The organism is Burkholderia sp. 9120 (genome assembly GCF_000745015.1).
Classification (GTDB): Bacteria; Pseudomonadota; Gammaproteobacteria; order Burkholderiales; family Burkholderiaceae; genus Paraburkholderia.
On the sequence record NZ_JQNA01000002.1, the window covers coordinates 3,327,319 to 3,555,776 of the forward strand.

A 228,458-nucleotide genomic window follows, 5' to 3' on the forward strand; every position below is an offset into this window, starting at 1 on the left:
GAGCAGGTCAACGTTGCGATTGCGCAGATGGACGAGACGACCCAGCAGAATGCCGCGATGGTCGAGCAGGCCGCAGCCGCCGCGCAGTCGATGCAGGAACAGGCGCAGATGCTGCGCGATGTGGTCAACGTGTTCCGCCTGGAAGGCGCGACGGCGTGAAGCCCAAGCGGGTAGTTGCGGGTAGTCGCCGACAGGGGCTTGCCGGCAACTAGCTGCAACTGCCGATCGCTACGGCGCCACGAAATCGTTCTGATCCGCGAGCTTGAGGCTCTGGGCAAACATCGACGAATCGCCGCCGAGCGCCGCGCTCGCGCGGGCCGAAGCGCTCAGTAATAGCTTGCAGGAGGCACGCATCGACTCCACGGCGCCGATCCGTTCCCGCGGTCCCGACACGGTCAGCGCGCCGACCAGCTCTCCTCCCAACGCAAGCACCGGCACCGAAATCGACGCGGTGTCCGGATCGCGCTCGCCGTACGACACCGCCCACATCCGATCCCGCACGTCGTCGAAACCCTTCTTGTAGGGCTTGGAAAACGCAAGCAGCACTTTGCCCGACGCGCCGCGATCGATCGGAAAGCGCTCGCCTTCGCGAATCGATACACGTACCGCACGCGCCGGTTCGACACGATGCAGCACGATCCGGTGGCTGCCCTGACGCACATAAAACGACGACGTTTCGCCCGAATCGATTGCGAGTTGCTGAAGCAGCGGCTCGACGACGTGGCGGACATGAAACGACTCCTGATAGATCTGCGCGAGCCGTAACGGTTCGGGGCCAATCGAATAGCGCCCATCTTCGAGCTTGCGCACGAAGCCGCCATGATCGAGCGCGCCGAGCAGGCGCAACAACGTGCTCTTGTAGTAGCCGGTGCGGCGCGCCAGGTCCGCGAGCGATACGCCTTTCTCGCCCGACTCGAACGCGCCGAGTATCGCGAACGCGCGATCGAGCGCCGCGACGCCGCCACCTTTTTCTGAGTCTTCGTTTTGCATGGGAGAAGATCGTTCTGTAGAGCGGACCATGCTAGAAGGCGGGACGGGCGGCGTCAAGGCGGTGAGACGTGGTTCTAATTTTACCCGGATGTAATTGACTGTCTATATTTATCCGGGTATAAATCACGCATTGCTCATTTCCGAGGTCAATGTGGCGACAAATTCACGCTTGAGTTTCGATCTGAACGCCGGCGCAACGGCGCCGGTTGTCGACGAAGTCGATCTCATCGACTTGCCCGTTATAGGAACGCTGCCGCTGGAACTCAACGGCGTGCTGGTGCGCAACGGCCCCAATCCGCTGAGCGGGCGCTTTGCGGGGAACGACGTGTTGTCGTGGTGGCCGGAAGCCGCGATGCTGCATGCCATTTCGTTTCAGCAGGGGCGTGCCGTGCGCTATTGCAATCGCTGGGCACGCACCAGGCGTTGGGCGCAGGCGCAGGATTTCGCGGACGTGTCGCCGATGCTCGACACGAATCCGAACGTTAACGTGCTCGTTCATGCCGGCGAAATCCTGGCGCTCGCGGAAGGCGGCGCGCCGCTGGCCATCACGGCGGGCCTTGATACGCTCGGCGCGGCCCGCTGTCATCCGGGCCTCGTGCAAGGCATGACCGCGCATCCCAAGGTCGATCCACGAACCGGCGAACTGATGACGTTTCGCGCCGGTTGGGAAAAACCGTGGCTGCGCTACGGCGTGAGCGATGCGCACGGCAACACGACAGTCGAGATGGAAATCGAATTGCCGTCCCGGTCTCCTTCGATGATGCACGACATGGCGATCACCGCGACGCGGAGCATCCTGTTCGACCTCAACGTCGCGTACGACTTTTCGATGCTGTCGCGCGGTTATCGCATGCCTTTGCGCTGGCATGACGATCGGCAGGCGCGGATCGGTGCGATGCCGCGTCATGGTGGCGCGATGCGCTGGTTCGACGTGACGTCGTGCATGATCCTGCACGTGGTGAATGCTTACGATGTGGGCGCAACCACTGTCGTTCTGGATGTTGTCCGGTACTCCGAGTTCCTGCGGTTATCGACTAGCGGAGCGGGTTTTCTAGACAACCCGCTCGGCGTGCTGTGGCGTTACGTGATCGATCTCGATCGCGGTACGGTGCTCGAAACGCCGCTCGACGATACGGGCATCGAACTGCCCCGCATCAACGAAACGCGGACCGGTCAGCCCTATCGGTTTCTATACGCGGTCGAGCAACCGACCAATACGGAAATGCGTGGCGTCGTGTGTTATGACCTGGAACGTGGCTCGCAGCAACGCTACGCAGTGCCGGAAGGGGATCAGAACAGCGAGCCCGTATTCGTGCCGCGTCCCGGAGCGACGAGTGAAGATGACGGCTGGCTGCTTGTATGTGTCTACCGGCAGGCGAGCAATACGACCGACGTGGTGATTCTCGATGGCCGGCAAATAGACGGCGATCCGATCGCGACCGTGCGACTGCCGAGGCGAATTCCCGCGGGGTTTCACGGAGCATGGCTGCCGGGGAACGGTTAGGCCGGTTGTCAGGCCGTGGGGTTTGAGAAATCGCTTGATTTGGAAATATTCATTTCCTATACTGCCGCCATGACGACTCACACTCATGCACCGAGAGCCCCCCGTAGTCCTGGCCGTCCTCGTGAATTCGATATGGACATGGCGCTAGACGGCGCCATCAGGATCTTCCGCGAACGGGGATTCCACGCGACGTCGCTCGGCGAGCTGGGCGCCGCGATGAACCTGACGGCGGGCAGTATCTACAAGGCGTTTGCCGATAAGCGCGCGGTGTTTCTTGCCGCATTCGAGCGCTACACTGAGATTCGTCAGGCGAGCTTGCAACGTTCGATCAATGCGGCGGGGTCCGGCCGTGACAAGGTGCTCGCGGTCCTACATTTCTATGCCGAGTCGGCTCACGGAGTCGAAGGCGAGCGCGGGTGTCTGGTCGTGGGCAGTGCCACCGACCTTGCGACCTTCGATAGTGAGGTGGCCGGTCGTATCACCGCCGCCTTGCAGCGTACGGAAAAGCTGTTGGCGGATCTGATCCGGTCAGGTCACAAAGACGGCTCGATTCCTTCGGCCGTTGAGGTTGCATCCACCGCGCGCTTGCTGCTGAGTGTGACGCAAGGATTCAGAATCGTGGGCAAAGCGGGGCGAACCCGCGCGCAAATGATGGCCGCCGCCGATCAGGCGATGCGCCTGTTGAGTTAGTACAAGCTGACTGCCTCCTTCAGATGCCGGGCGGTTTTTTTTTGCTATTTAGGAAGTGAATATTTCCTAACTATTTTTCTTCATCAAGCACTGATCGGAAAGCTTTCCGCACAGCGAAAATCAGGGAGTTCCCATGTCGACAACGGATTCATTTGCGGCTTTACCGGTCAGCCCAAAACTCGTCAATGCGGCGCCGCCGTCGAGACCGGTTGCCGGCTTAGCCGGATTCGAGCATCGGTACGAGACGGTCAATGGCGTCCGGCTTCATTATGTGCGAGGTGGCAAGCCGAACGGCGATGTCGTCGTGCTGCTGGCAGGCTTTCCCGAGAGCTGGTTCGCGTGGCGCAAAGTGATGTCGCTGCTCGCGCCGGTCTCCCAGATCGTTGCACTGGATCTTCCTGGGCAGGGCGATTCCGATCGACCGACAGACGGCTATGACACGCAGACACTGGCCCAGCAGGTTCATCGTTTTCTTCAGCAACTCGGCATTAGCCAGTACTCGCTCGCCGCTCACGATGTGGGCGCATGGGTCGCTTATCCGTATGCGGCGCTATTCGGCAGTGAAATTCATAGGCTCGCGTTGCTGGATGCGGGCATTCCGGGCATCACCTTGCCCGCTGCACTCCCCACCGCACCGGACCGCGCGTGGCGTACCTGGCATTTTTCGTTTCACACGATTCCTGATTTGCCTGAGACGCTGATTGCGGGTCGCGAGCGGGAATATCTGGACTGGTTTCTGCGTCGAAAGACCGCGAATCCGGATGCGTTTTCCGACGCGGACCTCGACGAGTATCTGCGTATTTTCGTAAAAGACGGCGGCCTGCGGGCGGGGCTGGCTTACTATCGCACCGCATCGCTCTCCGCGCGGCAGAACGGCGAGTTGAGCGCAAACGGCAAGCTGCCGACGCCTTTGTTAGCGCTCGGTTCCGATCAAGGATCTATTGCCGACATGGCGACGCCGTTGCGCGAGTTTTTCGTCGACGTTCAGGGTTGCACGATTAGCCACTGCGGCCACTTTCTTCCCGAAGAGCAACCGCAAATCGTTGCCGACGAGCTTGCCGCGTTTTTCGGACTGGACGCCTTATGCAAGAATAGGGACTCTTCAAATGGAATGGATTGAAGCTATGACCGCAAGTGGCCGCACCCGAGTCAATGTCCGACGCCTTACCCCGACTGAATGGCCGCGCGCGTTTCCCATCATTGTCCAGTTGCGCGCACTGGATGAGGCGGAGTTCCTGCAACGGGCACGCCGCCAGGCGCACACCGGTTATGAACTCGTCGGCGCATTTGAAGGGGACGTGCTGATCGGCGTCATGGGCATGCGGCCGGTTCATACGCTCGCACGCGGTGCTCACTTGCATATCGACGACCTGGTCGTCGACGCCAGCGTACGAGGCAGCGGCGCCGGCCGCGCGTTGATGGACTATGCCGAAGCCGATGCACAGGCACGCGAAATGACGGCCGTGTTTCTCGACGCGCATCCGGATGCGGTTCCGTTCTATGAGCGGCAGAACTTTGCGCTGCATCTCGCACCGTCGATGAGAAAGCTTATTTCGCGGTAGTTGCCGCCCTGATCTCGTCTAACGCCATTGCCAAACAAATAAAATGAAATTGACGTTCGAACAGAAGTCGACGCTGCCACTCAGCGCACTCGACGTGTGGCGCCGCGTGACGACACCGGCAGGCATCAACGACGAATTGTTCCCCTGGTTGCGCATGACCACGCCGTTCGCATTGCGTGGCAAGACGATCGAGCAGTTACCGCGCGGTCAGTACCTTGGCCGAAGCTGGTTGCTCGCGTTCGGTTGGCTCCCGGTGGACTTCGACGACCTGACGCTAGCCGAAGTGGACGTCGAACCGGACTACCGGTTCAAGGAAACGTCGCGCATGCTGGGTATCCGCACATGGGTACATGAACGGACTGTTCGCGACGCAAGCGGAGGGTGCGAGGTGCATGACCGCTTGACCTTCGAATTGCGTTGGCCCGGCGCAAAAATACCGATGTGGCGGCGCGGCATGCTCGGCGTGCTCAAGTTTCTGTTCCGGCATCGCCATGCGCGGCTCGTTCGTTGGGCTACGAAATAAGGCGTTTCGTCTCCTCTCCAAGACGTTCTAACCACGACCTCTCACATGCAAAACGCTCGCGCGTTCTTTGACGAACTCAATAAGCACTATCTGCAACTGCTGCGCACGGAAGGCGAACTCTACTGGGCCACTCACACCGGTCAGAGCGACGAGCACGAGGCACTGGGCGCGGCCTCGCTGAGCCGCAAGATGTTCTCTGCCGACGCGGAGCGTCTCGCCCACTGTCGCGAGTATCTGGCGATGCTGGACACCGCTGAATCCTCGCCTGAACGCGATGCACTCGTCAGCGGTTTGCGTGGGTGGGTTGCCCTATTCGAGGTCAATGCGATCGGCACTGATCGCGCCGCTGCGTTGCTGACCGGGTTGGTCGAACGGGACGTCGATCTATACGCGCGACGCCAGGCGTACACCATGAACCATATCGGAGCCAAAGGCCGTCGCGAGAACGCTTCGCCTGCGGCGCTCAGGAGCAATCTGGCCTCCAACCCGGACGAGTCCGCGCGTCAAAGTTCTCACGAAGCGCTGCACGGACTCGAGCGCTGGGTGGTGGAGAGCGGCTTCGTCGAGATTGTCGGCAAGCGCAACGAATTGGCGCGAGAGCTGGGCTACCGCAATTTCTTCGAGTATCGCTTGCAGACCAACAGCGGTATGACGCCCGAGCAGTTGTTCGAGATCTTCGACGGCTTCGAAGCCAGTACTCGCGACGCGCATCAACAATCGTTGCATCGTCTGGTGTCGGAGCACGGCGAGCAGGCATTGCTTCCGCGTAATCTGACGTACCTGATGCAGGGCGGCGCGTCACAGCGGCATGAGGCCTACTTTCCATTTGGAAAAGCACTGGAGCGTTGGGCCGAATCGTTTCGCCGTATGGGCGTGTCGTATCGTGGCGCGCGGCTCGAAATCGATCTGCTGGACCGGCAAGGCAAATTCCCGACCGGCTTTTGCATTGCCCCCACACCCGGCTATCACGACGACACCGACGGCTGGACGCCGGCCGATGTTCGCTTCACGTCGACGGCGCGGCCGCAACAGGCGGGCGCCGGTTTGCAGGGGCTCAACGTGCTGTTCCACGAGGCCGGTCATGCCGCGCATTACGCCAACGTCACGCGGAATTCGCCGTGTTTTTCGCAGGAATTCGCACCGAGCTCGCCGGCTTTGCTCGAAGCACAGGCCAAGTTCTTCGACGCATTGCCCGCCGATCCCTGCTGGATGAGACGCTACGCCATGGACGCGGCAGGCAAGCCGATGCCGGAAGAAGCGATTCGCGCACGCGTCGACACTCGCCAGGCTTTTCTGGCCTATATGGAACGGCGCGATCTGGTTCCAACCTATTTCGAATGGGCGCTGTACAACATGGACGACGCGCAGCGCACGCCGGACTCGGTGCTCGAACTTGCCCGTTCGGTGACGAAGCGCATTCTCGGCGTTGCGGGGCATACCAACTACGTGCTGGCCACGCCTCATCCGATCTATCACGACATCGCCGTTTATTACCACGGCTATCTGCTGGCAAAGATGGCCGCGGCGCAAACGCGCGCTTATCTGATCCGCTCGCTGGGCTATATCGTCGACAACCCGGCAGTCGGGCCGCTGCTTGCTGAACATTATTGGGCGCCCGGCAATAGCGCGACGCTCGATCAGACGCTATTCGCGTTGACGGGGGAGACGTTGAATTCAAGCTATCTCGCCGCGGACTGCAATCGTTCCGCCGACGACGCGTGGCAATTAGCGCAAGAAGTTTTCAAGCGAAGCGAGCAGGTCGCGCCGTCCTCGCAGCAAGGCGATCTCGATGCGTCGATCTCGATCGTTCACGGCGCGCAGCGGATAGCGAGCAATGACGAATCGCTATCCGCGCTGTATGCGGAGTTTGAAGGGTGGGCCGCGCGGTTGGGGAGCGCGGCTTAGTTTTGACAAGGCTTTCGACTCTCGAAAGCCTTGTCGCGAAGAGTAATACGTTGTGGCGGCAAGCGGGTCAGCGTAGCCGCGACCGTGGCACGTCGACCTCTCCGCTGACAACCACGCACTACCAGCGCCCGATCATTTGGCATTGATATACCAAAGCGCATCAGTCGACGGAGCGGGCTTGGCCTTCGCCGCCGGCACAGACGACGGCGCGCTCGGCGGTTCCGTCGCTGCTTGCAGCGGCACCGCCTGCGCCGTGTTCGCCTGCGGCTGCGGCTTGCTCGTCGTCGGACTGCCGACATACCAGAGCGCGTCCGTCGATGCCGCACGGGCCGTTTTCTGATCGCGGCTAGTCGGCGTAGAAAGCGGGCTTGACGCCGAGGTTGGCGCTGCAGTCGGCACCGCATCGCGGCTCGCAACACTGGCCTTCGACTGCGCCGCGCCAGGCGTACGCGACGCGCGCGCCTCGAACGTTCCGCTCTGGAAAATCAGCGTCTGCTCCGGGCGCGCGATCACGGCATACGGGAATTGCAGATCCCAGCGCAGCAGCACGCGCCCGTTCGGCGTCTCCGCGAAAATGGACGGAATGTGCTTCATATCGACGAACTGGACGAACACCTTCGAGCCATCGTCGAATACCTGCATGGGCTTTGCCTGATCCGCGCCGGTGACGGTCCAGCCGAAGTTGTACGCCGCCGAGGCCGCAATCGTGGAACTCGCGCCGGTTACGCCGGTTGCGCCATTCGCGGCGGTAGCCGTGCCGGCCGGCGCGGCGGCGCGGGGACGGCCGCTCTGCACGGGCGTGATTTCGAGGCTCGTGAACGGGCTGTAAGTCTGCGGCGGCGTAAAGGAAGGCGGGAGAATAGGCATGGATGAATCCGGCGAAGCGGAGATGGATTGAACCGCATCATAGACCTTGCGCGCATAGCTCAGGCGCTTATCGGGCGACGCCGCGTTGTAGGCCCCGACGGCGTTCCAGTTCGGCCCGAACTGGCGAATGTTCTCCGACAGAATCCACGCGCCCACATAAGCGTTGGTGCAAGGATCGAACAGGCTTTGTTCGCTAATGCCCTCGCGCGCCAGCACCGGCAGCCATGAACTGTTGATTTGCATCAGTCCGATATCGGTCGTGCCATTGCTGTTGGTATTGATGCGATTCGGCTGCATGCCCGACTCGACCTGCGCAATACCGCGCATCAAACTCACGTTGACGTGTTGAAACGCCGCGGCGTCGTCGATGCAATCGGCTAGCGCTGTGCCATGCATAAAGCATAGTGTGGAGATGAATGCAGCGGTCTGGAGCAGCGCGTTGACGTTCGGGTAGTGCTTCTGGAGCTGCATGATGAATTGGAATTGATTTTGCAGGCCGCTCGTAGTCGAACGCGGCGTTGGCCAGGAGGCGTCATCTTACCTTTTGCGACCGGCGCGGCTTGCTCGCAGTGTGCCGAACGCCGTGAAGATACGCTCGATGTACGGGTTCTTATGTGTAAGCGGCCCGCCGTTGCGCTCGTAATGCGTGAGCATTGTCGCATTCGCCTCGAAGACGAACACGCGGCCATCGGGCAGCAAGGTGAAATCGACGCCGCCGTAATCGAGATCGAGTCGTTGACCGATGGCCGCGACGGCGTCCCATGCACGGTCCCCGAGCGCGGCGCGCGCGTCGTCGAGAAAGCGGCGTTCTTCGTCGAGTTTCCACGCGTGCCGTTCCATATCGGCCGAGAAGTAATGGACCATCCAGTCCAGCGAAATCGCGAGGTGATAAGGAAACGGCTGACGGTCGACGAAAATTGCCCGGTATTTGCGGTAGTGACCATCCGCCGACTGATAGTCGGTGAAGCCGGCCAGATAGTGCGGACCGGTCAGCGCGTCGGGGCGAGCTTCGAGCGCGGCGAGCGAGTCGCAGCGCAGCACGCCTTCGCCGCCATGTGTTGCGGTCGGACGCACCAGTAACGGAAACGACAGCGTGCCTTCGGTGAGGCGTTGTTCGAGTTCGTCGCGCGACGCGGGTGGTGTGTCGTGTCGCACGCAGGGCGCGACGGCGATATCGTCGAGACCGGCCAGCAATGCGCCGAGCTGGTGACGAAACGTATTCGCGACGCTCGAAGGCGGATTGAGCAGCGGACGCTCGCAGTGTCTGGCGAAGCGTTCAAGTCGCGCTGCAAGCGGTGCCGCGATGTCGGCGTCGCCGATCGCATTGAAAACGAGATCGTACGGTGGAAGCTGCGCGTCTTCTTCTTCTTCTTCGCGCGCGTGGTCGATCGCGTATTTGATCCGGCAACACACGGTGGTGGGAAACAGCGCGTCGAACGGGATATTGCCGATGCCGCTGCCCACGCAAAGTATCAACACGTTCAGCGCCGGCGACCCCACGCGTTCGACGTACACGCGCTGCAACGCATACGCGCGCTCGCGGCATGCGTCCGCTTCGGCGAGTTCACCGGCGTTCGTGTGGATCGCGGCGAGGTTCAGATACGCGATCGCGACGTTCGGATCCAGCGCCAGCACAAGCCGATACCAATGCGCGGCGCGCTCGTCGTCACCTTTCATCATGTAACCCGTCGCGACGTCGCAGAGCGTCGCGGTCGTCGCGTCCGGCTGGTTGGCCGCGTAGGCGTCGAGCGTTTGAGCCGCGATCAGATGCGCGAGCGCGCCGAGTTCATCGCCCTCCGCACGCAACGCGTCGGCCATCGTGCGATGCAAGGCCGCATCGTGCGGCGTGGCGGCAAGGGCGCTGACGAGCGTCGTTCGCGGGGCGTGGTGGGCGTTGCGTGTGATGTGATCCGGGGCCGTGGGCATGCCGTGTGTTCCTTTCACGCGTTATCGCGCGTTCGCTGAATCCGTCGCTCTTCGCATGGACTGCGCGACGATCGCGTGAGTGTAGCGGGAACGGTCGAGGCGGCGCAGACGTTTAGCCATGCGCGGCTATAGCCGCGCGATCGGCTTGTCAGGAACCTTACGTTCGCGCTGGCGGAAGCAGGAAGTAGAAAGCGGCCGCCCGCGAGCGCCTCTTTTACGACGTGACAAGCGCCGGTTCAGCGTCTGCATCGCACCGCACGAAACGATGTTCCAGGCGAACGCGCAACACGTCTTGAAGGGTCAGCAGGTGCTCGCGCAATACCCTGGCCTGTTGCTCGCTGATGTCGTCGAGCGTGATCTTCTGTTCGAGGATTTTGCCGCGCTTGACGACCGCCCAATGATTGACGGGCGCGTGCTTGCTCTTGAGATGCGCGGCGGCCTGAGCGACGACGTCGAGATTGACGTCGGAGACGAGATGGAGCGTGTGGGTCAGTCGAAAACCGGGCAGACAGTGCGACCAGTTGTCTTCCGTTTTCAATGCGGGTGACGAGGAGAGATCCCGTTTCATAGCGACTCCGGATGAAGATTAAATTCGAACCGGTGCAAGCTATGCCGCTCCCGCTTCGTTGCCGACTATCGGCCGCATCGCCTTGAGGCAACCACCTTGCCCGGGTAGGCAGGTTGGCGTTTGTACCGTTTGGTACTAACTCTGGATGCAGGGATAAGTCTAGCAGATTGCCGGGTGACTGTGAAAGGGACCGCACCGTATGCGTTAACGCACTCGCTTGTCGCGTTGCACTTTGCCGAAATGGACTGCCATGTAGGTTCCAATCGCAAGGGCGCCCACGAGGCCCGCTAACGCGTCCACGCCGATCTCCGCCATGTTCGTATGGCGAGCCGCGATCAACACGCCGACGGCGAGGTTGGCGAAGCCCCAAACGACATTGACGATAGGCGAAGAATCGCCGACACCTCTAGGCTTGGCAAACGGCGTAGGAAACGGAAAGCCTTGTAATCCGGAAGCCAGGTGGGGAATGCAATTGCACAAAAGCGCCCCGGCGAGAAACGACCAAACCTGCTGCATGTGATCACCTTGAACGTGGTGGGGAGAAATCGGGTTGAGCCATTGATCGATATTTTGCGAGGGAATCCTCGCAAAATATAGTAGAGGACACCCTCGCCTATGTCAAACGACAAGCCCGTGCAAAAATGCAGACTGATAGAAATAGCCTAATTTCAATGGAGATTCCCGCAACCCACATCATGCTAATATGCGAGGAATTCCTATCAAATCCTCGCATGTCGGTCCCTCAGCATGATCTCGCCTAAGCCTGCCCCAGACGCCGCCCGCGCTTCGGAACCCAAACGGGAAAGGGGGCGTCTGCGCGTAGCCGCGATCCTGGAAGCCGGGGTCGCCGTGTTCACCGAAAAAGGTTACGACGCCGCTACGATGACCGAGATCGCGGCGCGCTCCGGGACCGCGATCGGCTCGCTTTATCGATTCTTCCCCTCCAAGGAATCGCTCGCCGACGCGCTACTGTTGCGTTACGCGCTTCACGTCCAGGATGGACTGGCCGACATGGCCCGCCAGGTTCCCGACATGACGCTCGAGGGCGTGGCCGACGCGTTTGTTGACTTCATGCTGGTGCTTCAGTCGCAACGCAGTTTTGCGGTGGCTCTCGTGGATGCGCGTGGCGGCAGCGCCGACGAACGTACGCGGTTTCGCGTCGCGATGCGTGGCGGGATCGCGGATATCCTGAGCGAGGCGATACCCGGTCTGAGTGCCGCCAAGGCGAAAGTCATGGCGGTCGTGCTGCTCCACATGCTCAAGAGCGTGGTGATTACGGCCAACGAAGAACCGGCCATGCGGGCCCTGCTACTCGCTGAAATTCGCGACCTCGTGCGTACGTATCTCGGGTCTGCTGCGGGGAAAAAAAACGAATAGCGCGGGGCGTCCTGCCGGTTTCTATCAAGCGCCGGTTTCTATCAGGCACTACGCCGCGCCGTTTTTTTCGCCGGCCGGGTTTTTATGTCACGGGACGTGTCGCGCGCCACGGTGTCGATGCATCGCGCGAGATGGCCGGTGGCGATCTCAATCTCTTCGTCACTGAAGCCGCCCAGGCCCAGGATCAAACCCATGGGCCCGTTGCCGCCCGCATACATGGGGGACACCGCCCGCACGGCAACGCCGCTTTCAGCGGCTAGCGACGCGACCCGTTTGTCGTCGACGCCGCCACCCAGCCACAGCACCATATGCATTCCCTGATCGGACGGCTGTAGCCACGCAACGTCGCTGGGCAACACGCGTTCGATCGTCTCGATGATTCGCGCGCGGCGGTCTGCATACACACCACGAATGCGCCGGATATGACGGTCCAGATGACCCTCCGCGATAAATGCCGCGAGCACATGCTGATCGGCATTCGGCGGATGGCGATCCATCAGCACGCGTGCGCCGTAGAACGCCTCGACCAGGTTCTTCGGCACCACGGCGTAACCCAGCCGCAACGACGGAAACAGGATCTTGCTAAACGTGCCGAGGTAAATCACCCGATTCGGGTCGAGCCCCTGGAGCGACGGAAACGGATGTCCCGCGTAACGCAACTCGCTGTCGTAATCGTCCTCGACGATCCACGCATGATTCGCGCGGGCCCAGGCCAGTAAAGCGCTGCGCCTGGCCATGCTCATCGGCATGCCGAGCGGGTACTGATGCGACGACGTGACGAATGCCGCGCGCGCGTGCGGGTCGAGTTCGATACCGGCATCGACGTTCATCCCTTCGGCGTCGACCGGCACGCGGATCATGCGCTCAGGACGGCCGGTGCTTTCAAGAATCGCGGTGATGCCCCGGTACGCGGGGTCTTCCACCCACGCCGAGTCGTCGGTATCCAGCAGCACCTGGCAAGACAGATAAAGGCCTTGTTGCGTGCCGCTCGTGATGATCACCTCGTCGGCCTCGCAGCGGACCGAGCGCGATTTCCTCACGTAATCGGCGATGGCTTCGCGAAGCACGCGCGCGCCTTGCGGATCGCCGTAACCTGCGGGAGCGCCAGGCCCGCGAGCCCGCAGACGGTTGCCGAGCCGGCGCCAGATATCGTCCGGCGCGGCGGGGCCGACCGGCACTGAAACCGCGAAGGGCGCTGCCGGCACGACCGAAAATTGACGCGCCACCTGAGTGAACAGGCGGGCACGTTCCGTGAGCGGCGCGGGCTCGACGAAGGAAACGCGCTCGCTTGCATTAGCAGCAGGCGCCAGCGCTTGCGCGACGCGCGTGCCGGCTCTCGGTTGCGATGTCAGAAAGCCCTCGGCGATCAACTGATCGAACGCCTCGATCACGGTGCCGCGCGCGACGTGCAGCGACGTGGCGAGCGCCCGCGTGGACGGCAGCAGTTCGCCGGGCTTGAGGTCGCCCCGATTGACGGTATGGCGCAGCGCCTGCGCGAGCTGGCGGCCGAGTTGCCCGGCGCTCCGATCCAGCGTGCCGATCGACGGAAGCTCGACGGTTTTAGGCTTTCTGGCCATTGGCATTCTTTCTGGTTCAGGGAAATTGCTTGAAACTGGCTCTACCAAACAATCCAGCTTACCGCGAAAATTTCCTGAACAACGCAAAACCTTTCGCCCCGAACGGAGCCTTCATGTACATCCCCAGTCAATTCAACGAACCGCGCGCCGAGGTGCTGAATGCACTGATCGCGGAGCACCCGTTTGGCACACTGTTTTCGCACGGCAAGAGCGGCATGGACGCAAATCACCTGCCATTCGAACTGAACGCCAATGAAAAAACGCACGGCGTCCTCAAAGCGCACGTGGCCCGTGCCAATCCACTCTGGCAGGAGTTAAGCAATGGCGACGACGTACTCGTGGTGTTTCGCGCGGGCGATGCCTATATTTCCCCATCGTGGTATCCGAGCAAGCACGAGTTTCACAAGCAGGTACCGACGTGGAATTACCGCGTGGTGCACGCGCACGGCCGCATCACGATCCACGACGATGAGCGCTACGTGCGCGGACTGGTCGCGCGCCTGACGCGCGTTCATGAGGCGTCGCAGCCGAGCCCGTGGCAAATGACGGATAGCGCGAGCGACTATATCGATGCGATGCTGAAGGCGATTGTCGGCATCGAGATCGAGATTACGCAACTGGTCGGCAAGATCAAGCTGGGCCAGAATAAAGACGCACGGGATATCCACGGTGCGGGCGCGGCGCTTAGTGAGCAGGGCGAGCATGCGATCGGCGATGCCATGCTGGCCTATGCCGCGAGAAAAGCGGAGTAAGAGGGTGGCGGCTTTCGGCGGGATGTTGATTTGGTTTCGACGTCAGTAGAAACTATCGGCTGGTGAAACACGCGGACATCAAGGCCAGGTTCCCCAGGTCTTTATCGACCGCTCAAAGGATAATCAATGCCTTTCGAATTGAGTCAAAGCCTGTTCGAAATAGAAGGCCATCGCGCCATTGAACTGGTTCCGGCCGACCTACCCGCCGTTCAAACGTTTCTGGAGAGCAACCCCGGGTATTTTTTATCGGCGGAAGGTTGTCCGCCGGTCGCGACGCAAGCCGAGGAAGAGTTGGCGAGCGAACTGCCGGAAGGATGGGCATTCAGTCGCAAGCACGCGATTGGTTTCATCGACTCGAACCACGCGTTGCGTGCGTTCGCCACGATCGTTTCGGATCTGTTTGCCGACGGCGTATGGCATATCGGCTTGTTCATCCTGGCTACCGACGGGCACGGCCGGGGAGAAGCACGCCTCTTGTACCAGGGACTTGAAGCCTGGCTGAAAGCGTCCGGCGCGAAGTGGTTGCGTCTCGGCGTGATAGCCGGCAACGCGCGGGCCGAACGTTTCTGGGAGCGGAACGGTTTCGTTGAAAGCCGCCGGCGGCACGGTGTTGCAATGAGGCATGCCACGCATACCATACGGGTCATGATCAAACCGCTGGGTAAGGCTGGCTTGAGCGAATACAGAACGCTCGTGAGCCGCGATTGTCCCGACGCGCCGTAGTGATCCGTCAACGCAGGCACAACGCCTCTGTCATCAAAGTTCGACTAGCATGAAGCCGTCGCCGCGCCGTCCTTGCAATTCAACTTTCGTCGTGGCTTGACGTCCGCTCGCAGCGTAACGAAGACCAAAGGAACGCCTTATGTCCCGCTTCGCAAGCCACCTTCGCGCCACGATTTCCGCTTTCGCTTTCGTCACGCTCGCAACCCTCGCCATGCTCGGCGCCGACAACGCGCAAAGCTGCACCCGAGTGCTCTATACCGGCGACGAAGGCCTCGTGATCACGGGCCGGTCGATGGACTGGTCCGAAGACATGCGCTCCAACTTGTGGGTTTTTCCTGCCGGCATTGAGCGCGACGGCGCGGCCGGCCCGCGCTCGCCGCACTGGACGTCGAAATACGGCAGCGTGGTGGTGTCTGGGTACGAGATCGGCAGCGTCGACGGAATGAACGAACGCGGGCTCGTGGCGAATGCGCTGTATCTGTCCGAGACCGATTACGGCAAGCCGGACGCGAAACGCGCGCCCTTATCGATCAGTCTCTGGGCGCAATACGCGCTCGACAATTTCGCCACCGTCGCGCAGGCGCTGGACGTGCTGAGCCGCGAGCCGTTTCAGATCATTGCGCCGCCGTTGCCGAACGGCAAACCGCTGACGATCCATCTTTCGTTATCCGACGCGCAGGGCGATTCGGCGATCCTTGAATACCTCGACGGCAAACTGGTGATTCATCACGGCAAGGCGTTCAAGATCATGACGAATTCGCCGATCTACAGCGAACAGCTCGCGCTCGATACCTACTGGAAAGGCGTGGGCGGTCTGACGTTTCTGCCGGGCACAAATCGCGCGGCCGACCGTTTCGTGCGGGCGTCGTTTCTACTCGACGCAATTCCGAAACAACTCGATCCGAACTACATTGCCGGCGTGCCGAACCGGTCGTATGCGTATCAGGCCGTGGCCGGCGTGATGAGTGTGATGCGATCCGTCAGCGTGCCGCTAGGCATTTCGACGCCGGACCAGCCGAACCTGTCGTCGACGATCTGGCGCACCGTGTCCGACCAGAAGAACCTCGTCTACTACTTCGATTCGTCGACGCGGCCGGACACGTTCTGGGTGTCGCTGCACAATCTGAATCTGAAACCGGGCGCGCCCGTGATGAAGCTGACTATCGACGCCGGGCAGGTTTTCTCCGGTGAAGTTTCGGGATCGTTCGTCGCGACGCCGTCGTTCAGATTCATGTCGGCGCCGGCGCCGTGAAACCACACCTGGCGCCGTGAGCCAGGTGCGTCACGTAGGCCATGTGTGCCACATATTTCAGTCTAGCGCTTCAACGCAGCCGGCCGGATCGACCACTGCGTCGGCGTGAACTGCGTCTGAAACCGCGACAGGAACGACTGCCCGAGCAAGCCGTCCACGCCATTTCCCAACGACGACGCCGCCGGGCCGTCCACGGTCAGTTCGACACGTTCAGCCTCGGCTCGCCCCACCTTGATCGACGACGCCGAGCTCAACAGCGCTTGCCGCTGCCCGTTCACCGTCGTCATCTGGATCGGGCGGGCGGTGTCAAGCGGCACCTGGGCGCGGCGCGCGAAGTTGCGCGTCAACAGCACATACGTTGCGCCGGTATCGACGATAAACGTGCCGCTCACCCCGTTCACGAGCGCCTTGACGAGAATCGTCGAGCCGGCCTTGCGTGCGAATGTGTCGTTGCCGGCAGCGTACGAAGACTGGCAGGACTGATGCGCCGCATACGCCGCGATCTGCTGGTTCACCTGCGGGAAGTTCGCATGACTCGGCTCGGAAGTCGTCCATATGCGGATCACGCTGATCGCTTCGCAATAGCGTCCGGCTTTTGCCTGCATGTCCGCGGCCCGCATGAACAGGTCGCCGTTGACTGTCGACAGATCAGGCACGAGCGCGATGGCCTGCATGTAGTCCGCGAGCGCTTTTTCATAGTCTTGCGCGCCTTCATGCGCGCGGCCGCGCGTGAAGTAGAACTGCGGATTGATGTTGTCGGTCCGCACAAGACGGTCGGCGATTGCGGCGGCGGCGCGGTAATCGCTCACGGCAATGAGGTCTTGCGCCGCGGCATCGAGAAAGCCGTCCGCGCGGCCACATTGGTCCACGAATTGGGTCAGTGCGTTGGCCGCTTCGCGCCGGTAGCCGGTGCTTTGGAGTTGTGCGCCCAACACGCCCATGGCGTCCTGATTGCACGATTCCCGCGCTAGCTGCGAGAGCGCACGCGACGTTTCCGGCGTGGTCAGATCGCTCGCCGCCACGGAGCCGAGGTGATAGTGATCGACGGCGGGTTTGATCTCGTCTGGAATGGAAGGGCCGCAACCGGCTATCAGCGCAGCCAGTCCGCTGACGCAGAGGCGCAGTGCGGCGCGGCTCGCAACGCTTCGCTTTAATCCCAAAGCTAAAACTGAATTCGATTCTACGGATGCGTGATCGGTGTTATTTATCATTCTGGGCAAACCGTGATTTTCCGCGACGGCGAATTGTAATCATGCGGCAGCGATTTAAGGAAGCGATCCAGCATGAACTGAAGGATAATTTCCACTCTAAATCCAGCACACGCGAAAACAATGAAACTCCATCGCATGCTTTGCTTTGGCCGTCATGAAGGAACCGGCAACGCGGCTATCGTGGTCGAGCATTCGGCTTTGGCGGAGGCCGAGCGCCTGGCGTTCGCCCGGGAACAGAACGCAGCGGCGACGGTGTTCGTCGAAACCAATGCGGCCGGCGAGACGCAACTGGACTATTTCTATCCGCACATGCGCAGCCCGCTTTGTCTGCATGCAACGCTCGCGGCCAGCGCGGTGTTCTTCGAGCGCAATCCGGCTATTCAGCGAACCCGGTTCGTGACCAGCCTGCGTAAGCAGGTACTTGATGTCACGCATCTCGACCCGAGCCTCTTCGTCGACGTGAATCCGCAGCGTTGCCCGCCGCTGAGTGTCGACGTCGCCGACGCGGCGCGCCTGCTTCAGACCGATCCGGCTAATCTGATCGGCTTGCCGAGGCTCGCGTCGGTGGGCAGCGCCAAGCTGTTGGTGGCAGTAAGCGATCAATCCGTGCTCGACGCATTGCAGCCCGATCTCCCGGCTATCGTCAGTTGGGGACGGGAGCAGGGCGTGTCGGGCTTATACGTGTATTGCCGTCTGCATGACGAGGTCTACGCGGGCCGCAATTTCAATCATCTCGAACCCCACGCGGAAGACGCGGCGACGGGTGTGGCGGCCGGTGCGCTGGCATCTTTACTCGAGCGAAACATCACCTTGCTGCAGGGCGACGCACGCGGCCAACCCTGTACGCTGCAGGCTCGCTACAGGAATGGCATGGTGCAGGTGGGCGGTCGGGCGGAGCGAAGCGGGGTTTGACGGACTAAAAGCCGCCCGCTCCGTTTTGATCAGACCAAAACGCGTTCGCTGATCGATGCCCACGCCCGCCAAGGTTCTCCAGAACGAGCCGCCAATCCCCACCATTGGTCGGATTCTCTGGATGATCTATCCAGGAAACGAGGCCTGATCTATCGACGTCAGGCGATTAGACTCGAACTCCCTACCAATCACAGATGGAGAACCCCATGGCTGACCATTCAATCAAAGGGAAGGTCGTTCTGATCGCCGGTGGCGCGAAAAATCTCGGCGGCCTGATCGCGCGGGATCTGGCCCGGCAAGGCGCCGCCGCGGTGGCGATTCACTACAACAGCGCGTCGAGCAAAGCCGCGGCCGATGAAACCGTGGCCGCCATCGAAGCAGCCGGCGCGCGAGCGGCCGCGTTTCAGGCCGATCTGACCCACGCGAGCGCCGTCGAAAAGCTATTCGCCGACACGATCGCGGCGGTGGGCAAACCCGACATCGCGATCAATACCGTCGGCAAAGTACTCAAGAAGCCTTTCGTGGAAATCACCGAGGCGGAATACGACGAGATGAGCGCGGTCAACGCGAAATCCGCGTTCTTCTTTCTGAAAGAGGCGGGCAAGAACGTCAACGATCATGGCAAGGTGGTGACGCTCGTCACGTCGTTGCTCGGAGCGTACACGCCATTTTATGCCGCCTACGAAGGCACCAAGGCGCCGGTCGAACATTTCACGCGGGCGGCGTCGAAGGAATTCGGGCAGCGCGGCATTTCGGTCAATGCGATTGGACCGGGTCCGATGGACACGCCGTTCTTCTATCCCGCCGAAGGCGAAGAGGCGGTGGCGTATCACAAGACCGCCGCGGCGCTGTCGTCGTTCTCCAAAACCGGTCTGACGGATATTGAAGACGTGATCCCGTTCATTCGTCACCTGGTTAGCGACGGATGGTGGATCACCGGTCAAACCATTCTGATCAACGGTGGCTACACCACGAAGTAAGCCCGGCATGCCGGCGCCGTGGCTGCTCTGGCTAGCCGCGGCGGTTCGCTGCGCCATTGAAGGAAGCACTGATGGATAAACTCGACCAGCTTCGTATCTTCGTCCAGGTCGCGGACATGGGGAGTTTCATCAAGGCCGCCAACGCGCTGGATCTGCCGCGCGCGTCGGTGTCGGCGGCGGTGCAGGAACTCGAATCGAGCCTCGCGACGCGGCTTCTCCATCGCACCACGCGGCGCGTGCAGCTCACCGCCGACGGCGTTCAATTGCTCGATCGCGTACGTCCCTTGCTGGGCGATGTGGAAGACATCTACTCACTGTTTCAGACGCGCCAGAAAGAAGTGTCCGGCCGCTTGAGCGTCGACGTTCCCAGCCGGATCGCCCGCCGTTTGATTGCCCCCGCGTTGCCCGGTTTCCTGCGACGTTATCCGCGTTTGCAATTGGGACTGGGATCGACCGATCGCGCAATCGACCTCGTTCATGAAGGCGTGGATTGCGTCGTTCGGGCGGGCAATCTCAACGACAGCAGTCTCGTGGTGCATCCGTTAGGCCATTTCGCCGTGATCAATTGCGCGAGCCCCGATTATCTCCGCGCGAAAGGCGCACCGGGCCTGCCGGACGAACTCGCGCAAGGGCATGAAATGGTGGGCTATGCGTCGCCGACCACCGCGCGGGAACAGCCTTGGGAATTCCTGGTTGAAGGCGAACTCCGTAGCGTTGCCGTGGCTTCGCAAGTCGTCGTTAACAATGCCGAAAGTTATATCGCCTGCTGTCTCGCGGGAGTCGGGCTGATTCAGATTCCGCGCTTCGATGTGCAGCACTTGCTGGATCGTGGCGAACTGGTTGAAGTGATGCCTGACTTTCGCGCGGCGGCCATGCCCGTTTCGTTGTTGTATCCGCACCGGCGTCAACGGTCGCGGCGGCTGAATGCATTTATCGAATGGTTCGAGGCGTTGATTCGGCCGCAGCTCGAAGCGCACACGTAGCGCGCCCGGAATCCGGGCGCGCTACGCTCGTGAAGCGTAATAAGGTAATTCGTTTTAATTTCATTTAATCTAGGATATTCACGCGTACTCGGCGACATGAATGCGGAGTGTTCAACTCATCCGGTAAAAGAACACGAAAAGACCGATAGCGATAATCGCCCAGACGGCCGTCTCCGCCATAAATGCGAATCTGCTTTTCTGGATTCTGCGCTTTCGCCATGAACCCATCGCTTCAAAAAAAACGCCTGCCAGCAGGAATGCGATCAGATTCACACCCACTTCGGTGCCGGTCAGCTTGCCGGCTTCGTGATGTTGAAGCGCCAGATTGATCAGTAGCAAGGGAATAGAAAACATCAAACTGCGTTTGAAAAATGCGGCGCTCATTACGTGATCCATTTTTATTTGTCACAATAATCGATTATAAATTATTAGTTCTGGCGGTCAAGAGGGCCGAATGAACGATCCTTTCAATGTCGCGTCGCTGTAGGCGAATTGTCGGGTGTAACTGAATGATGCATAACAGCTAAAGTTTCTCCTGGAATATGCCGAAAGCATGAATTAGGTATTCTGACTTTACGGATCATTCCTATGACGATTAAGTTGAAGCTTCGGCTGCTCATGCTGGTCACGCTGCTTGCCATCGGTTTCGGCACCGTGGTGACGTCGATCGGATTTAGTTCGGTCAGCAATGCGCAAGCTGCCTCGCATCGGCTGGAGAAACAGGCGCGGGGTCTCGCGGAGATCAAGGGCAGCGCGCTGTCCACCATCGAACTCGATCCAACTACCGACGACACCAAAAAAGTATTTACGGATGCCGAACGAAATGTCAGCAAGTGGTCAGGCGTCATCCTGCCGCTGTTCGAATCGCCCGAGCAACAGGATCGATTCAGCAAGGTGATCGCGGCGTGGACCTCGTACGATCAGAAGTCGCGTCAACTGATCGACCTGGCCGCTCACGATTCCAAGGCGGCGAACGACCAGGTGACCGCGCTCTATCACTCCGACTTCCAGCCGCTTCAGGCGTCGATCGAACAGATCATCGACGAGGCGAACAAGCAGGCCGAACAACGCGATGCGGCCGCTACCCTCACCAGCACGAATGCGGTCCGCACGGTGGTCGCGGTGATGGTGCTGGTACTGGCGCTGGTGGTCGGCTGGATCATGGTGCTGTCGCGTTCGATTCAGCGGGCGCTGCTCGGCATTCAGGGCACGCTGCAGCAGGCGAGCGAATCGCTCGATATGACGCTGCGCGCGCCGGTTCAAGGCAGGGATGAAATCGGCCAGACGGCGAGCGCATTCAACCAGTTGATGGACCGTATCAAAGGCGTCATGACGGAAGTGCGGGATTCGGTCGCGTCGGTCAGCACCGCGTCGAAGGAAATCGCTGCCGGCAATACCGATCTGTCCTCGCGCACGGAACAGCAGGCGGCCTCGTTGCAGGAAACCGCGGCGAGTATGGAAGAGTTGACCGGCACAGTGCGGCAGAACGCGGAGAACGCGCGTCAGGCGAGCGGTCTGGCCGCGAATGCTTCCAACATCGCGGGGCATGGCAGTCAGGTCGTCACGAACGTGGTCGGCACGATGACCGAGATCAGCCAGAGCTCGTCGAAGATCGCGGACATCATCGGCATCATCGACGGCATTGCGTTTCAGACCAATATTCTCGCGTTGAACGCCGCGGTCGAAGCGGCGCGCGCCGGCGAACAGGGCCGGGGTTTCGCGGTCGTGGCCGGTGAAGTGCGCACGCTGGCGCAGCGTTCGGCATCCGCCGCGAAGGAGATCAAGGACCTGATCCATGCGTCCACGACGCATGTGAGCGTGGGCACTGAACTGGTGGGGCAGGCTGGGGCGACCATGCGCGACATCATCGCCGCCGTGACGCGTGTGACCGACATCATGGGCGAGATTGCCGCGGCGTCGGATGAACAGAGCAAGGGTATCGACCAGGTCGGTCAGGCTGTGACGCAGATGGACGAGGTGACGCAGCAGAACGCGGCGCTCGTGGAGCAGGCGGCGGCCGCGGCGCAATCGCTGGACGATCAGGCGGCCAAGCTGCACTCGGCGGTGACGGTTTTCCGGTTATAGCGCGATCGAAGCAATACGCTGGTAGGTCAGCAATGTATAGGGAGTGGGTCCGTCCACGCGGGCTCTCTCGATGCAATCGAAGTCCGCCGCCGGAAGCTCTGGAAATAGCGTGTCGCCCGGTGGCGTCAGATCGATCTCGGTGAGATGGATCGTGTCCGCGTACGGCAAAAACAGGCGGTAGATCTTCTCGCCGCCTGCGATGAACACTTCGTCTCGCTTGTCGTTCGCGATGTGGTCGGCGGCTTCCTGAAAAGAACGGCAAGTCGTCACGTTTTCAGCGGCAACAACAGGTTGAGTGCCGATAACCAGTACATCGCGATTGGGAAGCGGCCGGCCAATCGATTCATACGTGAGGCGGCCCATCACGACGAGATGCCCTTCCGTGAGCTGGCGAAAGCGACGTTGCTCGCCGGGTACTTTCCACGGAATGTCGTTCGCCGCGCCGATTACGCGGTTGGTGGCCATGGCGGCCACCATGGAAATTCGTTTGCCGTTCAACATGGTTGTCTCGCTCGAATCAACGCTCTTTCACAGGCCGCGTCTCCCAGAACAACACCGCCTCGATCGCGACAAATGCAGCGAGCGGCACGACGGCCCCAATCGTCCCCGCGATCTCGTGCCCAAACCGGCTCACGACATAAAGCAGCACGATCATACTGATCGCCATGCCCGGCGCGCCGAGCCCGCGCAGCGCCGCGCTGCGATGATAGCCGAGCCAGAACGCGGCTCGTGCGACGATCCAGAGCACGGTTGTCGCCACGACCGCGCGCATGGACGAGCCGTCGGCAGAGTAGGCGGCCAGTCCGAACAACGCAGCGGCAAACACGACGATCTGCTCCAGCGTGTTTTGCAGGTATCGTTGATTGACACGTAACCGGCGCGTCTCGAAGCCTATTAGTGGATCGAACGCGGGCGACGTCAATCGCTCGTGCGCGACGGCCTCGATGCCCGTCACCAGGCAGAACAGTACGGCGGCGCAGCAGCATTTGAGCGTCAGCAGCATCCGTGCGCCGAGGCTGTCCATGCCAGGCAGTGGCGACACCCCTAGATCGATGCCGAGCCAGAGCCCCGAGGCAAACAGCGAGGCGACCGCGATGCCCGCCATGCCGACAAGGCGCTGCCGCCGAAAGTCGAGCGCGGGAGGGGCAGGGACGCTCATGGGTTTTCCTCCTGGCGATGGTTGCGGTGGCATCGGCATGGATATCGGCCGTGCCCGGCGCGTTGGTCTGTTGCGACGTAGTGTAATGCGCGGCTAACCGAAATCCCTTCGATAGAGAAAGACGGCTTGCGCGCCGTCAGGTGCGGCGACCGGCCAGGTTGCTATTCCCGACGATAGCGGGCAATGTACGCAGTCGACCAGCTAGTCCCTCTACTTCAGGCTTCTCAACAGAAGAAGCCGGCCAATCCGCGAGGTTCATGACATGGACGACCCTTCTGCCCACGGCAACGCTCGCGCCCAGATCCGGCCGCACGATGCGATTGCCGAATTCACGCGGGTTATCTGGCTCCTGCGCCACATTCTGGCCATGCTGCTGGCGCTGTTCTTCTTTCTGTCGATCGCCATGTACTACCTTGGCGGGACCGTCGGCGCGACGTCGAGAGCGCCGTCGTCGATCGGTGAGACCTTTTACTTTTGCGCGGTCACGGCGCTGACCATCGGCTACGGCGACGTCGTCCCGACCTCCGCGCTGGGGCGAATCATCGCCGTCCTGCTCGGACTGCTCGGCGTGTTGTTGACCGGCGTGGTGACCGCTTGCGCGGTTTACGCGATCCAGTTCGCCGCGCAACGGGCCGGCCTGCTACATCGCCAAACGCGAGCCGCGGATAGTGATCGCTAAGCCGCCATGAAAGTTAGCCGCTGTGTACGGCGCCGCTCCTGCCTCTGCAAAATTCCGACGTAAACAATACAAACCCGCCACAATAGCTGCCAAAATACGACCGCCGCTCAAGAACGGCAGCGCGATGCCGATACTGCGTGAAGCGTGTCCTCGGATCGAACGCGTTATTTAAGCCACCTTCCTTCGCACGATGGAGCCACTGTGATTCGACACGGCCTTGGTGGCCTGCTGCTGGCGCTGAGTTGTCTGAGTAGCGCTTTCGCCGCGGGTCCCGACTGTTCGCGTACCTTTACGCTCGCGTTACACGATCATGGCCTGCTCTATTCCGTGGACACGGACAGCGGGATCGACAAGGATTTCGCCGACGAACTGACGCGCCGCAGCGGCTGTCAGATCCGTGTCAGCCTCATGTCGCGGGCCAGAATCTGGAAGCTGATCGAATCCGGCGGCCTCGATTTCAGCCTGTCCGGCATTGCCAACGACGAGCGCAATCAGTACGCGGACTTCGCCTGGTACTTCAGCAACAAATACTATTTGCTGGTGCGCAAAGACGCCGGCATCCAGCGGCCGGCCGATTTCGAGCGCAACCGTCAATTCCAGCTCGGCGTGATCCGCAGCTTCCGCTATAGCCAATCGGCGAACCGGCTGGTCGACACGCTGGCCGCGCAAAACCGCGTCAGCCAGGCGGGCGGCCTGGATCCGCTGTATCAGGCGCTGATCCTCCGGCGCATTCAAGGCATGATCATCGAGCCTTTCGATTACCCTGCAATCGACGAAAAGAAAATCCGCGACGTGACCACTATCGTGGAGTTCGACGATCCCGCCGTGCCTCACGGCCTGATCATGTCGAAGCGGGCGTTGTCGCCGGTCGAGCGGGCCAAATGGCGCGCGCTGGTCGATGAAATGCGCGCGGACGGCACCGTGCGGCGCCTGTTCGAGAAGTATTTCAAACCCGACCTCGCCGATGCGATGGTCGATTTCCCGACGCCGCCGTGAGTTGGGCGCGGATCGCCGTTCTGCCGGTGCTGGTTCTGACGGCCGCGCTCAGCGTTACGTGGGTGCTGTGGGACCATGAGCGGCAAGCCGCGCGTCATGAACTGCTCACGCAGTTCGACTTCTCGCTGGGCGATGCCGTCAGCCGCATCGAACAGCGCATGGGCACGTATGAGCTGCTACTGCGCGGCGTGCAGAGCCTGTTCGCCGCCGGCGGCGAGATGGACCGCGAGCGCTTTCGCGACTACGTCGACACGCTCAATCTCGACGCCAACTTCTCCGGCATTCAGGCCATCGGTCTGGTTGCGTGGGTGCCGGCGTCACAAAAGAACGATCACATCGGCGCCATGCGCCGGCAAGGCCTGCGCGGCTACACCATTCTCCCCGAAGGCGCGCGCGACGATTACGCGCCCGTCATTCAGCGCTCGCCGTCGGTCGGCCTGAACCGCATGGAGCCCGGCTTCGATGCATGGGCCGACCCGGTGCGCCGGCGCGCCATGGAGCAGGCGCGCGATTCCGGTATGGCGACCGTCTCCGGCAAAGTCAGTCTGGTGGTGGACACCGAGACCAACGCGCGCCCCGGTTTCATCATGTATCTGCCGGTCTACGCGCGCGGGCAGTCGCAGGAAAGCGTCGCCCAGCGCCGCGCGCACCTGGTCGGCTGGGTCTACGCGTCGTTCCGCATGCACGACGTGATCGCCAGCCTGTATGGCGAGCAGCCGCCGGGGCTGTCGATCGCGATATACGACGGCGTCGAACCGTCGTCCGCAGCGCTGCTGCATAGAACGCCGGGGTCGGCCGGGCATCTGCCTACCGACATGTCGGCCAATGAATACCTGGTGGTCGGCGGCCATGACTGGACGCTGACAATGAGCGCTCAGGACGACTTCAAAGCCCGTTTCGGCCGCAACGCCGCGCTGCAGATCGCCGCCACCGGCACGGGCCTGAGCCTGCTGCTGGCGCTGCTCACCTGGCTCATGATGACCGGCCATGGCCGTGCGCTGCGGCTCGCTTCGTCGATGACCCGCGAACTGCGCGAGAGCGAAGCGAAGTTTCGCGCGATCGCCGATTGCACGGTCAACTGGGAAGTCTGGTGGGGCCCGGACAGCAAGCCGCGCTGGATCAATTCGTCCGTGGAAGAGTACATCGGCTATACCGTCAGCGAATGCATGGCGATGCCCGACTTTGCCGGCACGGTGATTCATCCGGCGGATATCGCGCGCGTCGTACCTGAAATTCAGAAGGGCCTGCGGGGCATTCGCGGCGACGACCTCGAATTTCGTTGCGTTCGCAAGGATGGCGCGTTGATCTGGCTGTCCGTTTCGTGGGTGCCGATCAGCGACTCCCGAGGCAATGGCATCGGCTTTCGCACCAGCGGCCGGGACATCACCGAACGCAAACACGCGGAGGCCGAACTTCGGATCGCGGCGGTGGCATTCGACTCGATGGAGCCGATGATGATCACCGACTTCGGCGCCAAGATCCTGCGCGTGAACACGGCCTTCACCGAGTGCACCGGCTACACGCCCGAAGAAATCGTCGGCAAAACGCCCCAAGTACTCCGCTCGGATCGTCACGACGTCGCGTTCTTCCGCACCATGTGGGAAACGATTCATCGTGCCGGCGGCTGGCAGGGCGAAATCTGGGACCGCCGCAAGAACGGCGAGGTGTACCCCAAATGGCTCACGATCTCCGCCGTGATGGGCGAGAACGGCATTGTCAGCCACTACGTTTGCACCCACCACGACATTACCGAACGCAAGATCGCGGAAGAGCGCATCAAGGAACTCGCGTTCTTCGACGCGCTGACCCGTTTGCCGAACCGCACCTTGTTGCTGGAGCGCCTGAAGCAGGCGATGACGGCGAGCGCCCGGAGCGACGCATGCGGCGCGCTGCTGTTCATCGATCTGGATCACTTCAAGACGTTGAACGATACGCTGGGTCACGACAAAGGCGACCTGCTGCTTCAACAGGTGGCGCAGCGTCTCGCTGTCAGCGTCCGCGAGACCGACACCGTGGCGCGGGTGGGGGGCGATGAGTTCGTGGTGGTGCTGGGTAATCTGCACGAAGACCGGCAGCAGGCGGCCGAACAGACCGAAGCGCTCGGCGAAACGATTCTCGCCGTGCTGGGCAGTCCGTATCAGCTCGGCGAGATCGAATACCGCAGCACCGCGAGCATTGGCGCGACCGTGTTCATCGGTCATCAGGCGTCGATCGACGAACTGCTGAAACAGGCCGATCTGGCCATGTACAAATCCAAGGAACGAGGCCGCAACGCCGTGCGGCTGTTCGATCCCGACATGCAGACGGTCGTCATGGAGCGGGCCGCGCTGGACGCGGGGTTGCGCACGGCGATCGAAGAGAACCAGTTCCTGCTGTATTACGAGGCGCAGATCGACGCCGACCGGATCACCGGTGTCGAAGCGCTGGTGCGCTGGCAGCATCCGCAGCGCGGCATCGTGATGCCGGCCGATTTCATTCCGGTCGCGGAAGAAACCGGCCTGATCCTCGCGTTGGGGAGCTGGGTCCTGGAGGCGGCCTGCGCGCAACTGGCGGCGTGGGCAACGCAAGCGGACATGGCGCATCTCACGATCGCGGTCAATGTCAGCGCCCAGCAGTTCCGCGAGCCGGACTTCGTGGACAAGGTCGTGGCGATCATCGCTAGAACCGGCGCGCGGCCCAACCGCCTGAAGCTGGAGTTGACGGAAAGCGTGCTGGTGGACAACGTGCAGGACATTATTCAGAAGATGGCGGCGCTCAAAGCGAGAGGCGTCGTGTTTTCGCTCGACGATTTCGGCATTGGCTATTCGTCGCTTTCGTACCTGAAGCGCTTGCCGCTGGACCAGTTGAAGATCGACCGCTCGTTCGTGCGGGACGTGCTGGTCGACCCCAACGACGCCGTGATCGCCCGGACCATCGTGGCGCTCGCGCACAGCCTCGGCCTGGGCGTGATCGCCGAGGGCGTGGAGACCGAGGCGCAACGCGACTTCCTCGCGGCGGCCGGATGTCACGCGTACCAGGGTTATTACTTTTGCCGCCCGCTGCCTGTCGAGGGCTTCGAAGCGCTATTGAGGCGGCGCGAAGCGCGTCCTTGCGTGGCCGAATAAACCTGATACCTGTCATTCAACACGGCTAGCCGGATTCGCGGATGAATGTAAAGCTCGCGATACGGACGCCGGTCGAGGTCGGCGCCCGTGCCTGATGGTGCGGATTCAGTCGCCGGTCCACACCGTGGTAGCTGTCATTTTCCTTTCGTCGAGAATGTGACGGGACGTAGTAACGTATGGGAGACTTGATCTCTTCCGCCCGGCCACATTGATTTTGAGGCATTTATGTCCAGGGACGTAGACACAATCACCGATGAGCGGGTCGCCGCGATCGCCGATCGCATGGTTGACGAAGACAAACGCGTCTCGCCCGTCGCCATCTGGAAAGAACTCGAAGGCGGTTCGCTGGTTGCGATCGTCGAGGCTTTGCAACGCTGGCGCGAAGCGCGTGTGCCCAGCACGCCCGACTTGCAGGTCCAAAGCGGCTTGCCGACCGGCGTGGCCGAAACGATCATGAGCGCCGCGGATCGTATCTGGAGCGCCTCGCAGGACGAAGCGGAGAAAGCGTTCAACCAGCGCCTCAGCGCGCTCAGCGAGCACCTCGATGCCGCGCTCTCCGAACGCGACGAGGCGTTCGCCGAGTATCAGAAGACCATCGAAGAAGTCGAAGCGGGCCGCGAGCGGCTCGCCGCACAAACACGTGCGCTGGCCGCGTCGGAAGACACGGCCTTGAGCCTCGGCGCGGAACTGGTGGCGGCAAGCCGTCGCGCGGAAGCGTGCGACGCGCGCATCGAGGAACTGGAGCAGCGCGCGCTGGCGGACAACGCCAGGCTCGAAACCGTCCATGCGACGCTCGACGCGGAACGTCTGGCGCGTGAAGAACTGGTGGCGGCCGCGGCAGACAAAGACGACGAGATAGCGCGGCTCACGCAGGAGCGCGATCACGCGCAGCAGCAGATCGTGACGTTGGGCGAGGCGTGTCAGGCGAAATCGGACGAAGCGGACCGATGGTCGCAGGACGCGGTTGCGGCAACCTCGCGCGCGCAAACCGCCGAGGCGCGCATCGAAGACCTGGAGCAGCGCGCATCGGTTGAAAACGCCGCGCTGGAAGCGACCAAAGCGACGCTAGACGACGAACGTCAGGCGCGCGAAGCGTTGATCGCGGTGGTGTCGGGCAAAGACGCCGAGATCGCTCGCGTCACGCAGGAACGCGACCATGCGCAGCAACAGGTCGCCACGTTGGACGACGCATGTCAGGCGAAGTCGCAAGAGGCGAGCCGCTGGTCGCAAAACGCGGCGGCGGCCACCTCGCGCGCGCAAGCCGCCGAGACGCGCATCGAGGAACTGGAGCAGCGCGTGTCGGCGGAAAGCGCCGCGCTGGAAGCCACCCGCACGACGCTTGAAGAAGAGCGTCACGCGCGTGAAGCGCTGATCGTGGTGGTCGCGGGTAAAGACGCAGAGATCGCGCGCGTCACGCAAGACCGCGATCGCGCGCAGCAGCAGGTCGCCACGTTGGACGAGGCGTTGCGGGCGAAGTCGGAAGAGGCGGACAAGTGGTCGCTGGACGCCGCCGCGGCGACGACGCGCACACACACCGCCGAGGCGCGTATCGAGGAACTGGAGCAACGTGCGTCGGTGGAAAGCGCCACGCTCGCGGCCACGAACGCGATGCTTGAAGAAGAGCGCCAGGCTCGCGCGGCATTGATCATGGTGGTGGCCGGCAAAGACGCGGAGATCGCACGCGTCACGCAGGACCGCGATCATGCGCTGCAGCAGGTCGCCACGTTAAATGACGCATGTCAGGCGAAGTCGGAAGAGGCGCAACGATGGTCGCAGGACGCGGCGTCGGCCACGTCGCGCGCGCACACCGCCGAGGCGCGAATTCAGGAACTGGAGCAGCGTGCGTCTGAAGAAATGGCAACGCTTGAGGCCACCAGGGTCACGCTCGAAGAACAACGCCAGGCGTATGACGTATTGAACGAACTGGTCGTAAGCAAAGACGCTGAGATAACGCGAGTCACGCAGGAACGCGATCACGCGCAGCAGCAGGCTGCCACGTTGAGCGACACCGGGCAGGCCAAGTCGCAAGAGGCGGAACGCGCCGCGCATGACGCGGCGACGGCCACGTCGCGCGCGCTAGCCGCCGAGGCACGCATCGAGGAACTGGAGCAGCGCGTGTCGGCGGAAAGCGCGGCGCTCGCCGCCACCCAAACCACGCTCGAAGCAGAACGCCAGGCGCACGAAGTACTGACCGAGCGTGTCGTCAGTAAAGAGGCCGAGATCGCGCGAGTCACGCAGGAACACGATCACGCGCAGCAGCAACTCGCCGCGCTGGACACCGCCCGTCAGGCGCAATCGGCGGAACTCGACGCGAGCCGCGAACACGTCGGCACGCTGACCGCGGCCGCTGAAGCCGCGAGTGCCGAGCTGACGCGACTGTCGCAGGAAGCCACCGCCGCGAAGGAACGCGCGGACGCCGCCGAACAGCATGCCGCCCAATTGCAGCAACGCATTGCGGAGCGGCCGCACGCCGCCGCCAAACACAATCGACGCCACCCGCAGCCTGGCGTCAAAGAGGACGAGACCGACAGCGCTGAGGAAATCGCCGCGCTGCAGCGTCAGGTGGCAGCGCAAGCCAAAGCGCACACCAAGGCCTTCGACGAGCTTCACGCGAATGCCGAACAATGGGTGGCGCATGCGAAGGATCTCAAGCAACGCCTCGGTCTCGCGAGCGAGCGGATCATCTTCATCGACGCGCGCAGCACCGGAGAAGTGGTGCTGGTTCGTCGGCTCGCGTCGGAACTGGAGCGCCTCAAGCCGGATCACGAGTTGATATCGCGCGACATGCAGCAAAAACTGATCGGCGCGACGATGGCGCAGCAACTGGCGCAGAAGGGCTATCGCTACGACGCGACCACGGCGGTCATGTCGAAGATCGAGCGCTGATCGATCTGCTTATGTGTCCGTCTTCCCTTGGTGAACCTTCCCGTTCGGCTCAAGACGAGCCGGTAGCGCAGCCGGATCCGTCGGCGAGATTCATCGACGCGCTGAACAAGGTGAAGCCGCTGCTCGACTTGCAGCCGCCGTTGCCGCCCAAGGAATTAGCCGAGGCGTTGCAACTCGCGGCCGTCAGTTCGCTTGGTCTGGGCGATCTCGCCGACGCCGAGGCTTACTGGCGTCGCGCTATCGAAACGAATCCTCGTTTCGCGGATGCGTACCTGAACCTCGCCACCTTGCTGAAGGGTCTCAACCGCCTGGCTGACGTGGAAGCGTTATTGCGGCAATTGCTCGACGTGTGCCCCGATCTCGCGGACGTTCACAACCAGCTCGGCTCACTCCTTCAGGACCAGGCGCGCATGGCCGAAGCGGAAGCGGCGTATCGGCAAGCGTCGCGCATTCTGCCTGATCGCCTCGAGTTTCATTACAACCTCGGCACTGTGTTGAGACCGCTAGGCCGCTGGAGCGAAGCCGCCGATGCCTATCGGCGCGCTATCGCACTGCGTCCCGATTTCGTCATGGGGTACAGCAACCTCGGCAACATCCTGAAGGAACTGGGCCGTCTGACGGATGCGGAGGCCGCCTACCGGCAGGCGCTTGCCGTTAGCGATGACTATCACATGGCGCGGTTCGCGCTGGCCACGCTGCTGCTGAGCATGGGGCGCTTCGACGAAGGCTGGCGGTTGCATGACGCGCGTCATGCGGACCCTGGGTCGATGCAACATAAGACGCAGAAGGTCGTCGGGCGTCCGCGCTGGCAAGGCGAATCGCTGGTGGGGAAAAAACTGCTGGTCTGGCAGGAGGGCGGACTCGGCGATGCGATTCATTTCGGCCGCTATCTGCCGCTGCTGAAGGCGCAAGGCGCGGCGCAGGTCGCGTTTGTCTGCGCTGCGTCGCTGCATCGGCTGTTCGCCACGGTGGAGGGCGTCGACGTGGTGTTGACGCACGAGGCGGGCTGGGCCGCGGCGTCGAGTTACGACTACTGGACGAGTCCGTTGAGTGTGCCGTTTTACCTGCGGACAACGACGGAAACGATGCCGCCGCCTCTTCGGCTGAACCTCGATCCCTCACTCGCCGACGTCTGGCGCGAGCGCCTCGCAACACTTCCCTCGGGCCGCAGAATCGGACTCGTCTGGAAAGGCAATGCGCTCCACCAGAACGACGCGAACCGCTCACTGTCGTCCCTCGCGATGCTCGCGCCGATTTGGCGTTTGCCTGGTGTGAGCTTCGTGAGTCTGCAAAAAGGCGACGGAGAGGACGAGGCGCAATCGCCGCCCGCCGAACAGCCGCTGCTGCATCTCGGTTCTGCAACGAAGGACATGGCGGATAGCGCCGCGATCGTCGCGCAACTCGATCTGGTGATCTGCGTGGATACGGCGATTGCGCATCTCGCGGCGTCGGTCGGTACGCGCTGCTGGGTGATGTTGCCGGAGCAGTCCGTCGACTGGCGCTGGATGCTCGAACGCGACGACTCGCCGTGGTATCCGGAGACGATCCGGCTGTTTCGTCAGCCTTTGGGTGGACGTTGGCCTGCGGTGATCGAACGGGTACGGCAGGCCTGTGTCGAGGTGTTTGAAGCGTAATTCAAGGGACGGCCCGAAAACTGTCCCAAGGCGGTTCGTCGCCAAACGCCTCGACCAGGCAATCGATAAACCGCCGCACCTTCGAAGGCACGTAACGCGCGGACGGATACACCGCGTGAATCGTCAGCTCGGGCGCTCTGAAACCCGGCAGCAGCACGACGAGATTGCCCGCCTTGATGTGCTCGCCGAATACGAAAGTGGGACCGTACGCAATGCCGATACCGGCGAGTGCGCCCGCCACCAGCATCTGCATGTTGTTGGCCTGCATTCGCAGCGGGCCGCCGATCACGTGATAGCGATCCTGCTCGTCCAGCAACGTCCATTCGCCCGCCGACACGGCCTCGCTGAACGCGAGACGCGGCGCACGAGCCAGATCGCCGGGCGTGTGCGGCACGCCTTCGCGCGCGAGAAAAGCCGGCGACGCGCAGATCACCATCCGGCAGGGCGCCAGCCGACGTGCGACGAGCTGCGAGTCCGGTAATCGGCCAATCCGGATCGCGACGTCGATGCCGTCGTTTTGCAGATCCACGTAGCGATCGTCGAGCGCAATGTCGATGTCGACGTGAGGGTGGTCGCTCAGATATCGCGTCACCACGTCCCCCATATGCATCGCGCCGAACGTGACCGGCGCGGCGACGCGCAGCATGCCGCTCGCGATCCGCTGCGCGTCGCTCGCCTCGCGGTTGGCGTCGTCGAACTCGTCGAGAATGCGCTTGCAGCGAGCGTAATACGCGCGGCCGGCGTCCGTCAGGCTCAGGCTGCGGGTACTGCGTTGTAACAGGCGCACCTTGAGTTCGGCTTCGAGCCCGCTCAAATGCTTGCCGGCCATCGACGCCGATAAGCCGAAGCGCCGGCCTGCCGCGACAAGGCTGCCTTCGTCGACCGCGGCGACGAACACCGCGATGCTGGCGAAACGATCCATGGCGACTCCAGTCGATAGTTTTACGATCGAATCATGATAATGCAACCGGGATTATCGCGAGACACGATTAAATCTACCATCGAACTCAATGCCTGACGACGGGCAGAGACAGGCTCAACGCGCAGGGAGTTTCAAATGAAAATCGACTCGAATGGTGTACGGATTCACGTGAGGGAACTGGGTTTCGACGACGGCGGCGACACGCCCGCTCTTGTGTTTCTGCATTACTGGGGCGGCTCGTCGCGCACGTGGCACGACGTGATCGCCGCGCTGCCGAACGTGTACCGAACGGTCGCGCCGGATCACCGCGGCTGGGGCGATTCGGACAAGCCGGCCGCCGGATACGCACTCGCCGATCTCGCCGACGACGCTCAGCGCGTGATCGAAGCGCTCGCGCTGCGGCGCTTCGTGCTGGTCGGGCATTCGATGGGCGGTAAGGTGGCGCAGTTGCTGGCGGCGCGCCGTCCGCAAGGTCTGGCCGGTCTCGTGCTGGTCGCGCCGTCGCCGCCGGTGCCGTTGCAATTGCCGGCCGAAGCGTTGGCGCAGATGGAAAGCGCTTATGCCACGCCGGCTTCGGTCGAAGCGTCCATTGACGGCATGTTGTGCGCGAAACCATTGAGCCCCGCGCATCGCCGGCAAGTGATCGAAGACAGCTTGCGTGGCGCGCCCGAAGCGAAGGCCGCGTGGCCGCGAGCCACGAGCCGTGAAGACATTACGCGTGAAGTCGCCTCGATCGATGTGCCGACCACGATCATTGCCGGCGAACTGGATCGCGTGGATAGCGTGGCGGTGCTGCAGCGGGAAGTGCTCGGCCGCATTCCGCACGCGGTGATGCATGTGCTGCCCGGTGTCGGGCATTTATCGCCGCTCGAAGCACCGGCTGAAGTCGCAGAGCGGATTCACGACTTCGTTCGGCGTCTCGCGCGCGTTGAGCACGACGCGTAACGGGTAGGCGGGAGTACCGGGGCGCTTTTTCGCCGGCCCCGGCTGCTCTTTTACTTCACGCCGTGTTTCGCCTGCCAACGTTGCATGAACGCGATTTCATCGTGCTGGGCCTTGATGATGTTGCGAGCCAGGCGCTTCAACTCCGGGTCCTTGCCGTATTTCAATTCCACTTGCGCCATTTCAACCGCGCCCTGATGGTGCGGAATCATATGCGCGACGAAATCCTTGTCGGTGTCGCCGGTGTAGGCGGGCGCGCTCATGCCTTGCATCATCTTGTCGTCGGCGGCCTTGAACGCTTGCGTCGAATCGCTCGAGCCGGCGCCTGTCGAAGCCGGCATTTTCATGCCCGGCATGCCGGGCATGGTGCCGCTTTGCTGCGCGTGAACCGGCGCGGCCGCGACGGCAAACGCCAGGCCGCTGAACAGACAGAGGGCGCGAAAGGCGCGAAGGTTTTTCATGGTGGATGTCCGTTAGGAAAAGGGTGTCCTGGTCGATGCGTTTATCGGCAGCGGTTCATTTCATTCAGGCTCTCGCCAACGGATGAAAACCCGCTGCCTCGATGACCTCGATGATCCGCTGCGACGATTGCGTCGACGTGACCTTGACGATTTTAACGGGGACGTCGACGTCGAGCTTCGCGGCGGGGTCGAGTTGGGTGACCGCGCGCTTGATCGCATTGGCGCATCCGCCGCACGTCATATCCGGGATTTCGAATTCCATTTGCTGCCTCCAATGAGTCGTTAATGAGTGGCCAGGACTCAAGCGTGGACCTTCCCACCGCAGTAAGGTCAAGCGTATTGGTTCATGTATTCGACTGATATTGGGCATCACTGTATCTCGTCGCGCGAGACGCGCTTCTGGCCTTACAGTCGCCTTAATCAGCGTGCTAGACTCCGTTCCCATGTCTTACTGGCGCAAACTCCTCATCGTCGTGCTGCTCGTGCTGAGCCTTCCGGTTCAGTCGTTCGCGGCCGTCTCCATGAAATGCGATTCCTCGTATTCCATCGGCGAGAGAGCGCCCGTGCGTCATGAGCCTGTTGCGAGCCAGCTTCAGCAGCTTCAACATCATGACCACGCCGCGATGATGGCCGCGCAAGCCAGTGATATGGGCCATAGCGTCCATCTTCCGCATCACGGCACCGTTGGCGGCGAGCATCACGCGCACGCGTGCTCGACCTGCGCCGCGTGCTGTTTCGGCGGCGCGTTGCCGAATACCGCGGCGGCGTCCCTGTCGGTCGAACCTATTCATTTCACCGTTCCCCTGCCTCCCGCTGTTCGTGTCGCGTCGTTTCTGACGGACGGCATCGAACGGCCTCCGCGGCTCTCACTCGTCTAGTTCTTTCGCAGCCTCGCGCTGCGTGGTTCCCATTCGCTCCGGCGGCCGGCTTCATGTCGGCGGCCGGGACGACATACGACGAGACAATTCATGCGAACGTTTATTGTGGCGCTGCTCGCCGCGACGGCAGGCTTGCCGTCGCTCGTGCACGCCCAAACCCCCTCTGTCATTCCCGACCCGGCGGATGCCGCCGCGTCGACACCCGCGCTCAGCGCGCCGTCCTTCTTCGCGGACTACGTGAGTTACCGCGAGCCGGACGCGCCGACCTGGCAGGCGCTCAATCGCGCGGTCACGAAACCGTCGTCCGGTGACGCCGGCATGCATCACGACATGATGCATTCCATGAGCGCCAGCGCCGGCGCAGGGCATGACATGCACGGTGCTTCCCACGAGGAGCCGATGAAATGAGTCGGCCCATGTTTCCCACTTCCCGTGTATTGGCCATTGCCGCGGCGGTTTTATTGCTCGCCGGCTGCACGACGTTTTCGAAAGACGGCGGATTCGCGACCGTTTCCAGCACAGCCTCGGAACGGCTCGGCAAAGAGGCCGCGTTAATCACCACGGATCAGGACCGCAGCGCGGTCGCCAAACGCACCGATGAACTGCTGGCCAAACCGCTCGACATGGACGACGCGGTCCAGATCGCGCTATTGAACAATCGCGGCCTGCAAGGCGCGTACAGCGAGCTAGGTATCGCCGAAGCCGATCTGGTTCAGGCAGGGCGGCTGCCGAATCCTGGCTTCACGTTTAACCGCACGCACGGCGGCAACGACCTGAGCATCAGCCGCACGTTCACGCTCGGCCTCATGAACGTGCTGACGATGCCGCTGGCCACGCGGATCGAAAGCCGTCGCTTCGAGCGGACCCGTTTGCTCGCGGCGGACGCGATGCTAAAAGTCGCGGCCGATGCGCGACGCGCGTACATCAACGCGGTGGCAGCGAAGCAATCCGCGGCCTACGCGGTGCAGGTGACGGACGCCGCGCAAGCGAGCGCCGAACTCGCGTTGCGGATGCAGCAAGCCGGTCATTTCAGCAAGCTGGAATACGCGCGCGAGCAGGCCTTCTACGCGGAAACCATGGCGCAAGGTGTGCGAGCGCAGCAGGTGTCGGTGGCGGGGCGAGAGAAGCTCACCCGCGTGATGGGCCTGTGGGGCTCGCAAGCGTCGCAATACGCGCTGCCCGAACGCTTACCCGATCTTCCTCGCGAGCGTGCCGGGTTGCCCGACCTGGAGCGCTTCGCCATGACCAACCGCCTCGACGTTCAGGCGGCGAAACTGCAAACGCAAAGCGTCGCGAGTTCACTGGGCTTAAGCCAGGCCACGCGCTTCATCAATGCGCTGGACGTCGGCTATCAGAACAATTTCACCACCTCCGACGGCCGCGAGCAGGGCTACGAAATCAGCGTCGAAATTCCGGTGTTCGATTGGGGCGGCGCGAAGGTGGCGCGCGCCGAGGCGATCTATCTGCAATCGGCGAACCGGCTTGGCGAGACGGCGATCGACGCGCGTTCCGAGGTCCGTGAAGCGTATTCCGCCTATATGAGCGACTACGAGCTCGCCAGGCACTACCGAGACGAAGTCGTGCCGCTCCGCAAAACCATTTCGGACGAACTGCTGCTTCGCTACAACGGCATGCTCGCGAGCGTGTTCGAACTGCTCGCCGATTCGCGCGAGCAGATCGGCGCGGTAAATAGCGCGATCGACGCGTTGAAAGATTACTGGCTCGCCGAAACCGATCTGGAACTAGCGCTTGGCGGCCGTTTGCCGCCTGCCGCGCTGGCCGCGACCCCTCTCTTACCGGCGACGCAAACCGCCTCATCCAATGAATCCAAAGGTCAATGACATGGTGACACGTCGACATTTTCTCGGCGGCTCGGGCGCCGCTTTGCTGGGCGCGGCACTGGTCAGCAAGGCTGGTGCGGCGTCGTTGCCCGAAGCGCCCACGATGGCCACCGCCACGATGCAGCCGCCGCTCGCGCCGGCCAATGGCCGGCCTTATACACCCGTCGCCACGCTAAACGGCTGGTCGTTACCGTGGCGCATGAAGAACGGCTGGAAAGAGTTTCATCTGATCGCCGAACCCGTGGTGCGGGAAATGGCGCCGGGCATGAGCGCGAATCTGTGGGGTTACAACGGGCAGGCGCCCGGCCCGACGATCGAGGCCGTGGAAGGCGACAAGGTACGCATCTTCGTGACGAACCGGCTGCCGGAACACACCACGGTTCACTGGCACGGCATGCTGTTGCCGTGCGGAATGGACGGCGTGGGCGGTCTTACGCAGCCGCATATTGCGCCGGGCAAGACCTTCGTTTACGAGTTCCAGTTGGAGAAACACGGCACCTTCATGTATCACCCGCACGCGGACGAAATGGTGCAGATGGCGATGGGCATGATGGGCACGTTCATCGTCCATCCGAAAGACCCGGGCGTGATGCGGGTGGATCGCGACTTCGTGTTCATCATGTCCGCGTACGACATCGATCCGGGCAGTTTCACGCCGCGCGTCAACGAGATGACCGACTTCAATCTGTGGACGTGGAATGCGCGCGTGTTTCCGGGCATCGACGCGTTGCCGGTGCGCGCCGGCGACCGGGTGCGGATTCGCGTCGGCAATCTGACCATGACCAATCATCCGGTTCATCTGCACGGCTATCACTTCGAAGTGGTGGGCACGGACGGCGGCTGGATTCCGCCGTCCGCGCGTTGGCCCGAGGTGACCGCGGACGTCGCGGTCGGGCAGATGCGCGCGATCGAGTTCACCGCGAACCGCCCCGGCGATTGGGCGTTTCATTGCCACAAGTCGCATCACACGATGAACGCGATGGGACACCAGGTGCCGAACCTGATCGGCGTGCCGCAGAAGGACCTCGCGCAGCGCATCAACAAACTGGTTCCCGGCTACATGGCGATGGGCGGCACGGGTGGCGCGATGGGCGGCATGGAGATGCCGCTGCCCGACAACACGCTGCCGATGATGACCGGCACCGGCCCGTTCGGCGCGCTGGAAATGGGCGGCATGTTTAGCGTCGTCAAAGTGCGCGAGGGACTCGGGCGCGACGACTATCGCGATCCAGGCTGGTTCAGGCATCCGAAGGGGACGGTGGCCTATGAGTACACCGGCGAGTTGCCGGAGGGTTGAGGTTAGGCGTCGCTTCCTGTCGATCGGCAACCTGTGATTCCAGGCCGCTGCCAAGCCCGGCTTTCACAGGTTTTTTACACCGCCGACCACGATCGTTGCCCGCTTTTTACGGCCTCTTGCGTATCGTCTGGGGTTGGCGGTTCGCCGCAACTACGATGAAATTCGCTGGAGGCTGTATGGCATTCAAACAAACGAAGGGCAACGTGACTGTCGAGGCTTGCGTGTTTCCCGCGCCGGGGCAGATGTTCAAAGGCGCGCTACGCGTGACGACCCGACGCGGCGACAAGGAGATTCAGCAAGTCATCGGGCGCGGTTGCGGCCGGCCGATGCGTAGCGCCGCCCAAGCGCTCGAACTGGCCGAAGTCGAAGCGCGCCGGATGCTTGGAGTCTGACATGGCCGCGACACCGTCAAAACAGGCCATGATGTTCCGCGGACTGTGCAAGGTCGTGGCGATTGCTTTCGTCACCAACCAGGTGCTCACGACCATTTTCACGTATGTCGCGCAGCAACTCGATTCGGCGCTGCCTCATGACGCGATCTGGCTGTTTAGCTGTGTGACCTGCGGCCTGCTGACGCTCTGGCTACAGTCCGACGCGCGCCGCGCGTTCGGCTTCGCTCGCGAGAAGGGCTTCGTCAAGAAGACCGGCGACGGCAAGCAGGTATTGCGGATCGCGGAGGATTGTCCGAAACGCTGGCTGGTGATTCTGCATATCGAGTTGAATCCCGCCGCGATCCAGGTTTAACCCGAACTTGAATGCCGGCCGTGAGCCGGCTTGAATCGCGCATTGCAAGATCCCCGTTAAAACCCGCCGATACTTTTACGCGCTTTTAACGCGGCATTGGATAAGCTCAAAGTATCGAATAGCGGCTACGGGTGCCCCATGATACGAATGTTGATCCCTGTCCTCGACAATGGCGGCGCGGTCGAAGCCGCACGTTACGCGGCCTTCCTGTTTCTGGAGCGCGGCGTCACCGAGGTGGAGTTGCTGGAAGTGCTCGAACCCATCGATCAGGGGAGAGCTGCGGCGTTCCACTCTCGCAGCTCACTCGTGCGGGACGAAAAACGCGCCATGCTGAAGGCGTTAATCGACGTCCGCACGATCCTCGAAGAAGCCGGCGTGCCGTATCACTGGAAACGGGTATTCGGTCACCGCACCAAAGCCATCGCCGATTACGCGGCGCTGACGCAACCCGACGTCATGGTGATCGACGCCAGCCATATGAGCTTTTTCCGCAGAATGGTCACGCTGGCTTCGCTGGCGCGCCGCACGGTCACGCCCGTGACGATGGTGCATTAACTACGTAGTCGGCGCTGCTTCGTTCAACGCGTATTTCGACGAATCGCAGCAGCGTCCCCCCGCTTTATTGCCCTGCAATTGCAGGCGCGTCGCTTTCTACTCCGTACATTCCCTCGTTTTAACACTGCTTCAACCTTCCGTCACTTTGCTTGACATTGCTTGACTGTCCCCGCTCATCGTTCTCCTGATAATGAGCCCCGGCGCGGTCGGTTGAGCGCAACGCCATCGCTGAACCCGCCACACAGGCAGTCTTTCAAATACGACGTATTACTTATCATCAACGGGACTCACCATGAAAATCACGCGCTCAGGCGTTGTCGCCGCGGCTATCGCTGCCGCAGCCGCCGTGCCGGCCGTTTCGCATGCGGCTGACGGCACGATTACCTTCACCGGTCAGATCACTAGCCAGACCTGCACGATCAGCGGCAATGGCGGCGGCAAGAACTTCACCGTCACGCTGCCGACCGTCTCGACCTCGGCACTCGCCACCGCCGGCACGACCGCGGGCCGCACGCCGTTCAACATCGCGCTGTCGAACTGCACGCCGAATTCCGGCAACGTGTCGACCTATTTCGAGCCGGGCGCCACCGTCGACACGACGACCGGCCAGTTGATCAACGCATCGGGCACGGCGACCAACGTCGAAATCGGTCTGCTCAACGGCGACAGCAGCGTGATCACGCTCGGCGCGGCACAAGCTTCGCAAAACTCGAAGGCCGTTGCGCTGGCAAGCGGTGCAGCGACGCTCAAGTATTTCGCGCAATACGTCGCGACGAATGGCGCGTCGACCGCCGGCACGGTGAATACCACGGTGCTGTATTCGATCGTCTATCAGTAAGAAAAAAACGCTACGGGGTGGCAGCCGGCGTCTCTGGGACGCCGGCTGTCGAGGAGATCGAGGCGAGTCGCGAGTTCGCCTCCAGCGTGGTGCTTCAGATCGGGATTGCAGAATGACAATGCGAAAGAAAATATCAAAAGCGATGACGGTTTTCGCGTTGTCATGGTTGGCAGGCAGTACGCAAGCGGGCGTGGTGATCAGCGGCACGCGGGTGATCTATCAGGCGAAAGAGCGTGAAGTCACCGTGAAGCTCAGCAACGAGGGCGACGCGCCGGCACTGGTTCAGGTATGGCTCGACACGGGCAATCCGAATGCGCTGCCGGACGAGTCGAAGGTGCCGTTCACGTTGTCGCCGCCGTTGTTCCGTCTCGATCCGAAGAAAGGGCAGAGCCTGCGTTTGATATACACGCAGGAGCCATTGCCGCAAGACAAGGAGTCGTTGTTCTGGCTCAACGTGCTGGAAGTGCCACCGCGCGCAACCACGAGCACGACCGCGGACCAGCCGAATTCGCTGCAATTGGCATTTCGTTCGCGCATCAAACTCTTCTTCCGTCCGGCGGGATTGCCGGGCCATGCGGATGACGCGGCCGCACAGGTGCGCTGGAAATTCGTCCGCAAGGACAACGGCGCTTACGCGCTGGAAGCGACCAACCCGACGCCTTATCACGTGACGTTCAGCAAGATCGTCGCCACCGAAGGTTCGAGCAACTGGACGAGCGAGAAGGGCGGCATGGTCGATCCAGGCGCGAGCGCGGACTTCGACGTCGGGAGTGTGGCGCCGCTCGCCGAGGTGCCCGCGCAAGTCGATTACACCTTCCTCAACGACTACGGCGCCGGTGTCGGCGGCAAGCGTCTTCGCGACCAGATCGGCCAGTAAATCATGCGCACCCGGAAACCCTCTGCGCGACCGCGTGCCGGAACATGGTTCGCGCTCAGGCGCAGCCATGCCGTGATGCTCGGTGCGCTCGCCGCCTGGAGCACGACGCCGGCATTCGCCGACACCACGACGCTTGCCGACGTGCAGTTCAACGGCGATTTTCTGATGAAACCCAAAGGCGAGAGCGTCGACGTGTCGCGTTTCGAGCGCGGCAATCCGGTGCCGCCCGGCGAGTACACGGTGGACCTCTACGTGAACGGCAATTGGGTCGGTCACGACACGCTGCGCTTTGTCGCACGCGAAGGCGCGACGAGCGCCGCACCGTGTTTCGATAAACCGCTGATCGAACGTCTCGGTCTCGACTTTTCGGCACTGTCCGACAAGGGCCGCGGCGAACTCGCGAAAGCGCAGGCGGGTCAATGTGCGAGCGTGGCGGCGTTGGTCGACGGAGCCTCGCAATCGTTCGATCTGTCGGATTTGCGGCTCGATTTGAGCATCCCGCAAGCGGCCCTGTTGCGTAATCCGCAAGGGTACGTGAGCCCCGAGTTCTGGGACGAAGGGGTGACGTCGGCCACGCTGGGCTACAACCTGAATTCGTTTCGCGTGACCGGTTCGGGCTCGGTGGCGGCAAACACGCAGACGTATCTGGGCTTGAACGGCGGCGTCAATATCGGTAGCTGGCACTTCAGGCAGAACTCGGCGCTGACGTGGCAATCGAACGGGCCGCGCACGTATCAGAACATCGCGACCTATGTGCAGCACGATTTGCCGTCGATTCGCAGTCAGTTGACGATCGGCGATGCGTTTACCGACGGCGCCGTGTTCGACAGCATCGGCATTCGCGGCGTGGAACTCGCGAGCGACGACCGCATGCTGCCCGATTCGCTGCGCGGCTACGCGCCGCTGATTCGCGGCGTGGCCATGACCAATGCGCGCGTGAGCGTCACGCAGAACGGCAACAAGCTTTACGAAACCACGGTCGCGCCGGGGCCGTTCGAAATCAACGACCTGTACGCCACCGGCTACGGCGGCAATCTGCTCGTCACGGTCACGGAAGCGGACGGCAGCCAGCATAGTTTCTCGGTGCCGTATGCGTCGGTCGCGCAGTTACTGCGGCCGGGTATCACGCGTTTCAATGTGGCCGTGGGGCAGTTGCGCGACGCGCAGATCGGCCAGCACGACAATCTGCTGCAGGGCACCGTGCAACACGGCTTCAACAACGTCATTACCGGCTACGCGGGGACGATCGTCGCCGACGGCTATCTCGCGGGCCTACTCGGCGCGGCGGTCAACACACCGTTGGGCGCGGTCGCCGTGGACGTGACCGAAGCGCGCGCGCAGATTCGCGGCGCGACGAATACCACGGGCCAGAGCGTGCGCGTCAGCTACAGCAAGCTGGTGCCGGCCACCAATACGAATTTCACGGTCGCGGCGTATCGCTATTCGTCGAGCGGTTTCTGGGCGTTGCGCGACGCGATGCTCGCGCGCAGTCTGGTGGCCGCCGGGCAGGACCCAGACGCGGTAGACCGGCAGCGCAACCAGATTCAACTGACGATGAACCAGAGCTTCGGCAACGGCTGGGGCAACGCGTATGTGGTGGGCACGACACTCGACTACTGGAATCGCGGCGGCACCACCACGCAGTTTCAGGTCGGCTACAACAACGTGCTGCGCGCACTCGGCACCAACTTCAGCTACAACGTCTCGCTGTCCCGACAACGCGACGGCGTGACCGGACAAATGAACAATCAGATTTTCGCGAGCGTGTCGATTCCGCTCGGCACCGGCCAGCATGCGCCGACCCTGTCGACCAGCTTCACGCACAACAACCAGAGCGGTTCGTCCGAACAGGCCATGTTGAACGGTTCGGCCGGCGTGGACAACGAATTCACCTACGGCGTGACCGCGAATCATGCGCCGGGCGCGAGCACGGGCGGCGTGAACGGCCAGTATCGCAGCCCGTATGCGACGCTCGCCGGCAGCGCAAGCGGCGGCTCGGGCTACTCGCAGGTTTCGGCGGGTGTGACCGGCGCGATCGTCGCGCATCCGGGCGGCGTGACGTTCGCCAACGACCTTGGTGACACGATCGGCGTGGTCGAAGCGAAAGACGCGAAGGGCGCGCGCATCACGAACTCATCGGGCGTGCGGATCGACAACTTCGGTTATGCGGTGATTCCTTATCTGACGCCGTACAGCCTGAACACGGTCGACATCGATCCGAAGGGAATTCCGCTCGACGTCGAATTCAAGTCGACCAGTCAGCAGGTCGCGCCGCGCGCGAACTCGGTGGTGATGATCCACTTCGGTACCGTCACGGGCCGCGCGGCGGTGATCTCGGCACACTTGCCGAACGGTGCGCCGTTGCCATTCGGCGCAACGGTGTTCGACGCGAAGGGCACGAGTGTGGGTGCGATCGGCCAGAACAGCCGCCTCTTCGTGCGCGGCGTGACCGACGACGGCGCGCTCACGGTGAAGTGGGGCGACGCGGCCGACGAACAGTGCGGCTTCGGCTATCACTTGCCGCCGAAGGGTGAGGACCGCGGCGCGTACGCGCACATCGACGCGGTATGCGGGGCCATGGCAGGCGTGGCGAACGAAGCAGGCGCGGCTTCGTCCGCGGGAGGAAAGACGCAATGAACCGGTTTCTGTCACTCGGTTTGCTGAAGAAACTGCTCGGCATGCTGACGCTTTATATCGCGGGATGCCTGGTGTTGACCTTCAGTGTGCCGGCTCACGCGGCGGCGCTGCAATGCACGATCAGCGGCTCGGCCGCGATCAGTTTCGGCACGCTGACGGTGCCGCGCGATACGCCCGTTGGCACCGCGATCGGCCCGGTGCAATCGTCGACGGTCGCGGTCAACTGTCCGTCGAATCCCGGCACGGTGCCGCCGTACAACAACGGTTGGTACATTCAGTATTACCCGCAACTGACGGGTAGCCCGGTGGCCGGCGTATGGAATACCGGCATTGCGGGTATCGGCATTCGCGTGGTCGACGTGACCTACGGCAACCGGACGCTGTCGACGCTCAACGTGGGCAGCTGGAGCGACTTCGGCGCGCCGATCACCACGACCGCGGCGTTTCAGGGCAATTTCACGTTTAGCTATCAACTGGTCAAAACGGCCGCGCAGGTGACGAGCGGCGGCGCGATCAACATTCCGCAGTTGTTCACGCTGGTGAGTCACAACATTCCGTTGAACGTGACGTCGGCGGCGCTGGTGACGATTTCGGTGAACAACACCTCGATCGTGGCGACCACCTGTACGGTCACGACGCCGTCCGTCAGTGTGACTTTGCCGACCGTCAACGCCAGCGCGTTCACGTCGACCGGCACGACGGTGGGCAACACCGCGCTCAGCATCGGGCTCTCTTGCCAGGCCGGCGCGAACGTCTACGTGACCTTGACCGATGCGACCAATCCCGGCAATACCACCAGCAATCTGACGCTGGCGAGCGGGTCGACAGCGACGGGCGTGCAACTGCGTGTGTTGAACAGCGGCGGCACGGCGGTCAGCTTTGGACCCGACTCAGCGATAGCGGGCAATCCGAATCAGTGGCTGGTGGGCGCATCGGCGAGCACTACGCGGATTCCGCTGACGGCGCAGTATATTTCGACGGGGACGGTGGGGCCGGGTACGGTGAAGGGGCTGGCGACCTTTACGATGAGTTATCAGTGAGCTTGCGTGCGCTTGCCTGACGGGTAGACCGAACACACCGTTGGACTTCCGCCCCGCCTAACCCGCCAGGTCGGAAAAATGAATGCTGGCCGCCTGGCAAGCTTCGGTAAAAACCGTGTCGTAGCTGGAGAAAAACACCGTGCGAGTTTCGCCCAGCAGGGTGAACAATTCCACCAGCACCGCACGCCCGGAGGCATCGAGTCCGCCGACCGGCTCATCCGCAATCAGCACGCTGGTTTCACCCAACACCGACGCCGTGAGGAAAATCTTCTTGCGCGTGCCGAACGACATCTGCTCGAAGCGTTTGTCGAGATGCGGCGTCAGTCCGAAACGGTCCGCCAGATCCAGCGCGGTGGCACCGACCGTGGTTTTTCTCGCGGTTGCCACGTCGTTCAGATACGCGCGGCCGGTTTGATCCGGATACGTCATGCAGTCTTCCGGCACATACGTCAGCACGTTTTGAGCGGCAAGCCGCGCGCTGCGCAGCGCGTGACCACCCATCCAGACATCGCCCGAATCGGCTTCGATCGTGCCGGCCAGCACGCCGAGTAGCGTGGATTTGCCGCTGCCCGATTCGTCGTTCAACGCGACGCAGCCGGCCTGACTCTCGTAGTGCAGTCCCTGAAAAATGACGCGTTCGCCGTAGCGCTTGCTGAGGTTGTCGAATCGGAGCATGGATTAAAACGGAGTCGGAGAAGAAGGGGGCTTCGCAGCGTGTCGGGCCGCACGGTCTCTTCATGAAATCGGTGTAGCCGGCGTGGCGCAAGTTTAGCAGCGCGGGCGGACGGCACGGGCGCGTGGGTATGCGAACGCTTGCCGGCGCGGCACGGCGAATCGCTTCACGCGGTGTAAAGTTGCGCAAGGTCTGGCCGTTAAAGAAGTAAAGTTCGCCTTTGTTTTCCGCCTTCCCTGACTTTCCCGACGACTCCGTCCACCCGACCTCATGCAAATTGCTGCCGGCAAAACGGCTCCGCCATCCCGTGCCGAACTCCGGCGTATCGTCGCCGCCATCGTGATCGGCAACGGCTTCGTTGCGTACGACTTCACCGTTTATAGCTTCTCCGCCGTGATAATCGGCAATCTGTTCTTTCCGTCGCATAGCCCCGCGTCGTCGTTGTTGCTCTCGCTCGCCACCTTCGGCGCCGGCTTCGTGATGCGTCCGCTCGGCGCGATCATGATCGGCCATATTGCCGACAACCGTGGCCGCAAAGCGGGCCTCACGGTCTCGCTCACGCTTATGACGCTCGGCACGTGGCTGATCGCCTGCCTGCCGGACTATGCGTCGATCGGGCCCGCCGCGACTGTGCTGATGGTCCTCGCACGGTTGATGCAGGGGCTCGCGGCGGGCGGCGAGATCGGTCCCGCGTCGGCTTCGCTGATGGAATCGGCCGCTTACCGCCAGCGTTGTTTCATGGTGAGCTGGCGCGGCGCGAGCCAGGGCGCGGCCGCCTTCGCCGCCGCGCTGGTCGGCGCGAGCGCCACGATGCTGCTGTCGCCCGCGGAAATGCACGCGTGGGGCTGGCGCATTCCGTTCGTGCTGGGCGGCCTGATCGGCCCGGTCGGCTGGTATCTGCGCCGCCGCATGCCGGCGGCCGCGCCGCAGAAACGCGCGCGGCTCTCGCCGGCGCGTATGTTCGCCGAGCATCCGCGTGCGCTGGTCTGCGGGCTGCTGATGATGGCCGCGCCTTCGGTGGGGATTTACCTTACCGTGTTTTACATGCCGGCCTACCTGGTCCGAACACTGCAGCGGCCGCCGGCGATCAGCCTGTGGACCGCCTGCCTGTCCGGCCTCGTGATTCTCGTGGTGACGCCGCTCTTTGCGCGTGCAGCCGACCGGCTCGCGAGCCGCAAGACGCTGCAATACGCGTCGCTTGCGGCGTCGCTCGTTCTGGCGTGGCCGGCGTTCTGGGCACTGACCCACGGCGCGGCCAATCTGGTTGCGCTGGCAATCATCACGACTTACGTCGCGCTGGCCGTTAACAATGCCGGCCCCAGTTCGGTGCTGATGATGGAAGCGCTGCCTGTGCACAGGCGCGCGGCCGGGCTAGCGGTGATTTACAGCTTTGGCGTGGTGCTGTTCGGCGGATTTTCGCCGTTCATCGTCACCTGGCTGATCAACCGGACCGGCGATCCGATGGTGCCCGCGTGGTATCTGATGGCGGCGACGCTGCTGACGCTGGCCGCGTTGAAGGGCTTTCCCGAGCCGGCGACGCGCGGCGCGTGCAGCGCCTGCCCGTCGCAACCGTCGGCCTGATGGCCGGTGAACGGATGAACGCTACGCCGCGTTGCGCAGTTGCAGGTCCAGCGCGCGCAGGCGCATGTCCTGCGGACTCATGTCGAAGGCGCGGCGAAACGCGCGGGTAAAGTCGGACGCGCTCTGAAAACCGAGCCCGTAAGCGATTTCCGCGATCTGAAGGCCCGGAAAACGGACTAGTTCGTCCGCCGCCTCGCGCAACCGCCGGTTGCGGATCACTGCGCCTAACCCGCCTTCGTGCTCGAACCAGCGATAAATCGTTGCGCGTTTCAATTGCAGCGCCTGAACCACGCTGGTGGGCGTGAGCTCGCTCTGGTGCAGGTTTTTGTCGATGTAGCGGCGCACTTGTGCCATTACCGCGGTCTGCAGCGCGGCGCGGCTCGCGCCGGTCAACCGGGCGTGCTTGCCGAACGCGGCCACCAGCAACTGGCCGCCGGCCTGCAAGGCTTCGATCGCGCCGGCAGGGTCGAGCGTGGGTATTTCGCGGGCGAGCGCCGTCATATGGTCGAGTACGAGGCCGGTCAGCGGCGAGCCCTGTTCGACGATGCGGCCGTGAATGGCCGGGCCGTCCAGCTCCTGATCGACGAGCGCGGCCGGCACGAACAGGCTCAGCAGGCGCGACGCCGGGCGGTCGGCGCGAAACGGCTGGTTCAGGTCGAACGCCACGATGCCTTGTACCGAGCCCGTGGCACTGCGTTTCTTCTGCATGCCGGTGACGTGGCCGACTTCGCCCTCCACGAACAGTTGAAACACGTAATCGCGTCGTGTGTCGGTAGAGACGCGGGCGACCGAGCGCTCCAACTGCATCGAATCGGTGCGGCAGTCGGTAAACACCATGCCGCCGACCGCATACAGATCGATTTCGCCGCGAAATCCGCGGCCAATCTGTTCTTTCGACGGCGGCGCGTCGACCACGTGCCCCACCCGCTCGCGCCACGCCAACGCCTGCTTCTGCGTGGCGACGCCGCGCGTGCTGAAACGGCTCGTGGAAATCGACGAGCGCGAATCGGCTGCGGCGGCCGCGGCCAGATGCGGGGGCAAGGAGCGCTGATTCATGAATAGCTTGCTGCGAACGGGAAAAGCATTTCCGGCGGGGAGACGGCGGCGAGCACGTATTTTTGCACACCGTCGGCCAAAACTGAGACGTATGGTAAAGCGTGTCAAAAATTTTGCTTTATCGTCACATGATTAGATGCAGATCGTTTTCGCTGATGGCGCGGCAGATTGATCGACCGTTGCCCCGTGCTGGAACCGCAGCTGCGCGTGAAGAAAGCGCCGTCCGCCATACGCGGCGCAATGGGCGCGAGGTCCATGCTTTGCCGGCTGGCATTTCACGGGGAACGAAAGATGAGCGGCACGAACAGGCAATCCTCCGCGCAACGCGGCGGTCTGCGTCCGTCCAGTTTGGTGGACAGCCAATTGCAGCATCTTGAGAACGTGGTGGAGTTTGTGACGCGTGGGGACGCGTCCGGCGCGCAGCACACGCTCGACCACGAGTACTGGGAAAAGCGCATTCGTGCGCTGGAAGAAACCCACGAGTTGATTAACAGCCAGCGGCAGCGCATCACGAAGCTGCTTGCGCGGCTGGTGACTGAGGCGCAGGTGGGCCGGCAAAACCGGTCGGCCGCCTGAGCTACGAAATAACAGAGTCGCAAAGACCGGGGGCAGTAGCTGTGTAGTAGGGGACCAAACGATGCTCACGGGCATCGGTAGTACAAGTCGAGGAACCTGAGAGAAAGTGGCGATGATGCGAACGGGCCCAAAGAGGCCCGTCGCACATCGACCCCATCATTCGCCCATCGTGGCACCGTGCCCCAATAAATAAAAAATCCACGCGTGCAGTAATTTCGACCGCTTTTAAATAGGGCGCGGACTAATAGTAAGTATCCAGAATACGCGCTAAATTTAGCGCTGATAAACTGTGCGCCGGAGCAGGACGCCGGGCCTTGACAGGCGCCGTTCGCTCCCCGAAATCCGGCCGCCTGAAATCGCCGGATAGACGGTAGAAACAGGCTTTTTCCCCGATTTTGAACGCGTGCCGACACGGCATACTAGCCCGTGTCCGAAGCGCAAAAAGGGACGCATGATTGGTTGTCCTGTCTTCCATTCATGCACGGTGTCGTATCGATCGATTCCCCTCGCCAACCTCTACCCACCTGATTTTGGCCAGTATCAGGGCTCGCCTGAGCCCGTTTTTGGAAGTGACTCATGAAGCCGGGAAAGAACTCGCTTGAGAAAAAACGCGCACGCAGAACCGCCATGGCGATCGGCGCGGCGTTGATCGTGGCATTGCTCGCGTTCAGTGTGTGGCATTTTCAGCAGCGCACCGCGCAGGCCGTGCCGGCGCTGACAGGCGTCGCGAAACAGATGCGACAGGACCCGTCCGCATGGGCTCACGAAGAGAAAGACGCTTCGCAAATGCTGCGCGATGTTCGCGATGGCAACGTCGCGGCGGTCGGCGTGAGTCCGAGTGCGATTCTGGTGTCGAGGCGCGACGGGGCGAAGTATTTCGTCACCGACCACAACGCGACTTTCTCGCACGCGCTGCTGCTCGGTGAGCCCAGCTCGAATCAGGCCGCCGCGTATCAACTCGTCTGGCTACCCGACGCGGACATTCGCACGGGGGCGTCGCGCTGGATTCCGGTTTTCGATCAGGTGCGCGACGCCATTAGTCTGCTGCTGCCGTTGCTGCTGATCGGCGGCATGGTGTGGTTCATGCGCCGCGAAATGCGCGGCGGCGCTTCGCTGCTGAACAAGGCGCCCACGCTGCGCTTCGACGACGTGATCGGCGCCGGCGAAGCGAAGGCGGCGCTCGCCGATATTCGCGGCTACCTGTCCGACCCGAAGCAGTTCACGTCGATGGGCGTGCGCGCGCCGTGCGGCATTCTGATGGTAGGCGGCCCGGGCGTTGGCAAGACGCGGCTCGCGCAGGCGCTGGCCGGCGAATGCGGCGCGAGTTTTATCTCGATCACGGGCAGTTATTTCAGTGCGAAGTACTATGGCGTCGGCATTCAGAAGGTCAAGCATCTGTTCGAACTGGCGCGCAAGAATGCGCCCACGGTGATCTTCATCGACGAAGCCGACGGTCTCGCCAAACGCACCGATACCGGCGGCGGTCCGGTCGAAGCGGAGAGCAACCGCATCATCAATCAACTGCTGGCGGAGATGGACGGCTTCGCGTCGAACGAAGGCGTCATCATCGTTGCGGCGACCAATCACCCCGACAATCTCGACGAAGCGTTGCGCCGGCCGGGCCGTTTCGACCGCACCGTGCAGGTCCGTTTGCCGGATCGCGAAGACCGCGCGAAGATTTTCCGCTTCTACGCGGAGCGGCTGAAATCGAAGTCCGCCGACATCGACTACGACCAACTCGCGCGACTCACTACCGGCCTGTCGCCGGCCACGGTCGCGATGGTGGTGAACCAGGCGGGGCTGGTCGCGCGCAAAGCCGGCGACGTCGAAATCGCGTCGAAGCATTTCATGGAAGCGATCAAGATTGCCCGTATCGGCGACGTGAGCGGCGCCGAGCGCGCGTTGAGCGAAGACGAACGCACGCGCATTGCCGTGCATGAGGCGGGGCATGGCCTGGTCGCCGCGCTGCTCGGCACCGGCGTGCTGGAAGAGGTCACGATTCTGCCGCGCGGCGGCGCGTTGGGCGTCGCGCTGATCACCAAGGCGCAAGACAAGCATCTGTATCGCGAGACCGAGATTCGCAATGAAATCCAGGTGTTGCTCGGCGGCCGCAACGCTGAAATTTTGAGGTTTTCCGAAGCATCGAGCGGGGCCGCGTCGGACTTGCAGGAGGCCTCGCGCATCAGTCTCGACATGGTGTCGAAGTTCGGCTTCAACCGCGATGGCGATCTGTTCAGCCTCGCGGCGCTGCCGTCGCAGTACGCGGGCCTGCAAATGAAGAGCGCGATCGAACACGCGAACGTGCTGCTCAAGGAATTGAACGAGTTGTGCTTTGGGCTATTGCACGCGTATGAACCCGTGCTGCGTGCTATCGCCGACGAATTGCTGGAACAGGAGACCGTTCCCGGAGAGACAGTTTACCGGCTGATCCGGGAACACAAAAGCACGCTCAAAATCGTGCATGAGCCGGCTGCGGCTTAACCGGTCTCTACTTTTCAGGCGAAGTCGGACGGACCCGGCGATGGCACGCCAGCGGGCGTGTCGGTTTCACCTAACGGGTTGCCGTCGTCGTCACCATCGCCTTTGGCTGGCGGAGGCGTTTCACCCTTTGGCGGCAGTGGCTGATCGAGGCCGGGCTCGACGGGCGTGGGAATGGCGTCGCCGATTGGCTTGGAGATTTCCGTAGGCGGGCTGCCGGGGTCTTCATCGGCCCGGCGTTCGGGCTCGTTCGGAAATTGGGTCAGGTTGGTCACGACGACTCTCCTGCTGGTAAGGGCAATACCCATTAGTCAGCAAGGCGTGTACCAGACACATTCGTCTAACCAACCCGCGCGGTTCGAAGCCGGATATAAAAACAGCCTATAAAACGCCGGATTTCCAGATCATCTGCGCGGCGGCTGCCACCACGAACACCAGCACCAGCGCTCGGAACGCCGTGGGCGGCAGCCGGTCGCGCAACGGCCGCACCAGCAGCATGCCCACGATTACCGGCACGCTCGCGCACGCCGAGATAAGCAGATCGGTCCAACTGGCATGTGCGCCGCCGCTCAACGCGAGCACCAGCGTGATGATCGACACCACCAGAATGATCGCGATCTGCTTGGTGAACACTTTCCCCGTGGCGCCCGTGGCGATCAGATACATCGCCAGCAAAGGGCCCGGCACCGACGCAATGCTCTCCATCAAAGCCGCACCGAAACCCAGCACGAACCCGGCGGGCTTCGCCCACCGCGGCGACAGCGTCAAACGCGGCGTAGCCAGCAGCAACAGCGCGGCGATCATCAGAAACGCGCCCGCGGCCGCCTGCGCGCGATGCGGCGCCAGCGAAATCAGCACGGTTACGCCGACGATATTGCCGATCACCGTGCCGACCAGCGGCGCCGCGATGCGCCGCACCGTGGGCAGCAGATTGCCGCCTTCCAGCGCCTGCGGGATATTGCCGAGAATGATCGGCATCGACAGCAGCAGCACCGCGCTTTTGATAGGCAGAAAGTGGCTGAGAATCGGCATCGCGACGAGCGGCACGCCGATGCTGACCACGCCCTTGACCATGCCGCCCAGCAATAGCGCGACGACGATACCCAGCAACGTGTAGAAGTCTAGCGCCTGCAGGCTCGGACCGAGCACGCCGTCGGCGAAATTGAAATGGAACATCGTTGAGATCCGCGAGCCGGCCGCGCGCAGACGATCACAGGATGTCGCGCGGGCAGTGGCGTGTTGTTATCGGTCGGCCGGTTCAATGCCCGCGGATCGCGCAAGAGAGGAAGCAGCCGTTCAGTGAGGCCGCATGATACCGCGCCGTTGCTCGCGTCGCTTGCAAGTGAAACGTAAGCCAGGCTTGCGTCAAATGGCGTCTGAAGCGGTGTTGGTGTCGCGGCTTTGATCGCGTGATTCGTCGCTTCGAGCCCGCTCGCGACGGGTTGCCGAAGCGACCGGCGTTTGCGGCGAAGTCGAAACCGTGCCCGCTTCAATCGGCTTCACCTCAAGCCGGGTCTTCAACCGAAGAATCGGCGCTTCGATCCAGCGCCACGACAACATGGCCATGACGATCGAAATCGCGAACGACGCCACGATACCGATCGCGTGCGCCCACAACGGCACCGAGCCGCCGAACAGCGCGGCCGCGTGACGGTTGCGGGTCAGGTCGGGGATCAGATTGTGATAGAGATAGAAGCCGTAGCTGATGCGTCCGAGCCCTGCTAGCCAGCCGGTTTCGAGTAAGCCGATCACTACCGCATTGCGGCAGCACGCCACCGAACACACCAGCGCCGCGATACAAACGCCGTACCACGCGCTGATCGCGGTGAAGAGAAGCGGATTATCCAACTGAGTCCACCTCGGCTCGCTCGCGCACAAGCCCACTAGTGCAAGACTCAAACCGAACAACGTCGCGCCGTGTCCGAGCCAGGCGCGCAATGCGCTCTGCTTCCGCGCAATCGTCAAGCCGCCGATTCCACCCAACGCCAGCAGCCAGAAATTGGTCAACGGATGCGTGTAAATGGTGATTTCCTGCCAATGCGCGGCACGCATGACCAGCAATGCGACAAGACCCACCGCGACGATCACCCAGCACACCACGCGATGCCGGCGCGCGGCCAGCAGTAGTAAAAGCGGCGCGAACACGAGATAAAACTGCTCTTCGATCGCGAGACTCCACAAGTGCGAGTAACGCCCGGGCCAGAAATGCAGCACCGAACCGATCCAGATATTCGACAGATAGGCAAAGTGATACGGCATGCCGCTCGCGAGTTCCGGACTCGCGATCCCGAACGCCATCAGCACGCTCATCACCACGAGCATCAGGTAGTAGATCGGAAAGATGCGCAGCGTCCGGCGAAACAGAAAGCGCCTGAGCTCGGCGCCGAAACGGCCGCCGCCGGCTTCGATCCGCGTGCGTTGCGCCGACAGAATGCCGATGATCAGAAAGCCACTGAGCGCGAAAAAAATCCATACGCCCAGATGACCGATCTCGCCGGCGTCGCCGAATAGTCGGTGCTGAAAAAATACCATCAGGACTGCAATCGCTCGCAGTCCGTCGAAGCCGGCAATCCGGTTGTTCATGTGATTGTCTTCCAGAGCGAAGGCGGCGCGCGCAACGCAGCCGGACTGGGCGGTAACGGAAGGTAGTCCATCGTACGATGAAAAAAACCGAAAAAAATCGCACGGCCTATTCGATGATTTATTTTTCGCGCGGATTACCGATTGCTTTTGCGAACCACGCCTGAAGCCGCAAAACTTGCCGCGAACTGAATTCACGACATCTCTGCATTACCGCATGCCAACAGCGGCATTTCAGATCGCCACTTTGCGCGCTGCGATTAAAGGCCACTTGTCAGCGCGCGGGAGATTGGCGCACGACATGGGTGGGAACGTTTTATTGTCATGGGGTTCCTACGAACAACAGCGGCGGCCGGCCGTCTGTCATTACGCGCCGCTTGCGCGTGTCATTCTGAGAGAAGCCGAATGGAAAACCGTCACGGGCGTTCCGAAGGCAGTCCGCATGGCGGACGTTCGATCGAAGTGGACTTCTTTCGCGGCGTCGTGCTGATCGTCATCGTGCTGGATCACATTCCGGGCAGCACGTTGTCGCATCTGATGTTGCACGCGTACGCACTGTGCGATTCCGCCGAAGTGTTCGTGTTTCTCGGCGGCTATGCGTCGGCGGCGGCGTACACGGCGGTGCTCGCCGGCCGTGGCGAAAGCGCGGCGAAGCTGCGCTTCGTCAAACGGTGCTGGGAGATCTACCGGGCCTATCTGCTGACGGCGGTGTTGACGCTGGTGTCCGGCGCGCTTCTCGCGCTGCTGCATCTGAATCCGCCGATGGTCGACCTGACCGGCTGGGCGCCGTTCTCGGCGCAGCCGCTGCACACAGCGTTCGATATCGCGGTGCTGCGGCGTCAGCCGTATCTGTCGAGTGTGCTGCCCATGTACGTGATTTTCGCGCTATGCGTGCCGTTCGCGGTGCCGCTCGCGCGCCGTTCGTGGTGGCTGGCGCTTGCCCTAAGCGTGGCGATCTGGGCGTTTGCGCGGCCGCTGGCCGCGTTTTTCAGCATTGACGACATGGCCGACTGGGCCTTTAATCCGTTTGCCTGGCAACTGATGTTCGTGCTCGGTATTCTGTGCCGGGTGCAGCCGATCAGCGAGCGCTTTCACACCAGCCGCACCTCGCGCTGGCTGACCCGGTTCGCCGTGATCGCGGTGCTGACATTCGCCGTGGTTAAACTATTCGTGCTGACGCAACCCTTGCCCGGCGCACTTAAACAGAATCTCTCTCCTGACCGCGTGATCAATTTCATCGTTATCGCCTGGCTCGCCGCGCAGTTCGTGCGCATGGGCAGTATCGCGTGGCTCGCGCAGCGGTTGCCTGCCGTCGTGACGGTCGGCCGCACCGGGCTGGTGTGTTTCGTCGCGGGCACGCTGGTGTCGCTGATCGTCGATACGGCCACGCCGCACACGTTCCATGGTTTTCGCGGCGTGCTGATCGGGCTGGGCGGCGACCTGGTCGCGATCGGCGCGCTGCTGATGATCGCGCGCGGCTGGCATGGCTGGAAGCGCCAGCCGCAGCGCGCGGCCGCCAATGGCGCGGGCTGCGGATGATGGCGTGGCGGCGCCGGTTGAGTCGAGCGCGTGATCGGCGTCTGGCCGCTGCGGTCTCGGTCGGTGCCGCCGCGTTTTGGCTGGGTGCCCAGCCGGCGCTCGCCGCGCCCAAGGAAGCCCCGCTCGCCATGCGCTGCGCCGAACTCGCGGGCGCGGTGCTGCCGCCTGAACTGATCGCGTTGCCGACGGCCGGCGTGCTGATCGAAAGCGCGAACATGGTGGGCGCCACCGCACCCGGTAATCAGCAGGGCGGCGAGTATTGCCGTATCACCGGCCGTATCAAGGCGCTCAAAGCCACCACACCCGATATCCGTTTCGATCTGAATTTGCCGCGCCGCTGGAACGGCCGCGCGTTGCAGATTGGTGGCGGCGGATATAACGGGGTGGTGGTGAGCGGCACCGGCGTGATGCCGTTTTCACCGGATCGTGCGCCGCTCGCGCAAGGCTATGCGACCTTCGGCGACGACTCGGGGCATGTGGGCGATTCGTCGCTCGCGGTGTTTGGTCTGGTCGACGAGGCGGTGACGAATTTCGGCTACGCGCACCTGAAGAAAACCCACGACACGGCGCTCGCCTTGATTGCGCGCGCGTACGGCCGGCCGCCGCAGCGCATGTACTTTGCCGGCGGCTCGACCGGCGGGCGTGAAGGCTACACCGTGATGCAGCGCTATCCCGACGACTACGACGGCGTGATCGCCAATTCGCCCGCGCTCAATTTTTCCGGCGTGCGTCTGCTCGGCCTGAAGCTCGGCCAGGCCGAATATGCGACGCCAGGCGGCTTCATTCCGCCGTTGCTGCTGGAGCATGTCTATCAACGGACGCTGGCCGTTTGCGACAAGCTCGACGGCGTGGTGGACGGCATTGTCAGCGACGTCGCCGCGTGCCGCGAGCACGAGGCGGAGATCATCGCGTCATTACGCTGCGAGGGGCACACGCCGGTGCACGACGAATGCCTCACCGACCCGCAGCTCGCCACCTTGCTGGTGATGCGCGACGGACTCTCGTTGCCGTACAAGCTGGCGTGGGACGTTGGCGGCTATCGCGGCTACAACCTCTTTCAGGGTACACACCTGACGGGCATGCTGGGCCTCGCGCATCAATCGGAGCGCCTGCCGGTGCCCACGTTCTTCGCCAACGGCTATCTGTTCGCGCAGGGCGACGGCTATATCCGCTATTTCGTCGCGCATGACGCGGAGTTCGACTCGCTCAGATTCGATCCGCAGCATCCGGGGAAATATCGCGCGCAACTGGTTGCGTTGTCACAGACCATCGGCTCGATGAATCCCGATCTGTCGCGCTACATTGCGCACGGCGGCAAGCTCATCACGCTGCAAGGTCTCGCCGACGAAGTCATCAGCCCGAACCAGACCATCGCGTATTACGAGGCGCTGAATGAGCGCTTCGGCAACGATCAGGTGAACAGTTTCATGCGGCTCTACATGGTGCCGGGTTTTCAGCACGGCAGCGGCGTGTTCATTCCGTCGGTGGATCTGCTGGGCGCGCTCGACGCCTGGGTGACGCGCGGCGTGGCGCCCGAAACCTTGACCGCGACCGATATCGCACCGGCCACCAACGGACGCTCGCGGCCGTTGTGCCGATACCCGCTGTTTCCTCGCTATGTGGGCAAGGGGAGTATCAATCTCGCCAGCAGCTTTGTGTGCTCGGAACCGTGAAGTGATGCCGGGTCGTAGTGCTTGCGTTTGCAACGGTTGGTAGAGGGTTTGAAGGGTTTGCAATTACCACCTGCACCCTACGCACCCCACACGCCATGTGAACAGAGCGGCAGCGCCCTTAATGAGCGCCACGAACGCCACCGCCCCCTTCCGCAGATCAAATCAGAAACGCGACGCAAGCCACGCATCACTGACCGTTCTGCATCGTCCCGCCGTTGACGCCATTGCCGCGAATACCGTTATTCGTTCCGTTGTTCATATTCGCCCCGTTGTTCATGCCGCCCTTCGAACCGTTCATCGGCGCGCTATTCGGCGACGCTCCCGTGCCGGTGCCCATGCCGCCACCGGTGCCGGTCACGCCCGGCGAACCGTAGCCCGAACTACCCGGGTTCTTCATCGAATTCGGACCGACACCCGGCGTAGCCGTGCCGCCTGCGCCGCCCGTCGTGCCGCCGCCGGCGCCGATGCCGTTACCGCCTCCGTTGCCACCACCGGCTCCCGCACCCGCGCCGCCGGCCTGTGCGTAAACCCCACCCGAGAGCGCCATCACGAGCGCCGATGCAAAAATCGCCTTGGTCATGTGTTTCATGGTCCACCTCCATCACAGTCGGTTAATGTCACGCGAGCGATGTCGCTCGCATGATGAATCTCGCGCAAGCGGTGTGCCTTGGCGACGCCGATCTTTGCGCATGAGGCGTTCCCGGCGACGTCTGCAAGAGTGGGTGCAAAGGTAGTTATCCCAAGCAATGACGACCGGACAGGGCGGCACGAAAAAGGAGGCGATCTGTACCGGGCAAAACCCAGATCAACCCAGGCAAACGTTTGCCTTGCGGCGCAGCCAGTGCGTCCAGGCCGACGCTCGACAGGTGTCGCCGCGACGTTCAGAGAAGGCAATAGTTACCTTATTTTTCCAAGATATTTGGACCGCTGAAGTAAAAGAATCCGATTCAGATCAAGGCACGTGATCGGTCCACTTGCACATCGGGTAGAAGGTGCCGATGAATCGCGGTAGCGGCACTGTTAGGGCGCTAAGACACATGCTAGAGTCCAATTCGCCTACCGGCAGCATCAGTGATTGCCACCAGAAAATACGCGGACCGGCCCGTCGCGCCGTCCGCTGAAAACGACTAGGGATATCCGTATGGAAACGCTTGGCGGAACGCGTCTCGCCCAACTCTTCAACGATCGGCAAACCGAGTTGCTGGGCGAGTGGATCGCTCAGCAATACGCTATCGCGTCGCGCCGCGGTGGCGTTGCCGAAGCGCAATTGCGCAATCAGTTCGTCCAGTTTGTCGCGTTGACCTGCGCAGCGCTGGGCGCTTCCGATCGTGTCGAATTCAAAACGCCTTTGTGGGACGAGGTCCGCGGTTTCCTGGCCGAAGTATCCACGCAGCGCGCGCGGCAAGGATTCACGCCGGTCGAAACGGCCATGTTCGTGTTCTCGCTGAAAGAGCCGCTTTTTTCGCGCCTGCGCGTGGAACTGCTGAACGATCCCGCCAAGCTGGCGGAACTCACGTGGACCGTCAGTACCTTGCTGGATGCCCTCGGCCTGTACACCACCGAGGTCTACCAGACGAGCCGCGAACAGGTGATCGTGCGCCAGCAGCAGGAACTGCTCGAACTGTCCACGCCGGTCGTGCAACTGTGGGACGGCATTCTCGCGCTGCCGCTGATCGGCACGCTGGATTCGGCGCGCACCCAGGTGGTGATGGAAAGCCTGCTGCAGAAAATCGTCGAAACGGGCGCGGCGATCGCGATCATCGACATTACCGGCGTGCCGATCGTCGACACGCTCGTCGCCCAGCATCTGCTCAAGACCGTGGCGGCCGCGCGGCTGATGGGCGCGGACTGCATCATTAGCGGCATCCGGCCGCAGATCGCGCAAACCATTGTTCATCTGGGCGTCAATCTGTCGAACGTGATCACCAAGGCCACGCTCGCCGACGCCTTCGTGATCGCATTGCAGCGCAGCGGCAAGTCGTTGCAGGTCGGCGCGTCACGCACCGAGGGCCCCGGCGCTGCGCCGGTCAACCCGTTTGCCGGCGTTTGACGCCGGTTCCCGCGCACATTAACCGGACCCGGCGATGGAACGCATTCCGATTTTGCGGATGGGCAAGTTTCTGCTCGTCACGATTCAGGTAGACATGCACGACCGTCTGGCCATGACCTTGCAGGACGATCTGACCAGCCGCATCGTGAAAGACCGTGCAAAAGGCGTGCTGATCGATATTTCGTCGCTCGACGTGGTGGACTCGTTCATCGGACGGATGATCGGCGACACCGCCGCGATGGCACGCGTGCTCGACGCGCAAACCGTGGTGGTCGGCATGCAGCCGTCCGTCGCGATCACGCTGGTCGAACTCGGGCTCGCGTTGCCCGGCGTGCGCACCGCGCTGAACGTCGAGAAGGGCATGGCGTTGCTAACCGGGTCGGACACGTTTTGAACGCGTTTGCCGGCGGACCTTCCGATACCGCGCCACTATCCTCCATGACGAGCCCTTCTTCGCTGCCAGGCGCTCAGGCGCCGTACGAGGTCCTGCCGATCCGCTCGGACGAGCAGATCGTACGGCTGCGTCGTCAGGTGCGCGAGAAGGCGGTGGCACTCGGTATGTCGCTCATCGATCAGACGAAATTCGTCACCGCGGCGAGCGAGCTTGCTCGCAATACCCTCACGTACGGCGGCGGCGGTGACGTACACTTTTATCAGGTTCAACAGAACAGCCGTAGCGGCCTGCGACTCGAGTTTATCGACCACGGGCCGGGTATCGCGGACATCCCGAGAGCATTGACCGACGGCTTCACCAGCGGCAATGGTCTAGGTCTGGGTCTCGGCGGCGCGAAGAGGCTGTGCGACGAGTTCGAGATCCGCTCGTCGCCAGGCGAGGGTACTCACATTTCGATTACTAAATGGAAGCCGTTCTAAACCGGTCGAGCGCCACCCAGCAGCGCTTCGAAATTGGCGATCCAAGCCAGGTCTCGTTCGCGCGGCGCGGCATCAGCGAAATCGCACAAGCCGTGGGCTGCGGCGAAACGATTGTCGGCCGGCTGGCGATCATCGTGACCGAGTGCGCCACCAATCAGCTCAAACACGCGCAGCGCGGCGAATTGCTGGTGCGCGCGCTCAGCGAAGTCGTGCCGCCCGGCTCGGGCCTGGCATCACGTTACGGCGTCGAGTTGCTGGCGATCGACAACGGTCCGGGCATTCATGACCTGCACGCCTGTTTCGTCGACGGTTATACGACGGCCGGCAGTCCCGGCAACGGCATGGGTGCGATCCAGCGGCTTGCCGACCAGCTCGATATCTGGAGCGCACCGGCTCGCGGCACGATTTTGCGCGCCGTGGTGTGGGCGGAAAGCGGGGCTTCGGCGGCGGGTTCAGTGGGCGCAAGAGACCCGAGCCATACCCGCGACACGGGCGCCCCCAGCGACTCCGCGCCGATCGAATTCGGCGCGATCAATCTGCCTCTTCAGGGCGAGTGGGTGTGCGGCGACGCGTGGTCATGCGGCTACGCGGACGGCGAATTCTCCGTGATGATCGCCGACGGACTTGGCCACGGTGAATTAGCCAATACCGCTGCGATTGCCGCGACCGATACCTTCGCCCAGCTCGGACCGTCGAGCCTCGAACAGATCGTCGAAGCCTCGCACGAAGCGTTGCGCGCCACGCGCGGCGCGGCGCTCGGCGTCGCGCGGATTCCCGCCGGCGGCGTCGCGCAGGGCGCGCCCGCGACGGCACGCTTTTGCGGCATCGGCAATATCGCCGCGAGCGTCTGGACGCCGCAAGGTCATCGCCATCTGGTGTCGCACGCGGGCATTGTCGGCCATCAGATGCACAAGGCGCAGGCCTTCCAGGTCGACTGGCCGCATGGCGCATTACTGATCCTGCACTCCGACGGTCTGGCCACGCGCTGGGATCTGAGTCCGTATCCCGGCCTGGCGCTACGTCATCCGGCGTTGATCGCGGCGGTGCTCTATCGCGACTTTGCGCGCGGCCGCGACGATATCACCGTGGTCGTCGCACGCGCCCGGCACAGCGAGCCCCTGTGATGATTGAACCGCTTCATATCGCCGTGATCGACAGTGAGCTTGCGGTGGTCGCCGCGCGGCGCAGCGCGCGCGAACTCAGCGAGGCGCTCGGTTTCGCGGTACAGGACCAGACGCGGATCGCGACCTCCGTGCTCGAAGTCGCGCGCGCCGTGCTGGGCGCTACGCGCGCGGGGCGCGTCGAGTTTCTGTTCGAAACCGCCGGGCGTTCGCATAGCCTGCTGATCCGTTTCGTTGCGCCCGCAACGGGCGTGGACCGGCTCACCGGGCGTTCGTCGAGCGCAGCCGGTGAACGCGCCGCGCAAGAACCGGCCGCCACCGTCGACGCATTGGGAGTCCTGGCCGCCCAACGTTTGATGGACGTCTGCACGTTCGACAATGCCGCGGGCGACGCCGTCATCACGCTGACGAAGCATCTGCCGGAGCAGGCGGCGCGGGTCGCGAGCGCGGCAGCGGTCGCGGCCGCCGCCGCGCTTGCCGCCACGCCGGCAGCGAGCGCGCAGGCTCCGTTCGACGAAGTGCAGCGGCAGAACCGCGAACTGGTGGACGCGCTCGGCGACCTGCAGGAACGGCAGGACGAACTGGTGCGGCTCACGCGCGAGCTCGAGGACACCAATCGCGGCGTCGTCGCGCTGTACGCCGAACTGGACGAGCGCGCCGTCCATTTGCGCCGTGCCGACGAAGCGAAATCGCGCTTCCTGTCGAACATGAGCCACGAGTTTCGTTCGCCGCTGTATTCGATCCGGGCGCTCTCCAAACTGCTGATGGACCGGGTAGACGGCGAGCTGACCGAGGAGCAGGTCAAACAGGTGCGCTTTATCCGCAAGGCCGCGGAGGAGTTGTCGGAAACCGTCGACGACCTGCTCGACATCGCCAAGATCGAGGCCGGCAAAATCGAATTGCGGCCCGCCGAATTCGAAGTCGCCAATCTGTTTTCGGCGTTGCGCGGCATGCTGCGCCCCTTGCTGCCGGCCAGCGGCGTCGATCTGCTGTTCGACCCGTGCGACGACATCCCGCCGGTCTACACCGACGAAGGCAAGGTTTCGCAGATTCTGCGCAACTTCATATCCAATGCATTAAAGTTCACCGAACGGGGCGAAGTGCGGGTCCACGCGCGATACGACGACGCGGACCGCCGCCTGATCTTCTCGGTGAGCGATACCGGCATCGGCATTGCGCCCCAGCACCGTCAAAGCGTCTTCGAAGAATTCGAGCAGGTGGAGAATCAGTTGCAGACCCAGGTGAAAGGCACCGGGCTTGGACTGCCGCTTTGCGACAAGCTGTGCAAGCTGCTGGGCGGCACGGTCGGGCTCGAGAGCGAACTGGGCAAGGGCTCCACGTTCACGGCGACGATCCCGGCCTTTCTTCCGTATCTCGCGGCCGCACCGCAGGCCGCAACCGCACCAGTGGATGCAGGTAACGCGAGCGGCCCGGCCTACACGAGCGACATGAACGCCAGACCACACGGACACGATTTCTCATGACCGACTCGAGCGCAAGCCTGATTCTGAACGTCGACGACAACGAGGGCGCGCGTTACGCGAAAACGCGCATTCTGGCGCGTGCCGGGTTTGTGGTGATCGAAGCCGGCAACGGCACGGACGCGATCGAGCAGACCCGCATCGCCCAGCCCGACCTCGTGCTGCTCGACGTCAAACTGCCCGACATCAACGGCTTCGAGGTGTGCCGGCGCATCAAGGCCGCGCCGGAAACGTCCAGTGTTCTCGTGCTGCAGACCTCGGCCGCCGCGGTGCGGAGCATGGATAAAGTGCGCGGTCTCGACGGCGGCGCGGACAGCTATCTGATCGAACCGATCGAGCCGGCCGAACTGATCGCGCAAGTGCGCGCGCTGTTGCGGGTGCGTCGCGCGGAAGGCGCCTTGCGCGAAAGCGAAGAACGCTTTCGCCAGATGGCGGAAAACATCGACGACGTGTTCTGGATGCTCGATCCGGCCACCGCGCGTTTGCTCTATGTGAGCCCGGCCTATCGTCGCCTGTGGGGTGACGCGGCCCAGGAGCCGACGCCCGGCGCGAGCCACTGGGCAGGCCATATTCATCCCGAGGATCAGGTGCAGGTCGAGGCCGCCTACCGTGCGCTCGCCACTGGCGTGCCGTATGAGATCGAGTACCGCATCGTGCGGCCGGACGGCGAGACCCGTTGGGCGGCGGAACGCGGCTTTCCGGTGCGCGACGCGGGCGAGCGGATTTACCGCCTGGCCGGCATCGTCAACGATATTTCGGAGCGCAAGGCCAACGAAATGGTGTTGCGCGACGCCGATCGCCGTAAGGACGAATTCCTCGCCATGCTCGCGCACGAACTGCGCAACCCGTTGGCGCCGATTCGCAACGCGATCGAATTGCTCGATCCGAGTCGTTCACCCTCGCTGCAGAATTTCGATGCGATGCGTGCGGTGATCGGGCGTCAGGTCAAACATCTGAGCCGGCTGGTCGACGATCTGCTCGACGTGGCGCGCATCACGCAGGGCAAGATCACGCTGCGCCAGGAAATCGTGGAACTTGCCGCCGCGATCGAGGCGGCGATCGAGACCGCGCAACCGTCGCTCACCCGAAAAGACCATACCCTCAGAACCGATCTGCCCGACGAGCCGCTTTTCATTGTCGGCGACGGCGTGCGCCTCGCCCAGGTGCTCGGCAACATTCTCTCCAACGCGGCGAAGTACACCCCGCAAGGCGGCGAGATCCTGATCGAGGTTCGCGAGTTGCAGGACGACGTGAAGATCAGTGTGCGCGACAACGGCGTCGGCATGGCGGTCGACACCATTCCGCACATCTTCGACCTGTTCGTGCAATCGCAAAGTTCGCTCGAACGGTCCGACGGCGGACTCGGGGTCGGCTTGCCGCTGGCTCGCACGCTGGTCGAGTTGCACTGTGGACAAATCGAAGCGTTTTCAGCGGGGGCGGGACAGGGCAGCGAGTTCGTCGTGCGTCTGCCGCTGACCCGGCTCGCGCGTCCCGACCAGCCGCTCGCCGCGCCTTCCTCGGGCGCGTCGCGAGACGCGGGTCCGGCGTTGCGTTTGCTGCTGGTGGACGATAGCGTCGACGCGGCGCTGGCCATGTCGCTGGTGCTCGAATCGGACGGCTACGAAGTCCGCGTGGCGCACGAAGCGACGGGTGCGCTCGAGATTGCCGCGCAGTTCGAGCCTGAAATCGTGCTGCTCGATCTGGGCCTGCCCGGCATGGACGGCTTCCAGCTCGCGCGGGAAATGCGTGCGAGCCCGGCCACGGCCACGGCGTTGCTGATCGCGGTAACCGGCTACGGCCAGGCTGCCGACCGCCAGCGTTCGCACGAAGCCGGCTTCGATCACCATCTGGTCAAGCCGGTGTCCTCCGAGGAAATCCAGCAGGCGATCACCGCCCGCTTCCCCGGCGGGCGGCGCGACGCGTAGACGCCGCGCCGTGGCGGTCTGCTGCAAGCATCGCCACTTTCCATTACATTGCGGGGGCGGTGGCGCTTCTGCACCGTTCCCTCTAATCAAACAACGGTGTCTGCCATCGTCGAATCCATGCAGCCAATCGTCTCGGTCACGAATCTGTCGAAAACCTACGCCACGGGTTTTCATGCACTCAAAAACATCAATCTGGCGATCAACCGCGGAGAAATTTTTGCGCTGCTCGGCCCCAATGGCGCGGGCAAGACCACGCTGATCAGCATCATCTGCGGCATTGTCAACGCGAGCACGGGCAGCGTCACGGTAGACGGCCGCGACATCGCGACGGACTATCGCGGCGCCCGCTCGCTGATCGGTCTGGTGCCGCAGGAGTTGACCACCGACTCCTTCGAAACCGTCTGGGCCACCGTCTCGTTCAGCCGCGGCCTGTTCGGCAAGCCGAAAAACCCCGCTTACGTCGAAAAGGTCCTGCGCGACCTGTCGCTGTGGGAAAAGCGCGATAGCAAGATCATCACGCTGTCGGGCGGCATGAAGCGGCGCGTGCTGATCGCCAAGGCGCTCTCGCACGAACCGCGCGTGCTGTTCCTCGACGAACCCACGGCCGGCGTGGACGTCGAATTGCGCCGCGATATGTGGAAGCTGGTGCGCTCGCTCGCCGAGAGCGGCGTGACGATCATTCTCACCACGCACTACATCGACGAAGCCGAGGAAATGGCTGACCGCATCGGCGTGATCAGCGGCGGCGAGATCATGCTCGTGGAAGAAAAAACGGAGCTGATGCGCAAGCTCGGCAAGAAGCAGTTGACGCTGCAACTGGAGAGTCCGCTCGCGGCGGTGCCCGCTTCGCTCGCCGGCTACACGCTGACGCTGGAGAAGAGCGGCAACGAGCTGATCTACACCTACGAAGGCGAAGGCGGCCGTACCGACATCATCGCGTTGCTGAAAGCGCTCGACGACGCCGGCATCCGCTTCAAGGACCTGCACACCACGCAGAGTTCGCTCGAAGACATCTTCGTCAGTCTGCTCCGAGGTGATCAATGAACATCTACGCAATTCGCGCGATCTACAAGTTCGAGATGGCGCGCACCTGGCGCACGCTGATGCAGAGCATCATCGCGCCGGTGATTTCCACGTCGCTGTATTTCGTCGTGTTCGGCGCGGCGATCGGCTCGCGCATCAAGGAGGTGGACGGCATCAGTTACGGCGCGTTCATCGTGCCGGGTCTGATCATGCTGTCGCTGTTGTCGCAGAGTATTTCGAACGCGTCGTTCGGGATTTACTTTCCGCGCTTTACCGGCACGATCTACGAGTTATTGTCGGCGCCGGTGTCGTATCTGGAGATCGTCGTCAGTTATGTGGGCGCGGCAGCTACCAAATCGATTCTGCTCGGGCTGATCATTCTCGCGACCGCGGGCCTGTTCGTGCCGCTGCAAGTGCAGCACCCGTTCTGGATGATTCTGTTTCTGGTGCTGACGGCGGTGACCTTCAGTTTGCTGGGGTTCATCATCGGGATATGGGCGGATAGCTTCGAAAAGCTGCAACTCGTGCCGCTGCTGATCATCACGCCGCTGACCTTTCTGGGCGGCAGCTTCTACGCGATCAATATGCTGCCGCCGTTCTGGAAGGTCGTGACGCTGTTCAATCCGATCGTCTATCTGGTCAGCGGGTTTCGCTGGAGCTTTTATGGACTCGCGGACGTGAATGTCGAAGTGAGTCTCGCCATGACCGGGTTGTTCCTTGCCGTGTTTCTGCTGATCGTGGCGTGGATCTTCAAGACTGGCTACCGCCTCAAGTCGTGATGGGCTGGTGAGCCGATGACCTGCTGGATCGTGCCCGTCGCCGCGCGAAGCTGACCGACATTCTTCACCACGGAGCCGAGAGTCAACATGTCCGTCGATTTGAGTCTGATAGAGCGAAGCGCGTGCGAAGTCGTCGATCTGCTGCGCGAAGAGGCCGTGAGTCCGCACGATCTGCTCGACACGCTGGCCGCGCAGGTGGCGCGTGTCGAACCGCAGGTGAACGCGCTGCCCACGCTGTGTTTCGAACGCGCGCATGCGCATGCCGACGCGCTGCTGAAAAAACCGGTCGCCGAGCGTGGCCTGTTGTGCGGCTTGCCGGTGCCGATCAAGGATCTGACGGACGTGGCCGGTGTGCGCACAACACGCGGCTCGCTGGTGTATCGCGACCGTGTGCCGGAAACCTCGGATATCGGCGTGACCTTGCTCGAAGCGCGTGGCGGCGTGGTCTACGCCAAGTCCAATACGCCGGAGTTCGGTTCGGGCGGGCATACGTACAACAGCGTGTTCGGCATCACGCGTAATCCGTGGGACCTGTCGCGTTCGGCGGGTGGGTCGTCGGGTGGCGCGGCGGCCGCGTTGGCGTCGCGCACCGCGTGGGTCGCGCAGGGCTCCGATCTGGCGGGCTCGCTGCGCACGCCTTCGGCGTTCTGCGGGGTGGTCGGTTTGCGTCCCACGCCGGGACGCGTGTCGTATGGACCGGTTGCCAATCCGTACGACACGCTCGGTATTCATGGGCCGATGGCGCGCAACGTCACCGACGCGGCGTTGCTGCTCGACGCGATGTGCGGCGAAATCGACGGCGCGCCGTTGTCGGTTGGCGAACCGGCAACGTCGTTTCTGACGCATGCGCGCAGGCCGCAGCGGCCAGCCCGGGTGGCGTTCAGCGAAGGACTCGGTATTGCCACCGTCGAGCCGGAGATTCTGTCGATCTGCCGCCGGACCATGGACCGGCTGACCGCGGCCGGCGTCGGCGTGGATGACAGCGACCTCGATCTGAGCGGCGCGAAGCAGGCGTTCCACACGCTGCGCGGCCTCGCGTACGCGACGAATTACGAAGACGTGCTCGCGCAGCATCGTGACGTGCTGAACCCGAACGTGGTCTGGAACATCGAGTTCGGTCTGCAACAGGACAACCGCGCGATGCTGTCGGCGCAGCGCACGCGCAGCCAGCTGTTCTACAAGCTGAATGCACTGCTGCAACGCTACGACGTGCTGATCTGTCCGGCTTCGATCGTGCTGCCGTTTCCGGTCGAGGCACGCGATATACGCGACGCGGTCGGCCAACATTTCGACACCTATATCGACTGGCTCGCGATCACTTACGCGCTGACGCTCACCGGCATGCCGGTGATCGCGATTCCGTGCGGGATGAGCGCGAGCGGCCTGCCGGTCGGTATCCAGATCGTCGGCAAACCGCGTGGCGAGGCGGCGTTGCTGTCGGCGGCGCGGGCCATTGAAGAGACCATCGGCACGTGGGCCACCGGCACGCCGCAAGCTTTCTGAAAGTACGGGCTGTAGCCTCTCTGCATGCCTGAACCGGCGTGGCGGCGTCCTGCCGCCACGTCCTCCGCAGTCCCTTCACGCCCTCCGCAATCCCCCTTAGTCCGTCCGGACGATGCCCATGCACGCCGAATCGCCGTCAATGGCGGTATGCGCCGACAAGGCGTGGACGTCGATCGTCACACACGACGACGCGATGCGGCAGCCGCCAAAGCCGCCGACAGAGGGAGACACGCATGAGAGCAGGAGGGCTGCAAATGAAATCCAGAGTTCAGCGCGATGGACTGATTGCCGGTTTGCTGGTGGCGATCGGCGTGATCGGCGTATCCGTGCGGCAACTCTACGCGTGCGCGTGGAGCGACGAGTTTCCCGGCATGGTGTGCACGGCGGGCTCGTCGTTGTCGCTGTTTCTCGGCATTACCGGCATTGCCGCGCTGGCCGGAAGAATCTGGGCGCGCCGCTCCGGCGCCGACGAGCAATGCTTCACCTTCCTGGGGGCGGTAGGCGGCGCGGCGGTGGTGTTCGCGATGGTGGTCAGTGGGTTCTAGTTACGGGCCCGGTGACGGGCCTGTAGTCGCGTGCAAACAGGTACCTCGACGGCGCGCGCGAAGCGGGCCATCGATGTCACCCGTGCAACCTCACGCGACGATCGCCGGATGTGCCTGCACCGGCCCGCCCAACGCTTCACGATGCGACGGCGGCTGCCGTCCGTCGAGATCGGTGATGCCGTACTCGTGCGCGAGTTCGGCGCCCACCAGCACCAGGCCGGACTTGCTCATTCGCTGCGGGTCGCGATACAGCGCATCGATCAGGCGCCCCGTGAATTGCGGCGTTTCCGCGAGTTCGCTGAAGCCCGCATATTGCTCAGGATTCGCGGCGATCACGCGCGCGGTGCGTTCGGTTTGCAGCATGCCCATCCAGATCGATAAGGCGGCCACGCCGTACGGTTTCAGATCGACGGCCATGTCTTTGGCGAATTTGTCGACGCCCACTTTCTGCGCACCGTACGCCGCGCCGTGCATATAGCAGCTCGCACCGAACGACGAAGTGAACGCGATCAGCCCGCCGCCTTGCGCGGCCATCATCCGCGCGGCGTGCCAGCTCGCGACATAGGCGGAGCGCAAACCGACGTCGAGAATGTCGACCAGATCGAGCGGTTTCTCCCAGAACGGCGCGGGACGTATCAACTCGTCATGCAGGACGGTCGCGTTGTTGACCAGAATATCCAGCCGCCCGCTCGCCTGACGGATGTGCTCGAAGACTTCGGCGACTTGTGCGTCGTCGGCATGATCGCAGGTGAGGGCGATGCCTTTGCCGCCCAGCTTGTCGATTTCGATCGCGGTGGCGTGTACCGTGCCGGGCAACGGCGCGTCGCCTTCCCGTTGCGTGCGGCCGGTGACGTAGACGGTCGCGCCGGTGGCGGCGAGCGCGAGGGCAATGCCCTTGCCGGCGCCGCGCGACGCGCCGGTGACGAGCGCGACGTAGGGTTGATTGCGCTGAGTGATTGCTTGAGTCGTGTCTTGAGTCATGGGCAGTTCGTCAGGAAGTGGCCTGCAGTTCGTACGAAGCGGCTTGCGGTTCGGCATGAACCGAAGCAAGCGATGCAACCGAAGCAACCGCCCCACGTGACGTATTCCCACGCGCAGCGGAATACGCGCGCGCGAGCGGCGCGGCAGTCATGGGGTCGAACGCGTGCGGATTGTCGGGATCGGCTTCACCAAGCGGAATGAACGCCATGATTTCCAGTTCATGCCCCGACAGCGCCGGCAATCTGAACGGACTCGACAACACGTTCAGGCGACGCACGCCGAGGTCGCGCAAAATCTGCGAGCCGATTCCCGAGAGCCGTCCATCCTTGCGCGCCGCCGTACCGTGATTGCGCTGGCCGCGGCCCGCATCGGCATGCATGTCGCAATCGAGCAGCACCGCTACACCGCAACCGGCCGCGTCGATCTTTTGCAGCGCCGCGTGCAACGGCCACGAATGCGCGGACGGTTCCGCATCAAGCAGATCGAGCAGCGAGAAGCATTCATGCACGCGCGTCAGCACCGGGACATCGGGCGAGGGTTCGCCGCGCACCAGCGCGAGATGCGTGGAAGCGCGCACGGTATCGCGATACTGGATCGCGCGAAACGGTCCCCACGGCGTGTGCAGCGGCCGCTCGCCGACGCGTTCCACGAGCGACTCGTTGACGCTGCGATAGTGGATCAGATCGGCGATGGTGCCGATTTTCAGCCCGTGGCGCGCGGCGAATTCGATCAGTTGCGGCAGGCGCGCCATCGTGCCGTCGTCGTTCATGATTTCGCAGATCACCGCGGCGGGCGTCAAGCCGGCCAGCGCGGTGAGATCGCAACCGGCCTCGGTGTGGCCGGCGCGCACCAGCACGCCGCCCGGCCGCGCCGCGATCGGAAAGACGTGGCCCGGCTGCACCAGATGCTCGGCGCGCACGTCGGTGTGAATCGCCGTGCGGATCGTATGCGCGCGGTCGGCGGCGGAGATGCCGGTGGTGACACCGTGCGCCGCCTCGATGCTGATCGTGAACGCGGTACCGTATTGCGTGCCGTTCTGTCTGGCCATCGGCGCGAGTTTGAGGCGCTCGCAATGGTCGGCGCTGAGCGTCAGGCAAACGAGGCCGCGTCCGAAGCGCGCCATGAAATTGATCGCTTCGGGCGTGACGTGGTCGGCGGCGATCAGCAGATCGCCTTCGTTCTCACGGTCTTCTTCGTCGACCAGAATGATCATGCGGCCGGCTTTGAGTTCGGCGACGATTTCGTCGGTGGTGGCCAGTTTCATCGGTGTGGTCCCGTGCTGGGGTGAAAAGGGGAAGTGACGCGCGGGCGTGTCGTCAACGCGCGCCGGAGCCGAAAACGGGGGGACGTCGGTCGAAAAACGCGTCGATGCCTTCGCGGAAATCGTCGCTGGCCGCGCAGTGCAGGAAGCTGCGTTGCTCCGCGTAAAGATGGTCGGCGAAGCTGCGCTGTGGCGCGTGGAGCAGCAGCTCTTTGGTTTGCGCGAACGCATCCGGGGCAAGCGCGCCCATGCGATCGAGCAGCGAACGCGTCTGTTCGGCGAGCTGATCGTCGGGCACGACCCAGTTGACGAGGCCGGCGCGCAACGCTTCGTCGGCGCTATGACGTTCGTCGAGATACAGCCATTGCGCGGCTTGCCGTACGCCGAGCGCGCGCGGCAGCGTATAAGTCGCGCCGCCGTCGGGCGAGGTGCCGATACGGCCGTACGCCGAGGTGAACGTGGCGCGCTGCGCCGCAATCGCGAGATCGCAAGCCGCGACGAGGCTTAGACCGAAGCCCGCGACCGCGCCGTTGACACTCGCGATCACCGGTTTGCGCGAAGCGGCGATGGCCTCGACCGCGCTCTGCGCGAGCCGCACGAGTGTGCCGATCGCACGGTCGCGAATCGCCGGCTTCTCGTCGAGCGCGGTGCGCATGCTGTGCAGGTCGCCGCCCGCCATGAACGCGTGGCCGGCGCCGGTCAGCACGATCGCGCGGATGTCGTCGTGATGCGCGAGCCGCGCGAGCTTGGCGTTCAGTTCGATCGCCATCGCTTCGTTGAGGGCGTTCAACGCGTCGGGGCGGTCGAACGTGAGCGTCGCAATGCCGTCTTCGGCCGCGAGGCGGATCAATGCAGTCATGTCGTGTCGGGTTAGCGGAGTCGGAAAGGCTCGACGTGCAGCGCGTGGCGCAACGCGTGCGCTGCCGTCGTGAGCGCGTGGTCGGCGGCGTCGAGCACGCCGAGCAGGCTCGCGAAACCATGAATCTGGCCGGGCCAGCGCACGTGCGTGGTCAGCACGCCGGCTTGCGCGAGGCGTGCCGCGTAGTGCTCGGCCTCGTCGTGCAACGGGTCGTATTCGGCGCTGATGACGGTGGCGCTCGCCACGCCGCTCAGATCGTCGGCGGCGAGCGGACTGGCGAGAGGATCGGCGCGCTGGGCGTGGTCGGCGGCAGGGCCGAAATACTGGTCCTTGAACCAGCGCATCTGGTCCGCGCTCAGAAAGTAGCCGTCACCCTTCGATTCGTATGACGGATGTTCGGTTGCGCAATCAACGACCGGGTAGAGCAGCAGTTGGTGCGCAATCACCACACCGCCAGCCACGCCGCTATGACGCAACTGTTGCGCGGCCACTGCGGCAAGATTGCCGCCGGCGCTGTCGCCGGCAACGGCCAACGCGCCGGGTCGCACGCGCAGGTCGGCCGAATGGGCGGCGGCCCAGCGCACGGCGTCGAGCGCATCGTGCACGGCGGCGGGGAAAGGCGCTTCGGGCGCGAGCCGATAATCGACCGATAGCACGACCGTTTGCGCCCGCTGCGCCAGACAGCGGCAGATATTCGCGTGCGTATCGAGCCCGCACGACACGAAGCCGCCGCCGTGGAAAAACACCGTGAGCGGCAGCAGCGCGTTGCTGTCGCCGTTATCGACCACCGGGCGATAAACGCGCGCGGCAATCGATCCGTTCGCGGTGGGAATCAGCAGGTCCTCTTCCGCGGCGATCGGATCGCCTGGCGCAAAGCCACCGCCCGCGGCGAGGATCGCGCGATAAGCCGGCGCCGTGAGTTGCGTGAAATCGAGCGCGGGCATGCCGGCGAACGCGGCGAGCAGGGCTTGCGCCTGGGGATCGAGCGCCATCGGGTCTCCTTGGAATGGTGCGGCAGCGGCTATAGCCGGTATTTGAAAACGCTCGTACGCCCCGCAAAACGCGGGCGACGGCGCATCGGGACACGGCACTGAATGCATTGAAGCGCGGCGCTCTGGCCGGGGCATCGTCCGATTGGACGAGAGTTCGTTCGCACGCTCTGCGAAACTTTCCCCGGCTAAGTACTTCCACCGATGCCAGCGGACGGAGCGGCCCGTAAGCTTGGCGTCGCGATGCTAAATCGCATGGAGGACGGAGCGTGTTGATGGAGACAAAATGGGCCCCTGAAGAGGGCCAGGCCGCGAGTGAATTGCCGGACATGAACGTCGCGCAATTCAGCGAGCTTGCCGCGCGTATTTATCAGGGCCCGCTGGAAAGCACCCCCTGGGCCAGCGCACTTGAACTGATTCGTACCTCGCTCGGCGCGAGCTACGTGACGCTGATTCTGCGTTCGCCTTCGAGCGACCGGCGCGGGCTGATGGTGCATGCGTCGGAAATGGGCACGGGCGTGCCGGGCGAAGCGTCGTACAACAACTACTACTATTCGCTCGATCCGTTCGTCGGTTTGCCCGCGGATCGCGTGGTGACCGTCGACGAAGTATTCGGCGACACCGGCTGGCTCACCAGCGAGTTGTACAAGCAGTTCCTGAAGCCCGCCGATATCCGCTACATCATGGGTGCGGATCTGCGGACGGAGTCGGGCGTCGAGTGCCGTTTCCGCGTGTGCCGCAAGCACAGCGCGACGCATTTTTCCGCGCGCGACAAGGCGTTTTGCGCGTTGCTGCTGCCGCATTTGCGGCGCGCGGTCGAATTGCATTCGCGGCTCGATATCGTCGAATCGGAGCGCACGCTGTACGCGAGCGCGATTGACCGGATGCTGGTGGGCACGGTCACGCTCGACGAGAGCGGCGCGATCATGCGCACCAATAGCGTGGCCGACGAAATCCTCGCGCAAGGCAATGGGCTGCGGATTACGCACGGCAATGTCGAGGCGACGGACGCGCAGGAGAACCGCAATCTGCAACGCCTCGTGCGTCATGCGCTGATGGGACACTTCGGCACCGCTGCGCCGATCGTGGAAGCCATGCCGATCACGCGCGGTTGCGACAAGCCGAAACTCGGCGTGCTGGTGCGCACGATTCCGCTGTCGGACTGGTCCGAGGACAACAAGCGGCGGCCGGCGACCGTGCTGTTCTTGCGCGACCCCGATCGCAAGTCGCAAGGCTCGCAGGAGATCGTGCGCAAGCTGTTCGATCTCACGCCGGCGGAGACGTCGCTGGCGTTGCTGCTGACCAATGGTTTGACGCTTGAAGAGGCCGCTGACGAGTTGGGGATCAGCAAGAACACCGCACGGGCTCATTTGCGGGCGATCTTTTCGAAGACCGGCGTGACGCGTCAGGCGACGCTCGTGCGGATTCTGCTGGGTAGCGTGGTGCCGCTCGGTTAAGGAAGCACGAGACACACGAGACACAAGAGAAACACAAGTTGCTTGCGGCTCGCAGTGCCTGTTTCGGCAACGCACTGCGGGCGTTTCGACTGAACTTCAATTCTTCAATTAACTGACGCGCGCGTATCCGGCGCGCGTCAGTTAAACCTCAACCCACGCGCTTCTGCGACAGCACCAGCAGCGCACCGTTTTTATCTTCCAGCACCGCGCGCAATTCATGCGGACCTTGCTGCACCGGCACCCGCACTGAAGCGCCAGCCGCCACGACGCGCGCCATTGCCGCATACAGGTCGTCGTTTTCTTCCACGCGAAACACCAGCGCCGGGCGCTCGACGATCCGTTCCTCGCCCGCGACCAGGGCAATCGTCAGCCCCACGCCATCGAGCGCGCAATAGCGCTCTCCGTCACGGAATTTCACCGCCAGTCCCAGCCCGTCGACAAACAGCGGCAGTGCCGCGTCGATCGAGTCGACCGGGTACAGCATTATCGAAGCCTTCATTGCATGGCACTCCCATCGTTGAGCGTTGTCGTTCGCGTTGTTTTTGATTGACCGCGCTTCGATCGTAGCGCCGCGCGCACGCGTCGCACGAGGTCCAATCGGACTAGCCGCCACGCAAAAAACGGCCTTAAAACAGGCCTGAAAACGCTGCCGATAAAAACTTCCCCGCCAAACCCCCGCCGTTAATCCAAACAGACGATGCCGGCAAGCACGCGCGATCTGAAACTGCGTTTCGTGGACCGTCACGATTCCGACCAGGTTCAGCGCCGGATCGCGGGCGGACCGCCCGATTCAGCACAGTCCAAAATTCATGGAGACGCACGCAATGAAGTTTTCTCTGATTTACGAAGCCCAGACCACGGACGCTTCGCGGGAAGGCGATCACCGGGTATTCAAGGAGACCGTCGAGCAGGCCCTGCTTGCCGAGCAGATGGGTTTCGACACCGTCTGGTGCGTCGAACACACGTCGCTGACGAATTACGCGCACATGAGCGCGCCGGAAACCTTCCTCGCCTATCTGGCCGGCCGCACCACTCGCATTGGCCTCGGCCACGGCGTGATCTGCCTGCCGCCCGCAATGAACCATCCGATCAAGGTCGCGGAGCGCGTCGCGATGCTCGACATTCTATCGGGCGGCCGCGTGCATTTCGGCGTCGGCAAGGGCGGCAGCCAGCAGGAGGCCGGCGCGTTCGGCTACGACCTCGCCGAACTGCAGCCGATGATCGACGAATCGATGTACCTCGTGCCGAAGATGTTCGTGCAGGACGAGATCGAGCACGACGGCAAATACATCAAGATCCCCAAACGGCCGATTCACCCGAAGCCGTTCCAGGACCCGCATCCGCCGATGTACATGGCGTGCACCAACAACGACGGCCTGTTGCGCGCCGGACAACGCGGCCTCGGCGCGCTGGTGCTCGGCTTCGGCGGCCCCGATGAAGTGGCGAAGAAAAACGCGCTGTATCGCGAAGCGTGGGCCACCCGCAAGCCGGAAGACCAGGTCGGCTTCCGTCCGACCCAGCATCTGGCCGCGCTGTGCCCGGCGGTGGTGATGAACGACGGCCAGCAGGCTCGCAAGATCGGCATTCGCGGACAACGCTATTTCATGGAATCGCTCGCGTACTGGTACACGGGCGGCGAGCGTCCCGATCCGTCGAGCTGGGGCGACGACCTCGTGAAGGGCAACACCGGCGAAATGGTGATCCGCTCGCGCTTCGCGTCGGAAGAAGTGGTGGTGGACTTCAGCGACCCGGCGCTCTCGATGATGAACCCGAATCACGCGTACGGCACGGTCGACGATTGCATCGGCTACGTGGGCCGTCTGATGGAAGCGGGTGTGGACGAAGTGCTGTTCCTGTGCCAGATGGGCACCGTGTCGCAGGAAGCGCAGCTCGAAACGATCCGCAATATCGGCGAGCACGTGATCCCTTACTTCAATCGCGTCAAAGCGGAGAAGCAGGCTCAAACGCAGGCTCAAGCCGTCGCCTGACGCAACGGGAGCGTGAACCGGCCGCGCGCGGGCCGCTAGTCTCTTCAGACGATGCGACGCGCCGGCCGGCCCTCGAAGATGACCCTGACAGAACAAGCGCGAACTCAGTCGCGCGTGAGACTGGAGTCAGCGCCAACGCGCCGGCTCCGGTCGATATAGGAGACAGCCGTGCATCGAGACAACGATTCGAATACGCTTGCAGCCGAACTGATTGCCCGCGCCGAAGCCCTCGCGCCGATGCTGGCCGGGCGCGCCGCGCAGGCCGAGGCAAACGGGCGCATTCCCGCCGACACCGTGGCCGATTTTCAGGCGGCCGGTTTGTTCAAGGTATTGCAGCCCAAACGCTATGGCGGCTACGAACTCGATCCGCAAACCTTCTTCGAGATTCAGATGGCGGTGGCGCGCGGCTGCATGTCGAGCGCGTGGGTGTACGGCGTGGTCGGCGTGCATAACTGGCAGCTCGCGCTGTTCGACGAACGCGCGCAGCAGGACGTGTGGGGCCAGGACCCGAGCACGCTGATCGCCTCGACCTATATGCCGGTGGGACGCGTCACGCCGGTTGAAGGCGGCTTCCGCCTGTCGGGTCACTGGAAATTTTCCAGCGGCAGCGAACTGTGCGACTGGGTGTTTCTCGGCGCATTGGTGCCGCCCGCGAAAGACGGCGAACCGCCCGAATACCGCACGTTTTTGCTGCCGAAAAGCGATTACACGATTCAGCAGGACTGGGACGTGCTCGGCTTGCGCGCGACCGGCAGCCACGACATTCTCGTCGACGACGCGTTCGTGCCGGACTACCGCACGCACAAAGCGATAGACGGCATGATGGGCACGAGCCCCGGTCTCGCGGTGAACGACGCGGCGCTGTTTCATCTGCCGTTCGCACAGATTTTCGTGCGGGCGGTTTGCACGGCGTGTATTGGCGCATTGCAGGGCGCGCTCGACGATTTCACCGGCTACGCCGCCACGCGCGTGAGCGCCAACAGCGGCGCGAAAACGACCGACGACACCGGCGCGCAAACCGCGTGCGCCAACGCGTCGGTCGCGATCGACGAAATGAAGGTGCTGCTCAAGCGCAATTTCGCCGAGCTGATGGCGGCGGCCAACGGCGGCCCCGAGGTATCGATCGAACGTCGCGTGCTGTTCCGCTATCAATCCGCGCAAGTGGCCGAACGCTGCGCGCAGGCGGCCAATGCGCTGCTGCGTTACGCGGGCGGCAACGGCATCTATCACCGCAATCCGCTGGTGCGGCGCTTCCTCGATCTGCATGCGGCGCGCGCGCACTACGCGAACAACGTCGACCGGTTTGGACAGAACCTCGGCGCGGTGATGCTGGGACGCCCGAACACCGACTTCTTCGTCTGACGGGCGCCGCCATGAGCGAACAGCAAACGCAGACGCAGGTGTTCGATGTCGTGGTGGTCGGTTCCGGCGCGGGCGGCATGCTGGCCGCCTGCCGCGCGGCCGACCGCGGCCTCTCGGCGGTGGTGCTCGAAAAGAGCGACGTGTACGGCGGCACGACGGCGGTGTCGGGCGGCGGTATCTGGATTCCGTGCAATCACCATATCGCCGAACTCGGCGCGACCGATACGCGCGCGGCGGCGCGTACCTATCTCGATGCCTGCACGCAAGGCGTGACAGCCAGCGACAAGCTCGACGCGTATCTCGACCTCGCGCCGGAGATGCTGCGCTATGTCGAAGCGAATACGCCGGTGCGCTACGAATCGCTGCCGAAGTATGCCGACTACTTCCAGCATCTGCCGGGCTCGATGCCGGGTTATCGCGCGCTCGATCCGTTGCCGGTCGACGGCGCGTCGCTCGGCGCCGAATTCGCGCGGCTGCGGCTGCCTTCGCCGGGCACGCTGATCGGCGGACGCGTGGCGGTGACGTCGAAAGAAGCGCATGTGCTGCTGTCGAAGGCACCCGGTTATATCGGCCTCGCGTTGAAGCAGTTCGGCCGCTACTGGTTCGATATCGGTTCGCGGATGCGCTCGCGCCGCGATCGTCGCCTGACGCTGGGGAATGCACTGGCCGGCGGCTTGCGCCGTGCGTTGCTCGACCGCAAGGTGCCGCTGTGGCTGAACGCGCCGATGCGTGAGCTGCTCGAAGCGGACGGGCGCGTAACGGGCGTCGTGGTCGAACGCGACGGCCAGGCCGTGCGTGTGCTGGCCAGACGCGGCGTGATTCTCGCGGCAGGCGGCTTCGAACGGAATCAGGCCATGCGCGAACGCTATCTGCCGCATCCGACGCAAGCGGATTGGAGTGCCACGCCGCCCAACAATACTGGCGACGCCATCGCGGCAGGCCTTCAACTCGGCGCACACATCGCGCTGATGGAGCATGTGTGGGGCGCACCGACCGTGCATGTCGATCGCGAGGAAAAGCAGCGCGCGCTGTTCGTGGAGCGTAATTTGCCCGGCTGCGTGATCGTCAACGGACTCGGCAAGCGCTTCGTCAACGAAGCGGCGCCCTATTCGGAGTTCGTTCCCGCGATGTATCGCGACCATGCGCAAACGGGCGCGTGCGTGCCCGCGTGGATGGTGTTCGACGCGCGCTTTCGCCGCAACTATCCGTGCGGGCCGATCATGCCGGGTTCGATGATGCCCGACGCGCGGATTCCCGCGGCGTTTCGCTCGCTGCTGTACAAGGCCGACTCATTGGACGCATTGGCCGCGCTGATCGGCGTGGACGCCGCGGGCTTGCGCGACACCGTGGCGAAAATGAATCGCTACGCCGCCAGCGGCGTGGATGAAGAGTTCGCCAAAGGCGGCAACGCATTCGACACCTACTACGGCGACCCGAGCGTCAAACCGAACCCCTGTCTCGCGCCGCTCGACACCGGCCCGTTCTACGCGGTGCGCGTCGACGCGGGCGACATCGGCACGAAAGGCGGGCTCATCACCGACGCGTTCGCCCGCGTGCTGCGCGAGGATGCGTCGCCGATTGCCGGTCTCTACGCGATCGGCAACACCAGCGCGTCGATGATGGGCGCGAGCTATCCGGGCGCGGGCTCGACGCTCGGCCCGGCGATGACCTTCGGCTACATCGCCGCCAATCATCTCGCCGACGGTAAAGCCGAAGCGAATACCGAAACGAGCGCCGAACCGAATACCGAAGCCAACAGCGAACTCCGCGGAGTCACACCATGACCGAACTCAATGCCCATCCGCTGCGCGCCGACATGCTGCTCGCCATGCGCCGTCTCGCGCGCTCGGTGGCCGTGATCAGTTGCAGCGACGGCGAGCGCCGCTATTCGATGTCGGCCACCGCGGTCGATTCGCTGTCCACGGAGCCGCCTTCGCTGCTGATCTGCATCAACCGCAATTCGTCGATCTTTCCGCCGCTCGATCAGGGCGCGGCGTTTTGCGTGAACGTGCTGTCGGCGCAGCATCAGCACATCGCGATCGATTGCAGCGGCCGCCTGAAAGGCGAGGAGCGTTTCAGCACCGGCGACTGGCAACGCTCGGCGAACGGCGTGCCGTTTCTGCTCGACGCGCAGGCTAGTCTGATCTGCACGCAGGACGGCCGGTTCGACTACGGCACGCATGCGATTTTTATCGGCCGCGTGGAGCAGGTGCTGATCAGCGGCGAGGTCGATCCGCTGGTGTATGTGGACGGCGTCTATACGACGGCCACGACGCTCGTGCGTTGCGCGACGGCTTGAACGAGGCACACCGCGCCATGCACGAATCCGCAACCGCCCAGCACGACTTCGCGACACCGGTGGACGCGCCGCTCGTCGTCGACGATGCGGCGCTGATGCGCTGGGACGATGTCTGCGACGTGCTGATCGCGGGCTTCGGCGCGACCGGTGCTTGCGCCGCGCTCGAAGCGGCGGCGGCCGGCGCGAAGGTGCGCATTGTCGAGCGTTTCGAAGGCGGTGGCGCGAGCGCGAAAAGCGGCGGCGTGGTGTACGCGGGCGGCGGCACGCGTTATCAGAACGAAGCGGGCTATAGCGACACGCCCGAGGCGATGTTCGCGTACCTGCAACAGGAAGTGGGCGACGCCGTCTCCGCCGCGACGCTCGAACGCTTTTGCGCGGGCAGCGTCGAGATGCTGCGCTGGCTCGAACGGCTCGGCGTGCAATTCGGCGCGTCGGTGCCGCCGCGCAAGACCTCGTATCCGCAGAATCGCTACTACCTGTACTACTCCGGCAACGAATCAGTGGGCGACGCCGAGCGCGAACATGCGCCCGCGCCGCGCGGTCATCGCGTGGTTGGAGACGGTATGTCGGGCCGCGTGCTGTACGACACGCTGCGTCGCGCGGTCGAGTCGCAACCGTTTATCGACACGATGTGCCACGCCAGCGTGCGCCGCCTCGTGACCGACCGCAACGGTCGCGTGATCGGCGCGCAGGTCTGGCAGGTCGCGCCGGGTCAGGCGCAGCGCGCGCATAAGCGGCTCGCGCGGTGGGCCGAACGTTTGCATAACGGCACGCCGGCGTGGGCGGATCGCTTGCGCGCCGCGCTGCATCGTATCGAGTTGCGCGAAAGCCGGCTCATCACGATCAAGGCCGACGCGGTGATCCTCAGCACCGGCGGCTTCATCTTCAATCGTTCGATGATCGCGCGCCACGCGCCGCGTTATCTGCCGAACTGGCGGCTCGGCACGACCGGTTGCGACGGCGCGGGCATCCGGCTCGGGGTGTCGGCGGGCGGCGTGGCGACGCGGCTCGAACGCGTGTCCGCATGGCGCTTCATCAATCCGCCGTATGCGTGGGCGCAGGGCTGCGTGGTGGATCGTCGCGGCGCGCGCTTCTGCAACGAGGAAGTGTATGGCGCCGCGCTCGGCCACGCGATGTGCGAAACCCGCGACGGCCACGCGTGGCTGATTCTCGACGCGCGTCTTGTCAGGCACGCATTGCATGAGTGCCGGCGCGGCAAGCTGTGGGCATTTCAAAGCGTGCCCGCAATGCTGCTGATGCTCGCCGGCCGCAAGCGCGGCAAGTCGCTGGACGAACTTGCCGCACGTATGCGCTGCGATCCGGCGGTGTTGAAGCAAACCGTCGCCACTTACAACGCGGCTGCGGTGAGCGGTGTCGATCGCGAGTTCGGCAAATCCGCCGCCATGTTGCAGCCGCTCGCGCACGGTCCTTACTACGCGATCGATATCTCGTCGGACAGCCGCATTTTTCCGTGCCCGTCAATCACGCTCGGCGGCTTGCGGGTCGACGAAACGAGCAACGCGGTGCTGTCGGCGCAAGGCGAACCGGTCGCGGGCCTGTTTGCCGCCGGCCGCGCCGCGTGCGGACTCGCATCGAATCATTACGTGAGCGGCCTCTCGCTCGCGGACTGTATCTGGTCCGGCCGCCAGGCGGGCCGGGCCGCAGCGGGCGTGGTTCTCGCGAACCGCACCCATTCCCTGACTGAAACTGACTGACACTGAAAGAGAGAATGAAGATGGGAGACAGACTCAAAGGCAAGATCGCCGTCGTGACGGGTGCGGCGAGCGGCGTCGGCAAACAGGACGCGCTGCTGTTCGCGCGTGAAGGCGCGCGCGTCGTGCTGACCGACGTCAACGAAGAAGCGGGTCGTGCGGTGGCGGCGGAAATCGGCGACGCGGCGCGTTTCGTGCGTCACGACATCACGTCGGAAGCGGGCTGGAACGATGTGTTCGGCGCCGCGCAAACGAACTTCGGCACGCCGGACGTGCTGGTCAATAACGCTGCCGTGCTCTTGCTCGGCAGCATTGAAGACACCACGCTCGAACAGTGGCAGAACGTGCTGCGCATCAACGCCGAAGGCTATTTTCTCGGCTGCCGCGCGGCGGTGAAGGCGATGAAGGAGAAAGGCGGCTCGATCGTGAACATGTCGTCGGTCGCGGCGTTGGGCGGGCTCGGCGCGTTTTGCGCGTATTCGGCGAGCAAGGGCGCCGTCACCGCGATGACGCGTGCGATCGCCGCGCATTGCAAGACCCAGGGCTACAAGGTCCGCTGCAACACGATCCATCCCGACGGCATTCTCACGCCGATGACCGCGCCGTTCTTCGGTTCGGCGGAAGGCACGCGCGACGCGCTGACGCAATCCATCGATCCGCAAGCGCGCATGTGCCTGCCGGAAGACATCGCGAACCTGGTGCTGTTCCTCGCTTCGGACGAATCGCGTTTCATCAACGGCAGCGAGTATCGGATCGATAACGCGCAGTTGATCATGGGCGTGGCCTGAGTTCGCCCGCCATGGCTGATGCGCGTTTTCACCGGCTCAAAGTGGCGGACGTGATCGCGGAGAGCGCCGACGCGCGCTCTTTCGTGTTCGACCTGCCGCAGGCGCTGCGCGAGGCGTTCAGCTATCGCCCGGGGCAGTTTCTGACGCTCAAGGTGCCCTGCGCCGACGCGAACCTGCAGCGTTGTTATTCGCTGTCGAGCGCGCCGGGTATCGACCTCGCGCCGAAGATCACCATCAAGCGGGTGCGCGACGGCCGCGTGTCGAACTGGATGTGCGACAGCGTGCAGCCGGGCGACGAGCTCGACGTGATGGCGCCGGCGGGCGTCTTCACGCCGCGCTCGCTCGACGGCGATCTGCTGCTGTTCGCGGGCGGCAGCGGTATCACGCCGGTGCTGTCCATTCTGAAATCGGCGCTGGTGAATGGACGCGGCATGCTGACGCTGATCTATGCGAACCGCGACGCGCAGTCGGTGATTTTCGCCGATGAACTGCGGCAACTCGGGCAGCGGCACGCGGGGCGTTTGCGCGTGATTCACTGGCTCGATAGCGTGCAGGGGATTCCGCAGCAGCGTCATCTGGAAGAACTGGCGCGGCCGTGGAGCCAGCAGGAATGCTTTATCTGCGGACCGGCGCTGTTCATGGAGAACGCGTTGGCGGCCATGCTGGCGCTCGGCTTGCCGCGTGCGAAGGTGCATGTGGAGCGGTTTGTTTCGCTGCCGGATTTGCCGGTAGCCGAGCGTGGCGGCAACGGCGAACCCGGTGTTGCCACCAACGCGATCACCCCGCCCACTGTCGCCGCTACCGCCGTCACCACCGTCACCACCGCCTCCATCGAAACCCAACTCGACGGCGCCACCTTCCACCTCATCAGCGAGCCCGGCGAAACCCTGCTCGACGCGATGTTGCGCGCCGAGGTTCCCGCGCCGAACTCGTGCCGCAGCGGCTTATGCGGCGCCTGCATGTGCCGGGTCGTGGCCGGTAGCGTGACCCTGAACGCGAACCACGTGCTCGACGCAGCCGATCTCGCCGACGGCTGGACCCTCGCGTGCAGCGCGACCCCTGCCAGCGCGACGCTGCGCGTGGCTTTCCCCGACTAGGTTCGCGGTGCGTAGGCGCGCCGTTCATGCGTACGCGTGCCGCGAACCCTCTTCATCGAATTCATCATGACGCTGAACCACATTCTGACGACGCCCGCGTTGATCGCGCACGGCGCCGCGCGCCACGGCACGCGCACCGCGATCGAAACGGCGCAGGGCAATCTCAGCTACGCGCAACTCGACGCCGCCCGCATCACGGCGGCGCGCGCGCTGATCGGCTGCGGCATCCAGCCGGGCGAGCGGGTGGCGATCTGGGCGCCGAACGTGGCGTCATGGATCGTCGCGGCGCTGGCGATTCATAGCGCGGGCGCTGCGCTGGTGCCGATCAACACGCGCATGAAAGGCCTTGAAGCGGGCGCGATTCTCGAAGACAGCGGCGCGCGGCTGTTGTTCTGCTGCGGCACCTTCCTCGGCGACTCGTATCCGGCGATGCTGGCATCGCACCGTCCTGCGTCGCTGGAGCGGATCGTCGTGTTCGACGGAGAAGCGGAGCCTGGCGCGAGCGAGCATCACGGCCGCGACGAAACCTGGGATGCGTTTCTGTTGCGCGCGGCCGGTACGTCGATGGAAACCTTCCGCGGCCGCGAGGCGATGGTGCGGCCCGATACGCTGATGGACATCATGTTCACTTCCGGCACCACGGGCCGGCCGAAAGGCGTGATGACCACGCACGGCCAGAATCTGCGCGCGGTTCACGACTGGGCGCAGATCGCGACGCTGCGCGGCAGCGACCGCTATCTGATCGTCAACCCGTTCTTTCATGCGTTCGGTTACAAGGCCGGCTGGCTCGCGGCGCTGGCGAGCGGCGCGACGGTGTTGCCGCATCTGGTGTTCAACCCGGAACGCGTGCTCGAACGGATCGTGCGCGACAGGGTTTCGGTTTTGCCGGGACCGCCCACGCTGTATCACGCGTTGCTCGACATGCCGGATCTGGCCGCGCGCGATCTGTCGTCGCTGAGGGTGGCGGTAACCGGCGCGGCGGCGATCGCGCCGAGCCTGATCGAAAGGATGCGCGCGCAACTGGGTTTCGACACGGTGCTGACGGGCTACGGTCTGACGGAATCGTGCGGATTCGCGGCGCTCTGCCGGCGCGGTGACGACGCCGAGACCATTGCGCACACGTCGGGCCGCGCGATGCCGGGCGTCGACATCCGCATTGCCGACAGCAACGGCGCGGCGCTTGCCCCGGGCGAAACCGGTGAAGTGCAGATTCGCGGCTACAACGTGATGCAGGGCTATTTCGGCCAGCGCGAAAACGCCGTCGATACCATCGACGCCGACGGCTGGCTGCACACCGGCGACCTCGGCACGCTCGACGTCAACGGTTATCTGCGCATTACGGATCGCATCAAGGACATGTTTATCGTCGGCGGCTTCAACTGCTATCCGGCGGAGATCGAGCGGCTGTTCAGCGGACATCCGGCGGTCGCGCAGGTGGCGCTGATCGGCGTGCCCGACGAGCGGCTCGGCGAAGTGGGGCACGCGTTCGTCGTGCTGCGCGCGGGCGAGCACGCGAGCGTCGAAGAACTGACCGGGTGGGCGCGCAAGAACATGGCCAACTACAAGGTGCCGCGCTTTCTGTCGCTGGTCGAGCGGTTGCCGGTCAGCGCGGCCGGCAAGGTGCTCAAGTACCGTCTGCGCGAAGGGGCGGGAAATGATGCTGAAACCGTTGCCGTCAACCACGCCAAAACCCCGGAAAACAGCGCCGCAAGCTAGTCCCAACAGACGATGTTACGCCGCCCCCGCAGCGCCAGAATAAGCCTGACAACAACAGCTTCTGGAGGAGTCGGAGATGATCGAAGTGCGGGCTTTAGGCTACGTCGTCGTGCAGTCGACTGCGGTCGACACATGGCGCGATTACGCCGAAAACGTGCTGGGCATGCAGACGCAGAACGCCACGAACGGCGCGCTGTATCTGAAGATGGATGAGCGCGATTTCCGCTATCTGATCGTGCCCGGCGACACCGATCGCTACTTCGCGTCCGGCTGGGAACTGGCCGACGCGGCGGCGCTCGACAACGCGATCCGCGCGCTCGAATTGTGCGGCGTGGAAGCGGTTCGCGCGAGCGCCGAGGAAGTCGCGCTACGCCGCGTGCAGGCGATGGTGTGGTGTGTCGATCCGTCCGGCAACCGGCACGAGTTTTTCTGGGGCATGCGAGCCGATTTCCGCCGCTTCGCGTCGCCGCTCGGCGTGCCCGGTTTCGTCACCGGCGCGATGGGTCTCGGCCATACGGTGCTGCCCGCGCCGCAGTTCGACGCCACCGATTCGTTCATGCGCAACGTAATGGGCTTCGAGCTCTCGGACATTTTCCGCGTGCGTTTCACCGACGACCCCGCCGAACCCGAAAAGCGCATCCACTTCCTGCATTGCAGGAACGCGCGTCACCACAGCCTCGCGATCATGGAGATGGCCGTGCCGTCGGGCTGTATTCACGTGATGGCCGAAGTCGATTCCATGGACGAAGTAGGCCGCGCGCTCGACCGTGTCGCCGCGCAAGGCGTGAAGCTTTCCGCCACGCTCGGCCGCCATTGCAACGACCACATGACCTCGTTCTACATGAAGACGCCAGGCGGCTTCGATCTGGAGTTCGGCTACGGCGGCCTGACGGTCGACTGGGCGCAGCACAGCGTCTACGAAGCGACCCGCGTGAGCCTGTGGGGACATGATTTCAGCGTGGGATTCCGCTAGACCGATATGAAAACTCTCGACAAACAACTCAGCGCGCGCGACGTCGTCGCGCAACTCGCCGACGGCATGACGATCGGCATCGGCGGATGGGGGCCGCGCCGCAAACCGATGGCGCTGGTGCGCGAAATCGTCCGCTCGGATCTGAAGGACCTCACCGTGGTCGCCTACGGCGGACCCGACGTCGGCTTGCTGTGTGCAGCGGGCAAAGTACGCAAGGTGGTGTTCGGCTTCGTCTCGCTCGACATGATTCCGCTCGAACCGCATTTCCGCCGGGCTCGCGAAACCGGCGCGATCGACGTGCTGGAACTGGACGAAGGTCTGCTGCAACTCGGCTTGCGCGCCGCTGCCGCGCGTTTGCCGTTTCTGCCGACGCGCGTCGGGCTCGGCACCGATCTGCTCAAACACGCGCCGCATCTGCGCACGGTGCAGTCGCCATACGGCGGCGAGACCTTGCTCGCCATGCCCGCGCTGGAACTCGATGCGGCGCTGCTGCACGTGAACGCGGCGGACAAGTTGGGCAACACGCGGATCGACGGCCCGGATCCTTTCTTCGACGCATGGTTCGCGCGGGCGGCGGCGAAATGCTTCGTCAGCAGCGAGACGGTGGTCGATTCGCTCGCGAGCAGCGACCTCGATCTCGCGCGCCGCAATACCTTCGAGCGTTCGCTCGTGAGCGGCGTGGTCCACGCGCCGTGCGGTGCGCATCCTACATCGTGCGCGCCGGCTTACGGCTGGGATCTGCCGCAGTTGAAGACGTATTGCGCGAGCGCCGAGGACCCGGCGCAAACGGCGGCCTATCTGCGCGACGTAGTGGGCGCCGACGAACCTGGCTATCTGCAACGCGCAGGCGGCCGGTCCCATGTGGCGGCTTTGCCGTTGCCGATTCTGTAATGGAGCGCAAATGAGCGACTCTCTCGATTATTCCCTCGCGGAACTGATGATTGCCGCCGCCGCGCGTGTCTGGCGCGACGACGGCGAAGTGCTGGCCACCGGTATCGGCACGGGGCCGCGCCTCGCGGCGGGTCTCGCGCGGCTGGCCTATAACGCCGGCCTGATGCTGACCGATGGCGAGGCGTATCTGGTGGAAAGCCCGGTGCCGCTCGGGCCGCGTGAAGCGGGCTATCGCGTCGAGGCAAGTGGGTTGATGACCTACGAGCGCGTGTTCGATTGCGTCTGGCATGGCAGGCGTCATGCGCTGGTCATGCCGACGCAGATCGATCGCTTTGGCCAGGCCAACATCTCGTGGCTCGGCGACGACTACGCACGCCCGAAAACGCAATTGCTCGGCGCGCGCGGTTTTCCCGGCAACAGCATCAATCACGCGAATTCGTTTTTTGTCAGCGGGCATGGCAAGCGCACGTTCGTGGCCGGTGAAGTGGACATGGTGTGCAGCGTGGGCTACAACCCGGCGCGTGAAATTGCCGGCATGCGTGCGTTCACCGATCTGCGCAGCGTGATTACCGATCTGTGCGTGATGGACTTCGGCGGCGCGGATCACGCGGTCCAGGTGCGCTCGCTGCATCCCGGCGTGAGCTTCGACGAAGTGCAGGAGCTGACCGGTTTCGCGTTGCTGGCGCACCCCGAGATGCAGGTGACGCCGCCGCCCACCGCGGACGATCTGCGTATCGTGCGCGCGCTCGACCCCCACAACCTGCGCGCGAGCGTCGTGCGCAATAACCCCGCGCCACGCAGCGTGTGAGGGACGTCATGTCGATCAATCCATCCACGGCGACGGCCGACGCTGCCGACGAAGTTGTCGAGTATCGCGTGAGCGACGGTATCGCGACCATCACGATGAATCGCCCCGAGTATCACAACGCGCAGAACTCGAAGATGACGTACGCACTCGACGCGGCGTTCAAACGCGCGTCGAACGACGATACCGTCAAGGTGATCGTGCTGGCCGGCGCGGGCAAACACTTTTCGGCGGGGCACGATATCGGCACGCCGGGCCGCGATATTCATCAATCGTTCGAGCGCGCCTCGCTCTGGTACGACCATGTCGGCAAGGAAGGCGGCGAGTTCTTGTACGCCCGCGAGCAGGAGGTCTATCTCGGCATGTGCCGCCGCTGGCGCGATCTGCCCAAGCCGACCATTGCGATGGTGCAGGGCGCGTGCGTGGCCGGTGGTTTGATGCTGGCGTGGGTCTGCGATCTGATCGTCGCGTCGGACGATGCGTTCTTCTCCGATCCGGTCGTGCGGATGGGGATTCCTGGCGTCGAATATTTTGCCCATGCGTATGAGCTGAATCCGCGCATTGCCAAAGAGTTTCTGTTTCTCGGCGAACGGATGGATGCGGCGCGCGCGTATCAGATGGGCATGGTGAACCGGGTCGTGCCGCGCGAGCGTTTGCAGGACACCACCACGGAAATCGCCGCGAAGATCGCGCGCATGCCGCGACTCGGATTGACGCTCACCAAGCAGGCGGTGAATCACGTCGAGGAATTGCAGGGCAAGCGCGCGGCCATGGACGCGGCCTTTGCGTGGCATCACTTCGCGCATGCTCATAACGAGCTGGTGAGCGGCGACAAGCTGGGCGGTTACGACGCCCGCAAGATGGCCGACTCGCAACGCACGGACGCGGCCTCAAACGGAGAAGCCGCATGACCGCCGCGCTGCACACGCCGCTGTGCGACCTGCTCGGCTGCCGCTATCCGATTGTGCAAACCGCAATGGGTTGGGTCGCCGACGCGCGGCTCGTCGCGGCCACCTGCAACGCGGGCGGCTTCGGCTTTCTCGCCGGCGCGACGCTCGAAGCCGAGCGCGTGGAAGCGGAGATTCTGCGGGTGAAGGAACTGACGGACCAGCCGTTCGGGATCAACTTCCACATGTTCCAGCCGAACGCGGCGCAAGTCGTCGATCTGGCGATCAAACACAAACTGCGCGCCGTGAGCTACGGCCGTGGACCCGACGCAAAGACGATCCGCCGTTTCAAGGACGCGGGCGTGATGTGCATTCCCACCGTCGGCGCGCCGAAACACGCGCAGAAAGCGGTCGAGCTCGGCGCCGACGCGGTCACCGTACAAGGTGCGGAAGGCGGCGGCCACACGGGCTCGATACCCACCACGTTGCTGTTGCCGCGCGTGCTCGACGCCGTCAACGTGCCGGTGATCGCCGCAGGCGGTTTCTTCGACGGACGCGGCCTCGCCGCCGCGCTCGGCTACGGCGCGGCCGGTATCGCGATGGGCACGCGTTTTCTGATGACCGAAGAATCGCCGGTGCCGCGCACGACGCTCGAACGCTACGTGGCGGTCGACGACCCTGCGCGCATTCGCGTTTCGGCCGCGCTCGACGGTTTGCCGCAACGCATGATCGACAACCCCTACCTGCTGCGTCTCGAAGCATTCGGGCCGCTGCGCCGCACGCTGTTCGCGCTGCGTACCGCCGAAGCGTGGCGTCGCCAGAGCGGCATGAGTTTCGCGCAGATGGCGTCGCTCGGTTTCAAGGCGTTGCGCGAGCACAGCTACACCGCGAGCCAGACGCTGATGGCGGCGAACGCGCCGTTTCTGATCCAGCGTGCGATCGTCGACGGCGAGCCGGACGAAGGCGTGCTGCCGAGCGGCCAGGCCGCCGCGATGATCGGCGCGCTCGAGTCGTGCGACAGCGTGATTGCGCGCATTGTCGACGAGGCCTCGGCGCGGCTCGACACACTCGCCGCGATGCGCGGCATTCCGGTTCACGCGTGAGCCGGCCGAGTCTACAGACACCATTCACCAGGACGGAGACCATGACAGAACCCCTCGACAGCATCCGCTCGCTGCCGTTCAGGATTGAACGCGAAGGCGGTATCGGCGAGCTGGTGATCGATCAGCCGCCGGTCAATGCGCTGGACACGCGCGGCTGGCAGGCGCTGGCCGATGCGATCGACGCGCTCGGCCGCGACGACAGCGTGCACGTGATCGTGCTGCGCGGCGCGGGACGCGGCTTTTGCGCGGGCGTCGACATCAAGGAACTGGCCGCGCATCCGGAGCGGATCGTCGCGGTCAACGCCGGCAATTACGCGACGTTTCGCGCCGTGCACCGCAATCCGAAACCGGTGATCGTCGCCGTGCACGGCTTCGTGCTGGGCGGCGGCATCGGCATCTGCGGCGCGGCGGACGTGATCGTCGCGTCGGACTGCGCGCGTTTCGGCGTGCCGGAAATCGATCGCGGCGCGATGGGCGGCGGCGCGCATTTGCAGCGCATGTTCGGCGTGCAGAAAGTGCGCGCAATGTATTTCACCGGCGACATGGTCGACGCCGCCGAAGCCTATCGCCTCGGCGCGGTGGAACGTGTCGTGCCGCGCGAGCAGTTGCGCCATGCCGCGCTCGAACTCGCGCGCAAGATCGCCGCCAAAAGCCCCGCGATGCTGCAACTCGCGAAAGAGGCGCTGAACGGTGTGGAAGACGGCGACCTCGAAGACAAATACCGCTGGGAACAGGGCTTCACGCTGCAGGCGTATATGACGAACGATTCGACCGAAGCGCGTTCGGCGTTCGTCGAGAAACGCGACGCACAGTTCGATGCCGCCGCATCTCAAGGTGAATCCAAAGGCGGACCACAAGCCGAACCGCAAGCCGGAGCGCGCGCATGAAGCTCGACTACACGCCGGCGCAACGCGCGTTTCGCGCGGAGATTCGCGACTGGCTCGCCGCGCATGTGCCGCGCGAACCGCTGCCGAGTTTCGACACCGAAGCGGGTTTCGCCGCGCATCGCGCGTGGGAACGCACGCTGCATTCGGGCCGCTGGAGCATGGTCACGTGGCCGCGCGAGCTGGGCGGACGCGGTTGCGATCTGATCGAGTGGCTGATCTTCGAAGAGGAATACTGGCGCGCCGATGCGCCGATGCGCGTGAATCAGAACGGCATCTTCCTGCTCGGGCCCACGTTGATGGACTTCGGCACGCCCGAGCAGAAAGCCCGCTTTCTGCCGGCCATGGCCGCCGGTGAGCACGTGTGGGCGCAAGGCTGGTCCGAACCGAATGCGGGCTCGGATATGGCCGCGATACGCGCGAGCGCGATCCGCACCGACGGCGGCACGGGCAACGAATACATTCTCAACGGCCAGAAAATCTGGTCGACGCGCGCCGTCTGGGCCGACTGGCTGTTCGGCCTGTTTCGCAGCGACGCGCAATCTACCCGTCACCACGGGCTGACGTTCCTGATGGTGCCGCTGTCCACGCCCGGCATCACCGTGCGGCCGATCCGGCAGTTGAACGGCCACACCGGTTTCGCGGAAATCTTCTTCGACGACGTGCGCGTGCCGGTCGACAACCGTCTTGCGGGTGAAGGCATGGGCTGGCAAGTCGCGATGGCAACCGCCGGTTTCGAACGTGGCCTGATGCTGCGCTCGCCCGCGCGTTTTCAACGCACCGCCGAAGCGTTGCGCGATCTCTACCTCGCGCATCGTGCCGAGGCCGACCGCGATCCGACCTTGCGCGACCGCGTGACGGCCGCATGGATGGACGCGCAGGCCTACGCGTTGTCGACCTATGCCACCGCCAGCCGTCTGCAGAAGGGCGGCCATATCGGCGCGGAGTCGAGCACCAACAAGGTGTTCTGGTCCGAACTCGATCTGCGCATGCATCAGACCGCGCTCGACATTCTCGGCGCGCGCGCCGAGGTGGTGCCGCAAACGCGCGAGCAGCACGCCGCGCTCGGCAACTGGCTCGACGGTTTTCTGTTCGCGCAGGCCGGGCCGATTTACGCGGGCACCAACGAGATCCAGCGGAACATCGTCGCGGAACGGATGCTGGGCATGCCGCGCTCGTGAGGCCGGCGCCGACCGCCGCCGACCGCCGCAACGAGCCCGCCTGCGGGCGCTTAAAGGATTGAGCGAGGAACTATGGATTTCGTATTCAACGAGGATCAGGAAGCGCTGGAGCGCAGTGTCCGGCGTTTTCTCATGACGGAGATGACGCCCGAACTGATCCGCGAGTTATGGCACACGCCGACCGGACGCTCGGACGCGCTGTGGCAGATGATCGCCGCGCAAGGTTTGACGGCGGTGTCGGTGCCCGAGGCTCACGACGGCCTCGGTCTCGGCGAAGTGGAGTGGTCGCTGCTCGCGCAGACCTACGGCTATTTCGCCGGACCCGAGCCCCTGCTCGATACGGCGCTGGTGGCCGTGGGCCTGCTCGACGGTTTGCCCGCGAGCGGGCCGCGCGACGCGTTGCTGCGCGATATCGCGGCGGGCTCGGCGCGGGTGGCGATTGCGCATCCGGTGAATCCGTATGTCGCCGACGCGCACGTCGCGCAGGTTCTGCTGGCCGAGCGCGACGGCGAACTGCACTGGCTCACGCCGCACGCGTGCCGCTTGAATGCGGTGGAAAGCGTCGATCCTTCGCGGCGTTTGTTCGAGGTCGACTGGACGCCTTCCGTCGAGACGCGGGTGGCCTCGCGCGAAACGGCCGCGCCGCTGCTGGCCAGCGCGCTGGATCGCGGCGCGTTCGCCGTGGCCGCGCAACTGCTCGGGTTGACGCAGCGCGTGCTCGATGTCGCGATCGATTACAGCGCGCAGCGCAAGCAGTTCGGCAAACCGATCGGCTCGTATCAGGCGCTCAAGCATCTGCTCGCCGACGTCGCGATTCGCTACGAGTTCGCGCGGCCGGTGGTGTATCGCGCGGCCTGCGCGATTGCCGACAACGACCCGCAACGCGCGCTGTACGTCTCTCACGCGAAGCTTGCCGCCACCGCCGCCGCGCAGCTCGCCGCGCGCCACGCGATGCAGGTACATGGCGCGATCGGCTACACGTGGGAACTCGATCTGCAAATCTTCATGAAACGCATCTGGGCGCTCGGGAATAGCTGGGGCGACACGACGTTTCACAAGGCCCGCGTCGCCGCTGCGCTGATCGAAGATCGCGCACCGATCGGCCCGGCCCGTACTTTCGAACTGGAGTCGTGATGAGACAGGCTTATATCGTCGACGCGCTGCGCACGCCGACCGGCCGCCGCAAAGGCGGCCTCGCGCAGGTGCATGCCGCGGACCTCGGCGGCTTCGTGCTGCGCGAACTGGTGGCGCGCAACGCGATTCCCGCCGACGACTACGACGACGTGGTGTTCGGCTGCGTCGATACGATCGGCCCGCTGGCGGGCAATATCGCGCGCACCTGCTGGCTGGCCGCCGGTTTGCCGCTGACGGTGCCGGGCGTGACGGTGGACCGTCAGTGCGGATCGTCGCAACAGGCCGTGCATTTCGCCGCGCAGGCGGTGATGAGCGGCACGCAGGACGTGGTGGTCGCCGGTGGTGTGCAGACCATGACGCAGATTCCGATTTCGTCGGCCATGACGGCGGCCGTGCCGCTCGGTTTCAGCGATCCGTTCTCCGGCAGCATCGGCTGGCGTGCGCGTTTTGGCGATGCGCCGGTCTCGCAGTTTCACGCGGCGCAGCGGATCGCGGATCACTGGAATCTGTCGCGCGAGGACATGGAGCGCTACGCGCTCGAAAGTCATCGGCGTGCGTTGGCGGCGATCGAAGGTGGTTATTTTGCGCGTGAGATCGCGCCGTTCGCGGGCGTCTTGCATGACGAAACGCCGCGCAAGGACACCACGCTCGCAAAAATGGCGTCACTCGAACCGCTGATGCCGGGCGGCGCGTTGACGGCTGCCGTCTCCAGCCAGACGTGCGATGCGGCCGCCGCGCTGCTGATCGTTTCCGAAGACGCGCTCAAGCGCCACGGCCTGACGCCGCGTGCTCGCATTCACCATTTGAGCGTGCTCGGCGACGACCCGCTGTGGATGCTCACCGCGCCGATTCCCGCGACCCGTCATGCGCTGAAAAGAGCCGGCCTGACGCTGGACGATATCGATGTGGTCGAACTCAATGAGGCGTTCGCATCGGTCGCGCTGGCCTGGCTCGCTGAAACGCGTTATCCGCACGAACGCACCAACCCGAACGGCGGCGCGATCGCGCTCGGCCATCCGCTCGGTGCAACCGGCGCGCGGCTGATGACCAGTCTGCTGCACGAACTCGAACGCACGCAAGGCCGCTACGGCCTGCAAACCATGTGCGAGGGCGGCGGGCTCGCCAACGTCACGATCATCGAGCGCTTGTAGGCGCATAGCAAGCACGTCGATAAGCGCATCACTGTCTACAAGGATCAAGCATGGGAATCTGCAACGGCCGCACGGTGATCGTCACCGGCGCGGGAGGCGGGTTGGGCCGCGAATATGCGCTGGCGTATGCCGCCGAAGGCGCGGCGGTGGTCGTCAACGATATTCGCGAGGACGCCGCGCAAGCGGTCTGCGACGAGATCGCGCGAGCAGGCGGACGCGCGCTCGCCAACGCGGACGACATTACGCGCATCGATACCGCACAACGGATCGTCGATGCCGCGCATCAAGCGTTCGGCGAGATTCATGTGCTGGTGAACAACGCGGGCATTTGCCGCGACCGGATGTTCGCCAGCATGAGCGAAACCGATTGGGACGACGTGATGCGCGTCCATCTGCGTGGCCATTTCTGCCTCGCGCAGTTGCTGGCGCGTGAATGGCGCGAGGCGTCGAAGGGCGGCGCCGAGGTGGACGCGCGGATCGTCAACACGAGTTCCGGCGCCGGGCTGCAAGGCTCGATCGGGCAGGCGAACTATGGCGCGGCCAAGGCCGCCATCGCGGCACTCACGCTGATGCAGGCCGCCGAGCTGCAGCGCTACGGCGTTCGCGTGAACGCGCTGGCGCCGGCCGCGCGCACGTCGATGACCGAAGGCGTGTTCGCCGACATGATGAAAAAGCCCGCCGATGGCTTCGATTACTTCGATCCCGCCAACGTCGCGCCGCTGGTGGTGTGGCTCGGCAGTGCCGCGTCGCGCGATGTGACCGGCCAGGTGTTCGAGGCCGCGGGCGGCATGATCGCGGTGGCGGAAGGCTGGCGCACCGGCCCGAGCATCGACAACGGCGCGCGCTGGCACGTCGCGGAGATCGGCGGCGCGGTCGCCGCGCTGGTCGCGCAGCGCGAGCCCGCGCAGCGCGTCTACGGAAGCTGATGCGATGAACCTCGCTCTTTCCGAAGAACAGATCATGATTCGCGACGCGGCGGCCGAGGTGCTGACCGAGTGCAGCGCGTCGGCGGCGGTGCGGCACGCGATCGAACAGGGCGCGGGTCGTGATGAGGCGTTGTGGCGCACGGTCGCGGGCGAACTCGGCTGGTGTGCGCTCACGGTGCCGGAAGACGCGGGCGGTGCCGGTCTGGGCGCGACGGAACTGGTGCTGATGATGGAACAGCTCGGCCGGCGGCTCGCGTGCGTGCCGTACTTCGGCACGGTCTGTCTGGCGGCGACGGCGTTGGCGATGCTGAGCGACGGCGTGGATGACGGTGTGAGCGATGCGGAGGCTGCGCGTGAGCACCTTGCACGGATCGCGAGCGGTGAATTGAGCGCCACGCTCGCGTTGCCGCTGTCGGCAGGTTTCGACTTCGATACGCGAGCGCTACCGGTTTCAAGCGGATTCGGATTCGGATTCGGATTCAACTTCGACGCACGCACGGTGCCGCTGCACGCGGAAGAAACCGGCGGCGGTTACCGTCTGTCCGGCACGCTCGATCAAGTGATCGACGGCGCGAGCGCCGGACTGTTACTGGTGCCGGCGCGTGTTGCCAACGAAGCGCAGACGCTCGCACTGTTCGAGCTGCGTGGCGCGGACATCGCGGGGCTGACCCGCACGCCGCTCGTCACGCTCGATACAACGCGTCCCCTCGCACGGCTCGACCTGCATGACGTCGACCTCCCGCGCTCCGCTGTTCTGGCTCGTGGTCGCGAAGTCGAACGCGTGCTCTCGCACACCGCATGGTTCGCCGCGCTGGCGCTCGCCGCCGAACAGGTCGGCGGCGCGCAGCAATGTCTCGATCTCACACTGGCCTACACCGCGGATCGTGTGCAATTTGGCCGCGCGATCGCATCGTTTCAGGCGGTCAAACACCGCTGCGCACAGATGCTGGTCGAGATCGAAGCCAGCCGCTCGGTCGTTTTAGGCGCCGCGCAAACGTGGGATCAGGCGAGTGCCGCTGCATCACCCGGTGCCGACGTCTTCGCGGATATCGCCGCAGCCAAAGCGACCGCTAACGACGCGTTCCGCTTCTGCGCGCAGGAAGCGATCCAGTTGCACGGCGGCGTCGGTTTCACCTGGGAATACGACCCGCAGTTGTATTTCAAACGGGCTCAGGCGTCGAGCGCGCTATTCGGCACGAGCTCGCAAATGTTGTCGTGGATCGCGCAACGATTGGTGGATCGCCGTGATCCGCAGTCTGAGGCGCCTGCCGACGCGCACGCCGACCACGCGCAAAACGTGCTCGCGGGAGTCCTGTGATGAATAGCGAAACACACTACGAGCGCTTGCGTGTCGAAGTCGCCGACTGGATGCACACGCATCTAACGGGCGAATTCGCGTGCCTGAAATACCGTGGCGGTCCCGGCGACGAAGACGCCTATCCGGCGCTGCGCAAGCAATGGGAACGCGAACTGGCGGACGGCGGCTGGACGGGACTCAGCTGGCCCACGAGCGAAGGCGGCCGCGCCTTCACGGTCGCGCAGCAGGTGATCTTCCACGAGGAATACGCGCGCGCCGGCGGCCCCGGCCGCATGGGACATATCGGCGAAGGCCTGCTCGGCCCAACGCTGATCGCGTGCGGCACCGACGATCAGCGAAAGCGTTTCCTGCCCGGCATCCTGAACGGCACGCAGTTCTGGTGCCAGGGCTATTCGGAACCGGGCGCGGGCTCCGATCTCGCGAACATCCGCACCCGTGCCGTTCGCGACGACCACGGCAACTGGCGCATTTACGGCCAGAAAGTCTGGACCTCGCTCGCGCACGATTCCGACTGGATCTTCGTCGTTGCGCGCACCGATCCCGATTCGCGCGGCAATCGCGGCCTGTCGTTCCTGTTGCTGCCGCTCGATCAACCCGGCGTCGAAATCCGGCCAATCCGGCAGATGAACGGCGGCGCGGAATTCAACGAGGTGTTCTTCGACGGCGCGCTCGCCGCCGCGGACGATCTCGTGGGCGCGCCCGGCGACGGCTGGCGCATTGCGATGACCTTGCTCGGTTTTGAACGCGGCATGTCGACGCTCGGCCAGCAGATGCAGTTCATCCGCGAACTGGACTGGGTGATCGACGCCGCGCACGAAGCGGGCGTTGCGCACGACGCCGTGATCCGCCAACGGATCGCGCGGGCGTGGGCGGGCTTGCGTGTGATGCGCTACAACGCGCTGCGCATGCTGGCCGGCGCCGACGATGCCAACGCGGCCAACACGGCAAACGCGGCCGCCGCTACCGCGCCGGGCCGCGAGGCGCTGATCTACAAGTACTACTGGTCCAACTGGCACCGCGAACTCGGCCAGCTGGCCATGGACGTGCTCGGCCCCAACGCCAACCTGCTCGACGCCGATCAGGAGAAACGCAGCCGTCTGCAAGGCGTTTTCCTGTTCTCGCGCGCCGACACGATCTACGCGGGCACCAACGAAATCCAGCTCAACATCATGGCCGAGCGCGGGCTCGGCATGCCGAAAGAACCCAGAGGAACGCTATGAACGAGTCTCAAACGGTGCGCAGCGCGCCCGCGTATGTGCCGGGTCATCAGTTGCTGGCCGGCAGGTCGGTGCTGATTACCGCCGCCGCCGGCGTCGGCATCGGCTTCGCCGCCGCGAAGCGCTGCGCGGAAGAAGGCTGCCGTGCGCTGTTCATCTCCGACATTCACGAACGGCGGCTGGCGCAGGCGGTCGAGACGCTGCGCGCCGAAACCGGTTTGCAGGCCATTTACGGGCGCCTGTGCAACGTCTCGGTGGAAGAGGACGTGCGCGCGCTGGTGGCCGACGCCGAAGACAAGCTGGCGGGCGTCGACGTGCTGATCAACAACGCCGGGCTCGGCGGCGCGCGCCGCATCGTCGATATGGACGATGCCGAATGGTCGCGCGTGATCGACATTAGCCTTACCGGCACGTTCCGGATGACGCGGGCGATGTTGCCGCACATGCAGCAGCGCGGCCATGGCGTGATCGTCAACAACGCGTCGGTGCTCGGCTGGCGCGCGCAGGCGGAACAGGCGCACTACGCGGCGGCGAAGGCCGGCGTCATGGCGCTGACGCGCTGTGCGGCGCTCGAAGCCGCGCCTTACGGCGTGCGCATCAACGCGGTCGCACCGAGTATTGCGTTGCACGATTTTCTGAAGAAATCGGCTTCGGCCGATCTGCTCGATCAACTGGCGTCGCGTGAAGCATTCGGACGCGCCGCCGAAGTGTGGGAGGTGGCGAACGTGATGGTCTTTCTCGCAAGCGACTACGCGTCGTATATGACTGGCGAAGTGCTGTCGGTCAGCAGCCAGCACGCGTGATGGAGCGCGCCATGGCGGAGATCGACGACAACCCGCAACCCGCGTGCGTGTTCGCGCATCCCGGCGAACTGATCGCGGCGGTGGGGCAAACGCTCGGTGAAAGCGCGTGGCTGCAGGTCGATCAAACGCGTATCGACCGTTTCGCGGACGCGACGCTCGATCATCAATGGGTCCACGTCGATGCCGAACGCGCCGGGCAAGGTCCGTTCGGCGCGTGCATCGCGCACGGTTTCCTCACGCTCTCGCTGGTCAATTTCTTTTTGCCGCAAATCGTGCGCATCGACGGCGCGCGGCTCGGCGTCAACTACGGCTGCGACAAGATCCGCTTTCCCGCACCGGTGCGCGTCGGCGCGCGGATTCGCGGCGTCGGCCAGTTGCTGCGTGCCGAAGCGTTCGAGGGCGGCGTGCAGGCATGGATTCGCGTCACCGTGGAAATTGACGGCGAGCCCAAACCCGGCTGCGTGGCCGACACCATCAGCCGTTACTACCTGTAGCCATTCGTAGCAGTAGAACCCGTAGAGGAAATAGCTCATGAACGAAGCGGTCATCGTATCGGTTGCACGCACACCGATCGGCAAAGCGTATCGCGGCGTGTTCAACGATACCGAAGCGCCCGCGTTAGGCGGCCATGTGGTGCGTGCGGCCGTGGAGCGCGCGCAACTCGACGGCGCCGAGATCGACGACGTGCTGATGGGGTGCGCCGCGCAGCAGGGCACCCAGGGTTACAACATCGGCCGGCTCTCCGCGGCGGCGGCGGCCTTGCCGTCGTCGGTGCCGGGCATGGCGATGGACCGCATGTGCTCGTCGGGCCTGATGACGATTGCGAGCGCCGCGCAAAGCATTCTGTGCGGCGACGCGCGGATCGTGGTGGCAGGTGGCGTCGAATCGATCACGCTCACGCAGAACAAGTACAAGAACAGCTATCGCGCGCGCTCCGAAGCGGTGCTCGCGAATCAACCCGCCGCGTATATGGCGATGATCGAAACGGCCGAGGTCGTCTCGCGCCGCTACGGCATTACGCGCGAAGCACAGGACGAGTATGCGTTGACGAGTCAGCAGCGCACGGCGGCCGCACAAGCGGCAGGGCGCTTCGACGAAGAAATCGTTGCGCTCGACGTGCAACGCGCGCTGTTCGACAGGGAAGGCAAGCAGACGGGCAGCGAAAGCGTGCGCGCCACACGCGACGAGTGCAACCGCGCCGACACCACGGCTGAGAGTCTGGCCTCGCTGAAGCCGGTGTGGAGCGGCGGCGAAGCGGTCGCGCAAGGCGAGTTCATCACGGCGGGCAACGCGTCGCAATTGTCCGACGGCGCGGCGGCGGTGGTCGTGATGAGCGCGGCCGAGGCTAAACAGCGTGGCCTCGCGCCACTCGGTATTTTCCGCGGCCTCGCGGTGGCCGGTTGCGACGCGGACGAGATGGGCATCGGCCCGGCGCTCGCGGTGCCGAAGCTGTTAGCGCGGCATCGGCTCACGGTGAACGACATCGGTCTGTGGGAAATGAACGAGGCGTTCGCGTGCCAGGTGATTTATTGCCGCGATCAACTGGGCATTGCGCAGGACCGTCTGAATGTGAACGGTGGCGCGATTGCGGTGGGGCATCCGTTCGGGATGTCGGGCACGCGTATGACGATGCACGGTTTGCTCGAAGCGCGGCGGCGCGGCGTGCGCTATGTCGTTGTGACTATGTGCATAGGTGGCGGCATGGGGGCGGCGGCGCTCTTCGAAACAGCGGCGTAGATCGCAGATCGGAGCGTTGCATGGGATCGGAGATAAGTGCAGTGCATGGGACCAGAGTAACGCGCTGAAGCGCGAACTCTGGTCGACAGCTTTGCATGGGACCAGAGTAAGGCGCTAAAGCGCCAACTCTGGTCGACAGGAGACAACATGAAAACGACATTACCTGGCTTGCTGCTGTCGGCGGCCGTGCTCGGCGCGGCGCTGTTCGCGTTCTCGCCGCGCCCGCTACCGGCGTTCGCGGCGACGACGCTTCAGGCCGATCGTCTGCAGATCAATGGACTCGCAAAGGCCGGCACGCGACTCGTCGCGGTCGGCGAGCGCGGCGTGATCCTGCTCAGCGACGACAGCGGCGCATCGTGGCGGCAAGCTACGGTCGCGACCGATGAAGCGTCGGCGCTCACGCAAGTGTTCTTTATATCGCCGCAGATCGGCATCGCGGTTGGCCACGACGGCTGGATCCTGCGCAGCGTCGACGGCGGCGCGCACTGGAGCGAGGTCCATTTCGACCACAAGCATTCGGACCCGCTGCTGTCGGTGTGGGGCAACGCAGACGGCCTCGTGTTCGTGACCGGCAGCTTCGGCCAGCTCTTCGTTTCGCACGATGCCGGCGCAACCTGGGCTCAGCAAAAAACGCCCGCCGACGACCGCCATCTGAACGCGATTGCCGGCGACGCTAACGGCAACCTGATCATCGCCGGCGAAACCGGCACGCTATTGCGCTCCACCGATCGCGGCGCGACCTGGGAAAAGCGGCCGGTGCCGTATCAGGGCTCGCTATTCGGCGTGCTGAAACTGGCCGACGGTGACTGGCTCGCATACGGCATGCGCGGCAACGTGCTGCGCAGCACCGATCAAGGCGAGACGTGGACGCATGTAGATAGCCGCGTGGGCACGTCGTATTTCGGCGCGGTGCAACTGGCCGATGGCGAACTGGTGCTGGTGGGGCAAGGCGGCGCGATCGTCACGTCGCGCGACGACGGTCTGACCTACGCGGTGCGCAAGGTCGGCGGCGTGCAGAGTCTCGCCGCGGTGGTGGACGTGGGGCATGGCGAGTTGGCGCTGGGCGGCGAAGCGGGTGTGTCGCTGCTGCCGGTGTTGCCGACGTTGCCGAAGTCACCGCCAGCGTCTCCACCGCGTGCGAAACAGGCAGCGGCCAGCGCGCCGTCTTCCTGATCCCGCAGCCCAGCTAGCCAGTCGCCAGACGATCTTTCGCCGCGCGTTCGCCCGCCGTATCTCGGCCGCGTTCGCGGGGCATTCCGTTGCCTTGCCGTGAGAAGCCTCATGAACGCTCCGTCCCGTCCTTCTTCGTCCCGCGCGCCGTCGCGCCTGTCGCGCTTTGTCGAACGTTGCGCCGACACCATCATGCGGCACCGTCGCATTCTGCTGACGCTCTGCCTCGCGCTGACCGTCGCATTGGGTTGTTCCGCGACGCGCTTGCGGCTCGATCCCGGGTTCAACAAGATGATCCCGATGCAGCACCCGTACATGCAGGTGTTCAACCGCTACGCGAGCGCTTTTCCCGGCGCCAATACCATACTCGTGAGCCTGCGCTGGAAAGGTCACGGCGATATCTACAACCAGGCGTTCATGGACGACCTGCGCCACGCCACCGACGATGTGTTCTTCATTCCCGGCGTGAATCGTTCGCGGGTGTTCTCGCTGTTCACGCCGAACGTGCGCTACACGGAGGTGACCGAAGCCGGTTTTCGCGGCGACGTGGTGGTGCCCGGCCAGTTCAGCAGCGCGAATCCGAACGATCTCGCCACCGTGCGTCGCAACGTCGCGCGTTCGGGGCAGATCGGCCGGCTGGTCGGCAACGATCTGCATTCCGCGCTGATCCGCGCGGAGTTGCGCGAGACCGATCCGACCACCGGCAAGCATCTCGACTACGGCGCGGTAGCGCGACAGCTCGACCAGATTCGCGCGCGCTATTCGAATCAGGACGTCGAGGTCGACATTATCGGTTTTGCGAAACTCGTCGGCGATGTCGAGTCCGGTATTAGCGGGGTGATGGGGTTTTTCGCGCTGGCGTTCGTGATTACCGCCGGGTTGCTGCTGCTCTACACGCGTTCCATCAAGACCACCGCGCTCGCGCTGTTCGTCGCGTTGCTGCCGGTGGTGTGGCTGCTCGGCGCGCTGCCGGTGCTCGGACTCGGCATCGATCCGATGTCGATCCTCGTGCCGTTCCTGATCTTTTCGATCGGCGTCTCGCACGCCGTGCAGATGACGAATGCGTGGAAGCAGGCGCTGGTGACCGGCATGCCGCCGGTGGATGCCGCGCGCGACGCGTTTCGCAAGCTGTTTGTGCCGGGCACCGTCGCGTTGCTGACCAATGCGCTGGGCTTCATGGTGATCATGCGCATCCAGATCGAGATCGTGCGCGAACTGGGCGTGACCGCGTGCCTTGGCGTGCTGTTGATGATCATCACCAACAAGGTGTTTCTGCCGATTTTGCTGTCGTACACGCAGCTGGAAAAAACGACGTTGGCGCGCGCGCAGGCTCGCGCGGCGGCCGGGGGTAGCCGTCTGTGGACGCGTTTCGCGGTGTTTGCGCGGCCCGCGCCCGCTTTAGGCGTGTTCGTTGTCGCGCTGGTGCTGCTCGGCTTCGGCGCGAAGGCGTCGCGCGATCTGCAGATTGGCGACATTGGCTCCGGCGCGCCGGAATTGCGCGCCAACTCGCGCTACAACCTCGACAACGCGCGGATCACGAGTCAATACGACATTGGCGTCGACGCGCTCTCGGTGTTCGTCGAGACGATGGGTTTCGACGATGCCTGTCTGCACTATCCGGTGATGAGCGCGATTGAACGCTTCGAAATGGAGATGCGCGGCGTGGCGGGCGTGCAGTCGGTGGTGAGCGTGCCGTCGCTGGCGAAGATTTCGATTGCCGCGTTCAACGAAGGCAATCCGCGCTGGGGCGCATTGCCGCGTTCGAGTGATGGCTTGACCCAGGGCGCCAACGCGTTCGATCCCGACAACGGCATGAACACCGAAAACTGCCAGGTGATCCAGGTGTTGATTTACACCACGAATCACGAGGGCAAAACGATTGCGCACATTGTCGACGAGATCAAACGGCTGGCCGCGGAGGATCACACACCGAACGTGGCGTTCCGGCTCGGCGGTGGCAATGTCGGTGTGATGGCGGCGACCAACGAAGCCGTGGCCGATGCCGAAGTGGCGATGCTGCTGTCGATCTTCGGTGCGATCGCGCTGCTGTGCGTCGTGACGTTCCGCTCGTGGCGCGCGGTGTTGTGCATCGTGGTGCCGCTGACGGTGGTGTCGATTCTGTGCAACGCGGTGATGGCGTGGCTCGGCATCGGCCTCAAGGTCGCCACCTTGCCGGTGATTACGCTGGGCGTCGGCGTGGGCGTCGATTACGGCATCTATCTCTACGAACGTTTGCAGCATGAGGTGCGTGACGGCGCGAGCCTGCCGGATGCGTTCGCGGCCGCGATGCGCCAACGCGGCACCGCTGCGTTGTTCACGGCGGTGACGATGTTTATCGGCGTGGGCACGTGGGCGTTTTCCGCGCTGAAGTTCCAGGTGGATATGGGCGTGCTGCTCGCGTTCATGTTCCTCGTCAATCTGTTCGGCGCGGTGTTCCTGCTGCCGGCGCTGGCGGCCTGGCTCGGTGTGGAGCGTGCGGAGCGGCGTGCGGGTCGGGTGGAGAGCACCGGCGCCACCGTTGCCTCGCCTGACGGCGGCGCACGAGCGACTGCCGCTGCGGTGAAGGCGAACGAAGCCGCGACGTTCGAACACGGCAATTCGGCGCGCCAGGGCTAGCTGAAATACCTAGTCCGTCGAGACGATGAACGAAGCGATGGCGGCGTCTATCGTCAGGCGTAAGCGCGCGGGTCCGCGCGCGGTCCAGACAGACCTATGACGGCGGCGGGCTGGTGGCGCCGCCTTTTCCATCGGAGGAGATAAGAGATGTCCGCACGTCCCTACAAAATCGAAGCGCAACCGCTCGTGCAGCGCTATGCGCGCGGCTGGCATTGCCTGGGTCTCGCGAGCGACTACAAGGATGGCAAGCCGCACACGCTGAATATTTTCGGCCGGCGTCTCGCAGCGTTCATGGATTCGCACGGTCGCGTCAACGTGGTCGATGGCTTTTGTCCGCACATGGGCGGTGATTTGAGCGCCGGCCGCGTGGATGGCGATACCTTGGTGTGTCCGTTTCACGGCTGGCAGTGGGACGGCGACGGCAATTGCCAGTCGATTCCGTATTGCAAGCGGATTCCGCCGAAGGCGAAGATCGGCACCTGGCAGACTTGCGAGCAGAACCAGTTGCTGTTCGTCTGGCACGACCCGGAGGGCAATCCGCCGGACGAGGCCGTGACGATTCCGCGTATCGAAGCGTGCTTTTCCAACGACTGGTCCGCGTGGGTGGTGGACCGGATGGAGATCGGCACGAACTGTCGCGAACTGGTCGATAACATTTCCGACATGGCGCACTTTTCGACCGTGCATGGCGCGCCGGTCGATTACTTCGCCAACCTGTTCGAAGGCCACAAGGCGACGCAACTGCTGGTGGGTCGCAGCGAGCGCCTGGGCGACGACGAGCTGATTGCGCTGTCGACGTATTTCGGCCCCGCGTATCACATCACGGAAATGACGGGGCAGAGCGGGGGCCATCCGATTCATTCGATTCTGCTGAACTGCCATGTACCGACCGACATGAACAGTTTCGAGCTGCGTTATGGCGTGATGGTGAAGAAGGTGCCGGGACTCTCCGACGAGCAGAACATGGAGATTGCGCGCGCGTATGCGAAGCAGGCGCAGGCCGCGTTCTACGAGGACGTCGCGATCTGGGACACGAAGACGCGGATCGACAATCCGTTGCTGTGCGAGGGCGATGGGCCGCTGTATCAGATGCGCGACTGGTACTCGCAGTTCTATCTGGACGCGGCGGATGTGCGTCCGTCGAGCACGGCGCGCAAGGTGGTGGAGATCAAGGTGCGCGAGGGCGGTACGCCGCCGCCGTTGAGGCATGTGTTTGAGGCTTGAGGTTTGAGGCTTGATGATTGAACGGAGGGCGGTGCATGCACCGCCTTCTTTCTTTTGCGGGTTCAGTTCGTGATGGGTTGCGCGGGCGGGGTGAGATAGTTGGCGCGGATCTTCGCGATATCGATGTGGAGTACGTCGACGAGGTAGTGCTGCATGCCGCCGTATTGCTGGTCGATGACTTGCATGGATGCGCCGATGTAGTCGGGGTCGACGGTGAGTAGCGGGGCGACGACGTCGGGGGCGATGCCGAGTTTTTGCAGTTGCTCGGTGGCTTGGGCGTTGCTTGCTGCGTTGTAGCGGTTTGATTCGAGGTAGTTGGCGATTGTGGTGGGGCGGTCTACGCCGAGTGCGGACAACAGCAGGACTGTGGCGAAGCCGGTGCGGTCTTTGCCGGCGGTGCAGTGGTAGAGGATGGTTTTGTTGTCTTCGGCCAGTTTCAGGAAGTGGGCGAATTGGGGTTGGTAGTTGCTGGGGAACTGGCGGTAGAGGTTGAGCATGAAGTCGTGCATTTGCTCAGGGGTGGAGCGCTTGAGGAGTGGGATGATGGCTGAGGGCGCCAGGTTGCCGGCGAGGACTGGGTCGGATTGCCAGGGGAATTGTTCTGCGAAGGCTTTTTCTGATGGCTGTTTTTCGCTTGCGGCGCGGAAGTCTACTATTGCGTCGAGGTGCATTGCCTGTAGGGTTTTTATGTCCTGCTTCGAGGCTTGGGAGGGGTTGCCGCTGCGGTAGAGGCGGTGAGGGGTTATTTGACTGCCGTCTTTGGTCTCTATGCCGCCCAGATCTCGGGTGTTCTGGATCTTTTCGAACTTTATGTACTGGTCGGTGGGGTGCGCGTTCGCGCTGATTGATATTGTTAGCAGTAAGGTCGGTAGAAGTTTTGATTTGGGCATTTTTTTGTTCCTTTTAGAGAGGTGTTTTGCCTGCGTGGCGCTTCTTTTCTGGGCTCTCTTTGGTGTTGGCCTTTCCTTGTGTTCACGGTGGTCTATTAGTGATCCCCCTGTGCGGGGGGGCACCTACTTTTCTTTGCCTGCCGCAAAGAAAAGTAGGCAAAAGAAAGCGGCTCACACCGCCAGCTCTTAAGTGGGTTTCGTGGTACTCCACCATTAGTGGTGCATCTGGAATCCGTGCTCTCGCGCATTTGGCGTTAGTGACAAAGGCGTCATTCTTCCGGCGGCGCTTCGCGCGCCGCGGCGGTTGTTCAAGCAAGACCCCTGCTAAGTGGGTCTCCCGCGCAGCCACGGTAGTGGTGCATCTGGAATCCGTGCTCTCGCGCATTTGGCGTCAGTGACAAAGGTGTCATTCTTCCGGCGACGCTTCGCGCGCCGTGGCGCCTGTTCGTCAAATCGGCGGTCTTTACCGGTGGTGGCACCTGATTCGGCAATCAGTCTGGGCATCTAGCCGAGGCGAAGCCGAGGGCCCCCGCCGCGCGAAAACGAGCCGAGTGTTGCAAAGCCGACCGTTCCGCGAGCGCGTAGCGCGACGCGGGATGAATGACTGCTGTGTCACGAGCGCGGAGTGTGCGGGGGCACGGATTCCAGATGCACCACTACCGGTGGTAAACCACGAAACCCACTTAAGAGCTGGCGGTGTGAGCCGCTTTCTTTTGCCTACTTTTCTTTGCGGCAGGCAAAGAAAAGTAGGTGCCCCCCCGCACAGGGGGATCGCTAATAGACCACTAACAACACAAGGAAAGGCCAACACCACAGAGAGCACAAACAAGAAGCGCCGCGCAGGCAAAACACCTCAACCCGCCCGCAATTTAGCAAGCGTAAGCGCCGTATCTTCAATCATATCCTCCTGCCCCCCAACAAGCCTCTGCCTCCCAAGCTCAACCAGAATATCCCTGGCAGGAACCCGATACTTAGCCTCAGCCCGCTTAGCAAAAAGTAAGAAAGACGAATACACCCCAGCATACCCAAGCGTCAGCGCATCTCTATCAAGCCGAATAGGCGCATCCATAATAGGCACAACAAGATCCTCAGCCACATCGGAGATGCGAAACACATCCACCCCGGTATGAATCTCCATCCGCTCACAGACCGCGACAAACACTTCCATCGGCGTATTCCCAGCCCCAGCCCCAAGCCCGGCCGCAGCCGCATCAATCCGATTAGCCCCTGCAGCCACAGCAGCAATAGAATTCGCCACGCCCATCGCGAGATTGTGATGCCCATGAAACCCAAGCTCAGTCTCAGGACGCAACGCCTCGCGCACCCGGCTAATCCGCGCAGTCACATCGTCGGGCAACATATGCCCCGCGGAGTCGGTGATATAGATGCAATTCGCCCCATACGACTCCATCAGCTTCGCCTGCGCAACCAGCTCCCCAGCCGGCGACATATGCGCCATCATCAGAAAACCAACCGTATCCATGCCAAGCTTGCGCGCTAACCCAATGTGCTGCTCGGACACATCCGCCTCGGTACAGTGCGTCGCCACCCGTATCGTATGCACGCCAAGATCGTGCGCCATCCGCAAATGCTCGACCGTCCCAATGCCCGGTATCAACAACGCGGAGACCTTGGCCTGCTTCAACTCGGCAATCACCGCACTCAAATAAGCCTCGTCGGTATGCGCCGGAAAACCATAATTCACCGACGCACCGCCCAAGCCATCGCCATGCGTGACTTCAATCAACGGCACACCGGCTGCATCGAGACCGCGCGCAATGCCGCGCATCTGGTCCAGCGAAATCTGATGACGCTTCGGATGCATGCCGTCGCGCAACGTCATGTCGTGTACGGTAATTCGCGTTCCTGCTAATGACATGGTCGCTCCTTAGGCGGTGGTGGATGCGGCGAGCATCTGTTGGGCGAAGACTTCCGCCGTGCGCGCGGCAGCGGCGGTCATGATGTCGAGATTGCCGGCGTATTTCGGCAGATAGTCGCCGAGACCTTCCACTTCCATGAACACGGAAACGCGTCGGCCGTCGAATACGGGGCCGTTTTTCAGCGTGTAGCCGGGCACATATTGGCGCACCTCGTCGACCATCGCATGCACGGACGCGGTGATCGCGTCGACGTCGGGATCGCTCTTGGTCAAACAATGAATCGTGTCGCGCATGATCAGCGGCGGCTCGGCCGGGTTGATCACGATGATCGCCTTGCCCACCGCCGCGCCGCCAATCTGCTCGATCGCCAGTGACGTGGTGCGGGTGAACTCGTCGATATTCTTGCGCGTGCCGGGACCGACCGAACGCGACGACACCGTCGCGACAATCTCGCCGTACACCACGCGCTGCACACGCGACACGGCATGCACCATCGGAATGGTCGCCTGGCCGCCGCATGTCACCATGTTGACGTTCATCACCTGCTGGTCGTTCTGCGCGGCAAGGTTCACCGGCGGCACGCAGAACGGGCCGATTGCGGCAGGCGTCAGGTCGATCACGCGCACGCCGCGCGAGATCAGCTTGTCGGAATGCTCGCGGTGGACGTAGGCGGAAGTGGCGTCGAACGCAATGCGGATGTCGTCGGCGGCGAGATGCGGCAGCAAGCCGTCTATGCCGTCGGCGGTGGTCTTCAATCCCAGCTCGCGGGCGCGTGCGAGACCTTCCGACGCCGCGTCCACACCGACCATCCAGACCGGTTCGAGCACCGCGCTGCGGCGCAGCTTGTACAGCAGATCGGTGCCGATGTTGCCGGGCCCGATCAACGCGCATTTGATCTTGCTCATTCAATGCATCCTTTAGTGAAAGACGGTCAAGCAATCAGACGAAGCGCACCGAACAACCGCCGATGCCTTCGATATGCATCTCCAGCACGTCGCCGCCAGTAACAGGAATCAACGCCGCGAGCGAACCCGACAGCACGACCTCGCCGGCGAGCAGCGGCACGCCGAGTTCGCCGAGCGTATTCGCGAGCCACGCGACGGCGTCGGCGGGGTGGCCGAGCGCGGCGGCGCCGACGCCCTCCGCGACGCGCGCGCCGTTTTTGTCGAGCGTCATGCGGCAGGCGGCGAGATCCAACGCGTCGGGCGATACGCGCTCGTGGCCGAGCACGTAGACGCCGCACGACGCGTTGTCGGCGACCGTGTCGCCAATGCGGATCGCCCAGTCGCGAATCCGCGAATCGACGATTTCGAAGCACGCGCCGACGGCGTCGGTGGCGGCGAGCACGGCTTCGCGTGTCACGCCTGGGCCGCGCAGATCGTGTTTCAGGTAGAACGCGATTTCACCTTCGGCGCGCGGCGCGATCAGCGTGTCGATCGGAATCGCCTCGCCGGCGACGTAGTGCATGCCCGACAGCAAAATGCCGAAGTCCGGCTGATGAACGCCGAGCATGTTCTGCACGGCCGCGCTCGTCAGGCCGATCTTCTTGCCGACGACAGTCTCGCCCGCATCGATCCGGCGCGCGATGAAATGCTGTTGCACCCGGTAAGCGTCGGCGAGCGGCAAGCCGTCCGCGCGCGCGGAGAACGGTGCGATCGGCGCGCGGTCGAGCCAGGCGCGATAAAGCGTGTCGCCGAGTTCGGCGTGAAGGGTCGAGGTCATCGCAGTGTTGAATGGCTGGGTTAGAAGCGGGCCGTTGGCGTCACACACGAACTGAGTTGCAACGGCCCGGGCTCCCATGCGCCTGAAAGCGCAGGCGGGTTTAGTTGCCCGCGCCGCGAATCGCGTCGGGCGAGAAGTACGCTTCGGTCAGTTGCGAGCCGCGCGTAAGCACCGGCATCGGTTCCTGATTCGACAGACGGTCGGCGTAATAGGCGCCCGAAATCAGATCGTGATAGAACACCGCGGTCGAATAGAACGACCTGGCGTCGAACGCATACAGCGTCGGCGCGAGGTTCGTGCGCCACAGCGTGCCGCGTGCGTCGTAGTTGTCGGCGGCAACGGCATTCCATGTGTCTTCGTCGAGATACAGCACACGTTTCGCGTATTGATGGCGATAGCCGGACTTCAGCGTCGCCTGCAATACCCACACGCGATGCAGTTCGAAGCGCATGTACTGGGTATTCTCGTGACCCTTGGTCAGCAGATCGGTGTACTTGATCGACGGGTCCATCAGCTTGTAGTTGTCGTACGGCACGTAGACCTCGCGCTTGCCGACGATCTTCCAGTCGTAGCGTTCGCCCGAGCCGTTGAACAGGCGGTCGTCGTCGACGGTGCGGAAACCGCCGGGGCCTTCGGGCTGGTCGAAACCGAATTCGGGCGCCTGGCGCACGCGTCGCGTGCCGGGGTTATATGACCAGGTACGGCGCGTGTCGGAGCCTTCCTGGTCCCACATTTCATAGCCGGTGATAATCGTGCCGCGGTCGGACAGCGGCAACATGGTGGTCTGACGGAAGAAGCTCTTCGCGTTCAGTGCATTCTTCGGATCGAAATGGTCCGCGCTGCGCGGCCCGTAAATCGCGTATTGCACCTTGCCCCATGCAATATTGCCGTCCGGATAGACGACCGCCTGGTCGTAGGTCGCGGTTTCGCCTTCAATCGCCGACGCGAAGCGCAGATCCCACATCGCTTCCACGCCACTCTTCGGCACCGGGAACGGCGTGACCGGCGGGAAATCCTTCAGGCCGTTCTGGTCTTTCGTCATCGTCGTGTTCGGCGCGTACTGGCGAATGTCCTTGTACACGGCGTCGCCGTAGCTGAAATCGCGGTGGCTCGGATAGACCGGAATCTTGAACGTGTCGGGATATTTCTTCAGCAGCGCTTTTTCGCCGTCGGTCAAACGCGCTTCATATTGCTGCATGTTTTGCGCGGTAATCACGAAGAGCGGCTTCTCGCTCGCATACGGATCGGGGAAGCGTTGCCCCGCTTTATAGTCGACGCCTGGCGGCGTGCCGAACCATTTGCCGCTCCACGCGGGGATCGTGCCGTCGGCGTTGCCCGCGCGTTCGGCACCCATCGGCGTGAGGGGGCCTTCGAGTTTGGCGAGATCTTCCGGGCTGGTTTTGGCGAACGACGGGGTGCCTAATGAGGCAGCGAGCGCGGCGCCCACGGCGAACACGCAGACACGCAGGGCGGGATTGAAAATTCGACTCATGACCAAATCCTCTTGCAGTAAAAAGACGGCTGATTCAAAGGGTGATGCAGGTTCTGACGCACCGGCGCGTCATGTTGACGACGCGGGCCGGCGCGCTAAAGTCAGAACGGTCAGAACGAGTACTTCGCGGTGGCGAGTACATAGTCGCGATCGGCCAGCGGACGGTTGACCGGGTCCGGCGTGCCGAGGAACTTCGCGTAGACCAGCGCGAGCTGCAGGTTGCTCAGGCGCGTGAAGGTCACGCCGACCGTCACGCGGTGGTCGCCCACGCCGGTCATCGAACCGAGCGCGCCGGCTAGCGACGACTTGCCGGTGAAGTCGTCCGAGTAGGTGAGCGGCACGTCGACGTCCCAACCGTTGAAAACGTTCTTGTAGCTGAGCGTCCAGGCCACCTCGAACGCAGCGGCATTGCGCGTGTTGGCGAGCGTGGTGGAGCCGAGCAGCGGCGTGATGTTGCCGGCGTGAACATACGAGACTTCACCTACCAGCGTCTGCGAGGCGGCGAGGAAGGTCGGGCCGATCGAATAGATCGCGGACAGGTTCGATTGCCAGACGTCGCCGCGCGTGGACTGCGCGCCGAGCGGCGTGTTGACGAGCACGGCCGCGCCCTGGCGGTACGAGGTTTCGCCCGCGACGTTCACGCCGTTCAGATCGGTCGAGAAGCTCAGGCCGGTGAGCTTGATGTTGTCGAAGAACTTCTCCTGATACGACAGCGTGGGGAAGTACGTCGTCACGACACTGGGATTCATGTCGTTGTAGTGCAGGTAGTAAGCGCCGATCTCGGTGTCGCCGAGTACTCGCCAGCGTGCGCCGAGACCCCATTGGCCGCTATTGCCGGGACGACTGTCGGGAGCACGCGGGATCTGCACCCCGCCGGGTCCGATGATGTATTCAGCGCCTGGGCCGACCACGTCGGAATAGCTCATGTAGCTGCCCGGCGCACTCAGTTGATTCGGCTGGAACGAGAACTGGTAGTAGCCGAGCAGGCTGAAGTTCGGCGCGATCTGCCATTGCGTCGAGATCTGCGGCACCGGCAACAGAATGTCTTTGACTTCCGCGCCGGCGACGAACGATTTGGTCGCGTCGGCCGGGCCTTGCGCGCCCGCGATGTTCGGGAAGAACACGCTCTCGCCCCACGCCACGACCTGATCGCCGACCTTCACGTTCAGGCTCGTGCCGCCCAGTTTGAAGGTGTTGTAGACGTAAGCGGCGAGCAGTTGCGTGCGGCCGCCCGCCCAGTAGTTGGCCTGTTCGGTGAAGTTGTTGTACACGCCGCCGTGATTCACGGTGCCGGGCGCGTCGTTGTAGTTGGAGTGCTGATACGCCTGATCGTAGAACGTGTCGGCGCGGACGAAGACGCCCCAGTCGTCGTGCTTCAGGTTCACTTCGCCGAGCACGCTCACCTGGTTTTCAATCAGCTTGTTCTTGCCAAAATTGCGGTCGCCGTCGTCGCCGTTGATGTTCGCGGGCGTCAGCAGATTGCCGCTCGGCGCACGCGTGCGCATGCCCAGACCGTAACCGAGCGTGAAGGTGTAATCGAGCGTAGTGTCGACGCCGAGATTGACCGTGTCGCCCGCGTAAGCGGGTGCGACGGTTAGCGTCGCCGCTGTCAGCATGGCGAGTTTGCATGCCGCGCACACCGCGCGCAGTGCCGGTGCGCGCTCCTGTGTTCCGTTGATCTGCATCCTGTCTCCTCTGTGGTCACGTCTGAAATTTGTTGTGATCAGAGGTTAGGGGCCACGTGCAGGGCGGGAATCGTCAAAACGGACTAGTCGCTTGTCCTGGGGGGGCGCGGGCCGTGCGCGCGTGTGCTTTACGTGGTCGACTGGCGAAGCTGGCCGCTCGCGGCGAGAAAGGCCGGCACTTCGCCACCGCCTTCGAGAATCAGGTTGCTGCCCGATGCGTAGGTCGCGTGCGGCGAGGCGAGGAACAGGCAGGCGGACGCGATATCGGCGGGCTGCGCGAGGCGGCCGGCGGGAATCGTCGCGGTAATGCCGGCGAGTGCGTTGTGCGCGTCCGCCGCCGACGAGCCGGTGTGGCCGCTGGTGGCGGCTTCGGTTTCCACGAGACTCGGGCTCACCGCGCAGACGCGCACTTTCGGCGCCCATTCGACGGCGAGCGAGCGCACCGCATTGAGCAGGCCCGCTTTGGCCGCGCCGTAAGCCGCCGTGCCGGGCGACGCACGCAAGCCGCTCACGCTGCCGATGAACAGCAGTACGCCGCCTTCGCTTTGCCGCTGCATGCGTGCGTTGGCGCGTTGCGCGAGTTGCAGCGGCGCGAGCAGGTTCAGGCGGATCACCGCCTCGGTGAAGCGCGGCGAGGCGTCGGCGGCGAGTGCGAACGGCGCGCCGCCCGCGTTGTTGATCACCACGTCGAGGCGGCCGGTTTCGTGTTCGATCTGCGCGAGCAGGGCGTCGATCGCGTCGATGTCGCGCACGTCGGCGGCGATGAAACGGGAGGCTAAATCGGGTGCGTGTGCATCGGTGCGTCCGCACACATAAACCGTGGCGCCTGCTTCGACAAACGCCTGCGCGATGCCTGCACCGATTCCTTTCGTGCCGCCCGTCACCAGCACGACCTTGCCGCTGTAATCGAATCCCGTCATTGCCGCTGTCTCCATTCGTTCGTGTGGGGCCGATGGTAGGAGAAATGCGGCGGCGCCTCGTAGTCTGAAAAGACGATGCCGACGCTCGCCCGCGCGCCGATGATGGTTGCGCTGGTGATGTTCCTACCATCGGCCGCGCCGGAGAGCGCGGCGCGAGACCGCAACCGTGTTGCATGGACCGCAGTAGGCGCAGGAGCGCCGAGCCCGGTCGAAGGAGACAAGTGCGCATGACCGCAACGCCCACCGGCTTCCAGGAAGCCACACCGAAAGCCCGCACGCCTTCGGAAGCGCCCGTCGGGATTTTCACGGAGGCGCCCGGCGGCCTCACGCTCCATCACTTCGAAGCCGGCAGCGGCGCGCCCGTCGTGTTCATTCACGGCAGCGGACCCGGCGCAAGCGGCTTCAGTAATTTCAAACACAATTACCCGCGTTTCGCCGCGGCCGGACATCGGGCGATCGTGGTCGATCTGCCGGGTTACGGCGCGTCGTCGAAACCTTCGGACGCGCTCTATACGCTCGACTTCTTCGTCAAAGCGTTGCGCGCGCAACTAACCGCCAACGGCATCGGCCGCGCCACGTTGCTCGGCAATTCGCTCGGCGGCGCGATCGCGTTGCAATACGCGCTCGACTATCCGGACGACGTCGACAGTCTGATCATGATGGCGCCGGGCGGTGTCGAAGAGCGCGAAACGTACTTCAAAATGGACGGCATCCAGAAGATGGTGTCGCTGTTCACGAACCGGCAGATGAACCGGTTGACCCTGCGTCAACTGCTCGAAATGCTGGTCTACGACCGCAGCCTCGTGACCGACGCGCTGGTCGACGAACGCCTGCGCGTGTGCGAACAACAGCCGCCCGAAGTGCTGTCGACCATGCGCGTGCCGAATCTCACCGGACGTCTCGCCGAACTGCAATGTCCCGTGCTCGGTTTCTGGGGCAGCGACGATCGCTTCAATCCGGCCAGCGGCGCGATGCGTTTTCTCGAACACTGCGCCGACGCGCGCTTTGTGCTGATGAATCGCTGCGGCCATTGGGTGATGGTCGAGCATCGCGAGTACTTCAATCGCGAATGTCTGGAATTTCTCGCGGACAGGCGCGCCGCTTGAGGCATCCTGCAGGCTGCGGCGCTGCATAGATCGACGCGGTCCGGCAATCCCACTACAACACGAAGGAGACGGTATGGCATTTCCCCATCAACTGTTCGACATGAGCGGCAAGGTGGCCGCGATCACCGGCGGCGCGCGCGGCATCGGCGCACAAACCGCGCGCACGCTGGCGGCGGCCGGTTCGGCCATCGCGGTGCTCGACGTGCTGACGGAAGCGGGCGAGCAACTGGTCGCCGAGATCAACGAGTCGGGCGGCAAGGCGGCGTTCTGGAAGATGGACGTCACGCAGGAAAACGACGTGCAGCGCGTGTTCGGCGAAATCGCCGCGCGCTTCGGCCGGCTCGACGCGCTGGTGAATAACGCGGGCATTGAAGGCGCGAATCTGCCGACGCACGAAATGACGCTGCAGCAATGGCAGAAAGTCATCGACGTGAACGTGACCGGCGTGTTCCTCTGCACCAAGTACGCAATTCCGCACCTGCTGACCGCGGGCGGCGGGTCGATCGTGAATCTCTCGTCGATGTACGGGCTGGTCGGCGGACCGGACGTGCCCGCGTATCACGCGTCGAAAGGCGCGGTGCGTTTGATGGCGAAGACCGAAGCGATGCTGTACGCGACGCAGAACATTCGCGCGAATTCCGTGCACCCCGGCTTTATCCGCACGCCGCTGCTCGAAGAAGCCTTCGCCAAACTCGGCGACCCGGAGCAGATTTTCGCGCATATGAAAACGCTCGTGCCGCTCGCGAAGATCGGCGATCCGCAGGATATCGCGGCGGGCATCCTGTATCTGGTGTCGCCGGCCGGCCGCTATGTGACGGGCACGGAACTGGTGATCGACGGCGGCTACACCGCGCGCTAAGGAGGACGGATGAACACCAGTGAAACAATGAAGGCGCGTCTGCTCGACTATATCGAAGCGTTCAACGCGGCCGACGCCGCGCGCGTCGCGGCGCTGTTCGCCGATAACGCGACGATCGAAGATCCGGTCGGCACGCCGCTCAAGGAAGGCCGCAGTGAGGTCGACGCGTTCTACGCGTACGCGACCTCGGTGGGCGCGCGGCTTGAACTGATGGCGCCGCCGCGCGGCTCGCATGGCCAGAGCGCGTCGATCAGCTTTCGCGTGCATATCGCGACGCAGGACGGGCAGCCCGCTTATATCGACGTGACCGACGTGATGGATTTCGACGTCGCCGGCAAGATCGTGCGCATGCGCGCGTATTGGGGCGCCGACGATTACCACCTCACGGAGCGCGCGGCTTGATGCGCGGGCTTATGCGCTCAGGTCCGTGTTCACAGCCACACCGGCATTCACATCCGCATTCACGCCATGGCGCTCTTTGAGTTCAACGGCAAGCGGCCGCGCGTCGACCCGTCCGCGTATGTGCATCCCAACGCGGTACTGATCGGCGACGTGACGATCGGCGCGTGCTGTTATATCGCGCCGTTCGCGAGCCTGCGCGGCGATTTCGGCGCGGTGGTGGTGGAGCGCGGCAGCAATGTGCAGGACGGTTGCGTGCTGCACACGGGCGTCAATAACCACTGCTGGCTCGGCGTCGACAGCCATGTGGGTCACGGTGCGATCGTGCACGGCGCGACGCTCGAGCCGAACACGATGATCGGCATGCACGCGGTAGTGATGGACGGTGTGGTGGTCGGCGAGGCCAGCATCGTGGCGGCCTGCGCGTTCGTCAAGAAGGACTGGCGGGTGCCGCCGCGCGTGCTGGTGGCGGGTGTGCCGGGGCGCGTGGCGCGCCTGCTGAGCGACGAGGAGATTCGTGCGAAGTCGTCGGGAACGCGGATGTATCAGCAACTCGCGGCGGACTGTTTGCGCACGCTGCGCGAAGTGGTGTGACGGCGCGCGGTTCTGTGTTGCGCGCATGCCGCGCGAAATGGGCGTGCTACGTGTTGCCGCTTTGAACGCGCGGCTTTGCGGCCGGGCACCTTGCTGCCAGTGTCCGGCGAATTCGCCGCGGCCGACCCGCCAATCGGGCCGGCCGCGACTCTACCTGCTTCAGCTTTACTGCTTTACTGCTTCAGTACTTTATTGCTGTACTGCTGGTCTCCACCCGACGCCTGCCCCTACGACACATAGCCCTGCGCGACATTGATCAACTGCACGCGGTTGCGCACGTTGAACAACTGCCGCAAGCGGCGCAAATGGTAGTCGACGTTATGCGGCGACAGTCCAAGGAAGTACGCGATCTCCTTGTCCCGCTGTCCCTGCACGACCGCCCGCAACACCGCATGCTGCAACTCGCTCAGCGTTACGCGCCGCTGCTGCTCGGGCGCGAGACCGATCACGCTCTTCGCGTGCGTCCAGATGAATTCGTGGATCGTGTGCGCGAACATCAGCGTTTCGGCCACGATCGACTCCGTCATCCAGCGCGGGTTGCCGATCTCCGCGTTGAAGCACAGGCTGGCGGACAGCTCCGGCTCGGGCAGCGGCATCTGCGTGAGAATCCCGCTTTTACGGCCGGTTGCCTCCAGCATGTCGATCAAGCCGCCGAGCCGCTCGCTGCGCATTTGTGCGCGCGGCAGGTCGGCGCGCATGTCGGCCGTATTCCAGAGGAACGGCAGACCGGTCGGTGACGCCGACGCCACGCGCGGATCGAGCTCGAAATAACGCTCGCGAAAATAACGCGTGAGCCAGGTCTGCGACTCGTAGCTCGTCAGCACGAACATCGTCTTGTGATGCGCCGACGTGCGCGTAGCCGTATAGCTGAACGAATCGAAGCCCAGTTGCTTGATGCGCTGCCGCACAAATTCAATGCGGTCCTGCGCACTGCCAAAACGCACCAGCGGACTGATGACCGGCGCCGCTCGCCGTGCGGCGGGCGAGGGCGTGCCGATCTCCTCTTCGGTGAAGAGCGTGAGAAAACCGGTGGGCGCCGCGCCTGCCGCGGTACGGCTTGACGCCCTGGGTGCTTCGGCCGCGTGGGCCGACTTTCCGGGTTGTCGCGTGCCGGCCGGGTAAGCCGGTTGTGCGGACACCACGGAGTTGTATGCCGCCGGCGTATGCCCGGTTTCGCCTGACGGCGAGCCGGTCAGCCAATGCGGCAGCGCATCGCATTCGTGTTCCATGAAACGGTAGCTCCAGCGTTCGAAACGCGTGAAAGACGACAACCTGAATGATTAGCTATTTCCAAAAATTACGGTAGCCGGTTCCTTGCTATCATTTTTGATTTCTTGCTCCGATAGTTGACCGGCAACTCGGGTGTGGCGGGCTTCTTTCATTGGCATACGGCACCTCCTGGGAATAGACGTCATGGCACGAATTCCAAAGCTGACAACGACGCTCGCCGACGATCGCTACATGGCGGGCCAAAACCTGGTGTCGAGCGTCGACCGCCCGTGGCGGCATCGGGTGTTGCGCTCGTATCTCGAACCGAACGAGCAGGCACTGCTGGAGGCGCCCGGCTTGCAGGACCTCACGCCGATGAGGCTCGCGAGCGGCGCCGAGCATCTCGAACGCAATCTGAACGGACGCTAGGAGAGCGCGGATCTGCGGGTGGGCGACGTCTGGTTCGTGCCGCCCGTGCCGATCTCGCGGCGCTGGCGCTCGATCAGCGACGCGCCGCTGTCGACCGTTCACCTGCATATCGAGCGCAGCCTGATCGACAGCGTCGCGCTGGTGCCGCGGCGGATTCGCCGTGTGACCGACTACATTCGCGCGAACCTCGTCGGCGATCTGGCGATCTGGCGATCTGGCGATCAGCGAACTGGTCGCGCAGGCCGGGCTGAGCCGTTTTCATTTTGCGCGGGTGTTTCGCCACGAGACCGGCGAGACGCCGCATCAGTTCGTGGCGCGTTTACGGCCCGAGGAAGCGGCGAGACTGCTGCGCGCCACCGATCAGACTGTGCTGCAGATTGCTCTTACGGTTGGTTTCGAGAACGCCAGTCATTTCTCCGTGCAGTTCAAGCGTGGCTACGGCGTGACGCCGCTTGCTTACCGGCTGCGCGGCTGATGGTACGGATTGCGCGGCGGCAGGGGTGACCAGCGGGCCGGCAGACAAAGTTCGGGTCGCCGCCGACGCTTAAGTAAACTAGTTGAAGGCGCCGGATATCAACCGGTGTCGCCGCCGGGCGGCATGACGATTTTGCGCTGCCGCACCGCGCTGCCGCCATGAGTGTGGCGGCGGGCCGTGGGTCGCTCACCGGGGCAAGCAAGCCGATGAATCGTCCTGAGGGTAATCACGCACCTTGCGCAGTGTGCTGTGCATTGCGCGGCTTGCAAACTACGAACTTTCGTGGCCGAGGATGCTTGAAGCTGGCATGGGGCGGGCGTCCCACGATTTAGGCCGCATAGCGGACACGTCGCATCAACTGGTCCAACTGGCCTGACCAGATGGCGGGCAACTGTATCTGTCGAAGCCTTGCATCGGACGACAGAATAGGCCGCCTGCAGCATGGCCCCTTTGCCTGCGTCCGACCGACCCTTTCATCAACCGTCTCACCGGATATCTAGCGATGACCCGACTCCGAATCACCTCCTGCGGCCACGTTTTTACCGCCGAAACTCATCCCGACGCGCCGGCAACCGTCGCCGCTTTTCTGAAGCTGCTGCCGTACCGTCAGAAGATCATTCACGTGCGCTGGAGCGGCGAAGGCTGCTGGGTGCCGCTCGGCGATTTCAAACTCGAGAACGACGGCGCGGCGGTCGGCTTCGAGAATCACACGAGCCATCCGTCGGTTGGCGACATTCTGTTTTACCCCGGCGGCTATAGCGAAACCGAGATCATTCTCGCGTACGGTTCGTGCTGTTTCGCGAGCAAGATGGGGCAGCTCGCGGGCAACCATTTCCTGACCATCGTCGAAGGACAGGACAAGCTGCGTGAGCTCGGCACCAAGGTGTTGTGGGAAGGCGCACAGGACGTGCTGTTCGAGAAGATCTGAACGCGCGATAAAGCGCAACGCCCCGCGTGTGAAAACGCGGGGCGCCGGGATGCGACTTAGTGGAACAGCTTCATCGCTTGCGTGAGCGTGTTGAACACGCCCCACGCGAGGGGCAACGTCACATACAACCAGAACACGGCGAGCTTGCCCTTGTTGGTCGGATGCGCGGTTTGAATGGTCGACATGCGAGTCTCCTCAGGCGCCTTTGGCGAGTTGTGCGTCGGTCATGTGGTGCTTGTCGTCCACACGCTTGACCAGCAGATTGCAGACGAAGCCGACCACCAGCAGCACGGCCATGATGTGAACCGTCATCGTGTAGGCATCCGCCTTGGCCACGCCGTGCGCCACTTCATACGCGCGGATGTAGTTCACCAGCACCGGACCGGCCACGCCGGCGGCCGCCCACGCCGTCAGCAGACGGCCATGAATCCCGCCCACGAACGCCGTGCCGAACATGTCCGCGAGATACGCGGGCACCGTGGCGAAGCCGCCGCCGTACATCGTCAGAATCACGCAGTAGGCGAGCACGAACAGTGCGATCTGGCCGGATGCCGCAAAGCTCGGCACCAGGTAGTACAGCACCGCGCCGAGCGCGAAGAAGATGAAGTAGGTGTTCTTACGGCCGATCCAGTCCGATGCCGACGCCCACACAAACCGGCCGCTCATGTTGAACAGCGACAGCAGGCCCACGAAACCGGCCGCCGCGGACGCGGTGACCGTGTCCTTGAAGCTCTCCTGAATCATCACCGACGCCTGGCCGAGAATGCCGATGCCGGCCGTCACGTTGAGGAACAGCACCAGCCAGATCAGATAGAACTGCGGCGTCTTCAACGCCTGATCGATGTGCACGTGATTGCGCGAAATCATCTTTTTCTGATTGGTCGCGGGCGGCGTCCAGCCGGCCGGTTTCCAGTCCGCCGGCGGCACGCGGATCGCGAGTGCGCCGATCGACATCGAGATGAAATAGGCAATGCCGAGCACCACGAACGTCTCGGCCACGCCGATGCTGGTCGCGCTCTGGAAGTGCTTCATCAACGCCACCGACAACGGCGCGGCGATCATCGCGCCGCCGCCGAAGCCCATGATCGCCATGCCGGTCGCCATGCCGCGGCGGTCCGGAAACCAGCGGATCAGCGTCGACACCGGCGACACGTAACCGAGCCCGAGCCCGATGCCGCCGATCACCCCGTAGCCGAGATACAGCAACGCGATCTGATGCAGATGCACGCCGAGCGCCGACACGAGGAAGCCGCCGCCGAAGCAGCACGCTGCGGTAAACATCGTGCGGCGCGGGCCGACATGTTCGAGCCACTTGCCGGCGAACGCCGCCGACAAACCGAGGAACACGATCGCCAGCGAAAAGATCCAGCCGAGCGAGGTCAGCGTCCAGTCGTCGGCCGTGGATTGCGTGATGCCGATCACTTTGGTCAGCGGTCCGTTGAACACGGAGAACGCGTACGCCTGGCCGATACAAAGGTGGACGGCGAGTGCTGCGGGCGGAACCATCCAGCGCGAAAAACCCGGTTTCGCAACGGTGGCCTGTTTGGAAAAGAAGGGGGCAGAGCCTGAACTCCCGCTCGGCTCGGTGATGCTACTCATGGTCGGTCTCCAGTTACGAATTCTTTGTTATCGGCTGCCATACAGAATGCTTTAGGTCTCACGGCGTAAAAATTACAGGGTTGTAGGGCGTCAATATATGTATTTGTATTTCATATGACGTAGGCAAATCCTGGAGCGGACCCGCTTCGTGGAACGATAGGTCGCGAAGTATGCGTTTGCAATATGAGATAGAAAGACATAAGGCATTAGCCTGGTGAAATGCGACCGTAATCTGTCGAATTGCGGCGGCGCGCGGTAGAAACCCGCGGAACGCATTACCGGATGCCCAAAGCAAACGGGCCGGCGGTGGCAATAACGCCACGCCGGCCCGGCTCGACAGTGAAAAGGAGCAACTCAGGCGATGCCGCGTCCCGTCTTCATTTTTGCGGCAACAAGTACCGAGATCAGGCAGCCGCCCGCGAGATACGCGGCCACCGGATGCCACGAGCCGCCCGCAAAGTTGACCAGCGCGACCGCAATGAACGGCGTGAAGCCGCCGCCCACCACGCTCGCCACCTGATAGCCGACGCCCGCGCCGCTATAGCGGTACTCGGTGCCGAACAGCTCGGTGAACATCGGCTGCTGCACGCTGACCACCATGTCGTGCGCGACGTTCGCGAGCATCACCGCGAAGATCACGATCCAGACCGTCGCACGTGCTTCGAGCGCGAGGAAGAACGGCACCGCGCTCAGCATGCCGATCAGCGCGCCGATCATATAGACGCGACGACGGCCGCAGCGGTCCGCGAGCAACGCGAAGCACGGAATCGTCACGCAGCTCAGCGCGCCGACCAGCAGGCCGATGGTGAGGAAGAATTCGCGCGGCATGTGGAGGTTCGCGGTCGAGTAGTTCAGCGCGAAGGCGGTCACGATATACATGGTGAACAGTTCGGCCAGACGCAGCGCGATGATCAGCAGGAACGCCTTGGGATGCCGCAGCAACGCCTCGACGATCGGCAGACGCACGCTGCGTTCGCCGTGCTGGCCGACCTTCTCGACGAACTCCTTCGACTCTTCCATGCTCGAGCGGATCCACAGTGCGATCAGCACCAGCACCACGCTGAACAGGAACGGCAGGCGCCAGCCCCAGTTCAGGAACGACGCGTTGTCCATCGAGCGGCTGATGATCGCGATCAGCCCGGTCGACAGTACGAGGCCGACGCCGTAGCCGACCTGCACGCCGCTGCTGTAGAAGGCCTTCTTCTTCTCCGGCGCGCTTTCCACCGCCATCAACGCCGCGCCGCCCCATTCGCCGCCCACCGCGAAACCCTGAATCGCGCGCAAGGTCACGAGTAGCACCGGCGCCCACCAGCCGATCGTTGCGAAGGACGGCAGCAGGCCGATTGCCGCGGTGGATAAACCCATCATCATCACGGTGAGCACCAGCATGCGCTTGCGTCCGAGCCGGTCGCCGTAATGACCGAACACGAAGCCACCGAGCGGCCGGAACAGAAAGCCGACGCCGAAGGTGGCGAAGGCCGCGAGCGTGCCCATCGCCGGGCTGACCTTCGGAAAGAACTCGGCGTTGAAGACCAGCGCGGCGACGATGCCGTACAGCAGAAAGTCGTACCAGTCGACCACGGCGCCGATGAAGCTGCCGAGCGCGGCCTTGCGGGCCTGGCTGCGTGCCGTGCGGTTATCGGCCGGCGCGGCCGTCGGAAGGGTAGTGCTCATGACGGTGTCTCCTGGAAACTTTCGAGCTGCTGTGAGGTGGCCGGCGGCGTGGCCGCGGTTGTCACATGGCAGGATTTCCCCGAAGGTTAATGATGCGCGACAGATCTCACAATCCGCATTGAAGGCAAATTGCGCGATTATCGGACACTACTGCGCGCATAGCGCGCGTTTTGCGCGTTTACACCGAGCGTGGACCGAGTGTCGACCGTTTGAACGGCGGGGGCGAACCATCGGCGATTCCCGCGTGCTACCTTGAGGATGTCATCTTGAAAACAACAATCGCTGATATACTACATACGGAATATTGATAAATGCGGCGCTGCAGCATATGATTGAGGCATTCGATTACTCAATCATTCGGAGTTGCAAAATGGAATTTGTTCCTCTCGCGCTGCTGGCCGTCTCGGTCGTTGGTTTGGGCGCTGCCGCCACGGTTCTGCTAACCCGCTGGATTCCGCAACCGGTCGCGCAACTCGCGGCGCAGCATGGCCGGTTCGTCGGTTTGGGTGAACAATACGGGGGCGCAGTGGCCGCACCGTATCGTGCGCACGGTCAACACGAGGCGATGAATGTCGTCAGAACTTCAAACTGAAGCAGTGGGTACGCCGCTGACTTTGTCGTTGCAGCCGATCGGCGCGAGCGTGAGCTTGCGCGATCAGGCGTATGCGATGCTGCGCCAGGCGATCGCCGACGCGGACATTTACCAGAATCGCGAGGAAATCCGCCTCGACGAACGCGTGCTGAGCGAATCGCTCGGCGTGAGCCGTACGCCGGTGCGCGAAGCGATGACGCTGCTCGAACAGGAAGGTTTTCTGCGCATGGTGCCGCGACGCGGCATTTACATTGTGCGCAAGAGCAAGCGTGAAATCGTCGAGATGATCCAGATGTGGGCCGCGCTCGAAAGCATGGCGGCGCGCTTGGCCACGCTGCACGCGAGCGACGAGGAAATCGCCCGTCTGCGGCACATGTTCGACCATTTCCGCGACGCCACGCCGGCCGAGCATATCGCCGAGTACTCGGACGCCAACATCGCGTTTCATCAGGCGATCGTCGAACTGTCGAAGTCGCAGATTATTCTCGACACGATCAAGAACATCTTCATTCACGTGCGCGCGATCCGCCGCATGACCATCTCGCAGAGCGATCGCGCTTCGCGTTCCATCGTCGATCATTTGCGCATTATCGAGGCGCTGGAGCAGCGCGATACCGAACTGGCCGAACGTCTCACGCGTCAGCATTCACTGGATCTGGCCGCGTTCGTCGAGGCGAATTGCGACTTCCTGGATTGATGCCTCGAACGGTTTCCTGACCGGTTTCAGCGGATTGAATCAAGCCCGCGGTGTGCAAACACCGCGGGCTTTTTTGTTGCCGCGCAGCGGAGGCGCTACGGGAAAAGCCGCGCTTGACGGTCTTTAAAATATGGTATGTGATATATCAACTGCCGCGCTGGGCACCAGAAATCAAACGATGCACAAAAAAGACGCACCTTTTCGCAACTATCTTGGATAGGACGAGAGTCAGCGCTGAAGCGCCAACTCTGGCCGAACGGAGACACGACATGAGCAAGGCACTCGACGGTGTGCGCATTCTCGACTTCACGCATGTGCAATCGGGCCCGACCTGCACGCAATTGCTCGCGTGGTTCGGCGCGGACGTGATCAAGGTGGAACGCGCAGGCGCCGGCGACATCACGCGTGAGCAGTTGCGCGATATTCCGGACGTGGACAGCCTGTACTTCACGATGCTGAACCACAACAAGCGCTCCGTCACGATCGACACGAAGAACCCCGAAGGCAAGCAGGTGCTCGAAGCGCTGATCCAGAAGTGCGATGTGCTGGTGGAGAACTTTGCGCCGGGTGCGCTGGATCGCATGGGCTTTACGTGGGAGCGGATTCAGGAATTGAATCCGCGCATGATCGTCGCCTCCGTCAAGGGCTTCGGTCCTGGACCCTACGAGGACTGCAAGGTCTACGAGAACGTCGCGCAATGCGCGGGCGGCGCGGCCTCGACCACCGGTTTCGACGACGGCCCGCCGGTGGTCACTGGCGCGCAGATCGGCGATAGCGGCACGGGTCTGCATCTGGCGCTCGGCATTGTGACCGCGCTGTTCCAGCGCACGCAAACCGGACGCGGTCAGCGCGTGCTCGCCGCCATGCAGGACGGTGTGCTGAATCTGTGCCGCGTCAAACTGCGTGACCAGCAGCGGCTAGAGCGTAACGGCCAGATGAAGGAGTACCCGCAATATCCGAACGGCACCTTTGGCGAAGCGGTGCCGCGTGCGGGTAATGCGTCGGGCGGTGGACAGCCGGGCTGGATTCTGAAGTGCAAGGGCTGGGAGACGGACCCGAACGCGTATATCTACTTCATCACGCAGGCGCCGGTGTGGGCGAAGATCTGCAACGTGATCGGCAAGGAGGAGTGGGCCACCCATCCCGATTACGCGACACCCGCCGCGCGCTTGCCGCATCTGAAGGACATCTTCGCGGAGATCGAACGCTGGACCATGACCAAGACCAAGTTCGAGGCCATGGAGATCCTCAACAAGTACGACATTCCGTGCGGCCCGATCCTGTCGATGAAGGAAATCGCGGAAGAGCCTTCGCTGCGCAAAACCGGCACGATCGTCGAAGTGGATCATCCGACTCGCGGCAAGTATCTGACGGTCGGCAATCCGATCAAACTGTCGGACAGCCCGACCGAAGTCAAACGCTCGCCGCTGCTCGGCGAACATACCGACGAGGTGATGGCGGAACTCGGTTATTCGCCCGAGCAGATCAGCGCATTGCGTACCGCCGGCGCGATCTAGGAGCGAATGATATGGATACGTGGATGCGTTTCATGTCGAGCGACGGCGGCATTGTGTTCGGCCGCGTCGAAGGTGGCTATCTGCACGAATACGCCAGTCTCGAACAACCGGCGCCGACCGGCGCGGTCCTGTCGACGCGCGCGCTCACGCCGCTCGCGCCGTGCGCGCCCGGCAAGATCGTTGCGTTGTGGAACAACTATCACGCGCTGGCCGCGAAGCTCGATAAGCCCGTGCCGACGCATCCGCTGTTTCTGCTGAAGCCGGCGGGCTCGGTGATCGGTTCGGGTGAGCCGATTCGTCGGCCGCTCAGTTACGCGGGCAAGATCGTCTACGAAGGTGAACTCGGCATTGTGATCGGACGGCGTTGCCGCGATGCGAGCGTCGAGGAAGCCGAAGCCGCGATCTTTGGCTATACGCTCGTCAACGACGTCACTGCTGCGGATCTATTGAACGAGAACCCGCATTTTCCGCAATGGGCGCGCGCGAAGGGCTTCGATACGTTCTGCTGCATCGGCCCGGCGATCGTCTCCGGTTTCGATTGGCGGCAAGCACGGCTCGTGACCTTGCTCGATGGGGTCGAACGGCAGAACTATCCGCTCGACGATATGGTGTTCTCGCCGGCGGAGCAGGTGAGTCTTCTGTCGCACGATCTCACGCTCGAACCGGGCGATGTGATCGCGTGCGGCACGTCGGTGGGCGTCGGCTCGATCAAGGACGGCGCAACGGTATCGATCACGATCGACGGAATCGGCACGCTCAGCAATACATTGACCGCCATACAGGCGGCAACGCAAAACGCCTCGACAATAGCAGCGGTCTGAATGGCGGAATAGAAGATCGCGCGGTCAATTGACCGCGCGTGATGGCATCGCAACACGGGGAGTACGCATGCCGCAAGGTACGATCGACTCGACCGGTTCTATTGGCTCGAGCGGCTCAAGCGACTGCCGCGGAGAATTCGCCGTAGTAGTACTGCGCCTGCTTTTTCAGGCTCAGTCGCATGGCCATCGCCTACTGCTTATACACACTCAGTTCCTTCACGCGCGTGATCTTCTCGATCAGATTCGCGCCTTCCTCCATCAGGAAGCGCTTGAATGCGACGGCGACGGGCGGCAGCCGTTTGTTCTTGCGATGCACGACGTACCAGTTGAGCATGACCGGAAAGCTCTCGACGTCGAGCACCACCAGATGGCCGAGTTGCAACTCGAGGCTGATGGTATGCGCGGACAGAAAAGCGATACCCATGCCGGCAATCACCGCCTGCTTGATCGTCTCGGTACTCTTGATCTCCATTGCGATCTTCAGATTGGCGAGACGTCCCGCGAAACCTTCTTCCATCGAATTCCACGTGTCCGAGCCGCGCTCGCGCACGATAAACGCTTCGCTCGCCAACTGGCTCATCTTGATGTTGCGCTTGTGAGCGAGCGGATGCGTAGGCGCCGCCACGATCACGTAGGGATGCGGCGCGAACGGTTCGTTGGTGGCGTCGGTTTCGTGCGGCGGACGCACCATCACCGCGAGATCGGTTTGATTAGTGGCGAGTTGATGCAGCAGTTCGGCGCGGTTGTGTACCGCGAGATTCAACACGACGCCCGAGTAGCGGCGCGTGAATTCAGCGAGCACGCGCGGAAAGAAGTAGTCGCCGGCGCTGATTACCGCGACGTTCAGCTTGCCGCCGGAGACGCCTTTGAGCTGACTCATGGCCTCGTCGACTTCGTGGAACTGCTGAATGATCGCGCGGCTGTAGTGGAGCATTTCGGTGCCGGCCGGCGTCAGGTAGATCTTTTTGCCGAGCTGTTCGAACAGCGGCAGGCCCGCATGTTCTTCGAGTTGCCGCACCTGGGTGGAGACGGCGGGCTGCGTGAGATGCAATTCCTCCGCGGCGCGCGAGAAGCTCAGGTGGCGCGCCACCGTTTCGAAAACCTTCAACTGCCGCAGAGTCGCATTGCGCATCTTCATGGCCGATGTATAAGCAAACGTGAATCGACATAATAACAAACTTTAATTATTCGTAATTCAGCAATGACCCTAGCATGGGTTCGTAAAAGAGGCGGAATGGCCACTGCGGTATTGGGAGAAGTACTCGGCGGGCGTGGGCGTGTCGGTTTAGTCGGTGTAGTCGGGTTAACGCTTGGATCAAGGCACTAAACGGCAAGACAGGCAGAAATGACCTGCCGCATGGGCCATTAATTGATACGAATAAAGTACTTCCCGGAAAACGATGCAATTCAGGCGATCCGGCGAAATAAAAAGCAGGCGGATTAAAGACGCAAAGATTAAACATTCCCGAATGGCAAGGCTTTTCGGGTCATAACCATAAGGTGGGACGCATACAGTGCGGCAGGTTGAACCGCAGCACTGAATAAATGGCGGAGACAGGTCTCATGGACGATATAACTCAGCAGGCCCCGAAGGGCGCCTTCTGGACGAACCGCTGGTGGCAGCTCGTCATCGGCATGGTGTGCATGGCGCTGGTGGCCAATCTGCAATACGCATGGACGCTGTTCGTCACGCCGATGAATTCACGCCACCACTGGGGCGAAGCGTCTATTCAACTCGCCTTCACGATTTTCATTCTCACTGAGACGTGGCTCGTGCCGCTCGAAGGCTGGCTGGTCGACAAGTTCGGCCCGCGGCCGGTGGTCGCGTTCGGCGCGGTGTGCGCGGGACTCGCATGGGTGATGAATTCGTATGCGACCACCTTGCCGATGTTGTATGTCTCCGCAGTGATCGCGGGGATCGGCGCAGGCGGTGTGTACGGCACGTGCGTCGGCAATGCGTTGAAGTGGTTTCCCGATCGTCGCGGTCTCGCGGCGGGGCTCACCGCAGCCGGCTTCGGCGCGGGCGCGGCGGTGACGGTGATTCCGATTGCCAACATGATTACGCGTACGGGTTACGAGCATACGTTCTTCTTCTTCGGCATTCTGCAAGGCGTGTGCATTCTGGCGCTCGCGCTGTTGCTGAAGAAGCCGACCTTGCGTCAGCAGGTGACGGCGCGCAAGAAGTTCGCGGTGTCGAAGGTCGACTACACGCCGGGGCAGATGATCAAGACGCCGGTGTTCTGGGTGATCTACGTGTCGTTCGTCGCGGTGGCGGCGGGCGGCTTGATGGCGACCGCGCAGATTGGCCCGATCGCGAAAGACTGGGGGCTCGCGCGCATCCCGATGACGATGTTCGGCATGACCTTGCCGCTGCTCACCATGACATTGTCCATCGACAATGTCTGCAACGGCTTCACGCGTCCGCTGTGCGGTTTCATTTCCGACAAGCTCGGCCGCGAGAACACGATGTTCGTGATCTTTATCGGCGAAGGCCTCGCGTTGCTCGGCTTGATGCAGTACGGCAGCAATCCCTATGCGTTCATGACGTTCGCCGCGCTGATCTTCCTCTTCTGGGGCGAAATCTTCTCGATCTTTCCGGCCATCTGCGCCGATACGTTCGGCAGCAAATACGCGGCGGCCAATGCGGGCACCTTGTACACCGCGAAGGGCACGGCGTCCCTGATCGTACCGATCGCTTCGGTGCTGGCCGCTACCGGCGGCTGGAATCTCGTCTTTATCGTCTCGGCGGTCGTGACGATCGCCGCCGGTGTCTCGGCGAAATTCATTCTCGCGCCCATGCGCTCGCGCTGGATCGAATCGCACAATCAGCCGCAAGGCGTGCTGGCGGCAGCCAGCGGCGGCAACGCTTCGCGTCTGAGCCACTGGCCTGAGCAGACAGGGGAATAGGGTGAATCGACCGCATTGGGCCGTGACGTCATGAACGTTTCGCTGCAGCAGCTCAAGGTGTTTGTCGCCGTCGCGCGTGAACGGAGCTTTACGCGCGCGGCGCGCGAGTTCGATCTCACGCAGTCGGCGGTGAGCCGTTGCGTGCGCGAACTCGAAGAAGCCGTCGAATTGAAACTGTTCGACCGGACTACGCGCCAGGTCGAATTGACGAACGCAGGCGCGAGTCTCGAACGAAGGATCGGCCGCTTGCTCGACGAAATCGAGCTGACGCTGCGCGAAGAACGCGCGGCTTTCGACGGTCATACCGGTGTGGTTGTGGTCGCAAGCAATCCGGTGTTGTCGTCGGGCTGGGTGGCGCAGGGATTGGCCGTTTGCGCGGCGGCGTTTCCCGGGTTGATCGTGTCGGTCAGGGATCAGCCGCAGAGCAGCGTGCTTGCGAGTGTGGAGCAGGGCGAAGTGGACTTCGGCGTGGTGTCGTCGGCTGAACCGCTGGACAGCGATCTGTTGCACGCGCAAGCAACCTTCACGACGCCACTGCACGCGGTGTTGCCGTCAACGCATCCGCTGGCCCGGCAGAGCAATGTTGCATGGACACGATTGAGCGAGTCTCCGATCGTCACGCTGAATGCCGATGCCGGAGTGCGCGCGGCAGTTGAACTCGCGTTGAGTTCGAACGGCATGAAGCGGCGGCCGATGCAGGAACTCGGACACGTCGCGGCGGTGCAGCGCATGGTCGAGCTCGGCCTTGGCGTCGGCGTGTTACCGGTCGACGCGCGCTGGCCTGGGTTGAGTGCCGCGTTGGTCAGCCGGCCGCTCGTGCCGGAGATGAACCTGACCACGTGGCTCGTGCATCGCCGCAATCGTTCTCTTCGGCCGAATGCCTCGGCGGCGTGGGCGCAGTTTGCCGCGGCCGCCGCGCCTTCGCATCGGGACGCGGCTACGTCTTCGCACACCGGCAGTGCTACGCCGTTGCATGTTGCGGCTGTGTCTTCACATTCTTCCGCTGCTATGACTTCGCCTGCCACCGGCGCACAGTCTGCCGCTTCTTCCTCGGAACTCGCACGCTCAGCCACGCTGCGCGGCGGCGCCGCTCTGCACGAGCCCTAGCCTCGACTTCACACTTCACCCTTCGCCTCAGCCGACGCGCCGCCAGTCAGCCCACGCAACATGCCATGCAAGGAGCTTCACCATGGACACCGCAACCGAACTCCAGCGCCACGATCTGCTGATTGATGGCAAGCGCTTGCCGCCGGGCACCGGCGAGTACTCCATCGATATCAACCCCGCCACCGAAGAGCCGATCGCGCTGGTCGCGCAAGGCAGCGCCGCCGATGTGGACGCCGCGGTGCAGTCGGCGCGCGCCGCGTTGAAAGTGTGGAACGGTATTCGCGCGGCGGATCGCGGCCGCATCCTGGCGCGTCTTGCCGGACTGATGCGCGCCAGTCTGGAAGAACTCGCCGCGCTCGAAAGTCTCGACGCCGGCAAGCCGATTGCCTCGGTGATGCGTCAGGACATTCCCGCCGCGATCGATACGCTCGAGTACTACGCCGGTTGGTGCGACAAGATCAACGGCCAGGTCGTGCCGGTTCGCCCCGACGCGTTGACGTACACGCTGCGTGAGCCGGTCGGCGTAGTCGCCGCGATCGTGCCGTGGAATTTTCCGTTGATGATCGGCATGTGGAAGATCGCGCCGGCGCTCGCGTGCGGTTGCACGCTGATCGTCAAACCGGCGGAGATCACGCCGCTCACCGCGTTGCGGATTGGCGAACTGGCGCTCGAAGCCGGTGTGCCGCCCGGCGTGCTGAATATCGTCACCGGCAAGGGACGCGTGGTCGGCGACGCATTGGTCGCGCATCCGGGCGTCGATAAGGTGACGTTCACCGGTTCGCCATCGGTAGGGCGCGGCATTCTGCAAGGCGCGGCCGGCAATTTCAAACGCGTGACGCTGGAGCTTGGCGGTAAGTCGGCCAATCTGATTTTCCCCGACGCGAATCTCGACAATGCGGTGCGAGCCGCAGCCTCCGGCATCTTCTTCAACACCGGCCAGGTGTGTTCGGCGGGCTCGCGGATTCTCGCGCATCGCGACGTCTACGACGAAGTGGTCGAGCGGCTGGCGGCGCGCGCCAAATCGATCAAGGTCGGCGATCCGTCGGTACGCGAAACGTCGATGGGTCCACTCATCTCCGCCGCGCAAATGAAGACGGTGCTCGGCTATGTGGAAACCGGGCGCGCGGAAGGGGCGTCGCTCGTCACCGGCGGCGCGCGTATCGGCGAGCGCGGTTTCTTCGTCGAGCCCACGGTGTTCGCGAACGTCGAGCATGAGATGCGTATTTCGCAGGAGGAAATTTTCGGGCCGGTGGCCAGCGTGATCCGTTTCAACGACGAAGCCGACGCGCTGCGTATCGCCAACGGTACGCTGTACAGCCTCGCGGCGGGCGTGTGGAGCGCGGACATCGGCCGGGTGCATCGGGTGGCGCGCGACCTGCGAGCGGGCACCGTGTGGATCAATACGTACGGCTATACCGACGTGCGTTTGCCATGGGGCGGCTCGGGTGATTCCGGCTTCGGCCGCGAGCACGGCGATGTGGCGATCGAGAACTTCACCGAGCCTAAAGCGGTGTGGCTTGCTATTGACCAATAGCCGCCAGACAACAGATTCACGGCAACCGAATCGCACAAGAAAAAAGGATCGAACGCCCATGGCGTTCGATCCTTTATCGCATCAACAACTCAAACCTGAAAGTACTCAGGCGCCCTGCAACGCCATCCGTTCACGCAGTTTGATCAGTGCCAGCACGACATCGATAGTCGGTGTCGGTTCGGCGACGAGGCGGCCCATCTCCTGCACGACCGTTAGCAGCGGATCGATCTCCATCGGCCGGCGGTTTTCCAGGTCGACCAGCGTCGACGTCTTGTGCGCACCGACCGCGCCTGCGCCGTCGATGCGCCGCTCCACGTCCACCCGGAAATGCACGCCGAACTGCTCCGCGATGCGTTTGGCTTCGAGCATCATGGTGCGCGATACCGCGCGCGTGCCGGGGTCGCTGGTGAGCACGTCGAGCGTGGCGTGCGTCAATGCGCTGATTGGGTTGAAGCACAGATTGCCCCACAGCTTGAGCCAGATCTCGTCGCGGATATTGTCACGGATCGGCGCTTCGAAACCCGCCGCCTGCATGATCTCGTGCAACTGCTGAATGCGCGGCGTGCGTTCGCCGTCAGGCTCGCCGATCGGGAATTTCTTGCCGTACACATGCTTGATGACGCCCGGTTCGACGATCTCGGCCGCCGGATAAAGCACGCAGCCGATCGCCCGCTCAGGGCCGAGTTTCGTCCATTGCGAGCCGTCCGGATCGACGCTGGCGAGACGCGTGCCGGCGAACTTGCCGCCGTGTTGATGGAAGTACCAATACGGAATGCCGTTGACGCCCGTGACGATTGCCGTGTGCTTGCCGAGCAACGGTTGCATCGCATCGACCACGCCGGGCAGCGAGTGCGCTTTCAGCGTGATGATCACGAAGTCCTGCACGCCGAGTTCACTCGGGTCGGACGTGCAGCGCACCGGCGCGCTGATCGTTTCGCCGTCCATGATCAGCCGCGCGCCATGCTCGCGCATGGCCGCCAGATGCGCGCCGCGCGCGACGAAACTCACGTCGGCGCCGGCGCGTGCCAGTTGCACGCCCATCAAACCACCTATTGCTCCCGCTCCGAAGACGCAGATCTTCATGGTGCCGCTCCTGTGACGATGAAAAGTCGCTGAACCGATGCCGGAAACACGTCATGCGCGGCGGCGGGTCTCAGCATGAGCATACGGATTCGGGGACGATACGGATAGTTAAAGTTTCTCGGTTCATGCATTCGGTATCGGTTATAGAAAGAGCGACGCGGGTCAGGGCGGCTTACATTCAGATTGCTCATCAGCAGGTCGAATAGCGCCCCGGCGAATGCTGCGACGAATTGGGAAATTTCTCGGGCCTAAGTGGCGGACGCGAAGGCAGAATGCGAGTCCTTCTGAACAACGAAGTATTCGTTAGCCGCCATGCACACAGTGATTCGTCAAACCACGGGCCGTGATTTCGCCGACATGGAAAGCGCTCTCGCGCGCCTGCTCGACGTGATGCTGATCGCGCTGGGTGCGGCGCTGGCTTCGTTGCTCTGCTTCGTGGAGCCGGCGCTTTCGATCGTCGCAACGTCTTTCGTGGCGTTCGACATGGGCTTCGCGATCTTGCTGTTGCCGTGGTTCGGTGTGTACGACTCGTGGCGCGGGCGTTCGAAATGGCGCTTGAGCTTGCGCATCGTGTTCGGCTGGATCGTGGTTCAGGCGTGCGGCGTGGCCGTCATGTTTCTGCTGCATCGCACCGCGTCGTTGTCGCGGCTCTGGTGCGTGACGTGGACTGCGCTCACGGCCTGCGCGCTGGTGGGTTCGCGCTTGCTGGTGCGTGCCGCGCTCGGCCGGATGCGGCGTGCCGGCCGCAATCTGCGCACGGTCGCCGTGGTGGGCGCGGGCGCACATCGCGACGGCGTGATCGCTCATATCGCGGGTTCGCCCGATGCGGGTTTTCGCGCCGTGGCGACCTTCAACACCTGGCCCGACAGCGAGCCGGACATTGCGGGTTTGCCCGCATTCCGGCAACTGCGTGAATTTGCGGACTGGGTGCGCCGCGAACAGATCGACGAGGTCTGGCTCGCATTGCCCATGTCCGAGGAGGACACCGTGTTGCGAGTCCTCGCGGAGTTCAGCAGCGACCTCGTCAACGTGCGTTTCCTGCCGGACGTACGCAGTCTCGTGATGTTCGATCGCAATGTGGTCGATCTGCTCGGCTCGCCAGCCATCAACCTGATGGCCTCGCCGATGACACCCTACGCGCTGCTGCAGAAAGCGCTGTTCGACCGGTTGTTCGCCGCCGTGGCGCTGCTCGCGTTGGCGCCGTTGATGCTGTCGATTGCGCTCGCGGTGAAGGTGACATCGAAAGGGCCGGCGCTGTTTACGCAACGACGCAAGGGCGCCGACGGCCGCGTCTTTCACATCTACAAGTTCCGGTCGATGCGCGTACACGCGCAGCAACCCGGTGTGGTTCACCAGGCCACCCGTGGCGATCTGCGAATCACGCGCGTCGGCGCATTCTTGCGGCGCACGAGTCTCGACGAGTTGCCGCAATTTCTCAACGTGCTGCGTGGGGAAATGTCGGTGGTCGGACCGAGGCCCCACGCTATAGAACATGACGATCAATACCGCAGCCTCATCGACGGTTATATCCACCGCTACCGGATCAAACCGGGCATTACCGGTTGGGCGCAGGTGAACGGCTTTCGCGGCGAGACCGATCGGATCGAAAAAATGCAGAGGCGTGTCGAACACGATCTGTACTACTTGCGCAACTGGTCGTTCGGACTGGACATGCGGATCGTCGTCGCGACGGTCGTGAAGGGTTTTCTGAATCGCAATGCTTATTGACGTGAGACTTCCACGAAGGCTGCGTTGGAGTATTGGCACTCGGCATTGCTGAGCCTGTAGGGATTACGTCTCGTCACATCATGAATCTGCCTGCCACGGCGTGGCGGGCGAGAGTCGTGCTTCGGCACGCTCGTTTGAGGAGTAGGTTGAACACGATGTTTGCTTTAATGAAGAACCGGTCCCGCTATCGGCTTGCTGTACTGACAATGGCGGTGACGCTGTTGAACAGCGCATGTGCGGTGGCGCCGGGCATGCGTATGCAGACCTCGGCGACGGCAGCAGTGGATACGACCGATGCGGCGCAGTCCGTGGAGAAAAGCAGTCAGCCCGCTGTGAGCGAGAAAGTCGACGCAACACCCGCCACGCCCGAAATCGAGATCACCGAAGTCGACGCGGCGTTGATTTCGCAACTGGCCCAACGCCGTCAACAGCAACAACTCGAACTCTCGCAACTGCTGTCCGGCACGCCGCGCGAATACGTGGTCGGCGCGGGCGATGTGCTGCAAATCGTGGTTTGGGATCATCCGGAATTCGCGGCCGCGCTCGGGTCGTCGCAGATCCAGTCGTCGGCGCGGCCCGGCGATCCGCTCGCCGGTTTCATCGTCGATCAGAACGGCAGTCTGACGTTTCCGTATGCGGGCACGCTGCAAGTGACGGGCTTGCGCACCGATGAGATCCAGCAACGCCTGAGCATCGCGCTCGGCAAATATTTCGTCAAACCGCAGGTGACCGTGCGGATGGCGTCCTATCGCGCGCATCAGGTTTACGTGGACGGTGAAGTGCATAGCCCCGGCGCGTTGTCAGTGAACGACGTACCGATGACGCTGTACGAAGCACTCAGCCGCGCCGGCGGCTTCAGCGAAACGGCGGATCAAAGCGATCTCGTGCTGGTGCGCGGCGGCCAGTCGCATCGCGTGAATCTGACTCAGTTGCTCGCACAGGGCGTGAGTCCGTCGCGGCTGTTTCTGACTACCGGCGACGTGCTGCGCGTCATGCCGCGCGATGAAAACGGCGTGTATGTGATGGGTGAAGTGAATAAGCCGGTCTCGGCCGTACCGCGCAGAACCGGTGTGATCACGCTGGCCGATGCGCTGTCGCAGGCCGGCAGCGTGAACGCTTCGACCGCGGACGCCGCGCAGATGTTCGTGATTCGCGGTTCGTTGACGGGTACGCCTGAAGTGTTCCATCTCGACGGCCGTTCCCCCGTCGCGATGCTGCTCGCCAAAGACTTCGCGTTGCAGCCGAAAGACGTCGTCTATGTGGACGGCAGTGGTCTGGTTCGCTTTAACCGCGTGTTGACGCTGTTGATGCCGCTGATCAGTTCCGGTCTGACCGCGGGAGTGATCGCGAAATGACCGGCGTTCTGATGGTCTGTGAAGGCAACGTTTGCCGTAGCCCGATAGCGGCCGCGCTGCTGACCAAAGCGTTGCCGCAAGTCCCCACGCGCTCGGCCGGCACGCGCGCGCTCGCGGGTCATCGCGCGGCGCCGTTAGCCGTGGAGTTGATGGACGTGCAGGGAATCGACCTGCGACCGCATGTGGCGACGGCGTTGACATCGGCTCAGGTGCGTGGCGCGCCATTGATCCTGGCCATGACGCGAGCGCAATGCGGCCTGATCGAACGCGTCTTTCCGTTTGCGCGGGGCAAGGTGTACCGCCTCGGCGAGCACGATCAACTCGACATCGTCGACCCGTATCGACGCGGTCGATTCACCTTTGAAATGGCGGTGGCACAGATCGAGCAAGGCGTGCAGCGCTGGCTGGGTGCGATTGCCGGACTGCAGCACTGAATCATGAGTATTCACACTAATCCTGTTCCCGTCGCGGCGCGCCACGACGATGAAATCGACCTGTCCGAAGTCACGTCCGTGATGATCGAAAACCGTGTGCTGATCGCGGCGATGACCGCGGTGATCCTCACGCTCGGCATCGCCTATGCCTTGCTTGCCACGCCGGTTTATCGGGCCGACGCGACGGTTCAGGTCGACGACGAGAACGGCGCACTCAACGACAAGCTGGGCGATCTCGCGCAGATGTTCAATGGCAAGGCGAGCGCCGACGCCGAGATTGAACTGATCCGCTCGCGCGGTGTGGTGGACGACGCGGTCCGGCAATTGCACCTCGATATCGACGCACGGCCGCGCTATTTCCCGCTGATCGGTCGACGGATCGCGCGCAGCGCGTCCGCCGACATGCTCGCTGAACCGATGTGGGGATTGGCGCGTTTCGGCTGGGGCGGCGAAGCGCTGCGCGTGTCGCAATTCGACGTGCCGCCAAGTCTCTACGACAGGAAATTCACGCTGATCGCCGGCGACGGCCAGCAATTCGACTTGCTGGACCCTCACGGCGACCCGGTGCTGAAGGGGCGCGTCGGCGAACTGCTGGACGGCATGACGCCGGACGGAGCGGTCCGTCTGCGGGTGGACGGCGTAGTCGCGCGAAGCGGCACCGAGTTCAGGTTGAGCCGCGCGTCGACGCAACTCACCACGGCGTTACTGCAAAAGACCCTGGACGTCGCCGAGAAAACCAAGCAGTCGGGTGTCATCGGGATCCGGCTCGACGGTGACGACAGTGCGCGTACCGCCGCGACGGTCAATGCGATCGTGCACGGATACGTGCGCCGCAACGTCGGCTGGAAATCCGCTCAGGCGCAGCAGATGCTCGGCTTCCTCGGCAATCAGCTGCCGCAATTGAGGGGCGACCTGGAGCAGGCGGAGCAGCGCTACAACACGTTCCGTAACCGCAACGGCACCGTCGACCTCGACGCGGAGAGCCGCTTGTTGCTGCAGGCGATCGCCGATGGCAAAACGCAAACCGCCGCGCTGCGACAGCAACGCTTGGAACTGCTGCAACGCTTCACGCCGACGCATCCGTCGGTGACTGCGATCGATGCGCAACTGGCCAGTCTGCGGCGTCAGCAGGCCGACCTGGGTGCGAAGGTCGCCGCGCTGCCGGATACGTAGCAATCGGCCGTGCGGCTGATGCGCGACGTCGACATCAATTCGGGCCTCTACACCAGTCTGATGGACAGCGCGCAGCAGCTAGGCGTGATGAAGGCGGGACAGCAGGGGAACGTGCGCGTGGTCGACTACGCGGTGACGGCCGAAGAGCCGGTGAAGCCGAAGCCGGCCATCGTGATCGCGGCCGCCGCGGCGCTGGGTTTGATGGCGGGTATCGCGGCCGCCTTCGTGCGCCGTGCGTTGCTGAACGGCCTGGACAGTCCGTTCGAGATCGAGCAGATCGCCGACGCACCGGTCTATGCGGTCATCTCGCACAGCGAGCGGCAACAGCGCCTGCAGCGTGCCGCCGACCGGAGCGAACCGGGTGCTCACATTCTGGCGGTCGCCGCGCCCGACGACATTGCTGTCGAAGGCGTGCGCAGCCTGCGCACGGCGCTGCAGTTCCGGCTTGCCGGCGCGCCGAATAACGTCGTGATGATCACGGGGCCGCGGCCCCACATCGGCAAGTCTTTCCTGTCCGGCAATCTCGCCGTGGTGCTGGCTTCGGTGGGCAAGCGCGTACTGATCGTCGACGGCGACATGCGGCGCGGCAAGCTGCATCAGTACTTCGGACTGTCGCGCGAACGTGGGCTGCCGGACATGATCGGCGGCGCGAGTCTCGATAGCGTGGTGTGCCGTGAGGTGTTGCCGAACCTCGACGTGCTGACGCGCGGCGGCGGCTCGCCGATGCCGGCGGAAATGCTGTTCGGCGAGCGCCTCGGCATTGTCGTCGAGCAGTTGGCTAAAGCGTACGACATCGTGATTCTCGATACGCCGCCGGTGCTCGCGGTGACCGACTCGGCGCTGATCGGCAAACACGCCGGCACGACGCTGCTGGTGATGCGCCACGCGCGCCATAGCGTCGCGGAACTACGCGAGACCACCCGGCTGCTCGGCGCGGCCGGCGTGCCGGTCGACGGAATCGTGCTGAGCGACGTGCCGCAACGCGCGTCCGACTACGCGTACTCCCCTTACCACAGCATGCCGGAGACGGCGGCTTAAGCCCGCGTCGCGTTGGAGATGAATCGATGAGAAGAAGAGTTTTGCTGACGTTCGGCACGCGGCCCGAGGCGATCAAGATGGCGCCGCTCGTCAAGCGGCTGCAGCGTGCCGCCGGGATGGAGTGCCTCGTGTGCGTGACCGGCCAGCATCGCGAGATGCTCGATCAGGTGCTCGACCTGTTCGACATTCGCCCGGACTTCGATCTGAATGTGATGAAGCGCGGCCAGGATCTGTACGACGTGACCGCGTCGATCATGCTCGGCATGCGCGACGTGCTGAGCGCGTGCCGACCCGACATGGTGCTGGTTCACGGCGACACGACCACGACCTTGGCCGCGACGCTCGCGGCGTTCTATCAGCGGATTCCGGTCGGCCATGTCGAAGCGGGTTTGCGAACCGGCAATTTATTGTCGCCTTGGCCCGAGGAGGCCAACCGCAAGATAACCAGCGTGCTGGCCTCGCTGCACTTCGCGCCGACCGACCGGGCGCGAGACAACCTGCTGGCGGAAGGCGTCGCCGCGCAGCGCATCGTGGTGACGGGCAACACGGTCATCGACGCGTTGCTGCAGGTGCGCGGCAAGCTCGCGACGGATGCCGCGCTGTGTCACGCCGCCGAGCGGCTGCTCCCACGATTGGCGCCTGAACGGCGCGTGATTCTGGTGACGGGGCATCGGCGCGAAAGTTTCGGCTCGGGCTTCGAACAGATTTGCGCCGCCTTGCTGCAGATTGCACGTACGTATCCGGATGTCGACATCGTGTACCCGGTGCATCTGAACCCGAGCGTGCGCGAGCCGGTGAACCGGCTGTTGACGGGCGTGGCGAACATCCATCTGCTGGAGCCCCTCGACTATCTGCCGTTCGTGCGGTTGATGGATCGCGCGTCGCTGATTCTGACCGACTCGGGCGGCGTGCAGGAAGAAGCGCCGTCGCTCGGTAAACCGGTGCTCGTGATGCGCGACACGACCGAACGTCAGGAAGCGGTCGACGCCGGCGTCGTGCGGTTGGTGGGCACGCACGCGCAGCGTATCGCCGACGGCGTGGCGCACCTGCTGGACGACGCCGACGGTTATCGCGCCATGACGCGCGGCGGCAACCCGTACGGAAACGGCCAGGCCAGCGAACGCATTGTCGATGCGCTCGCAACGTTCTGGAACGACGCGATCGCGGCCTGAAAGAAGCCAACCAATAGAAGGAAGAGAAGAGTAATGAGTTTCGAAGTCATCTCAGTGATCGGCCTGGGCTATATCGGATTGCCGACCGCGGCGGTTTTCGCGGCGCGCAGAAAGCAGGTGATCGGCGTGGACGTGAATCAGCACGCGGTCGACACGATCAACCTCGGCGAGATTCACATCGTGGAGCCCGAGCTGGACATGCTGGTCCACGCGGCGGTGACGCAGGGCTATTTGCGCGCGACCTCGACGCCGGAGCCAGCCGATGCCTTTCTGGTCGCGGTGCCGACGCCCTTCGCCGACGGCTATAAACCCGACCTCAGCTATATCGAAGCCGCGAGCCGGGCGATTGCGCCGGTGCTGAAGAAGGGCGATCTGGTGGTGCTCGAGTCGACCTCGCCGGTCGGCGCGACCGAGCGGATGGCCGCGTGGATGGCCGAGGTTCGTCCGGATCTGACGTTCCCGCAGCAGGCCGGCGAAAACTCGGATATCCGCGTCGCGCATTGTCCCGAGCGTGTGCTGCCGGGGCACGTGCTTCGTGAACTGGTCGAGAACGATCGCGTGATTGGCGGCATGACGCCGAAATGTGGCGAGCTGGCGCGCGATCTGTACCAATGCTTCGTACGCGGTGAATGCATTCTGACCGACGCTCGCACCGCCGAGATGTGCAAGCTCACCGAGAACTCGTTTCGCGACGTGAATATCGCGTTCGCGAATGAGATGTCGGTCATTTGCGACAAGCTCGACATCAACGTGTGGGAGTTGATCCGGCTCGCCAATCGTCATCCGCGCGTGAGTATTCTTCAGCCGGGGCCGGGTGTGGGTGGGCACTGCATTGCGGTGGACCCGTGGTTCATCGTCGATTCGGCGCCGGAGCAGGCGCGTCTGATCCGCACCGCGCGCAACGTCAACGACGACAAGCCGCGCTATGTGATCGAGCGGGTCGAGCGTGCGGCGAAGCGCTTCAGGGAGCCGGTCATTGCCTGCCTGGGGTTGGCGTTCAAGGCGAATATAGACGACCTGCGCGAGAGTCCGGCGCTGGAAATCGCACGCGAGCTGGCGGAGCGGTTTGCCGGGCAGGTGCTGGTGGTCGAGCCGAATATCAGAACACTGCCGGGCGTGCTGGAGGGTAAGGCCCGGCTTTGCGAGCTGAACGATGCGCTCGCTGAAGCGGACGTGATTCTGGTTCTCGTCGATCACGCGCCGTTCAAGCGCGTCGATCCGGTGCGATTGCAGGCGAAGGTGGTGATCGATACGCGTGGATTGCTGGCGAATGGTTAAAGGACAGAAGCTGTGTGTGGCAGCGCCGGGATCGGGCCATGCGTAGCGTTGTGATCAAACGGTTCGAAGCGCTTTTATGCACCGGTTTGCCGGGACTGTATCGCGTGGTGACGTTCTTCGCCGTGCAGCATATCTACTCGCTGGCGGAACTGGGACACGTCGCGTCGACGATGTCGGTCGCGCAGATGGCCGGGTTTTTCACGGCGATCGGCTGGGCCACGCTGATTCTGGTGCGCCTACCCGGCGCGACCGACGAACAGGCTGCGATCGACGCGTTCTATCCGCTCGCGGGCATGGCGGTCGCGACGACGCTGGCGGTGACATTGGCAGTGACGTTCGCGAGTAGGGCGTTAGCGCTGTCCGGTCGGCTCCATTTCGACGTGTCGGGCTTCGTTTTCCTGCTGTGGGGATGGACGGCGTATCAGGTCGCGCGGCACTACTTTGTCGCGCACAAACGCTATCGAACGGCGGTTCTGTTCGACGTGGCGCTGATCGCGGGTTCTGGTTTATTGCTGTATCTCGGCCATTGGAGTGGATGGCCGCCCTCGTACGCCCTGGCCGCGGCGCTCGGCCTCACGGCCGCCGGCATGTTCGTCGCAATCGGTCTGCCGTCGCACGGCGCGTGGTGGCAAGCATTCGACGTGAAAGGCCTGCAGTTTGGCCTGACGAACTTTCTGTCCGGTGGCATTTCGCTGGTTCTCGTGCCGACGGCAACGCTGATGTGCGGCGCGTCGTTCGCGGGCATGTTGTCGCTGCTCGCCTCGCTGACGGCCGTCGGCATGCTGCTGCCACGCGCGATTTCGATCGCGCAATTGCCCGAGCTGGCGAAGTGCAAATCGGCGGGGCGGCCGTTCGACGACACGCTGCGTGACATGCGTCGAAACATTGGGTGGTCGAACGTCGTGGTGCTGGCGATCAACGTGGCGATGGTCGTCGGCATGACCGTTTGGCGTCTGAACGACAACGGCGAGCGCATGGCTGTGATCGTGGCCGGATTGCTGCTCGCGATTCAGTGCGCGGTCGGCATGATGGGCATAGTCGGCAGCAGCGTGATGATGGCGTTCGAAAAAGGTGCCGACACGGCGAGGATCAACCTGGCGACCACGGGGACCTTCGCCGTGCTGTTCGCGCTTTGCATCGGGTGGGGTGGTCAGGTGGGATTTCTGCTGGTGCTGGTGTCGGCCATTGCAGTGATCGCTGTTCGCAACTGGCTTGTCTGCGGCAAGGCAGCCCAGGTGTACCGCCAATACGCGATGCAGCGTGCCGGCGCTCAGGCCAACGGCGTGCACGCGGCGTCCATCGCGCAGGGGGTGCGTTCATGAGCGCCGCGCGATGGGCTCTATACGACGCTGCGGCAAGGCGACCGTTGACGCTCCATTCAATCGGCGCATGGGCAGTCGCGCTGGCTTATCTGGCGTTCTGCATCAGCGACACGATGCTCACGCTCGAAAGCGAGCGCGCGCAACTCGTCAAGATTTTCGCGTTCGGTCTTCTGCTGCTGGCGATTTCCCTCAGGCCGCGATTTCATCGCCTGATCGTGCTGGCCGCGCCGCTGCTGTTCGTACTCTGTATTGGTCTCGTGCGGTCGTTCAACGCAGACGCGGGAATGGAAGAGTTCCTCCGCTTTCTGTTTCCGATCGTTATCACGGTTGCGCTGTTTGCCTATCGCGACCGGATCGATACGGTGATGACCGTGTTCTTCGTGGTTGTGCTCAGCAACGATCTCTTTCAATGCTATTTCTATCTGGCTTATCTCACCGGTCTACCGGTGCTGTTGCCGATCCGTATCGATTCGGGTTTGTTCCTGCGGGCGCAGGGTTGGATGGGGTTCTTTTCGGAGTTCAGCTTCATCAACTTCTGTGCGTTCCTGCTGTGCCGACAGTACAGGCCGACGGAGCGATCCCGTGCCATGTCGTGGCTATTCGTTCTGTTCGCGCTTCTTGGCTTCTCGTTCAAGATGTTCGCGACGTTGGCGGTTTATCCGCTGATCGCGAGGAAGGTGAGTCCGCGTGTCTGGCTGATGGCGGGCGCAGTGGCAGGCGTGGCGCTTTGGGTGATGGCCAACGGCTATCTGGACTCGCTGTTCAACGTGGCGTCGGCCAAGATCTCGTTCTATATCGTCGAAGGCAATTCGGCGCGGGCCGAGTCTTACCGGGTGATGGTCGAGTCGCTGGCCAAAGGTAACTTCTTCGGAGAAGGGCTCGGGTCGTTCGGCGGCCCCGCATCGGTCAAGTATGGCTCGCCGCTTTATGGCGTCTATCACTTCAACTGGTACGGGCTCGGTAGCATCCTGAAGACAACCGACACCTTCTATCCGCACCTTTTTGTCGAAATCGGCTTGCTGGGCGCGCTCGTTTGGCTTGGGTTCGTGTTGCGCTACGGCCAGGGGCAACGTGTCGGCATGCCGTGGATGTTCCTTGTCGCGGCGTTCTGTTTCGACAACATTTTTTCAATGGCCTTTGTCTCTCCCTCCTATGTCTTTTCGGCGTTGCTCGTCATGCACGCCTTATCGCGGTCCGGCGACAAGGGTCTTGTTTCAGGCAGGGTCCGCTCACGCAACAACTTCGGGACACGCCGATGAAGATTCTCGTAGTAACGAACATGTACGCCGGATGCAATGCGGCTCACCCCACGCAGGGCGTGTTTGTGACCGAGCAGGTCCTGGCGTTGCGTGCACTCTACGGCGATGTGGTCGACGTTCTGGTGATCGAAGGCTGGCGCGGCCAACTCGCGTACCTGAAGTCTCTTTTCCGTGTGGTAAGCCGGGTCAGGGGTGACGCGTACGACGTGGTTCATTATCACTTCGGCCTGAGCGCGTGTTCGGCGCCGCTGGTCAGACTATTCTCCCACGCGAAAATCGTCGTGACGTTTCACGGTTCCGATGTGATGGGGCGCAGCTGGATCAGAGCGATATCGCTCGCCGCGGCACGCTTCGCGCACGCTTGCATTGGCGTGAGCGATGAGATTTCCGCGAAGGTGAGCCGTGCGTCAAGACACTGCTCGACCCTTCCCTGTGCCGTCAACGAAACGTTGTTTGCGGAACCGGTCGACAAACATGAGGCCGTGGCTCGCCGGAAAATCGTGGTCTTTCCTTCATCGCCGAAACGAGTGGAGAAAGACTATCCGCTTTTCAGCGCGGTCATTGCGCGCTTGCCGGTGTCATTTGGATGCGACGTGGAGGAGCGATATATCGACGGCCTCGATCGCCATGAAGTACGCGATCTACTCCTGCAGGCCGATTGCCTCGTCATGACCTCGAAAAGGGAAGGCTCGCCGCAATCGGTCAAGGAGGCCATGGCGGTCAATCTACCCATCGTGTCCGTCGACGTGGGCGACGTCAGGCACCTGCTTCAAGGCGTATCGAACTGCGCGGTGATCGAGGGCCGCGACGCGGGGACGCTCGCGCGCGCCACGGCCGATGTGCTGAAACATGCGAAACGCTCAAATGGAAGACAGCGGCTGAAGTCGCTCGGCTATTTCTCAGCGGACGTAGCGGCGCAAATTGACCGCCTATATCGATCGATTCTCGGCGACGGTCACGACGATCGGCAACGCCCGTCTTCCGACACGTCCGACACGACCACACAACCGGCTCACCACTCGAAGCAGCAGGAACTGTCATGAAACGCGTCGAACTCTTCTCCTGTCCCGTGGACATTGCAACGATGAACGAGACCGTCGACTGGATCGGCGCGCGGATCGAACGCAAGCAGTTCACGCAGCACGTCGTGGTCAATGTGGCGAAGCTCGTCCATCTGCAGACGGACGTGGAACTGGCCGCTTCGGTGCGCGCGTGCGACATCGTCAATATCGACGGCATGGGCGTGGTGTGGGGCGCACGGCTGTTGGGGCAGCCGGTGCGCGAACGGGTGGCTGGTATCGATCTGTTCGAGCGCCTGTTACAGATGTCGGCGCAACGTTCGCTGCCGGTGTTCCTGCTCGGCGCGACGGATACCGTGGTGACGCGCACGGCCGCGGCGGTTTCGGCGCGCTATGCCGGGCTGCGGATCGTCGGCTATCACCACGGCTACTTCTGGGACGATGAAGCCGCGATCGTGGACATGATCCGTCGTTCGGGCGCGCGACTGCTGTTTGTCGCGATCACGTCGCCGAAAAAAGAGGCGTTCATCAACCGCTGGAAAGCGCAGCTTGGGGTCGATTTCGTGATGGGTGTGGGCGGGACGTTCGACGTCGTCGCCGGCAAGGTGCGCCGTGCGCCGCCCTGGATGCAGCGCAGCGGTCTCGAGTGGGCTTATCGTGTCGCGCAGGAACCGCGCCGTATGTGGAAGCGCTATTTCGTCACCAACAACCGCTTCGCACTGATGCTGCTCAAAGCGCGTATCGCCATGACGCTGGGTCGCCTGCATCGCGGTTCGGCAGGTGGATATGGCAAATAGACTGAACTGGGTCGCAGGGATGGGGATTGTGTTGGCGGCGTGCGGTACGTCGTCGCCCGACCGGCATGACAGCGGCGCTTACACGGTTTTATATCGCAGCGCATGGCACGACGGCATCGATCCTCGTTTGACGATTCAAGCCCCCGAACCGGATTCCATGTCGACCGTCGCGATGCCGCAATTCAACGGTGTCGCGCTGAAAACGACGATGCGTCGCTCGGAAAGTTTCTCTCGTGTCGCGAATGGGACGCCTCGCGTGGAAATGGTCTTTGCGCCGGTCGTGCATTTCGCGGTGGGTAAAGCATACGAAGTTCGGTGGTCCACCATGATCCCCGCCGGTTATCGATTCGACACGCGGCAGCCGGAGATCATTACGCAATTGCATCAAGGCGGCTTCACCGGATCGCCGCCCTTCGCGCTGATGTTGGCGGGCGGCCATTACCAGGCCGAGGTGAGAAGTGGCCCGGGCGAGGCGAATCAATCAGTCACGTTCGGTACACCCGCAGCCGACACCGGCAAGGCCGTGAGCTGGCTCCTGCGCTATCGCCCTGACGACGAAGGCACGAATGCATTGACGGAGTTGTACAAGGACGGCGTGCGCGTGATGCACAGCGCCGGCGTTGCCAACGCTTATCCCGGCGACAAGGAGGCTTATCTGAAGATTGGCATTTACAAATGGTGGTGGAAAACGCGACCGTCCGATGTCAGCGAACGCACGCTGTATTACGGCGACGTGGAAATCGTGGAACGTGGCGAAGTCAGGTGCGCCGGACCAGTAGAAAGCTCACGCCGATAGCCACCAGAAACGCGCCGCAGCAGCGATTGAAGCGGCGGCGAATCGGGCGCTAAAACTACGCGTATCCCGCTCAATTCACGCTTTTGACAAAGCCCGGATCGCCGATCAACGCATCGACGCTCAGCTTCACGGTATCTTCGATCGCAATGGTGTTGCTGGTGAATTTCGGCGACTTTTGCCTGACCGTTTTGGTGGTTGAAAACACCACTTTCTGGGTTGCGGCGTCGGTGACTACGTAGCGCATTTTCAGCGTCCAGGACGCGGGTGAGCGTTCGTCGTCTACCGTGAATTTCTCGATGCTGCCGCTCAGAATCCGTTTGCCCGTGTCGAGATGAAAGCCCGACATCTGCAGGCTACGCACGATCCCGTTGCGCACGGCTTCATTGATATCGTCCTTGAGCACGATACCGGTCATGGCGGTGTTTTCTATCCGGTTTGGCGAGACCTTGCCGCTGCGCGCCGCCATGTAGGCGAAATCGTGGGCAGGCGCCACGCTCAATGAACCCGTGGGATGCGCGGTACTCGCGCGCGGCGCGCAATTCAGACCGAACCAGGACCAGGAGCAGGCGGACAGCATCAACGGCAGCGCGATCACGCCGCAGCCTTTGAGGACCGTGGACCGGCGGGGCGAACGCAGGGAACGAAGCGACGTCAGGCTCCGTCGCGGCGTCTGAGGCGCTGTGCTGGAATGAGCGGCGGTCGAAGTCAGAAGATTTGCCTCTTAAATGAAGTCATCCGGTACAGAGCAGCATGGTAACAGCGAGTCGGGCCCGGCCATATTCTCCGTGCCTTGACGGCTGGATTCCCGCTGTTCGCACGAGGGTGTTCATCATAACGAGGCGGTTCGCCGATCGACACCGTGTCATTAGAGCGCCGCTGCTACAGCGGAATCAGTCGCGCGGATTCGAGGCGGGCAGGCCGCGTGGTTGCGTTGTCTGTATTGTTGCTCAGAAGAAGCCGGCTTTGCCCTGTGTCATATCCACCAACGCGCGCCGCGCATCGTCGAGTGCGTTGACGGGCAGGCGGATCGTCATCCTCACCAGCATGGCGTGGGCGGTGTCGGTCAGCGTATAGCCTTCGGCGTCGATCCAGCGGCGCACTTTGGCCTCGTCGGCGTAACTCACCTCGACGGTGAGCGTGATCTGCGCGATCCGTTCGACGCGCGGCGCGTCCAGCAAAGCCGATGCGATCGCGTCGGTGTACGCGCGCACCAAACCGCCTGCGCCGAGCTTCACGCCGCCGTAATAGCGCACGACGGCCGCCAGAACGCCGTCCAGATCGTGATGCCGCAGCACTTCGAGAATCGGCCGTCCCGCGGTGCCGGACGGCTCGCCGTCGTCGGACATGCCGGACTGGCCGCCGGCCAGCAACGCCCAGCAAACGTGCGTGGCGGCCGGATGCTCCTCACGCAGACGACGCAATTCGGCCATCGCGGCGTCACGATCGGCGACGGGAATCGCGTACGCGATGAAGCGGCTCTTGCGGATCTCGAGTTCCTTGATGCACGGCGAGGAGAGGGTGTAACTCATGCGTAGGTTCGGTGCGGCGCTTCACACGGGGTTGTCTTCGGGATCGTCCCGGGTCTCATCGTGCGGTTCAGCGCCGGAGTGCAAAAGACAGAAGTCTAGGCCAGGAGTGCGTTCGTCTACAATGTTCCGCGGAACACGTGCTTGCACGCCGAACCCAGCGCACCATCAAGGAGACGACATGCTCGATTTATCGACCCTAGGGACTTTCGTTGCCGTTGTACTCGGGCTCTTTCTGATCCCCGGGCCGGCCGTATTGCTGGTGTTGACGCGTACCGTGCATGGTGGCCGAAAGGCCGGCATTCTCACCGGCCTCGGTGTCGCCACCGGCGATTTCGTTCATACGCTGGCAGCGTCGATCGGACTGTCGGCGCTGCTGATGACCTCGGCACTCGCCTTCAACGCCGTGAAATTCGCCGGTGCCGCGTACCTCGTTTATCTCGGCATTCGTGCATTGCGCGAGAAGCAGAGCCACGCGCATTTGCCTACGGTCGCGCCGGTGTCGCCTTCGAAAGCCTTCTTTCAGGCCATTCCCGCTGAAGTATTGAATCCCAAGACCGCACTGTTCTTTCTCGCGTTTCTGCCGCAATTCGTGCGACCCGAGCACGGTTCGACGTTTTTGCAATTCACCACGCTCGGACTCATTTTCGTGGGCATGAGCGCGCTTTATACGACGCTGATCGTGTTGACGATTCGTCCGCTCGGCAAACTCGTCAAGCGGCTGACCTGGTTGAGCCGTTGGCAGAACAAGATCATCGGTGTGCTGTTTATCTCGCTCGGCCTGCGCGTCGCCACGCAAACGCGCTGACCCAACCGCGCGGTGCCACGTCCGTTTCGTTATGTGCAGAGCCGACGATGACTCGCGGCCTTCGCTAGATATTGCGGCGCTGCCGTCTCAGGCGGCCCTCGCGTGCATATTCCATTTGCCCCTCGGTGCGGACCGCGAGCTTTTCCTGCGCGGCGCGACTCATTTGCCGCGTATCGTCGATGTCGCCGACCCGCAGCACTTCCTGTGCGATTCTGATGCGTAGCGTCATTAACGGTTCGCCGCGTTCGACCAGCGTGCGATCCGTGGCGCGCGCCTGCTGAACGCCACAATCGATCAGATTGCGCAACTCCAGCAGCGTGAGCCGCTGACGTTGGATTTCGAGGATGAGCCGCTGCACGGCATGTTCGTCACGCGTACGCCACCAGGCTCGCAGCTCGGCGAGCGTGGGAGGATCGAAGGGAGGAAGGCGCATTGCTCAGACGAAAATTACTGTATATATGTACAGTATATCCCGTCTTTTTACGGAAGCGCGTCGTGCGCGTTGGGCATGCATCAGCCGGCTATTGACCGTGCATTCGCCGCTTACCGCCGCAAAAACCAACGCAGCGGCCGGCTTCGATCAACTCAGCTCAACGCGAGCATGATCGACGTCGAGACCACGATGATGAACAGGCACGCGGCGGTGAGGAGGTCGTACGGATAGTTCATGGCGTAACCATCTAAGGTGTCGGCGGAAGCATCCATCATAGGCAGAAGCGTTGCGGGCAACTGTCAAGCATTGCAAGACCCGGCTTGTTCGATAAACGAATGTGAGGCGGCGCAATTCAATTCAATGCGATTCGAAACGCGCGCGCTTATTCGTCGCCATGCTGGCAGAAACGTCGCCCCGGCACATGTGAGACGACAGCCTGAGCGATCTCGAACGGCGTGCTTTCGGCGGGCACGACCCGGCGGCTTGATTCGGGCGTGTGTTTCATGGTCCATTCGACGAGACGGTACGAACGTCCCCAAGGCGGCTGCAGAGGATCCGAGACCTTGCACGAATGAATCTGCCGAACCCATTCGTTGCCGGGTAGGGCGCGCAGATGCTCGAATACCGTGTCTTCAACCATGTTTGACTCCTTCTTCGCAGGTATGCTGCCTGCCTTTCGGCGCGTCCCCGACACCCCGGAGAAAAAGCGCCGCCGATGTTCTGGCGGCTCAACAGGGGATGTTGTGGAGTCATAGTTACAGCAAAGAATTAAGCCAGACTTAAGAGCGTGGAAAAGCTCGCGCGAGTGAATGCGGGGCTGCGGGAAACCGCGCGCGAACTCAGATGAGAACTCACACGCGAACTCACACGAACGCGTGTGTTTCTATCCGCACCCTCAAGACCTCGCGGAATCGGCCGTTATTACAGCGGTTGGGGCCGTGGTCCCCGCTTCGCCTTCGGGCGCGCCTTATTGATAACGTGACGAATCTCGCTCAAACGCCGCTCTCCGACCGCCTTCGCTCGCTCGTCGATACTGTCCAGCACAACGAGCGCACGCTGCGCCGTTTCCAGAATGTCGAATTGCGGTTGATCGGCGCGCAGGATTTCGCGTCTTTTCTCGACACATTGTTCCGCCATCTGCCGCAGGAATTCTCGCTGGCCAGCGTGACCTTATGGCTCGACGACCGCGCGCCGATGCTGCTCGAATTACTCGAGCCGGGCGCTATGCGCGCGCTCGATCAGTCCGGTTTGAAGACCTCGCGTGAAGGCGGGCTCGCCGCGCAAGGTCTGTGCGACGAAGGCCGCCCCTGGCTAGGTCGGCCCGCTCAACGGGATGACGCCATGTGCCGCGCATTCTTCGGCGACAGCGCCGCGCCAGCCAGCGCGATTCTGCTGCCGCTCGCCGCGGGCGATATCGTCAGCGGCTATCTGTGTCTCGGCAGCGACGACCCGGAGCGTTTCGGCGAAGGCTTGGCCACCGATATTCTGGAGCGCTTCGCGAGCATCGTGACCGCGAGTCTCGACAACGTCGCGCATCGCGAGCGGCTCAAGCAACTCGGCATGACCGACTCGCTGACGGGTCTCGCCAATCGCCGCTATTTCGACGAACGGCTGCGCGAAGAGATCATGCGCGCGGCGCGTTATAGCGTGCCGGTGGCGTGTCTGTTCATCGACATCGACAGTTTCAAGCGGATCAACGACACCTACGGGCACCAGACCGGCGATCGCGCGTTGGCGGCCGTGGCGGCCTGCGTGCGTCAGCAGGTGCGGCTGGGCGATACCGTCGCGCGTTATGGCGGCGAAGAGTTCGCCGCGTTGCTGCAAGGCGATCGGGCCGATGCGCTGACCGTCGCCGAGCGCGTGCGACTCGCAGTCGAACGGCTCGTGTTGCAGGACGATCACGGCGAACGCATTGCGCTGACCGTGTCGATCGGCGTGGCGGCGCGCACGATCGGCGGTGCGCCGGCCGAGGCGATCACGTACGGCCGCGCGATGATGGAAGAAGCCGATCGCGCGATGTATCAGGCCAAACGCAACGGCCGCAATCGCATCGAGGCGTTGGTAAAAGCGGGCGATTGAACTAAACCCAGGCCAAACCCAACCCGCTCAAGTCTCCGGCGCATCCGGCGGCACGCCCAGCAACTGCAGTGCGCCGCCGGTCACGCCGCTGAACACCGGACCGGCCACCGTCCCCCCATAAAACGACTTGCCCGCCGGATCGTCGATCATCACGGCCACGACCAGGCGCGGATCGCTCATCGGCGCCATGCCGACAAACAGCGCGCGGTAGCGGTTTTTCGCGTAGGTCGCGCCGATCTGTTTGCGCGCCGTGCCGGTCTTGCCGCCGATCCGGTAGCCCGCGACGGTCGCCGCGCGGCCCGTGCCGCCAATTCCCGTGGCCATTTCCAGCATGGAACGGATCGCGCGCGCGGTAGCGGGCGTGGTGACCGCATGGCCCTTATCGGCGGAGTGCGCCGCCGCGCCCGCGCCGTCGCGCACCAGACTCACGCGATGCATCGTGCCGTCGCCGGCGTAAGCGGTGTAGACCTGGGCAAGTTGCAGCAGCGAAGTGGACAGCCCATAGCCATACGCCATGGTCGCCTGTTCGATCGGCCGCCAGCGTTTATACGGACGTACCTTGCCCGAGGCCACGCCGGGGAACGTGAGTTCGGGCCGCAAACCGAGTCCGTATTCCTGATACTTGCGCCAGATCGTTTCGGCCGGCAGATTCAGCGCGAGCTTGGCGAGCGCGATATTGCTCGATTTCTGCACGGCCTCCGCGACCGTCATCGCGCCGTGATTCGACGTGTCGTGAATCACGGCCGGCCCGATCTTGTACCAGCCGGGCGCGGTGTCGATGATGCTTTGCGGCCGCACCTTGCCTTCGTCGATCGATAACGCGACGACCACCGGCTTGATCGTCGAGCCCGGCTCGAAGGTATCGACGACCGCGCGATTGCGCAGTTGCCGCCCGGTCAGACGCGCGCGGTCGTTGGGGTCGAAGCTCGGATAGTTGGCCAGCGCGAGAATCTCGCCGTTGCGCGCGTCGAGCACCACCACGCTGCCCGCTTCGGCGTGATGTTTCGCGATGGCCTCCTTCAACTGCGCATAGGCGAGCTGCTGAATGCGCCGGTCGATGGTCAGATGGATGGTGTCGCCGTTTTGCGCCGGCACCAGCGGCCGGGTTTCGGACACGACGCGGCCCAGCCGGTCGCGGATCACTTCGCGCTGGCCGGGCACGCCGAGCAGTTGCTCGTTGGCGGCAAGCTCGACGCCTTCCTGACCGTTGTCCTCGATATCGGTGAAGCCGACTACGTGCGCCGCGGATTCACCTTCCGGGTAGAAGCGCTTCGAATCCGCGATCTGCGTGATGCCGGCAAGGCCCAGCTTGGAGAGATGCCCGGCCGTATCGGCATCCACCTGGCGCTTGAGCAGCACGAAGGTCTTGTCGCCGCCTAAGCGCCGGCGCAGTTCCTCCGGCGGCAGATCGAGCAGCTTCGACAGCGGCGCGAACGCGGCTTCGTCGATCAGCCTGGGCGAGGCCCAGATTTCATAAGTGGCGAGACTGACGGCGAGCATCGAGCCGTTGCGATCGACGATCCGCCCGCGCGTCGCGTCGAGTTCCTGAGTGCGCTGATAGCGTTTTTGCCCCTGATCGACGTAGAAATCCTGGTTCACCACCTGAATCCAGAACGCGCGGCCCGCCAGCGACGCGAACGCGGCGAACATCAGCACCACGACGAGTTTCGAGCGCCACATTGGCAGGCGCGCCGCCAGCAACGGGTTCTTCGCGACTGGCGCGTAGGGATCGTGCGACTGCGACTTCTTCTTCTGGGTCATGGGGTGCGGATAACGTACAGCTCGATTAACTTGCGCCGCCCGAATCGGCGGCGGTGAACACCTTGAATTGCCAGCGGAACCGCACGGCCAGCATGCGCACTGCGAAGCCGCCGAGCAGCACCAAGACGGAGGCCGGGCCCGGTTCCATGCCGCAGCTTTGCAACGCCACGTACAGCGCGCCGGCGCCGAGCGCGATGCTGGCGTACAACTCTTGACGCAACACCAGCGGGATCTGGTTGCACAGCAGGTCGCGCATCATGCCGCCGCACACGCCGGTGATCGCGCCGGCCAGCACCACGATCGCGGGGCTCACATCCAGCGTGGCGGCCACGTCGCAGCCGATCACGGTGAAGGCGATCAGGCCGATGGCGTCGACGGTGACGAACAGCCACTGCCAGTTGCGCAACCACTTCGCTCCGGCCGCCGCCACCGACGCCGCCCCAATTGTAATAAGAACGTAATCTGGATGCGAGATCCATGCAAGCGGATAGTGACCGAGCAGGACGTCGCGCACCGTGCCGCCGCCGAGCGCAGTGACGGTGCCGACGAGGCACAGACCGAAGCGGTCCATGCCGCGGCGCATGCCCATCAGCGCGCCGGACATGGCTTCGGCGACGATCGCAATGAGGTAGAGGAGGTGCAGCAACATGACGGCGAGCCTTGACGGAGCGGCGCGCGACGGAGGCTCTTTAGCGGAGGCCGCAGTCTGGCGCGCGTTTGAAAGCGGCCATTATCGTAAGCGGGTCGTCAGGATGAAAATCGCTTAAGCCGAATTCGGCTATGCCAAATTCGGCTTAAGTTGATTGCGGGTTGAGGTGGGGTAAGCGTTTGCTGGATCGCTCGGGCGCAATGCCTGCGATCAAGCGACGAATAAGACGGCCGCGCGGGCATAAAAAAAACCGCGCGGACTTGAAAAATCCGCGCGGCTGTCTCGTTCGATTGATGCGTCGACTCCGACGCGGCGTGTTAAAGGGGCGCTATCCGCCTGTAGAGCGCCTTCTTTTTTGTAGCTGTTTTAGCGTTGTTTTGCCGAGTCTCTTTCCGCTCCGCCAGGCCGCCTATTTAACCCGCGGCGAGTCCCGAACCCCGCATCAAGCCGGCAACGCGAAGCTCGAAATCGCTTCGCGCAACACGCCCACCTGATCTTTCAACGAATGCGCCGCCGCTGCCGCCTCTTCGACCAGCGCCGCGTTCTGCTGCGTCACCTGATCCATCTCTCCGACAGCGCGATTCACCTGCTCGATGCCCGCGCTCTGTTCGCGCGATGCATTGCTGATCTCTTCGAGAATCTCATTCACGCGACGCACCGACTGCACGATCTCGCCCATCGTCGAGCCCGCGTTCGCGACCAGCGACGCGCCGGCTTCCACCGTCCCCGTCGACGTCTCGATCAACGCCTTGATCTCCTTCGCCGCTGTTGCCGAGCGTTGCGCGAGGCTGCGCACTTCGGCGGCAACCACCGCGAAGCCGCGACCCTGTTCGCCGGCCCGAGCCGCTTCCACGGCAGCATTCAACGCCAGAATGTTGGTCTGGAACGCGATCCCGTCGATCACGCCGATGATGTCGCCGATCTGCCGCGAGCTGGTGGTGATCTCGCCCATGGTGCGAACCACGTCGTCGACCACGCGGCTGCCGCGCGTCGCGACGTCTGCTGCCTGACCGGCGAGTTGCGCGGCCTGCGCTGCGCTGTCCGCGTTCTGTTTCACGTTGACCGTCATCTGGTCCATGCTCGACGCCGTTTGCACGAGCGCCGCGGCCTGTTCCTCGGTGCGTTGCGACAGATCCGTGTTGCCGGCGGCGATTTCGGTCGCGCCGATATTGATGTTGTCGGTACCGAGACGCACGCGCGACACCGTGTCGACGAGGCCGGCCTGCATGGTCTGCAACGCATGCAGCAGGCTGCCGGTGTGGTCCGAATCGACCGGCACGCGCGTCGCGAGATTGCCGCGCGCCATCAGTTGCGCGTGTTCGACCGCCACTTCGAGATCGCCGCCGAGCGTACGGCGAATGCTGCGCAACACCAGCAGCATGACGGCCGTGGCGATCGCGCCGAGCGTCACGGTAATCACGAGCCAGCGCAGCAGGTTCGCGTAGAACGCGCTTTGCACGTCGTCCATATACATGCCGGTGACGATGTACCAGTCCCACGGCGTGAAGTGGCGCGAGAAGCTGGTCTTCGCCACCGGTTTGTCGCTGCCGGGCTTGGACCACAAATAATCGACGAAGCCGCCGCCTTCATGATTGCCCGCGTTGACGATATCGACGAACAGATGATTGCCCGCCGGGTCGGTGAACTGCGCCATGTTCTTGCCGTTCAGCTCAGTCTTGATCGGATGCATCAGCATGACCGGCTGCGAATCGTTGACGGAGATATAGCCGTCCTTGCCATAGCGCATCGCGCCCAGGGCGTCGAGCGCCTGTTTTTTGGCTTCGTCTTCGGTGATCGTGTGTTGCTGCGCCATCGTGTAGTAACGGTTCACGATGTGGTTGGCCTGGTCGATCAGTGAGGTTAACTGGTCGCGGCGGTCCGAAATCATCGAGGCACGGTTTTGCCATGCGCCGAAGCCGCCGATCAGAATCAGACCGATCCAGAGAACGGCGATCATTGAGGCCAGTTTTTTGTTCAGAGTCATAGCAATGGCTTGTTGCTTTCGCAAAGTGGTCGGTCAGGTTTGGGTTCGCTGATGGGCATTCAGCGAGTCGCTTGTCGCTGACTGTGTTTACGGCTTGTCGGGATCGGATGCGCAGGGGAGGGGAAACCCGCTGTATTGCGATTTCATTTGTCTTACCAAATAAGGATTGAGCCGGAAGCGACGCCGTTTTATACGCCAGGTGCGCGAATTATTTTTGATTTATATCGGCTTGTTGAGTTTTTCTGTATAGGGCGCATTGCCGTTGCCGCTAATGCCGCCGATGTCGCGCAATTAAAGCGGCTGAAAAATAAAATCGCATAAAAACAAATAGTTTATTCAGCGGCGCACGTTGATTCGCGCCCGCTTGCCCGCTTGTCTGCAAAAAACCGGACGTGCGTCCCCGCCGCATGTGCCACGCCTGGCCGCCGGCATTTGCGTCAAAAGCGCACATAACGCCAATAAATAGCAAATGCGTCGGCACGGTTCGAAAACGCAAAAAACGACACAATTTTCCACTTAATCGCAAGAAATGCGCGCTAACGGTGTCAAAAAGACGAATTAATAAAAATTCCGTTATAGTCGCCATTTTCCAGTCGCCAGCCGGGCAAAAAAGAGCACCAATAAGCCCGCCATCAGGAGTAAAGAACATGAACGCCCGCGAACCCGCTTTCGTCCCCACGTCCCGTAGCGCGCGCCTGCGCCAGATGCTTGTCAGCAGCGAACTCGAATTCATGATGGAGGCGCATAACGGCCTCTCCGCGCGCATCGTTCGCGAAGCCGGTTTCAAGGCGATCTGGGGCTCGGGCCTCGCGATCTCCGCGCAATTCGGCGTGCGCGACAACAACGAAGCGAGCTGGACCCAGGTGGTCGACAACCTCGAATTCATGGCCGACGCCAGCGACCTGCCGATCCTGCTGGACGGCGATACCGGTTACGGCAACTTCAACAACGTGCGCCGTCTCGTGCGCAAGCTCGAACAACGCGGCATTGCCGGCGTGTGTATCGAAGACAAGCAGTTCCCGAAGACCAACAGCTTCATCAACGGCGAAGCGCAGCCGCTCGCCGATATGGACGAGTTCTGCGGCAAGATCAAGGCCGGTAAAGACTCGCAGTCGGACGAGAATTTCTCGATCGTGGCGCGCGTCGAAGCGCTGATCGCGGGCTGGGGCATGGACGAAGCGCTGCGCCGCGCGGAAGCGTACCGCCAGGCCGGCGCGGACGCGATCCTGATTCACAGCAAGCTGTCGCGTCCCGACGAAATCCTCGAATTCGCGCGCGAATGGGCCGGCCGCGGTCCGCTCGTGATCGTGCCGACCAAGTACTACAGCACGCCGACCGAAGTGTTCCGCGAAGCGGGCATCAGCACGGTGATCTGGGCGAACCATTTGATCCGCGCGGCGACCTCGGCGATGCAAGCCGTCGCCAAAGAAATTCATTCGAGCGAAACGCTCGTCAACGTTGAAGACAGCATTGCCGCCGTCAACGAAATCTTCCGTCTGCAAGACGCTGACGAGTATTCGGAAGCGGAAGACCGCTATCTGTCGAGCGCATCGGCCGGTGCTGCTGTTGTGCTCGCCGCGAGCCGCGGCAAGGGCCTCGAAGCCGTGACCGAAGACCGTCCGAAAGTGATGCTGCCGATCGCCGGCAAGCCGCTGCTGCGCTGGCTCGTCGACGCGTTCAAGAAGCAGGGCGTCAACGATATTACGGTGGTGGGCGGTTATCGCGCCGATGCGATCGACACGGCCGGCATCAAGCTGGTGGTCAACGAGCAGCACGCGCACACCGGCGAACTCGCGTCGCTCGCCTGCGCTGCGGCCAAGCTCTCGGGCGACACGGTGATCTCGTACGGCGACCTGCTGTTCCGCAGCTATATCCTGCGCGATCTGGTGGAGAGCGAAGCGGCCTTCAGCGTGGTGGTCGATTCGTCGCTGACCGATGCGGAAAACGCCAGCGTGCGCGATTTCGCGTGGTGCTCGGCGGGCGACGATCGCGGTCTGTTCGGCAACAAGGTGACGCTGCGTCATGTGTCGAGCGGGCAGGACGCGTCGTCGGCGATCGCATCGCAAACGCCGCATGGCCGCTGGGTCGGTCTGCTGAACGTGCGCGAAGCGGGTCAGCCGCGTTTGCAGGCGGTGTTGAGCCAGTTGCAGGCGCGTGCGGATTTCGCGTCGCTTGATATGCCCGCGCTGCTGAACGCGCTGATCGAAGCGGGTGAATCGATCGAAGTGCAATACGTGCACGGCCACTGGCGCGGTGTGAACGACCTGGAAGACTTCCGTCGTGCCGGCGACTTCGCGCATGCGCAAGCGCCGTTCGCGGCCAACGCTGCCGCCACGGACGCCGCGAGCGGAGCCGCGCAATGATCGAGGCAGCACAGTTTGTCGAAGCGGCGCGCACGCGCGGCTTCGACTGGTATGCGGGCGTGCCGTGTTCGTATCTGACGCCGTTCATCAACTACGTGTTGCAGGACGAATCGCTGCATTACGTGTCGGCGGCGAATGAAGGCGACGCGGTCGCGTTGATCGCAGGCGTCACGCTCGGCGCGCAAAACGGCCGGCGCGGCATCACGATGATGCAGAACTCCGGGCTCGGCAACGCCGTGAGCCCGTTGACCTCGCTGACGTGGACGTTCCGTCTGCCGCAACTGCTGATCGTCACGTGGCGTGGTCAGCCGGGTGTGGCCGACGAACCGCAGCACGCGCTGATGGGCCCGGTCACGCCGCAGATGCTGGAAACCATGGAGATTCCGTGGGAGACCTTTCCGACCGAGGCCGACGCGATCGGCCCGGCGCTGGATCGCGCGATCGCGCATATGGACGAAACCGGTCGTCCGTACGCGCTCGTCATGCAGAAGGGCAGCGTGGCGCCGTACGAGTTGAAGGACAACGGCGCGGGCGAGCGTCGCGTGCCGGTGCCGGCGCGCTCGACATTCAACAACGTCGCGGCGAACGAACTCGCTTCGCGTCACGACGCGTTGCAGAAGGTGATCGCACACACGCCGCTGGAATCGACGGTGGTGCTCGCCTCGACCGGTTTTTGCGGGCGAGAACTCTACGCGATCGACGACCGTGCGAACCAGCTTTACATGGTCGGTTCGATGGGCTGCGTGACGCCGTTCGCGCTGGGTCTCGCGCTGTCGCGTCCGGACCTGCACGTGGTCGCGCTCGACGGCGACGGCGCGGCGCTGATGCGCATGGGCGCGTTCGCGACGCTCGGCGCCTACGGTCCCGCGAATCTCACGCACGTGCTGCTCGACAACGGCGCGCACGATTCCACCGGCGGCCAGGCGACGGTGTCGTCGCAGGTCTCGTTCGCGGGCGTGGCTGCCGCGTGCGGTTACGCGTCGGCGGTTGAAAGCGACGACGTCGGCGTGCTCGACGAACTGTTCGACGGCGCGCCGCTCGACGGTCCGCGCTTCGCGCGTCTGGCGATTCGCCGTGGCACGCCCGACGGCCTGCCGCGTCCCACCATCACGCCGCCCGATGTGAAGACGCGCCTGATGCGCCACATCGGCGCTGTTTAACGCACAACGACGCACAACGTACAAGCCAAGGAGCGCTCATGCTGCTACTCAATCCCGGCCCGGTGACGCTCACCGAACGTGTCCGCAACAGCCTGTTGCAGACGGATTTGTGCCATCGCGAAAGCGAGTTTTTCGACTTGCAGGAAGAGGCGCGCACGCGTCTGGTCGATCTGTACGGCCTCGACGCGAGCGAATGGCAAGCGGTGCTGATGACCGGCTCCGGCACGGCGGCCGTGGAAAGCATGACCGCGGCGCTGGTGCCGCAGAACGGCAAGCTGCTGGTGGTGGAAAACGGCGTGTACGGCGAGCGTATTTCGCAGATCGCCACGCAGTACGGCATTGCGCACGCGTCGCTGAAACACGAGTGGATGCAGGCGCCGGATCTCGCGAAGATCGCCGAACGCCTCGACGCCGACAAGGCGTTCACGCACCTCGCCGTGATTCATCACGAGACGACCACCGGCCGCCTGAACGAGCTGACGGCGCTCGGCGCGTTGTGTCGTGAACGCGGGTTGCGTTTGCTGGTGGATGGCGTCAGCAGCTTCGGCGCCGAAGCGATCGATTTCGCCGACAGCAGTCTCGACGCAGTCGCCGCCACGGCGAACAAATGTCTGCATGGCGTGCCGGGCGCGTCGTTCGTGCTGGTGCGGCGCGCGGCGCTCGAACAGGCGGCGAGCCGCACGTACTACCTGGACCTCGGCCGTCTCGCGCGTTTGCAGGATCAGCGCAATACGCCGTTCACGCCTTCGGTGCACGCGTATTACGCGCTCGTCGAAGCGCTGCGCGAACTCGCCGACGAAGGCGGCTGGCGCGCGCGCCACGCACGCTATGCGGCGCTCGCGGAGCAGGCGCGGGTGGGGTTGGCGGAGCGCGGCATGGACAGCGTGTTGCCGCCGGAGCAGTCGTCGGTGGTGCTGCGCGCGTATCGCTTGCCGGGCGGTATTGCGTATCCGCAATTGCACGATGCGTTGAAGGCGCGCGGCTTCGTCATCTATGCCGGGCAAGGCGGGCTGTCGGCCGAACTGTTCCGCATCTCGACGATGGGCAATATTCACGCTGCCGATATCGACCGTCTGTTGCAGGGCTTTACCGAACTGATGCGTTGATTCGGGCCGCCGCCGCTTTTAGCGCGCGGCGGTTTCGCTGCTGCGGGATCGCGCCGTCGGCCCCGCGTTTTCTACACCGGATCTTTGTCCGGCGGCCCATCGGGCCGCTGCGGCTCCTCGGGGTGATGGCCGGGCGATGGCGGCACCAGCGGATCGGCTTCAGGGTCGCGATTCGGATCGGCGTTGGGATCGGGAATCGGACTGGTATGCATGTCGTAGCTCATGACATCACCTCGTGGTTGAGCGATCTGCGGGTCGGCTAACGGCTCACGGTCGACCTTCAGGCTTCGACCGCGGCCGCGCGTCGCGCCGGCTTGTTTCTTCCTCTTCAAGCCTAGACGTTTGCACGTCGGCTTGTCCGCTTACTTTCTCGCCCGACGCCCCACGCTCAGTTGCCAATAACGTTCGGCGGCGAAGACGTCCTCATAATTGCCCGCGCCGAATGCCTGTAACTGGCTTCCATACGCATTGACCGCTTCGCGTTTGAGTTGCGCGCGACGCTGGACGTCGATCGTATGGCCCGCGCTCGGCTGGGCCGGTGTGGCGACCACGCCGCGCTGCACGAGATCGGCGAGGCGCGCCTGCACGACGCCGGGCGTGCGCCGGTGAATCGCTTCCTCGTAACCGAACCATTCCAGATGCGACAGCCGCGGCAGGATTTCGCAGCAGGCTTCGAAAACCCGCACGTGGTCGTCGTGATGCAGACCGAGCGGCATCAGCAAGGTGTTCGCGGTGGTGCGGTAAATGGTTTCTTCCAGCGCCGCCGCCAGTTTGCTGATGGACGGCGAGTCGCGATACTGGCCGTCGCGGAACGGCATGCGCAGCGGAATCGCGTCGAGCACTTCGAGCGCGAGGTTGTCTTCGAGCGTGCGCGCGTGGATGGCCTGATACGCGCCCGTGAAGCCCGACTTTTCATCCCATTCGGTATGCATTTCCTGTTCGGGCGGGGCGGCGAAGACGGTACAGATCGCCGTGTCGGGATGGGCGGCGAGGAGTTCGCCGCAACTGAAGACAGCGTCGTCGAAATGGGGCGAGACGATGAACAGGCGTGGGCTGGTTTCGCTCATGGGACGTGTGGTGGTTTCGGGGACGCCTGCCCGGTGCGGGGCGCTGGCGTGGCGTTTATGCGGTGTTGCGTGTTAGCGCGGCGTGGAAATCGCGGCGTCTCATCAGCTTAGGCGGAAACGGCGAGATTTGCGTGGCCGTTGTGGGATGCGCAAGCGGTGTGCCTGGGCACTGCGCTGTCCCGCAAAGGTTCACCGTTGAGCATCTGACGTCTCCCGAACTGTCTCACCTTTGTGAGTGGAGGACGATAGGACGCAGGGTGGGCTTTGCGAGCGCTTGAGTCAGGCCGACGTCCCCGCCAACTCCGCCGCGCGCCTGAACGCGCTCACGATCGCCGCAACGATATCCTCGCGCAAACGTGCATCGGCGGTTCTCAGCGCATACGACGGATGCCACGTCGGCACGATCAGTCGCCCGTCTCGCGCAATGGTCTGCCCGAGGTATTCCGACAGATTGACGTGCGCGCCGGTCAGCGCCTTCAGCGCGGTCGCGCCGAGCGTCACGACCACGCGCGGTGCGATGTGCGCCAGCTCCTGCTCCAGCCAGTATTGGCACGCCTCGACCTCGCGCGGCGCGGGCGTGCGATGAATGCGCTGCTGGTCGAGCGTCTCCCACTTGTAGTGCTTGACCGCATAGGTCAGATACAGCGCCGACCGCTCGAGCCCGGCACGCGCGAGCACGGTATCCAGCAACTGCCCGGCCGGTCCGGTGAAGGGCTCGCCGTGCTGGTTCTCATACTCGCCGGGCTGTTCGCCGACCACCATGAGCATCGACCGAGCCGGCCCGGCGCCCGAGACCGCCTGTTTCGCGTTGCGCCATAACGCGCAGCGCCGGCAGGTGGCGAGCGGGCCGGTTGGCTCGCGCAACGGCGGCGTCACCGCTGAATATTCGATGGGCGGTCTCTCCGGCACAGTGACGGCGGCGCGCTGCGCGCCGAGACGGCTGCGTTCGCGCGCGAGGCGGGCGGGCAGCGGCGGACCGGCGGCCGGCGTGCGCCAGTAACGCAGCGGTACGGGCGCCGGTTCGGCGTTGAAGGCGCTGGCGTAATAGGCGAGCCACAGCGCCTCGGTGGGTTCGCTGGTGATCGCTTCGCCGGTCATGGCGCTGGCGGGTAAGGCATGGGTGGTTTGCGTGCTTTCCTCGGTGGCCGGGCGGCCGATTCGCAGCAGCATGCCGTTCCAGAACGCCGCGCCCTGCGGCGTGGCCAGCATCCACGTGGAATCGCCCATGCGCTTGCCGAAATACGCGGCGGCGCGTTCCAGCAGATCGTGATGCGGCTCGTACCAGCCGACGAACTCCGGCAGTCCCATCGACGGATCGCGACGCCGGAACAGCGTGAGAGTCACCAGATCTTCGCTTTCCTGGTCGACCGACTGGATGCGTTGCGCGAGTTGAGCGCCGTCGGGGTCGTCGAGGGCGATGACCTGGCGCTCGCCATGGGTCCAGCGCCAGAGGACGCGGTAGAGAAGCGCCCAGCGGTCGGCGGCGCGGTAGCAGGCTGCCGCTTTTAGCCGCGACAGCAATTCGCGTGGGATGGCGGGCGGGGTGGTGGCTGAAGTAGCCGAACTAGCCGATGTAGCCGTCACGTCTGCCGCACCAGCCACCGCCGGCCGCGTCGTCTCTTGCCCGGCATCCGAACGATCGCCCTCTGCGGCGTTGCTCTCCGACTCGACCCACTCGATCTGCGCCGGCTCGATCTCCTGTCGCAGCAGCGCACGCGCCGCGCGGCGCCATGCGGCAAAAGACGGTTCGATGGGAATACGTGTCATGCGGACAAAACCGGACAAAATACTGTATGGATATACAGTATCCGCCCAAACTGCCGCGCAGATCAAGCCACTAGACCTTGAGCAGATCCTCCGGCGTATCCACGTCCCGCAAAATACCCGGATCGTCGACATCCAGCCGCGTCACTCGTTGCGACATCAACAAGGCGCGCGCGCCGGTATCGCCGTCGAGCATCAGCAACGCGTCGCGATGTTCGATCCCGAAGCCAACGGGATGCCCCCGTTGTCCCTGGTAAAACGGCGCGACCAGCGACGCCCCGCCATCGAGCGAGTGAGCGACGGCTTCGATCGTGGCGGTGGCGATGCGCGGCATATCCGCCAGCGCGACGATCCAGCCTTCGGCGTCGTCGCTGGCTTCGATGCCGGCGGCAAGGCTCGCGCCCATGCCGCGCTCGGCGTCGGCGGCGAACACCACGTCGCAACCGGCGTCGTTCAGCAGTCGCGCGAGCGCGTCCGAGCCCGGCCGCACCACCGCGAGCACCCGCGTCACCACCCGCAGCAGCCGATGCGCGGCTTCATGCGCGACCGGCGTGCCGTCGGGCATGCGTGCTAAAAGTTTGTTGTGCAGGCCCTCGGGATCGAAGCGAGAGCCGAAGCCGGCGGCGAGCAGCACGCCAGTGGCGAGTGAGGCGTAGGCCATGGGCGGGCACCGGTAGAAAGAATGAGACCGATTGTGCGATGCAACCCAGGCACAGGCAAGCGCCAATACCTACGCCTGGCGCCTGCTGTCTAAATTCACGCCGCTTTCGTCGAGGTTCTCCGCCGAGGAACCTCACACCGGCATCGGTCCCATCACCTTATCGAGCGTGACCGGCAAATCGCGCACCCGTACCCCCGTCGCGTGATACACCGCATTCGCGATCGCGGCCGGCACGCCGGTAATGCCGATCTCGCCGATGCCGCGCACGCCGAGCGAGTTGATATACGGATCGGGCCGGTCGATAAAAGTAATGTCGAGCGAACCGATATCCGCGTTCACCGGTACGTGATACTCGGCGAGATTCGCGTTGGTGAAGCGCCCATAGCGCGTATCGAGCAGGGTTTCCTCCTGCAGCGCCGCGCCGATTCCCCAGACGATGCCGCCCATCAACTGACTGCGCGCCGTCTTCAGGTTCAGCACGCGGCCCACGTCGTAAGCGGCCACGACACGCGGCACGCGAATCGTGCCGAGCTCGGCGTCGACATGCACCTCGACGAACACCGCGCCGAACGAGTGGAACGAGTACTTCTGCTTTTCGTCGCCGGGTTTGACGGTCGCGGTCGCCTCGATCGGCTTGCCGCCCGAACGCGCGATGATCGCCGCCGCCGGATCGCGTTTGCCCGGTTGCGAACGGCTCGTCACCCAGCCGTCGATCACCGTGATGTCGTCGAGCGCGATGCCGAACACGGGCGAAGCCTCGTCGGCGAGCGCGAGCGTGATCAACTGGCTGCGCGCCTGGCTGGCCGCGTCGCGCACGGCCGGCGACACGCTCGCCGCCGATTGCGAACCGCCCGACACCGGCGCGCGCGGCAGCGAAGAATCGCCGAGCGCGAAGTGGATCTGCGTCGGCGCGAAGCCGAGCGCATCCGCGGCGACCTGGGTCATGACGGTGTAGGTGCCGGTGCCGAGATCCTGCGTGCCGGAGGCGACCATCGCGGTGCCGTCCGGCAGAATCCGCGCGATCGCCGCGGCTTCGCTGCGGTTGGCCGGATACGTCGCGGTCGCCATGCCGAGGCCGATCAGCGTGTTGCCGTCGCGCATGGAACGCGGCGCGGCGTTGCGCCGCGACCAGCCGAATTTTTGCGCGCCGATCTGATAGCACTCGCGCAACGACTTGCCCGACCAGGGCTTGTTTTCCTGCGGATCGGCGTCGGCGTAATTCTTCAGGCGCAGCGCGAGCGGGTCCATCTTCAATGCGACCGCGAGTTCGTCCATGGCCGATTCGAGCGCGAACGAACCCGTGGTCTCGCCCGGCGCGCGCATGAAGGTCGGCGTGCCGAGGTTGAGCGGCACGATGCGGTGCGTGGTCACCTGGTTGGGCACCGCATACAGCATGCGCGTGACCATGCAACAGGTCTCGGTCCAGTCTTCGATCACCGACGTATTCGACGTGCTGTCGTGACGCATGGCGGTCAGCGTGCCGTCGTGGCGCGCGGCCAGAATGAAGCGCTGTTCCGTATGCGGCCGTGCGCCGACCGGGCCGAACATTTGCGGCCGTTCGAGCGCGAGCCGCACCGGCCGGCCGGTCTGCCGCGCGGCCATTGCGCACAGCGAGACATGCGACCACGACGAGCCCTTGCAACCAAAGCCGCCGCCGACGAACGGCGAAATCACGCGCACGTCGGCGGGCGACATGCCGAACGTTTTGGCGATGGCCTGCGCCGCGCTGCTGACACCCTGAGTCGCGTCGTACAGCGTGAGCTGCGGACCGTCCCAGCGCGCCAGGGTGGCGTGCGGCTCCATCGGGTTGTGATGCTCGATCGGCGTGGTGTAGGTCGCATCAACGTGCACGGCGCCGCTGCGCATGCCGTCGTCGAAACTGCCGCGCTGCGTATCGGTCTGCCGGCCCTGCGGCCGATCGGGCGCATGTGCGTTCGGTTTCGCCTGCGTGAAGTCCACCGTCGCCGCGCTGGCCTGGTAGGTGATGCGCAACTGGTGCGCGGCGTCGGTGGCATGTTCGAGCGTGTCGGCGACCACTACCGCGACCGGCTCGTTGCTGTAGTGAACCTCGTTGTCCTGCAGCAGCGACAGACGCCGGCCGGCCGGCGGCGCGAGCGCCGGCTTGCCGCCGTTCGGCAGACGCGGCGCGTTCTGATAGGTCATCACCAGCAGCACGCCGGGCAGCGCCTGCGCGCGGCTCGCGTCGATCGACGCAATCGTGCCGCGCGCAATCGTGCTGGTCACCAGCACCGCATGCGCGAGACGCGCCTCGGGGAATTCGGCGGCGTAGCGTGCTTCGCCGGTGACTTTGAGCAGACCGTCGATCCGGTCGACCGGTTGTCCGATCAGATTCATACGACACCTCCCGCGCGGCCGGCGGCCTGGTTCACGGCACGCACGATCGCGCGCTGCGCGAGCTGCACCTTGAAGCGATTGTCGCGCTGTGGGCGCGCGTCGCGTAGTGCGGCGGCGGCCGCGTTGCGCAGCGTGTCCTGCGTGAGCGGCTGACCGTTGAGCAACTGTTCCGCCGCGCTCGCGCGCCACGGTTTGTGCGCGACGCCGCCCAGCGCGATACGCGCGCTACTCACCCGATCGCCGTCCATCTGCAAGGCGGCCGCGACTGAGACCAGCGCGAATGCGTAACTGGCGCGGTCACGCACTTTCAGATAATGCGAATGGCTGCTGAAGAGCGGCGGCGGCAGATCGACGGCGGTGATCAATTCGCCGGGCTGCAAGGTCGTATCGACGTCGGGGCGATCACCCGGTAGCCGATGAAACTCGGCGAACGGAATCACGCGCTCGCCGGCGGGACCGCTGACGCGAACCACGGCGTCGAGCGCTGCGAGCGCCACGCTCATGTCCGACGGATTCACGGCGATGCACTGCGGGCTCGTACCGAGAATCGCGTGCGTGCGGTTCAGACCGTCGAGCGCCGCGCAGCCGCTGCCCGGCATGCGCTTGTTGCACTGCGTGAAGGCGGTGTCGTAAAAGTAACCGCAGCGGGTACGCTGCAGCAGATTGCCGCCGACGGTCGCCATATTGCGCAGTTGCGACGACGCGCCCGCCAGCAATGCTTGCGAAAGCAACGGATATTGCTCGCGCACCAGCGCGTGATTGGCCACGTCGCTATTGCGCACCAGCGCGCCGATGCGAATGCCGCCTTCGGGCTGTGTCGTGACCGTGTCGAGTCCGCCGATATGCGTGATATCGATCAGCCGCAGCGGCCGCGCCACGCCGCCCTTCATCAGATCGAGCAGATTGGTGCCGCCGCCGATAAACACCGCGCCCGGCTGCTGCGCCGCGCGCACTGCGCCGGCGATGTCGCCGGCGCGTTCGTAAGAGATCGCATCCATGCTGGTCGCTCCGTTACGCGTTGCGCTGGGCGTTGTCTTGCGGCTGGCCTTGCAACGGGCCGACGGCCGCGTTGCCGGGCTGGCCGCCGCCGTCGTGCACCGCGCGTACCGCGGCGACGATGTTCGCGTAGGCGCCGCAGCGGCAGATATTGCCGCTCATGCGCTCGCGGATTTCAGCGTCGGACAGTTGTGCGGGATGGTTGCGCACGTCGGCGGTGACGGTGCTGGCCGTACCGTTGCGGAATTCGTTCAGCAGGGCAGTCGCGGAACACAACTGCCCGGGCGTACAGTAGCCGCACTGAAACGCGTCGTGTTCGATGAACGCGCGTTGCATCGGACTCAAGATGCCGTTGCTGGCGAGCCCTTCGACGGTCGTGATCTGTTCGCCTTCGTGCATGACCGCGAGCGTCAAACACGAGTTGATGCGGCGGCCGTCGGCGAGCACCGTGCAGGCGCCGCATTGTCCGCGGTCGCAGCCTTTCTTCGTGCCCATCAGCCCCGCGTATTCGCGCAGCGCATCGAGCAGGGTCACGCGCGGTTCGAGTTGCAGCGTGTAAGGCCGGCCGTTGACGGTCAATGTAACCGAACGCGGCGGCACGGTTTGCCGGACCGGCGCGGGCGGCGCGACCGGCGTTTGAGTTTGCGCGCGCAGATGCGGCGCGGCGCCGACCGTCGCGGCAGCGGCGGCGGTTTGTAGAAAGCGGCGGCGTGAAGGTTGATTGGGTGTGGCGGCGGGTGCGTCGCTCGAATCCGGACGATCGGTATGCGTGGGCATGACGTTCTGTCGACTCCATTGAAAGGTCAATGCAGGCTGGCGAAGCGTCGAATTCCGAAGCGTCGCGATCCAACGGATTTCACGCAGCAATTTGGATGCCGTTGTGAGTACAACGGTATTAGAAAAAAGGGGAGACAGCAAAGCGAATCTCGCCGGCCGGCGGTGGCGGGTGCCGATGCCTTGCGTGGAACGCCGGGCCGGCGCGCGTCCGTTAGTGATGCCTGCCGGTTCGCGCACTACAGTTTTGTGTATTCAGATTTGAATAGCCGGGCGCGCACGCTATGCCTCGCTGACCAAAGCACACGCGTAAAAAGCCACCCGATTGAAATTCGGAAACTAGCGCGGCCAGTTCAAACCTTCGCATCCTGCGACGAGTGCGTCGAGCAGATGACGCACGGCCGGCACCATACCCCGGCGCGTGGGAAAGATGGCATGGACGAGGCCCGGCGTGCTGGCGAGCTGCGGCAACAGATGCTGCAAGCGGCCGGCCTGAATGTCGGCCTCGACCAGTTCCCTCGGCAGCATCGCCACGCCCACACCGGATAGCGCTGCGATCCTGAGGCTGGCCAGGTCGTCGGTGGCGAAACGTGGCCGATGCGGCCACGACGTCACGCGCCCCTCGGCGTCGACCAGGTTCCAGGCAAATCGCTCGCTGCTGCTCGCCATCGAGAGGGTGGGCCATTCCCGCATCGATTCAATCGAATCGGGCGCCGCATAGCGCGCCGCGAGCATTGGACTAGCCACCAGAATGTGGATCGACAGCCCCAACTGACGGACGGCGAGATCGGTGTTTTCCAACGGTGGAAGCCTGACCCGGATCGCGAAGTCCAGACCTTCCTCGACGACGTCCACGCGGCGGTTGGTTGCGTCCAGCAGGACCTGGACCTCGGGGTTGTCCTGCACGTAGCGCGCGATGATCGTGGAGATGCCCGACTCCAGTAAGGCCACCGGGCAGGCAATCCGCACCGTGCCCTGCGGCTGGGAGCGTGTGCGCTCGACGATATCTTTGGCGGCTTTGGCCTCCGCCACCAGCGCAAGGCAATGCTGGTGGAACTGCCGCCCGGTCTCCGTTAAGGACTGTCTGCGGCTGGTGCGATTGAGCAGGCGGACGCCAAGCTCCTCTTCCAGCGCGCGAATCCGCCGGCTGAGTTTCGACGTCTGCAGGCCGAGGCTGCGCGCGGCCGCCGTGTAGCTGCCGTGCTCGACCACCTCCGCGAAGAGCCGAAGGTCATTGAGGTCAGTGATTGCGTTCATGAATGGCCTTCGCTCGGTCTGATCGTTCTATTGATGGCAATGATGCGTTCCATTCTAGGAGATATGCACGAAGTCATTGCAAATTTAGCATTCATCTCATCGCAGCTACCGACGCCGAACCCGGCGGATTGCGCAGGCGATCAGCGTCGCACTCGCGATGACTGCAAGCGGAGATGGACATGCTCATACACAGGCGTTGGCAATCGTTGGACAGGGCAGACCACGGCTGGCTGCGCGCGAAGCACCATTTCGCGGTGAGCGCCGACGGCAATGCCGCGCACGCCCCACTCGGCCCCCTCGTCGTCTGGAACGACGACGAGATCGCGGCGGGCAGCGGCTTCCCCATGCACGGGCATCGCGACATGGAGATCATCAGCTACGTGCGCCAGGGCGTGCTGGGTCATCGCGACACTTTGGGATCCGAAGGAGTTATCAGCGCGGGCGATGTTCAGGTTATGAGCGCCGGCGCGGGCATCCGTCACGCCGAGTTCAATCGCGGCGACGTGCCGCTCAAGCTTTATCAGATCTGGCTGCGGCCGCGCGAAACGGGCGGCACACCCAGGTGGGACACCAAGCCGTTTCCCAGAGGTGACCGGTCCGGGCGATTCGTGGTGCTTGCCAGCGGATTTACCGCCGATGAAGACGCTTTGCCGATTCGTGCCGATGCACGTGTACTCGGCGCAATGCTGAAGACCGGTGAACAGGTTCGTTACGAGCTGGCTGCGCGCAGTCAGGCCTATCTCGTCGTGGCCTCGGGACGCATCGAAGTGAACGGTGAGCACGTTGGACCGCTGGACGGCGTGGCGATCACGCAGGTCGCCGCCGCGCAGATTTCCGCACTTGAAGATTCTGAGCTGGTGATGGTGGACGCCGGCCCATTCCCTTTTTCGTAATCCACCGACGCAATTTCATTTATGGAGATCGTGATGGAACGCTTTAAATTTCTTCCGCTGTTGGGTCGCATTCTGATTGGTGCGCCGTTTGTGATGAGTGGGCTGGGCAAACTCGCCGCGTATGGCGCGACGGTGGGCTATATCGCCGCGATGGGTCTGCCCGTGCCGCCGCTCGCGTTCGCCCTTGCTGTGGTGACCGAGCTGGGCGGCGGCCTGCTGCTGCTGTCGGGCTACCGGGCTCGTGCTGTATCGCTGGGGATGGCGCTGTTCTGTATCGTGACGGCGATGTTCTTTCACCACAACTTCGCTGACCAGAACCAGATGATTCACTTCCTCAAGAACGTGATGATGGCCGGCGGTCTTTTGCAGATCACGTATTTCGGCGCGGGCGCACTCAGCCTGGACGCCCGTTCGCGGCGCACCGGGTCGATCGCTTCGACACTGAACGCGAGCTAACCAGGATCGACTCGTCGAGGCGATCGCCCACCCGATCCGGTGCGCGATCGCCTCGTCGCCCAGTCATGCAGAAGATGGAGCATCGATATGAAAACACCTGCGCTTAAGCCGTCTTTCCAGCGAGACGCAAGAGCCATCGTCCTGCGTACGTCAGGCCAGCGGCATGGTCCGATCAAGCGGCTGGTCAGCCCGTCCGACCTTGGCGAAATCCTGAAGCCGTTTGTCTTTCTCGACTATTTCGATAGCTCGGAGAGAACTGAAATGCGCTTCTCCATGCATCCTCATTCCGGCCTCGCCACGACAACGGTGCTGCTGGAGGGCGAGGTCGAGTATGAAGACACGACGGGCGCATCCGGGATCATGCCGGCCGGTGGCGTCGAGTGGATGAATGCGGGCAAGGGCGTGTGGCACGACGGCCGCGCGCGCGGCGATGGGCCGGTGCGCGGTTTTCAGTTATGGGTCGCGCTGCCGCCCGAGCTCGAACTGGGCGAGCCGCTGAGCCGGTATTTATCCGCGAACGAGGTACCGCACAGCGGTCCGGCCCGCGTTATCCTGGGCCGATATGACAACGTCGAGAGCCCCATTCCCGCACCCCCGGGCATCAACTACCTGGTCGTGCGGCTTGCAGCGGGCGAGCAATGGCAGTACATGCCGCCGGCCGGCCATAGCGTGGCGTGGCTCTGTGTTCAACGTGGCGCACTGCGCGTCGCCGACGAGTCTATTGCGAATGAACTGGTCGTGTTTCGCGAGTCCGAAGACGCGTTGACCTTCACCGCCGACGAAGATGTCGAGTTCGTCCTCGGCTCGGCCGTGCCGCATCCCCACGATCTCGTGCTCGGGTATTACTCGGTTCACACGTCGGCAGAGGCGTTGCGTACCGGCGAAGCCGGGATCGTGGCGATTGGCGCAGACCTGCGTCGTCAAGGTCGGATTGGCTGATCTGGCCAAAGCGCCTTTGACGCTTGAAGCGAAAACGCTATCGGGAGTTCTTCATGCAAAACGTTCATGCGGGTAACGCGGCCATTCCGGCCATTGGTTTCGGCACGTACGGAATGACGGCGGCCGACATCCACCGGGTGATTCCCGCTGCGCTCGGTGCCGGTTTCCGCCATATCGACACGGCGCAGATCTACGGTAACGAGGGCGAAATCGGCCGCTGCGTCGCCGCGTCCGGTATTCCAAGAAGCGAAATTTTCCTGACCACCAAGGTCTGGGTGAGCAACTACCCGGAGCAATTGTTCGAGGCGTCGGTCGACGAGAGCCTCCGCAAGCTCGAGACAGACTATATCGATCTGCTTCTGCTGCACTGGCCCGGCTCGCATGTGCCGCTGGCTGAACAGATTGCGGGACTCAATGCAGTCGTACGTGCCGGCAAGGTGCGGCACATCGGCGTCAGTAACTTCAATCGTGCACTGATGGCGGAAGCGATTCAGCTTTCCGCGGCGGCGCTCGTGACGAATCAGTTTGAATACCATCCGTATCTGAACCAGTCCTTGCTCATCGACAGTACCTTGCAGGCGGGACTTGCCGTGACAGGCTACTGCGGCATGGCGATTGGACGTGTCTTCGCGGAGCCCACGCTTAAGGAGATCGCGGCGCGCCATGAACGAAGCGTCGCTCAGATCGTCTTGCGTTGGCTGGTGCAACAGCGCGGCATGGTTGCGCTTTCAAGGACCACCCGGATCGATCGGCTGGCGGAGAACCTCGCCGTATTCGACTTTGAGTTGACTAGCGCGGATATGACGGAGATTTACGCCCTGGCGGCGGCGGACAGCCGGATCGTCGATCCGCCAGGCCTCGCGCCGCGATGGGATAGCACGGGTGCGTGACGGGATAGACCGCGAATCTGCCTTCGCGAAGAGGGAATGATGGAAACCCTGGCCAATCTTCAGAGCTTCGTGAAGAGCGCCGAGTCCGGCAGTTTCTCGGAAGCGGGGCGGCGTCTTGGTCTCACAGCGGCGGCTGTGAGCCGCAACATGGCCATGCTCGAACGCAACCTCGGCGTGCGCCTGTTCCAGCGGTCGACGCGCGGACTCACGTTGACCGAGGCCGGCGTGCGCTTCCTGCAATCGATCGGCGACAGTCTCGAGACGTTGCAGGCGGCCATTGAGGAGGCGTCATCGGATGCGTCGGAACCCACCGGTGTTTTGAAGGTGAGCCTGAGCACGACATTCGGCATCGCCCATGTTCTGCCGTTGTTGCCCGAATTCCTGCAGCGCTACCCGCGCATTCGCCCCGAATGGCACTTCGAAAGCCGTCGGGTCGATCTGGTCCAGGAGGGCTACGACCTCGCCATTGGCGGAGGTTTCGCGTTCGCACCCGGTTTCGTGGCGCGTACGTTGGCGCCGGCCCACATCGTTGCGGTCGCATCGCCGGAGTATCTGCGTGAGCGCCGGGTGCCCATGGAACCTGCGGAGCTCGCGGGACTGGCCGGCATCGCGATGCGCGCGAGCGGCACCGGACGCATTCGCCAATGGACGCTGCGCAACGCGACGGGCATGGAGGCCACGGCGCCGCTGAAGGAAGACATCGTGATGAACGATCCCGGCGCGATGCGCGAGGCCGCGCGCCTCGGTCTCGGGGTCGCGATGCTTGCGTTGCCCGACGTCGTGGCCGACTTCGAGGCCGGCACGCTCGTGCGTGTGCTGCCGGACTGGTACGCGGACGCCGGATCGATTTCGATTTACTACGCCTCGCGCACGCTGCTGCCGGCCAGGACGCGGGCTTTCGCCGATTTCATTGTCGAGGCCTTCAGGCAGCGGAAACTGGCGCGGAAATATTCGGCGATCTGAGCGTCGCGCGCTGGCTGCACTGCGACGCAGGGTGCTTCGAATCTCGTCCGACCATCAAGCGACCATCAAGCATCCGTTGAAGATGCTTCAAGCCGTGGGCGGCTACCCGGCAGATGGCAAAGCCGGCAAGATGGGTTCACCTCATCACGCACAAGGCACATTTTCATGGAAACGATCGGCATCATCGGCGCGGGCGCCATTGGCTCGGCCTTCGCGAAAGCGCTGGCTCAACAAGGCATTAAAGCGGTTATTTCCAATAGCAGGGGGCCGGCGTCGCTCGCGGATCTCGCCGGCGAACTCGGACCCACCATCACGGCGGGAACCCGCGAACAAGCGGCGGCGCAGAATATCGTTCTGGTCGCGGTGCCCTGGTCGAAGCTGCCTGCCGCCTTGTCGGGTTTGCCCGATTTCGGCGACCGTATCGTGATCGATGCGAACAACCCGATCGAGGCGCCGGCATTCAAACCTTTCGACTTGAACGGGCGCACGTCGAGCGAAGTCTTTGCGGAGTTCGTTCCGGGCGCGCGCGTCGTGAAGGCAATCAATCATCTGCCGGCGGCACTCGTGTCCGGCGACACGGGTGTTGAAGGCGGACGACGCGTGCTGTTCCTCGCGGGCGACGACGCACAAGCGAACGCGAAGGTGTCGAGTCTGTTCGAGCAGGTCGGATTCTTCGGCATTGACCTCGGATCGATCAAAGCGGGCGGCCCGCTGTTCCAGATTCCCGGCGGCCAGTTGGCTATTCAAAACCTGGTCAAGGTGGGCTGATCGAATAATGTGGCGCACGACGCCGCTTTGACCCGATCATCGATCACCGTTTGGCGTAGCGGAGGCGGTCGGCCGCTTCCGCTACGCGCTCATCGTGTGTCGAAAAGCTTACCGGCGATAGTCGCGTCCAGACGCGCCATGCGCCCACAGCGCACCGGCGACGAACCCGGCCAATGCAACCACTGCAATCGCGGTGAACGGACTTTCGGCCGTGGTCTCACGCACCAGACTGGTCGTGCTCGCGCAAAGCTGTTGCGCCTTACCGCTGAGTTCGCGCGCTTTGCCGGCCAACTGTGTGCCGGTATCGCCCAACACGTCGCCGACCGCGCTTTGCACCTTGCCCGCGACTTCGTTGACTGCGCCTTCCGCTGAATTGGTGTCCATACGTTTTTGCTCCCATTGTCATATTTACGCGTGGCGGGTCGTCATCGCAACGCCGCCACACCAGGGTTTCGCGCAAACCGCCCGGCGAGAGGCGGCGTACGTCCACCAGACTGGGCGCAAGAAGCGCGCCCGGGAACGTCATGGAATGGACACCGGGAAGTTAGAAAACGCGCTAAAACCTCAACGTCTGCGCCGCGAATTGATGCCGACGAACACGGCCATCAGCATCAGAAAGCCGCCGAACAGCAGCGCGGAATTGAGCGCCGCATGCGCGACACCCAGCCGCCCGACGTTGATGAACGGATAGGGGTAGTAGTCGGATAGACCGCCGCGCCAGAAGGTCACGGCGAGATAGGCCAGCGGATACACGAGCCACAGCAGACCGTGGCGCAGTTTCAGCTGGAAGCGCGGTACGAACAGGAGCCAGTAGAGCGCGGACAGCATCGGCAAAATGCTGTGCAGCGATTCGTTGAGCAACATCCTGAATGCGGTCGGCGTCCACCAGCCGCGCAACAGCAGGTTATAGGCGATGCCGACAAACACCATGTAGCCGACCACCGCGGTCACGACTGTCGGTTGCCGGAAGAAGCGCGGTAGCGGCGACCTGAGTCCGCGCAGCGCCACGCTGGTGAAACAGATCGCGCACGCCAGCACCGTCAGGTTGGTCAGGTAGCTGCTCATGCGGGCCAGCCCGTCGAGCACGGTCAGCCCGCGCGACAGCGTGCGGTTGAGTGTCACCTCGGCTTGCGCCACGATCGCGAGCCACGCGACGACGGCAATAATCGTCGCTAACGTCACCGACGAAACACTAGGCGTATGCAGCGGAAGATCGGGCTCCCGTTGCTGATGAGGGGCAGGGCGCATGCGATCGATTTTATACGCGCCACCGGGGCTGCGCAGTGTGCGCTATCGATCGCATGCGTTCAGGTTGCGCAGGCCCAACAGCAGCGAAAAAATCTACGGCGTGCCATGCGTTCCGGTCACCGGTTGCAGGCGTTCCACGACCGCTGGAATGGTCGAGCTTGCCGGCGTGGCTTCATCGATCGCGGTGCGGCCGCCATCGTGGAAAAAGGCCAGTTCCGCCGCCTTGTTCAGCACGAGAATGCTGATGCGCCGGTTGGTCGGCTCGTCGACGACCTTGCTGTTCAGCGGCAAGACATCGGCCAGGCCGCGCACCTGCAACAGCTTCTCGCCGTGCATGCCGCCCTCCACCAGCGCGCGGCGCGCGGCGTTGGCGCGCTCCGACGACAGCTCCCAGTTCGAATAGCCGTCCGGGCCCGCGGTGTACGGCACCGCATCCGTATGGCCGGCAATCGAAATACGGTTGTCGACGTCGTTGAGCGCGGCGCCGATCTGCGTGAGAATCGTCACCGCATACGGTTGCAGCTTCGAACTGCCGGAGGCGAACATCGGCCGGTTTTGCGAGTCGACGATCTCGATGCGCAGGCCTTCGTTGGTGATCGAAATGCGGATCTGATCCTTGAACGCCTTCAAGGCCGGGCTCTGTTCGATCAGCGTGGTGAGCTTCGCCTTCAGTTGTTCGAGGCGGGCCGCATCCGCGGGCGCCACGGTCGGTGCGGCGGTGGTCGGCGGCGTCGGTTGGGTTTGGCTCTTCTTGCCGTCGCCGGGCCGCGTGTCGGAGATATCGCGGCCGCCGCCCTGCACCACGCTCGGTCGCGCGGCGGCGGTACCCTGACTACCGCCGAGCAGGCTCGACAGCGGCGTGTTGAAATAATCTTCGATACCCTGCTTGTCGTACTTCGACGTCGAGCCGAGCAGCCACATCAACAGAAAGAACGCCATCATTGCCGTGACGAAATCGGCGTAGGCGATCTTCCATGCGCCGCCGTGATGCGCGGCGTGATCGCCGCCCTTGCGCAAGCGGCGCACGATTACTGGAGCAGGCGTCTCCACCTGTTGCGACGCGCGCGACGGTCTTTCGCTCATCATGCCGCTCCGCGTCAGGCCGACTTCGGCATCTTGGTGGCGCGCACGGCGTCGTCGAGCTCCTGGAAGCTCGGGCGGTCGGCGGTGAACAAGACCTTGCGGCCGAACTCGACCGCGATTGGCGGCGCGTAGCCGGACAGCGACGCGAGCAGCACGGCCTTCACGCACTGATACGGCTTGGCTTCGGCGCGGGCTTTGGCGTTCAGCAGATCGGCAACGGGGCCGATGAAACCATACGCCAGCAGAATGCCGAGGAACGTGCCGACCAGCGCGCCGGCGATCATTTCGCCGAGCACGGCGGGCGGTGCGCCGACCGAGCCCATGGTGTGAACCACGCCCATCACGGCCGCGACAATGCCGAACGCCGGCAGGCCGTCGGCCATTTTCTGAATCGCGTTGGCCGCGACCGAGGCTTCCGCGTGATGCGTGGCCAGTTCCTCATCCATCAGATCCTGCACTTCGAGCACGTTCACGTTGCCGCCGGACATCATGCGCAGATAGTCGACGATAAAGTCGAGCAGATGATGATCCTCCAGCACGTGCGAGTATTTCTGGAAAATCACACTGTCCTCGGGCGCCATGACGTCGGCTTCGAGCGACATCATGCCTTCCTTGCGGGCCTTCTGAAGCAGCTCGTACAGCAGCGCGATCAGTTCGAGGTATTTCTCTTTGGTGTAGCCGCCGGTCTTGAAGCATGACGGGATCGCCTTGAGGGTTTTCTTCAGCGTGGAAGTCGGATTGCTCACGACAAACGCGCCGATCGCCGCGCCGAAAATACACAGCAATTCGAACGGCTGCAGGAGTGCCAGCACGTGGCCGCCCACGCCGACAAAACTACCGATCACAGAACCGATCACCAGCACCCAGCCGATTGCGACAAACATACTCTCTCCGATTATCTTGCCGGACGCGTGATCGAACACGATCGATCGAGAACAGGCCCTTTTTGAAGGGACTTTTCTCGTGCGTCATTAAAAGTTTGCATGTACTGGTAAACGGCGCGAATCTTTTTTGCTGAAGTGCTTGCACCCATGAAAAACGCAAAATTCACCGGATAGTTAGTTTGTGATGACGCTTCCGGTAATTTTGTCCGTCAATCGGGCGATCGTTGCAGCCGCAACTTCTTCGGCGGTGTAGGGGGAAATCCCGGGTGAGCGGCCGCGTCATGCGAAATGGATGGCGTCACCTTTTTACCGATCGGTCTGCTAGCATGGCTACCGGCTCGTGGCGCCGGCTGTTTCAGCCGCCACGCTCATGCGCCGGACGTTCCGCTTTATCGTGCCCGCACAAGTCGTCTCTAGAACCGATCGTGAAGAGTCACACAAACGGAGAAGAGCATGAAAGCCAGCACCATTGCCGAACGGGAGGCCCGTGGCCGTGCCGCCCGCGAGCACTCGAAGCGCTCGAGCCATAAAGCGATCGGCGAATTGCACCGCGATCCGGTCGCGTTGCTCAGGCAAAGCAGCGAGGGCCGGGTCGACAATCTCGTGCCGCTGCGTTATGGGCGCATGGCCGTTTCGCCCTTCACGTTTTTCCGCGGCACCGCGATCCTGCAGGCGCACGATCTGAGCAAGGTGCATGACAGCGGCCTCACCATGACGATCTGCGGCGACGGCCATCTGATGAACTTCGGTGGGTTCGCCACGCCCGAACGGCAACTGGTCTTCGATCTGAACGACTTCGACGAAGTGGCGATCGGGCCATTCGAATGGGATCTGAAACGCCTCACAGCAAGCCTCGTGGTCGCCGCGCGTCATATGCGCCTGAGCCGCGGCACGGCGGAGCATCTGGTGATGACGGCGGTCGCGACCTATCGCGACCGCATGGCGCAGTACGCACAATGCGGAGCGCTCGAACTCTGGTACGACCGCATTACGTTCGACCTGATGGCCGAGACGGCGCTCACGCCGGAACGTCGCCGCGCGGTGCGGCGCGGCATGGAAAAGGCGGCGAGCCGCACGCACGAAAGCCTGCTGGAGAAAATGGCCGAGTTCGACGGCGAAGCCTGGACGATTCGCGATGCGCCGCCCGGCATGTTTCACGTGCACGGTGCGAACACGCTGTTTTTGCCGGAAGACGACTGGTTCAGCATCGGCAATTGGCGCACGCTGATCGAGCCGATGTGGGACGAGTACCTGAAGACCTTATCGCACGACCGGCGTGAATTGCTCGGTCATTTCACCGCGCAGGATCTCGTTTTCAAAGTGGTGGGCGTGGGCAGCGTGGGCACGCGCTGCCTCGTGCTGTTGAACGTCGATCATATGGGCAAGCCGCTGTTCATTCAGATCAAGGAAGCGCGCAAGTCGGTGATTGCGCAGTTCCATAAGTCGCCGCCGTACAAGCACGAAGGACAGCGGGTGGTCAGCGGTCAGCGCATGTTGCAGGCGGCCAGCGATATTTTTCTCGGTTGGGCGACCGGCCCGTCGGGGCGGAATTTCTACTTCCGCCAACTGCGCGACATGAAGCTGTCGGCGAATATCGAACTGTTCGACACCGATCTGCTGGAGGGGTACGCGCGGTTGTGCGGCTGGATCATGGCGCGCGCGCATGCGAAGGCGAGTGGCCAGGCGATCGAAATCGGCGCATATATCGGCCGCGGCGATCAGTTCGCGGAGGCGTTGACCGGCTACGCGACGGCATACGCGGACCAGGTGGAACGCGATTACGACGTGTTTCTGAAGGCTTGCCGTAGTGGTGAACTTGAAGCGCGTACGGATGAGGATATGGCGGCGGATTTCCGCGTGTAGCGCTGGGGCGGAGGGGGCTTGCGGCGCGGTTCGATTCGACTCGACTTGCCTCGATTCGACGAGCCGCGCTTCACGCAGCTTGCCGCGTCTCAGTGCTCGACGCGCGCTTCGCGCAGCGTGACGAAGCGGAGACGCTGTTCGCGCGCTGCTTCGATCACACGCGGCAGCACCGCGAGAATGAGCGGCTGGCCTTCGGTCGTGAGGGCCGCATTGCCGTCATGCAGCAGCAGAATGTCGCGCGGCGCGAGACCGTCGAGCAGGCGCCGCGTCACTACGTCAGGATCGCGCTCGCGCGTGTCGTAGCCGCGCCGTGTCCACGCGGCGAGCCGCAAATCGAGTTTGCGCAGCACGGGTTCGAGGAAAATATTGCGCAGGCCCGCCGGCGCGCGGAAGAACATCGGTCGCTCGCCGCTCAATGCTTCGAACGTGCGTTGCGCGGCGTCGATCTCGCGCGTGAGCGAGCCCGGCAGCGTGACGGAAAAGGTGTGCACGTGAACCTGCGAGTGGTTTTCGAGCGCATGGCCGCGCGCCACGATATCGCGTGCGAGTTCCGGATAGCGCTGCGCCTTCGCGCCGATGCAGAAGAACGTGGCGCGCACGCCGTGCGCGTCGAGCAGGTCCAGCACTTGCGGTGTGACGGCAGGATCGGGGCCGTCGTCGATGGTCAGTGCGATCGCGTCGGCGTTCTGCGCGCCGGCGGGCAGGCGCGTCCAGTTAGGACCCAGCAGTGAGGTGCGCGGCAACAGGCCGGCCACGGTGAAGACGGCGTGATTCGCAAACATCGCGGCCAGCCACCAGGGCCACTGGGCCGGCGTAATCAGCACGCCAGCCAGCACGAAGACGTGCCAGGCGGCGGTGGCCGTGAGCATCGCGGGATAGCCGGTGCGCGGCCAGCGCAGTGGCGCTTGCGTGGCGCGATGCGGCGAGGAGTGTTCAGTCATAAAGCGTACTTCCGGTCAGCCTTCCTCCGTCCTGGGAAGGTCTTGAATCGCGCGAGCGGCGCGCAACATCGAACGATACCATTGATGCGCGGCGCAACGTAGCCGCGGACAGGATCGGGAAATAATGACAGCGCTTTGAAAGACGGCGCTTCGCAGCAGGTGGGCCGTGCATGGGGCGTTGCTTTTTTCGCGGTGGAGTTCGCTGCAGATCGGCGCGTCGGGTTGTATGGTGCTGAAGGTGCTGAAGCCAGGCACGTAGATGCGGACGGGCCGCATACGGGCATTTGCCGGATTCACGGTGTGCACGCGCAGCTGGTCCGCACAAGGGCAACTATCGTTCAGAGTCGACAGGAGAGATGTCGTGACGGGAGCAGGAATCAAGAAGGTCGCGCTGGTGACGGGCGCGGGTAGCGGGATCGGCCGTGCGTGTGCGCTCAAACTGCTGGAACACGGTTATAGCGTGGTGCTGGCCGGCCGCCGCCAGGCGCCGCTCGACGCGCTCGCGCACGAAGCGCAACAACTCGGCGGCGACGCGTTGGCGGTGGCCTGCGACGTGACCGACGCCGTGAGCGTCGCCGCGTTGTTCGACGTCATCCGCGAACGGCGCGGCCGGCTCGACCTGCTGTTCAACAACGCGGGCCGAAGCGCCGCGCCGGTCGAGATCGACGAACTCGATATCGACGAATGGCGCTCGGTGGTCGATACCAATCTCACCGGCGTGTTCCTCTGCACGCGAGCGGCTTTCGGTCTGATGAAAACGCAAAACCCGCGCGGCGGCCGCATCATCAATAACGGCTCGATCTCGGCGCATGCGCCGCGGCCGCACAGCATCGCGTACACGGCGACCAAGCACGCGATCACCGGCCTCACGAAGGCCGTCTCGCTCGACGGTCGTCCGTACGACATCGTGTGCGGGCAGATCGATATCGGCAATGCGGCCACGGAAATGGCCGCGCGGATGGCGCAGGGCACGCCGCAAGCGAACGGCGAAATCATGATCGAACCGTTGATGGACGTTCAGCATGTGGCCGACGCGATCTTGCACATGGCCGAACTGCCGTTGTCGGCGAACGTGCAGTTCATGACCATCATGGCGAGCAAGATGCCGTTCGTCGGGCGGGGCTAATACGGGCTAATACCGCTGACACTGGCGGCCGGCGACCGGTAGCGACCGCCGGCCACCCGCAGCGCCGCGCCGGAGATCAACTTATACTGAGCGCTTTCTCTCCCACGGACCGCGATTCGCCGTGTCTCGAGCCACACTCGCCACACCCAGTGACGACCCGCAGCCGGTGCCGCCCGTGCAGCCCGATCTCGACGATTGCTGTCACAGCGGCTGCAATCCATGTGTATTCGATCTCTACGACGAAGCGCTCGACCGTTATCAGGCCACACTCGCGCAATGGCAAGAACGTCGGCAGCGGCAGGTGGCCCAGGCCTCGGTGCCGACGCAGGCAACGCCCAAACGCCCGAGCAAGCCGCGTCAACGTCGCGGATCAGGTTAGGCGGCTCGCCGGGTTCGCTCTGAAAAGCCCCAGCATTCCACCTCATCCGTCATGACCGACCTTCAGCCCGCGCCTCTCGAACCCTCGAACGAATCCCACACCCTGGACGACCTGCATCGTTTCGTGCAGCGTTATCCGCGTCTGTTCGTGCTGACCGGCGCGGGGATCAGCACCGATTCCGGCATTCCCGGCTATCGCGACGACAACGGCGAATGGAAGCGCTCACCGCCCATTACGTTGCAGGAATTTCTCGGTACGCAGGCCATGCGTCAGCGGTACTGGGCTCGTAGCATGGTCGGCTGGCCGGTGGTCGCGCACGCGCAGCCCAACGCCGCGCATACCGCGCTGGCGCGGCTGCAGGCCGCCGGTCATGTGCCGACGCTCGTCACGCAGAACGTCGACGGTTTGCATCAGCGGGCGGGGAGCCGCGACGTGATCGAACTGCACGGCGGCATCGACGGTGTGACGTGTCTGGACTGCGGCATGCAGCATTCGCGCGCGTCGATCCAGCAGACGCTCGAAGCGGACAATCCAGCGTTGCTGAACGTGACCGCCGAAACCGCCGCCGACGGCGACGCGCATCTCGAATGGCACGCGCTCGACACGTTCCGCGTGCCGGCCTGTTCGAATTGCGGCGGCCTGCTCAAACCGGCGGTGGTGTTCTTCGGCGAAAGCGTGCCACGCGAGCGTGTCGAAGCAGCCTCGCATGCGCTCGATGCGGCGGATGCGGTACTGGTGGTCGGTTCGTCGCTGATGGTCTATTCCGGTTACCGCTTTTGCGTGTGGGCGCAGAAGCAGGGCAAGCCGATCGCCGCGATCAATCTGGGGCGCACGCGTGCCGATCCGCTGTTGTCGCTGAAACTCGCGGCGCCGTGCGCCGACACGCTCACCGCGCTGGCCGGACGGCTGGCGCTGGATTGAAGGTTGAAGGTTGAAGGTTGAAGGTCGAAGGTCGACTGCGGCGCTCAGCCGACCGCCGCGCTCACCCGAAGCAGAACAACACCCGCAGCAACGCAAAGGAACACCGATGTTGACGACGATCGAACAGCTCGAAGCCATCTATGGTCAGCCGCATGAGCGCGCGGTACGCAAAGAGATTCCGCACATCAACGAGGACTATCGCGCGTTCATCGAGGTCGCGCCGTTCGTCGTGCTCGCCACGGCCGGCCCCGAAGGTCTCGACTGTTCGCCGCGCGGCGACTCGCCGGGTTTCGTGCGCGTGATCGACGAACGCACACTCGCGTTGCCGGACCGTCCCGGCAACAATCGCATCGACAGTCTGCGCAATATCATTGCCGAGCCGAAACTGGCACTGCTGTTTGTCATTCCCGGTGTGGGCGAGAGTTTGCGAGTGAACGGCCGCGGCCGCATCACCGACGACCCCAAATGGCTGGACAGTTTCGCGGTCGTTGGTAAACTGCCGCGCACCGTGCTGCTGATCGACGTCGACGCAGTCTATTTTCACTGCTCGAAAGCGCTGGTGCGCTCGAAATTGTGGGATCCGGCGCGGCATATCGAACGTTCGCGGCTGCCGAGCGCGGGCGACATTCACCGGCGTATTAACGGCGCGAGCTTCGACGCCGCGACTTATGACCGCGAACTCGACGAGCGCGTGCGCACCACCCTGTATTGAAACGTGAGCTGAAACATAAGCGGCAACACGAACTCCAACGCGAGCTGAACTTCGTGTTGAACCACGAGCAGAATCCCAGGCTGAACATGACCGAATCCCATCTGGCGCTGCGGCAACGTTCGCCTTCCGCCGAACGCAATCGCGAACCGATTCTCGCTGTCTTGCGCGACGTGCTGCCGGCCTCTGGCCGCGTGCTCGAGATCGCGAGCGGCACCGGCCAGCACGCTATCTGCTTTGCCGGCGCGCTGCCCGGACTCGACTGGCAGCCGAGCGATGCCGACGCGGACGCGCGCGCGTCGATCGCCGCGTGGACCGCGCAGGCCGGTCTCGCGAACCTGCGCGCGCCGCTCGCGCTCGACGTGCATCAGCCGGAGTGGGGCATCGACACGCTCGACGCCGTGGTCTGCATCAACATGATCCACATTTCGCCGTGGAGCGCGACGCAAGCGCTGTTCGCGGGCGCGAGCCGGCGTCTCGTCGACGGCGGCGTGCTCTATCTTTACGGTCCGTACCGGCGCGGCGGCGCGCATACTGCGTCGAGCAACGAGGCGTTCGACCAGCAGTTGCGCAGCCGCGATCCGTCATGGGGCGTACGCGACATGGAAGCGGTGGTGGCGCTGGGTGCTTCGGTGGGACTCGTCGCCGATGAGCCGGTCGCGATGCCGGCCAACAACTTCAGCCTGGTCTTCAGGAAACAGGCGGACGGGAAACAGGCGGACACGGCGCGAGTCTGAAGACCGCAGTGAACAACGCGGGTTCGCGCAGTAAAAAATCTGCCGCCCGTTGCCTGCCAGCGAGCGGCAAGCCGGCATTTCTTTTATTCTTTCACCCTCGACGTCCCGCCGACGTTTCTTCCCGGCGCGGCGTCCCGACATTTATTGGACTCTGGAGAATTCACATGGGCAAACAGGCAATCGGCGTGGTGGGGCTGGCGGTCATGGGCCGCAATCTGGCGCTCAACATCGAGAGCCGCGGCCACGCGGTGTCGGTGTACAACCGTAGCCGCGAGAAAACCGACGAACTCATCGCCGAATATCCGGACAAGAAGCTGGTGCCGGCTTTCACGCTGGAAGAATTCGTGGAATCGCTGGAAAAGCCGCGCCGCATTCTGCTGATGGTCAAGGCGGGCGAAGGCACGGACGCGACGATCAACCAGTTGAAACCGCTGCTGGAAAAGGGCGACATTCTGATCGACGGCGGCAACACGCATTTCACCGACACCATCCGCCGCAATCAGGACCTCGCGAAATCCGGTCTGCATTTCATCGGCACGGGCGTGTCGGGCGGCGAAGAAGGCGCACTGAAAGGCCCGTCGATCATGCCGGGCGGCCAGCGCGACGCGTACGACCTGGTGGCCCCGATCCTCACCGAAATCGCCGCCAAGGCGCCGGACGGCGAGCCGTGCGTCGCGTACATGGGTCCGGACGGCGCGGGCCACTTCGTGAAGATGGTGCACAACGGCATCGAATACGGCGACATGCAACTGATCGCCGAGAGCTATGCGGTGCTCAAGCAGGTGGTCGGCCTGTCGAACGAAGAACTCGGCAAGGTCTATACCGAGTGGAATCAGGGCGAGCTCGACAGCTATCTGATCGAAATCACCTCGAAGATTTTCAGCAAGAAAGACGACGAAACCGGCAAGGATCTGGTCGACGTGATTCTCGATCGCGCCGCGCAGAAGGGCACCGGCAAATGGACCAGCCAGAACGCGCTCGACCTCGGCGCGCCGCTGCCGCTGATCACCGAAGCCGTCTTCGCGCGCGTACTGTCGTCGCTGAAAGATCAGCGCGTGGCCGCAAGCAAGGTGCTCGAAGGACCGCAGGCGAAGCCGCTCGGCGTCGAACGCGACGCGTTCATCGAGTCGGTGCGCCGCGCGTTGTATTTCAGCAAGGTGATCTCGTACGCGCAGGGCTTCGCGCAACTGCGGGCCGCGTCGGAAGAGTACAAGTGGGACCTGGATTACGGCACGATCGCGAAGATTTTCCGCGCCGGCTGTATCATCCGCGCCCGCTTCCTGCAGAAGATCACGGACGCCTATTCGAAAGACAAGGCGATCGCCAATCTGCTGCTCGATCCGTACTTCCGCGACATCGCGAAGAACTATCAGGCGGCGTTGCGTGAAGTCGTGGTCGCCGCGATCAACGCGGGCGTGCCGGTGCCGGCGTTCGCATCGGCAGTGGCGTATTTCGACGCGTACCGCTCGGAACGTCTGCCGGCCAATCTGGTGCAGGCGCAGCGCGACTTCTTCGGCGCGCATACGTTCGAGCGCGTCGACAAGCCGGGGAGCTTCCACGCTAACTGGAGCTGAACGGCGTCGGTTGTTTGAATCGCGGCCCGCTGCGCGCTTGGAACAGGGCGTGCCGGGCCGCGTGACCGATTGAAATGCGAGTCGGCAAATTGTTGCCGAAAACTGTCAGCCAGATGGCATGAAGCTGGCGCGAAACCCTTACTGTTGCGAAATTCGAAATAGAGTTTCATCTTTTAAGGGGTTTCCCCTAGATGTCGACGCTCCTAAACTTCTACTTAAGCGCTACGGGACAACAAGCCCAACGCGCACTACAAAACAAGTTCTGGAGGTTTACATCATGAAGTCCCTTATCTCTGCAGTTGTTGTCGCCGCGGCTCTGGTCGCTCCCGTCGCTTCGTTCGCTCAATCGAACCAGCCGCTGACCCGCGCTGACGTCCGCGCCCAGCTGGTGCAACTGGAAAAGGCCGGCTACAACCCGGTCGGCGATCACGCTGATTACCCGTCCAACCTGCTGGCCGCGCAAGCACGTGTCGACGCTCAGAACGGCACCGCTCAAGCCGAGAACAGCGGCTACGGCGCACCGGCTGTCGGTACGTCGCAGTCGGGCCGTCCGCTGAACGGCAATAACCGTAACTCGATCTACTTCGGCAATTAATTTGCGCTGAGGCTGCTGCAAGCGCCGCCTGATTGATCGCGGCGCGCAAAAAAACGCCGACCGGCTTTGGCCAGGTCGGCGTTTTTTTATGTGCGCGACGCGCGACGTCGCTGCAGTTCGCTGCGCAGCCGTTCGGCCCGCGCCCCGGCGCCTTCAGACGACGCCGATGGTGCGGCATGCCGGCGGGTCTGGCGGGTCGAGCGGTGAGCGAAAAGAGGCGGACCGGCGGCGCCGGCAAGCGGGCGTCGCGGCGGCGCGGCACTGGGGTGCGGTCCGCGAGCGCGGTGCTAATGCAGCGAGCGATGCCGGCGGCCTATTTCATCGAATAGCGCGCGGCTCGGTTCGAGGGCGAGGAGCCAGGATTCGTCGTAGCCGCTCAGGTTGTCGAGCGCTTCGCGCAGTCGCTCGATGGCCAGTGCGGGAATCTCGACGCTGGCTTCGACGCCGCTCGACAGTCCCGCGATGCTGGCTAGCTGCACCAGAGCGTCGGCGGCCTCGGCCACGTCCGCGGCGAAAACCAGGTGCGTGTTCAGCAACTCGACCAGACCGGGTGACGCCGCCACATCATCGACGTTGAGTTGCACGGCCAGAAAGGTGGCTTTGTTCATCCCCAACTCCTCGCAGGATCAGGCGTTTGCGTTCGGCGTACCGCGCGCGGCAAGTCTGAGTATAGGCGAGAGGGGAAGGGATTCAATGGTCACACAATTAGGCATGCATAAGCGGAAGGCGGCGGTTGGGACGATCGATCGACGGGAGCGACCGGGCCGACCAGAGGCTTTTGCGGCATCCGCGGTCGGCGGTTCAGCCGTCGCGCCTGTTGCCGGACCTATAATGGGGCCAGCGCAAAAAGCATCCTTCCCGCGGCCTGGCCTGCTCCGGCAGGCACCGGTGCCGCCGCTTCGTCTCTCTCAACGGCTCGATGACCATGAAGATCATTCGCAGCAAGAGCTTCACCGCCGAGCGCGCCTGGGGCGCGCTCGATATCGCCAACATGGGCGGCATCACGACGCGGCTGCACTGGACCGATCAGCCCTACAAGTGGCACGTTAACGACGGCGAGGAAGTGTTCGCGGTGCTCGATGGCCGCGTCGAAATGCGCTATCGGCAGGACGGCGTCGAACAGTCTGCGATCCTGGAAACGGGCGACGTGTTCTACGCGTCGGTGGGTACCGAACATGTCGCTCATCCAATTGGCGCGGCGCGCATTCTGGTGGTCGAGGCCGAAGGTAGCGTCTGAAGGTTGGCGTGTCTGACTGCCATGCCGACGCCGTCGCCATCGGGCGCGGCGGCATAATGGCGGGTCGCCGTCGTGCGCTCGAATCGAGCGGCATGGCAAATGCTTGAGGCTGATTGCATCCGATTGAATCAACGTGTCGAGGAAAATCACATGACAAGACAATGGCATTTGACGGGCTCGAGGTTGCTGGCCGCAGCCTTGCTGGGCGTGATGTTCGGCGGTTGTACCACGATGCCGTGGGACAGCACGCCGTTCTACAGCAACGCGCCGTCCCGTCCGACCACGCTCGGCACGGTGCCCGTGCCGGCCGGTTTCTACCGGGTCAATGCAGGGGACACGCTGCCCGCCATCGCGTCGGCGTATGGCCGCAAGCTTCAGGAAATCGCGTCCTGGAACGGGTTGCCGGTCAATGCCGCGGTCAGTCCCGGCGAAGTGCTGCGCGTTTCGCCGCCGATGGCGTCCGGTAGTGTGGTGACGCCGCCGGTCGGCGTTGGCCAGAACGGCGGGCCGAACGTGCCTAATGTATCGGGTGCACCGGGTGCGCCGATCGCGTCGTCCGGGCCGCAGCAGGGCGTGTTGCAATGGCCGTTGCGTGGGCCGATCCTCAAGACTTTCGCGCCGGGTCGATCGAACGGCATCGTGATCGGCGGGCGTCCGGGCGATCCGGTCAAGGCGGCCGCCACCGGCCGCGTGGTCTACGCGGGCACCGGTATCGAGGCGTATGGCCCGCTCATCATCATCAAACACGACGATTCGCTGATTACCGCCTACGGGCAGAACAGCACGCTGCTCGTCAAGGAAGGCGACGCGGTCGCGCAAGGGCAGACCATCGGCGAGGTCGGGGTGGATAGCCGCGGTGTCGCGTCGATCCAGTTCGAAGTGCGCCAGAACGGTCAGCCGGTCGATCCGCTCGCGTGGCTGCCGAAGTCGGGCGGTTAGGCCTCGCTGTTAAGCCTCGCTGTTAAGCCTTTCTATCAGTGCGGATTTTGAGCAAGGTTTCTCCTCGCCGTCTGAATTGAATACACTGTGTGGCTCACCAGCCGGCGCCGCCTCCCTTCGTCGCAACAGACGAAGCGGCGCGCCGGCCGCCACGGGCTGTCATCCATAGACGAGACGCACAGGGACACACCATGATCGATTTGCGCAGCGATACCGTAACCCGTCCGACCCCGGCGATGCTCGCGGCCATGTCCGCCGCCGAAGTGGGCGACGACGTCTGGGGCGATGACCCCACCGTGCTGCGTCTGCAAGCCACGCTCGCCGAGCGCACCGGCAAGGAAGCCGGCCTGTTCTTCCCGAGCGGCACGCAAAGCAATCTCGCCGCGTTGATGGCGCACTGCGCGCGCGGCGACGAATACATCGTCGGCCAACTGGCGCATACCTATAAGTACGAAGGCGGCGGGGCGGCGGTGCTCGGCAGCATTCAGCCGCAGCCGCTCGAGAATGCCGCGGACGGCTCGATCCCGCTCGAAAAAATCGCTGCCGCGATCAAGCCAATCGACAATCACTTCGCGCGTACGAAGCTGCTGGCGCTGGAGAACACCATCGGCGGCAAGGTGTTGTCGGCGAGCTATGTCGACGAGGCGGTGCAGCTCGCGCGCAAGCACGGTCTGTCGGCTCACCTCGACGGCGCGCGCGTCTATAACGCGGCCGTTGCGTCGGGCAAACCGGTCGCGGAGTTGTGCGCGCCGTTCGATTCAGTGTCGGTCTGTTTCTCGAAGGGGCTGGGCGCGCCGGTCGGCTCGGTGCTGGTCGGCAGCCAGGCGTTGATCGACGTGGCGCACCGCTGGCGCAAGGTGCTGGGCGGCGGCATGCGCCAGGCCGGCGTGCTCGCGGCAGCCTGTTTGTACGCGCTGGATCACAACGTCGAACGTCTCGCCGATGACCACGCGCACGCCGCGCATCTGGCGGCCGGTCTGGAAGCCATCGAGCACGTCAAGGTGCAGTCGGTCGCGACCAATATGGTGTTCGCGCAGTTTCCGCAGCAGCATTGCGTGCCGCTCGAAGCGTGGCTCAAGGAGCGCGGCATTCTTACTCAGATGTTGTACGCGTCGCGGTTCGTCACGCACAAGGACGTGTCGCGTGGGGATATCGATACGTTTGTTGCGGCCGTGAAGGGGTATTTTGCGGCGCGATGAGGTTATGGCGCGGTTGAGTGAGGCGGTGAGGGAAGGCGGTAGCTAGAAGATCGCAACGAAACGCCTCAGCAAAAGCCTCAGCAAAAGCCTCACCGAAAAGCGGACGCACTGTCATCACAGTGCGTCCGCTTTTTTCATTTCGCCGCCGCCTTCGCATGCGCGCCCGACCGATGCGACGGCGCCAGCAAGCGCAAGCCGCTCGCGAGGCTCGCCGCGCCTGCGAAGAAAGCGCCGGCGCTAAGCGCCAGCGTCGGACCATGCCGTCCGGCGATCCCGAAGCTCAACGCGACCAGCGCCGCGCCCGTGGTCTGCCCGAGCAGCCGCGCCGTCGCGACGATACCGCTGGCGCCGCCGCTACGCTCGGGCGGCGCGCTCGCCATCAGCGCCTTCAGATTCGGCGACTGGAAGAAGCCGAAGCCCGCGCCGCAAACCGCCATCCGGATGCCGATATCGAGCACATGCGGATGCACCGGCAACAGCGCCAGCGACGCCATCCCCGCCGACATCACCGCCAGCCCGATCGCGCCGAGCAGGCCGGGCGGATAGCGATCGGACAAACTCCCGGCCAGCGGCGCGGCCAACGCAACCACCACCGGCCACGGCGTCATCAGAAAGCCGGTTTCCACCTGACTGCGATGCAGCACGTCCTCGAAATAAAACGGCAGCGACACGAACGCGAGCCCTTGCGCGGCGAACGAACACACGGCCGTCACCGCCGACAACGCGAACACCGGCCGCTTGAACAGATCGACGGGTAGCATCGGCGCCGGGTGGCCCGCCTCGCGGCGAATCAGCAGGGCCCCGAACACGATCGCGATCGCCGCCGCGCTCAGCACCAGCAGCGTCGACGCGCGCTGCGCCGCCTCGCCGAGCGCGAAGATCAGCGCGGCGAACGTGATCACGTTGAGCAGCGCCGCGACCGGATCGAACTGGTGCGTGCCGCGCTCCGTGTGCGGCAACGCGGGCCACGCGAAGGCGAACGCCAGCAGGCCGAGCGGCACGTTCACCGCGAACAGCCACGGCCATGCGGCAACGGAAAGAATCAGCGACGCCACCGTCGGCCCCACCGCGAACGACACCCCGACGATCAGTGCATTGGTGCCGAGACCGCGTCCGAGTCGGTGCGGCGGATACAGATAGCGGATCAGCGCGGTATTCACGCTCATGATCGCGCTCGCGCCGAGCCCTTGCAGCACGCGCGCGGCGGCGAGCATGGGCAGCGTCGTCGCCAGCGAGCACGCCAGCGACGCTAGCGTGAACAGCGCAATACCGCCTATATAAATGCGCCGATGCCCGACGATATCGCCGAGCGCCGCCAGCGGCAGCAAGGTCGCGACCATCGCGAGCTGATAGGCGTTGATGATCCACACCGACGCTGCGGGCGCCGCATGCAGATCCGCGGCGATCGCGGGCAGCGCGGTGTTGGCGATGGCGGTATCGAGCGTGGCGAGGGCGACGGCGAGCATGATCGCGGCCATCGCGCGGCGGTTGGCGGCGGACATCGGGCCGTCCGCGGGGAACGGCGGGGCGGCGGTGGCGCTGGGTTTGTCGGACAAGGCGTGGCTCGTCGGGTTGGGCATACGGCTCGCGCCGGCGCGTAAAAAAGCGTGGCGCGTGAGCGGCAGGATTGCGGGTGAGGGAGGATGCGCGTGGCCCGAGTCCAGCAGTCGAAGCGGTGCGCGCGGCGAATGGCGCAATTGTTACAGAGACGTTGAAATCGTGCTGGGAGTCAGGCGGAGCGGGGCGCTGTGAATCAGGCTCATAAAGCAACTAACGGTCAACCCCGCGCAGCGTCTCCGAACTACGTGAGCCTTGCGGTGTCACACGCCTTTCCGGCCCACCGCCCGGCAGACGAGGTGAACCGATTCGATCACGCATCCGCGATATCGGCTGATTCATCCGCGCGTCACGCGTCGAAAAAATAATGGCGTTGTGCTCGTGGCTGAATTCGCTGCGTGCGTGTCTTTCATTTCGCAATCGTTTGCCTGTTTTGCGGGCCGATGCACGCGCGCAGTGCCGCGCTCACGGGGCTTGCACCGCGCGCGTGCGAAAAATCCGCGTGGCGGCGTGCGGCGGCGGGCATGGCATGTGCGTCATCAACCGCTCGCGCTTGCCGGTGTCCGGTGGCCGTAAAATGTCCTACTCTGTTTCTTAACCCGCCTGACCGGCACGCGCCTCCCGTCCGTCATCTGTGCGGTTCGCGCCTGTCGCGTCGCTTTTTCCCGGAGGCTTCGATGACAACCGTCGATCTGGAATTCGACCAGCTCAACAGTACCGTCGACGCGCTACGGCGCTCAATTTCCAATCGCATGATGTACGGCGTCGGCAAGGACGCCGTCACCGCGCATCCGCACGACTGGCTGCACGCCGCCGCGCTCGCGGTGCGTGACCGGCTGGTCGCGCGCTGGATGAAGACCACGCGCCTGCAATACGAACAGGATGTGAAACGCGTCTACTACCTGTCGATGGAGTTCCTGATCGGCCGGACGTTTACGAATGCATTGCTGGCGCTCGGTATCCACGATCAGATGAAGGAGGCGCTCGCGAGCCTCGGCGTCGATATGGAGATGCTGATCAATATCGAGCCCGACGCCGCGCTCGGCAACGGCGGCCTCGGCCGGCTGGCGGCCTGCTTTCTGGATTCGATGGCGACGCTCGGCATTCCGGGTTTCGGCTACGGCATCCGTTACGAGTACGGCATGTTCCGTCAGGAGATCGTCGACGGCGAACAGGTCGAAGCGCCGGACTACTGGCTGCGCGCGGGCAACCCGTGGGAGTTTCCGCGGCCCGAGATCAAGTACATGGTGCACTTCGGCGGCCGCACGGTGCAGCGCGGCGAGCACACCGAGTGGATCGACACCGAGCACGTGAACGCGACCGCGTACGACACCGTCATTCCCGGCTACGCGACCGACGCGACCAACACGCTGCGTCTCTGGTCCGCGCGCGCCACCGAGGAACTCGATCTCGGCGCATTCAACCGCGGCGACTACCGCAACGCGGTCGACACCAAGAACATGTCCGAGAACGTCTCGCGCCTGCTGTATCCGGACGACTCGACACCGGCCGGTCGCGAACTGCGGCTGCGCCAGGAATACTTCTTCGTGTCGGCGACCATGCAGGATCTGATTCGCCGCTATCAGCGCACGCACAGCACGTTCGGCCGTTTCGCCGAAAAGGTGGCGGTGCATCTGAACGATACGCACCCCGTGTTGGCGATTCCTGAATTGATGCGTCTGCTGGTGGATATTCACCACGTGCCTTGGGACAAGGCGTGGACGCACGTCACGAAAATTTTCTCGTACACCAATCACACGTTGATGCCCGAAGCGCTCGAAACGTGGGACGTCGAAATGCTCGCGCGCCTGTTGCCGCGGCATCTCGAGATCATCTTCGAGATCAACGCGCAGTTTCTCAAGCACGTCAGCGAGCAGTCGGGTCATGACGGCGAGATGATCCGCCGCATTTCGCTGGTCGATGAATACGGCCAGCGGCGCGTGCGCATGGCGTATCTGGCGATCGTCGCGAGTCACAAGGTGAACGGCGTGTCGAAGCTGCATTCGCAACTCATGACACGCGACATCTTCGCCGACTTCGCGCGCGTCTATCCCGACCGCTTCACCAATGTGACCAACGGCATCACGCCGCGCCGCTGGCTCGCGCAGGCGAGTCCGTCGCTGTCGTCGCTGATCGATCAGCAGATCGGCAAGCAGTGGCGCAGCAATCTGTTCGAGCTGGAACAACTGCGCAATCTGCGCACGGACAGCGGCTTTATCGAGGCTTTCCGCGAAGCGAAGCGGCAGAACAAGATTCGCCTCGTGCAGCGGCTCGCGCATCACACCAAGCTGCATTTCGATCCGGATGCGCTATTCGACCTGCAGGTCAAACGCATTCACGAATACAAGCGGCAATTGCTGAACGTGCTGCATGTGATCGTGCGCTACAACCAGATTCGCGCGAATCCCGAGCGCGACTGGGTGCCGCGCGTGGTGCTGTTCGCCGGCAAGGCCGCGTCCGCGTACCGGATGGCGAAGACGATCATCAAGCTGATCGGCGACGTGAGTGAGAAGGTCAATCACGACCCGCTGATCGGCGATCGCCTGAAGGTGGTGTTCGTGCCGAACTACGGCGTGAGCGTGGCCGAGCTGATCATTCCGGCGGCCGATCTGTCCGAACAGATTTCGATGGCGGGCACCGAAGCGTCGGGCACCGGCAACATGAAGCTCGCGCTCAACGGCGCGTTGACGATCGGCACGATGGACGGCGCCAACATCGAAATCTGCGACGCCGTGGGCCGCGAGAACATCTTCATCTTCGGCCATACCGCCGACGAAGTAGACAGCTTGCGCGCCTCCGGCTACCGGCCACGGCAGATCTACGAGGAGAACGCGGAACTGCGCATGGCGCTGGATCAGATCCGCACGGGCTTCTTCTCGCCGGACGACCCGCTGCGCTTCTCGGACATCTTTCACACGCTGGTGGACTGGGGCGATCACTACATGGTGCTGGCCGATTTCGCCGCGTTCGCGAAGGCGCAGGACGACGTGGACGCGCGCTTCGTCGACAAACGCGCGTGGGCGGAAAGCGCGATCGAGAACGTCGCGGGGATGGGGCAGTTTTCGTCGGACCGGACGATCGGCGAATATGCACGCAATATCTGGCATGTGAATCCGCTGGATATTGAGTGAGGGGTGGTATGTCAGGCTAGCCGCCTTGACCGTATCGCCCGTTACACGCTAGAGTTAGCATCACAAATAGGTTGCGACTACGCGGCCGGCGCCAGGCTCCAGGGACTACCTTGGGGCCTTTCGCTTTTCTAGGGGAAGATTTTCAGCCCGTTGCCCGAGACGGCGCCGAATTCCCCGGTAAAGAACTTCTTCAGATCAGCGTCGCGTCCCGTGGCTACTGAGTCAGACTTTCCCTGGCGCTAGCCGCCCGCAACCCCAGCTCGCCACGCGGAAAATCGAACAGCACGTCCAGCTTCTGCATGCCCATCAGGCCGATCACGATGCGGTTGGCGTCCGGTTTCGCCTTCACGATCGTGACCTGCGCGTCGTCGTAGCGATGCACCCACTTACCCGAGCCGACCGCCGCGTCGTAGTTGCCGCGTTTGAGCACCTTGCCGACGTCGTCGTCGCCGGTCCAGTCCGGGGCTTTGTCCGTCTCGATGCGGATCATGTCGGTGCTCGCCGTGGCGAACACCAGCGGCGCGCAAAAGGTCATCTTGTCGCCGACATTCACGCAGCCTCGCGGCCATTGCACGGTGCCGTCCTGGGCGACGACCATCGGCAGCAGCGTGTAGTCTTTCGTGAGCGCGTTCGACGGGCTCAGCAGCAGGTACGGCTTCGCGAAGTTCGCATGCACCAGATACCGTTGAGCGACGTTGCCGGGCAGCGCGCGTAACGGCTGCGTGCAGCAACTGTCGTCCGGCTGCGCCGCGCCGATGCCGAACAGGCCGGACAATGCCCAGCCGAACTCGGCTGTGTAGCCGTCGAAGCCCACGCAACGCCGCGCGGCGGCCTGGCAATTCACCAGATCGACCGCCTGCACCGTAATTTGCGCGGGCTTGAGACCGGCGACGCTCATCGGCAACGTCACCGCCGCGCCAGAAACTTGCGCGCCGTTCGCGAGCGGCAGCGAACTCACCGGGCCGGCGTTCGGATAGTCCGTGCCCGGCAGCGCCGATTTCAGTACGCGCACGCCTTGCGTGCCGGTATCGAGCGCGACATACAAGGGCTTGCCGTCGAGCTGGACCGGCAGGCCGAGGCGCGCGTGATCCTCGTCGGCGCGCTCCACGTGCAGCGGGATCAGCAGGCCGTCGGCGCCGCCGTTGATGAGCGCGGCCGTGGAGGCGGGCGGCGTGGGCGTGGGGAACGTGGTGGAGCAGCCGCTCAGTACGGCAAATGCGGCGCTGGCGAGCAGAGCCGCCACAGGAAGATGACGCAGGAAGGTGTGTCGATCCGTGCAACCGGAACGGCGGGCACGCAAGAGAGACGACGGAGACAGCACGAACGATAGGAACGACAAGGACATAGATCACGCTTTGCAAAGAGGCGAGTCCCTGGCGAAGGCGAGGCGTCGTGATGTTGCGAAGCGAGCGGCACGGCGGCGGTTTTGTTCGATCGCCGCGTCGTGATGCGGAGAAACCGGAACGCTTGCTAACCTGCGGGCGGGAACACGCGTGGACAGGAGCGGCGACTCTACATGGCCGCTCAGGTGTACTTGCAAAGATGTGTCAATGTGCGGCGGGTGGCGACGTCAGCGCGCCGCGTGTGGATGCCGGCTAGCGTCGACAGCCGCAAGAGTGTGGCCTAAGGCGACGCCGGCCCGCATCGAAAGTCGCTGCCAGGCGGGCCTTTCTGACTCGTTCCACATCAATAATCGCGCGGACGCCGGATCACCGTGGCCTGCGCGCGACCTAGCGTCGCGCGGTCGAGTACGGCGGTCAGCAGGCCGATCACGTCGTCGAGCGAGCGCGATGTGACTTCGACGCGAAAGGTCACGCGCTCGTGTTGCTGGTCGACGGTGACGACGTAAAGGCGCAGATCGTCGCCGAGCGACGCGTGCAGCGCGCGCCGTCCTTCGGCCGACGAGGTGCCGGGCACGGTGACGTCGATGATGACGAGCGGAACGACGTGATGGGTGCGGCGGCGGATCGTGCGCGGTGCGCGCGGAACGGAGAGGTTGGACGTGGCGACGGAGGTGTGCATCGTGGTTGCGCCGATTCGGCGAGGCGGCGCGCGTTGTTGATACCTGGCCACTCTATCGGCGCGCGTCTCAAGGACGCGCTAAAGCTGCTGCGCCGCGAATCAAAATCGTGTTAACGATGTCGTGCCGTCGCGGCATGTCTTGAACGTCGAGCCGTGGGCTCGAGCCGATGCCTCGACGCCTTCAAAACACCGCCCACAAGCGCGCGACGCACAGCGCCGCCCGCTCAACCCTTCGGCGCCGCTGCCGAGGCCTTCGCTTCATCCACGGCCGCGCCGACGCGCTCGACGAACTCGCGGTCGACACTCATCAGTGCTTCGCGCTCGCCGTTCGCCGTCTGCACCATCAGGCGATGGGTGACGTCCTGGGTCACCCAGGTGAGCCAGCCCACCACCGCGAGCATCGTGCCGCACACCATGCCGACCGGTGAGCGCAGTATCGCGCCGACTATTGCGCTGGCCACGCCGACGAGCGAGATCGTGATCGGCAGGATCCTGTTCTTCTGCACGGTGACGACCTGCACGCCGACGATATCGCGCAACGGAAAGACCTGGCCAGCGGAAGAGAGCGCGTTACGCGTGACCGACACGCCACGATCGTTGAAAGGAGTTTCCATCGAGTCGAATGCAAGGGATAGCAAAGGGCGCAGCGTAACAGATGCAGCCAGGTCGCGGTAAGTGGCGGCGTGGCGTAACGGTTAGGTACGCCGCGGCAAGCTGCCGTACATCAACGATTGCCCTGAAATTCGCGGCATTGTTGAACCATGGTTCGCCGCGACGCTCGACGTTCAGCGAACCCGATCCGCTGCTACGCGCCGGCAGAACCCGACTCCGCACGTCCCACCCGCGTCAGCACGAACGTGCCGCACACCTCGAAGCCAAGCCGTTCATACAGCGATATCGCGGAACGGTTTTCGCTGAACACGTGTAGAAACGGCGTCTCTCCCCGTCGCTCGATTTCTCCGCGCAAGATTTGTATGAGCCGGCCGGCAAGTCCTTTTCCGCGCCAGTTTTCGTCGACGCAAACCGCGCTGATCTCAACGTATCCGTCGATGCGCATCCGCTCGCCAGCCATCGCAATCAGGCGACCGCCGTCGCGCATGCCGATGTAGTTGCCCATCTCGGGCGTCCGCTTGCCGAAAGGACCGGGCTTGGTCTTCTGGACCAGCTCGAGCATCTCATCCGTGTCCGCGTGGCCGAGGCGGATCATGTCGAGGGCGGCGTCGCTGTCGCTGCCGGCTTCGGCAGCGCGCGTCGCCACCATGCGATGGAGCAGGCCGAGACGCGTCGCTTGCAGCGCGTCGATGAGACTCAGTTCATCTTGAGAAAGCAACGCGACCTGTTCGTGAGGTTGCAGAAGCGCGTGAAGCGCCTGATAGGCGGCGGGTGTCTCATCGGCCAGCGCGGCGAATGGCGCGACGTCGGCAAGGTATCGACGGGCGAGGGCATCGCCCTGGCCGAGATGCGCCTGACGGGTGGTGAGCGCGGTCCAGATCACGCGCTCGAGGGTAGCTTGAATTGAACCACTCATACGGTTTCCTTTTGCCTGGGGACTAACGGCTTGATTGCAGGTTGACGTGACACCCGAGGCTCAGCGCGGCGCGTGTCGACGACACACCGTCAGCACGATTTGCCGCAGCCAGCGATGAACCGGATCGACTTCCAGCCGAGGGTGCCACATCTGCGAGACGGTAATCTTTCCGGTCGCCACGGGGAGTTCGAAGGCGTGGATCGCGACGCCCGCAACGTGTTCTTGCGGGCCCATTCCCTCGCCGAGAAAGGACGCGGGCACGAGCGCCACCAGATCCGAGGTTTGCGCCACGGCGCGCGCCGCGGAAAAGCCCGGGACCACCGCGACGATGGTGCGTTCGAGACCTAGCGCGGCCAACGCTTCATCGACCGGTCCACGGGTTCGACCGTGCCGTGACGCGACGACGTGGCCGAACGCGACATACCGTTGCGCCGTCACCTCGCCATCCCGTTGCAGCGGATGCCCCTCTCTGACGATACCCACGAAACGATCGCGGAATAACGCCTGGAGTCGGACCTCGGGGCCCATTTCACCCAACACGCCGATCTCGAGATCAGCCGAACCGTCTCGCAGATGCGTCGCACTCTTCTCTGGCTTCGGCGCAAAGCGCAAACACACATGCGGCGCCGCCGCCGTTACCGCGGTGATCAGCGGCGAGCCGAAAACTTCGACGAAACCGTCGTTGGCGCGAATGGTGAAAGTGCGCCGCAAGGTCGAGAAATCGGTTTGCGCCGTGGACGGACGGAGCACGGCACGCGCTTCATGCGCCGCATTTTGTGTGCGCTCGCAGATCGCTTCGGCGTACGGCGTCAGCACCATATGGCGCCCCGCGCGAACCAGCAAAGGGTCGCCGGTTGCGGCGCGAAGCCGCGCGAGCGTTCTGCTCATCGCAGAAGCGCTGAGTCCCAATCGACGCGCCGCGCCTGCCACGCTTCCTTCGGCGAGCAGCATGTCGAGCGCGATGAGCAGATTGAGGTCGGGTTCGGCCATGGCCGATCGTAACATTCCCAGGCGTGACAGCGCGTCTGGTGCAGGTTATGAGTGCGGCTACTGCGCCTTCCGCCATGTCTCAGCCAGCCCTATATTGAATGCACCGGCTCGCTACCGACGAGCCCTCGTCCGATGCGTTCGGACCTGCGTCATTCAAAAGGATCGCTCACATGCAAACATCACCCCGGCAGAAAACCATTCTTCTTATCGGCGCGTCGCGCGGTCTCGGGTTGGCGATGACCGCCGAATACCTCAAACGCGGCTGGCGCGTCATCGCCACCGGGCGGCCGGCATCGACGGACAAGCTTCGTCACCTAAGCGGCGCGCTCGACATCGAAACCGTCGACATCACGCTGCCGGAGCAGGTCGCGGCCTTACGCGCTCGCCTCGCGGACCGCCAACTCGACGTGCTGTTCGTCAACGCGGGCGTGAAGAACGACGACCACGAAACCATCGCCGACGTGTCGACCGACGAATTCATTCGCGTGATGGTGACGAACGCGCTCAGTCCGATGCGCGTGGTCGAAGCGTTTCAGGATCTCGTGCTGCCCAACGGTACGATCGGCGTGATGTCGTCGGGACAGGGCAGCGTCACGAACAACGTCAACGGCAACTACGAGGTGTATCGCGGCAGCAAGGCCGCGCTGAACATGTTCATGCGCAGTTTCGCGGCGCGCCACGCCGACGACCCGCGCACCTTGCTATTGATGGCGCCGGGTTGGGTGCGAACCGACATGGGGGGACCGGAAGCGCGCTTGAGTATCGAGGAAAGCATTCCGAACCTGTTGAATACGATCGACGCCTACGAAGGACGCTCAGGATTGCATTACCTCGACTATCTCGGCCGGGTGGTGCCGTGGTGACGCGACCGTCTGCGTTCTCGCCGGGCAAGGACTACTGAGGCAGCTACTGAGGCGCGCCGCGCCCGGCCGTCTCCAGAATGGGCAACACCTCGCTGGCCCATTCGAGCCAACCCTGTTCCGTCATGATGCCGCCGCGCAAGACCGCGTGCTGCAGCTTCTGCGCGATCGACATATCGCTCGCCGCAAAATCGCGCTGTTCGATCTCGAGATAGGTGTCCAGCTTGGCCCGATGCTCGGCGATGAGCCGGCGCAATTCCCGCTCCACGCCATGCGGGCCGATGACGGATTCCGCCCTGAGCTTGATCAGCAGGGCGCGGCTCGCGTCGCCGTCCGTCGTGGGCTCCGACACCCAGCGCGCCAGTTCGTCCTGCCCCGGCGCCAGCACCTGGTACAGCCGCCGGCGGCGCTTGCCGCCATCTTCGTCGTCGCTCGCGACGATCCAGCCCGCCTCGGCCATCCGCCCAAGTTCGCGATAAATCTGCTGATGACTGGCATGCCAGAAATAGCCGATGGATTTGTCGAAGCGCCGCGCAAGGTCGTAGCCGCTGGAAGGCTTTTCCAGCAGCGAAGTGAGGAGGGCGTGTTGAATGGACATGGGCGCCATTTTAGCGGCTGCCGTCTGGGTCGCAAAACTTTATGCACTCAGTTGCATATTGGGCGGCACCCCGCTATTCTTTATGCAACCAGTTGCGTATTGATGAACGCCTATACCAAGGAGACCGACGTGGAAGCACACCCCTTATCCGAAGCCGCGCAGCGCACGCTGTCGGCCTGGCACGACCTTCTGCAACGGAGTGCGATGGACGAACTGGACCCGCTGCTGGCCGACAGCATCGTGTTCCGCTCGCCGGTTGCGCACACGTCCTATCCGGGCAAAGCAGCCATCCGGCTGATATTGAAAACGGTCAACGGCGTGTTCCGCCAATTCGAGTACCACCGCCGTTTCGTCAGCGAAGACGGGCGGAGCGTGGTGCTGGAATTCAGTGCCGAAGTCGACGGTAAGTCGCTTAAAGGCATCGACATGCTGCGCTTCGACGAGCACGGCAAGATCGAAGAATTCGAGGTGATGGTGCGTCCCATGAGCGGCTTGCAGGCGCTGGCGGCTCAGATGGGGGCGCAACTGGCGTCCGCCCAGGCCGTGCTGAGCGGCAAGAGCGACGCGGTCTGAGCGGTCGCACCCCGAGTTGCCGCCGCCGCGGCTTGTTGCCGAACTTGCCACCCAACCCGCCGCCGGTTTTCTGCCGGATCGTTACCGGCAAGCACCGAACATCGTTCCTTCCTTCCAGGAAAACTCATGTCCTTACCCGCCGTACTTAAAGGCCGCCTCGCGCTGCCGATGATCTGCTCGCCGCTGTTCATCATCTCCAACCCCGAGCTCGTGATCGCCCAATGCAAGGCCGGTGTCGTCGGCTCGTTCCCGGCCCTCAACGCCCGGCCTGGACCGGTGCTGGAGGAGTGGCTGGCGCGCATCACGAACGAACTGGCCGAGCACGACGCCCGGCATCCGGAGCGGCCGGCCGCGCCGTTCGCGGTCAATCAGATCGTGCATAAGTCGAACAACCGGCTGGAGTATGACCTCGAGCTGTGCGCCAGATACAAGGTGCCGATCACCATCACATCGCTCGGCGCGCGCGAGGACGTGAACCGCTCGGTGCATGCCTATGGCGGCATCGTGTTGCACGACGTGATCGACAACACGTTCGCGAAGAAAGCGATCGACAAAGGCGCGGACGGCCTGATCGCAGTCGCCGCGGGAGCCGGCGGACATGCCGGCCGGTTGTCGCCGTTTGCGCTGCTGCACGAGATCCGCGAATGGTTCGACGGCCCGTTGGCGCTGTCCGGCGCCATCGCCAGCGGCGATGCGATCCTGGCCGCGCAGGCGGCCGGCGCCGACCTGGCCTATATCGGCTCGGCCTTTATCGCCACGTCCGAAGCCAATGCGGACGAGCGCTACAAGCAGATGATTGTGGACAGCACGGCCGCTGACATCGTGTATTCCAATCTGTTCACCGGCGTGCATGGCAACTATCTGCGTCACAGTATCGCCAACGCCGGGCTCGATCCGGATGCGCTGCCGGAGTCCGATCCGTCCAGCATGAATTTCAGCGCCGAGAACATCAGCAAGGCCAAGGCATGGCGCGATATCTGGGGCGCTGGTCAGGGCGTGGGCGCGGTCAAGCGGGTTATGCCCGCAGCGGAACTGGTGGCGCGTTTCGTCGATGAATACCAGGCCGCGCGCGATCGTCTGGAGCTCGCTGCCGGGCTGGTCCGCGCCCTCTGAGGGGAGCAGAAAGAAAAAAACGCCCCGTAGGGCGTTTTTCTGAATCTCGAACCGGCAAGGCGCTTGCACGCCTCGCCGGCAAGACCCGCTTAGAACTTGTGACGGATACCGACGCGGAACGCCAGTTGGTTGTCAGCCGTGCCCGAGTTACCGAAGTAGCTCGTGCTCGAACCGATCTGTGCTGCCAGATTCGACGAACCGACGCGGCCCGAAGCGATCTGGTAGATGCCCAGTGCGTACACGTCCGTGCGCTTGCTCAGCGCGTAGTCGAGGCTCAGGTCGCCCTGGTTGAAATGACCCGTGTTCGAGCCGCTCAGGTGCATGTACGTGTAGCCCGCGCCTGCCGTCAGAGCCGGCGTGAATGCGTACTTCGCGCCTGCTTCATACGCTGCGAACGTCGTCGACGCGCCCGTGATCGGCGAGAAGTGCGTGTTCGTGTACAACGCCCACAGCGTCGCTGCGCCGATCGAGTAACGGCCGCCAACGCCGAACGTACGCAGATCGCGCACGGTGTTGAGCGTCAGGTTCGAGATAGCCGTCGAGAAGGCAGGCGATGCCTGGCCCGGGTAACGGATGTCCGTGTACGCTGCGCCGACGCCGAACGGGCCGTTTGCGTAGTTCACGCCGAAGCTGTAAGCACGCGACGAACCTGCCACCGATGCCGTTGCCGGGCCGGTTGCCGGTGCGCCTGCGAATGCGCCAGCCTGGTTCGAGAAGCCGTACATCGCGCCGAAGGTCAGGCCCGCGAAATTCGCGCTGCTGAACTTGACTGCGTTGTTGATACGGCTCGACGTCAGTTGGTCGATGTCGTTGATGTGGTAAGCGTAGTTACCCGCGACGGTCTGGCCGCCGGTCGAGTAGTTGCCACCCAGATAGTCGGTCGAGAACGAGTACTGGCGACCGAACGTCACCGAACCGACGTTGTTCTGCGACAGACCGACATAAGCTTGACGGCCGAACAACGCGCCGCCCTGGCCGAGCGTGCCGTTGCCGCTGTTGAAGCCGCTTTCCAGCACGAACAGTGCCTTCAGGCCGCCACCCAGATCTTCGGTGCCGCGCAGGCCCCAACGGCTGCCTTGAGCGACGCCGTCGTCGTACTTGACGAGCTTGTCGTGACCGCTTGCGGTCTTCGAGTTGTTGGCGTAGCTGATACCTGCGTCGATCAGGCCGTACAGCGTGACGCTGCTTTGTGCGTGAGCGGCGGAAGCGAAGACTGCGAGCGTAGCGGCGGCAAATACTTTCTTGTTCAAGACTTTCTCCGGATAAAAAATTGAGCAGATCGTCAGCCCAGCTCTTTGGCAAGGTCGTGCGATGGGCCGAAATTTAAGGGAACGCAGAGTAAGGTATGTGACAGCTTCGCTTATTTTTGAAATCTGTAGCGCCGGCGCGACACTCACATAGCTTTGCGCGGCGAATTCGCGCAAGCCCCGCCGCATATAAGCTTTTTCACTTTCCGCCATCTAAGCGTGTGAAAAACGATTGGTTTTCCGGGGCGATTAGCGCATGCGACGATGCGCCCCTACCAATCACATTGCTTGTGGGGAAAACGTATGCAACGCCGGACAATCATCCAGAATCTGCTCGCAATCGCCGCTATTTCGCTGACGGCAACGTTTGCGCACGCCGCGGACAAGGAACTCAGGATCGGCACGATGAGCGGCCCGGATGCGCAGATCTGGTCGGTCGTGACTAAAGTCGCGGCGCGCGAAGGCCTGAACGTGAAGGTGATCGAGTTCAACGACTACGTGCAGCCGAACGCCGCGCTCGACTCCGGCGATCTCGACGCCAACGGTTTTCAGCATCAGCCGTTTCTGGACAGCCAGATCAGGCAGCGCGGCTACAAGATCGTCAACGTCGGCCTGACCTATGTCTCGCCGATGGGCTTCTATTCGAAGAAACTGAAGTCGCTCAAGGACTTGCCGGAAGGCGCGAAGGTCGGCATCCAGAACGATCCGTCGAACGGCAACCGCGCGTTGCTGCTGTTGCAGAAGTACGGCGTGATCAAGCTGAAGCCGGGCGTCGGCACGAACGGCGTCAACGCGACGCCGCTCGACGTTGCCGAGAATCCGAAGAAGATCAAGCTGGTGGAACTGGATGCCGCGCAACTGCCGCGCGCGCTCGACGACCTCGACGCGGCGTCGATCAACACCGACTACGCGGTCAAGGCCGGCCTGCAGCCGACCAAAGACGCGATCGCGATCGAAGACCTGAAGGGCCCATACGCGAATCTGATCGCGGTGCGTGTGCAGGACCGCAATCAGCCGTGGGTGAAGAAGCTGGTCGCGGCGTATGAGTCGGATGAAGTGCGCAAGTACATCGACACGCAGTTCAAAGGCGCGATTATTCCGGCGTTCTGAGCCTGGTTGCTCCTAGTTGCTCAGCAACGAGCCGCTTCTGAACGCCTTCGCCCCGGCAATCCGCGCGAACTCCAGCCCGGCCGTCGCGAAACGCGTCAGATGTCGTGCGTACAGCACGCCGGCCACGCTGCTTTTCAACGTGACGACGCGATCCGTCAGCGGGTCGACGATGTCGGCGATTTCATGGCCGGCGTCGACCCAGGTGCCGACTTCGCAGCGGTACACCAGCACGCCGCTGATCGGCGCGACGATCGGCTCGGCGCCGGCCAGCGGCGTGGCGGCGAATTCGAGCGGCGGCAGCGGGGCGGCCGTGCCGTCGATTACGCCGCGCGAGGTCAGATACTCGACGATCGCCTGCGCGTCGCGCTCGGCATACTCGTACGACACCTCACGCTGGCCGCGCAGTTCGATCGTGACCGAGATCGAGCCGTTCGGAATCGGGAAGCGCTCGCCGAAACGGCCACGCAGATCCGACCAGCAGAAGCTGTGAATTTCGTCGAACGGATTGCCCACCGAATTGAGCGCCAGCAGCGAGGCCTTCGCGTCCAGATAGCGCGCGAGCGGCTCGACTTCCGGCCACAAGTCGGGGTTCGTGTAGAGGTGCAGCGCGGCTTCCCAGTCGCAATGCAGATCGAGCACGACGTCGGCGTCGTACGAGAGCTTTTGCAGCGCGAGACGTTGCGATTCGAGTTCGGTTTCGGGCTTTTGCGCGTCGAGCGCTTCACGCATGGCCGTGCGGATGGCGCTGCGGTTCGCGTCGATGTCGTCGGTGAGGCGCGCCTCGATCACCGGCTGCACCAGCGCCGACAGATCGTGGAAATTGCGGTTGAAGTTCTGCGCGGTGTTGGTTTCGAAGCGGCCGGTCAGGTGGCCGAGAAAATGCTGATTCAGGCCGATCGGGTTGGCCACCGGCACGATCACGACTTCGCCGCGCACCTTGCCGGCGGCTTCCAGCGCGGCCAGCTTGCGGCGCAGTTCCCACGACACCAGCATGCCGGGCAACTCGTCGGCGTGCAGCGACGACTGGATATAAATCTTCTGCCCGCCGCCGGAACCGTAATGAAAACTCGTCAGGTTACGGGCAGTGCCGAGCGTCGGGGCAATCAGCGGATGGGTTTGGGTTTGCATGGTCTTCGGAGTCGCGGGCAAGCGGGGCGTGCCGCGCTATGTCGTTGATTTCAGTGGGAAAGCAGGTTGGGTGGCAACGCAAAAGCAGGGCGGAGGCGGCGCGTATGGCGCGCCTCGACCGCACGATCTTAGCCGATCCGGCGCACGGCGTGGGTCGAGCGGGCGGCACAAACGAAACGGGCCCCGCGTGTGGCGGAGCCCGTTTTATGCAACCCGGCACGCGCGCCGTCAGGCGCGCGGGGTGGGCTTAGCTGCCGTACACGTCGAAGTCGAAGTACTTCTTCTCGAGCTTCTTGTACGTACCGTCCTTGATGATGTCGGCGATGGCCTTGTCGACCTTCACCTTCAGATCGGTGTCTTCCTTGCGCATGCCGATGCCTGCGCCGTTGCCGAGGACCTTCTCGTCGACGATGTCCTTGCCTGCGAAGTCGTAGCCGGCGCCGCGCGGCGTCTTCAGGAAGCCGATTTCAGCTTCCACGGCGTCTTGCAGCGACGCGTCCAGACGACCCGACAGCAAGTCGGCGTAGACCTGATCCTGGTTCTGATACGGAACGACCTTCACGCCCTTCGGCTCCCAGTAGGTCTTCGCGTAGGTTTCCTGGATCGTGCCCTGCTCGACGCCCACCGCCTTGCCCTTCAGCGAGTCAGCCGTCGGCATTACGCCCGAACCTTTCTTCGACACGAGGCGCGTCGGCGTGTTGAACAGTTTCGACGAGAACGCAATCTGTTCGGCGCGTTGCGGCGTCATGGACATGGACGACAGCACGCCGTCGAACTTCTTCGCCTTCAGGGCCGGAATCATGCCGTCGAAGTCGTTTTCGACCCACACGCATTTGGCCTTCAGGCGCGTGCAGATTTCATTGCCGAGGTCGATGTCGAAGCCAACGAGCTTGCCATCCGAGCCTTTGGACTCGAACGGGGGATAGCTGGCGTCAACGCCAAAACGGATAGTCGACCAATCTTTAGCGTGTGCGCCAATCGAGACGGTAGCAAGCAGAGCAACCGTCAAAGCCGCTAGCAGTTTTTTCACTGTTTAACTCCTCGGTGTAGTTCAAATACGCCCGTATGCGGTTTTGCCGCGGCGGGCCGCCCGGCGCGACTCACGACCGGGCTTGGGTGGAAGCCGCCAGCCGGGGCGGCCAGCAGCGCGCGCCAAGCTTATCAGTTCAAAAATATTGGGAAGCTAGTGAAACACCGGATGGCGGGTGAGGATAGCTTTTAACGCGAGAATGTGGTGGGGTTTAAAGTGCCGACCGCGCCGCACCAGAGTTCGCCTTTACCCATCATTTCCGCCTCGCGTGCATTCATGCCCGCGCATGCGCCATGCGAGTCCTGCAAGTCCTGCGGATTGGCTGAATCGCGCTGAATGCGCGCGAGCGACGCGCGGTTCATTTCGCCTTGCAGCCAGTTTCCAAAACCCATGACCGAGCCGGCCACGACGGCCAGCAACATCCATTCTGTTTTCTTCAAGCGCATTGTGGTTGTCTTGTTCGACGACCCGAAAACCGGTTCGCTTCATGCTTTGCCCTGGCCGTGACCGGCGCGGGACAAGTTAACGTTATCGGCAGCCTCGCCGTTCTTCTTTAAGTATTGCCCCGGTGTAAGCGCGGCCTGCTTGATACCATAATTCATCGGGCATAGTTGTTCTTTCGAATCGCGCTATTAAGCAAACTTGATTACGCCCTGTTACTACGCACATGCGTTTCAAGCGGCGGGCCGCCAAATTAAAGATTCCGCATAAATCGCCGTTAATGCGGATGTGCCCGTTTGACCGGTCACGCCAGGTTGCCCGTTTTTCCCGACACCGTCGTGGCCGAAAACAAAATTGTATTGCTTTAGCGCTATCATCAATGCTCCTCGCGCTCGCTTCCTGCGGCGCAATGAGCGTATCTGTCTGAAGAAAGTCACCGAACACCACCTGCGCGGATCGCCTCCGCGTGCGGGCGTTCGTCGGCCAGGCCTTCTGCTAAACGGTGTTGTATATGCACAAGATGTTGATGGCAGATGACATGCGCGGTTGTAAACGATTCTTCCCGCGGAGAATCGCGGGCGCTGCAGCCCGCGCGAATGGTTCGCGCGGCCGGGCTTTATCCGTATTGCTGGCGTTTCTGATCGGCGCGGTTTTCTGCTGCGGGCTTTTCTCTGCCGCGCCGGCGCAGGCCGGCGAGAAAATCCTGCGCGTACTGGCGTGGCCCGGTTATGCCGACGACGACGTGGTCAAGACCTTCGAGTCGCGCTACAAGGTCAAGGTGGAAGTGACGCTGGCCGATTCCGACGAAGCGTTGTGGACGCTGATGCACAGCAAGGACACGCCGCCGTTCGACGTGCTCGCCGCCAACACCGCTGAAATCCAGCGCTATACGCGCGCCAATCTGCTGGCGCCGCTCGATCTCGCGAGCCTGCCGAACACGAAACTGCAACTGCCGCGGTTTCAGGCGCGCACGTCGATCGAAGGGCTGACGTCGGCCGGCAAGGTGTACGCGATTCCGTTCACGTATTCGTCGATGGGCCTGATCTACGATCGCAAGCAGATCGCGGTGCCGCCGCATTCCATGCGCGAGTTGTGGAATCCGAAATACCGCGGCAAGGTGCTCGATTTCAACAGCGCGCAGCACAACTTCTCGTTCACCGCGCTGGCGCTTGGTTACACGCATCCGTTTCAGCTCGACGCCACGCAGATTCACACGATCGCGCAGAAGCTGGTCGATCTGCGCCGCAATCTGTTGACCTATTACACGCTGCCCGAAGAAGCGACCGCGGTTTTCATGCAGCACAAGGTCGCGCTGATGTTCGGCAATTACGGCACCCAGCAGGTCGAATTGCTGCGCCGTGCGGGCGCGGACGTGGGCTATGTGATTCCCGACGAAGGTGCGCTCGCGTGGCTCGATTGCTGGTCGATGACGCGTTCGGCGCAAGACCCTTCGCTCGCGCTCGCGTGGATCAACTACATGCTCGAACCCGGCGTGAGCGGCTTGCTCACGCAACGTCAGGGGCTCGCCAATACGTTGAGCGCGCCGGTCGACAATAGCGAAAAAGCGCACATCGTGTGGATCGGACCGGTGGAGGATATTCAGCGTCGCGAGGACCTGTGGGCCCGAATCGTGTCCGGCGACCGGTCGGAGCGTTTCTGATGATACGGCCCGGCCTGACGGTCAAGTTGTCGGTGCTGCTCGCCTGCATCGGCGTGCTCGCGTCCGGCGCGACCGGCTATTACGCGTATCGCGCCAATCGCACGATGCTGGTGAACGAAGCCGGCCACAGTCTGTTGACTTCCACGGAACTGCTCGGTCAGCGCTTTTCCGCCTCGATCGACGACGTCGGCGCCGACGCCCAGGTGCTCGCGAGTTTGCCGTCCGCGGCGGATGTCGCGCAGACCGACGACGGTCTCGGCAAGAATGCGGCGCGCGAGCAACTGGCGCAGGTGTATTCGAGCTTCATGATCCATCACCCGGAGTACCTGCAGATCCGGTTGATCGCGCGGCAGCACTACGGGCTCGAACTGATCCGCTTCGACCGCGACGGCGACGGCCTCGCGCGCGTGCAGGGCAACAGCCTGCAGGAAAAAGGCCAGTTCGCGTATGTGTTCGAGACGCTGGCGTTTTCGCCGGGCCGCATTTACACGTCGCCGATCTCGGTCAATCACGAGTACGGCGCGCATGGCGCGGAAGGCAAACCGACCTTGCGGCTCGGCACGCCGGTCGCGAACGCGAGCGGCGAGGTGGTGGGCGTCGTGGTGATCGACGTCGACCTCGCCGGTTTGCTCAAACGCCTGCAAAGCGATTTGCCGAGCGACTACCAGGTCTATCTCACCAACGAGTGGGGCGATTTTCTGGTTCATCCCGATCCGTCGAAAACCTTCGGCTTCGACCGGGGGCGGCGTGTGCTGATCCAGGACAGCTTCTCCGTCACCAAACCCCTGTTCGTGCAGTCGCAAAGCGAAATCCTCGTCAACGGCCTCGTGAAGCCGAAGCAGGCGGCGGGTCAGGTGCTCGCCTTCGTGCGGCGGCCGTTCGGCGATTCAGCGGGCAACCGCTTTATTGTGCTCGGACTCGCCAAGCCGCTCCAGGACGTGTTGTCCGGCGCGAATCTGCTCGGCGATCGCATTGTTCGTATGGTGCTGGTGTTCAGCGTGCTGGCGCTGGTTCTTGCCGTGCTGTTCGCGCGCGCGCTGACCAAGCCGCTGCATCTGCTCGCGCACGCGGCGACGCATCTGTTCGCCGAACATGCCATGGAAACGTTGCCGCTCAAACGGACCGACGAGATCGGCGTGCTGGCGCGCTGCTTCGATCGTCTACGCCGCGAAATCAAATCGCAGATGGACGTGCTGCACACCAAGCAACGCGAGCTCGTGCATCTGGCAACGCACGACGGGCTGACCGGCTTGCCGAACCGCATGCTGTTCATGCAGAAGCTCGAAAGCGCGATCGACGAAGCCACGCGACGTCAGGAGGGCCTGGCGGTGCTGTTCGTCGACCTCGACCGCTTCAAGCAGATCAACGACCAGTTCGGCCATGCGATCGGTGACAAGGTGCTGGCCGCGGTGGCGCGCCGCCTCAAGCAGGTGCTCTGTTCCGCCGACGTGGTGGCGCGACTCGGCGGCGACGAGTTCATCGTGCTGATCGAGGGGCCGCGTTCCGCGGAAGCGGCGCCGGCGATCGCGTCGCGCATCATGGACACGCTGAACGAAACCCTCGTGATGGACGGGCAAAGCATGAACGTGGGCGCGAGTATCGGCATCAGCCAGTTCCCGGACGACAGCGGCACGGCGGAAGAGCTGCTGCTGAACGCCGACGCGGCCATGTATGCGGCCAAATCCGGCGGACGGTGCGCGTATTTGCTCTATCACGATCTGCTTGAAATACGTCGGCGCGAACAGCGCGCCCAGCAAGAAGCGGCGCAGGCGAGGGCGGGTAAAGACGCAACGGCCGGCCGCGAGGCCGAGCCGATGGCCTGACGAACGACCTGCCGTGCGTCGTGCCGCGTCTTCGTTAGCGGCTTGCCTTGCACGCCGCTAACGAACGCCTTGCGCGATCCTTCACGCGCGTCGCTTCGCCGGATTTCCCTCTCTCCGACCCGCGCCAGACAGCGCTTTCATCAGACCATTGCGCCTCAAAAACACGAGGCAAGTTTGCCTCCATCGTCGCTTCGGCGAGCGCTCGAGCAATCGTTTGCGCCGATCTTGAGGCAAGTATTTTTCATTTCACTGGAAGCGTTTTCGTCGTCTCAACTTTCGTCGCGGGCTTGCCGACAACGTCGTTATGGCAACAGGATTGACTGGAGATTTTCCGTGAAGCGACAGGTTTGTTTCTTGGTGGCTGCACTGGCGCTCGCCGGTTGCGCGCAGATGCCGCCGTCGACAGCGGCGCATCCGGACAAGGCGCCGAACGAAGTGATCAGTTTCGACATTCCGCCGGACGCACTGGGCGCACGCGATCCGCAACTCACCGCCGTGCTGGCCAAAGCCGGCGCGCTGGCCGCCGCGCAGCCGCAGCCGACGGTCGTGCTCGTCACCGCGTTGGGACAGGATTTCGGCTATCTGAATCAGGCGGTCTGGAAAGGCGTGCCCGCGCAACGCACCGCACGGGTGAACTTCGAGAACCGGACGGCCGGCTTGGGGCAGCCGTACAGCGTGTCGATCAGGACGGTGCAATGAACGCGCACCTCGTGATCGCTCGCAGCGCATTGCTTACCCTGACCGCACTGCTGGCCGCATCGGCGTTCGCGGGTCAACCGGGTGCGGATCTGCAGTCCGCCGCTGCGTTTCCGCCCGCAGCGGACAAGGTTTATCCGCCGCTGCCGTCGCTCGCCATGCTGCCGCCGCCGAGTGCGACCGATGACGACGCCGCGCCGCTCAAACCGACGCCGCATCGCAAGAAATCGCGCGTGTCCGCCCAGATGCAGGAGCGCCGCACGCCGCCGGCGCCGGTGGTGCGGCTGATCGTGTCCGACGCGTCGCACGCGTATCTCGACACCGTACAGCGCCAGATCGATCTGGCCATGAACAAATAGCGCGGCAAGCAGGACCACACACCACGCCGCTTTCACCTCTTTATCGCTCTCGAGCGGAAGGATGAAGCATGTCCTTGAAAATCTTCTTTGCCGCGTTCGCCTGCTGGATGGCGTGCGGTACAGCGCAAGCAGCCGATGACTGCTTCAACGAAGCCGCGGCTTATCAAGGCGTCAACCCGTGGGTGCTGCGTGCGCTCGCGTGGTACGAATCGAAGGGCGACCCGAGCGCGATCCGGCGCAACGCCAATGGATCGATCGACGTTGGCCAGTTGCAGATCAACTCGATCCACTTCGGCGATCTCGCGCGCGAAGGGGTGCCGCATCGCGCGCTGATCGATCCGTGCGTGAACGTCTACGTCGCGGCCTGGCTGCTGAAACAGAAGATGGTCAAGCACGGCAACACGTGGCGCGCGATCGGCGCCTACCACTCGGAAACGCCGAGAGAGCGGGACGCCTACGCACGCGGTATCCAGAAGGTGCTGGTGGCGTGGGGGCAACTGTAGTCGGATCGCCAGGCCGTTTTTCCCACGCCCGCACGCACACTCAATCTCAAGCCCGTACTTAGACGATCCGTGCGCCGCCGCGATACGTGGCGCGCGGCACCGGCAGCGTGTCGAGCATCGTCACCCGCACGAAGTCGGCACGCAGGCGCGCTTCGATCGCGCCGCGGTCATGCAAGCCGGCCGTGCGCGCCGGTTCGGCGGAGACTGTTGCCATCGCGCGCGGCAGCGTCCAGTCCGCTTTCGCGACCAGTTCGAACACGGCGGTCAGCAAACTCGACGGCACGTAATCCGAGGACAGGATATCGAGCAGATTCGCCTCGGCCAGTTCGAGCGCCGACACGTTGCCCGAATGCGAGCCGCCACGCACGATATTCGGTGCGCCCATGATGGTCGAAATGCCGTGCTCGCGCGCGGCCTCCGCAGCCACGCGAGTGGTCGGGAATTCGGCCAGCACGATCCCTTCGGCGCGCGCCTGTTCGACGTGTTCGACCAGCGTGTCGTCATGGCTCGCCACCGGAATGCCGAGCCGGTTGCAACGTTCGACGATCTCGCGGCGGTGCGCGTCGGCGTAACGGGCCTGTTCGATCGACAACTCGGTCAGCGCGGTCGCGACATGTTCGTCGCTCAGCTTGCCGTTGCGCTCCTGAAAACGGCGCCATTGCTCGCGGTCGTGCCACTGGCGCTGACCCGGCGTATGGTCCATCACCGAGGCGAGTCGCAGCAGCGGATGCGCGCACAACGAATCGAACAGTTCGACTACGTCGGCGGTAGCGATTTCGCAGCGCAGATGCAGAAAGTGTTCAGCGCGTAGCAGGTTGCGTTCGGACAGGCGCGTGAGCGATTCGGCGCATTGCGTTTGCACGTCGCGGCCGCGCAACCCTACGTTCGAGCGCGAACCGATTGCGAGCGCATCGAATACGGTGGTGATGCCGGCGGCGGCCACCTGCGCATCGTGAATCACGAACGCGGCGTCGGTATTCCATTGCACGCCGGGACGCGGCGCGAGATGTTTCTCGAGATTGTCCGTGTGCAATTCGATCAGGCCGGGCAACAGATAGTCGCCGTCCCAATCCTGCGCTTCGCGCGCCGCGGTCGTGCCGCGCTCGACGTCGCGAATCACGCCGTCTTCGACGTGTACCACGCCGGTGAATACTTCATCTCGCGTCACGATGCGAGCGTTTCTGATCAACATCGACTTGCTCCGTAGTCAGTCAGACTGGAATGGTGCGACTGGGTGGGTGGTTCAGTGTAATGCACGTTTCTCATGCTGTACGGCGCAGATCGATCCGCTCAATGACGCAGCGGCGGCCTCAGTTCGAGCCGGCGCGTCGCCACCTTGTTGCGCGTATCTTCGTCGTGAAAAATGCCGACGATCGCCGCGCCGCGTTCGCGCGCTTCGACGATCAGATCGGCAACCACGTCGCGGTTCTCCGCGTCGAGCGAAGCGGTCGGTTCGTCGAGCAGCAGCAGCGGGTGGCCGGCGATCAGGCCGCGCGCAATATTCACGCGCTGTTGCTCGCCGCCCGAGAAGGTGGCGGGCGCTAGCGTCCACAGCCGCTCCGGCACGTTCAACCGCGCCAGCAGCGCAGCGGCCCGCGCGCGCGCTTCGTCTTCGGCAACGCCACGCGACAGCAGCGGTTCGGCGACGAGCGTGAGCGTCGGCACACGCGGAATCACGCGCAGAAACTGGCTGACGTAGCCGACTACGCCGCGCCGCAGTCGCAGCACGTCGTGCGGCTCGGCGCCGGTGATCGACACGGCGCGGCCGTCGTCCGCGGCGGCGCGAATCTCGATCGAACCGGTGCTCGCGAGATAGTTGCCGTACAGGCAGCGCAGCAGCGTGCTTTTGCCCGCGCCCGATGGGCCGACCAGCACCACGCATTCGCCGCGCTCCACGTCGAGCGACACGCCCGCGAGCGCTTCGATCTGCACGCCGCCCTGGCCATGCAAAGTAAAGGTCTTGCCGATGCCGACCGCGCGCAGCATCAGCGCGGCGTTGTCGGCGAATGCGTGCCCGGCGGCGTGGATCGGATTGGCGGTATCAATGGATTGCATCATGAGCCTCAAACCGGCAGAACCGAGGAAACCAGCGTTTGCGTGTACGGGTGCTGCGGATCGTCGAGCACCTGATCGGTCAGACCCGCTTCGACCACTTCGCCGCCTTGCATCACCATCAGCCGATGCGCGAGCAAACGCGCCACACCGATATCGTGCGTGACGATCAGCACCGACAGATGCAGCGTGGAGGTCAGCGTGCGCAGCAGATCGAGCAGGCGTGCCTGCACCGAGACGTCGAGACCGGCGGTGGGTTCGTCCATGAACACGAGCCGCGGACTGGTCACGAGATTGCGCGCAATCTGCAAACGCTGCTGCATGCCGCCTGAAAACGCGGCCGGAAATTCGTCGATCCGCGACGCGTCGAGTTCGACGCGCTCCATCCACTGCGTGGCCGCGTAGCGAATATCGCCGTAGTGGCGGGCGCCGACAGCCATCAGCGGCTCGCCGATATTCGCGCCGGCCGAGACGCCGCTACGCAGTCCGTCGCGCGGATTCTGCTGCACGAAGCCCCACTCGGTGCGCATCAGCATCCGCCGGCGCGGTTCGGACAGCGTCAGCAGGTCGAGTTTTTCCCCATGCGAGGCGGTGTAGTGCAGCGCGCCGCTGTCGGATTCGGTTTTCAACGCGAGCGCATTCAGCAACGTGGTCTTGCCCGAACCGGATTCGCCGACGATGCACAACACCTCGCCCGGATACAGATCGAAGCTGACGTTCCTGCAGCCGTTGCGGCCGCCGTATTGTTTGGTGAGCGCACGGGCGCTCAGCAGCGGCGTCATGCTGCTTCTCCTTTAGCGGTGGGGCGCGACGACGGATCGAATTCGGCGTCGCCGCGGCGTTCGTGGCAGTAGTCGCTATCGGAGCAGACGAACAGGCGTTGGCCCGCGTCGTCGACAATCATTTCGTCGAGGAAACTTTCCGTCGAACCGCACAGCGCGCACGCGTGCTGCCACTTCTGAATTTCGAACGGGTGATCGTCGAAGTCGAGGCTGCGCACCGGCGTATAAGGCGGAATCGCATGAATGCGCCGCTCGCGGCCGGCGCCGAACAATTGCAGCGCGGGGTTCATATGCATCTTCGGATTGTCGAACTTCGGAATCGGCGACGGCGATGCCAGATAGCGATGATTGACGATCACGGGATAGTCGTACGTGGTGGCGATATTGCCGTGATGCACGATGTCCTCGTACAGCTTCACGCTCATCAGACCGTAGTCCGCGAGCGCATGCAGCTTCTTGCTTTCCGCCACGCGCGGTTCGAGCCGGAACAGCGGCTCGGGCATCGGCACCTGGTAGACCAGAATCTGTTTGTCGGTGAGCGGAGCTTCCGGAATGCGGTGGCGCGTCTGGATGATGGTTGCTTCGACCGTACGGCGCGTGGTCGCCACGCCGGTGGTGCGCGCAAAAAAACGGCGGATGTTGACCGCGTTAGTGGTTTCGTCGGAGCCCTGATCGATTACCTTCAGCGTGTCGTTGCGGCCGATAATCGCCGCGGTGACCTGAATGCCGCCCGTGCCCCAGCCGAACGGCAGCGGCATTTCACGCGAGGCGAACGGCACCTGGTAACCCGGTACGGCGACCGCTTTGAGCAACGCGCGGCGCAGCATGCGTTTGGTCTGCTCGTCGAGGTAGGCGAAGTTGTAGCCGTCCGCGGCGGCGTCGTACGACGGAGTGGGAGGCGGGGTAATAAGCGGTGTAATAAGCGGTGTAGCGGCTGCGGTCATGCTGCCTGCTCCTGCTGATCGTGATCCGTTTGCTGAGGCGTGGTTTGGCTCTCGCTGTCGCTTTCGCTTGCGCCGCGATTCTGCGTGGCGTTCTGCGCGACGTGTTGTGCGCGCAAGCGCCGCACGAGTTCCAGCTCCGATTGAAAGTCGACGTAGTGCGGCAGCTTCAGATGCTGAACGAAGCCCGATGCCTCGACGCTATCGCTATGCGACAGCATGAATTCGATGTCCTGCGTGGGCGAGGCCAGCGTTTCGCCGAGTTCCTCAGCGCGCAGCGCGCGATCCACCAGCGCCATGGCCATCGCCTTGCGCTCCGAGTGACCGAACGCGAGACCGTAGCCCTGCGTGAAAGTGGGCGGCACCGCGCCGCTGCCGGCGAACTGATTGATCATCTGGCATTCGGTAATGTCGATCTCGCCGATGTCGACGGTCTCGCCCAACTCGTCGAGTTCCATTTCGACCGAGATCGTGCCGAAGCGGATCTCGCCGGCAAACGGATGCGAGTTCGCGTAGCCGCGTTGCGTGGCGTAACCCATGGCGAGCAGAAAACCTTCGTCGCCGCGCGCGAGATTTTGCAAACGCGTGGCGCGACTCGCCGGAAAAGCGAGCGGTTCGCGCGACAGATCGCCGGGCTCCGGCGCGTTCGGCGCGGGACGTTCCTGTTCGATCAGCCCTTCCTTGTCGAGTAGCGTGACGACGCGCGGCATGGCTTCGGCGGCGACCGGTGCGGCGCGCTTCGTCGACGAGTCGGTCGGTGTGCCGCTTGCGTCGGCATCGCCTTCGGCGAGCAACGCGAAGTCCAGCAGACGCTGCGTGTAATCGTAAGTCGCGCCGAGCAACTGACCGCCCGGAACATCCTTGAAGGTCGCCGAAATACGGCGCTCCACCTGCATGGCTTCGGTATCGATGGGCTGCGTATAACCGAAACGCGGCAATGTAGTGCGATAGGCGCGCAGCAGGAAGATCGCTTCCACCAGATCGCCGGCCGCCTGCTTGATCGCGAGCGCGGCGAGTTCTTCGTCGTAGACCGAGCCTTCGGTCATCACACGCGCGACCGCCAGACGCAACTGTTCGCGAATCTGCGCGACGCTGAGTTCGGCCAGTTGCGTATCGCCACGGCGCTCTTTGTCGAGCAGGCGCCACGACGCTTCGATCGCCCGTTCTCCACCTTTGACGGCAACGTACATCAGTTCACCTTCGCTTGAGTTGTGCGGGGCAGGCCGATCAGCGTGTCGCCGCAGACGAGATAACAATCGACACCGCATGGAAACAGCGGCGCGAGCGCGGCGCGTTCGCGCCAGAAGTGTTCGGGCAAGCCGACCGGTGCGATCGTCTCGCTGTGCTGAATGCCGGGACCGCTCAGCACGATCGGCGCACCGCCGGTCAGCGCGTCGACACGGATCAGCAGCGTGACCGCCTGCTCGGGCGATTCCGCGGCGCCGAGCGCGAAGGTCTCGAGCGGCGGCAAGGTGGCGGCGTCGTGGATATAAGCGAACGCGGCCTCAGCGGGATCGTTCGCCAGCGGCGCGCCGGTATGAAAGCGCAACGCCGAGCTGAGCGCCGTGTCGGTTTGCGCAAGCCACACCGGCGTGGCGTAGTCGCACAACGCGAGCAAGGCGGCAAACGCGGCGAGGTCGGCGCGCGTGGCAAGCGTGCCACTTACGGCCGGCAACACGTTCTCGACGACGCCGACCGTGCCCGGCCGCGACAACGCGTCGAGCAAGGTGCGGAACACCGCCTGAGTGTCATGCACCGGATCGGCGAAACCCGGCGTGAGCGTGGACAATGCAATCGGTGAGTTTTCCATTAGTCGCCCCGGACCATCGTGAAGAATTCGACGCGCGTGGCCGCGACGTCCTTGCGCCGCGCGTCGCGCTGCGCGGCCTGTTGAGTGGCAAACGGCCTGATCAGTTGCTCATGCAAGGCCGCGTGATGTTCGGGCATTTGCAGTAGTGCGTCCGCCAGCGCGGCGAGTTCGGCGCGGCGGCGATCGCGGCCCAGATGGCAGGCAACGCCGACCGTGGCAACGGCGCCTTCGGCCACCCGCAAACGCAACGTGGCGCGCGTGACCGTGGCCTCGCCGAGATTGAACGGATCGCCGCTGCCGCCCACGCGTCCCCGCACCATGGCGAGGCCGATTTCAGGTGGTCGCAGCCAGTCGTAAGCGGGAGGGGGGGCGTCGTTCAGCGCGTGCTGCAGCGCGGCTTCGAGATCGGCGCGCGGCGTGCGGGCGAGGACGGCCATCCAGGCGCGCCGGACCGATGAAGGCGCAGAGGAAGAGGGCGAGACGGAAGGGGCACTCATCGAAGTTCCTGTTGATCCAGCGAGTCAACATTTGACCATCTATTCATCTAAACGTCTAGACGTTTAGGGGTATGCTCGTCGAGCCGTGTAGCGCTTTGCGGACGTTTCACATTTCCATCACGGCTTGCGCACTACAATGCACGTCATAGCGATAATTTGAACTCAAGGGAATGACAGCACCATGACATCGAACGACAACGCGACGCCGGGCACGATGCTCGAACGCGGCGCTGGCGTTGCGGTATGGCGGCAGATCGAACAGATCCTCGCCAAGGAAATCGCCGCGAGCGGTTTCGGCGAAGAAGGGCGTTTGCCGAGCGAAGGCGAACTCGCCAAACGCTTCGACGTGAACCGGCATACCGTGCGCCGCGCCATGCTCGGGCTCGCCGCGTTGGGCCTCGTCAGCGTCGAGCAGGGTCGCGGCACGTTCGTGCAACCCGGGGCGATCGACTACACGATCGGCCGTCGCACGCGCTTTACAGAAAACCTGCGTCAGCAGCATCACTCGGCGGCGGGCACGATGTTGTCGGCGGTGCGGGTGAAGGCCGAGCCGAGCGTCGCGAAGGCGCTGAGCCTGCGAGCCGGCGCAGCGGTCTACCGGATCGAATCGCTGCACGAGTCCGACGGTGTGCCGCTCACGTTCGCGCGCAACTGGTATCCCGCCGCGCGTTTTCACGAGCTGCCGGAGGTGCTGGAGCGCACCGGCGGCATTACCAAAGCGATGGCGGAACTCGGGGTGAACGACTATCTGCGCAAGTGGAGTCGCATCGGCAGCGTGCTGCCCGAGCCGGAAGTCGCGCGGCGTTTGAATATCAATCGTCAGCAGCCGGTGTTGTGGGTCGAAAACGTCGACGTGGATCTGCAAGGCACGCCGATCAAATACGGCTTCACGCATTTCGCGGCGGACCGCGTGCAACTGCTGGTGGAGCACGACGTATGAGCGGCGCGGCGTGGCGGGCCGATGCGCGTTTCGCGGTCTATTACGCGCCGTCGCGCGAGTCGGCGTGGTGGCAAGCCGGCTCGACATGGCTCGGCCGTGATGCCGAAAGTGGCGACACCTGCGTGCCGCCGCAACCGCCGGGTCTGACACGTCAGCTGACGGCGTTGACCGAAGCGCCGCGCCGTTATGGTTGGCATGGCACGCTGGTCGCACCGTTTCGCTTGGCGGACGGCGTGACGCAAGACGACGTGCTCGCCGCCACGCTTGCATGGGCCGATACACAGCGCCCGTTCAACTTGCCGGTGGAGGCCGCGACGCTGGGCGATTTCGTCGCGCTGCGTCCGGCGGATCAGCACGCGGAGGCTGACATTCGCACGCTCGCCACGAGTGCCTTGCAAACGCTCGCCACGCTGCGCGCCAAACCTTCGGCCGCTGATCTCGCGCGCCGGCTCGCCGCGCCGCTGAGCGAGCGGCAACGCACGCTGCTGATCGAATGGGGCTACCCGTACGTGTTCGATGAATTCCGTTTCCATATGACGCTGTCCAGTTCGCTCGCCGACGCGCACGAACGCGCCGTGCTGGTCGCGTGGTGGCAGGCGCACGCGGCGGAACTCGGTCCGCTGCCGGTCGATCATGCGGCGCTGTTCGTCGAGCCGGCGCCGGGCGAGCCGTTCGTGCTGTGGCAGCGGGTGCCGTTCCAGAGCCGCGAGGTGAAATAACTATGGCTGGTCGTTTGATCTATGTAATGGGGCCGTCGGGCGCGGGCAAGGACTCGTTGCTGGCCTTCGCGCGCACGCGTCTGATGGGCGAGCCGATCCTCTTCGCGCATCGTTACATCACGCGGCCGAGCGGCAACGGCGAGGCACACGTCGCGCTGAGCGTCGAAGAATTCGCGGTGCGTTCCGTGCTTGGCCTGTTCGCGCTCGAATGGTCGAGTCACTCGTTGCGCTACGGCATCGGCATTGAACTCGATGGCTGGCTCGCGCGCGGTTGCACGGTGGTCGTCAACGGTTCGCGTCAGCATTTGCAGCATACGTTGGCGCGTTATCCGCACACCGAGGTCGTCCACGTGGACGCCGCGCCGCATATTCTCGAAGCGCGGCTCGGTGCGCGGGCGCGTGAATCGGCGGAACAGGTCGCGGCGAGACTCGCGCGGCGTGCGCCGTTTTCATTGCCCGACGGCGTGCGCTGCACGACGATCGACAACTCCGGCGCGCTCGAAGACGCCGGGCACGTGCTGGTGAAGTTCCTGACGGCCGGGGCGCACGTTCAGTAAACAGCCTTAGCCGGCTGCCGCCAGTCGCTCCCGGGTCGCTTCCTGCAGACAGGAGATGAATTGCAGCACCGCCGGCGTAGGCAGCAGATCGCGCCGCGAGATGATGCTGAGGTCGTAAGTGGGGAGCGCCTCTTCGATCTGCGCGATGCGAATGCCGAGCGGCGCGACCATTTGCGCGAGCGGCCTCGTGAAGCAGCCGATCACGTCGGTTTGCGACACCAGCCCAAGCGTCACCGCGAATGAAGACGGCGCGCGCAACAGTCGCTTCGGCACCGGCAAACCGTGCGTGTCGAACATGGCCATCATCACGCTGTGCGGAAAGTGATCGGCGCCCACGGTGGCGATCCATTCGGCGTCGATCAACTCATGCAGACGCGTGACGTTCGCGAGCGGATGCCCCGCGCGCATCACGACGACGAACTCCGTCGAATAGAGCCGCGCTTGCACCAGATCGCTATCCAGCGTTCGCACATGATGGATCGCGGCGATGTCGAGCGCGCCGTTGCGCAAACGCGCGACCGCGTCCGGAATCGTCACCTCTTCCAGATGCAGACTCACCAGCGGCATCGCCTGGCGAAACTTCGACACCGCCTGCGGCAGCGCCGTTAGCGCGATCGACGGCATCGTCCCCACGCTGACCTTGCCGGCCAGTTCTCCCTTCACCTGTTCGACCGCTTCGACGGTGCGCCGCATGTCGCCCAGCAACTGCTCGGCGCGCGGCAGCAGCGCGAGCCCGCACGCCGTCAATTCGATGCCGCGCACGCTGCGCACCATCAACTCCGCGTTCAGCGCGCTTTCGAGTTCGCGGATGGTATGCGTGACGGCCGGTTGCGTCACGCCGAGTTCGCGCGCGGCGGCGCGCAAACTGCGGTGGTGAGCCGCCGCGACGAAGGCTTGCAGTTGCTGAAACTTCATTAGGGTAATCCCCGTGATAAGGCGTGTTAATCGGGGTGAAAAAAACAGCATCTTATTCGAACAAAACGGCGTGGCTATAGTGCTCGCCTGTTAGCCGCCTTTCGTGCGGCTTGAATTCATGGAGCGATAGCGATGAGCGAAGCCGCGCGTTTTACCGAAGTGTCCGATCTGGCGCCTGCCGCCGAGAGCCTGCGCGAGATCCGTCATCACATTCACCATCACCCGGAGCTGGCTTACGAAGAGCTGCAAACCGGCGCGCTGGTCGCCGACAAGCTGGAGCAGTGGGGCTGGCAGGTCACGCGCGGGGTCGGCCAAACCGGCGTGGTGGGGACGCTGACGGTGGGCGAGGGCACGCGCCGCATCGGCATTCGCGCCGACATGGACGCGCTGCCGATCATCGAGGAAACCGGCCTGCCGTATGCGAGCGGCACGCACGGCAAGATGCATGCGTGCGGTCACGACGGCCACACGACCATGCTGCTCGGCGCCGCGCAGCGCCTTGCGGCAACCCGCAATTTCTCGGGCACGGTGCATCTGTACTTTCAGCCGGCGGAGGAAAGCGGCATCGACAGTGGCGCGCTGAAAATGATCAACGACGGCCTGTTCGAGCGCTTTCCGTGCGACGCCGTGTTCGGCGTGCACAACCATCCGGGCGAACAGCCGGGTGTGCTGCTGTTCCGCAAGGGGCCGTTCATGTCGGCGGGCGACAAGGCGATCATCACGATCCAGGGCGTCGGCGGTCACGCGGCGCGTCCGCATCTGACGGTGGATCCGGTGGTGATAGCGGCGAGCATCGTGATGGCGTTGCAGACGATCGTCGCGCGTAACGTCGACCCGTCGCAGCCGGCGGTGGTGACGGTCGGCTCGATGCATGCGGGCACCGCGAACAACGTGATTTCGAGCAGCGCGAAGCTGGAGCTGAGCGTGCGGTCATTCAGCCCCGAAGTCCGCGCGCTGCTGAAAAAGCGCATCACCGAGCTCGCCGAAAGCCAGGCCGCGAGTTACGGCGGCAAGGCCGTGGTGCAGTACATCGAGGGCTATCCGGTCGTGGTCAATTCGGACGCGGAAACGGACTTCGCCGTGCAGGTGGCGCGCGAACTGGTCGGCGACGACAAGGTGGTCGCGCAGACGGACATGCTGATGGGCAGCGAAGACTTCGCGTTCATGCTGCAGAAACGGCCGGGGACGTTCCTGCGGATCGGCAACGGCGCGGGCGAAGACGGCTGCATGGTGCACAACCCGCATTACGACTTCAACGACCGCAATCTGCCGGTCGGCGCGGCGTTCTGGACGCGGCTGGTGGAGCGCTATCTGGGCCAGTAACGGCTGCGGCGCTAGGTGTGTCGAATGTCGCGCTCACGTTCATTCGCTGTTTGTGCCTGCAACCATGTGATAAACGTTCGCGCAGTATCGGATAACGGGTACGCCGTCGGATAAACCACGTAGTAATCGAGACGCGCCTGAATGGCTGGGCCGGGTAACCGAAGTAAAACGCCGTCCCGAATCGCATCGGATACGAGCCAGTTACGCCCCAGAGCGATTCCTTTGCGTTCTTCAACTGCGCGCAACAACAGCGAGGAGTCTTCGTACGTGGCGCCGCGGAGAGCGCATGCTGCGTTCACTCCGGCTCGTTTGAACCAGCGCTCCCACTCATCGTATGGGTTCAGCAATGGGTAACGGAGCATATCGTTAGGGCAGGACGGTGGTAAATCGTCAAAACCCTCCACCCCCGCAGGCGATACAACGGGGAACAGGGTCTCGGTAGCCAGCTTTTCTGCCGTCAGTCCATCCCATTTTCCATTTCCACTCCGGATGCCCAGCGGGATTTGCTTCGCGGAAAGATCGAGCGTCGCAATCGTTACGACCAGTTCCACTGTGATGGTCGGGTGGCAAGCATGAAAGTCGGGTATCCGTGCCATCAACCACCGGTTCGCAAACGACGGCACCACCGTAACCGGAAGCCGACCCGGCGACAGGCGGATTTCCTGCCGCAACTCATTGACGATGTCAGAAATGAGTTGTAGCGCGCCCGACATCGCAAGTTGTAGACGCTGCCCATGTTGAGTTAGCACGACACGCCGTCCGACGCGCGCGAAAAGCTTGACCCCCATTTCTGCTTCGAGTGCCTTTACCTGTCGTGTTACAGCACCGTGCGTGAGAAACAGCGATTGCGCAGCTTCGCGAAAATTCTGATGCCGGGCTGCGGCTTCAAAGACCTGCAAGTTTCGCAACGAAGGTAGTCGCATAATCATAAGGTGAGTTTAAATCACCATCACGTTAGCAAATTTTTCGTCTTTACCAAAAAATATTTTTTGTTAATATGAGTTGTGCGTCGCACCAACAAGAAGGGCGATTATTTGTCGCGCAAAACCGTTTCGATGAATATGCCTGTTTATGTAAATTGTTTTAAATGTGTAGAGTTTTTCCTCAGGCTGAGTCAATGTTTCGTTGATTCGACGTATCCCCGCGGAGGCTTCACAGGCAGGCTTATGCGTAATACGTATTTTATATGCCGAGTGAATAAATCCGAACCAGATCGTGCAGATCGACATGGCGGTTCGCGCCGCGCCTTTGTCGACGTTGCTGGGAACTTTCGGGCCGATTGGATATTACTGCGGGGCGCGTTTCGTGAATGAAATGCGATCAGAAAACTGTTTTCATACGTCTATTTTTGTGTGGACTTTCAACCTTTCATAGCTTGACGTCGCGGTAAAACTCATCAATCTGAATCCAGTTATGAATTCGACTACTTCTTCCATGGCGACGTCACCGTCCCGGCAGGTTTTGGTTCTTATTGCCGTGATTCTTGCGTGTTTTAGCGTGCCGCTGAATTTCACCGCTGGCCCAACCGCCCAGCCTTATATCGCGAAGGATCTGGTGGGGGGGCCGCAGCGCTCTCGTGGATCACCAATGCCTTTTTTCTCAGTTGCGGCAGTACGCTGATGGCGGCGGGCGCCATGGCCGACCAATATGGCCGCAAGAAGATCTTCGCGATCGGCATGGTGGTTTCGACCATCATGTCGTTCCTGATGCCTTTCGCTTCAAGCGTGTTCGCTCTCGACTTACTGCGAGTGCCGCAAGGGTTGGCCGCGGCATGTGCGTACTCCGGCGGTATTTCAATCCTTGCACAGGAATTCGAAGGTCACGCCCGCACCAGGATTTTCAGTGTGATCGGCATCACCTTCGGCGCAGGGCTCGCGTTCGGCCCGACCATTGCCGGCATTCTGATCACCTGCTTCAGTTGGCGAGCGGTGTTCTTTGGCAGCACCATCATCAGCCTGGTTGCCCTTGTGTTGTGCGTTACGTCGATGACCGACAGCAAGGATCCAAACGCGCGCGGCCTCGACTGGTGGGGAGCATCGATCTTCACGCTGATGCTGACGTCCTTCACGTTTGCGATGATCGAAGCACCGACGCAAGGTTGGACCGCCCCGCTGACCCTCGGCCTGTTCACGCTGTCTGCTGTCGCGCTGGTGGTGTTCGTCGCCGTCGAGAAGCGCGTGGTCAACCCGATGCTCGATCTTTCGCTGTTCGCTTATCCGCAGTTCGTCGGGGTGCAGTTATTGCCGCTCGCCGCCGCGTATTGCTATGCCGTTCTGCTGGTTGTGCTGCCGCTGCGGTTCATCGGCATTGAGAATCTGACCGCACTCCAGTCTGGCGTACTGATGATTTACTTCTCCGGCTCGCTGCTGTTCATTCCGTTCGTCGCGGCGAGTATGACCCGCTATGTGCCCGTCGGCGTTCTGGCTGGTGTCGGCATGCTGATTTCGGTCGCCGGCATGTTCTTCCTGATGCGCGTACCGATCGGCGATCACGGCATGCTGATGCGCATCAATCTTGCCGTGATCGGCTTCGGTGTAGCGATCCCCTGGGGCTTAATGGACAACCTCGCGGTTTCCGTGGTGCCGAAAGAAAAAGCGGGTATGGCAATCGGCATCTTCGGCGCGTTACGTGTCTCGTTCGACACCACTGCGATCGCGATCGTCGGCTCACTCCTCGCGTTCTTTATCGCACGAAATCTGGGGGCGATACCCGGACTCGATCCGCAGTCGGTCGCGGTGGCTTCAGCGCAACTCTCTGCCGGCGCACTTCCGAAGGCGCAAAGCTACCTGCCCTCCGTGACGCATGCCCAGTGGCTGAGCGCCTACGACATTGCGTTTCGCCATCTTCTGGTCGCACTGATCACGTTGACGAGTGCCGCCACGCTGCTCGTGTTCGCATTGCTGGGGCGCGTCAGTCTCAATCACGAAGAGAGCAACGCGGAGCCGTCGCCCGGCGTGACGCTGGCAAAAGAACTGAGTGGGCAGGAATCATGATCCTCAACGACATACCTCCGCAATTGCTGCACAAGGGATCGGCGGACGACGTCCTGATTCACCGCTACCGGCCGGCTCCGCCACTCTATCTGAACGACACGATTGGGACCGCGTCGGTGGTGCGTGCAGACAATGAGGTGCTCGCGGACCTTTACGTGATGTGCGATGAAGCGCGCTGTCGGCTGGACGTGCCGCTCGACGAGCGCGGTCACTTTGTCGCCGATGCTTCACTGTCGGGCGGCGTGTCTCTCGACGCGACCTGGGAGATGCTGCGCGCCGTGCCGTACCAGGTGCTTGAGCCGTGGTTGGCCCAGAAAGACCGTGGATCCCGCGACTCGCAGCCGCTGGACGATGCGATCGCCAGGATCGTCAGCGCGTACGGTGAAGAGCGGCGCGGGTCCAGCTCGTATGAAATGATCAATCGCGCCGATCACTACTATTTCTACCGGAAGGAACACGAGCACGTACCGGGCGTCATGCTGATCGAAGCGCAGCGCCAGGCGGTCTACTACCACCTGTACAAACACACGCGTCATCAGCGCGGCAAGGTGACGGTCAGCCTCAACGAGCTCAATTCCGCGTTTTACGCGTACGCGGAATTGATGTATCCGATTGAGCTGGTTGTCGACGATCTGACACCGGGTAACGCGCCGTGTCCGCGGAATATTCACTACCGGGTTTCGTTTTATCAACGCATGAATCTGATTGCCGTTATCGATACGAAGGCAAGCGTCATTGAGATGACCCGCTTCGAGAAGATTCGAAACATCTTTATCACGTCGGATAACTGGTACATGCCGGTTGACCAGGCTCGCGTGCAGTGCACGATCGCCACCCGTGATGAAGCGCGCAGCGACGCTTTACTGCTCGCCGTTTCCGAAACGGCCTGCGTCACACGCTCCGTGAATATCGAGCATGAGAGTGTGCGATCGCTCGTCGTGTCGGACGCGGAAGGCGTCACGTTTTTGCAAGACGTCGCGTTCGACCGCGAGCTTGGCGACCAGATGCTGTGGCGCTTCGTCAATGTGACGCCGGACAAGGTAATCGACATCGGCAGGGTCATCAAGCGCGGGTTCGTCGTCGCCGCGAGAGCGCCCGACGTCGTGTCGAATAGATGACCTGTTTCGTATTTATCGAATAGTTCGAATTATTTTTACCAGACGCATCCGGCTGCGAAACCTTCGAGGATAAATATCATGAGGCAAGAGATTCGGGACATCATCAATCGGGCAATTGACGCGCAGGAAACCCTGTTGCCAGCCGCGATCGATCGTTCTGCAGGCGATGCGACGCCGATCTTCGGTGAAGGAGCGCCGTTCGATTCCATGGGGCTCGTTGCACTGATCGTGCAGATTGAGGAGATGGTTGAAAGCGAGACGGGCGCGGCGCTTACGCTGGTTAGCGAGAAGGCTATGTCCGCACATCGAAGCCCGTTCGCAACGATCTCGACGCTTGGCGAATTTATCGAGTCGCTGCTGCTGGAGGACTCACGTGTCTGACACTCCCATCACCCTTATCACCGGCACGCGCAAGGGCATCGGCAAATATCTCGTCGAACATTATGTGTCCCTCGGGCACCAGGTGGTCGGATGCAGCCGCGAGAACGCGGACTGGACACTGCCGGGCTACGATCACATGTGTGCCGACGTCGCCGACGAATCCGCCGTGCGCAAGATCATGTCGTCCATTCGCGAGAAGCACGGCAGGCTCGACAATCTCATCAACAATGCCGGTATCGCAAGCATGAATCACATCATGCTCACGCCGCTCGCGACCGTCAACCAGATCCTCAACACCAACGTTGTCGGCACGTTCCTTTTTTGCCGGGAAGCGGCGAAGTTGATGACGAAAGAGCGCAAGGGGCGCATCGTCAACTTCACGACCGTCGCGACGCCGCTCAAGCTCGAAGGGGAGGCGATCTATGCCGCGTCGAAAGCGGCGATCGGATCGCTGACCGAGGTGATCGCGCGAGAACTCGCCCCTTTTGGCATCACCGTGAATGCGGTAGGACCGACGCCGATCGAAACCGACCTGATCCGTTCGGTGCCAAAGAGCAAGATGGATCGCCTGCTGGCACGCCAGGCGATTCCGCGCTTCGGAACGTTCGCTGACGTTTCGAAC

217 protein-coding genes, 3 pseudogenes and 1 riboswitch (2 of these 221 only partly in view) are annotated in these 228,458 nt (G+C 63.4%); of the genes and pseudogenes, 139 read left to right on the top strand and 81 right to left on the bottom strand.

All coding sequences use genetic code 11. From position 1 onward, the window contains the following. A protein-coding gene (locus FA94_RS23115; RefSeq protein ID WP_035555592.1) for a methyl-accepting chemotaxis protein crosses the window boundary here: on the top strand, window positions 1–159 show its 3' portion. It extends 1,401 nt beyond the left edge of the window; the window shows 159 of its 1,560 coding nt (coding positions 1,402–1,560); the start codon falls outside the window, past its left edge; its stop codon occupies window positions 157–159. 69 nt (window positions 160–228) lie between these two features. Here FA94_RS23115 and FA94_RS23120 read toward each other — a convergent pair whose 3' ends face one another. Further along, complete coding sequence (locus FA94_RS23120; protein WP_035555595.1) at window positions 229–990, bottom strand: IclR family transcriptional regulator; 762 nt, start codon at window positions 988–990, stop codon at window positions 229–231. A gap of 151 nt (window positions 991–1,141) precedes the next feature. On the opposite strand from FA94_RS23120, the gene FA94_RS23125 reads away from it, so the two are divergent. The 6 genes from FA94_RS23125 (at window position 1,142) to FA94_RS23150 (ending at window position 7,174) form a co-directional block, all read left to right on the top strand. Further along, window positions 1,142–2,494, top strand: a complete 1,353-nt coding sequence (locus FA94_RS23125) for a carotenoid oxygenase family protein (protein ID WP_231585010.1) — start codon at window positions 1,142–1,144, stop codon at window positions 2,492–2,494. A gap of 132 nt (window positions 2,495–2,626) precedes the next feature. Continuing rightward, window positions 2,627–3,184, top strand: a complete 558-nt coding sequence (locus FA94_RS23130) for a TetR/AcrR family transcriptional regulator (protein ID WP_035555598.1) — start codon at window positions 2,627–2,629, stop codon at window positions 3,182–3,184. Between the two features lie 133 nt (window positions 3,185–3,317). Next, on the top strand, window positions 3,318–4,304 hold the full coding sequence (locus FA94_RS23135; protein ID WP_051980673.1) for an alpha/beta fold hydrolase: 987 nt from the start codon (window positions 3,318–3,320) through the stop codon (window positions 4,302–4,304). Between the two features lie 4 nt (window positions 4,305–4,308). Further along, window positions 4,309–4,746 carry a GNAT family N-acetyltransferase gene (locus FA94_RS23140; protein WP_035555601.1) on the top strand — a complete coding sequence of 146 codons (438 nt, stop codon included), beginning with the start codon at window positions 4,309–4,311 and terminating at the stop codon, window positions 4,744–4,746. Between the two features lie 43 nt (window positions 4,747–4,789). Further along, window positions 4,790–5,269, top strand: a complete 480-nt coding sequence (locus tag FA94_RS23145) for an Rv1443c family protein (protein ID WP_051980674.1) — start codon at window positions 4,790–4,792, stop codon at window positions 5,267–5,269. Window positions 5,270–5,314: 45 nt separating this feature from the next. Beyond that, window positions 5,315–7,174, top strand: coding sequence for a M3 family metallopeptidase (locus tag FA94_RS23150; RefSeq protein WP_035555605.1), 1,860 nt, complete (start codon window positions 5,315–5,317; stop codon window positions 7,172–7,174). Window positions 7,175–7,306: 132 nt separating this feature from the next. On the opposite strand, the gene FA94_RS23155 is transcribed toward FA94_RS23150, so the two are convergent. The 4 genes from FA94_RS23155 to FA94_RS23170 form a co-directional block, all read right to left on the bottom strand. Further along, the gene (locus FA94_RS23155; protein WP_231585131.1) at window positions 7,307–8,437 is read right to left on the bottom strand and encodes a lytic transglycosylase domain-containing protein; all 1,131 of its coding nucleotides are present in this window, start codon (window positions 8,435–8,437) and stop codon (window positions 7,307–7,309) included. 141 nt (window positions 8,438–8,578) lie between these two features. Continuing rightward, a complete protein-coding gene (locus tag FA94_RS23160) occupies window positions 8,579–9,967 on the bottom strand; it encodes an ATP-grasp domain-containing protein (protein ID WP_051980675.1) in 1,389 nt (462 codons plus the stop codon). 214 nt (window positions 9,968–10,181) lie between these two features. Beyond that, complete coding sequence (locus FA94_RS23165; RefSeq protein WP_051980676.1) at window positions 10,182–10,535, bottom strand: hypothetical protein; 354 nt, start codon at window positions 10,533–10,535, stop codon at window positions 10,182–10,184. Between the two features lie 44 nt (window positions 10,536–10,579). Continuing rightward, window positions 10,580–10,689: riboswitch (SAM-I-IV-variant riboswitch) on the bottom strand. Window positions 10,690–10,739: 50 nt separating this feature from the next. After that, entirely contained in the window at window positions 10,740–11,051 is a 312-nt protein-coding gene (locus FA94_RS23170; RefSeq protein WP_035555611.1) for a hypothetical protein, read from the bottom strand. Between the two features lie 231 nt (window positions 11,052–11,282). Here FA94_RS23170 and FA94_RS23175 point away from each other — a divergent pair, with 231 nt between their 5' ends. Further along, window positions 11,283–11,912, top strand: coding sequence for a TetR/AcrR family transcriptional regulator (locus tag FA94_RS23175; RefSeq protein ID WP_035555614.1), 630 nt, complete (start codon window positions 11,283–11,285; stop codon window positions 11,910–11,912). Window positions 11,913–11,953: 41 nt separating this feature from the next. Here the strand turns inward: FA94_RS23175 and pdxR are convergent, their stop codons facing one another. Further along, entirely contained in the window at window positions 11,954–13,489 is a 1,536-nt protein-coding gene (gene pdxR / locus FA94_RS23180; protein WP_035555616.1) for a MocR-like pyridoxine biosynthesis transcription factor PdxR, read from the bottom strand. Between the two features lie 113 nt (window positions 13,490–13,602). Between pdxR and FA94_RS23185 the strand changes: the two genes are divergently transcribed. The 3 genes from FA94_RS23185 (at window position 13,603) to FA94_RS23195 (ending at window position 16,216) form a co-directional block, all read left to right on the top strand. Beyond that, window positions 13,603–14,241 (top strand): FMN-binding negative transcriptional regulator, encoded by a 639-nt coding sequence (locus tag FA94_RS23185; RefSeq protein ID WP_035555618.1) that lies wholly within the window; start codon window positions 13,603–13,605, stop codon window positions 14,239–14,241. Between the two features lie 138 nt (window positions 14,242–14,379). Beyond that, entirely contained in the window at window positions 14,380–14,964 is a 585-nt protein-coding gene (locus FA94_RS23190) for a GNAT family N-acetyltransferase (RefSeq protein ID WP_231585011.1), read from the top strand. 139 nt (window positions 14,965–15,103) lie between these two features. Beyond that, window positions 15,104–16,216: a linear amide C-N hydrolase gene (locus FA94_RS23195; RefSeq protein WP_081936057.1), complete on the top strand. Its 1,113-nt coding sequence runs from the start codon at window positions 15,104–15,106 to the stop codon at window positions 16,214–16,216. 62 nt (window positions 16,217–16,278) lie between these two features. Here the strand turns inward: FA94_RS23195 and FA94_RS23200 are convergent, their stop codons facing one another. Beyond that, window positions 16,279–17,376: a retroviral-like aspartic protease family protein gene (locus FA94_RS23200; protein ID WP_035555623.1), complete on the bottom strand. Its 1,098-nt coding sequence runs from the start codon at window positions 17,374–17,376 to the stop codon at window positions 16,279–16,281. 171 nt (window positions 17,377–17,547) lie between these two features. On the opposite strand from FA94_RS23200, the gene FA94_RS23205 reads away from it, so the two are divergent. The 3 genes from FA94_RS23205 to FA94_RS23215 all read left to right on the top strand — a co-directional run bounded on the left by FA94_RS23205 (window position 17,548) and on the right by FA94_RS23215 (window position 20,302). After that, window positions 17,548–18,339 (top strand): PhzF family phenazine biosynthesis protein, encoded by a 792-nt coding sequence (locus FA94_RS23205; protein WP_035555626.1) that lies wholly within the window; start codon window positions 17,548–17,550, stop codon window positions 18,337–18,339. A 206-nt stretch (window positions 18,340–18,545) separates the two neighbouring features. Then, a complete protein-coding gene (locus FA94_RS23210) occupies window positions 18,546–19,319 on the top strand; it encodes an SDR family oxidoreductase (protein WP_035555628.1) in 774 nt (257 codons plus the stop codon). A gap of 71 nt (window positions 19,320–19,390) precedes the next feature. Next, window positions 19,391–20,302, top strand: a complete 912-nt coding sequence (locus FA94_RS23215) for a LysR family transcriptional regulator (RefSeq protein WP_035555631.1) — start codon at window positions 19,391–19,393, stop codon at window positions 20,300–20,302. Window positions 20,303–20,413: 111 nt separating this feature from the next. On the opposite strand, the gene FA94_RS23220 is transcribed toward FA94_RS23215, so the two are convergent. Further along, window positions 20,414–20,686, bottom strand: coding sequence for a hypothetical protein (locus FA94_RS23220; protein WP_035555634.1), 273 nt, complete (start codon window positions 20,684–20,686; stop codon window positions 20,414–20,416). A gap of 204 nt (window positions 20,687–20,890) precedes the next feature. On the opposite strand from FA94_RS23220, the gene FA94_RS23225 reads away from it, so the two are divergent. After that, the gene (locus FA94_RS23225) at window positions 20,891–22,387 is read left to right on the top strand and encodes a methyl-accepting chemotaxis protein (RefSeq protein WP_035555637.1); all 1,497 of its coding nucleotides are present in this window, start codon (window positions 20,891–20,893) and stop codon (window positions 22,385–22,387) included. Here the strand turns inward: FA94_RS23225 and FA94_RS23230 are convergent. Continuing rightward, on the bottom strand, window positions 22,382–22,888 hold the full coding sequence (locus FA94_RS23230) for a dihydrofolate reductase (protein WP_035555639.1): 507 nt from the start codon (window positions 22,886–22,888) through the stop codon (window positions 22,382–22,384). The genes FA94_RS23225 and FA94_RS23230 overlap by 6 nt on opposite strands. 16 nt (window positions 22,889–22,904) lie before the next feature. Then, window positions 22,905–23,546 carry an MAPEG family protein gene (locus FA94_RS23235; RefSeq protein ID WP_197070237.1) on the bottom strand — a complete coding sequence of 214 codons (642 nt, stop codon included), beginning with the start codon at window positions 23,544–23,546 and terminating at the stop codon, window positions 22,905–22,907. Between the two features lie 262 nt (window positions 23,547–23,808). Here FA94_RS23235 and FA94_RS23240 point away from each other — a divergent pair, with 262 nt between their 5' ends. From FA94_RS23240 to FA94_RS23260, 5 genes are all read left to right on the top strand, one after another. Next, on the top strand, window positions 23,809–24,225 hold the full coding sequence (locus tag FA94_RS23240; RefSeq protein ID WP_051980677.1) for a potassium channel family protein: 417 nt from the start codon (window positions 23,809–23,811) through the stop codon (window positions 24,223–24,225). A 201-nt stretch (window positions 24,226–24,426) separates the two neighbouring features. Beyond that, on the top strand, window positions 24,427–25,221 hold the full coding sequence (locus FA94_RS23245; protein WP_035555644.1) for a substrate-binding periplasmic protein: 795 nt from the start codon (window positions 24,427–24,429) through the stop codon (window positions 25,219–25,221). Further along, window positions 25,218–28,325, top strand: a complete 3,108-nt coding sequence (locus FA94_RS23250) for a bifunctional diguanylate cyclase/phosphodiesterase (protein ID WP_035555647.1) — start codon at window positions 25,218–25,220, stop codon at window positions 28,323–28,325. Before FA94_RS23245 ends, FA94_RS23250 begins: the two co-directional genes overlap by 4 nt. A 225-nt stretch (window positions 28,326–28,550) precedes the next feature. Then, window positions 28,551–31,211, top strand: coding sequence for a DNA-binding protein (locus tag FA94_RS23255; RefSeq protein ID WP_035555650.1), 2,661 nt, complete (start codon window positions 28,551–28,553; stop codon window positions 31,209–31,211). Window positions 31,212–31,222: 11 nt separating this feature from the next. Then, the gene (locus FA94_RS23260) at window positions 31,223–32,845 is read left to right on the top strand and encodes a tetratricopeptide repeat-containing glycosyltransferase family protein (RefSeq protein WP_051980678.1); all 1,623 of its coding nucleotides are present in this window, start codon (window positions 31,223–31,225) and stop codon (window positions 32,843–32,845) included. Between the two features lies 1 nt (window position 32,846). On the opposite strand, the gene FA94_RS23265 is transcribed toward FA94_RS23260, so the two are convergent. Further along, entirely contained in the window at window positions 32,847–33,767 is a 921-nt protein-coding gene (locus FA94_RS23265) for a LysR family transcriptional regulator (protein ID WP_035555654.1), read from the bottom strand. 135 nt (window positions 33,768–33,902) lie between these two features. Here FA94_RS23265 and FA94_RS23270 point away from each other — a divergent pair, with 135 nt between their 5' ends. Continuing rightward, entirely contained in the window at window positions 33,903–34,712 is an 810-nt protein-coding gene (locus tag FA94_RS23270) for an alpha/beta fold hydrolase (RefSeq protein WP_035555658.1), read from the top strand. 50 nt (window positions 34,713–34,762) lie between these two features. Here the strand turns inward: FA94_RS23270 and copM are convergent, their stop codons facing one another. Together copM and FA94_RS23280 are read right to left on the bottom strand one after the other, a co-directional pair. After that, window positions 34,763–35,170 carry a CopM family metallochaperone gene (copM, locus tag FA94_RS23275; RefSeq protein ID WP_035555661.1) on the bottom strand — a complete coding sequence of 136 codons (408 nt, stop codon included), beginning with the start codon at window positions 35,168–35,170 and terminating at the stop codon, window positions 34,763–34,765. A gap of 64 nt (window positions 35,171–35,234) precedes the next feature. After that, a complete protein-coding gene (locus FA94_RS23280; RefSeq protein ID WP_035555664.1) occupies window positions 35,235–35,432 on the bottom strand; it encodes a heavy-metal-associated domain-containing protein in 198 nt (65 codons plus the stop codon). Window positions 35,433–35,643: 211 nt separating this feature from the next. Between FA94_RS23280 and FA94_RS23285 the strand changes: the two genes are divergently transcribed. The 11 genes from FA94_RS23285 to FA94_RS23335 all read left to right on the top strand — a co-directional run bounded on the left by FA94_RS23285 (window position 35,644) and on the right by FA94_RS23335 (window position 45,877). Then, complete coding sequence (locus FA94_RS23285) at window positions 35,644–36,048, top strand: hypothetical protein (protein ID WP_353611444.1); 405 nt, start codon at window positions 35,644–35,646, stop codon at window positions 36,046–36,048. A 90-nt stretch (window positions 36,049–36,138) separates the two neighbouring features. After that, window positions 36,139–36,456, top strand: a complete 318-nt coding sequence (locus tag FA94_RS23290; protein WP_035555670.1) for a hypothetical protein — start codon at window positions 36,139–36,141, stop codon at window positions 36,454–36,456. Between the two features lie 8 nt (window positions 36,457–36,464). Continuing rightward, window positions 36,465–37,889, top strand: a complete 1,425-nt coding sequence (locus FA94_RS23295; RefSeq protein WP_408304228.1) for a TolC family protein — start codon at window positions 36,465–36,467, stop codon at window positions 37,887–37,889. A 1-nt stretch (window position 37,890) separates the two neighbouring features. After that, window positions 37,891–39,186: a multicopper oxidase family protein gene (locus FA94_RS23300; RefSeq protein WP_035555680.1), complete on the top strand. Its 1,296-nt coding sequence runs from the start codon at window positions 37,891–37,893 to the stop codon at window positions 39,184–39,186. A gap of 176 nt (window positions 39,187–39,362) precedes the next feature. After that, entirely contained in the window at window positions 39,363–39,578 is a 216-nt protein-coding gene (locus FA94_RS23305) for a hypothetical protein (protein ID WP_035555684.1), read from the top strand. A gap of 1 nt (window position 39,579) precedes the next feature. Beyond that, the gene (locus FA94_RS23310) at window positions 39,580–39,930 is read left to right on the top strand and encodes a hypothetical protein (RefSeq protein WP_231585012.1); all 351 of its coding nucleotides are present in this window, start codon (window positions 39,580–39,582) and stop codon (window positions 39,928–39,930) included. Between the two features lie 147 nt (window positions 39,931–40,077). Then, window positions 40,078–40,485 carry a universal stress protein gene (locus tag FA94_RS23315; protein ID WP_408304231.1) on the top strand — a complete coding sequence of 136 codons (408 nt, stop codon included), beginning with the start codon at window positions 40,078–40,080 and terminating at the stop codon, window positions 40,483–40,485. A gap of 292 nt (window positions 40,486–40,777) precedes the next feature. Then, window positions 40,778–41,323, top strand: coding sequence for a fimbrial protein (locus tag FA94_RS23320; protein WP_035555690.1), 546 nt, complete (start codon window positions 40,778–40,780; stop codon window positions 41,321–41,323). Window positions 41,324–41,441: 118 nt separating this feature from the next. After that, window positions 41,442–42,200 carry a fimbrial biogenesis chaperone gene (locus FA94_RS23325; RefSeq protein WP_035555694.1) on the top strand — a complete coding sequence of 253 codons (759 nt, stop codon included), beginning with the start codon at window positions 41,442–41,444 and terminating at the stop codon, window positions 42,198–42,200. A 75-nt stretch (window positions 42,201–42,275) separates the two neighbouring features. Then, a complete protein-coding gene (locus FA94_RS23330; protein ID WP_231585132.1) occupies window positions 42,276–44,837 on the top strand; it encodes a fimbria/pilus outer membrane usher protein in 2,562 nt (853 codons plus the stop codon). Further along, on the top strand, window positions 44,834–45,877 hold the full coding sequence (locus FA94_RS23335; protein WP_051980679.1) for a fimbrial protein: 1,044 nt from the start codon (window positions 44,834–44,836) through the stop codon (window positions 45,875–45,877). The genes FA94_RS23330 and FA94_RS23335 overlap by 4 nt, the downstream gene beginning before the upstream one ends. Before the next feature lie 57 nt (window positions 45,878–45,934). Here FA94_RS23335 and FA94_RS23340 read toward each other — a convergent pair whose 3' ends face one another. Further along, window positions 45,935–46,552, bottom strand: a complete 618-nt coding sequence (locus FA94_RS23340) for an ABC transporter ATP-binding protein (RefSeq protein WP_035555697.1) — start codon at window positions 46,550–46,552, stop codon at window positions 45,935–45,937. A 268-nt stretch (window positions 46,553–46,820) separates the two neighbouring features. Here FA94_RS23340 and FA94_RS23345 point away from each other — a divergent pair, with 268 nt between their 5' ends. Further along, the gene (locus FA94_RS23345; protein WP_051980680.1) at window positions 46,821–48,131 is read left to right on the top strand and encodes an MFS transporter; all 1,311 of its coding nucleotides are present in this window, start codon (window positions 46,821–46,823) and stop codon (window positions 48,129–48,131) included. A gap of 21 nt (window positions 48,132–48,152) precedes the next feature. Here FA94_RS23345 and FA94_RS23350 read toward each other — a convergent pair whose 3' ends face one another. Further along, entirely contained in the window at window positions 48,153–49,187 is a 1,035-nt protein-coding gene (locus FA94_RS23350) for a helix-turn-helix domain-containing protein (RefSeq protein ID WP_035555699.1), read from the bottom strand. A 186-nt stretch (window positions 49,188–49,373) separates the two neighbouring features. Between FA94_RS23350 and FA94_RS23355 the strand changes: the two genes are divergently transcribed. After that, window positions 49,374–49,763 (top strand): hypothetical protein, encoded by a 390-nt coding sequence (locus FA94_RS23355; protein WP_231585013.1) that lies wholly within the window; start codon window positions 49,374–49,376, stop codon window positions 49,761–49,763. A gap of 576 nt (window positions 49,764–50,339) precedes the next feature. Continuing rightward, on the top strand, window positions 50,340–52,244 hold the full coding sequence (locus FA94_RS23360; protein WP_035555703.1) for an AAA family ATPase: 1,905 nt from the start codon (window positions 50,340–50,342) through the stop codon (window positions 52,242–52,244). 14 nt (window positions 52,245–52,258) lie between these two features. Here the strand turns inward: FA94_RS23360 and FA94_RS23365 are convergent, their stop codons facing one another. The 3 genes from FA94_RS23365 to FA94_RS23375 all read right to left on the bottom strand — a co-directional run bounded on the left by FA94_RS23365 (window position 52,259) and on the right by FA94_RS23375 (window position 54,824). After that, window positions 52,259–52,516: a hypothetical protein gene (locus FA94_RS23365; RefSeq protein WP_035555705.1), complete on the bottom strand. Its 258-nt coding sequence runs from the start codon at window positions 52,514–52,516 to the stop codon at window positions 52,259–52,261. 106 nt (window positions 52,517–52,622) lie between these two features. Continuing rightward, window positions 52,623–53,417 carry a sulfite exporter TauE/SafE family protein gene (locus FA94_RS23370; RefSeq protein ID WP_035555707.1) on the bottom strand — a complete coding sequence of 265 codons (795 nt, stop codon included), beginning with the start codon at window positions 53,415–53,417 and terminating at the stop codon, window positions 52,623–52,625. Between the two features lie 189 nt (window positions 53,418–53,606). Continuing rightward, window positions 53,607–54,824 (bottom strand): acyltransferase family protein, encoded by a 1,218-nt coding sequence (locus FA94_RS23375; protein ID WP_081936069.1) that lies wholly within the window; start codon window positions 54,822–54,824, stop codon window positions 53,607–53,609. 402 nt (window positions 54,825–55,226) lie between these two features. Here FA94_RS23375 and FA94_RS23380 point away from each other — a divergent pair, with 402 nt between their 5' ends. Both FA94_RS23380 and FA94_RS23385 read left to right on the top strand, forming a co-directional pair. Then, window positions 55,227–56,360, top strand: coding sequence for an OpgC domain-containing protein (locus FA94_RS23380; RefSeq protein WP_035555710.1), 1,134 nt, complete (start codon window positions 55,227–55,229; stop codon window positions 56,358–56,360). A gap of 41 nt (window positions 56,361–56,401) precedes the next feature. Continuing rightward, complete coding sequence (locus tag FA94_RS23385; protein ID WP_408304420.1) at window positions 56,402–58,033, top strand: tannase/feruloyl esterase family alpha/beta hydrolase; 1,632 nt, start codon at window positions 56,402–56,404, stop codon at window positions 58,031–58,033. A 187-nt stretch (window positions 58,034–58,220) separates the two neighbouring features. Here FA94_RS23385 and FA94_RS39225 read toward each other — a convergent pair whose 3' ends face one another. Then, window positions 58,221–58,622: a hypothetical protein gene (locus tag FA94_RS39225; protein ID WP_035555713.1), complete on the bottom strand. Its 402-nt coding sequence runs from the start codon at window positions 58,620–58,622 to the stop codon at window positions 58,221–58,223. A gap of 552 nt (window positions 58,623–59,174) precedes the next feature. Here FA94_RS39225 and FA94_RS23395 point away from each other — a divergent pair. The 10 genes from FA94_RS23395 to FA94_RS23440 all read left to right on the top strand — a co-directional run bounded on the left by FA94_RS23395 (window position 59,175) and on the right by FA94_RS23440 (window position 69,333). Next, window positions 59,175–60,083: an STAS domain-containing protein gene (locus FA94_RS23395; RefSeq protein ID WP_051980682.1), complete on the top strand. Its 909-nt coding sequence runs from the start codon at window positions 59,175–59,177 to the stop codon at window positions 60,081–60,083. A 34-nt stretch (window positions 60,084–60,117) separates the two neighbouring features. Beyond that, window positions 60,118–60,477 carry an STAS domain-containing protein gene (locus tag FA94_RS23400; protein ID WP_035555716.1) on the top strand — a complete coding sequence of 120 codons (360 nt, stop codon included), beginning with the start codon at window positions 60,118–60,120 and terminating at the stop codon, window positions 60,475–60,477. Window positions 60,478–60,521: 44 nt separating this feature from the next. Then, the gene (locus FA94_RS23405; RefSeq protein ID WP_051980683.1) at window positions 60,522–60,956 is read left to right on the top strand and encodes an anti-sigma regulatory factor; all 435 of its coding nucleotides are present in this window, start codon (window positions 60,522–60,524) and stop codon (window positions 60,954–60,956) included. Then, complete coding sequence (locus FA94_RS23410) at window positions 60,941–62,080, top strand: ATP-binding protein (RefSeq protein ID WP_035555720.1); 1,140 nt, start codon at window positions 60,941–60,943, stop codon at window positions 62,078–62,080. The genes FA94_RS23405 and FA94_RS23410 overlap by 16 nt, the downstream gene beginning before the upstream one ends. Beyond that, entirely contained in the window at window positions 62,080–63,561 is a 1,482-nt protein-coding gene (locus FA94_RS23415; protein WP_051980684.1) for a sensor histidine kinase, read from the top strand. Before FA94_RS23410 ends, FA94_RS23415 begins: the two co-directional genes overlap by 1 nt. Beyond that, on the top strand, window positions 63,558–65,483 hold the full coding sequence (locus tag FA94_RS23420; protein WP_035555723.1) for a hybrid sensor histidine kinase/response regulator: 1,926 nt from the start codon (window positions 63,558–63,560) through the stop codon (window positions 65,481–65,483). Before FA94_RS23415 ends, FA94_RS23420 begins: the two co-directional genes overlap by 4 nt. Before the next feature lie 117 nt (window positions 65,484–65,600). After that, entirely contained in the window at window positions 65,601–66,527 is a 927-nt protein-coding gene (locus tag FA94_RS23425; RefSeq protein WP_035555726.1) for an ABC transporter ATP-binding protein, read from the top strand. Further along, window positions 66,524–67,285, top strand: a complete 762-nt coding sequence (locus FA94_RS23430) for an ABC transporter permease (RefSeq protein ID WP_035555728.1) — start codon at window positions 66,524–66,526, stop codon at window positions 67,283–67,285. The genes FA94_RS23425 and FA94_RS23430 overlap by 4 nt, the downstream gene beginning before the upstream one ends. 87 nt (window positions 67,286–67,372) lie before the next feature. Further along, a complete protein-coding gene (locus FA94_RS23435; protein ID WP_035555730.1) occupies window positions 67,373–68,788 on the top strand; it encodes an amidase in 1,416 nt (471 codons plus the stop codon). 254 nt (window positions 68,789–69,042) lie between these two features. Beyond that, a complete protein-coding gene (locus FA94_RS23440) occupies window positions 69,043–69,333 on the top strand; it encodes a hypothetical protein (RefSeq protein ID WP_035555733.1) in 291 nt (96 codons plus the stop codon). A 90-nt stretch (window positions 69,334–69,423) separates the two neighbouring features. Here the strand turns inward: FA94_RS23440 and FA94_RS23445 are convergent, their stop codons facing one another. Genes FA94_RS23445 through FA94_RS23460 form a run of 4 tightly spaced genes read right to left on the bottom strand, consistent with a single transcriptional unit; the run spans window position 69,424 to window position 73,426 of the window. Then, complete coding sequence (locus tag FA94_RS23445) at window positions 69,424–70,314, bottom strand: SDR family NAD(P)-dependent oxidoreductase (protein ID WP_408304241.1); 891 nt, start codon at window positions 70,312–70,314, stop codon at window positions 69,424–69,426. Between the two features lie 10 nt (window positions 70,315–70,324). Beyond that, complete coding sequence (ribBA, locus tag FA94_RS23450) at window positions 70,325–71,578, bottom strand: bifunctional 3,4-dihydroxy-2-butanone-4-phosphate synthase/GTP cyclohydrolase II (RefSeq protein ID WP_081936073.1); 1,254 nt, start codon at window positions 71,576–71,578, stop codon at window positions 70,325–70,327. Window positions 71,579–71,630: 52 nt separating this feature from the next. Next, window positions 71,631–72,434 (bottom strand): enoyl-CoA hydratase/isomerase family protein, encoded by an 804-nt coding sequence (locus FA94_RS23455; protein ID WP_035555736.1) that lies wholly within the window; start codon window positions 72,432–72,434, stop codon window positions 71,631–71,633. An 11-nt stretch (window positions 72,435–72,445) separates the two neighbouring features. Continuing rightward, window positions 72,446–73,426, bottom strand: coding sequence for an alpha/beta hydrolase (locus FA94_RS23460; RefSeq protein ID WP_035555753.1), 981 nt, complete (start codon window positions 73,424–73,426; stop codon window positions 72,446–72,448). Window positions 73,427–73,698: 272 nt separating this feature from the next. Here FA94_RS23460 and FA94_RS23465 point away from each other — a divergent pair, with 272 nt between their 5' ends. Further along, window positions 73,699–74,880: a helix-turn-helix transcriptional regulator gene (locus FA94_RS23465; RefSeq protein ID WP_035555771.1), complete on the top strand. Its 1,182-nt coding sequence runs from the start codon at window positions 73,699–73,701 to the stop codon at window positions 74,878–74,880. A gap of 148 nt (window positions 74,881–75,028) precedes the next feature. On the opposite strand, the gene FA94_RS23470 is transcribed toward FA94_RS23465, so the two are convergent. Continuing rightward, window positions 75,029–75,379 carry a VOC family protein gene (locus FA94_RS23470; protein WP_035555784.1) on the bottom strand — a complete coding sequence of 117 codons (351 nt, stop codon included), beginning with the start codon at window positions 75,377–75,379 and terminating at the stop codon, window positions 75,029–75,031. A 325-nt stretch (window positions 75,380–75,704) separates the two neighbouring features. Between FA94_RS23470 and FA94_RS23475 the strand changes: the two genes are divergently transcribed. The 26 genes from FA94_RS23475 (at window position 75,705) to FA94_RS23600 (ending at window position 105,862) form a co-directional block, all read left to right on the top strand. Next, on the top strand, window positions 75,705–76,868 hold the full coding sequence (locus FA94_RS23475; RefSeq protein ID WP_035555801.1) for an LLM class flavin-dependent oxidoreductase: 1,164 nt from the start codon (window positions 75,705–75,707) through the stop codon (window positions 76,866–76,868). A gap of 168 nt (window positions 76,869–77,036) precedes the next feature. Next, window positions 77,037–78,230: a flavin-dependent monooxygenase gene (locus FA94_RS23480; RefSeq protein WP_035555803.1), complete on the top strand. Its 1,194-nt coding sequence runs from the start codon at window positions 77,037–77,039 to the stop codon at window positions 78,228–78,230. An 11-nt stretch (window positions 78,231–78,241) separates the two neighbouring features. Then, window positions 78,242–80,014: an FAD-dependent oxidoreductase gene (locus tag FA94_RS23485; RefSeq protein ID WP_035555805.1), complete on the top strand. Its 1,773-nt coding sequence runs from the start codon at window positions 78,242–78,244 to the stop codon at window positions 80,012–80,014. Beyond that, entirely contained in the window at window positions 80,011–80,529 is a 519-nt protein-coding gene (locus FA94_RS23490) for a flavin reductase family protein (protein ID WP_035555807.1), read from the top strand. Before FA94_RS23485 ends, FA94_RS23490 begins: the two co-directional genes overlap by 4 nt. 17 nt (window positions 80,530–80,546) lie before the next feature. Next, window positions 80,547–82,244: an FAD-binding protein gene (locus tag FA94_RS23495; RefSeq protein WP_035555809.1), complete on the top strand. Its 1,698-nt coding sequence runs from the start codon at window positions 80,547–80,549 to the stop codon at window positions 82,242–82,244. Between the two features lie 20 nt (window positions 82,245–82,264). Beyond that, a complete protein-coding gene (locus FA94_RS23500; protein ID WP_111935568.1) occupies window positions 82,265–83,029 on the top strand; it encodes an SDR family oxidoreductase in 765 nt (254 codons plus the stop codon). Window positions 83,030–83,040: 11 nt separating this feature from the next. Further along, window positions 83,041–84,126, top strand: a complete 1,086-nt coding sequence (locus FA94_RS23505; RefSeq protein ID WP_035555812.1) for a ferredoxin--NADP reductase — start codon at window positions 83,041–83,043, stop codon at window positions 84,124–84,126. A 66-nt stretch (window positions 84,127–84,192) separates the two neighbouring features. Beyond that, complete coding sequence (locus FA94_RS23510; RefSeq protein WP_051980685.1) at window positions 84,193–85,842, top strand: FadD3 family acyl-CoA ligase; 1,650 nt, start codon at window positions 84,193–84,195, stop codon at window positions 85,840–85,842. Window positions 85,843–85,918: 76 nt separating this feature from the next. Continuing rightward, window positions 85,919–86,815, top strand: a complete 897-nt coding sequence (locus FA94_RS23515) for a VOC family protein (RefSeq protein WP_035555813.1) — start codon at window positions 85,919–85,921, stop codon at window positions 86,813–86,815. Between the two features lie 6 nt (window positions 86,816–86,821). Then, window positions 86,822–87,706: a CoA transferase subunit A gene (locus FA94_RS23520; protein WP_035555815.1), complete on the top strand. Its 885-nt coding sequence runs from the start codon at window positions 86,822–86,824 to the stop codon at window positions 87,704–87,706. A 10-nt stretch (window positions 87,707–87,716) separates the two neighbouring features. Continuing rightward, complete coding sequence (locus FA94_RS23525) at window positions 87,717–88,514, top strand: CoA-transferase subunit beta (protein ID WP_035555817.1); 798 nt, start codon at window positions 87,717–87,719, stop codon at window positions 88,512–88,514. Between the two features lie 8 nt (window positions 88,515–88,522). Continuing rightward, on the top strand, window positions 88,523–89,422 hold the full coding sequence (locus FA94_RS23530; protein WP_035555819.1) for an enoyl-CoA hydratase: 900 nt from the start codon (window positions 88,523–88,525) through the stop codon (window positions 89,420–89,422). After that, window positions 89,419–90,501 (top strand): NAD(P)H-dependent flavin oxidoreductase, encoded by a 1,083-nt coding sequence (locus tag FA94_RS23535; protein WP_035555821.1) that lies wholly within the window; start codon window positions 89,419–89,421, stop codon window positions 90,499–90,501. The genes FA94_RS23530 and FA94_RS23535 overlap by 4 nt, the downstream gene beginning before the upstream one ends. 41 nt (window positions 90,502–90,542) lie before the next feature. Next, a complete protein-coding gene (locus FA94_RS23540) occupies window positions 90,543–91,388 on the top strand; it encodes an enoyl-CoA hydratase family protein (RefSeq protein WP_051980686.1) in 846 nt (281 codons plus the stop codon). Next, the gene (locus tag FA94_RS23545; protein ID WP_035555823.1) at window positions 91,385–92,566 is read left to right on the top strand and encodes an acyl-CoA dehydrogenase family protein; all 1,182 of its coding nucleotides are present in this window, start codon (window positions 91,385–91,387) and stop codon (window positions 92,564–92,566) included. The genes FA94_RS23540 and FA94_RS23545 overlap by 4 nt, the downstream gene beginning before the upstream one ends. A gap of 72 nt (window positions 92,567–92,638) precedes the next feature. Further along, complete coding sequence (locus tag FA94_RS23550) at window positions 92,639–93,700, top strand: acyl-CoA dehydrogenase family protein (protein WP_035555824.1); 1,062 nt, start codon at window positions 92,639–92,641, stop codon at window positions 93,698–93,700. Continuing rightward, a complete protein-coding gene (locus FA94_RS23555) occupies window positions 93,700–94,851 on the top strand; it encodes an acetyl-CoA C-acetyltransferase (RefSeq protein WP_035555825.1) in 1,152 nt (383 codons plus the stop codon). The genes FA94_RS23550 and FA94_RS23555 overlap by 1 nt, the downstream gene beginning before the upstream one ends. A gap of 50 nt (window positions 94,852–94,901) precedes the next feature. Continuing rightward, window positions 94,902–95,777: an SDR family oxidoreductase gene (locus tag FA94_RS23560; RefSeq protein WP_035555826.1), complete on the top strand. Its 876-nt coding sequence runs from the start codon at window positions 94,902–94,904 to the stop codon at window positions 95,775–95,777. A 4-nt stretch (window positions 95,778–95,781) separates the two neighbouring features. Beyond that, window positions 95,782–97,095, top strand: a complete 1,314-nt coding sequence (locus FA94_RS23565) for an acyl-CoA dehydrogenase family protein (protein WP_051980687.1) — start codon at window positions 95,782–95,784, stop codon at window positions 97,093–97,095. Next, a complete protein-coding gene (locus tag FA94_RS23570) occupies window positions 97,095–98,315 on the top strand; it encodes an acyl-CoA dehydrogenase family protein (protein WP_035555827.1) in 1,221 nt (406 codons plus the stop codon). Before FA94_RS23565 ends, FA94_RS23570 begins: the two co-directional genes overlap by 1 nt. Further along, window positions 98,312–99,115 (top strand): SDR family oxidoreductase, encoded by an 804-nt coding sequence (locus FA94_RS23575; RefSeq protein WP_035555828.1) that lies wholly within the window; start codon window positions 98,312–98,314, stop codon window positions 99,113–99,115. The genes FA94_RS23570 and FA94_RS23575 overlap by 4 nt, the downstream gene beginning before the upstream one ends. Before the next feature lie 11 nt (window positions 99,116–99,126). After that, the gene (locus FA94_RS23580; RefSeq protein WP_051980688.1) at window positions 99,127–99,609 is read left to right on the top strand and encodes a MaoC family dehydratase; all 483 of its coding nucleotides are present in this window, start codon (window positions 99,127–99,129) and stop codon (window positions 99,607–99,609) included. Between the two features lie 37 nt (window positions 99,610–99,646). Then, entirely contained in the window at window positions 99,647–100,852 is a 1,206-nt protein-coding gene (locus FA94_RS23585; RefSeq protein ID WP_035555830.1) for an acetyl-CoA C-acyltransferase, read from the top strand. 147 nt (window positions 100,853–100,999) lie between these two features. Then, a complete protein-coding gene (locus FA94_RS23590; protein ID WP_051980689.1) occupies window positions 101,000–102,025 on the top strand; it encodes a WD40/YVTN/BNR-like repeat-containing protein in 1,026 nt (341 codons plus the stop codon). Between the two features lie 108 nt (window positions 102,026–102,133). Further along, complete coding sequence (locus tag FA94_RS23595) at window positions 102,134–104,638, top strand: efflux RND transporter permease subunit (RefSeq protein ID WP_035555832.1); 2,505 nt, start codon at window positions 102,134–102,136, stop codon at window positions 104,636–104,638. A 147-nt stretch (window positions 104,639–104,785) separates the two neighbouring features. After that, window positions 104,786–105,862: a 3-ketosteroid-9-alpha-monooxygenase, oxygenase component gene (locus FA94_RS23600; protein ID WP_035555834.1), complete on the top strand. Its 1,077-nt coding sequence runs from the start codon at window positions 104,786–104,788 to the stop codon at window positions 105,860–105,862. A gap of 62 nt (window positions 105,863–105,924) precedes the next feature. Here FA94_RS23600 and FA94_RS23605 read toward each other — a convergent pair whose 3' ends face one another. The 7 genes from FA94_RS23605 to FA94_RS23635 all read right to left on the bottom strand — a co-directional run bounded on the left by FA94_RS23605 (window position 105,925) and on the right by FA94_RS23635 (window position 114,451). Further along, window positions 105,925–106,752, bottom strand: coding sequence for a tyrosine-protein phosphatase (locus tag FA94_RS23605; protein WP_051980690.1), 828 nt, complete (start codon window positions 106,750–106,752; stop codon window positions 105,925–105,927). An 853-nt stretch (window positions 106,753–107,605) separates the two neighbouring features. Continuing rightward, window positions 107,606–108,631 (bottom strand): 4-hydroxy-2-oxovalerate aldolase, encoded by a 1,026-nt coding sequence (gene dmpG, locus FA94_RS23610; RefSeq protein WP_035555837.1) that lies wholly within the window; start codon window positions 108,629–108,631, stop codon window positions 107,606–107,608. 9 nt (window positions 108,632–108,640) lie between these two features. Next, the gene (locus tag FA94_RS23615) at window positions 108,641–109,537 is read right to left on the bottom strand and encodes an acetaldehyde dehydrogenase (acetylating) (RefSeq protein WP_035555839.1); all 897 of its coding nucleotides are present in this window, start codon (window positions 109,535–109,537) and stop codon (window positions 108,641–108,643) included. A gap of 34 nt (window positions 109,538–109,571) precedes the next feature. Next, window positions 109,572–110,354: a 2-oxopent-4-enoate hydratase gene (dmpE, locus tag FA94_RS23620; protein WP_035555841.1), complete on the bottom strand. Its 783-nt coding sequence runs from the start codon at window positions 110,352–110,354 to the stop codon at window positions 109,572–109,574. A 100-nt stretch (window positions 110,355–110,454) separates the two neighbouring features. Continuing rightward, on the bottom strand, window positions 110,455–111,846 hold the full coding sequence (locus tag FA94_RS23625; protein WP_035555843.1) for a DUF1329 domain-containing protein: 1,392 nt from the start codon (window positions 111,844–111,846) through the stop codon (window positions 110,455–110,457). A gap of 110 nt (window positions 111,847–111,956) precedes the next feature. Continuing rightward, window positions 111,957–113,462 carry a DUF1302 domain-containing protein gene (locus FA94_RS23630; RefSeq protein WP_408304422.1) on the bottom strand — a complete coding sequence of 502 codons (1,506 nt, stop codon included), beginning with the start codon at window positions 113,460–113,462 and terminating at the stop codon, window positions 111,957–111,959. Between the two features lie 197 nt (window positions 113,463–113,659). Continuing rightward, window positions 113,660–114,451, bottom strand: coding sequence for an SDR family oxidoreductase (locus FA94_RS23635; protein WP_035555847.1), 792 nt, complete (start codon window positions 114,449–114,451; stop codon window positions 113,660–113,662). A gap of 227 nt (window positions 114,452–114,678) precedes the next feature. Between FA94_RS23635 and FA94_RS23640 the strand changes: the two genes are divergently transcribed. The 4 genes from FA94_RS23640 (at window position 114,679) to FA94_RS23655 (ending at window position 117,409) form a co-directional block, all read left to right on the top strand. Beyond that, window positions 114,679–115,557 (top strand): alpha/beta fold hydrolase, encoded by an 879-nt coding sequence (locus tag FA94_RS23640; protein ID WP_051980691.1) that lies wholly within the window; start codon window positions 114,679–114,681, stop codon window positions 115,555–115,557. A 73-nt stretch (window positions 115,558–115,630) separates the two neighbouring features. After that, window positions 115,631–116,416 (top strand): SDR family NAD(P)-dependent oxidoreductase, encoded by a 786-nt coding sequence (locus tag FA94_RS23645; RefSeq protein WP_035555849.1) that lies wholly within the window; start codon window positions 115,631–115,633, stop codon window positions 116,414–116,416. A gap of 9 nt (window positions 116,417–116,425) precedes the next feature. Continuing rightward, window positions 116,426–116,818, top strand: a complete 393-nt coding sequence (locus FA94_RS23650; protein WP_035555851.1) for a nuclear transport factor 2 family protein — start codon at window positions 116,426–116,428, stop codon at window positions 116,816–116,818. A 66-nt stretch (window positions 116,819–116,884) separates the two neighbouring features. Beyond that, window positions 116,885–117,409, top strand: coding sequence for an acyltransferase (locus tag FA94_RS23655; RefSeq protein WP_035555853.1), 525 nt, complete (start codon window positions 116,885–116,887; stop codon window positions 117,407–117,409). A 227-nt stretch (window positions 117,410–117,636) separates the two neighbouring features. On the opposite strand, the gene FA94_RS23660 is transcribed toward FA94_RS23655, so the two are convergent. After that, window positions 117,637–118,638 (bottom strand): helix-turn-helix transcriptional regulator, encoded by a 1,002-nt coding sequence (locus FA94_RS23660; protein ID WP_035562845.1) that lies wholly within the window; start codon window positions 118,636–118,638, stop codon window positions 117,637–117,639. 184 nt (window positions 118,639–118,822) lie between these two features. On the opposite strand from FA94_RS23660, the pseudogene FA94_RS39925 reads away from it, so the two are divergent. Beyond that, window positions 118,823–119,522: pseudogene (locus FA94_RS39925) on the top strand (helix-turn-helix domain-containing protein). 502 nt (window positions 119,523–120,024) lie between these two features. Beyond that, a complete protein-coding gene (locus FA94_RS23670) occupies window positions 120,025–120,450 on the top strand; it encodes a DUF3830 family protein (RefSeq protein WP_035555855.1) in 426 nt (141 codons plus the stop codon). Window positions 120,451–120,506: 56 nt separating this feature from the next. On the opposite strand, the gene FA94_RS23675 is transcribed toward FA94_RS23670, so the two are convergent. From FA94_RS23675 to shiA, 3 genes are all read right to left on the bottom strand, one after another. Next, window positions 120,507–120,635, bottom strand: a complete 129-nt coding sequence (locus FA94_RS23675) for an MFS transporter small subunit (protein WP_035555857.1) — start codon at window positions 120,633–120,635, stop codon at window positions 120,507–120,509. Between the two features lie 10 nt (window positions 120,636–120,645). Next, complete coding sequence (locus FA94_RS23680; protein WP_035555859.1) at window positions 120,646–122,049, bottom strand: L-lactate MFS transporter; 1,404 nt, start codon at window positions 122,047–122,049, stop codon at window positions 120,646–120,648. Between the two features lie 354 nt (window positions 122,050–122,403). Beyond that, window positions 122,404–123,723 (bottom strand): shikimate transporter, encoded by a 1,320-nt coding sequence (gene shiA, locus FA94_RS23685; protein ID WP_035555861.1) that lies wholly within the window; start codon window positions 123,721–123,723, stop codon window positions 122,404–122,406. 370 nt (window positions 123,724–124,093) lie between these two features. On the opposite strand from shiA, the gene FA94_RS23690 reads away from it, so the two are divergent. From FA94_RS23690 to FA94_RS23705, 4 genes are all read left to right on the top strand, one after another. Beyond that, window positions 124,094–124,315 (top strand): hypothetical protein, encoded by a 222-nt coding sequence (locus FA94_RS23690; RefSeq protein ID WP_035555863.1) that lies wholly within the window; start codon window positions 124,094–124,096, stop codon window positions 124,313–124,315. Further along, window positions 124,293–125,012, top strand: a complete 720-nt coding sequence (locus tag FA94_RS23695; RefSeq protein WP_035555864.1) for a GntR family transcriptional regulator — start codon at window positions 124,293–124,295, stop codon at window positions 125,010–125,012. The genes FA94_RS23690 and FA94_RS23695 overlap by 23 nt, the downstream gene beginning before the upstream one ends. 269 nt (window positions 125,013–125,281) lie before the next feature. After that, window positions 125,282–126,529, top strand: coding sequence for a formyl-CoA transferase (gene frc, locus FA94_RS23700; RefSeq protein WP_035555866.1), 1,248 nt, complete (start codon window positions 125,282–125,284; stop codon window positions 126,527–126,529). A gap of 11 nt (window positions 126,530–126,540) precedes the next feature. Next, window positions 126,541–127,350 (top strand): fumarylacetoacetate hydrolase family protein, encoded by an 810-nt coding sequence (locus tag FA94_RS23705; RefSeq protein WP_035555867.1) that lies wholly within the window; start codon window positions 126,541–126,543, stop codon window positions 127,348–127,350. Window positions 127,351–127,540: 190 nt separating this feature from the next. Here FA94_RS23705 and FA94_RS23710 read toward each other — a convergent pair whose 3' ends face one another. Continuing rightward, window positions 127,541–128,488 carry a LysR family transcriptional regulator gene (locus FA94_RS23710; protein ID WP_035555869.1) on the bottom strand — a complete coding sequence of 316 codons (948 nt, stop codon included), beginning with the start codon at window positions 128,486–128,488 and terminating at the stop codon, window positions 127,541–127,543. Between the two features lie 425 nt (window positions 128,489–128,913). Here FA94_RS23710 and oxlT point away from each other — a divergent pair, with 425 nt between their 5' ends. From oxlT to FA94_RS23725, 3 genes are all read left to right on the top strand, one after another. After that, window positions 128,914–130,257 (top strand): oxalate/formate MFS antiporter, encoded by a 1,344-nt coding sequence (oxlT, locus tag FA94_RS23715; protein WP_035555871.1) that lies wholly within the window; start codon window positions 128,914–128,916, stop codon window positions 130,255–130,257. Window positions 130,258–130,287: 30 nt separating this feature from the next. Beyond that, the gene (locus FA94_RS23720) at window positions 130,288–131,364 is read left to right on the top strand and encodes a LysR family transcriptional regulator (RefSeq protein ID WP_035555873.1); all 1,077 of its coding nucleotides are present in this window, start codon (window positions 130,288–130,290) and stop codon (window positions 131,362–131,364) included. A gap of 82 nt (window positions 131,365–131,446) precedes the next feature. Further along, a complete protein-coding gene (locus tag FA94_RS23725; protein WP_035555875.1) occupies window positions 131,447–132,898 on the top strand; it encodes an aldehyde dehydrogenase family protein in 1,452 nt (483 codons plus the stop codon). Window positions 132,899–133,003: 105 nt separating this feature from the next. Here FA94_RS23725 and FA94_RS23730 read toward each other — a convergent pair whose 3' ends face one another. Then, entirely contained in the window at window positions 133,004–133,981 is a 978-nt protein-coding gene (locus FA94_RS23730) for a 2-dehydropantoate 2-reductase (protein ID WP_035555877.1), read from the bottom strand. Between the two features lie 312 nt (window positions 133,982–134,293). Here FA94_RS23730 and FA94_RS23735 point away from each other — a divergent pair, with 312 nt between their 5' ends. The 12 genes from FA94_RS23735 to FA94_RS23785 all read left to right on the top strand — a co-directional run bounded on the left by FA94_RS23735 (window position 134,294) and on the right by FA94_RS23785 (window position 147,352). Further along, on the top strand, window positions 134,294–135,709 hold the full coding sequence (locus tag FA94_RS23735; protein WP_035555878.1) for an undecaprenyl-phosphate glucose phosphotransferase: 1,416 nt from the start codon (window positions 134,294–134,296) through the stop codon (window positions 135,707–135,709). 167 nt (window positions 135,710–135,876) lie between these two features. Beyond that, a complete protein-coding gene (locus tag FA94_RS23740; RefSeq protein WP_231585015.1) occupies window positions 135,877–137,064 on the top strand; it encodes a polysaccharide biosynthesis/export family protein in 1,188 nt (395 codons plus the stop codon). Further along, entirely contained in the window at window positions 137,061–137,498 is a 438-nt protein-coding gene (locus FA94_RS23745; RefSeq protein WP_035555882.1) for an arsenate reductase/protein-tyrosine-phosphatase family protein, read from the top strand. The genes FA94_RS23740 and FA94_RS23745 overlap by 4 nt, the downstream gene beginning before the upstream one ends. A 3-nt stretch (window positions 137,499–137,501) precedes the next feature. Further along, complete coding sequence (locus tag FA94_RS39550) at window positions 137,502–138,671, top strand: Wzz/FepE/Etk N-terminal domain-containing protein (protein ID WP_231585016.1); 1,170 nt, start codon at window positions 137,502–137,504, stop codon at window positions 138,669–138,671. 9 nt (window positions 138,672–138,680) lie between these two features. Beyond that, complete coding sequence (locus FA94_RS39555; RefSeq protein WP_286166026.1) at window positions 138,681–139,709, top strand: polysaccharide biosynthesis tyrosine autokinase; 1,029 nt, start codon at window positions 138,681–138,683, stop codon at window positions 139,707–139,709. A 26-nt stretch (window positions 139,710–139,735) separates the two neighbouring features. Continuing rightward, complete coding sequence (wecB, locus tag FA94_RS23755) at window positions 139,736–140,881, top strand: non-hydrolyzing UDP-N-acetylglucosamine 2-epimerase (RefSeq protein WP_035555884.1); 1,146 nt, start codon at window positions 139,736–139,738, stop codon at window positions 140,879–140,881. Between the two features lie 33 nt (window positions 140,882–140,914). Next, window positions 140,915–142,159, top strand: a complete 1,245-nt coding sequence (gene wecC, locus FA94_RS23760; protein WP_035555886.1) for a UDP-N-acetyl-D-mannosamine dehydrogenase — start codon at window positions 140,915–140,917, stop codon at window positions 142,157–142,159. A gap of 38 nt (window positions 142,160–142,197) precedes the next feature. Further along, window positions 142,198–143,481, top strand: coding sequence for a hypothetical protein (locus tag FA94_RS23765; RefSeq protein ID WP_051980692.1), 1,284 nt, complete (start codon window positions 142,198–142,200; stop codon window positions 143,479–143,481). Between the two features lie 44 nt (window positions 143,482–143,525). Then, complete coding sequence (locus FA94_RS23770; RefSeq protein WP_231585018.1) at window positions 143,526–144,740, top strand: hypothetical protein; 1,215 nt, start codon at window positions 143,526–143,528, stop codon at window positions 144,738–144,740. A 20-nt stretch (window positions 144,741–144,760) separates the two neighbouring features. Continuing rightward, the gene (locus FA94_RS23775) at window positions 144,761–145,783 is read left to right on the top strand and encodes a glycosyltransferase family 4 protein (protein WP_231585134.1); all 1,023 of its coding nucleotides are present in this window, start codon (window positions 144,761–144,763) and stop codon (window positions 145,781–145,783) included. Further along, window positions 145,780–146,556: a WecB/TagA/CpsF family glycosyltransferase gene (locus FA94_RS23780; protein WP_051980694.1), complete on the top strand. Its 777-nt coding sequence runs from the start codon at window positions 145,780–145,782 to the stop codon at window positions 146,554–146,556. The genes FA94_RS23775 and FA94_RS23780 overlap by 4 nt, the downstream gene beginning before the upstream one ends. After that, window positions 146,546–147,352, top strand: coding sequence for a heparin lyase I family protein (locus tag FA94_RS23785; protein WP_081936077.1), 807 nt, complete (start codon window positions 146,546–146,548; stop codon window positions 147,350–147,352). Before FA94_RS23780 ends, FA94_RS23785 begins: the two co-directional genes overlap by 11 nt. On the opposite strand, the pseudogene FA94_RS39560 reads toward FA94_RS23785, so the two are convergent. The 3 genes and pseudogenes from FA94_RS39560 to FA94_RS23795 form a co-directional block, all read right to left on the bottom strand. Next, a pseudogene (locus FA94_RS39560) lies at window positions 147,315–147,395 on the bottom strand (LysE family translocator); the annotation flags it as partial. The gene FA94_RS23785 and the pseudogene FA94_RS39560 overlap by 38 nt on opposite strands. 27 nt (window positions 147,396–147,422) lie before the next feature. Continuing rightward, window positions 147,423–147,929, bottom strand: coding sequence for a hypothetical protein (locus FA94_RS23790; RefSeq protein ID WP_081936362.1), 507 nt, complete (start codon window positions 147,927–147,929; stop codon window positions 147,423–147,425). A 370-nt stretch (window positions 147,930–148,299) separates the two neighbouring features. Beyond that, entirely contained in the window at window positions 148,300–148,881 is a 582-nt protein-coding gene (locus FA94_RS23795) for an IMPACT family protein (RefSeq protein WP_035555892.1), read from the bottom strand. Window positions 148,882–149,059: 178 nt separating this feature from the next. Between FA94_RS23795 and FA94_RS23800 the strand changes: the two genes are divergently transcribed. Next, a complete protein-coding gene (locus FA94_RS23800) occupies window positions 149,060–149,686 on the top strand; it encodes a LysE family translocator (RefSeq protein ID WP_035555894.1) in 627 nt (208 codons plus the stop codon). 64 nt (window positions 149,687–149,750) lie between these two features. Here the strand turns inward: FA94_RS23800 and FA94_RS23805 are convergent, their stop codons facing one another. The 3 genes from FA94_RS23805 to FA94_RS23810 all read right to left on the bottom strand — a co-directional run bounded on the left by FA94_RS23805 (window position 149,751) and on the right by FA94_RS23810 (window position 150,759). Continuing rightward, window positions 149,751–150,119, bottom strand: coding sequence for a hypothetical protein (locus FA94_RS23805; protein WP_035555896.1), 369 nt, complete (start codon window positions 150,117–150,119; stop codon window positions 149,751–149,753). A gap of 152 nt (window positions 150,120–150,271) precedes the next feature. Then, window positions 150,272–150,394, bottom strand: coding sequence for a hypothetical protein (locus FA94_RS39795; protein WP_279614180.1), 123 nt, complete (start codon window positions 150,392–150,394; stop codon window positions 150,272–150,274). 107 nt (window positions 150,395–150,501) lie between these two features. Continuing rightward, a complete protein-coding gene (locus tag FA94_RS23810; RefSeq protein WP_035555897.1) occupies window positions 150,502–150,759 on the bottom strand; it encodes a DUF2866 domain-containing protein in 258 nt (85 codons plus the stop codon). A gap of 338 nt (window positions 150,760–151,097) precedes the next feature. Here FA94_RS23810 and FA94_RS23815 point away from each other — a divergent pair, with 338 nt between their 5' ends. Next, window positions 151,098–152,198, top strand: a complete 1,101-nt coding sequence (locus FA94_RS23815) for a GGDEF domain-containing protein (RefSeq protein ID WP_035555899.1) — start codon at window positions 151,098–151,100, stop codon at window positions 152,196–152,198. A gap of 27 nt (window positions 152,199–152,225) precedes the next feature. On the opposite strand, the gene FA94_RS23820 is transcribed toward FA94_RS23815, so the two are convergent. The 4 genes from FA94_RS23820 to FA94_RS38785 all read right to left on the bottom strand — a co-directional run bounded on the left by FA94_RS23820 (window position 152,226) and on the right by FA94_RS38785 (window position 157,241). Continuing rightward, window positions 152,226–153,959 (bottom strand): peptidoglycan D,D-transpeptidase FtsI family protein, encoded by a 1,734-nt coding sequence (locus FA94_RS23820; RefSeq protein ID WP_035555900.1) that lies wholly within the window; start codon window positions 153,957–153,959, stop codon window positions 152,226–152,228. A 25-nt stretch (window positions 153,960–153,984) separates the two neighbouring features. Then, a complete protein-coding gene (locus FA94_RS23825) occupies window positions 153,985–154,602 on the bottom strand; it encodes a trimeric intracellular cation channel family protein (protein ID WP_035562858.1) in 618 nt (205 codons plus the stop codon). 448 nt (window positions 154,603–155,050) lie between these two features. Beyond that, complete coding sequence (locus tag FA94_RS23830; protein ID WP_035555903.1) at window positions 155,051–156,592, bottom strand: methyl-accepting chemotaxis protein; 1,542 nt, start codon at window positions 156,590–156,592, stop codon at window positions 155,051–155,053. Window positions 156,593–156,860: 268 nt separating this feature from the next. Beyond that, window positions 156,861–157,241: a hypothetical protein gene (locus FA94_RS38785; RefSeq protein ID WP_156126696.1), complete on the bottom strand. Its 381-nt coding sequence runs from the start codon at window positions 157,239–157,241 to the stop codon at window positions 156,861–156,863. On the opposite strand from FA94_RS38785, the gene aepX reads away from it, so the two are divergent. The 3 genes from aepX to FA94_RS23845 are packed head-to-tail and all read left to right on the top strand — an operon-like array spanning window position 157,240 to window position 161,221. After that, window positions 157,240–158,955 carry a phosphoenolpyruvate mutase gene (gene aepX, locus FA94_RS23835; protein ID WP_035555905.1) on the top strand — a complete coding sequence of 572 codons (1,716 nt, stop codon included), beginning with the start codon at window positions 157,240–157,242 and terminating at the stop codon, window positions 158,953–158,955. The genes FA94_RS38785 and aepX overlap by 2 nt on opposite strands. Next, window positions 158,952–160,115, top strand: a complete 1,164-nt coding sequence (gene aepY / locus FA94_RS23840; protein ID WP_035555907.1) for a phosphonopyruvate decarboxylase — start codon at window positions 158,952–158,954, stop codon at window positions 160,113–160,115. The genes aepX and aepY overlap by 4 nt, the downstream gene beginning before the upstream one ends. 38 nt (window positions 160,116–160,153) lie before the next feature. Next, the gene (locus tag FA94_RS23845) at window positions 160,154–161,221 is read left to right on the top strand and encodes a 2-aminoethylphosphonate aminotransferase (protein ID WP_035555909.1); all 1,068 of its coding nucleotides are present in this window, start codon (window positions 160,154–160,156) and stop codon (window positions 161,219–161,221) included. 71 nt (window positions 161,222–161,292) lie between these two features. On the opposite strand, the gene FA94_RS39230 is transcribed toward FA94_RS23845, so the two are convergent. From FA94_RS39230 to FA94_RS23880, 8 genes are all read right to left on the bottom strand, one after another. Beyond that, window positions 161,293–161,445, bottom strand: a complete 153-nt coding sequence (locus tag FA94_RS39230; protein ID WP_167444599.1) for a hypothetical protein — start codon at window positions 161,443–161,445, stop codon at window positions 161,293–161,295. A 138-nt stretch (window positions 161,446–161,583) separates the two neighbouring features. After that, the gene (locus FA94_RS23850; RefSeq protein WP_035555911.1) at window positions 161,584–162,288 is read right to left on the bottom strand and encodes a PIG-L family deacetylase; all 705 of its coding nucleotides are present in this window, start codon (window positions 162,286–162,288) and stop codon (window positions 161,584–161,586) included. A 279-nt stretch (window positions 162,289–162,567) separates the two neighbouring features. Then, window positions 162,568–164,055 carry a UdgX family uracil-DNA binding protein gene (locus FA94_RS23855; RefSeq protein ID WP_035555913.1) on the bottom strand — a complete coding sequence of 496 codons (1,488 nt, stop codon included), beginning with the start codon at window positions 164,053–164,055 and terminating at the stop codon, window positions 162,568–162,570. Window positions 164,056–164,125: 70 nt separating this feature from the next. Then, window positions 164,126–164,713 (bottom strand): nucleotidyltransferase family protein, encoded by a 588-nt coding sequence (locus FA94_RS23860; protein WP_035555915.1) that lies wholly within the window; start codon window positions 164,711–164,713, stop codon window positions 164,126–164,128. 132 nt (window positions 164,714–164,845) lie between these two features. Beyond that, complete coding sequence (locus FA94_RS23865) at window positions 164,846–167,068, bottom strand: xanthine dehydrogenase family protein molybdopterin-binding subunit (protein ID WP_035555917.1); 2,223 nt, start codon at window positions 167,066–167,068, stop codon at window positions 164,846–164,848. Then, the gene (locus FA94_RS23870; RefSeq protein ID WP_035555919.1) at window positions 167,065–168,066 is read right to left on the bottom strand and encodes an FAD binding domain-containing protein; all 1,002 of its coding nucleotides are present in this window, start codon (window positions 168,064–168,066) and stop codon (window positions 167,065–167,067) included. Before FA94_RS23870 ends, FA94_RS23865 begins: the two co-directional genes overlap by 4 nt. A 13-nt stretch (window positions 168,067–168,079) precedes the next feature. After that, complete coding sequence (locus FA94_RS23875) at window positions 168,080–168,841, bottom strand: 2Fe-2S iron-sulfur cluster-binding protein (protein WP_051980697.1); 762 nt, start codon at window positions 168,839–168,841, stop codon at window positions 168,080–168,082. A 336-nt stretch (window positions 168,842–169,177) separates the two neighbouring features. Next, on the bottom strand, window positions 169,178–170,095 hold the full coding sequence (locus FA94_RS23880; protein WP_035555920.1) for a LysR substrate-binding domain-containing protein: 918 nt from the start codon (window positions 170,093–170,095) through the stop codon (window positions 169,178–169,180). A 179-nt stretch (window positions 170,096–170,274) separates the two neighbouring features. On the opposite strand from FA94_RS23880, the gene FA94_RS23885 reads away from it, so the two are divergent. The 6 genes from FA94_RS23885 to FA94_RS23910 all read left to right on the top strand — a co-directional run bounded on the left by FA94_RS23885 (window position 170,275) and on the right by FA94_RS23910 (window position 175,004). After that, window positions 170,275–170,988, top strand: a complete 714-nt coding sequence (locus FA94_RS23885; RefSeq protein WP_035562864.1) for a pirin family protein — start codon at window positions 170,275–170,277, stop codon at window positions 170,986–170,988. 33 nt (window positions 170,989–171,021) lie between these two features. Beyond that, complete coding sequence (locus tag FA94_RS23890) at window positions 171,022–171,444, top strand: DoxX family protein (RefSeq protein WP_035555922.1); 423 nt, start codon at window positions 171,022–171,024, stop codon at window positions 171,442–171,444. Window positions 171,445–171,531: 87 nt separating this feature from the next. Beyond that, window positions 171,532–172,383, top strand: coding sequence for a pirin family protein (locus tag FA94_RS23895; protein ID WP_051980698.1), 852 nt, complete (start codon window positions 171,532–171,534; stop codon window positions 172,381–172,383). A gap of 53 nt (window positions 172,384–172,436) precedes the next feature. Continuing rightward, on the top strand, window positions 172,437–173,273 hold the full coding sequence (locus FA94_RS23900; RefSeq protein WP_035555923.1) for an aldo/keto reductase: 837 nt from the start codon (window positions 172,437–172,439) through the stop codon (window positions 173,271–173,273). Window positions 173,274–173,312: 39 nt separating this feature from the next. Continuing rightward, complete coding sequence (locus tag FA94_RS23905) at window positions 173,313–174,236, top strand: LysR family transcriptional regulator (protein WP_035562867.1); 924 nt, start codon at window positions 173,313–173,315, stop codon at window positions 174,234–174,236. A 165-nt stretch (window positions 174,237–174,401) separates the two neighbouring features. Next, on the top strand, window positions 174,402–175,004 hold the full coding sequence (locus tag FA94_RS23910) for an NADPH-dependent F420 reductase (protein ID WP_035555925.1): 603 nt from the start codon (window positions 174,402–174,404) through the stop codon (window positions 175,002–175,004). 108 nt (window positions 175,005–175,112) lie between these two features. Here FA94_RS23910 and FA94_RS23915 read toward each other — a convergent pair whose 3' ends face one another. From FA94_RS23915 to motA, 4 genes are all read right to left on the bottom strand, one after another. Then, window positions 175,113–175,388 carry a CsbD family protein gene (locus FA94_RS23915; RefSeq protein ID WP_035555926.1) on the bottom strand — a complete coding sequence of 92 codons (276 nt, stop codon included), beginning with the start codon at window positions 175,386–175,388 and terminating at the stop codon, window positions 175,113–175,115. A 180-nt stretch (window positions 175,389–175,568) separates the two neighbouring features. Further along, entirely contained in the window at window positions 175,569–176,252 is a 684-nt protein-coding gene (locus tag FA94_RS23920) for a Pr6Pr family membrane protein (protein WP_035555928.1), read from the bottom strand. 93 nt (window positions 176,253–176,345) lie between these two features. After that, on the bottom strand, window positions 176,346–177,335 hold the full coding sequence (motB, locus tag FA94_RS23925; RefSeq protein WP_035555930.1) for a flagellar motor protein MotB: 990 nt from the start codon (window positions 177,333–177,335) through the stop codon (window positions 176,346–176,348). A gap of 14 nt (window positions 177,336–177,349) precedes the next feature. After that, window positions 177,350–178,219 carry a flagellar motor stator protein MotA gene (gene motA, locus FA94_RS23930; RefSeq protein WP_035555932.1) on the bottom strand — a complete coding sequence of 290 codons (870 nt, stop codon included), beginning with the start codon at window positions 178,217–178,219 and terminating at the stop codon, window positions 177,350–177,352. A gap of 453 nt (window positions 178,220–178,672) precedes the next feature. On the opposite strand from motA, the gene FA94_RS23935 reads away from it, so the two are divergent. Continuing rightward, entirely contained in the window at window positions 178,673–180,082 is a 1,410-nt protein-coding gene (locus FA94_RS23935) for a DUF2252 domain-containing protein (protein ID WP_035555935.1), read from the top strand. Between the two features lie 89 nt (window positions 180,083–180,171). Here the strand turns inward: FA94_RS23935 and FA94_RS23940 are convergent, their stop codons facing one another. Continuing rightward, window positions 180,172–181,023 (bottom strand): polysaccharide deacetylase family protein, encoded by an 852-nt coding sequence (locus FA94_RS23940; RefSeq protein WP_035555936.1) that lies wholly within the window; start codon window positions 181,021–181,023, stop codon window positions 180,172–180,174. Window positions 181,024–181,384: 361 nt separating this feature from the next. Between FA94_RS23940 and FA94_RS23945 the strand changes: the two genes are divergently transcribed. The 7 genes from FA94_RS23945 (at window position 181,385) to FA94_RS23975 (ending at window position 187,064) form a co-directional block, all read left to right on the top strand. Continuing rightward, a complete protein-coding gene (locus FA94_RS23945; RefSeq protein WP_035555939.1) occupies window positions 181,385–182,149 on the top strand; it encodes an SDR family oxidoreductase in 765 nt (254 codons plus the stop codon). A gap of 121 nt (window positions 182,150–182,270) precedes the next feature. After that, entirely contained in the window at window positions 182,271–182,528 is a 258-nt protein-coding gene (locus FA94_RS23950) for an oxidoreductase-like domain-containing protein (RefSeq protein ID WP_035555941.1), read from the top strand. Between the two features lie 51 nt (window positions 182,529–182,579). Continuing rightward, window positions 182,580–183,449, top strand: a complete 870-nt coding sequence (locus tag FA94_RS23955) for an NAD-dependent protein deacetylase (RefSeq protein WP_035555943.1) — start codon at window positions 182,580–182,582, stop codon at window positions 183,447–183,449. Window positions 183,450–183,555: 106 nt separating this feature from the next. After that, a complete protein-coding gene (locus tag FA94_RS23960; protein WP_035555946.1) occupies window positions 183,556–184,161 on the top strand; it encodes a pyridoxamine 5'-phosphate oxidase family protein in 606 nt (201 codons plus the stop codon). A gap of 86 nt (window positions 184,162–184,247) precedes the next feature. After that, a complete protein-coding gene (locus tag FA94_RS23965) occupies window positions 184,248–184,895 on the top strand; it encodes a DUF938 domain-containing protein (protein ID WP_035562871.1) in 648 nt (215 codons plus the stop codon). Window positions 184,896–185,059: 164 nt separating this feature from the next. Further along, complete coding sequence (gene gnd, locus FA94_RS23970) at window positions 185,060–186,469, top strand: NADP-dependent phosphogluconate dehydrogenase (protein WP_035555948.1); 1,410 nt, start codon at window positions 185,060–185,062, stop codon at window positions 186,467–186,469. A 277-nt stretch (window positions 186,470–186,746) separates the two neighbouring features. After that, window positions 186,747–187,064: a DUF4148 domain-containing protein gene (locus tag FA94_RS23975; RefSeq protein WP_035555949.1), complete on the top strand. Its 318-nt coding sequence runs from the start codon at window positions 186,747–186,749 to the stop codon at window positions 187,062–187,064. 287 nt (window positions 187,065–187,351) lie between these two features. On the opposite strand, the gene FA94_RS23985 is transcribed toward FA94_RS23975, so the two are convergent. After that, window positions 187,352–187,672, bottom strand: a complete 321-nt coding sequence (locus FA94_RS23985) for a hypothetical protein (protein ID WP_035555954.1) — start codon at window positions 187,670–187,672, stop codon at window positions 187,352–187,354. A gap of 317 nt (window positions 187,673–187,989) precedes the next feature. On the opposite strand from FA94_RS23985, the gene FA94_RS23990 reads away from it, so the two are divergent. The 3 genes from FA94_RS23990 to ltaE all read left to right on the top strand — a co-directional run bounded on the left by FA94_RS23990 (window position 187,990) and on the right by ltaE (window position 190,439). Next, window positions 187,990–188,301 carry a cupin domain-containing protein gene (locus tag FA94_RS23990; RefSeq protein WP_035562873.1) on the top strand — a complete coding sequence of 104 codons (312 nt, stop codon included), beginning with the start codon at window positions 187,990–187,992 and terminating at the stop codon, window positions 188,299–188,301. Window positions 188,302–188,451: 150 nt separating this feature from the next. Continuing rightward, entirely contained in the window at window positions 188,452–189,240 is a 789-nt protein-coding gene (locus FA94_RS23995) for a peptidoglycan DD-metalloendopeptidase family protein (RefSeq protein ID WP_035555956.1), read from the top strand. 191 nt (window positions 189,241–189,431) lie between these two features. After that, window positions 189,432–190,439 carry a low-specificity L-threonine aldolase gene (ltaE, locus tag FA94_RS24000; RefSeq protein ID WP_035555958.1) on the top strand — a complete coding sequence of 336 codons (1,008 nt, stop codon included), beginning with the start codon at window positions 189,432–189,434 and terminating at the stop codon, window positions 190,437–190,439. Between the two features lie 134 nt (window positions 190,440–190,573). On the opposite strand, the gene FA94_RS24005 is transcribed toward ltaE, so the two are convergent. Then, window positions 190,574–191,941 carry an MFS transporter gene (locus tag FA94_RS24005; RefSeq protein WP_176059580.1) on the bottom strand — a complete coding sequence of 456 codons (1,368 nt, stop codon included), beginning with the start codon at window positions 191,939–191,941 and terminating at the stop codon, window positions 190,574–190,576. Window positions 191,942–192,673: 732 nt separating this feature from the next. Here FA94_RS24005 and FA94_RS24010 point away from each other — a divergent pair. Next, window positions 192,674–195,127, top strand: a complete 2,454-nt coding sequence (locus FA94_RS24010; protein ID WP_035555962.1) for a glycogen/starch/alpha-glucan phosphorylase — start codon at window positions 192,674–192,676, stop codon at window positions 195,125–195,127. A gap of 214 nt (window positions 195,128–195,341) precedes the next feature. Here FA94_RS24010 and FA94_RS24015 read toward each other — a convergent pair whose 3' ends face one another. From FA94_RS24015 to FA94_RS24035, 5 genes are all read right to left on the bottom strand, one after another. Beyond that, window positions 195,342–196,472 carry a hypothetical protein gene (locus FA94_RS24015; RefSeq protein WP_231585020.1) on the bottom strand — a complete coding sequence of 377 codons (1,131 nt, stop codon included), beginning with the start codon at window positions 196,470–196,472 and terminating at the stop codon, window positions 195,342–195,344. Window positions 196,473–196,813: 341 nt separating this feature from the next. Beyond that, window positions 196,814–197,149: a hypothetical protein gene (locus tag FA94_RS24020; protein ID WP_035555964.1), complete on the bottom strand. Its 336-nt coding sequence runs from the start codon at window positions 197,147–197,149 to the stop codon at window positions 196,814–196,816. 224 nt (window positions 197,150–197,373) lie between these two features. Continuing rightward, entirely contained in the window at window positions 197,374–197,763 is a 390-nt protein-coding gene (locus tag FA94_RS24025) for a DUF6232 family protein (RefSeq protein ID WP_035555966.1), read from the bottom strand. A gap of 191 nt (window positions 197,764–197,954) precedes the next feature. Then, a complete protein-coding gene (locus tag FA94_RS24030) occupies window positions 197,955–198,677 on the bottom strand; it encodes a GNAT family N-acetyltransferase (RefSeq protein WP_035555968.1) in 723 nt (240 codons plus the stop codon). A gap of 60 nt (window positions 198,678–198,737) precedes the next feature. After that, the gene (locus FA94_RS24035; RefSeq protein ID WP_035555969.1) at window positions 198,738–199,667 is read right to left on the bottom strand and encodes a LysR family transcriptional regulator; all 930 of its coding nucleotides are present in this window, start codon (window positions 199,665–199,667) and stop codon (window positions 198,738–198,740) included. Window positions 199,668–199,837: 170 nt separating this feature from the next. On the opposite strand from FA94_RS24035, the gene FA94_RS24040 reads away from it, so the two are divergent. Further along, a complete protein-coding gene (locus FA94_RS24040; protein ID WP_035555971.1) occupies window positions 199,838–200,530 on the top strand; it encodes an SDR family NAD(P)-dependent oxidoreductase in 693 nt (230 codons plus the stop codon). Window positions 200,531–200,573: 43 nt separating this feature from the next. Here the strand turns inward: FA94_RS24040 and FA94_RS24045 are convergent, their stop codons facing one another. Further along, entirely contained in the window at window positions 200,574–201,125 is a 552-nt protein-coding gene (locus FA94_RS24045; protein WP_035562878.1) for a PadR family transcriptional regulator, read from the bottom strand. A 102-nt stretch (window positions 201,126–201,227) separates the two neighbouring features. Here FA94_RS24045 and FA94_RS24050 point away from each other — a divergent pair, with 102 nt between their 5' ends. Both FA94_RS24050 and FA94_RS24055 read left to right on the top strand, forming a co-directional pair. After that, window positions 201,228–201,698, top strand: a complete 471-nt coding sequence (locus tag FA94_RS24050) for a nuclear transport factor 2 family protein (RefSeq protein WP_051980699.1) — start codon at window positions 201,228–201,230, stop codon at window positions 201,696–201,698. A 126-nt stretch (window positions 201,699–201,824) separates the two neighbouring features. Further along, complete coding sequence (locus tag FA94_RS24055) at window positions 201,825–202,811, top strand: NAD(P)H-dependent flavin oxidoreductase (protein ID WP_035555972.1); 987 nt, start codon at window positions 201,825–201,827, stop codon at window positions 202,809–202,811. Between the two features lie 89 nt (window positions 202,812–202,900). Here the strand turns inward: FA94_RS24055 and FA94_RS24060 are convergent, their stop codons facing one another. Continuing rightward, a complete protein-coding gene (locus tag FA94_RS24060; RefSeq protein ID WP_035555975.1) occupies window positions 202,901–204,061 on the bottom strand; it encodes a porin in 1,161 nt (386 codons plus the stop codon). A 300-nt stretch (window positions 204,062–204,361) separates the two neighbouring features. Here FA94_RS24060 and FA94_RS24065 point away from each other — a divergent pair, with 300 nt between their 5' ends. Beyond that, window positions 204,362–205,168, top strand: coding sequence for a MetQ/NlpA family ABC transporter substrate-binding protein (locus FA94_RS24065; RefSeq protein WP_035555978.1), 807 nt, complete (start codon window positions 204,362–204,364; stop codon window positions 205,166–205,168). Between the two features lie 12 nt (window positions 205,169–205,180). Here FA94_RS24065 and FA94_RS24070 read toward each other — a convergent pair whose 3' ends face one another. From FA94_RS24070 to FA94_RS24080, 3 genes are all read right to left on the bottom strand, one after another. Continuing rightward, complete coding sequence (locus FA94_RS24070; protein WP_035555979.1) at window positions 205,181–206,296, bottom strand: succinylglutamate desuccinylase/aspartoacylase family protein; 1,116 nt, start codon at window positions 206,294–206,296, stop codon at window positions 205,181–205,183. A gap of 247 nt (window positions 206,297–206,543) precedes the next feature. Beyond that, window positions 206,544–207,326 (bottom strand): ABC transporter substrate-binding protein, encoded by a 783-nt coding sequence (locus tag FA94_RS24075; RefSeq protein ID WP_035555981.1) that lies wholly within the window; start codon window positions 207,324–207,326, stop codon window positions 206,544–206,546. 188 nt (window positions 207,327–207,514) lie between these two features. Beyond that, on the bottom strand, window positions 207,515–207,772 hold the full coding sequence (locus tag FA94_RS24080; protein WP_035555983.1) for a hypothetical protein: 258 nt from the start codon (window positions 207,770–207,772) through the stop codon (window positions 207,515–207,517). A 515-nt stretch (window positions 207,773–208,287) separates the two neighbouring features. Between FA94_RS24080 and FA94_RS24085 the strand changes: the two genes are divergently transcribed. The 5 genes from FA94_RS24085 to FA94_RS24105 all read left to right on the top strand — a co-directional run bounded on the left by FA94_RS24085 (window position 208,288) and on the right by FA94_RS24105 (window position 212,808). After that, a complete protein-coding gene (locus FA94_RS24085) occupies window positions 208,288–209,427 on the top strand; it encodes an extracellular solute-binding protein (RefSeq protein WP_408304426.1) in 1,140 nt (379 codons plus the stop codon). Then, window positions 209,427–211,250, top strand: coding sequence for a diguanylate cyclase domain-containing protein (locus FA94_RS24090; protein ID WP_035555986.1), 1,824 nt, complete (start codon window positions 209,427–209,429; stop codon window positions 211,248–211,250). Before FA94_RS24085 ends, FA94_RS24090 begins: the two co-directional genes overlap by 1 nt. Before the next feature lie 390 nt (window positions 211,251–211,640). After that, complete coding sequence (locus tag FA94_RS24095; protein WP_231585135.1) at window positions 211,641–211,949, top strand: hypothetical protein; 309 nt, start codon at window positions 211,641–211,643, stop codon at window positions 211,947–211,949. Continuing rightward, window positions 211,946–212,305, top strand: a complete 360-nt coding sequence (locus tag FA94_RS24100) for a hypothetical protein (protein WP_035555988.1) — start codon at window positions 211,946–211,948, stop codon at window positions 212,303–212,305. The genes FA94_RS24095 and FA94_RS24100 overlap by 4 nt, the downstream gene beginning before the upstream one ends. Before the next feature lie 68 nt (window positions 212,306–212,373). Further along, window positions 212,374–212,808 (top strand): lytic transglycosylase domain-containing protein, encoded by a 435-nt coding sequence (locus FA94_RS24105; protein WP_051980700.1) that lies wholly within the window; start codon window positions 212,374–212,376, stop codon window positions 212,806–212,808. Window positions 212,809–212,866: 58 nt separating this feature from the next. Here the strand turns inward: FA94_RS24105 and FA94_RS24110 are convergent, their stop codons facing one another. The 7 genes from FA94_RS24110 to phnG all read right to left on the bottom strand — a co-directional run bounded on the left by FA94_RS24110 (window position 212,867) and on the right by phnG (window position 218,890). After that, window positions 212,867–214,000 carry an alpha-D-ribose 1-methylphosphonate 5-triphosphate diphosphatase gene (locus tag FA94_RS24110; protein WP_035555989.1) on the bottom strand — a complete coding sequence of 378 codons (1,134 nt, stop codon included), beginning with the start codon at window positions 213,998–214,000 and terminating at the stop codon, window positions 212,867–212,869. A 98-nt stretch (window positions 214,001–214,098) separates the two neighbouring features. Further along, complete coding sequence (gene phnL, locus FA94_RS24115) at window positions 214,099–214,863, bottom strand: phosphonate C-P lyase system protein PhnL (protein ID WP_156126821.1); 765 nt, start codon at window positions 214,861–214,863, stop codon at window positions 214,099–214,101. An 8-nt stretch (window positions 214,864–214,871) separates the two neighbouring features. Beyond that, the gene (gene phnK, locus FA94_RS24120) at window positions 214,872–215,642 is read right to left on the bottom strand and encodes a phosphonate C-P lyase system protein PhnK (protein ID WP_035555991.1); all 771 of its coding nucleotides are present in this window, start codon (window positions 215,640–215,642) and stop codon (window positions 214,872–214,874) included. Continuing rightward, window positions 215,639–216,586, bottom strand: a complete 948-nt coding sequence (locus FA94_RS24125; RefSeq protein WP_051980701.1) for an alpha-D-ribose 1-methylphosphonate 5-phosphate C-P-lyase PhnJ — start codon at window positions 216,584–216,586, stop codon at window positions 215,639–215,641. The genes phnK and FA94_RS24125 overlap by 4 nt, the downstream gene beginning before the upstream one ends. Then, window positions 216,583–217,773 (bottom strand): carbon-phosphorus lyase complex subunit, encoded by a 1,191-nt coding sequence (locus tag FA94_RS24130; RefSeq protein WP_035555994.1) that lies wholly within the window; start codon window positions 217,771–217,773, stop codon window positions 216,583–216,585. Before FA94_RS24130 ends, FA94_RS24125 begins: the two co-directional genes overlap by 4 nt. Further along, the gene (gene phnH / locus FA94_RS24135; protein ID WP_035555995.1) at window positions 217,773–218,393 is read right to left on the bottom strand and encodes a phosphonate C-P lyase system protein PhnH; all 621 of its coding nucleotides are present in this window, start codon (window positions 218,391–218,393) and stop codon (window positions 217,773–217,775) included. Before phnH ends, FA94_RS24130 begins: the two co-directional genes overlap by 1 nt. Beyond that, entirely contained in the window at window positions 218,393–218,890 is a 498-nt protein-coding gene (phnG, locus tag FA94_RS24140; RefSeq protein ID WP_035555997.1) for a phosphonate C-P lyase system protein PhnG, read from the bottom strand. Before phnG ends, phnH begins: the two co-directional genes overlap by 1 nt. A gap of 181 nt (window positions 218,891–219,071) precedes the next feature. On the opposite strand from phnG, the gene phnF reads away from it, so the two are divergent. Genes phnF through phnN form a run of 3 tightly spaced genes read left to right on the top strand, consistent with a single transcriptional unit; the run spans window position 219,072 to window position 221,106 of the window. Further along, a complete protein-coding gene (gene phnF / locus FA94_RS24145; RefSeq protein ID WP_035555999.1) occupies window positions 219,072–219,830 on the top strand; it encodes a phosphonate metabolism transcriptional regulator PhnF in 759 nt (252 codons plus the stop codon). Further along, window positions 219,827–220,549, top strand: coding sequence for a DUF1045 domain-containing protein (locus FA94_RS24150; protein ID WP_035556001.1), 723 nt, complete (start codon window positions 219,827–219,829; stop codon window positions 220,547–220,549). The genes phnF and FA94_RS24150 overlap by 4 nt, the downstream gene beginning before the upstream one ends. A 2-nt stretch (window positions 220,550–220,551) precedes the next feature. Further along, window positions 220,552–221,106: a phosphonate metabolism protein/1,5-bisphosphokinase (PRPP-forming) PhnN gene (phnN, locus tag FA94_RS24155; RefSeq protein WP_035556003.1), complete on the top strand. Its 555-nt coding sequence runs from the start codon at window positions 220,552–220,554 to the stop codon at window positions 221,104–221,106. A gap of 6 nt (window positions 221,107–221,112) precedes the next feature. Here the strand turns inward: phnN and FA94_RS24160 are convergent, their stop codons facing one another. Next, a complete protein-coding gene (locus FA94_RS24160) occupies window positions 221,113–222,021 on the bottom strand; it encodes a LysR family transcriptional regulator (protein WP_035556005.1) in 909 nt (302 codons plus the stop codon). A gap of 132 nt (window positions 222,022–222,153) precedes the next feature. On the opposite strand from FA94_RS24160, the gene FA94_RS24165 reads away from it, so the two are divergent. After that, window positions 222,154–223,344 (top strand): M20 aminoacylase family protein, encoded by a 1,191-nt coding sequence (locus FA94_RS24165; protein ID WP_035556007.1) that lies wholly within the window; start codon window positions 222,154–222,156, stop codon window positions 223,342–223,344. Window positions 223,345–223,355: 11 nt separating this feature from the next. Here the strand turns inward: FA94_RS24165 and FA94_RS24170 are convergent, their stop codons facing one another. Next, window positions 223,356–224,243 (bottom strand): LysR substrate-binding domain-containing protein, encoded by an 888-nt coding sequence (locus tag FA94_RS24170; protein ID WP_197070238.1) that lies wholly within the window; start codon window positions 224,241–224,243, stop codon window positions 223,356–223,358. Between the two features lie 663 nt (window positions 224,244–224,906). Here FA94_RS24170 and FA94_RS24175 point away from each other — a divergent pair. The 4 genes and pseudogenes from FA94_RS24175 to FA94_RS24190 all read left to right on the top strand — a co-directional run. Further along, window positions 224,907–226,337: pseudogene (locus FA94_RS24175) on the top strand (MFS transporter); the annotation flags it as partial. After that, a complete protein-coding gene (locus FA94_RS24180; protein ID WP_051980704.1) occupies window positions 226,334–227,455 on the top strand; it encodes an AfsA-related hotdog domain-containing protein in 1,122 nt (373 codons plus the stop codon). The pseudogene FA94_RS24175 and the gene FA94_RS24180, both read left to right, overlap by 4 nt. A gap of 78 nt (window positions 227,456–227,533) precedes the next feature. Next, window positions 227,534–227,836: a hypothetical protein gene (locus tag FA94_RS24185; RefSeq protein WP_051980705.1), complete on the top strand. Its 303-nt coding sequence runs from the start codon at window positions 227,534–227,536 to the stop codon at window positions 227,834–227,836. Then, on the top strand, window positions 227,790–228,458 hold the 5' portion of the coding sequence (locus FA94_RS24190) for an SDR family NAD(P)-dependent oxidoreductase (protein WP_197070239.1). 72 nt of this gene lie beyond the right edge of the window; the window shows 669 of its 741 coding nt (coding positions 1–669); its start codon is at window positions 227,790–227,792; its stop codon lies off the right edge, out of view. Before FA94_RS24185 ends, FA94_RS24190 begins: the two co-directional genes overlap by 47 nt.

Coding starts and splice junctions, on each gene's coding strand:
- FA94_RS23975 (WP_035555949.1), top strand. CDS start 186,747: ATGAAGTCCCTTATCTCTGCAGTTGTTGTCGCCGCGGCTCTGGTCGCT.
- FA94_RS23470 (WP_035555784.1), bottom strand. CDS start 75,379: ATGAAGGCTTCGATAATGCTGTACCCGGTCGACTCGATCGACGCGGCA.
- FA94_RS24010 (WP_035555962.1), top strand. CDS start 192,674: ATGACAACCGTCGATCTGGAATTCGACCAGCTCAACAGTACCGTCGAC.
- FA94_RS23430 (WP_035555728.1), top strand. CDS start 66,524: ATGAACATCTACGCAATTCGCGCGATCTACAAGTTCGAGATGGCGCGC.
- FA94_RS23500 (WP_111935568.1), top strand. CDS start 82,265: ATGGGAGACAGACTCAAAGGCAAGATCGCCGTCGTGACGGGTGCGGCG.
- FA94_RS23670 (WP_035555855.1), top strand. CDS start 120,025: ATGACCCGACTCCGAATCACCTCCTGCGGCCACGTTTTTACCGCCGAA.
- FA94_RS24030 (WP_035555968.1), bottom strand. CDS start 198,677: ATGAGTGGTTCAATTCAAGCTACCCTCGAGCGCGTGATCTGGACCGCG.
- FA94_RS23405 (WP_051980683.1), top strand. CDS start 60,522: ATGACGAGCCCTTCTTCGCTGCCAGGCGCTCAGGCGCCGTACGAGGTC.
- FA94_RS24025 (WP_035555966.1), bottom strand. CDS start 197,763: ATGGAAACTCCTTTCAACGATCGTGGCGTGTCGGTCACGCGTAACGCG.
- FA94_RS23725 (WP_035555875.1), top strand. CDS start 131,447: ATGGACACCGCAACCGAACTCCAGCGCCACGATCTGCTGATTGATGGC.
- FA94_RS23935 (WP_035555935.1), top strand. CDS start 178,673: ATGAAAGCCAGCACCATTGCCGAACGGGAGGCCCGTGGCCGTGCCGCC.
- FA94_RS24100 (WP_035555988.1), top strand. CDS start 211,946: ATGAACGCGCACCTCGTGATCGCTCGCAGCGCATTGCTTACCCTGACC.
- FA94_RS23545 (WP_035555823.1), top strand. CDS start 91,385: ATGAAGCTCGACTACACGCCGGCGCAACGCGCGTTTCGCGCGGAGATT.
- FA94_RS23525 (WP_035555817.1), top strand. CDS start 87,717: ATGAGCGACTCTCTCGATTATTCCCTCGCGGAACTGATGATTGCCGCC.
- dmpG (WP_035555837.1), bottom strand. CDS start 108,631: ATGTCATTAGCAGGAACGCGAATTACCGTACACGACATGACGTTGCGC.
- FA94_RS24070 (WP_035555979.1), bottom strand. CDS start 206,296: ATGCAAACCCAAACCCATCCGCTGATTGCCCCGACGCTCGGCACTGCC.
- FA94_RS23345 (WP_051980680.1), top strand. CDS start 46,821: ATGCAAATTGCTGCCGGCAAAACGGCTCCGCCATCCCGTGCCGAACTC.
- FA94_RS23910 (WP_035555925.1), top strand. CDS start 174,402: ATGGAAACGATCGGCATCATCGGCGCGGGCGCCATTGGCTCGGCCTTC.
- FA94_RS23605 (WP_051980690.1), bottom strand. CDS start 106,752: ATGCCCAAATCAAAACTTCTACCGACCTTACTGCTAACAATATCAATC.
- FA94_RS23960 (WP_035555946.1), top strand. CDS start 183,556: ATGTTGACGACGATCGAACAGCTCGAAGCCATCTATGGTCAGCCGCAT.
- FA94_RS23295 (WP_408304228.1), top strand. CDS start 36,465: ATGTTTCCCACTTCCCGTGTATTGGCCATTGCCGCGGCGGTTTTATTG.
- FA94_RS24020 (WP_035555964.1), bottom strand. CDS start 197,149: ATGCACACCTCCGTCGCCACGTCCAACCTCTCCGTTCCGCGCGCACCG.
- FA94_RS23305 (WP_035555684.1), top strand. CDS start 39,363: ATGGCATTCAAACAAACGAAGGGCAACGTGACTGTCGAGGCTTGCGTG.
- FA94_RS23420 (WP_035555723.1), top strand. CDS start 63,558: ATGACCGACTCGAGCGCAAGCCTGATTCTGAACGTCGACGACAACGAG.
- FA94_RS23555 (WP_035555825.1), top strand. CDS start 93,700: ATGAGACAGGCTTATATCGTCGACGCGCTGCGCACGCCGACCGGCCGC.
- FA94_RS23990 (WP_035562873.1), top strand. CDS start 187,990: ATGAAGATCATTCGCAGCAAGAGCTTCACCGCCGAGCGCGCCTGGGGC.
- FA94_RS23680 (WP_035555859.1), bottom strand. CDS start 122,049: ATGAGTAGCATCACCGAGCCGAGCGGGAGTTCAGGCTCTGCCCCCTTC.
- FA94_RS23205 (WP_035555626.1), top strand. CDS start 17,548: ATGAAACTCCATCGCATGCTTTGCTTTGGCCGTCATGAAGGAACCGGC.
- FA94_RS23370 (WP_035555707.1), bottom strand. CDS start 53,417: ATGTTCCATTTCAATTTCGCCGACGGCGTGCTCGGTCCGAGCCTGCAG.
- FA94_RS39230 (WP_167444599.1), bottom strand. CDS start 161,445: ATGAGCTACGACATGCATACCAGTCCGATTCCCGATCCCAACGCCGAT.
- ltaE (WP_035555958.1), top strand. CDS start 189,432: ATGATCGATTTGCGCAGCGATACCGTAACCCGTCCGACCCCGGCGATG.
- FA94_RS23360 (WP_035555703.1), top strand. CDS start 50,340: ATGAAGCCGGGAAAGAACTCGCTTGAGAAAAAACGCGCACGCAGAACC.
- FA94_RS23265 (WP_035555654.1), bottom strand. CDS start 33,767: ATGGATCGTTTCGCCAGCATCGCGGTGTTCGTCGCCGCGGTCGACGAA.
- FA94_RS23995 (WP_035555956.1), top strand. CDS start 188,452: ATGACAAGACAATGGCATTTGACGGGCTCGAGGTTGCTGGCCGCAGCC.
- FA94_RS23520 (WP_035555815.1), top strand. CDS start 86,822: ATGAAAACTCTCGACAAACAACTCAGCGCGCGCGACGTCGTCGCGCAA.
- FA94_RS23195 (WP_081936057.1), top strand. CDS start 15,104: ATGTCCCGCTTCGCAAGCCACCTTCGCGCCACGATTTCCGCTTTCGCT.
- FA94_RS23160 (WP_051980675.1), bottom strand. CDS start 9,967: ATGCCCACGGCCCCGGATCACATCACACGCAACGCCCACCACGCCCCG.
- FA94_RS23335 (WP_051980679.1), top strand. CDS start 44,834: ATGAACCGGTTTCTGTCACTCGGTTTGCTGAAGAAACTGCTCGGCATG.
- FA94_RS23315 (WP_408304231.1), top strand. CDS start 40,078: ATGTTGATCCCTGTCCTCGACAATGGCGGCGCGGTCGAAGCCGCACGT.
- FA94_RS24005 (WP_176059580.1), bottom strand. CDS start 191,941: ATGTCCGCCGCCAACCGCCGCGCGATGGCCGCGATCATGCTCGCCGTC.
- FA94_RS23550 (WP_035555824.1), top strand. CDS start 92,639: ATGGATTTCGTATTCAACGAGGATCAGGAAGCGCTGGAGCGCAGTGTC.
- FA94_RS24085 (WP_408304426.1), top strand. CDS start 208,288: ATGTTGATGGCAGATGACATGCGCGGTTGTAAACGATTCTTCCCGCGG.
- aepX (WP_035555905.1), top strand. CDS start 157,240: ATGAACGCCCGCGAACCCGCTTTCGTCCCCACGTCCCGTAGCGCGCGC.
- FA94_RS23485 (WP_035555805.1), top strand. CDS start 78,242: ATGAGCGAACAGCAAACGCAGACGCAGGTGTTCGATGTCGTGGTGGTC.
- FA94_RS24055 (WP_035555972.1), top strand. CDS start 201,825: ATGTCCTTACCCGCCGTACTTAAAGGCCGCCTCGCGCTGCCGATGATC.
- frc (WP_035555866.1), top strand. CDS start 125,282: ATGAGCAAGGCACTCGACGGTGTGCGCATTCTCGACTTCACGCATGTG.
- FA94_RS24095 (WP_231585135.1), top strand. CDS start 211,641: ATGCCGCCGTCGACAGCGGCGCATCCGGACAAGGCGCCGAACGAAGTG.
- FA94_RS23570 (WP_035555827.1), top strand. CDS start 97,095: ATGAATAGCGAAACACACTACGAGCGCTTGCGTGTCGAAGTCGCCGAC.
- FA94_RS23805 (WP_035555896.1), bottom strand. CDS start 150,119: ATGCGCCTTCCTCCCTTCGATCCTCCCACGCTCGCCGAGCTGCGAGCC.
- FA94_RS23705 (WP_035555867.1), top strand. CDS start 126,541: ATGGATACGTGGATGCGTTTCATGTCGAGCGACGGCGGCATTGTGTTC.
- FA94_RS24150 (WP_035556001.1), top strand. CDS start 219,827: ATGAGCGGCGCGGCGTGGCGGGCCGATGCGCGTTTCGCGGTCTATTAC.
- FA94_RS23225 (WP_035555637.1), top strand. CDS start 20,891: ATGACGATTAAGTTGAAGCTTCGGCTGCTCATGCTGGTCACGCTGCTT.
- FA94_RS23955 (WP_035555943.1), top strand. CDS start 182,580: ATGACCGACCTTCAGCCCGCGCCTCTCGAACCCTCGAACGAATCCCAC.
- FA94_RS23495 (WP_035555809.1), top strand. CDS start 80,547: ATGCACGAATCCGCAACCGCCCAGCACGACTTCGCGACACCGGTGGAC.
- FA94_RS23320 (WP_035555690.1), top strand. CDS start 40,778: ATGAAAATCACGCGCTCAGGCGTTGTCGCCGCGGCTATCGCTGCCGCA.
- FA94_RS24125 (WP_051980701.1), bottom strand. CDS start 216,586: ATGACCGCAGCCGCTACACCGCTTATTACACCGCTTATTACCCCGCCT.
- FA94_RS23845 (WP_035555909.1), top strand. CDS start 160,154: ATGCTGCTACTCAATCCCGGCCCGGTGACGCTCACCGAACGTGTCCGC.
- FA94_RS24160 (WP_035556005.1), bottom strand. CDS start 222,021: ATGAAGTTTCAGCAACTGCAAGCCTTCGTCGCGGCGGCTCACCACCGC.
- FA94_RS23505 (WP_035555812.1), top strand. CDS start 83,041: ATGGCTGATGCGCGTTTTCACCGGCTCAAAGTGGCGGACGTGATCGCG.
- FA94_RS23765 (WP_051980692.1), top strand. CDS start 142,198: ATGCGTAGCGTTGTGATCAAACGGTTCGAAGCGCTTTTATGCACCGGT.
- FA94_RS23175 (WP_035555614.1), top strand. CDS start 11,283: ATGATCTCGCCTAAGCCTGCCCCAGACGCCGCCCGCGCTTCGGAACCC.
- FA94_RS23235 (WP_197070237.1), bottom strand. CDS start 23,546: ATGAGCGTCCCTGCCCCTCCCGCGCTCGACTTTCGGCGGCAGCGCCTT.
- FA94_RS24035 (WP_035555969.1), bottom strand. CDS start 199,667: ATGGCCGAACCCGACCTCAATCTGCTCATCGCGCTCGACATGCTGCTC.
- pdxR (WP_035555616.1), bottom strand. CDS start 13,489: ATGGCCAGAAAGCCTAAAACCGTCGAGCTTCCGTCGATCGGCACGCTG.
- FA94_RS23595 (WP_035555832.1), top strand. CDS start 102,134: ATGAACGCTCCGTCCCGTCCTTCTTCGTCCCGCGCGCCGTCGCGCCTG.
- phnK (WP_035555991.1), bottom strand. CDS start 215,642: ATGACGCCGCTGCTGAGCGCCCGTGCGCTCACCAAACAATACGGCGGC.
- FA94_RS23740 (WP_231585015.1), top strand. CDS start 135,877: ATGAAGAACCGGTCCCGCTATCGGCTTGCTGTACTGACAATGGCGGTG.
- phnL (WP_156126821.1), bottom strand. CDS start 214,863: ATGCAATCCATTGATACCGCCAATCCGATCCACGCCGCCGGGCACGCA.
- FA94_RS23340 (WP_035555697.1), bottom strand. CDS start 46,552: ATGCTCCGATTCGACAACCTCAGCAAGCGCTACGGCGAACGCGTCATT.
- wecC (WP_035555886.1), top strand. CDS start 140,915: ATGAGTTTCGAAGTCATCTCAGTGATCGGCCTGGGCTATATCGGATTG.
- FA94_RS23120 (WP_035555595.1), bottom strand. CDS start 990: ATGCAAAACGAAGACTCAGAAAAAGGTGGCGGCGTCGCGGCGCTCGAT.
- gnd (WP_035555948.1), top strand. CDS start 185,060: ATGGGCAAACAGGCAATCGGCGTGGTGGGGCTGGCGGTCATGGGCCGC.
- FA94_RS23310 (WP_231585012.1), top strand. CDS start 39,580: ATGGCCGCGACACCGTCAAAACAGGCCATGATGTTCCGCGGACTGTGC.
- FA94_RS23230 (WP_035555639.1), bottom strand. CDS start 22,888: ATGTTGAACGGCAAACGAATTTCCATGGTGGCCGCCATGGCCACCAAC.
- FA94_RS24130 (WP_035555994.1), bottom strand. CDS start 217,773: ATGTACGTTGCCGTCAAAGGTGGAGAACGGGCGATCGAAGCGTCGTGG.
- FA94_RS24185 (WP_051980705.1), top strand. CDS start 227,534: ATGAGGCAAGAGATTCGGGACATCATCAATCGGGCAATTGACGCGCAG.
- FA94_RS24090 (WP_035555986.1), top strand. CDS start 209,427: ATGATACGGCCCGGCCTGACGGTCAAGTTGTCGGTGCTGCTCGCCTGC.
- FA94_RS23465 (WP_035555771.1), top strand. CDS start 73,699: ATGGAGACAAAATGGGCCCCTGAAGAGGGCCAGGCCGCGAGTGAATTG.
- FA94_RS24065 (WP_035555978.1), top strand. CDS start 204,362: ATGCAACGCCGGACAATCATCCAGAATCTGCTCGCAATCGCCGCTATT.
- FA94_RS23655 (WP_035555853.1), top strand. CDS start 116,885: ATGGCGCTCTTTGAGTTCAACGGCAAGCGGCCGCGCGTCGACCCGTCC.
- FA94_RS23650 (WP_035555851.1), top strand. CDS start 116,426: ATGAACACCAGTGAAACAATGAAGGCGCGTCTGCTCGACTATATCGAA.
- FA94_RS23915 (WP_035555926.1), bottom strand. CDS start 175,388: ATGGACACCAATTCAGCGGAAGGCGCAGTCAACGAAGTCGCGGGCAAG.
- FA94_RS23400 (WP_035555716.1), top strand. CDS start 60,118: ATGGAACGCATTCCGATTTTGCGGATGGGCAAGTTTCTGCTCGTCACG.
- FA94_RS23590 (WP_051980689.1), top strand. CDS start 101,000: ATGAAAACGACATTACCTGGCTTGCTGCTGTCGGCGGCCGTGCTCGGC.
- FA94_RS23210 (WP_035555628.1), top strand. CDS start 18,546: ATGGCTGACCATTCAATCAAAGGGAAGGTCGTTCTGATCGCCGGTGGC.
- FA94_RS23720 (WP_035555873.1), top strand. CDS start 130,288: ATGAACGTTTCGCTGCAGCAGCTCAAGGTGTTTGTCGCCGTCGCGCGT.
- FA94_RS23170 (WP_035555611.1), bottom strand. CDS start 11,051: ATGCAGCAGGTTTGGTCGTTTCTCGCCGGGGCGCTTTTGTGCAATTGC.
- FA94_RS23880 (WP_035555920.1), bottom strand. CDS start 170,095: ATGAACGCAATCACTGACCTCAATGACCTTCGGCTCTTCGCGGAGGTG.
- FA94_RS23780 (WP_051980694.1), top strand. CDS start 145,780: ATGAAACGCGTCGAACTCTTCTCCTGTCCCGTGGACATTGCAACGATG.
- FA94_RS23870 (WP_035555919.1), bottom strand. CDS start 168,066: ATGGATGCGATCTCTTACGAACGCGCCGGCGACATCGCCGGCGCAGTG.
- phnF (WP_035555999.1), top strand. CDS start 219,072: ATGACATCGAACGACAACGCGACGCCGGGCACGATGCTCGAACGCGGC.
- shiA (WP_035555861.1), bottom strand. CDS start 123,723: ATGAGCACTACCCTTCCGACGGCCGCGCCGGCCGATAACCGCACGGCA.
- FA94_RS23445 (WP_408304241.1), bottom strand. CDS start 70,314: ATGACTCAAGACACGACTCAAGCAATCACTCAGCGCAATCAACCCTAC.
- FA94_RS23585 (WP_035555830.1), top strand. CDS start 99,647: ATGAACGAAGCGGTCATCGTATCGGTTGCACGCACACCGATCGGCAAA.
- FA94_RS38785 (WP_156126696.1), bottom strand. CDS start 157,241: ATGTTCTTTACTCCTGATGGCGGGCTTATTGGTGCTCTTTTTTGCCCG.
- FA94_RS23905 (WP_035562867.1), top strand. CDS start 173,313: ATGGAAACCCTGGCCAATCTTCAGAGCTTCGTGAAGAGCGCCGAGTCC.
- FA94_RS23290 (WP_035555670.1), top strand. CDS start 36,139: ATGCGAACGTTTATTGTGGCGCTGCTCGCCGCGACGGCAGGCTTGCCG.
- FA94_RS23735 (WP_035555878.1), top strand. CDS start 134,294: ATGCACACAGTGATTCGTCAAACCACGGGCCGTGATTTCGCCGACATG.
- FA94_RS23185 (WP_035555618.1), top strand. CDS start 13,603: ATGTACATCCCCAGTCAATTCAACGAACCGCGCGCCGAGGTGCTGAAT.
- FA94_RS23745 (WP_035555882.1), top strand. CDS start 137,061: ATGACCGGCGTTCTGATGGTCTGTGAAGGCAACGTTTGCCGTAGCCCG.
- FA94_RS23415 (WP_051980684.1), top strand. CDS start 62,080: ATGATTGAACCGCTTCATATCGCCGTGATCGACAGTGAGCTTGCGGTG.
- FA94_RS23580 (WP_051980688.1), top strand. CDS start 99,127: ATGGCGGAGATCGACGACAACCCGCAACCCGCGTGCGTGTTCGCGCAT.
- FA94_RS23380 (WP_035555710.1), top strand. CDS start 55,227: ATGGAAAACCGTCACGGGCGTTCCGAAGGCAGTCCGCATGGCGGACGT.
- FA94_RS23920 (WP_035555928.1), bottom strand. CDS start 176,252: ATGCGCCCTGCCCCTCATCAGCAACGGGAGCCCGATCTTCCGCTGCAT.
- FA94_RS23435 (WP_035555730.1), top strand. CDS start 67,373: ATGTCCGTCGATTTGAGTCTGATAGAGCGAAGCGCGTGCGAAGTCGTC.
- FA94_RS23660 (WP_035562845.1), bottom strand. CDS start 118,638: ATGGAACACGAATGCGATGCGCTGCCGCATTGGCTGACCGGCTCGCCG.
- FA94_RS23350 (WP_035555699.1), bottom strand. CDS start 49,187: ATGAATCAGCGCTCCTTGCCCCCGCATCTGGCCGCGGCCGCCGCAGCC.
- FA94_RS23810 (WP_035555897.1), bottom strand. CDS start 150,759: ATGGTTGAAGACACGGTATTCGAGCATCTGCGCGCCCTACCCGGCAAC.
- FA94_RS24105 (WP_051980700.1), top strand. CDS start 212,374: ATGTCCTTGAAAATCTTCTTTGCCGCGTTCGCCTGCTGGATGGCGTGC.
- FA94_RS24110 (WP_035555989.1), bottom strand. CDS start 214,000: ATGTTGATCAGAAACGCTCGCATCGTGACGCGAGATGAAGTATTCACC.
- FA94_RS23460 (WP_035555753.1), bottom strand. CDS start 73,426: ATGGCGCTCGATCCCCAGGCGCAAGCCCTGCTCGCCGCGTTCGCCGGC.
- FA94_RS39225 (WP_035555713.1), bottom strand. CDS start 58,622: ATGAAACACATGACCAAGGCGATTTTTGCATCGGCGCTCGTGATGGCG.
- FA94_RS23475 (WP_035555801.1), top strand. CDS start 75,705: ATGAAGTTTTCTCTGATTTACGAAGCCCAGACCACGGACGCTTCGCGG.
- FA94_RS24165 (WP_035556007.1), top strand. CDS start 222,154: ATGAGCGAAGCCGCGCGTTTTACCGAAGTGTCCGATCTGGCGCCTGCC.
- FA94_RS23455 (WP_035555736.1), bottom strand. CDS start 72,434: ATGACTGCATTGATCCGCCTCGCGGCCGAAGACGGCATTGCGACGCTC.
- FA94_RS23395 (WP_051980682.1), top strand. CDS start 59,175: ATGGAAACGCTTGGCGGAACGCGTCTCGCCCAACTCTTCAACGATCGG.
- FA94_RS24040 (WP_035555971.1), top strand. CDS start 199,838: ATGCAAACATCACCCCGGCAGAAAACCATTCTTCTTATCGGCGCGTCG.
- FA94_RS23575 (WP_035555828.1), top strand. CDS start 98,312: ATGAACGAGTCTCAAACGGTGCGCAGCGCGCCCGCGTATGTGCCGGGT.
- FA94_RS23635 (WP_035555847.1), bottom strand. CDS start 114,451: ATGACGGGATTCGATTACAGCGGCAAGGTCGTGCTGGTGACGGGCGGC.
- FA94_RS23900 (WP_035555923.1), top strand. CDS start 172,437: ATGCAAAACGTTCATGCGGGTAACGCGGCCATTCCGGCCATTGGTTTC.
- FA94_RS24045 (WP_035562878.1), bottom strand. CDS start 201,125: ATGTCCATTCAACACGCCCTCCTCACTTCGCTGCTGGAAAAGCCTTCC.
- FA94_RS23885 (WP_035562864.1), top strand. CDS start 170,275: ATGCTCATACACAGGCGTTGGCAATCGTTGGACAGGGCAGACCACGGC.
- FA94_RS23280 (WP_035555664.1), bottom strand. CDS start 35,432: ATGGAATTCGAAATCCCGGATATGACGTGCGGCGGATGCGCCAATGCG.
- motA (WP_035555932.1), bottom strand. CDS start 178,219: ATGTTTGTCGCAATCGGCTGGGTGCTGGTGATCGGTTCTGTGATCGGT.
- FA94_RS23530 (WP_035555819.1), top strand. CDS start 88,523: ATGTCGATCAATCCATCCACGGCGACGGCCGACGCTGCCGACGAAGTT.
- FA94_RS23730 (WP_035555877.1), bottom strand. CDS start 133,981: ATGAAGATCTGCGTCTTCGGAGCGGGAGCAATAGGTGGTTTGATGGGC.
- ribBA (WP_081936073.1), bottom strand. CDS start 71,578: ATGAAACTGGCCACCACCGACGAAATCGTCGCCGAACTCAAAGCCGGC.
- FA94_RS23255 (WP_035555650.1), top strand. CDS start 28,551: ATGTCCAGGGACGTAGACACAATCACCGATGAGCGGGTCGCCGCGATC.
- FA94_RS23890 (WP_035555922.1), top strand. CDS start 171,022: ATGGAACGCTTTAAATTTCTTCCGCTGTTGGGTCGCATTCTGATTGGT.
- FA94_RS23425 (WP_035555726.1), top strand. CDS start 65,601: ATGCAGCCAATCGTCTCGGTCACGAATCTGTCGAAAACCTACGCCACG.
- FA94_RS23795 (WP_035555892.1), bottom strand. CDS start 148,881: ATGAGTTACACCCTCTCCTCGCCGTGCATCAAGGAACTCGAGATCCGC.
- FA94_RS23625 (WP_035555843.1), bottom strand. CDS start 111,846: ATGAGTCGAATTTTCAATCCCGCCCTGCGTGTCTGCGTGTTCGCCGTG.
- FA94_RS23540 (WP_051980686.1), top strand. CDS start 90,543: ATGACAGAACCCCTCGACAGCATCCGCTCGCTGCCGTTCAGGATTGAA.
- FA94_RS39550 (WP_231585016.1), top strand. CDS start 137,502: ATGAGTATTCACACTAATCCTGTTCCCGTCGCGGCGCGCCACGACGAT.
- FA94_RS23640 (WP_051980691.1), top strand. CDS start 114,679: ATGACCGCAACGCCCACCGGCTTCCAGGAAGCCACACCGAAAGCCCGC.
- FA94_RS23710 (WP_035555869.1), bottom strand. CDS start 128,488: ATGAAGATGCGCAATGCGACTCTGCGGCAGTTGAAGGTTTTCGAAACG.
- phnH (WP_035555995.1), bottom strand. CDS start 218,393: ATGGAAAACTCACCGATTGCATTGTCCACGCTCACGCCGGGTTTCGCC.
- FA94_RS24015 (WP_231585020.1), bottom strand. CDS start 196,472: ATGTCCTTGTCGTTCCTATCGTTCGTGCTGTCTCCGTCGTCTCTCTTG.
- FA94_RS23690 (WP_035555863.1), top strand. CDS start 124,094: ATGGAATTTGTTCCTCTCGCGCTGCTGGCCGTCTCGGTCGTTGGTTTG.
- aepY (WP_035555907.1), top strand. CDS start 158,952: ATGATCGAGGCAGCACAGTTTGTCGAAGCGGCGCGCACGCGCGGCTTC.
- FA94_RS23145 (WP_051980674.1), top strand. CDS start 4,790: ATGAAATTGACGTTCGAACAGAAGTCGACGCTGCCACTCAGCGCACTC.
- FA94_RS23630 (WP_408304422.1), bottom strand. CDS start 113,462: ATGCTGACAGCGGCGACGCTAACCGTCGCACCCGCTTACGCGGGCGAC.
- FA94_RS23645 (WP_035555849.1), top strand. CDS start 115,631: ATGGCATTTCCCCATCAACTGTTCGACATGAGCGGCAAGGTGGCCGCG.
- FA94_RS23830 (WP_035555903.1), bottom strand. CDS start 156,592: ATGACTCTGAACAAAAAACTGGCCTCAATGATCGCCGTTCTCTGGATC.
- FA94_RS23260 (WP_051980678.1), top strand. CDS start 31,223: ATGTGTCCGTCTTCCCTTGGTGAACCTTCCCGTTCGGCTCAAGACGAG.
- FA94_RS23565 (WP_051980687.1), top strand. CDS start 95,782: ATGAACCTCGCTCTTTCCGAAGAACAGATCATGATTCGCGACGCGGCG.
- FA94_RS23510 (WP_051980685.1), top strand. CDS start 84,193: ATGACGCTGAACCACATTCTGACGACGCCCGCGTTGATCGCGCACGGC.
- FA94_RS23325 (WP_035555694.1), top strand. CDS start 41,442: ATGCGAAAGAAAATATCAAAAGCGATGACGGTTTTCGCGTTGTCATGG.
- FA94_RS23985 (WP_035555954.1), bottom strand. CDS start 187,672: ATGAACAAAGCCACCTTTCTGGCCGTGCAACTCAACGTCGATGATGTG.
- FA94_RS23790 (WP_081936362.1), bottom strand. CDS start 147,929: ATGCTGTCCGCCTGCTCCTGGTCCTGGTTCGGTCTGAATTGCGCGCCG.
- FA94_RS23535 (WP_035555821.1), top strand. CDS start 89,419: ATGACCGCCGCGCTGCACACGCCGCTGTGCGACCTGCTCGGCTGCCGC.
- FA94_RS23940 (WP_035555936.1), bottom strand. CDS start 181,023: ATGACTGAACACTCCTCGCCGCATCGCGCCACGCAAGCGCCACTGCGC.
- FA94_RS23410 (WP_035555720.1), top strand. CDS start 60,941: ATGGAAGCCGTTCTAAACCGGTCGAGCGCCACCCAGCAGCGCTTCGAA.
- FA94_RS23675 (WP_035555857.1), bottom strand. CDS start 120,635: ATGTCGACCATTCAAACCGCGCATCCGACCAACAAGGGCAAGCTCGCC.
- phnN (WP_035556003.1), top strand. CDS start 220,552: ATGGCTGGTCGTTTGATCTATGTAATGGGGCCGTCGGGCGCGGGCAAG.
- FA94_RS23855 (WP_035555913.1), bottom strand. CDS start 164,055: ATGACACGTATTCCCATCGAACCGTCTTTTGCCGCATGGCGCCGCGCG.
- FA94_RS23135 (WP_051980673.1), top strand. CDS start 3,318: ATGTCGACAACGGATTCATTTGCGGCTTTACCGGTCAGCCCAAAACTC.
- phnG (WP_035555997.1), bottom strand. CDS start 218,890: ATGAGTGCCCCTTCCGTCTCGCCCTCTTCCTCTGCGCCTTCATCGGTC.
- FA94_RS23775 (WP_231585134.1), top strand. CDS start 144,761: ATGTACGCCGGATGCAATGCGGCTCACCCCACGCAGGGCGTGTTTGTG.
- FA94_RS23600 (WP_035555834.1), top strand. CDS start 104,786: ATGTCCGCACGTCCCTACAAAATCGAAGCGCAACCGCTCGTGCAGCGC.
- FA94_RS24180 (WP_051980704.1), top strand. CDS start 226,334: ATGATCCTCAACGACATACCTCCGCAATTGCTGCACAAGGGATCGGCG.
- copM (WP_035555661.1), bottom strand. CDS start 35,170: ATGAAAAACCTTCGCGCCTTTCGCGCCCTCTGTCTGTTCAGCGGCCTG.
- FA94_RS23865 (WP_035555917.1), bottom strand. CDS start 167,068: ATGAATCTGATCGGACAACCGGTCGACCGGATCGACGGTCTGCTCAAA.
- FA94_RS23130 (WP_035555598.1), top strand. CDS start 2,627: ATGGACATGGCGCTAGACGGCGCCATCAGGATCTTCCGCGAACGGGGA.
- FA94_RS23860 (WP_035555915.1), bottom strand. CDS start 164,713: ATGGCCTACGCCTCACTCGCCACTGGCGTGCTGCTCGCCGCCGGCTTC.
- FA94_RS23490 (WP_035555807.1), top strand. CDS start 80,011: ATGACCGAACTCAATGCCCATCCGCTGCGCGCCGACATGCTGCTCGCC.
- FA94_RS23560 (WP_035555826.1), top strand. CDS start 94,902: ATGGGAATCTGCAACGGCCGCACGGTGATCGTCACCGGCGCGGGAGGC.
- FA94_RS39795 (WP_279614180.1), bottom strand. CDS start 150,394: ATGATGGATGCTTCCGCCGACACCTTAGATGGTTACGCCATGAACTAT.
- FA94_RS23615 (WP_035555839.1), bottom strand. CDS start 109,537: ATGAGCAAGATCAAATGCGCGTTGATCGGGCCCGGCAACATCGGCACC.
- FA94_RS23240 (WP_051980677.1), top strand. CDS start 23,809: ATGGACGACCCTTCTGCCCACGGCAACGCTCGCGCCCAGATCCGGCCG.
- FA94_RS23165 (WP_051980676.1), bottom strand. CDS start 10,535: ATGAAACGGGATCTCTCCTCGTCACCCGCATTGAAAACGGAAGACAAC.
- FA94_RS23155 (WP_231585131.1), bottom strand. CDS start 8,437: ATGCATGGCACAGCGCTAGCCGATTGCATCGACGACGCCGCGGCGTTT.
- FA94_RS23785 (WP_081936077.1), top strand. CDS start 146,546: ATGGCAAATAGACTGAACTGGGTCGCAGGGATGGGGATTGTGTTGGCG.
- FA94_RS23820 (WP_035555900.1), bottom strand. CDS start 153,959: ATGACCCAGAAGAAGAAGTCGCAGTCGCACGATCCCTACGCGCCAGTC.
- FA94_RS23220 (WP_035555634.1), bottom strand. CDS start 20,686: ATGAGCGCCGCATTTTTCAAACGCAGTTTGATGTTTTCTATTCCCTTG.
- motB (WP_035555930.1), bottom strand. CDS start 177,335: ATGAGCGAAAGACCGTCGCGCGCGTCGCAACAGGTGGAGACGCCTGCT.
- dmpE (WP_035555841.1), bottom strand. CDS start 110,354: ATGACCTCGACCCTTCACGCCGAACTCGGCGACACGCTTTATCGCGCC.
- FA94_RS23895 (WP_051980698.1), top strand. CDS start 171,532: ATGAAAACACCTGCGCTTAAGCCGTCTTTCCAGCGAGACGCAAGAGCC.
- FA94_RS23375 (WP_081936069.1), bottom strand. CDS start 54,824: ATGAACAACCGGATTGCCGGCTTCGACGGACTGCGAGCGATTGCAGTC.
- FA94_RS23215 (WP_035555631.1), top strand. CDS start 19,391: ATGGATAAACTCGACCAGCTTCGTATCTTCGTCCAGGTCGCGGACATG.
- wecB (WP_035555884.1), top strand. CDS start 139,736: ATGAGAAGAAGAGTTTTGCTGACGTTCGGCACGCGGCCCGAGGCGATC.
- FA94_RS23515 (WP_035555813.1), top strand. CDS start 85,919: ATGATCGAAGTGCGGGCTTTAGGCTACGTCGTCGTGCAGTCGACTGCG.
- FA94_RS23800 (WP_035555894.1), top strand. CDS start 149,060: ATGCTCGATTTATCGACCCTAGGGACTTTCGTTGCCGTTGTACTCGGG.
- FA94_RS24080 (WP_035555983.1), bottom strand. CDS start 207,772: ATGCGCTTGAAGAAAACAGAATGGATGTTGCTGGCCGTCGTGGCCGGC.
- oxlT (WP_035555871.1), top strand. CDS start 128,914: ATGGACGATATAACTCAGCAGGCCCCGAAGGGCGCCTTCTGGACGAAC.
- FA94_RS23300 (WP_035555680.1), top strand. CDS start 37,891: ATGGTGACACGTCGACATTTTCTCGGCGGCTCGGGCGCCGCTTTGCTG.
- FA94_RS23875 (WP_051980697.1), bottom strand. CDS start 168,841: ATGCCCACGCATACCGATCGTCCGGATTCGAGCGACGCACCCGCCGCC.
- FA94_RS23140 (WP_035555601.1), top strand. CDS start 4,309: ATGACCGCAAGTGGCCGCACCCGAGTCAATGTCCGACGCCTTACCCCG.
- FA94_RS23270 (WP_035555658.1), top strand. CDS start 33,903: ATGAAAATCGACTCGAATGGTGTACGGATTCACGTGAGGGAACTGGGT.
- FA94_RS23330 (WP_231585132.1), top strand. CDS start 42,276: ATGCTCGGTGCGCTCGCCGCCTGGAGCACGACGCCGGCATTCGCCGAC.
- FA94_RS23440 (WP_035555733.1), top strand. CDS start 69,043: ATGAAATCCAGAGTTCAGCGCGATGGACTGATTGCCGGTTTGCTGGTG.
- FA94_RS24050 (WP_051980699.1), top strand. CDS start 201,228: ATGAACGCCTATACCAAGGAGACCGACGTGGAAGCACACCCCTTATCC.
- FA94_RS23695 (WP_035555864.1), top strand. CDS start 124,293: ATGTCGTCAGAACTTCAAACTGAAGCAGTGGGTACGCCGCTGACTTTG.
- FA94_RS23965 (WP_035562871.1), top strand. CDS start 184,248: ATGACCGAATCCCATCTGGCGCTGCGGCAACGTTCGCCTTCCGCCGAA.
- FA94_RS23150 (WP_035555605.1), top strand. CDS start 5,315: ATGCAAAACGCTCGCGCGTTCTTTGACGAACTCAATAAGCACTATCTG.
- FA94_RS23850 (WP_035555911.1), bottom strand. CDS start 162,288: ATGAGCGAAACCAGCCCACGCCTGTTCATCGTCTCGCCCCATTTCGAC.